This window comes from Paenibacillus sp. 32352 (assembly GCF_002042965.1).
Lineage (GTDB): Bacteria > Bacillota > Bacilli > Paenibacillales > NBRC-103111 > Paenibacillus_S > Paenibacillus_S vulneris.
In genome coordinates, this window is record NZ_MZNT01000002.1 from 230,687 (window position 1) to 461,372 (window position 230,686).

General features: G+C 49.8%; 168 protein-coding genes (2 of these 168 cut by a window edge). 134 read left to right on the forward strand and 34 right to left on the reverse strand.

The genetic code is table 11. The features are described from left to right. The 3 genes from B1728_RS05500 to B1728_RS05510 all read left to right on the forward strand — a co-directional run. Positions 1 to 839, forward strand: the 3' portion of a protein-coding gene (locus B1728_RS05500) for a response regulator transcription factor (RefSeq protein ID WP_079909183.1). It extends 181 nt beyond the left edge of the window; only the last 839 of its 1,020 coding nucleotides appear in the window; its start codon lies off the left edge, out of view; it ends in the stop codon at positions 837 to 839. Further along, complete coding sequence (locus B1728_RS05505) at positions 839 to 2,656, forward strand: cache domain-containing sensor histidine kinase (protein ID WP_179135901.1); 1,818 nt, start codon at positions 839 to 841, stop codon at positions 2,654 to 2,656. The genes B1728_RS05500 and B1728_RS05505 overlap by 1 nt, the downstream gene beginning before the upstream one ends. Before the next feature lie 136 nt (positions 2,657 to 2,792). Continuing rightward, positions 2,793 to 5,192 (forward strand): type IA DNA topoisomerase, encoded by a 2,400-nt coding sequence (locus B1728_RS05510; protein ID WP_079909185.1) that lies wholly within the window; start codon positions 2,793 to 2,795, stop codon positions 5,190 to 5,192. Between the two features lie 86 nt (positions 5,193 to 5,278). Here B1728_RS05510 and trhA read toward each other — a convergent pair whose 3' ends face one another. Next, positions 5,279 to 5,923 carry a PAQR family membrane homeostasis protein TrhA gene (gene trhA / locus B1728_RS05515; protein ID WP_079909186.1) on the reverse strand — a complete coding sequence of 215 codons (645 nt, stop codon included), beginning with the start codon at positions 5,921 to 5,923 and terminating at the stop codon, positions 5,279 to 5,281. 98 nt (positions 5,924 to 6,021) lie between these two features. Beyond that, positions 6,022 to 7,374, reverse strand: a complete 1,353-nt coding sequence (locus B1728_RS05520) for an N-acyl-D-glucosamine 2-epimerase (RefSeq protein ID WP_079909187.1) — start codon at positions 7,372 to 7,374, stop codon at positions 6,022 to 6,024. 437 nt (positions 7,375 to 7,811) lie between these two features. Here B1728_RS05520 and B1728_RS05525 point away from each other — a divergent pair, with 437 nt between their 5' ends. The 10 genes from B1728_RS05525 (at position 7,812) to B1728_RS05570 (ending at position 15,897) form a co-directional block, all read left to right on the forward strand. Then, a complete protein-coding gene (locus B1728_RS05525) occupies positions 7,812 to 8,846 on the forward strand; it encodes a CobW family GTP-binding protein (RefSeq protein WP_079909188.1) in 1,035 nt (344 codons plus the stop codon). Between the two features lie 57 nt (positions 8,847 to 8,903). After that, positions 8,904 to 9,362, forward strand: coding sequence for a Fur family transcriptional regulator (locus B1728_RS05530; protein WP_079909189.1), 459 nt, complete (start codon positions 8,904 to 8,906; stop codon positions 9,360 to 9,362). Between the two features lie 326 nt (positions 9,363 to 9,688). Continuing rightward, entirely contained in the window at positions 9,689 to 10,780 is a 1,092-nt protein-coding gene (locus tag B1728_RS05535) for a sulfate ABC transporter substrate-binding protein (RefSeq protein WP_079909190.1), read from the forward strand. A gap of 54 nt (positions 10,781 to 10,834) precedes the next feature. Beyond that, positions 10,835 to 11,671 carry a sulfate ABC transporter permease subunit CysT gene (gene cysT, locus B1728_RS05540; protein WP_079909191.1) on the forward strand — a complete coding sequence of 279 codons (837 nt, stop codon included), beginning with the start codon at positions 10,835 to 10,837 and terminating at the stop codon, positions 11,669 to 11,671. Between the two features lie 87 nt (positions 11,672 to 11,758). Further along, the gene (cysW, locus tag B1728_RS05545) at positions 11,759 to 12,643 is read left to right on the forward strand and encodes a sulfate ABC transporter permease subunit CysW (protein ID WP_079909192.1); all 885 of its coding nucleotides are present in this window, start codon (positions 11,759 to 11,761) and stop codon (positions 12,641 to 12,643) included. 6 nt (positions 12,644 to 12,649) lie between these two features. Next, positions 12,650 to 13,711: a sulfate/molybdate ABC transporter ATP-binding protein gene (locus B1728_RS05550; protein WP_079909193.1), complete on the forward strand. Its 1,062-nt coding sequence runs from the start codon at positions 12,650 to 12,652 to the stop codon at positions 13,709 to 13,711. 19 nt (positions 13,712 to 13,730) lie between these two features. Continuing rightward, entirely contained in the window at positions 13,731 to 14,540 is an 810-nt protein-coding gene (locus tag B1728_RS05555) for an alpha/beta hydrolase (protein ID WP_079909194.1), read from the forward strand. A gap of 64 nt (positions 14,541 to 14,604) precedes the next feature. Further along, positions 14,605 to 14,817: a YezD family protein gene (locus tag B1728_RS05560; RefSeq protein ID WP_079909195.1), complete on the forward strand. Its 213-nt coding sequence runs from the start codon at positions 14,605 to 14,607 to the stop codon at positions 14,815 to 14,817. Between the two features lie 141 nt (positions 14,818 to 14,958). Further along, a complete protein-coding gene (locus tag B1728_RS05565; protein WP_079909196.1) occupies positions 14,959 to 15,285 on the forward strand; it encodes a hypothetical protein in 327 nt (108 codons plus the stop codon). A 156-nt stretch (positions 15,286 to 15,441) separates the two neighbouring features. Next, positions 15,442 to 15,897 (forward strand): hypothetical protein, encoded by a 456-nt coding sequence (locus B1728_RS05570; protein WP_079909197.1) that lies wholly within the window; start codon positions 15,442 to 15,444, stop codon positions 15,895 to 15,897. A 76-nt stretch (positions 15,898 to 15,973) separates the two neighbouring features. Here B1728_RS05570 and B1728_RS05575 read toward each other — a convergent pair whose 3' ends face one another. After that, positions 15,974 to 16,876: a DMT family transporter gene (locus B1728_RS05575; RefSeq protein WP_079909198.1), complete on the reverse strand. Its 903-nt coding sequence runs from the start codon at positions 16,874 to 16,876 to the stop codon at positions 15,974 to 15,976. 174 nt (positions 16,877 to 17,050) lie between these two features. Between B1728_RS05575 and B1728_RS05580 the strand changes: the two genes are divergently transcribed. From B1728_RS05580 to B1728_RS05590, 3 genes are all read left to right on the forward strand, one after another. Beyond that, positions 17,051 to 17,890: a transporter substrate-binding domain-containing protein gene (locus B1728_RS05580; protein ID WP_079909199.1), complete on the forward strand. Its 840-nt coding sequence runs from the start codon at positions 17,051 to 17,053 to the stop codon at positions 17,888 to 17,890. 87 nt (positions 17,891 to 17,977) lie between these two features. Then, positions 17,978 to 18,658: an amino acid ABC transporter permease gene (locus B1728_RS05585; protein WP_079909200.1), complete on the forward strand. Its 681-nt coding sequence runs from the start codon at positions 17,978 to 17,980 to the stop codon at positions 18,656 to 18,658. After that, complete coding sequence (locus B1728_RS05590) at positions 18,651 to 19,373, forward strand: amino acid ABC transporter ATP-binding protein (RefSeq protein ID WP_079909201.1); 723 nt, start codon at positions 18,651 to 18,653, stop codon at positions 19,371 to 19,373. Before B1728_RS05585 ends, B1728_RS05590 begins: the two co-directional genes overlap by 8 nt. Positions 19,374 to 19,386: 13 nt before the next feature. Here the strand turns inward: B1728_RS05590 and pyrH are convergent, their stop codons facing one another. From pyrH to B1728_RS05610, 4 genes are all read right to left on the reverse strand, one after another. Continuing rightward, positions 19,387 to 20,127: a UMP kinase gene (pyrH, locus tag B1728_RS05595; RefSeq protein WP_079909202.1), complete on the reverse strand. Its 741-nt coding sequence runs from the start codon at positions 20,125 to 20,127 to the stop codon at positions 19,387 to 19,389. A gap of 245 nt (positions 20,128 to 20,372) precedes the next feature. Then, positions 20,373 to 21,545, reverse strand: a complete 1,173-nt coding sequence (locus B1728_RS05600; RefSeq protein WP_079909203.1) for a M20 family metallopeptidase — start codon at positions 21,543 to 21,545, stop codon at positions 20,373 to 20,375. Between the two features lie 107 nt (positions 21,546 to 21,652). Further along, on the reverse strand, positions 21,653 to 21,844 hold the full coding sequence (locus B1728_RS05605; protein WP_079909204.1) for a hypothetical protein: 192 nt from the start codon (positions 21,842 to 21,844) through the stop codon (positions 21,653 to 21,655). Positions 21,845 to 21,986: 142 nt separating this feature from the next. Beyond that, positions 21,987 to 22,184, reverse strand: a complete 198-nt coding sequence (locus tag B1728_RS05610; protein WP_079909205.1) for an aspartyl-phosphate phosphatase Spo0E family protein — start codon at positions 22,182 to 22,184, stop codon at positions 21,987 to 21,989. 178 nt (positions 22,185 to 22,362) lie between these two features. Between B1728_RS05610 and B1728_RS36150 the strand changes: the two genes are divergently transcribed. Beyond that, complete coding sequence (locus B1728_RS36150) at positions 22,363 to 22,509, forward strand: hypothetical protein (RefSeq protein WP_179135902.1); 147 nt, start codon at positions 22,363 to 22,365, stop codon at positions 22,507 to 22,509. A gap of 165 nt (positions 22,510 to 22,674) precedes the next feature. Here the strand turns inward: B1728_RS36150 and B1728_RS05615 are convergent, their stop codons facing one another. Then, a complete protein-coding gene (locus B1728_RS05615; protein WP_256865246.1) occupies positions 22,675 to 25,383 on the reverse strand; it encodes an alpha-L-rhamnosidase in 2,709 nt (902 codons plus the stop codon). Positions 25,384 to 25,403: 20 nt separating this feature from the next. Further along, positions 25,404 to 26,411 carry a glycoside hydrolase family protein gene (locus B1728_RS05620; protein ID WP_079909207.1) on the reverse strand — a complete coding sequence of 336 codons (1,008 nt, stop codon included), beginning with the start codon at positions 26,409 to 26,411 and terminating at the stop codon, positions 25,404 to 25,406. 267 nt (positions 26,412 to 26,678) lie between these two features. On the opposite strand from B1728_RS05620, the gene B1728_RS05625 reads away from it, so the two are divergent. From B1728_RS05625 to B1728_RS05890, 53 genes are all read left to right on the forward strand, one after another. Next, entirely contained in the window at positions 26,679 to 27,632 is a 954-nt protein-coding gene (locus B1728_RS05625; protein WP_079909208.1) for a dihydrodipicolinate synthase family protein, read from the forward strand. A 63-nt stretch (positions 27,633 to 27,695) separates the two neighbouring features. Continuing rightward, on the forward strand, positions 27,696 to 28,328 hold the full coding sequence (locus B1728_RS05630; RefSeq protein ID WP_079909209.1) for an SGNH/GDSL hydrolase family protein: 633 nt from the start codon (positions 27,696 to 27,698) through the stop codon (positions 28,326 to 28,328). A gap of 315 nt (positions 28,329 to 28,643) precedes the next feature. Next, positions 28,644 to 31,346: a glycoside hydrolase family 78 protein gene (locus B1728_RS05640; protein WP_079909211.1), complete on the forward strand. Its 2,703-nt coding sequence runs from the start codon at positions 28,644 to 28,646 to the stop codon at positions 31,344 to 31,346. A 24-nt stretch (positions 31,347 to 31,370) separates the two neighbouring features. Next, complete coding sequence (locus tag B1728_RS05645; protein WP_079909212.1) at positions 31,371 to 32,672, forward strand: alpha-L-fucosidase; 1,302 nt, start codon at positions 31,371 to 31,373, stop codon at positions 32,670 to 32,672. Between the two features lie 38 nt (positions 32,673 to 32,710). Then, on the forward strand, positions 32,711 to 35,431 hold the full coding sequence (locus B1728_RS05650; protein ID WP_079909213.1) for a hypothetical protein: 2,721 nt from the start codon (positions 32,711 to 32,713) through the stop codon (positions 35,429 to 35,431). Between the two features lie 96 nt (positions 35,432 to 35,527). Next, positions 35,528 to 37,921, forward strand: coding sequence for a glycoside hydrolase family 95 protein (locus tag B1728_RS05655; protein WP_079909214.1), 2,394 nt, complete (start codon positions 35,528 to 35,530; stop codon positions 37,919 to 37,921). An 18-nt stretch (positions 37,922 to 37,939) separates the two neighbouring features. Then, positions 37,940 to 38,917, forward strand: coding sequence for a sialidase family protein (locus tag B1728_RS05660; protein WP_079909215.1), 978 nt, complete (start codon positions 37,940 to 37,942; stop codon positions 38,915 to 38,917). Between the two features lie 122 nt (positions 38,918 to 39,039). Further along, positions 39,040 to 41,193: an MGH1-like glycoside hydrolase domain-containing protein gene (locus tag B1728_RS05665; protein ID WP_079909216.1), complete on the forward strand. Its 2,154-nt coding sequence runs from the start codon at positions 39,040 to 39,042 to the stop codon at positions 41,191 to 41,193. A 43-nt stretch (positions 41,194 to 41,236) separates the two neighbouring features. Beyond that, positions 41,237 to 42,301, forward strand: coding sequence for a sialidase family protein (locus B1728_RS05670; protein ID WP_079909217.1), 1,065 nt, complete (start codon positions 41,237 to 41,239; stop codon positions 42,299 to 42,301). A gap of 129 nt (positions 42,302 to 42,430) precedes the next feature. Continuing rightward, complete coding sequence (locus B1728_RS05675) at positions 42,431 to 43,321, forward strand: AraC family transcriptional regulator (protein ID WP_079909218.1); 891 nt, start codon at positions 42,431 to 42,433, stop codon at positions 43,319 to 43,321. 98 nt (positions 43,322 to 43,419) lie between these two features. After that, a complete protein-coding gene (locus B1728_RS05680; protein WP_079909219.1) occupies positions 43,420 to 44,445 on the forward strand; it encodes a dienelactone hydrolase family protein in 1,026 nt (341 codons plus the stop codon). A gap of 223 nt (positions 44,446 to 44,668) precedes the next feature. Beyond that, entirely contained in the window at positions 44,669 to 45,790 is a 1,122-nt protein-coding gene (locus B1728_RS05685) for an ABC transporter ATP-binding protein (RefSeq protein ID WP_079909220.1), read from the forward strand. A gap of 36 nt (positions 45,791 to 45,826) precedes the next feature. Beyond that, positions 45,827 to 48,778, forward strand: coding sequence for an extracellular solute-binding protein (locus B1728_RS05690; protein WP_256865247.1), 2,952 nt, complete (start codon positions 45,827 to 45,829; stop codon positions 48,776 to 48,778). After that, positions 48,765 to 49,739, forward strand: a complete 975-nt coding sequence (locus B1728_RS05695; protein ID WP_225948000.1) for a carbohydrate ABC transporter permease — start codon at positions 48,765 to 48,767, stop codon at positions 49,737 to 49,739. The genes B1728_RS05690 and B1728_RS05695 overlap by 14 nt, the downstream gene beginning before the upstream one ends. Further along, complete coding sequence (locus tag B1728_RS05700) at positions 49,740 to 50,645, forward strand: carbohydrate ABC transporter permease (RefSeq protein ID WP_079909222.1); 906 nt, start codon at positions 49,740 to 49,742, stop codon at positions 50,643 to 50,645. Between the two features lie 39 nt (positions 50,646 to 50,684). Continuing rightward, positions 50,685 to 52,109, forward strand: a complete 1,425-nt coding sequence (locus tag B1728_RS05705) for a DUF5060 domain-containing protein (protein WP_079909223.1) — start codon at positions 50,685 to 50,687, stop codon at positions 52,107 to 52,109. 33 nt (positions 52,110 to 52,142) lie between these two features. Further along, positions 52,143 to 53,579, forward strand: a complete 1,437-nt coding sequence (locus B1728_RS05710) for a DUF5605 domain-containing protein (RefSeq protein ID WP_079909224.1) — start codon at positions 52,143 to 52,145, stop codon at positions 53,577 to 53,579. Between the two features lie 47 nt (positions 53,580 to 53,626). Next, the gene (locus tag B1728_RS05715; RefSeq protein WP_256865248.1) at positions 53,627 to 55,978 is read left to right on the forward strand and encodes a glycoside hydrolase family 95 protein; all 2,352 of its coding nucleotides are present in this window, start codon (positions 53,627 to 53,629) and stop codon (positions 55,976 to 55,978) included. A 368-nt stretch (positions 55,979 to 56,346) separates the two neighbouring features. Beyond that, the gene (locus B1728_RS05720; RefSeq protein ID WP_079909225.1) at positions 56,347 to 57,438 is read left to right on the forward strand and encodes a Gfo/Idh/MocA family protein; all 1,092 of its coding nucleotides are present in this window, start codon (positions 56,347 to 56,349) and stop codon (positions 57,436 to 57,438) included. Further along, a complete protein-coding gene (locus tag B1728_RS05725; protein ID WP_079909226.1) occupies positions 57,438 to 58,313 on the forward strand; it encodes a sugar phosphate isomerase/epimerase family protein in 876 nt (291 codons plus the stop codon). The genes B1728_RS05720 and B1728_RS05725 overlap by 1 nt, the downstream gene beginning before the upstream one ends. After that, complete coding sequence (locus B1728_RS05730) at positions 58,255 to 59,964, forward strand: hypothetical protein (protein WP_256865249.1); 1,710 nt, start codon at positions 58,255 to 58,257, stop codon at positions 59,962 to 59,964. Before B1728_RS05725 ends, B1728_RS05730 begins: the two co-directional genes overlap by 59 nt. Positions 59,965 to 60,222: 258 nt before the next feature. Beyond that, the gene (locus tag B1728_RS05735) at positions 60,223 to 63,291 is read left to right on the forward strand and encodes a glycoside hydrolase family 2 protein (RefSeq protein ID WP_079909227.1); all 3,069 of its coding nucleotides are present in this window, start codon (positions 60,223 to 60,225) and stop codon (positions 63,289 to 63,291) included. Beyond that, positions 63,288 to 65,378, forward strand: coding sequence for a hypothetical protein (locus tag B1728_RS05740; RefSeq protein WP_079909228.1), 2,091 nt, complete (start codon positions 63,288 to 63,290; stop codon positions 65,376 to 65,378). Before B1728_RS05735 ends, B1728_RS05740 begins: the two co-directional genes overlap by 4 nt. A 22-nt stretch (positions 65,379 to 65,400) precedes the next feature. Continuing rightward, a complete protein-coding gene (locus B1728_RS05745) occupies positions 65,401 to 68,577 on the forward strand; it encodes a glycoside hydrolase family 2 TIM barrel-domain containing protein (RefSeq protein ID WP_144027771.1) in 3,177 nt (1,058 codons plus the stop codon). Further along, on the forward strand, positions 68,574 to 70,628 hold the full coding sequence (locus tag B1728_RS05750) for a beta-galactosidase (RefSeq protein WP_079909230.1): 2,055 nt from the start codon (positions 68,574 to 68,576) through the stop codon (positions 70,626 to 70,628). The genes B1728_RS05745 and B1728_RS05750 overlap by 4 nt, the downstream gene beginning before the upstream one ends. Before the next feature lie 45 nt (positions 70,629 to 70,673). Then, positions 70,674 to 73,823 (forward strand): glycosyl hydrolase, encoded by a 3,150-nt coding sequence (locus tag B1728_RS05755; protein ID WP_079909231.1) that lies wholly within the window; start codon positions 70,674 to 70,676, stop codon positions 73,821 to 73,823. Positions 73,824 to 73,841: 18 nt separating this feature from the next. After that, positions 73,842 to 75,974, forward strand: a complete 2,133-nt coding sequence (locus B1728_RS05760) for a YIP1 family protein (RefSeq protein WP_079909232.1) — start codon at positions 73,842 to 73,844, stop codon at positions 75,972 to 75,974. Beyond that, entirely contained in the window at positions 75,971 to 78,244 is a 2,274-nt protein-coding gene (locus tag B1728_RS05765) for a DUF5696 domain-containing protein (protein WP_079909233.1), read from the forward strand. Before B1728_RS05760 ends, B1728_RS05765 begins: the two co-directional genes overlap by 4 nt. Then, positions 78,241 to 79,107 carry a carbohydrate ABC transporter permease gene (locus tag B1728_RS05770; protein WP_079909234.1) on the forward strand — a complete coding sequence of 289 codons (867 nt, stop codon included), beginning with the start codon at positions 78,241 to 78,243 and terminating at the stop codon, positions 79,105 to 79,107. The genes B1728_RS05765 and B1728_RS05770 overlap by 4 nt, the downstream gene beginning before the upstream one ends. Before the next feature lie 33 nt (positions 79,108 to 79,140). Next, entirely contained in the window at positions 79,141 to 80,097 is a 957-nt protein-coding gene (locus B1728_RS05775) for a carbohydrate ABC transporter permease (protein WP_256865250.1), read from the forward strand. A 33-nt stretch (positions 80,098 to 80,130) separates the two neighbouring features. Continuing rightward, the gene (locus tag B1728_RS05780) at positions 80,131 to 80,859 is read left to right on the forward strand and encodes a hypothetical protein (protein ID WP_079909236.1); all 729 of its coding nucleotides are present in this window, start codon (positions 80,131 to 80,133) and stop codon (positions 80,857 to 80,859) included. Between the two features lie 86 nt (positions 80,860 to 80,945). Further along, the gene (locus tag B1728_RS05785; RefSeq protein WP_079909237.1) at positions 80,946 to 81,650 is read left to right on the forward strand and encodes a hypothetical protein; all 705 of its coding nucleotides are present in this window, start codon (positions 80,946 to 80,948) and stop codon (positions 81,648 to 81,650) included. Positions 81,651 to 81,672: 22 nt separating this feature from the next. Next, positions 81,673 to 82,365, forward strand: coding sequence for a hypothetical protein (locus B1728_RS05790; RefSeq protein ID WP_079909238.1), 693 nt, complete (start codon positions 81,673 to 81,675; stop codon positions 82,363 to 82,365). A 386-nt stretch (positions 82,366 to 82,751) separates the two neighbouring features. Then, complete coding sequence (locus B1728_RS05795; RefSeq protein WP_079909239.1) at positions 82,752 to 84,065, forward strand: ABC transporter substrate-binding protein; 1,314 nt, start codon at positions 82,752 to 82,754, stop codon at positions 84,063 to 84,065. A 119-nt stretch (positions 84,066 to 84,184) separates the two neighbouring features. Next, positions 84,185 to 85,210, forward strand: a complete 1,026-nt coding sequence (locus B1728_RS05800; protein WP_079909240.1) for a hypothetical protein — start codon at positions 84,185 to 84,187, stop codon at positions 85,208 to 85,210. A gap of 32 nt (positions 85,211 to 85,242) precedes the next feature. Then, the gene (locus B1728_RS05805; RefSeq protein WP_079909241.1) at positions 85,243 to 86,571 is read left to right on the forward strand and encodes an ABC transporter substrate-binding protein; all 1,329 of its coding nucleotides are present in this window, start codon (positions 85,243 to 85,245) and stop codon (positions 86,569 to 86,571) included. An 82-nt stretch (positions 86,572 to 86,653) separates the two neighbouring features. Beyond that, entirely contained in the window at positions 86,654 to 87,988 is a 1,335-nt protein-coding gene (locus B1728_RS05810; protein WP_079909242.1) for an ABC transporter substrate-binding protein, read from the forward strand. 122 nt (positions 87,989 to 88,110) lie between these two features. After that, complete coding sequence (locus B1728_RS05815) at positions 88,111 to 89,469, forward strand: S-layer homology domain-containing protein (protein ID WP_079909606.1); 1,359 nt, start codon at positions 88,111 to 88,113, stop codon at positions 89,467 to 89,469. 252 nt (positions 89,470 to 89,721) lie between these two features. Beyond that, entirely contained in the window at positions 89,722 to 91,119 is a 1,398-nt protein-coding gene (locus B1728_RS05820) for an S-layer homology domain-containing protein (RefSeq protein WP_079909243.1), read from the forward strand. A gap of 197 nt (positions 91,120 to 91,316) precedes the next feature. After that, positions 91,317 to 92,354, forward strand: coding sequence for an efflux RND transporter periplasmic adaptor subunit (locus tag B1728_RS05825; RefSeq protein ID WP_079909244.1), 1,038 nt, complete (start codon positions 91,317 to 91,319; stop codon positions 92,352 to 92,354). A gap of 12 nt (positions 92,355 to 92,366) precedes the next feature. Next, a complete protein-coding gene (locus B1728_RS05830) occupies positions 92,367 to 95,267 on the forward strand; it encodes an ABC transporter permease (RefSeq protein WP_079909245.1) in 2,901 nt (966 codons plus the stop codon). 36 nt (positions 95,268 to 95,303) lie between these two features. Further along, entirely contained in the window at positions 95,304 to 97,037 is a 1,734-nt protein-coding gene (locus tag B1728_RS05835; protein ID WP_079909246.1) for a glycoside hydrolase family protein, read from the forward strand. Between the two features lie 290 nt (positions 97,038 to 97,327). Further along, positions 97,328 to 100,609: an Ig-like domain-containing domain gene (locus B1728_RS05840; RefSeq protein WP_079909247.1), complete on the forward strand. Its 3,282-nt coding sequence runs from the start codon at positions 97,328 to 97,330 to the stop codon at positions 100,607 to 100,609. A gap of 214 nt (positions 100,610 to 100,823) precedes the next feature. Beyond that, a complete protein-coding gene (locus B1728_RS05845) occupies positions 100,824 to 102,134 on the forward strand; it encodes a Gfo/Idh/MocA family protein (RefSeq protein ID WP_079909248.1) in 1,311 nt (436 codons plus the stop codon). Positions 102,135 to 102,153: 19 nt separating this feature from the next. Continuing rightward, positions 102,154 to 104,145, forward strand: a complete 1,992-nt coding sequence (locus B1728_RS05850) for an alpha/beta hydrolase family protein (RefSeq protein WP_079909249.1) — start codon at positions 102,154 to 102,156, stop codon at positions 104,143 to 104,145. 23 nt (positions 104,146 to 104,168) lie between these two features. Continuing rightward, positions 104,169 to 104,846 (forward strand): aspartate/glutamate racemase family protein, encoded by a 678-nt coding sequence (locus tag B1728_RS05855; protein WP_079909250.1) that lies wholly within the window; start codon positions 104,169 to 104,171, stop codon positions 104,844 to 104,846. Next, positions 104,843 to 106,099: a ribulose-bisphosphate carboxylase large subunit family protein gene (locus B1728_RS05860; protein ID WP_079909251.1), complete on the forward strand. Its 1,257-nt coding sequence runs from the start codon at positions 104,843 to 104,845 to the stop codon at positions 106,097 to 106,099. The genes B1728_RS05855 and B1728_RS05860 overlap by 4 nt, the downstream gene beginning before the upstream one ends. A gap of 33 nt (positions 106,100 to 106,132) precedes the next feature. Beyond that, positions 106,133 to 107,482, forward strand: coding sequence for a four-carbon acid sugar kinase family protein (locus B1728_RS05865; protein ID WP_079909252.1), 1,350 nt, complete (start codon positions 106,133 to 106,135; stop codon positions 107,480 to 107,482). A 62-nt stretch (positions 107,483 to 107,544) separates the two neighbouring features. Further along, the gene (locus tag B1728_RS05870; protein WP_079909607.1) at positions 107,545 to 108,711 is read left to right on the forward strand and encodes an extracellular solute-binding protein; all 1,167 of its coding nucleotides are present in this window, start codon (positions 107,545 to 107,547) and stop codon (positions 108,709 to 108,711) included. Continuing rightward, positions 108,708 to 109,865 (forward strand): CaiB/BaiF CoA transferase family protein, encoded by a 1,158-nt coding sequence (locus B1728_RS05875; protein WP_079909253.1) that lies wholly within the window; start codon positions 108,708 to 108,710, stop codon positions 109,863 to 109,865. The genes B1728_RS05870 and B1728_RS05875 overlap by 4 nt, the downstream gene beginning before the upstream one ends. A 4-nt stretch (positions 109,866 to 109,869) precedes the next feature. Further along, positions 109,870 to 110,325, forward strand: a complete 456-nt coding sequence (locus B1728_RS05880; protein ID WP_079909608.1) for a MaoC family dehydratase — start codon at positions 109,870 to 109,872, stop codon at positions 110,323 to 110,325. Continuing rightward, positions 110,322 to 111,572, forward strand: a complete 1,251-nt coding sequence (locus B1728_RS05885; protein ID WP_179135903.1) for an extracellular solute-binding protein — start codon at positions 110,322 to 110,324, stop codon at positions 111,570 to 111,572. Before B1728_RS05880 ends, B1728_RS05885 begins: the two co-directional genes overlap by 4 nt. 25 nt (positions 111,573 to 111,597) lie before the next feature. Beyond that, the gene (locus B1728_RS05890; RefSeq protein WP_079909255.1) at positions 111,598 to 112,713 is read left to right on the forward strand and encodes a Gfo/Idh/MocA family protein; all 1,116 of its coding nucleotides are present in this window, start codon (positions 111,598 to 111,600) and stop codon (positions 112,711 to 112,713) included. Positions 112,714 to 112,851: 138 nt separating this feature from the next. On the opposite strand, the gene B1728_RS05895 is transcribed toward B1728_RS05890, so the two are convergent. Further along, complete coding sequence (locus B1728_RS05895) at positions 112,852 to 116,721, reverse strand: glycosyl hydrolase family 2 protein (RefSeq protein WP_256865251.1); 3,870 nt, start codon at positions 116,719 to 116,721, stop codon at positions 112,852 to 112,854. Between the two features lie 263 nt (positions 116,722 to 116,984). Between B1728_RS05895 and B1728_RS05900 the strand changes: the two genes are divergently transcribed. From B1728_RS05900 to B1728_RS05915, 4 genes are all read left to right on the forward strand, one after another. Continuing rightward, positions 116,985 to 118,121 carry a glycerate kinase gene (locus tag B1728_RS05900; protein ID WP_079909256.1) on the forward strand — a complete coding sequence of 379 codons (1,137 nt, stop codon included), beginning with the start codon at positions 116,985 to 116,987 and terminating at the stop codon, positions 118,119 to 118,121. Between the two features lie 62 nt (positions 118,122 to 118,183). After that, positions 118,184 to 119,959, forward strand: a complete 1,776-nt coding sequence (locus B1728_RS05905) for a stalk domain-containing protein (protein WP_079909257.1) — start codon at positions 118,184 to 118,186, stop codon at positions 119,957 to 119,959. A gap of 44 nt (positions 119,960 to 120,003) precedes the next feature. Continuing rightward, positions 120,004 to 121,803 carry a stalk domain-containing protein gene (locus tag B1728_RS05910; protein WP_079909258.1) on the forward strand — a complete coding sequence of 600 codons (1,800 nt, stop codon included), beginning with the start codon at positions 120,004 to 120,006 and terminating at the stop codon, positions 121,801 to 121,803. A 77-nt stretch (positions 121,804 to 121,880) separates the two neighbouring features. Then, the gene (locus B1728_RS05915) at positions 121,881 to 122,609 is read left to right on the forward strand and encodes a phosphonate ABC transporter ATP-binding protein (protein WP_079909259.1); all 729 of its coding nucleotides are present in this window, start codon (positions 121,881 to 121,883) and stop codon (positions 122,607 to 122,609) included. A 179-nt stretch (positions 122,610 to 122,788) separates the two neighbouring features. Here B1728_RS05915 and B1728_RS05920 read toward each other — a convergent pair whose 3' ends face one another. The 3 genes from B1728_RS05920 to B1728_RS05930 form a co-directional block, all read right to left on the reverse strand. After that, the gene (locus B1728_RS05920; RefSeq protein ID WP_079909260.1) at positions 122,789 to 123,775 is read right to left on the reverse strand and encodes a YpdA family putative bacillithiol disulfide reductase; all 987 of its coding nucleotides are present in this window, start codon (positions 123,773 to 123,775) and stop codon (positions 122,789 to 122,791) included. An 86-nt stretch (positions 123,776 to 123,861) separates the two neighbouring features. Continuing rightward, positions 123,862 to 124,443: a class I SAM-dependent methyltransferase gene (locus B1728_RS05925; protein WP_079909261.1), complete on the reverse strand. Its 582-nt coding sequence runs from the start codon at positions 124,441 to 124,443 to the stop codon at positions 123,862 to 123,864. Between the two features lie 79 nt (positions 124,444 to 124,522). Then, entirely contained in the window at positions 124,523 to 125,755 is a 1,233-nt protein-coding gene (locus tag B1728_RS05930) for an NAD(P)/FAD-dependent oxidoreductase (protein WP_079909262.1), read from the reverse strand. Between the two features lie 177 nt (positions 125,756 to 125,932). On the opposite strand from B1728_RS05930, the gene fucU reads away from it, so the two are divergent. Next, entirely contained in the window at positions 125,933 to 126,367 is a 435-nt protein-coding gene (gene fucU, locus B1728_RS05935; RefSeq protein ID WP_079909263.1) for an L-fucose mutarotase, read from the forward strand. A gap of 79 nt (positions 126,368 to 126,446) precedes the next feature. After that, positions 126,447 to 127,256: a hypothetical protein gene (locus B1728_RS05940; protein WP_144027772.1), complete on the forward strand. Its 810-nt coding sequence runs from the start codon at positions 126,447 to 126,449 to the stop codon at positions 127,254 to 127,256. A 76-nt stretch (positions 127,257 to 127,332) separates the two neighbouring features. On the opposite strand, the gene tkt is transcribed toward B1728_RS05940, so the two are convergent. Then, complete coding sequence (gene tkt / locus B1728_RS05945) at positions 127,333 to 129,342, reverse strand: transketolase (protein ID WP_079909264.1); 2,010 nt, start codon at positions 129,340 to 129,342, stop codon at positions 127,333 to 127,335. A gap of 114 nt (positions 129,343 to 129,456) precedes the next feature. Here tkt and B1728_RS05950 point away from each other — a divergent pair, with 114 nt between their 5' ends. Beyond that, positions 129,457 to 130,350 carry a LysR family transcriptional regulator gene (locus B1728_RS05950; RefSeq protein ID WP_144027773.1) on the forward strand — a complete coding sequence of 298 codons (894 nt, stop codon included), beginning with the start codon at positions 129,457 to 129,459 and terminating at the stop codon, positions 130,348 to 130,350. A gap of 23 nt (positions 130,351 to 130,373) precedes the next feature. Here B1728_RS05950 and B1728_RS05955 read toward each other — a convergent pair whose 3' ends face one another. Both B1728_RS05955 and B1728_RS05960 read right to left on the reverse strand, forming a co-directional pair. Next, positions 130,374 to 130,829 carry a nucleoside deaminase gene (locus B1728_RS05955; protein WP_179135904.1) on the reverse strand — a complete coding sequence of 152 codons (456 nt, stop codon included), beginning with the start codon at positions 130,827 to 130,829 and terminating at the stop codon, positions 130,374 to 130,376. A gap of 39 nt (positions 130,830 to 130,868) precedes the next feature. Beyond that, positions 130,869 to 131,480, reverse strand: a complete 612-nt coding sequence (locus B1728_RS05960) for an ankyrin repeat domain-containing protein (RefSeq protein ID WP_256865252.1) — start codon at positions 131,478 to 131,480, stop codon at positions 130,869 to 130,871. A gap of 227 nt (positions 131,481 to 131,707) precedes the next feature. On the opposite strand from B1728_RS05960, the gene B1728_RS05965 reads away from it, so the two are divergent. The 7 genes from B1728_RS05965 to B1728_RS05995 all read left to right on the forward strand — a co-directional run bounded on the left by B1728_RS05965 (position 131,708) and on the right by B1728_RS05995 (position 139,289). Beyond that, positions 131,708 to 132,589, forward strand: a complete 882-nt coding sequence (locus tag B1728_RS05965; RefSeq protein ID WP_306293510.1) for a LysR family transcriptional regulator — start codon at positions 131,708 to 131,710, stop codon at positions 132,587 to 132,589. Positions 132,590 to 132,661: 72 nt separating this feature from the next. Further along, a complete protein-coding gene (locus B1728_RS05970) occupies positions 132,662 to 133,195 on the forward strand; it encodes an NfeD family membrane protein (protein WP_079909268.1) in 534 nt (177 codons plus the stop codon). A gap of 14 nt (positions 133,196 to 133,209) precedes the next feature. Next, positions 133,210 to 134,727, forward strand: a complete 1,518-nt coding sequence (locus B1728_RS05975) for a flotillin lipid rafts scaffold protein FloT (RefSeq protein ID WP_079909269.1) — start codon at positions 133,210 to 133,212, stop codon at positions 134,725 to 134,727. A 146-nt stretch (positions 134,728 to 134,873) separates the two neighbouring features. Then, positions 134,874 to 135,431: an NUDIX hydrolase gene (locus B1728_RS05980; protein ID WP_079909270.1), complete on the forward strand. Its 558-nt coding sequence runs from the start codon at positions 134,874 to 134,876 to the stop codon at positions 135,429 to 135,431. Positions 135,432 to 135,536: 105 nt separating this feature from the next. Beyond that, positions 135,537 to 136,547, forward strand: a complete 1,011-nt coding sequence (locus tag B1728_RS05985; protein ID WP_079909271.1) for a 2-oxoacid:acceptor oxidoreductase family protein — start codon at positions 135,537 to 135,539, stop codon at positions 136,545 to 136,547. 48 nt (positions 136,548 to 136,595) lie between these two features. Continuing rightward, complete coding sequence (locus B1728_RS05990) at positions 136,596 to 138,902, forward strand: thiamine pyrophosphate-dependent enzyme (RefSeq protein ID WP_079909272.1); 2,307 nt, start codon at positions 136,596 to 136,598, stop codon at positions 138,900 to 138,902. Between the two features lie 93 nt (positions 138,903 to 138,995). Further along, entirely contained in the window at positions 138,996 to 139,289 is a 294-nt protein-coding gene (locus B1728_RS05995) for a hypothetical protein (protein WP_079909273.1), read from the forward strand. Here B1728_RS05995 and udk read toward each other — a convergent pair. Next, the gene (udk, locus tag B1728_RS06000; protein WP_079909274.1) at positions 139,246 to 139,875 is read right to left on the reverse strand and encodes a uridine kinase; all 630 of its coding nucleotides are present in this window, start codon (positions 139,873 to 139,875) and stop codon (positions 139,246 to 139,248) included. The two genes, B1728_RS05995 and udk, sit on opposite strands and share 44 nt — an antisense overlap. Before the next feature lie 234 nt (positions 139,876 to 140,109). On the opposite strand from udk, the gene B1728_RS06005 reads away from it, so the two are divergent. Beyond that, the gene (locus B1728_RS06005; protein WP_079909275.1) at positions 140,110 to 140,925 is read left to right on the forward strand and encodes an SDR family oxidoreductase; all 816 of its coding nucleotides are present in this window, start codon (positions 140,110 to 140,112) and stop codon (positions 140,923 to 140,925) included. A gap of 208 nt (positions 140,926 to 141,133) precedes the next feature. Here B1728_RS06005 and B1728_RS06010 read toward each other — a convergent pair whose 3' ends face one another. Then, positions 141,134 to 144,427, reverse strand: a complete 3,294-nt coding sequence (locus B1728_RS06010; protein WP_079909276.1) for a DEAD/DEAH box helicase — start codon at positions 144,425 to 144,427, stop codon at positions 141,134 to 141,136. A gap of 212 nt (positions 144,428 to 144,639) precedes the next feature. Between B1728_RS06010 and B1728_RS06015 the strand changes: the two genes are divergently transcribed. After that, positions 144,640 to 145,032, forward strand: a complete 393-nt coding sequence (locus B1728_RS06015) for a hypothetical protein (protein WP_079909277.1) — start codon at positions 144,640 to 144,642, stop codon at positions 145,030 to 145,032. A gap of 27 nt (positions 145,033 to 145,059) precedes the next feature. On the opposite strand, the gene B1728_RS06020 is transcribed toward B1728_RS06015, so the two are convergent. Continuing rightward, complete coding sequence (locus B1728_RS06020; protein WP_079909278.1) at positions 145,060 to 146,040, reverse strand: metallophosphoesterase family protein; 981 nt, start codon at positions 146,038 to 146,040, stop codon at positions 145,060 to 145,062. 490 nt (positions 146,041 to 146,530) lie between these two features. On the opposite strand from B1728_RS06020, the gene B1728_RS06025 reads away from it, so the two are divergent. Then, positions 146,531 to 147,766 (forward strand): S-layer homology domain-containing protein, encoded by a 1,236-nt coding sequence (locus B1728_RS06025; RefSeq protein WP_079909279.1) that lies wholly within the window; start codon positions 146,531 to 146,533, stop codon positions 147,764 to 147,766. Positions 147,767 to 147,880: 114 nt separating this feature from the next. On the opposite strand, the gene uraA is transcribed toward B1728_RS06025, so the two are convergent. After that, on the reverse strand, positions 147,881 to 149,149 hold the full coding sequence (uraA, locus tag B1728_RS06030) for a uracil permease (RefSeq protein WP_079909280.1): 1,269 nt from the start codon (positions 149,147 to 149,149) through the stop codon (positions 147,881 to 147,883). A 246-nt stretch (positions 149,150 to 149,395) separates the two neighbouring features. Here uraA and B1728_RS06035 point away from each other — a divergent pair, with 246 nt between their 5' ends. From B1728_RS06035 to B1728_RS06050, 4 genes are all read left to right on the forward strand, one after another. Next, complete coding sequence (locus tag B1728_RS06035; protein WP_079909281.1) at positions 149,396 to 150,787, forward strand: MATE family efflux transporter; 1,392 nt, start codon at positions 149,396 to 149,398, stop codon at positions 150,785 to 150,787. Between the two features lie 164 nt (positions 150,788 to 150,951). Then, on the forward strand, positions 150,952 to 151,719 hold the full coding sequence (locus B1728_RS06040) for a metal-dependent hydrolase (RefSeq protein WP_079909282.1): 768 nt from the start codon (positions 150,952 to 150,954) through the stop codon (positions 151,717 to 151,719). 334 nt (positions 151,720 to 152,053) lie between these two features. Continuing rightward, the gene (locus B1728_RS06045; protein ID WP_079909283.1) at positions 152,054 to 153,220 is read left to right on the forward strand and encodes an iron-containing alcohol dehydrogenase; all 1,167 of its coding nucleotides are present in this window, start codon (positions 152,054 to 152,056) and stop codon (positions 153,218 to 153,220) included. Between the two features lie 125 nt (positions 153,221 to 153,345). Further along, a complete protein-coding gene (locus B1728_RS06050; RefSeq protein WP_079909284.1) occupies positions 153,346 to 154,572 on the forward strand; it encodes an MFS transporter in 1,227 nt (408 codons plus the stop codon). A gap of 61 nt (positions 154,573 to 154,633) precedes the next feature. Here B1728_RS06050 and B1728_RS06055 read toward each other — a convergent pair whose 3' ends face one another. Then, positions 154,634 to 154,993 (reverse strand): hypothetical protein, encoded by a 360-nt coding sequence (locus B1728_RS06055; protein WP_256865253.1) that lies wholly within the window; start codon positions 154,991 to 154,993, stop codon positions 154,634 to 154,636. A gap of 388 nt (positions 154,994 to 155,381) precedes the next feature. Between B1728_RS06055 and B1728_RS06060 the strand changes: the two genes are divergently transcribed. From B1728_RS06060 to B1728_RS06070, 3 genes are all read left to right on the forward strand, one after another. After that, positions 155,382 to 156,266, forward strand: a complete 885-nt coding sequence (locus B1728_RS06060) for a helix-turn-helix domain-containing protein (RefSeq protein WP_079909285.1) — start codon at positions 155,382 to 155,384, stop codon at positions 156,264 to 156,266. A 100-nt stretch (positions 156,267 to 156,366) separates the two neighbouring features. Further along, positions 156,367 to 156,633, forward strand: coding sequence for a YciI family protein (locus B1728_RS06065; protein WP_079909286.1), 267 nt, complete (start codon positions 156,367 to 156,369; stop codon positions 156,631 to 156,633). A gap of 90 nt (positions 156,634 to 156,723) precedes the next feature. Then, positions 156,724 to 157,707, forward strand: coding sequence for a zinc-dependent alcohol dehydrogenase family protein (locus B1728_RS06070; protein ID WP_256865254.1), 984 nt, complete (start codon positions 156,724 to 156,726; stop codon positions 157,705 to 157,707). 157 nt (positions 157,708 to 157,864) lie between these two features. Here the strand turns inward: B1728_RS06070 and B1728_RS06075 are convergent, their stop codons facing one another. Then, positions 157,865 to 158,350 (reverse strand): hypothetical protein, encoded by a 486-nt coding sequence (locus B1728_RS06075; RefSeq protein ID WP_079909288.1) that lies wholly within the window; start codon positions 158,348 to 158,350, stop codon positions 157,865 to 157,867. Positions 158,351 to 158,533: 183 nt separating this feature from the next. Between B1728_RS06075 and B1728_RS06080 the strand changes: the two genes are divergently transcribed. From B1728_RS06080 to B1728_RS06110, 7 genes are all read left to right on the forward strand, one after another. Further along, positions 158,534 to 159,103, forward strand: a complete 570-nt coding sequence (locus B1728_RS06080) for an FAD-dependent oxidoreductase (protein WP_079909289.1) — start codon at positions 158,534 to 158,536, stop codon at positions 159,101 to 159,103. A gap of 265 nt (positions 159,104 to 159,368) precedes the next feature. Next, positions 159,369 to 161,681: a helix-turn-helix domain-containing protein gene (locus tag B1728_RS06085; RefSeq protein ID WP_079909290.1), complete on the forward strand. Its 2,313-nt coding sequence runs from the start codon at positions 159,369 to 159,371 to the stop codon at positions 161,679 to 161,681. Between the two features lie 196 nt (positions 161,682 to 161,877). Beyond that, complete coding sequence (locus B1728_RS06090) at positions 161,878 to 162,846, forward strand: ABC transporter permease (protein ID WP_306293511.1); 969 nt, start codon at positions 161,878 to 161,880, stop codon at positions 162,844 to 162,846. Positions 162,847 to 162,865: 19 nt separating this feature from the next. Next, positions 162,866 to 163,762 carry a carbohydrate ABC transporter permease gene (locus B1728_RS06095; protein ID WP_079909291.1) on the forward strand — a complete coding sequence of 299 codons (897 nt, stop codon included), beginning with the start codon at positions 162,866 to 162,868 and terminating at the stop codon, positions 163,760 to 163,762. 110 nt (positions 163,763 to 163,872) lie between these two features. Next, positions 163,873 to 165,552: an ABC transporter substrate-binding protein gene (locus B1728_RS06100; protein ID WP_079909292.1), complete on the forward strand. Its 1,680-nt coding sequence runs from the start codon at positions 163,873 to 163,875 to the stop codon at positions 165,550 to 165,552. Positions 165,553 to 165,858: 306 nt separating this feature from the next. Beyond that, positions 165,859 to 167,910, forward strand: a complete 2,052-nt coding sequence (locus tag B1728_RS06105) for an acyltransferase family protein (protein ID WP_079909293.1) — start codon at positions 165,859 to 165,861, stop codon at positions 167,908 to 167,910. A gap of 274 nt (positions 167,911 to 168,184) precedes the next feature. Continuing rightward, positions 168,185 to 169,972 carry a hypothetical protein gene (locus B1728_RS06110; protein WP_079909294.1) on the forward strand — a complete coding sequence of 596 codons (1,788 nt, stop codon included), beginning with the start codon at positions 168,185 to 168,187 and terminating at the stop codon, positions 169,970 to 169,972. Between the two features lie 125 nt (positions 169,973 to 170,097). On the opposite strand, the gene B1728_RS06115 is transcribed toward B1728_RS06110, so the two are convergent. From B1728_RS06115 to B1728_RS06125, 3 genes are all read right to left on the reverse strand, one after another. Further along, positions 170,098 to 171,171, reverse strand: a complete 1,074-nt coding sequence (locus B1728_RS06115) for a glycosyltransferase family 61 protein (RefSeq protein ID WP_079909295.1) — start codon at positions 171,169 to 171,171, stop codon at positions 170,098 to 170,100. A gap of 419 nt (positions 171,172 to 171,590) precedes the next feature. Then, on the reverse strand, positions 171,591 to 172,058 hold the full coding sequence (locus B1728_RS06120) for a hypothetical protein (RefSeq protein ID WP_079909296.1): 468 nt from the start codon (positions 172,056 to 172,058) through the stop codon (positions 171,591 to 171,593). Next, entirely contained in the window at positions 172,045 to 172,380 is a 336-nt protein-coding gene (locus B1728_RS06125) for a hypothetical protein (RefSeq protein WP_079909297.1), read from the reverse strand. Before B1728_RS06125 ends, B1728_RS06120 begins: the two co-directional genes overlap by 14 nt. 334 nt (positions 172,381 to 172,714) lie before the next feature. Here B1728_RS06125 and mreB point away from each other — a divergent pair, with 334 nt between their 5' ends. After that, positions 172,715 to 173,797: a rod shape-determining protein gene (mreB, locus tag B1728_RS06130; RefSeq protein ID WP_079909298.1), complete on the forward strand. Its 1,083-nt coding sequence runs from the start codon at positions 172,715 to 172,717 to the stop codon at positions 173,795 to 173,797. A gap of 94 nt (positions 173,798 to 173,891) precedes the next feature. Here mreB and xerS read toward each other — a convergent pair whose 3' ends face one another. After that, positions 173,892 to 174,977: a tyrosine recombinase XerS gene (xerS, locus tag B1728_RS06135; protein WP_079909299.1), complete on the reverse strand. Its 1,086-nt coding sequence runs from the start codon at positions 174,975 to 174,977 to the stop codon at positions 173,892 to 173,894. 197 nt (positions 174,978 to 175,174) lie between these two features. Between xerS and B1728_RS06140 the strand changes: the two genes are divergently transcribed. The 14 genes from B1728_RS06140 (at position 175,175) to B1728_RS06205 (ending at position 192,264) form a co-directional block, all read left to right on the forward strand. After that, on the forward strand, positions 175,175 to 175,717 hold the full coding sequence (locus B1728_RS06140; RefSeq protein ID WP_079909300.1) for a YhcN/YlaJ family sporulation lipoprotein: 543 nt from the start codon (positions 175,175 to 175,177) through the stop codon (positions 175,715 to 175,717). A gap of 204 nt (positions 175,718 to 175,921) precedes the next feature. Then, positions 175,922 to 176,887 carry an AAA family ATPase gene (locus tag B1728_RS06145; RefSeq protein WP_079909301.1) on the forward strand — a complete coding sequence of 322 codons (966 nt, stop codon included), beginning with the start codon at positions 175,922 to 175,924 and terminating at the stop codon, positions 176,885 to 176,887. Further along, a complete protein-coding gene (locus B1728_RS06150; protein ID WP_079909302.1) occupies positions 176,884 to 177,993 on the forward strand; it encodes a DUF58 domain-containing protein in 1,110 nt (369 codons plus the stop codon). Before B1728_RS06145 ends, B1728_RS06150 begins: the two co-directional genes overlap by 4 nt. Beyond that, positions 177,990 to 179,303: a DUF4129 domain-containing protein gene (locus tag B1728_RS06155; protein WP_079909303.1), complete on the forward strand. Its 1,314-nt coding sequence runs from the start codon at positions 177,990 to 177,992 to the stop codon at positions 179,301 to 179,303. The genes B1728_RS06150 and B1728_RS06155 overlap by 4 nt, the downstream gene beginning before the upstream one ends. Before the next feature lie 103 nt (positions 179,304 to 179,406). Further along, a complete protein-coding gene (locus B1728_RS06160) occupies positions 179,407 to 179,679 on the forward strand; it encodes a hypothetical protein (protein WP_306293512.1) in 273 nt (90 codons plus the stop codon). Between the two features lie 265 nt (positions 179,680 to 179,944). Beyond that, the gene (locus B1728_RS06165; RefSeq protein WP_144027800.1) at positions 179,945 to 181,279 is read left to right on the forward strand and encodes an Nramp family divalent metal transporter; all 1,335 of its coding nucleotides are present in this window, start codon (positions 179,945 to 179,947) and stop codon (positions 181,277 to 181,279) included. Positions 181,280 to 181,449: 170 nt separating this feature from the next. Next, a complete protein-coding gene (locus B1728_RS06170) occupies positions 181,450 to 182,136 on the forward strand; it encodes a class I SAM-dependent methyltransferase (RefSeq protein ID WP_079909305.1) in 687 nt (228 codons plus the stop codon). 172 nt (positions 182,137 to 182,308) lie between these two features. Then, entirely contained in the window at positions 182,309 to 183,247 is a 939-nt protein-coding gene (locus B1728_RS06175) for a carbohydrate ABC transporter permease (protein WP_079909306.1), read from the forward strand. 40 nt (positions 183,248 to 183,287) lie between these two features. Beyond that, complete coding sequence (locus tag B1728_RS06180; protein WP_079909307.1) at positions 183,288 to 184,121, forward strand: carbohydrate ABC transporter permease; 834 nt, start codon at positions 183,288 to 183,290, stop codon at positions 184,119 to 184,121. Positions 184,122 to 184,256: 135 nt separating this feature from the next. Continuing rightward, the gene (locus tag B1728_RS06185; RefSeq protein ID WP_079909308.1) at positions 184,257 to 185,630 is read left to right on the forward strand and encodes an ABC transporter substrate-binding protein; all 1,374 of its coding nucleotides are present in this window, start codon (positions 184,257 to 184,259) and stop codon (positions 185,628 to 185,630) included. Between the two features lie 110 nt (positions 185,631 to 185,740). Continuing rightward, a complete protein-coding gene (locus B1728_RS06190; RefSeq protein ID WP_256865255.1) occupies positions 185,741 to 187,564 on the forward strand; it encodes a cache domain-containing sensor histidine kinase in 1,824 nt (607 codons plus the stop codon). Further along, complete coding sequence (locus B1728_RS06195; protein WP_079909309.1) at positions 187,564 to 189,177, forward strand: response regulator transcription factor; 1,614 nt, start codon at positions 187,564 to 187,566, stop codon at positions 189,175 to 189,177. Before B1728_RS06190 ends, B1728_RS06195 begins: the two co-directional genes overlap by 1 nt. A 79-nt stretch (positions 189,178 to 189,256) precedes the next feature. After that, positions 189,257 to 191,119 (forward strand): heparinase II/III family protein, encoded by a 1,863-nt coding sequence (locus B1728_RS06200; protein ID WP_079909310.1) that lies wholly within the window; start codon positions 189,257 to 189,259, stop codon positions 191,117 to 191,119. An 11-nt stretch (positions 191,120 to 191,130) separates the two neighbouring features. Next, entirely contained in the window at positions 191,131 to 192,264 is a 1,134-nt protein-coding gene (locus B1728_RS06205) for a glycoside hydrolase family 88 protein (protein ID WP_079909311.1), read from the forward strand. Between the two features lie 305 nt (positions 192,265 to 192,569). Here the strand turns inward: B1728_RS06205 and B1728_RS06215 are convergent, their stop codons facing one another. Then, the gene (locus B1728_RS06215; protein WP_079909313.1) at positions 192,570 to 193,460 is read right to left on the reverse strand and encodes a cation diffusion facilitator family transporter; all 891 of its coding nucleotides are present in this window, start codon (positions 193,458 to 193,460) and stop codon (positions 192,570 to 192,572) included. A gap of 178 nt (positions 193,461 to 193,638) precedes the next feature. After that, a complete protein-coding gene (locus B1728_RS06220) occupies positions 193,639 to 194,553 on the reverse strand; it encodes an aldo/keto reductase (protein ID WP_079909314.1) in 915 nt (304 codons plus the stop codon). A gap of 244 nt (positions 194,554 to 194,797) precedes the next feature. Between B1728_RS06220 and B1728_RS06225 the strand changes: the two genes are divergently transcribed. The 14 genes from B1728_RS06225 (at position 194,798) to B1728_RS06290 (ending at position 217,597) form a co-directional block, all read left to right on the forward strand. After that, the gene (locus tag B1728_RS06225) at positions 194,798 to 196,162 is read left to right on the forward strand and encodes an MATE family efflux transporter (RefSeq protein ID WP_179135905.1); all 1,365 of its coding nucleotides are present in this window, start codon (positions 194,798 to 194,800) and stop codon (positions 196,160 to 196,162) included. Positions 196,163 to 196,271: 109 nt separating this feature from the next. After that, on the forward strand, positions 196,272 to 198,101 hold the full coding sequence (locus B1728_RS06230; protein WP_079909316.1) for a glycoside hydrolase family 97 protein: 1,830 nt from the start codon (positions 196,272 to 196,274) through the stop codon (positions 198,099 to 198,101). 108 nt (positions 198,102 to 198,209) lie between these two features. Continuing rightward, positions 198,210 to 200,528: a chondroitinase-B domain-containing protein gene (locus B1728_RS06235; protein ID WP_079909317.1), complete on the forward strand. Its 2,319-nt coding sequence runs from the start codon at positions 198,210 to 198,212 to the stop codon at positions 200,526 to 200,528. A 293-nt stretch (positions 200,529 to 200,821) separates the two neighbouring features. Beyond that, positions 200,822 to 202,135, forward strand: coding sequence for an ABC transporter substrate-binding protein (locus B1728_RS06240; RefSeq protein WP_079909318.1), 1,314 nt, complete (start codon positions 200,822 to 200,824; stop codon positions 202,133 to 202,135). A 296-nt stretch (positions 202,136 to 202,431) separates the two neighbouring features. Next, the gene (locus B1728_RS06245) at positions 202,432 to 203,556 is read left to right on the forward strand and encodes an SGNH/GDSL hydrolase family protein (protein ID WP_079909319.1); all 1,125 of its coding nucleotides are present in this window, start codon (positions 202,432 to 202,434) and stop codon (positions 203,554 to 203,556) included. A gap of 90 nt (positions 203,557 to 203,646) precedes the next feature. Continuing rightward, the gene (locus tag B1728_RS06250; protein ID WP_079909320.1) at positions 203,647 to 206,142 is read left to right on the forward strand and encodes a phosphodiester glycosidase family protein; all 2,496 of its coding nucleotides are present in this window, start codon (positions 203,647 to 203,649) and stop codon (positions 206,140 to 206,142) included. A gap of 54 nt (positions 206,143 to 206,196) precedes the next feature. Further along, positions 206,197 to 207,543 (forward strand): ABC transporter substrate-binding protein, encoded by a 1,347-nt coding sequence (locus B1728_RS06255; RefSeq protein ID WP_079909321.1) that lies wholly within the window; start codon positions 206,197 to 206,199, stop codon positions 207,541 to 207,543. Positions 207,544 to 207,632: 89 nt separating this feature from the next. Further along, a complete protein-coding gene (locus tag B1728_RS06260) occupies positions 207,633 to 210,821 on the forward strand; it encodes a phosphodiester glycosidase family protein (protein WP_079909322.1) in 3,189 nt (1,062 codons plus the stop codon). Between the two features lie 104 nt (positions 210,822 to 210,925). After that, complete coding sequence (locus B1728_RS06265; RefSeq protein ID WP_079909615.1) at positions 210,926 to 211,558, forward strand: YdcF family protein; 633 nt, start codon at positions 210,926 to 210,928, stop codon at positions 211,556 to 211,558. After that, positions 211,536 to 212,714, forward strand: coding sequence for an ROK family transcriptional regulator (locus B1728_RS06270; RefSeq protein WP_079909323.1), 1,179 nt, complete (start codon positions 211,536 to 211,538; stop codon positions 212,712 to 212,714). Before B1728_RS06265 ends, B1728_RS06270 begins: the two co-directional genes overlap by 23 nt. Positions 212,715 to 212,757: 43 nt before the next feature. Continuing rightward, positions 212,758 to 213,504 carry a Cof-type HAD-IIB family hydrolase gene (locus B1728_RS06275; protein ID WP_079909324.1) on the forward strand — a complete coding sequence of 249 codons (747 nt, stop codon included), beginning with the start codon at positions 212,758 to 212,760 and terminating at the stop codon, positions 213,502 to 213,504. Between the two features lie 207 nt (positions 213,505 to 213,711). Further along, the gene (locus B1728_RS06280) at positions 213,712 to 215,319 is read left to right on the forward strand and encodes a sensor domain-containing diguanylate cyclase (protein ID WP_079909325.1); all 1,608 of its coding nucleotides are present in this window, start codon (positions 213,712 to 213,714) and stop codon (positions 215,317 to 215,319) included. Beyond that, on the forward strand, positions 215,319 to 215,870 hold the full coding sequence (locus tag B1728_RS06285) for a GNAT family N-acetyltransferase (protein WP_079909326.1): 552 nt from the start codon (positions 215,319 to 215,321) through the stop codon (positions 215,868 to 215,870). Before B1728_RS06280 ends, B1728_RS06285 begins: the two co-directional genes overlap by 1 nt. Positions 215,871 to 216,199: 329 nt before the next feature. After that, positions 216,200 to 217,597 carry a S1C family serine protease gene (locus B1728_RS06290; protein ID WP_079909327.1) on the forward strand — a complete coding sequence of 466 codons (1,398 nt, stop codon included), beginning with the start codon at positions 216,200 to 216,202 and terminating at the stop codon, positions 217,595 to 217,597. 93 nt (positions 217,598 to 217,690) lie between these two features. On the opposite strand, the gene B1728_RS06295 is transcribed toward B1728_RS06290, so the two are convergent. From B1728_RS06295 to B1728_RS06305, 3 genes are read right to left on the reverse strand one after another with little or no spacing between them, the layout of a single operon-like run. Then, positions 217,691 to 218,839, reverse strand: a complete 1,149-nt coding sequence (locus tag B1728_RS06295) for a Ger(x)C family spore germination protein (protein WP_256865256.1) — start codon at positions 218,837 to 218,839, stop codon at positions 217,691 to 217,693. Further along, a complete protein-coding gene (locus B1728_RS06300) occupies positions 218,836 to 220,314 on the reverse strand; it encodes a spore germination protein (RefSeq protein ID WP_079909329.1) in 1,479 nt (492 codons plus the stop codon). The genes B1728_RS06295 and B1728_RS06300 overlap by 4 nt, the downstream gene beginning before the upstream one ends. After that, positions 220,311 to 221,405 carry a GerAB/ArcD/ProY family transporter gene (locus B1728_RS06305; RefSeq protein WP_079909330.1) on the reverse strand — a complete coding sequence of 365 codons (1,095 nt, stop codon included), beginning with the start codon at positions 221,403 to 221,405 and terminating at the stop codon, positions 220,311 to 220,313. Before B1728_RS06305 ends, B1728_RS06300 begins: the two co-directional genes overlap by 4 nt. 319 nt (positions 221,406 to 221,724) lie before the next feature. Between B1728_RS06305 and B1728_RS06310 the strand changes: the two genes are divergently transcribed. Further along, on the forward strand, positions 221,725 to 223,683 hold the full coding sequence (locus tag B1728_RS06310; protein ID WP_079909331.1) for a heavy metal translocating P-type ATPase: 1,959 nt from the start codon (positions 221,725 to 221,727) through the stop codon (positions 223,681 to 223,683). Positions 223,684 to 223,786: 103 nt separating this feature from the next. Here B1728_RS06310 and B1728_RS36155 read toward each other — a convergent pair whose 3' ends face one another. After that, the gene (locus B1728_RS36155; protein ID WP_179135906.1) at positions 223,787 to 223,957 is read right to left on the reverse strand and encodes a hypothetical protein; all 171 of its coding nucleotides are present in this window, start codon (positions 223,955 to 223,957) and stop codon (positions 223,787 to 223,789) included. 97 nt (positions 223,958 to 224,054) lie between these two features. On the opposite strand from B1728_RS36155, the gene B1728_RS36160 reads away from it, so the two are divergent. Further along, on the forward strand, positions 224,055 to 224,222 hold the full coding sequence (locus tag B1728_RS36160; RefSeq protein WP_179135907.1) for a hypothetical protein: 168 nt from the start codon (positions 224,055 to 224,057) through the stop codon (positions 224,220 to 224,222). 197 nt (positions 224,223 to 224,419) lie between these two features. On the opposite strand, the gene B1728_RS06315 is transcribed toward B1728_RS36160, so the two are convergent. Both B1728_RS06315 and B1728_RS06320 read right to left on the reverse strand, forming a co-directional pair. After that, positions 224,420 to 226,135 carry an ABC transporter ATP-binding protein gene (locus B1728_RS06315; protein ID WP_079909332.1) on the reverse strand — a complete coding sequence of 572 codons (1,716 nt, stop codon included), beginning with the start codon at positions 226,133 to 226,135 and terminating at the stop codon, positions 224,420 to 224,422. Between the two features lie 17 nt (positions 226,136 to 226,152). Continuing rightward, the gene (locus B1728_RS06320; RefSeq protein WP_179135908.1) at positions 226,153 to 227,937 is read right to left on the reverse strand and encodes an ABC transporter ATP-binding protein; all 1,785 of its coding nucleotides are present in this window, start codon (positions 227,935 to 227,937) and stop codon (positions 226,153 to 226,155) included. A 309-nt stretch (positions 227,938 to 228,246) separates the two neighbouring features. Between B1728_RS06320 and B1728_RS06325 the strand changes: the two genes are divergently transcribed. Next, entirely contained in the window at positions 228,247 to 229,677 is a 1,431-nt protein-coding gene (locus B1728_RS06325) for a serine hydrolase domain-containing protein (RefSeq protein ID WP_144027776.1), read from the forward strand. 172 nt (positions 229,678 to 229,849) lie between these two features. After that, a protein-coding gene (locus B1728_RS06330; RefSeq protein ID WP_079909335.1) for an NAD(P)-dependent oxidoreductase crosses the window boundary here: on the forward strand, positions 229,850 to 230,686 show its 5' portion. It continues 81 nt past the right edge of the window; only the first 837 of its 918 coding nucleotides appear in the window; the start codon lies at positions 229,850 to 229,852; its stop codon lies off the right edge, out of view.

A 230,686-nucleotide genomic window follows, 5' to 3' on the forward strand; every position in this document is an offset into this window, starting at 1 on the left:
ATGGGCTGGAGCTGTGCAAACATCTTCACGAGCAGTACAGCCATATCCCCGTAGTGGTCATCTCGGGCTACTCGGATTTTGAATATGCGCAAAAATGCATGTCCTACGGCGTGAAGCATTATTTGCTGAAGCCCGTAACCAAATCGGATGTTATCGAAGTGCTGGATGCGCTGATCAAGTCGAAGGCCAAAAGCTTCGTATCCTTGACCAAATATGAAGAGTGGATCGAAGAGGTTGAACAAGCCATCTGGATGCTGAACCTGACCGAGGTTAAGCAATTGACCGAGCAGTGGAAGCAGTACTGCCTGGAATCGGAGCTGAACGTTATCCAGCTGAAGGAACTGCTGGAGGAGTGCATCAATATGATTGTCAAACGGATGGCCCGCAAGTCTATGGTACTGACCGTTGAGAAGAGCGATTCACGCCCCCTTACGAGAGAGGATGCCCTGATAGCCTTCGAGAGTCAGCTCAAGCAATTGACAAGCGATCTGATGGTCAAACGAAGCGGCAATTTTAAAGATCCGATGAAGGAAGCGAAGGCTTATATCGACAACCACTTGTCTCAGGAGATTACATTGGAGGAAGTGGCGGAGATGGTTGGGCTTACGCCGACGTATTTCAGTTCCCTATTTAAGAAAATGACGAATGAAACCTTTGTGCAATACCGTATTAAAAAGCGGATCGAGCTTGCTCAGAAGCTGATGGCGGTTCCTCATATGAAGATGAGCGACATAGCGGCGGAAGTAGGCTATGAGGATTATCCTCATTTTACAAAAATGTTCAAAAAAATGACAGGCTATTCGCCATCTGAATACCGAAGTATTCTGGGGATTAAATAATGAAAGGGAATTTATCTCGCAAGCTGTTCACTTACTTTCTTGTCGTCATTGTGGTTTCGTTGACCTCGGTAGGGGTGTTTACTTATACTCGTTCGTCGAACGAGCTAGATCAGCTCAGCAGCCGGCATATGTCTCAGATCGTCAACAATGCGATGTATCAGACGGATCTCTATTTGCAAAGTTATGACCGTTCTATGTCATCGCTGCTTTCCAACCAGGATGTGAAGCAGTTTCTGGACAAGCCGCCGCTGAACGGTTACGATTACTACAGCTTTTATTCATCGATTAAAGAATATGGAATAAAACCGATCTTTATTAGAAGCCCGGAGATCGTGAATATGTATATTATGAGCTACAACGGCAATTCCATCTTCAGCTTTAACGGCGGAGGGTCGGATCAGCCGCTCAGCTCGGCGGATGCCGCCAAACGCTTGGCCATGTTGAAGGAAAGGACGAAGGATAACGGCCAATTAAGCGCCTTGAATACGACGATACAGCCGGAAAGAAAAAATAGCGTCATTACGCTGGCGCGGAAAATTAGAGGGTTAAGCTCTCCGGCCTATAACGGTATCCTTGCCTTTGAGGTTCAAATAAGGGATTTGGCGGCCCTTTGGGGAGGAATTGATCTCGGTGAGGACGGATATTTCTTCATTCTGGATGAATCGGGCGAGATCGTCTATCACCCGCAGCGTGAGATGATCGGGACGCAGGTATCCCCCATGCTGAAGCAGCAGCTTGACCAATCGGATGCTCAAATGTTCGAAAGCTCGGATGGAAGCAAGAAGAGGATGTATGTAAGCCGCAACTCCGAATATTCAGGTTGGACCTTGGTCGCCACTATGCCGCTTGACGAGCTGAAGAAACCGATCGCCGGCATCCGAACGACAACGATTTTGGTAGGTCTGAGTACACTTGTTGTGTCTATCTGGCTGTCGAACCGGTTCGGCCGTTCCATTACACGTCCGATACGCATTTTGAAAAATGGGATGAGACAGACGGAGAAAGGGAACTGGATGACGATTCCGGTTCGATCGAATGAACCTAAGGATGAAATCGAGGAGCTGACCTTCAGCTATAATATGATGGTCAAGCGGCTCTCCGAGCTGGTCAAGCAGGTCTACGAGGCTGAGCTGCAAAATCGCGAAACGCAGCTGGAACGCCAGAAGGCGGAGTTCCAATCGCTGCAGATGCAGATTAATCCTCATTTCCTGTACAATACTTTGGAAACGATAGCTTGTTATGCAGCGTTAAAGGATTCGGACGAAATATCCGAGATCGTCAAGGCCATGGCTTACATGCTCAGGTATTCCGTACAAACCAATCTGGAAGAAATTACGGTTGCTAATGAGCTGAAGCATGTATTGACCTATATGACGATCCTGAAGCACCGGGTAGATGACGAATTTGAAATCGAAGCGGCGGTCCCTCCGAATTTACTGCTTCACAAAATGGTGCGCCTGACGCTCCAGCCGCTTGTAGAGAATGTATTTCAGCACGCGTTCCCGGATGGAGTAGAGCCTCATCATTATATACGAATTGATGCAGGTATTGAGTCAGACATCTTCTGGGTCAGCGTAGAAGACAATGGCGCGGGAATCCCGGAGGATAAGCTGGCGGAGCTGAACAATAAGCTCGAGACGTACCGGTTGACGGACACGGTAGGCAAAAGCGAGAAGATCACCAACGGAATCGGCATGATGAATGTGCATCGGCGGATTCAGATGGTGTTCGGTGAGGAATATGGTCTTCGTATAGAAAGCAAAATCAAAGAAGGAACCAAAATCATTATGCGAATGCCGATTTCGAATCTGAAGTAGGCCAAGAAGCGCTCAGGCGGGCTGGGAATGAGGACCACCCCGTCATGAGCGTTTGTTGTTTCAAGGTTTACAACAGACTCATTTTTCGTTACGATGAGTGAATAACTTCTATTATTCTCAAGGAGCGATTCCAGGTTTGAAGACTCTTGTCATTGCGGAGAAGCCGGACATGGGCCGGAATATTGCCGCCGCAATAGATTCCAAAGCAAAAAATCACCGTACTTACATTGAAGGTGAGCAATATATTATTACATGGGCCATAGGCCATCTGATCGGGCTTGCAGAGCCTGACGCCTATGACGACAGGTACAAGAAATGGAACTTCAATGACTTGCCGATCATACCGGATCAGTTCAAGCTCGTTCCCAATTATAAGACGAAGGACCAGCTGAAGGTGATTGCAGAGCTCGCGAAGCGATGCAGCCATCTGGTAAACGCCTGTGATGCCGGGCGAGAGGGGCAGCATATCTTCTCCTTAATTCAACGGCATTTGAAGCTGAAGCACCCGGTCAAGCGGCTGTGGATTTCGGATTTGACTCCGGAAACGATTCGCAAAGGCTTTGCGGAGCTGAGGGACGGCTCGGAATATGAGAACTTGACGAAGGCGGCAAGAGCAAGAAGCGAGGCGGACTGGCTGATCGGAATGAACGGCTCGCGCGCTTTTACGACCAAGCATAACGAGCTGCTGTCCGTCGGGCGGGTGCAGACACCGGTGCTCGCTATTTTGTATGACCGGCAAAAAGAAATCGAGGCGTTCCAGTCCAGCAAGTTTTATGAGGTGGAGGCGCAGTTCAAGCAAGGGGATACCGAGTATAAAGGCTTGTGGCAAGGGGATCGTATAACCGACCCAGAGAAAGCCAATGCCCTGGTTGCGAAGCTTAAAGGCAAGCCGGGAAGGATCGCAAGCTACGAGGTAAAGGATACGAAGGAGTATCCTTTCAAGCTGTATGATTTGACTCTGCTGCAGCGTGAAGCGAATGCGAAATACGGCTATTCCGCGAAGAAGACGCTGGATTTGGCTCAAGCGCTGTATGAGAAGCATAAGGTCATCAGCTACCCCAGGACAAATTCCAACTATGTGACGGAGCAAAATATCGGCGAGATGCACCGGTCGCTGGAGCAGCTGAGGGGAACCGGATATGGCCACTTGGTTGCGAATGCGGATAAAAGCAGAGTGCATAAAAACAATAAGGCGGTGTGCAATCCGGCTAAGGTGGAGGATCACCATGCGATACTGCCTACGCATAAAAAAGCCAGCGGATTATCCAGCGATGAGCAGAATGTGTATGATTTGGTTGTCCGCCGGTTTTTATCGCATTTTTACCCGCCTGCCGAGTACAAGATGCATACGGTCATGACGGAAGTCGAGCAGGAGATGTTCAAGAGCACCATCAAGCAGCTTCTTGCCGAAGGCTGGAAGGTGATCTATGCGGATCAGAAGAAGGACAAGCCCAAATCGCGAGGAAAAGCCGATAAATCCGAAGAGGAGGAGCCGGAGGAGGAAATCAGCACGCCTTTCTCGCTTCAGCCGGAGCTTCCGGTCAAATGCGCGAAAATAGCGGCTAAGGAAAAAGAAACCCAGCCTCCGAAGGCCTACACGGAAGGAACGCTGCTCAAAGCGATGGAGGGAGCGGGCAAGCAGATTGAGGACGAGGAGCTCCGCGATGCCATGAAGGACTCGGGACTGGGGACTCCTGCCACCCGGGCATCCGTCATCGAGCGGCTCAAGCAAGTAGGTTATATCGTCATGCAGGGCAAGCGCATCGTCATTACGCAGAAAGGGCGCACAGCGATCGAGCTCGTCCGCGGAGCGGGCGTCGATCTTCTGACCTCGCCCGAAATGACAGGCCATTGGGAGCGCCGCCTCAATGAGATCGCCCGCGGATTGGCCTCGGACGAAGCGTTCATGGCCAATGTCAAGAAATTCACGAACCTGATCGTCGATAAGGTTCGCGTCCAGTCGAAGGCAGCGAAGCAGGCCTTCGAGGGCGATGCCCCGTCCGCAGGCGCAGCCAAGCGGACGCGCAAGCGCGCAGCCGCGGGCGAGGCCACAGGCGGCAGCGCTGCCGCAGCGCCGGCGGCGAAGCGCACCCGCGCCAAGCGCAGCGGCGACGCCGCGGGCAAGGCGCCCGCCGGCGGGACGCGCTCGCGCCGCAGCGCGGAGCCTGCCGCGGCGGAGCCGATGCTTGCCGCAGCCAGCGCAAGCGTGCCCGCCCATGCAGGCGGCACGCCGGCCGCAGCGGCTGCGACGGCATTGCCGGGCATAGCCGCATGCCCGAGACCCGGCTGCCGCGGGCGCATCATCATGGGCAAGCGCGGCTATGGCTGCAGCGAGTACAAATCCGGATGCGGATTTGTGATCTGGAAGAACAGCTTCGGCGCCGAATTAACGGAGACGGCCGTCCGTTTCCTGGTGGAAAAAGGACGAACCGCCCGAATGACCTGGACCGACGAGTCAGGGAATCCCGTGGAAGGGCGGATGGTGCTGACGGACAGAAGCACAGGCAAGCTCTCCGTAGAGCCCGTCACCGGATAATCCAATCTATCACATTGAACTTATTCATAATCATATCGAACAGCCCCTCAACCAAACATCGGAGGGGCCGTTCTTTTTTATTTGCATTAGTCTGCCAGCAAAGGCAGTACATAAGCATAAACGGCTACGAAGTGACATAGGCTTCCGCCAGATACGAAGATATGCCAGATGGCGTGATGGTACCGGATCCCCCGCCAAAAATAAAAGATGCTGCCTATGCTGTACAGCAGAATCCCCCCGATAAGCCATAGCATTCCTTCTTGAGACAGCACCTGCTGAAGAGGGCGTAAGATGAACACGCTGAGCCAAGCCATGACCAGATACTGGCCTATGGAGAAGGTCATATAACGGCCCGGATACACCAGCTTCAAGGTGATCCCGAGACAGGTCAAGCCCCATATGAGGATAAGCATGCACAGTCCCAAAGGACTATGGCGCAATACAAGAAGGAACGGTGTATAGGTCCCAGCAATAAGCAAATAGATTGCGGCATGATCGAGCGCTTCATATTTTGCGATTGCTTGCTCCTGGGTGGCGCTGTGCAGCAGAGTGGAGCAAACGTACAATATGACAAGCGATGCCCCGAACACCGCGCTTCCAAGTAAATGAACCATGCTCCCGCTTTTTAGCGATTGCACCAGCAGCAAGACAAACGCTGCCGAACTCAAAACAGCGGCCAATCCGTGGCTGATGGCGTTTGCCTTTTCTTCTTTCCATGACGTTGCTTCCATTCCGGTTACCACTCCCGTTGCTTCTCAAAAATAGGCTGCATTCAGCCTATCCTATCGTTCCCAGGAATGCTAAATTTTAAGCTGCCGGAATGAAAATATCAATCATTTTCCTGAGCCGCTCCTCCCACCGTAACAAAACAAGGAACGTGAGAAAGGTTTCCTTTTTTGGCCGGGAACAGCCACAGCTGGGGCGTATCCTGAATAGCAGGGATGGACAGCTGAAACAAGCCTTTCGGGAAATTGGAGCTGTGCAGCCACAAATGATTGCCGTCGACCTCCTTCACGGATACCTGAATATCGTTCGCAGGCTGGCCGTGGACATAAACTACATAGGGACCGGCAGACGCTGCAGACTTCTCATCGATTCGTTTGGTAAATCGGACCAGAACCAGCTCCTGCCCGCTCCTCCCGGCGCTGACGGCCTTAGGAGGCTCATCGTACATGTACTTGCCCAAATGGTATTCATAGGCGGTCCATGAAGCGTAGCCGAGCTTGGCAGCCGTTTCGGCAAACTTCCACAGCCATTCCCGGCTGCGCCTCATATTTTTCAACGAACCGATGTCGGTTTGAATACCTAGTGGTAAACTCGGAAATTGGGCTCGTATTCGGGAGGTGAAGGGCTCATAACGTTGAATATAGTCCGCCGGCAGCATCCATCGCATCCAATCAGGCCAATGCGTCTGAATGAAGTGGACATCAGGCCTTACGTAAGCAATCATCGAGTTAGCATCGATCCCTTGATATTCCCTGAGCTTTTGCACTGAATCTGGCCCCGCATCGATCCCGAGTGACCAGGTGGCGATCCGTATATCGGGTCTCGACTCTCTAACTCCATGCGTTCCGTTGATGAGCTCGAATAAAAAGTGGTTCACCGCATGGACTCGGAACTCGACCCATTGGCGGTACAGGATCGGATTTTTTTTATAGTAAAGGGGTGAGGAGGCGTATTTAAAATCCGGAATATCCGAGCCGTATTGCTGCTTGAAAGCGGCGCGCGCATAAGGGCCGACATCGCCGTATACGCCGCTGGATAACCCGTTCCATTCGGGAAAATAAGGCTCCGCTATCTCCAAGCCGTCAAAGGGATAGGTACGGACCAGCCGGGCCAGCGCTTGTTTTTTCCAGGCCACATAGCGGTAGCTGAAGGGAGAGAGACGGTAATACCCATCGTTGACCGGCTTTAATAAGGTCATCTGCCATTCCGGCCAATCGTTGGGCAAATGTGCCGTCGTATAGGTTCCGTTCCCCAGAACCGTTGCCCATACGGCAAAGCCTCGGTCGCGCAGCTTCTTGAGCAGCTGATCATTCACTTGGGTCTCGTCGGTCACGAAATAACGGACAACCCTGTAGCCTGCGATCCATAGCTCATCGGCAATGCTTTGCGGCGACCGATCCCGGTAATAGGGGAAGGTTGGATCAACCTGGATGGAAGGACCCAGCATGTTTTTCATTATGGAACCACCTTTCCTGCGAAGCTGACGGTCTTTGACAAACGATATAAGCTCTTACAGCTGCATATGTTTAAGAATACCAAATTAGTCGGCCGATAGGGCAGTTTCAAAACCCTTAGTCCGTTTGGTTTATAATAGATGAATACATTTTATGGCTATTACTAGATAGACGATGCATAAAAACGTTTGTTATTATGAGGGGAAATGGAAGCTGCTGCATGAATCGGAGAAAAGAGAGCTGGCTGTCATCTCAGGAATTTTATATTTGATCTCTGATGTCCAGTCTTGGCTTAAGTATCAAAAGGGTTCGTACAAAGGATGGTAATGGTGATTTGTTAATAGTAATAATTACTCATAATTGACATTACTATCGGTAAGAGCTACAATTTTCTTATACGATGATTTTATTTGCAGATAGGCGAGGAGAGAAAGCGATCATGACAAAGGCCGTACCCGTACACATTTTATCCGGATTTCTGGGGAGCGGTAAGACGACGCTACTATCGCAGGCCATTGAATATTATAAGCAAAGCGGCAAAAAGCCCGCAGTGCTCATGAATGAGCTGGGCGATGTCAATTTGGACGGCATGCTGGTGGAAGACGATGTTCCGATGACCGAGATGCTGAGCGGTTGTATATGCTGCACGATCCGTGGGGATCTGGGGCTAGAGCTGAGGGACTTGATCCGGGATAATGACCCCGATGTGATATTCGTTGAATGTACGGGTGCCGCGAACCCGATTGAAATATTGGATGGTGTGACCGATGCTTCGCTGTTAACGGAGCTTGAATTAAAATCCGTTATTACGGTCATCGACGCCGCTCAATTTCAAAAGCAGCATGAAGGAGGGAAGAGCAAAACCTTCCGTCTAATGCAGGATCAAATTCGCTGCGCGACACAGCTGATTCTAAACAAGATCGATTTGGTTCCGACCGATGCAATTGCAGCTATTGAAAAGGGGATTCGCGAGCTGAATCCGGTTGCTCCCATGACGGCGACGGTTCGCTGTCAAGTCGATATGAGCTTGTTTGATCGGTTAACAGAAGCTGAAGGGACGGTTACGGCATCGGAGCACGCGCATAGTGAAGCGGATCATGCTCATTGTCATATGGAAGATGGCGTGTGCACAGACCCGTCTCATCATCACGATCACCATGCCGAACATGGACACGAGATGCATCACTCCCATGATCATGTCATGGTGTACACCCATTATTTTAGCAAACCTATTGATAGTGAGGAATTTGAGGCGCTGGTCGGCAGACTGCCGCAAGAGGTATATCGCGCCAAAGGCATTCTTCGTTTTTCAGATACGGCCAGCTTGTTTTTATTCCAATACGCTTACCGTGAAATGGATTTTGTAAAAATAACTCCCAAGGAAGATTTGCCTAATGTAGCCGTATTTATCGGGGAGCATTTTTCGAAGGAAAGACTCGCGGCGGAACTGGCGGCGCTGGAGCGAGAGGATTGACTCCGTTGGCAAAATCGGGCATTATTAACCTAAGTATGCATAAATTGAGGGATAACTATGTCAAATCATGAGCATGAACAACATACGCAAGAAACCATTCAGGAAATGGTCCGGGCGATGGCCAATAAAGGATGGCGAATTACGGATCAACGCAAGAGCTTGGCTGCTTTATTTGCGGAGGCCGAAGGGTATTTGTCACCTAAGGATGTCTATGAGTCCATGAGGCAAAAGTATCCTGGCGTCAGCTTTGACACGGTATATCGGAACCTTCGTTTGTTAAGTGAAATGGGCGTGCTGGAGCAGTTTTATTTGAATGAAGGCGTAAAATTTCGTGCGCGCTGCCAATCGCATCATCATCACCATATGATCTGTCTGCAATGTGAGAAAACCGTTACCTTCGAATTTTGTCCGATGAAGCACGTTCCCAATTTGCCGGGAGGCTTTCAAATTATGAATCACCGATTTGAAATTTTTGGCTATTGTGATGACTGTGCGGCTAAAGCAACGAACCAATAACGTATAACCGAAGAGCCTTTGGATCCTGGGTGATCCGAAGGTTTTTTTGCTATATAGAGTCCACGCAAACACTTGAATCGGCTATGACGCCAAGAGCTGCTTTAAGGGTTATTTTGCTTTTGATAAAATGTTAAAAAACGATTGACACATTTCACCAGCGGTGCTAATATACTGACTATAAATCATAGTAATCAGATCGGAATAAAAGTTAATCAACCGGACCACCGGAGATTTCAAGCCGAGATAAGGAGACGAAAGCTTCTTATTGAACAACAGATTACATATGGTTCGACTTGGTCCTATATAAATGAGGGGAGAAAATAAAGATGTCGAATGTACGCCTGTTGAATTGGAAAAAGTGGTCCGTTGTCAGTTTAGTCAGTTTATCCTTGCTGGGTCTTACCGCATGCGGCGGAGGAGCAGGGGCTCCTGCGGCGGGAACGGCTCCGACAGGCTCGCCGGACAATAAGACGGCAGCGGCAAAGCCCGTAGAGCTTCTCAACGTATCCTATGATCCTACACGCGAACTGTACCAGGATTATAACAAAGCATTTGCAACCTATTGGAAAAATAAAACCGGCCAAACTGTTACCTTCAAGCAATCCCACGGCGGCTCCGGCAAACAAGGGCGGTCGGTGATCGACGGGCTGGAGGCGGATGTCGTAACATTGGCACTTGCTTACGATATTGATGCGATCCAGGAGGCGGGCTTGATCCAGAAGGATTGGCAGAAGAAGCTGGCCAACAACAGCTCTCCTTACACTTCAACGATAGTTTTCCTGGTTAAAAAAGGGAATCCCAAAGGGATCAAGGACTGGGACGATTTAATCAAACCGGGTGTTCAGGTCATTACCCCGAATCCGAAGACATCGGGTGGCGCCCGCTGGAATTACGTAGCCGCTTGGGGCTATGCGTATCAGAAGTATGGAAAGGATGAGGCCAAAGCGAAGGATTTCGTGCAGCAGCTGTTCAAAAACGTGCCGGTGCTGGATTCCGGAGCCCGTGATTCTACAACGACCTTCGTACAGCGCGGCATTGGTGATGTCTTGATTGCCTGGGAGAATGAAGCCTACTTGTCTATTAACGAGTTTGGCAAAGATAAATACGAGATCGTAACGCCTTCTATCAGCGTGCTGGCTGAGCCACCGGTTGCAGTTGTCGATAAAGTCGCCGATAAAAAAGGAACCCGTGAAGTAGCGCAAGCATACCTGGAATACTTGTACACTGAGGAAGGCCAAAATATTGCGGCGAAAAATTACTACCGTCCTCGTCTGGAATCGGTAGCCAAGAAATATGAATCCCAATTCAGTAAAGTCAACCTGTTCACCATAGACGATGAACCGTTCGGCGGATGGACGAAGACGCAGAAGACGCATTTTAACGATGGCGGCGTGTTTGACCAAATCTATAAACCATAACTTTAAAAGATAGAGTAGGAATGAAAGAGAATGAAAGTCAGAGGAGAGAAATCCATGGCAAAAGGTTGGAAAGAGCGCAGTATATTACCTGGTTTTGGATTGTCGATGGGCTTCACGGTGTTATATCTCAGTTTAATCGTCCTCTTTCCGTTATCTGCCATCTTCATAAAAACATCAGGGTTGTCATGGGTGCAGTTTTGGCACGTGGTCACGGATCCGCGTGTCCTCGCATCCTACAAAATCAGCTTCGGGACGGCAATCGGGGCTGCATTGGTTAACACTGTATTCGGATTTATCGTTGCCTGGGTCCTTGTACGATATTCCTTTCCGGGTAAACGGTTCATAGACGCGCTGGTTGATCTTCCTTTCGCTCTGCCTACAGCCGTAGCGGGGATTGCCTTGACCACGATTTATTCGCAAAATGGCTGGATCGGCAGTATTCTCGAGCCCCTTGGCATCAAGGTTGCCTTTACCCCTATCGGCATCGCGCTTGCCCTTACGTTTATCGGCATCCCCTTTGTTGTACGCACGCTGCAGCCGGTTATCGAGGAGCTGGAGAAGGATATTGAGGAGGCAGCGGTTAGTCTTGGTGCGCGCAGATGGAGAACGTTCAGGAAAATTATTTTTCCCGAGCTGCTGCCGGCCTTGTTGACCGGATTTACGCTAGCTTTCGCCAGAGCGGTGGGAGAGTACGGCTCCGTCGTTTTCATCTCGGGGAACATGCCGATGAAGACCGAAATTGCCCCACTGCTTATCATGACCAAACTGGAGCAGTACGATTATGCAGGAGCAACCGCTATCGCGCTTGTCATGCTGGTCATTTCCTTCCTGATGCTGCTGGTCATCAACTTCATCCAATGGCGGGCGAACCGCTTGAATGTATCGAATTAACGCTTACGAAGTAAGTTTTGCACAGCAAAACTCAAGCAACTCTTACGATGTAAGTTTTGCACAGCAAAACTCTGAGGAGGGACCCCCATGGCCGGATACGTGGCAACCGTAAAAATAGGTTCGGGAGTTAAGGATAGACCCAAGCACATTACCGAACCGGCGGTCGTGAAATGGATTTTAATCGCCATTGCAATAGCATTCCTGGGCTTTCTGCTTGTGCTTCCGCTCATTTCAGTGTTTGTCGAGGCATTCCGAAAGGGCAGCGAAGTGTACTTCAAGGCATTTTCCGATCCGGATGCCGCAGCAGCCATAAGACTGACTCTAATGACGGCGGCCATTGCCGTTCCGCTCAATCTAGTGTTCGGCGTCGCGGCAGCATGGGCGATCACCAAGTTCAAATTTAAAGGCAAAAATGTACTCATTACTCTAATAGATCTTCCTTTCGCCGTATCGCCCGTCATCTCCGGTTTGATCTATGTGTTATTATTCGGAGCCAGAGGGTGGTTCGGACCCTGGCTGGGAGAGCATGATATCAAAATCATATTCGCGCTGCCGGGCATTGTGCTCGCAACGGTATTTGTTACATTCCCCTTTGTAGCGCGCGAGCTAATCCCTCTGATGCAGGCGCAGGGCGTTCAAGAAGAGGAAGCCGCCGTAACGTTAGGCGCCAAAGGCTGGCGCATCTTCTGGAAGATAACGCTGCCCAACATTAAATGGGGGCTCTTGTACGGGATCATCTTGTGTAACGCAAGAGCGATGGGAGAGTTCGGCGCTGTTTCCGTCGTCTCGGGACACATCCGCGGTTCAACGAACACGGTTCCGCTCCATATTCAAATCTTGTACAACGAGTACAACTTCGCAGGCGCTTTTGCCATGGCATCCTTGCTGGTGCTGCTTGCAATTATCACGCTTGTGGTAAAGTCGGTCATTGAATGGAAGTTTAACGGTTTGAAGCAGCAGGAAGGGGAGTAAGAGAGCATGCATATCGTAGCCAAACACTTGATGAAAAGCTTTGGCCGCTTTCAAGCCACCAAAGACGTCAGTTTTGAGATTGAAAAAGGAAAGCTGATCGGCCTGCTCGGACCGAGCGGCGGCGGTAAAACGACCATCCTGCGTATGCTGGCAGGCCTGGAGGAGCCGGACTCCGGGGAGATTTTGTTTCACGGACAAAAGGTGAATCATCTTCCTCCCCAGGAGCGGGGCATCGGATTTGTATTTCAGAATTACGCGCTATTTCGCCATATGAACGTATTTGAAAATATCGCCTTCGGCTTGTCGGTTCAGAAGCGGCCGAAGTCGGAGATCAAAGCCCGGGTCAGCGAGCTGGTGGAGCTTACTGGACTGAAGGGTCTGGAAAAGAGGCTGCCTCACCAGCTATCGGGGGGACAACGGCAGCGGGTTGCTTTTGCCCGGGCCATTGCCCCTGAGCCTCAGCTGCTGCTGCTCGATGAGCCTTTTGCCGCCATTGATGCGAAGGTCCGCAAGGAGCTGCGCACTTGGCTTAAGGATATGATCAATCGGGTCGGAATTACGACCATCTTCGTCACCCACGATCAGGAGGAGGCGGTCGAGGTAGCCGATCAGATCATGATCATCAATCAAGGAGCCTTGGAGCAAAAGGGGACGCCGATCGATATTTATCAAAATCCGGAAACACCGTTCGTCGCCGGATTTATCGGGGAATCGAACAGTCTGGAACGCATCAATACGTTCAAAGGCTTTGAGAAAGCCGAGCTGCAGGACGCCAAAGCCATTATCCGGCCTGAATTTGTCGAAATCGGGTTCCCCAGCGAAATCTCGTTTCCTTCCGCTTCAGAGATGGGCACGGTCAAAAACATTTATTTCCGCGGCACCAACTGGCAGGTGGAGGTAGAGGTGCATGACCAGATCTTATTCGCATACAGATCCTTGGAGCTTGAGACGTTAAAACCGGGTGATCCGGTACAGGTTCTTATTCATCGGGTTTATTTGTTCAATGATAGGGAAAATCTAACGGTGGAGAACGGTTTGAAAATCGATCCGCTGCCGGTACACATTTAATCGAAAGGAAGAGTTGTCAATGGAACATCACATCACAATACAAAGCGAATATGCGGAGCTGGCGGCAACTCTTCATTATCCTGCGTCGACTGGGTCCAAAAATCCAATTATTATTATCGCCCACGGATTTATCGGCAACCGGATCGGCGTCGACCGGCTGTTTGTCAAAGCGGCAAGGGAGTTTAGCGAACAAGGCTACATGGTGCTGCGGTTTGATTTTGCAGGATGCGGAGAGAGCTCCGGGGATTACGGGTCCGGAGGGCTGGATGCGATGATCGACCAAACCCGTTCTGTCATTGATTATGCCTTGAAAATCGATTGTGTAGATCCTGCCCGTGTCATTCTGCTTGGACACAGCCTTGGCGGTGCAGTAGCTGTACTTACCGCTGCGAGAGATAAAAGAATTAAGTCGCTGGTGCTTTGGTCCGCCGTGGCTCATCCTTTTAACGATATCATAAAGATTATTGGCAAAAAAACATATGAGGAAGCCGTTCAATTGGGTTCCTCCGATTACTTGGGCTATTCCTTCAAGCCTGCCTATTTCGAATCGCTAGCAGGTCATCAGCCTTTGGAGCAAACCCGAAAGTTTACCGGAGATGTGTTCGTCGTGCATGGAACGAATGATGATGTGATTCCCGTTGATTACTGCTTCCTGTATCAAAAGCTGTTCTGGTTAAGATCGCAGGGACAATGCGACAAAGAGGTTATTTTCCAAGCGGATCATACGTATTCCTCCGGTCAAGCCTATATTCAATTGATTTCGGCTACGAAAAACTGGCTGTTATCCTTAGAGAAGCGAAGAAACGACTGGTACGACTGGACAATCTGACATTATTTTTTTAGTCTATATTCCGACAAAAAACATAGGAATAATAATAATGGAGGGATGACAAATGGCAAAACCGTTACAAGTAGATGAACTGTGGAGCAGCAGAATTGTGAACTCTGTTAATGGATTGGAGTACGGCACGGTGCAGATTGTGGTGCATGACGGCAGAATCGTACAAATTGAGAGGACCGAACGTAAAAGATTCGAGTCTGAAGCCGCTTTGCGGGATCAGCATGCTGTAGATGCCAGACAACAAGGAAACCGCCGCAAAGGCTGAACTATATAGCTGTCGACCGGTATACCGGAGACTGTTCGAAAATTCGCGAATTCCCTTTAGGAATTGCGGATAATCGGACGGTCTTTTTGGTTTCTACAGCAGGATGACTCTATTACCTTAAATCTGGGGGAGTGAAGTTCGATGATAGCTAATGTGGAATCATGGTCCGAATTGAGCGAATCGGAAGTATTGCATTTGCCGGATATCCAGTTTGTCACGTATTGCTTTCAAACGTTCGGTTTGAATCGTGGGATCTATAATACGATAGACCAATGGTTATACAATTTCGGATATAAGAATGTGCTTCAGCGGCGGAGCGCTACCGTATCCTTTTTGAACCTGGTTAAGGAAAAGAACGGAGCGGAGCGCACTAACGGCAGCATCCTTCGTTTTGGCAAAGGCGGCGTGACCAAGCAGCTGTATGATTTTATCCATCTCCCCGTCCCGGTGTTTCTGAATCAGAATTAATGATCTGAAAAACAATCCACTCTCCTTCATTGGAGTGAAGAAACGTGCTATTAAAATGGAGTAATATATATACTATTCCAAAATATATAAATATATGGTAAAATTATCCTGTGAATAGTGGCCGCTATTTATATCCAATTTTGGGAGGTAGAATTTATGAAAAAAATGAAGTCATTGCTGCTCTCTGCATTTGTACTCATTATGGTCTTCGCTATCGCCTCATCTGCCTATGCCAATACGTATAGAAAAGGCACAACGTACAATGATCCTATGATATTTTATGGCTACAGCGATAATTTCAGAGGGTATTTTACTTCTTATTCCGATGCCGATTATTATAAACACACGAATACTTCCTCTGCATTTGAGCATTTTTATATTAATTTCGATACTATTGATGATAGAAGCTACGATTATTTCATAAGCTCCATTGGAGTCACAGGGCTAGGTTCTGTCGCTAATCGTGTATTTTCTGCAACTGGCCGCGAATCTTGGGAAATTAATCTTGCTCCGGGCGGGGTGCTGGATATCAAGGCGAAGCCGTTTAACCCTAGCAAGGTAGATCAAAGCATTCACTATGAAATCTGGTGGGCGAAGACTCCGCTATTTTAATATGCTGGAATACACCAAAACGGCCTCCGTACGCGGAGCGCCGTTTTTCATTTTTCTCTACCCTATCATGAATCTGCTACTGAGCTTTTTGCGGCTCATACCGGACATGATTGTTTCTAATGAATATCCATACGCCGAATATAAGCAAAAGACCGGCAGCAACCTGAATCGCATTGATGGATTCCCCCAGGATCATCCAGGCTAAAAGGGTGGCTCCTATCGGCTCCCCAAAGACGGCGCTGGACACGGAGGCTGCGTTAACATACTTGAGTGCCCAATTGAACAGAACATGGCCGAATACCGTAGGCACGATAGCTAACAGCAGAAATAAGACATATTCGTTAATCGAGTAATCAATGAACGAATATCCGTTAAAGCCGTTGTAGATGGCAAAGCATATCCCGGCCACTAAGAATACGACAAAGCTGTACAGCAGAGAGGGGATATGCTTGCTCAGTTTTTGACCCAGAAGCATATGTACCGCCACGGCAGCAGTCCCCAGAAGTGAGAGCAGATCCCCTAGCAATGCGCCCCCCGAAACGGTAAAGTCTTTAAACCCAATCATCATAGCGGCTAGGACCGCAAGGCAGATTCCGGCCACTGCCGCTGTGGTTGTCCGTTCCCGATAAACGATGAAGGCTCCAGCCAGAACAAAGATCGGCTCCAAAGTAAGAAGCACGGTGGAGCTTGCTACCGACGTGTATTTCAAGGAAGCCATCCATAGCAGGAAGTGAAGGCCGAGAGCTGCACCGGAGCCGATAAGCAAGAGCCAATCCTTTCTGGATAGCTTCTTAATATCTGGTATATATTTCCACATCATAGGCAGCATCAGCAGGTTTGTAATGAAGAGTCTGTACATCCCGGATACCGAGACCGGTGCTGATGACAGCTTGACGAAGATAGATGAGAACGAGATGGCTATGATCCCCGCGGTAAAAACTATCCACAATGGGAAAGGGCTTCTTTTATTGGTAATCATTGCTATTCCTCCGATGGTAGCTGCTTCAAAACCTTTTTATTATACTAAACTATGGGGGAGTAATGCTAGAGCGAATCATAGATTTTCTAGCCCTCTGTCGTAAAGATTACGTTATTGTCAAAGCGGGGCATGTGGGATATAATGTGGAAGTTATTTAGAAAGGAGAATTGACCAATGTTTAAATCGAAAGCTATCATTCTTATGCTTTTAAGCCTGGTTCTGCTTCTATCGGCATGCGGACAAAAACCGGCAGCAGATTCTTCCTCGGCTGGCGCAGGTAAACCGGAAGAGGCTAAGGCGACCAAGCTGGAGCAAATTAAAAAAGCGGGCAAAATTGTCGTAGGTACTAGCGCCGACTATCCTCCTTATGAGTTTCATAAAGAAGTCAACGGCAAGGATACGATCGTAGGCTTTGATATTGAGATTGCCAAAACTCTAGCCAAAGATCTGGGTGTCACGCTTGAAATTAAAGATTTGAAGTATGAAGGCTTGCTGCCAGCATTGGAAGCGGGTAATATCGACTTCATCATCTCTGGAATGACGCCGACGCCGGAACGTCAGCAAAGCGTAGATTTCACCAAAATCTACTATACAGCGGTGCAAACGGTGGTTATTCGTGCGGAGGACAAGGATAAATACAAATCTATCAAAGATTTGGAAGGCAAGAGAGTCGGCGCACAAAAAGGTGCTACGCAGGAACAAATCGTGACCAAGCAAATGCCGGGCTCCGAGATGAAGGCTCTTGGTAAAATCTCCGACCTGATGTTGGATTTGAAGAGCAAGAAGACAGAAGCTTTAGTAGTTGAGCAGCCTGTAGCAACTGCTTACTTGTCCAAAAATCCGGATTTGATCATTTCGGATATCAAATTGTCTACGGAAGACAGCGGTTCTGCTATCGCAGTGAAGAAAGGAAGCTCTGATCTGGTGGATGCAATGAATGCTTCGCTGGACAAGCTGATGAAGGAAAAAACCGTGGATAAATTTGTAATGGAAGCGAACGATTTGGTGGAATAATAAGACCAAGCACGATAACAAAAACCTGTGCGGAGATCCGTCGGGTTTTTGTTTGGTTTATTACAACTAGAAGAAGGAGCCGATCCGGTGGATTTTTCTTTTTTGCCTAAGTACTACATGTTTTTCTTGAATGGCGCCAAGGTAACCTTGCTGTTGTCTTTGTTTACCGTCATTATCGGTGTTATTCTCGGGGTAATCCTGGCTCTGATGCGCCTATCCCGGATAGCTCCATTGAAGATGATCGCTACGGCGTACATCGAGTTTATTAGAGGAACTCCGCTTCTCGTGCAGCTGTTTTTGTTTTACTACGGCTTGCCGAAGCTCGGAATCCAATTTCCGGAGGTTCCTGCCTTAGGGACTGCGTTCCCTGAATTTATGGCCGGGGTCGTTGCATTATCGGTTAACAGCGCGGCCTATGTGGCCGAGACATTCCGTGCAGGGATTCAAGCCATCGATAAAGGACAGATGGAGGCTGCGAGATCGCTTGGTATGCCTCACAGCATGGCCATGCGCTTCATTATTTTGCCGCAGGCGATCCGCAACGTGCTGCCTGCTCTAGGCAACGAGTTCATCGTCATTATCAAGGAATCGTCCATCGTGTCCGTCATCGGAATCAGTGAGCTGATGTATAACGCGGATACGGTTCGTGGTAATTCTTTCCGTCCGTTCGAACCGCTCATTATCGCCGCGCTTATTTACTTTGTCATCACCTTCACGTTATCCAAGATTCTCGGTATTGCCGAAAGGAGGATGAGGACCTCTGATTAAAGTAACGGATTTACGCAAATCTTTTGGTAATCATCATGTATTGACCGGGATTGACATCGATATCGCCAAGGGAGAAGTCGTCGTTGTTATTGGACCGAGCGGTTCCGGAAAAAGCACGTTCCTGCGCTGCTTGAACCTGCTGGAGCAGCCGACAGGAGGCGATGTCGTATTCGAAGGGATCTCGCTGCTGAATGGAAAGACGGATATTAACAAGCTGCGTCAAAAAATGGGCATGGTGTTTCAGCAGTTTAATCTGTTCCCGCATATGACGGTTCTGGAAAATATTACGTTAGCTCCCCGCAAGCTGAAAGGCATGAGTACGGAAGAGGCGAATAAAATCGCTCATGAGCTGCTTCGCAAAATCGGGCTTCTGGATAAAGCGGACCGGTACCCGGGTCAGCTCTCCGGCGGACAAAAGCAAAGAATCGCCATCGCACGTGCGCTGGCCATGTCGCCGGATATGCTGTTATTCGATGAGCCCACGAGCGCACTGGATCCGGAAATGGTTGGGGAGGTGCTCGATGTCATGAAGCAGCTGGCCAAGGACGGTATGACCATGGTGGTAGTCACCCATGAGATGGGCTTTGCCCGGGAAGTGGGCAGCCGCCTCGTCTTTATGGACGGTGGCAAAATTATCGAGCAGGGGAATCCGGCGGAGGTATTCGCGAATCCCCAGCAAGCAAGAACAAAGGAGTTCCTGGGCAAGGTGCTGTAAGCTTAAGCCCTGCCTACTCTCTATATGCGATAGGGGCGCCGTGATAGATTGCGGTTCCGACCGGCTCTCCTTCGCAAATTGCTTTCATGGAGCCGGCATTATCGAAGTTAAACACGAACACTGGCAGCTTGTAATCTCTAGCGAGAATAAAGGCCGATTGATCCATGACCGTCAGGTTTTGGTTCAGCACCTCATCATACGGCAAGGAAGCGTACGGTCTGGCAGATGGGTTCAACCTAGGGTCGCTGTCCAATACGCCATCAACCCCTTGCTTCGCAACAAGAATTGCGTCACAGTTTACCTCAAGGGCACGCTGGACTGACGGATAGTCCGTTGTTACATAAGGCTGGCCGTTGCCGCCGGCAAAAATCACAATATAGCCTTTTTCAAGGTGATGGATGGCGCGCAGCCGAATGTAGGGCTCGGCAACTGAATTTACAGGGAACGAAGACATCACCCGGACCTCTTTGCCCGTCTTTAGCTTCAGTACCCCCCTCAGCATCAAGCTGTTAATCACCGTGGCCAATGTGCCGATATTATCTGCTTCCACACGTTCAATACCCCAATACTCGGCCATATTTCCCCGGAATATATTGCCGCCTCCGATAACAATGGAAACCTCGATTCCCATCGCTACCACACTTTCGATTTCTCGGGCGATATGCTCCAGACGGTCGGGATCAAAGCCGAAATCATTGGCTCCGGCAACGGCGCCGCCGCTTAGCTTGATCAGAATGCGATTGTACCTGGACATCTGCTGCACCTCCATAAAAGTGGCTTTTAAGAACAAAGAACAAGTCTTGGGGCAAAAAAAAGAACCAAAGCACAAGGCCTTAGTTCTTCATTGCCGTTATAAGCTGAATAGGAAAGAGCAGTCCGTGCTGCTTGCAAGACTTCAGAATTGAATTCATCCTATTGTCTCCTTCCTAAGATCACCATTAAGAGAAGCATAGCAGAAGCCAATTGGCATTTCAATCCTTTTTTACTGCGATTGCTTGCCTAGGCTCTATTCAAGCTTTTCTTGAATTCATCACGGATGGCCTTCAAAATGTCCGGATTGGCAATCGCATCATATGCGGTGTTCGCCAACACTTTGGCTCCGAGAAGCATTCCTTCGAAGGCGCGATCCTTCATCGCGAGATCACGGAACGCTTTGGTATGAAGAAGATGGACTTCATCAATAACCTTAATATATGGATGGATGGTCGGACAATGTCTCGATACATTTCCGAGATCGACAGAGCCGTGATCCTTGCCGTACTGGATTTCTTCCTCTTTGACGCCCATAGCGATCAAATTTGTGGTAAACAGGTCGGATAGGGTCTGGTTGGTAATGAGCTCATCATAGGAGAACTCGTAATTGGAGGTCTTGAGCGTACAACCGGTTTGGAGAGCGGCCCCTTCGGCGCAGCGCATGACCTTCTGCACGACCTCGTCAGTATATGGCCGGTTGGATGATCGCACATAAAATTGCGCTGAGGCATAATCCGGAATGATATTGGCCGCTTTCCCGCCCTCCGGAATGATCCCGTGAATCCGAACGTGGCTTTGGAGCTGCTGCCTGAGCGCATTGATCGACTGGAAGAGCAGCAATACGGCATCCAAGGCATTAACACCTTCATAGGGGCTTGCCGCGGCATGTGCGGCTTTGCCGAAATATTCGAATTGAATGGCATCCATAGCCAACGATTCTCCGGATTTCTCGTACGTATGATAGGGGTGAGCCATCAGGGCAAAATCGACATCATCGAACAAGCCTTCGGCCGACATGGGGACTTTGGCGCCTTTGGTTTCTTCGGCCGGTGTGCCATAGACACGAATGGTACCGCCGGTTTCACGAATGACCGATTGCAGTCCGATCGCCGCCGCAATGCCCATCGTTCCAATGATATGATGGCCGCAAGCATGCCCCAGATCGGCCAGCGCATCATACTCGCATAGAAAAGCAACGACAGGGCCGGGCTTTCCGCTGGAAAACGTACCGATAAAAGCGGTAGGCAAATCCAGTACCGGATTTTGAATTTCAAATCCATGGCGCTTCAGCTCATCCATCAGCCGGCGTGAGGCTAACCATTCTTCATGCCCAAGCTCGGGATGCTCTCCAATATAGCGCGAGATTTCAATAAATGTATCCGCATGTTGATCGATAGTTGCTGCGATAGTTGTTTTCATGGTTTCTCAGACTCCTTTGGTGAAGCTTATTGTATAAGTTCATTATATACAAAAAGACCCCCTCTGCCCAATGGGGGAGGAGATCTGTATTCCTATGCGCGATTAAGTTATTGAACCGTTTTCCTCTTGGGATCAAGCAAAATCTGATCCTCTAATGAACGTTTAATTTTACTCATGGCGTCCACTTCCAATTGATGATTCTGAGGAAAACGTACACCTGTTAAAGCCAATGCCTCATTTAAAGTCAACTCAACGGAAATGGTCTGTTTGTCCTGCTGGTTTTGAGCTTGGTAAGCCATATCAAATCGCTCCTTTACATGATCGTTATGCTGTATCAAGATAGGGGATTCCAGCTGCAATGAGAGTGCCATGTCAGCAAAAAACCTTGATTTTGCTTGATTTCAATATAACACATCATGTAATGTTTATCAAGGGCGACTTCTAAAAAGAGGCTTTATTTTTAAGGAGGCTTGTCCGGTGATATTTAAGTCTTCTTTGCTGCAGGGTGACAACCAAATGGTCGATTTGCTGGCTTAATTCAACCACTCGGGGATCCACCAAGCTGCCGGATTTTTCAACCAATTGATACAACCGGTTTTGCATCTTCTCCATATTACTTTTCAGCAATACATCATCCATTTTTCCCTTAGTCCCCAATCAGTTACATTTTTTTCCTCACATCGAGTTATTATAATACGAACGGAATGTAAAATATGTAAAACGCTGTCGAGGGTTTTGTTAAATTTTTATTACAAAATACATTTCCGTCTAGAAAATGGAAATACTAAACGCTATGGACAGAGGGGGTGAGCTGTGAATGGATAATGCCAAAGAAGATACGAAGAATAATCCAAACTTCAAGGAAAACAAGTTTACGGAGGAAGAAGCGGTCATGCAGGCCAAAAATGCGGCCGACGTACCTCCAAGCTTAAATGAAATCCCTAAGGAAACGAATCCGCAGTAATTGCATAGCTTGGGATAGAGCCGCTGCAGCCTATAATGGCTTCGGCGGTTTTTTGCGCATTGCCGGCAGCTGAACCTATATTACTGATGGGAAAAAAGGGAAGAGGAGAGGCGCGGCTCCGACGGAACCTGACTAAGCTGCAGAGCCGCGCAGATCAAGGAGAACTTATAAAGCGCTGATAAACTCATAACGACCGGATGACAATTGGACGACTTTATAGTCTGATTCCTCCCTTACGGCAGAAATAGAGGAGGATTCCTCTACGGGTATGCCGCTTTCTGTCACTCCGGAACCGGAACTCGAAGGGATATGCACTTCTGCTGTGCAATTTACGGGGATGGTCACTTTTAGAGTCAGAGACTTCCCTTCATTCTCATGAAAACTCTGCTGCCATTCAACATGAGCCCGCCCCACAGGCAGCTGATGCTCTGCTCTAACGTATTCCATGTCATCAGGCACAAACGGCTTAATTGTGAGGTGATAGGAGCCATGCGAAGCATCATAATGGTAACGAATGCCTGCCAAACCCCAATAGAGCCATTCTTCCAGGTGCCCCAGCATAAAATGGTTCTGGGATTTGCCTACCGTCGGGCCGTCCCAAGCTTCCGTCAAGGTGGTGGCTCCATGGGCGATCTGATACCCATAGCTTGGGTGCTCGGTTGAACGCGTCATTTGGTACAAGATGTCCGATCGGCCGTTCATGGCAAGAGCGAGCAGTACATAGCGGTGGCCTATATCACCGGCATTAGTATGATATCCTCTCCGGCGAATGTCCTCAATGAGATGGTGCAGGACCGCATCTTTATGATGTTCTTCCACAAGCCCCAGGACTATCGGCATAGCGTTGGACGTTTGACTGCCTGCCGCATAGTTGGATGTCTCCGGGTCAAAGAACGTGCGGTTGAACGCTGTCTTAATATGTTCCCCCAGGGTCTTATATTGAACCGCATCCTCGGCATGTTGCAGCAGCTCCGCCATTTGGGCAAAGAGATCCACCATATGGTAAAACATGGCGGTTTCCGTATGAGGCACTGGCGTATTCTTCGCAAAACCGGGATCTCCTTCACCGACATCATACCAATCACCCAGGCCGTCTTGAACAATATAGGAATCCGAGCATTGCGTGACATAATCGATATAGGCTTTCATTCCGGAATAATGCTCCGCCATGGGTCGCATGTTCCCATAGAAGCGGTACAGGTTCCATGCGGTCAGCACATAGGCGGCACCCCAGGATACGGAATCGCGGAAGCGATGCCATGGCTCCAGGAAGACGACATATTCCGGCGCCGTGGTCGGCACCATCCCGTTAGGAAGCTGGGCGTCGCGAATGTCCTCCATCGTTTTGATCAGTAAGGATTCGATCTGATAATTATAGATAACGGAAGGCCCCATCAGATGGACCTGCTCAAGCCAGCCGAGCTTTTCACGATGAGGGCAGTCGGTAAAGATACTTTTCATATTGCTTGCTATAGCCCAGTTAATCAATTCGTGCGTGCGGTTCAGCAGTGTATCCGAGCATTCGAAGCTGCCTGTAACCGGCGTGTCGGGATAGATCATTTGGCCTTCCAGCCGAAGCAGTAGTGGGGTAGAAGCGAGCCCGGGATCTCCGGCTGCGATGGCGGACGGAACGGCTCCTTCGATCTGCACATACCGGAAGCCGGTATAGGTGAACCGCGGTCTCCATACTTCCTCACCGCTTCCGGCGAGAGTATAATGCAGCTTGGTGGGGGAACCGGTCCATTTTTGATTGACGGTGCCGTCTTCCTTCAATAATTCTGCTGGAGTCAGAGTGACTTGCGCACCGGCAGGACCTTTTACCGTAAGCTCGACCCACCCGGAGAAGTTTTGTCCAAGATCAGCGACATACAGGTTAGGAGAGGGCTCCGTGAAGCTTACGGGCTGAAACGTCTTCATCACCTTTAATGGTGCCGTTCCTTGCGATTTCAGCTTTCCCGTGGGGACCTCTGCACCAATGGCATTCCTCCAAGAATGATCTTCCCGGAAACCGGCCTGATCCCAACCCTTTGGCAGCAGCCGGGCATCGAAGTCCTCGCCGCCGTAAATGCACGCAAAGGTGATCGGCCCCGATGAGGTTCTCCAGTCCGGATGACTTGCGATTGTATCCACTGAGCCGTCGTCATAGGTGACCTCCAGCTGAACCAGGCATTTGGGCCTGCCGAACGAGCCCTTATACTTGCGGTAACGGCCGCCGGTCACGTTGTAAAATCCATTGCCAAGCATAACGCCTGCCGCATTGGCTCCTGCTTGAAGATAATTTGTTACGTCGTATACGCAATAAAGACAAGTCTTATGATAATTCGTCCAGCCCGGCTCCAGCACGTTGTCGCTGACTTTATTCCCGTTCAGCCGCAGCTCGAAGTGCCCCAATCCGCATAAATAAGCTCTGGCTCTGGCTATCGGCTTATGCAGGTCGAATTCATGCCGGAACAGCGGCAGGGAGGCCTTTTGACCGGAGGAGAGCTCCGGTTCGGCAATCCAGCTTGCTGTCCAATCCCCGGCGTGTAAAAGGCCCATTTCCCACCACGAAGCAGGACTCTCGACCATGCTGCCGTCCTGATCCCATACTTGTATCTTCCAATAATAACGCTGACGCGACTTGAGCGGAGAACCTTGGTAGGGCAGATGAACGTTTTGTCTGCTTGCTACCTCGCCTGTGTCCCATATATTTCCATTTTCATCCCGCAATTCTGATTCTGAATCGGACACGATGATGCGGTATGCGGTTTGCTGCGTCACCCGGGCCGAATCATCCCGATAGCTCCAGCTGAAAGCAGGGGCAGGGGTATCGATTCCTAACGGTGTTATTTTACTATTTACGAACATATCTCCAAGCTGCATCGTCGTTTTCATTCTCCTTTAAACCATTTTGGTCATTCACCATTAAATACAGGATGGGATGCAGCGACCGTAATCGTTCGGAATTCTTTGCCGTAATTGCAGGTAGGATCCCCTTCCTTAAACAGCCTGCAGGAGCAGTAAAAATGATACAGTACCCCGTCATGTGTGATGACCGAAGGCTTGTGAGCAAAGATGGAGTCGATGCTTCCTTGTTCCCCGACGGTAATAATCGGCTCCGGATATTTGTCCCAATGAAGAAGGTCCCGAGACAGAGCAAGGCCTTCCTGGGCTTGCTTATAATTGAAGCCAAAGTAATACATCACCCACTGGTCCCCGTTACGGAGTACGCAGGGATCGCTTACAAAGCCGGAGTCCCAGCGCTCCGGAGATACCTGCAGCACCGGATTGTGCTCATATCGTTCCCAATGAACCAGATCGGTGGAGAAGGCGACTCCTGTCTGCTCGATCCATCTGCCTTTGTTCTTGTTCTTGGCGTTATAAAACAAGTAGAATTTGTTGTCGTGCTCCACAAGGCATTCTTTGTACAAGCCGCCTTTTTCCCAATCGGCGCCTTCCTCCGGTGTAAGAATAGGGTCCGGGCAGCGATGCCAGGTCAGGAGGTCCTCATCCTCCGTCCAGGCGATGCCGATTTTGGCGGAGCCTTCTTCGTAGCCCGTATTTGGATAGGCATGATAGACCAGCCAATATTTGTTGTTCCATTTCTTGAGAACAGGGGGGGCGTCGATCCGGTTCTCCTTCAGAATCCAAGTGCCTGCGATATTGACGGAATCCCATCCAGAGCCTTCATCGCGCCGCAAGATGACAGCCAGATGCTCCCAATTCAGCAGATCCCGGCTTGTCGCCAAGGCGGTCTGGTATCCGATGCCGTCGAACCCGACGTACATCATATAAAATTGCTCGTTATGCCGGAATACGAAGGGACAATCGACGGCATTGTAGTCGAAATGACCCGCAAGCCCGGAACCCGTCAGGACGGGTTTGCCGTATTTGTAAGAAGTTACATAGGCTTGAATATCCATGATTAACACACCTTTTCCTTTTGTCGTTACTGCCAAACCTCTTGCTAGGCATATCTATCTGAAGATTACTACAGGAGCTTCGGGCGCTGAGGGGGTTATAGTATCTGAACTATAGGTTGATTGGACTTTCCGGCCCTTCTTCGCCGTGTGAAAGGTTTGAATCCCCCATTTGCGGCACGTCTGTTTGCCCTTATAGTAGAGAAAAAGAAACCATTGCCGGTCGAAGCAAGGTGATGCTACAACGATCAGGCCAAGGAGCTGAAGCCTTTGAAACATAGCATTCCAAATGGAGTCTGGCCTACGATGATTACTCCGTTCACGGATTCCGATGAGGTGGATTACTTCGCATTGGAGCAGCTGATCGAATGGTATATCGCACAGGGTGTTCACGGATTGTTCGCCGTATGCCAGTCCAGCGAAATGTTCTTTCTCTCCCTGGAGGAAAGAGTGCAGGTTGCCCGGTTCGTGAAACAAAGAGCCGCCGGGCGCGTACCGGTCATTGCTTCCGGTCATGTATCGGAACGATTCGAGGATCAGGTGGAAGAGCTGAAACGAATGGCGGATACCGGCGTCGATGCGGTCGTATTGGTCAGCAACAGGCTGGCGGCCCCGGAAGAGTCGGATGAACTCTGGGTGCAACGTACCCGGAAGCTGCTTGACCGGATACCGGATGTGCCGTTCGGTATTTATGAATGCCCGTATCCATACAAAAGATTGCTGTCCCCTGCGATGCTCGAATGGTGTGCAAGTACAGGCAGATTTTTATTTCTGAAGGATACCTGCTGCGATTTGTCGGGGATTGCCAACAAGCTGGATGCCGTCAAAGGGAGTTCATTGCAAATTTTTAACGCCAACTCGGCGACATTACTGGAATCTCTGAGGCTTAGGGCTGCGGGGTTCAGCGGTGTGATGGCGAACTTCTATCCCGACCTATATGTGACGCTTACCGAGCTTTGGAAGAACGATCCGGACCAGGCGGAGAAGCTTCAGTCCTTTATTGGACCGGCTTCTTTAATCGAGCTGCAAATGTATCCTGTCAACGCGAAATACCACTTGCAGCAAAGGGGACTCCCCATCAAGATATACTGCCGTTCCAAAGACGTCACAGCATTCAGAGAAAATCATCGCTTGGAGGTCCGACAGCTGGATAGCTTGTATAAGCTATTCAAGGAACAAATGGCTAAGGGAAGTGAGGGTTCCGTGTCCGAATTCGGACGGTAGCCCGCTGTATCATTGCCAGATTGCATGAGCCTTTGTAACGAACAGATATAGGGAGGTCGTCATATGCCTTTTCAGGCGAAGGATAGAATTGTATTTATCGGCGATAGTATAACGGATAAAGGCAGGAAGAAGGATCCTGTGAAGCTGGGCTCGGGCTATGTGCGAATGCTGCATGATTCGCTTATGTCACTTTACCCGGAGCTATCCCTGAAGGTCATCAATGAAGGAGTGTCTGGCAACAGGGTCATCGACTTGGCCAAGCGCTGGACGCTGGATGTGATAGATCATCGGCCGCAATGGCTTTCGATATCCATCGGGATTAACGATGTGTGGAGACAGCTGGACTCGCCGGATATCGAGCAGGTGTATCCGGAACGCTATGAATCGGTGTACAGGGGACTGCTGGACCAGACCCGGTCCCTGCCGGATTGCCGGCTTATTCTGATGGAGCCGACGATTATTAAGGAATACCCGGAATCTACCGGGAATGGTTTGCTAAAGCCTTATGTGGAGATCGTTAACCGGCTGGCGGAAGAATACAGGGCGATTCTCGTTCCTACGCATCAAGCCTTTTTGCACTTTTTGCAGTGCAACACAGGACAGGACCTTACTACGGACGGAGTCCATATGAACAGCCTGGGAGATACTCTGATGGCAACAACGTGGCTGAAAGCCGTTAGAAGCTATAAGAGGTAGTTACGAATCCTTTTGAACATTCCATCCTCATATGTTTCACGATATTTGCCTGGAGGTCATGCACCTTCAGGCTTTTTTATTATCAACATTCGTGGCTCCCCGCAAAGCAGCTGAATCAGACTCGCCTTGCCGAGTGGGGTTACTTGATTCAAAAGCATCGGGAACAATCATGATGGTGCCTGTCGGCGCCTATAAACAGGAGCCATTCGCCCTATATTGGGTCACCGGCATTCCTGTAAACTTTTTTATATCAAGTTATTTTATTGCAGGAGCTGCAAGGACTATAAATGACCTGACGAAAAAGGAGAGAAGAGGATGAGAATTTGCGGGCTAAAGACGGAATATACGGAAAATCCGTTGGGTCTCGATACAATGGAGCCAAGGCTAAGCTGGGTGATGGAGTCCGAAGCCTATGGCCAGCTTCAAACAGCGTACCAAGTGCTGGTTGCTACCAGCATAGACCAGCTGGAAGAAGATAAAAGCGATGTTTGGGATAGCGGTAAGGTGGTATCCGACCAATCCGTGAACGTGGTTTACCAAGGGAAAACGCTAGCCTCGCAGCAGGTTTATTTTTGGAAGGTCAGAGTATGGGACAGGGACGGTAACGTCTCCCCGTGGAGCGAAATCGCTCGTTGGTCTATGGGAGTTCTTCGGGGGGATGAATGGCAGGCCAAGTGGATCGGCCGATCCAAGCCGCAGACTTATGAGCTTCTCCCGTCACCGTATTTCAGAAGGACGTTTCTGCTGGACAAACCGGTGCGGCAGGCTCTCGTATATGCCAGCGCCTTAGGACTATATGAACTGTATGTCAATGGGGAGAGAGTGAGCGGCGATTACTTTGCTCCAGGGTGGACGGATTACCGCATAAGAGTCCAGTATCAGACCTATGATGTGACTGCTTACTTGCAGAAGGGCGAATCCGTATTGGCGGCCATTGCAGGTACGGGCTGGTATTGCGGCCATGTAGGAATGTTCGGTCCTAATCGCTACGGGGATAACCCGCACGTGCTGATTGAGCTGCATGTAGAGTATGAGGACGGCACCTCGCAGCGGATTGTTACGGATGAAGCATGGAAAACGTTCGCCGGTCCGATTGTTTATTCCGATCTGCTCAAAGGCGAAACGTATGATGCCCGATTGGAGCCCAAAGGATGGAAGCTCCCGGGATTCGACGATTCCGGCTGGGAGGCCCCGGTCGTGCTTACCGCCTACAGCGGGGTCTTGAACGCTCAGGTTGATCCGCCTGTGCAAGTCATGAAGGAGCTGCTGCCCGTTAGTATGAAAAAGACGGATCGAGGCACTTACTTGTTCGACATGGGTCAAAATATGGTCGGCTGGGTCCGGCTTCGGATCGAAGGCGGACAGGAGGGGCAGCAAGTTACGGTCGCTTGCGCGGAAATGCTCAATAGCGATAATACGCTCTATAGCATCAATCTTCGCGAAGCGGTGCAGCAGGAGAACTACATCCTGGATGGGCAGGAGGAGGCGGTTCTGGAGCCGCATTTTACGTTCCACGGCTTCCGCTATGTTGAAGTATCGGGTCTAACCCACGCAACGCTGAATACGGTTATCGGAAGAGTTGTTCACTCGGCAACGCCGCAAACAGGCTGGCTTCAAACGTCGAACGTTATGCTAAACAAGCTTCTCAGCAATATTGAATGGGGACAGCGGGGCAACTTTATCAGTGTGCCTACGGATTGCCCACAGCGCGATGAGAGGCTCGGTTGGACGGGGGATGCGCAAATATTCGCCCGGACGGCCAGCTATAACATGGATGTGGGCCGGTTTTTTAATAAATATATGATCGACGTCATCGACGCACAGCATTCTTCGGGCGCTTTCCCGGATGTGGCGCCGGACGGCGGCTGGGAGGAATTTAAGCATAACAACAAGGAGCTCAACTGGCATGCGCCGGATAACGGCGGCTGGGGGGATGCTGGCGTTATCATCCCATGGACCGTCTACCAAGTGTACGGTGACTTGAGAATATTGGAACGATGCTATCCCGCGATGGTCAAGTGGGTGGAATATCTGAAAGAAAAGAGCAGCGGCTTGATCCGGGAAGGCTATTCGAACTATGGCGACTGGCTCTCCGTTAATGCAGATACACCTAAGGATGTGCTTGATACCGCATATTTTGCCTATAGTACCTCCTTGCTTGCCAAAGCGGCGAAGGCGTTGGGAAATGACGAGGATGAGCGGAAATTCAACGAATTGTTTGAAGCGATCAAAAGGGCCTTCGGAGCTGCCTTCGTGAAGGAGGACGGCCGCATTAAGGGAGATACGCAGACGGTGTACGTGCTGGCATTGAAAATGAATCTGCTCACCGAGTCCCAGCGCAAGCTGGCCATCGAGCATTTGGTGTCTAACATCCGTGAGCATGATCTTCATTTGACGACAGGCTTTCTCGGCGTCGGATATCTGCTTCCTGCCTTGACGGAAATGGGAAGAGAGGATATTGCCTACTCGCTGCTGACCCAGGATACGTTTCCTTCCTGGTTGTATTCGGTGAAGCACGGAGCTACGACGATTTGGGAGCGGTGGGATGCCTGGACGGAAACCGATGGCTTCCAGAATCCCGGCATGAACTCCTTCAATCATTATTCATTAGGCTCGGTGGGTGAATGGATGTATCAGACGATCCTTGGAATCAACGCGGTAGAAGAGCAGCCGGGGTACAAACATATTTTGATTCATCCGCGTCCGGGCGGGGGACTGCAATCTGCCAAAGGAGAGTTCAAGTCCGTATATGGTACCATCCGGGTTGAGTGGAAGCAGGAAATGTCTTATTTCCTATTAAAGGTCCGCATTCCAGTGAACACTACGGCGACGATTCATGTTCCCGGCACCATCCTGATCGATGGTCAGCGGGAAAGTCAAGGGGTGCTTCGTCTTGTGAAGACCAACAATCATGAGACCATATATGAAGCTGGCTCGGGAAGCTATACGTTTATCTCGAAAAGGATAAAAACGAATGTGGATTCAAATCTTAGCGTATCGTACCAAGCGGGTTCATAACGATTCTAGTAAGGGGGAAACAGCATGACAATGGAAATCGAAGAGACAATCGGCGACAGCACATGGTTTACCCAGGACCGTTTCGGTTTGTTTATCCACTGGGGCTTATATTCCTTAGGAGCCCGCCACGAATGGCTGCAATCCAGAGAAAGATTGAGCCCGGAAGCTTACAGCAAATATTTCAAAAGGTTTGATCCGGATCTGTACGATCCGGAGCTGTGGGCCAAGCTGGCATCCGATGCAGGGATGAAATATTTCGTTGTAACGACGAAGCATCATGAAGGCTTTTGCTTATGGGACAGCAAGCTTACCGATTATAAGGCAACGAACACTCCGGCAGGACGCGACGTGCTGCGTCCGATGGTGGATGCGTTCCGTCAGCGGAATATGAAGGTCGGCTTCTATCATTCCTTGATCGACTGGCATCATCCGCATTATACGGTCGATCCGAAGCATCCTCTCCGCTTTGATCCGAATTTTATTGAGGAAAGCGCTAAACGCGATTTCTCAGTGTACCGAAACTATTTATTCGGGCAGACAAGAGAGCTGCTGACCGAATTCGGCCAGGTGGATTTGATGTTCTATGACTTTTCCTTTCCGGAGGAAAACGGATTGGCCGGGAAAGGCAAATCCGATTGGGGCAGTGAAGAGCTGGTCAAGATGATTCGCAGTCTGCAGCCGCAAATCCTATTAAATGACCGCCTTCAGGTCGGCGGTGATATTACGACGCCGGAGCAGTATATACCGACGAAATGGGTTCAGGTTGGGGGCAAGCGGGTAGTATGGGAGACCTGCCATACATTCAGCGGTTCGTGGGGATACCATCGGGAAGAGGAGACGTGGAAGAGCGTTGAGGTGCTGATCAAGATGCTGATAGATGTTGTCAGCAAAGGAGGCAACCTGCTCTTGAACGTAGGCCCGACCGGACGCGGCGAGTTCGATGAACGCGCTGTAGACCGGCTGAAAGGAATCGGGGAATGGATGAAGCGTCACAGCAAATCAATCTACGGGTGCACTCAAGCGCCGGACATGTTCGAATGTCCTCAGGACTGCCGCTTGACCTATAATCCTCAAACGAACCGGATGTACCTGCATGTATACAGCTGGCCATTTAAAAATATTCATCTCCGCGGTTTCGCGGGCAGGGTAGAATATGCCCAATTGTTGAATGATGCTTCGGAAATCCGGTTTAAAGAAGGCTTCGTCCAAAGCGGGATCGAAGAGGGAGCTTATCGTGAAGGAAGAGACGACAGTACCCTTACTTTGTCGCTTCCGGTTAAGCAGCCGAACGTTACGGTTCCGGTAATTGAATTGTTTTTGAAATAAGAGCATAGTGTCTGGGTAGGATGGGAGGTTAGACAGCTTTGAAAACTGTCATTCTTGGTTATGAAACGAATCCCGCACCGCGGGTGGCTTACGGAATCCGTAAGCTGGAAGAGGCATTGAGGCGTCACGGATATGAAGTACGGCACGAGAAGGCGCACTGGAGCTGGGATCAGTACCGCACGATGGAAGGGAATAAGATCTATATAGGCAACCGCTCCGAATCAGGATTTATTCAGCAGCTGGAAGAGCGGGACGTGCTGCTGTATCATACGAAAGCACCGGAGGGGGAAGGCTTCTATATCTCCTCCTGCCCGGGAAGCATTGTAATGATCGCCGGCGGAAGCGATTCCGGCGTATTGTACGGCTGCCTGGAGCTGGCGCGGCGTGTTCAGTCCGCCGGCAAGCTGCCGGAGGATCTCGCATTCGGTGACGCTCCCAGCTTTTCGCTCCGCGGACCGGCCATCGGGCTTCAGAAGACGACCGTCGAGCCGCCGCGCCAAACCTATGAATATCCGATAACCCCGGTTCGGTTTCCATGGTTTTATGATCGGGAGCTGTGGCTCGACTTTCTGGATATGCTGCTTGAGCAGCGCTGTAACATCATATATTTATGGAGCGGCCACCCGTTCTCGTCACTGGTCAAGCTGGATGATTATCCGGAAGCAGTTGAAGTAACGGAGGACGAATTCCGCCTTAACGTAGACACATTCCGCTGGGTGGCGGAAGAGGCAGACCGGAGAGGGATCTGGCTTGTTCTGAAGTTTTACAATATCCATATTCCTCTGCCTTTCGCGGAAAAGCATGGGTTAAAGCTTCACCAGCCAAAGCCTTTGCCTATAACGAGCGATTACTATAAAAAATCGATCGCCGCCTTCGTTCGATCTTTCCCTAATGTAGGGTTGATGGTTTGCCTTGGGGAGGCGCTGCAAGGGCAGATCTACGGAGTAGAGTGGTTTAACGAGACCATCCTTGCAGGGCTTTTGGAAGGGCTGAAGGATTCCAAAGTCAAGGAAAAGCCGCCGATCATTCTGCGTTCCCATGCGATCGAGCCGCAAAAGGTGATTGAAGCGGCGCTTCCGTTGTATCCGAATTTGTATACGGAAGCGAAGTACAATGGCGAATCCTTGACGACCTATACGCCGAGAGGAAAATGGCAGGAGATTCATAACAGGTTGGGCTCTCTCCAAACTGTTCATATCGTCAATGTGCATATATTGGCGAATCTGGAGCCGTTCCGCTACGGTGCGCCTTCCTTCATACAAAAATGCATGCAGGCGGCGAAGTATAGGTTGAAATCCAACGGGCTTCACTTGTATCCGTTATTTTTTTGGGATTGGCCCTATTCGCCGGATGCTCCGGAAGCAGGGCAGCCGCGTCTCAGACAAATCGACCGCGATTGGATCTGGTACGCCGCCTGGTTCCGCTATGCATGGAATCCGGATCGCGACCCGGACGCGGAAAAACAGTACTGGTCCGAGCTGCTTGGCGAGAGGTACGGCAGCCGGGAAGCGGGACTTGCGATCCTGGAGGCCTACGAGTCATCGGGCGAATGTGCGCCTAAGCTGCTTCGGCGCTTCGGCATCACGGAAGGCAATCGCCAGACGATGAGTCTCGGGATGACGATGAGCCAGCTGACAAACCCCGAACGCCATATGCCATGGCCGGATTTATGGGAATCCCAGTCGCCTCAGGGCGAGCGGTTAGAAGAATATATCGGCAGAGAGCTTCAAGGCGAGCCGCATGTCGGGGAGACGCCGGTTGACATTATCACCGATGCGGAGCGGCATTCGAACGATGCGCTGCAGGCTATAGAGCGGGCGCAGTCTCTGGTGGTGCAAAATAGAAGCGAGTTCGAAAGGCTGCATAACGATATCCGTGCGATTCATGAGATGGTGGGCGTTTATGCCGATAAAGTGCGCGCGGCCATGAAGGTGTTAACCTATAAGCAGCTTGTCGCCAAGGATTATTTTCAACGCCTGGATTTGCTGGATGATGCGGCAGCCTTCCTCGAAGCAAGCTTGGAGCATTACCGGAAGCTGACGGCATTGACGGAGCAAACCTATTTGTTCGCTAACAGTATGCAAACGCCTCAACGGAAGGTTCCGATCCGCAACGGGCTTGAATTCAAGCACTGGAAGGATTGCTTGCCGGTATATGAGCTGGAGCTGGAACGCTTCCAATACCACTTGAATGAATTGAAGTCCGGGATAACACCGGAAGCCGTAAGGAACAGCAAGCAGCCGATAGCTCCCTGCAAGGAAGTACCGTTCGCACTGCACTCTGCCCATGCAGAAACATTCCGTGTGGAGAAGGGAGCGCAGGTATTCACGGACGGGGATATTCATATCGTCGGCTGCGCGGAGGAATTGAACGGATTAACGGGAATCCGCTTCAGCCAAATGGAGGCCGGATTGCACGGTATAACGGTAGATATGGAGCTGCATCAACCGTCCAAAGTGCTTATCGGATACTTCAATTCCAAGGATCAGCAGTGGTTGCAGGTGCCTAGCCTCGAAGAAAATACACATGCCGACGATAGAGGGGGCTACACTCCGCTGCTGCGAAAGGGTCTTCGGCTGTATGCCTATCCGTCGGTCAATGTCCATGCCTTTCAATATGAGGCTGGACGGCATACGATTGATTTTGGAAAGGGTGCCTATTTGATCCTGGGTGTTGTGCCATGGGAACAAGAAATCCGTCAACGGGATGTCGAGCACAAGAATGACGGTGTGGATACTCTGGATTGGTTATACGAGTAACGAGTGAAGGGAGCGGGCGTCGTCCGGGAGAGTCGTTCCGGTCTGGCTTCCCCTGCTCTCTTTTTTGCTGGAACAAAGTCCTGAAGGAGGGAACATATGAACGGGTCCGGCTCCCTATTATGGTATAAGCAGGAAGCACGCAATTGGTTCGAGGCGCTTCCGGTTGGAAACGGAAGATTCGGAGGCATGATATACGGCGGGGCCGAACGGGAGCGCATCGCGTTAAACGAGGATACGCTTTGGTCGGGAGAGCCGAAGGATACGATTCGTTACGACGCGCTGCGTCATTTGAACCCGGTGAGGGAGATGATTTTTTCCAACCGGTACGAGGAGGCGGAGGAAACGATAGAGCAGTACATGGAAGGGCAGGAGATTGCCTCCTACTTGCCCTTGGCCGATTTGGAGCTGATTTTTGAGGATTCATCTCATGTAACCGATTATCGGCGTGAGCTGGACTTGGACCAAGGGATGGTGAAAGTTCAGTACAGGAGGAACGGAATGCTTCATACTCGTGAGGTCTTCGTCTCGGCGGTCGACCAAGTCATGGTGATTCGTTTGCATTGTGAAAGCAAAACCGTATGTACCGCGGTTCTGAACAGCCCCTTGCAGTATACCGTTCACAAAGCAGCTCCCAACAGGATCAGGCTATCCGGCCGATGCCCTTATCATGTAAGGCCTAATACCGTAAAGACGGCGGACCCTGTTCACTATGAAGAAGGCAGGGGCATCGGCTTCGAGCTCCAGCTGGAGGCTATTGCAGAGAAGGGCAAGGTGGAGGTAAGCGGAGGCCGAATTCATATTAGCGCCACAGGAACCGTCGTCCTGCTGCTGTCAGCAGCGACGAGCTACAACGGCTTCGACTGGGACCCTGCCCTGCAGGGCAAAGATCCGATACGAAGGTGCGAGGCATGGCTTGCGGAGGCGGAAAGACTGGGTTACGACCGGCTGAAGGAACGGCATCTGCTTGATTACTCGTCGCTTTTCGGCAGGACCTCGCTAGTGCTTGAAGGCTGTGGGGAGCAGGACGCATTGCCTGCGGACGAACGGATTCAGGCGGTTAAGAACGGAGCGGAGGACCCTGGCCTTGCGGCGCTGTTGTTTCAATACGGCAAATATTTGCTGATATCCAGCTCACGGCCCGGTACCCAGCCCGCCAATTTGCAGGGCATCTGGAACGATAAGACACAGCCGCCCTGGTGCAGCAGCTGGACGGCGAACATCAATCTCCAGATGAATTATTGGCCTGCGGAAGCAAGCAACCTGGCCGAATGCCACCAGCCATTATTTGAGCTGATCGAAGGCTTAAGGGTTACGGGGCGTAAGGTGGCCAGTATCCATTATGGATGCAGGGGATGGACTGCGCATCATAACATCGATTTATGGCGCACGGCAACGCCGGTAGACGGGTCGCCCAGCTGGGCGTTTTGGCCCATGGCAGGGGCATGGCTATGCGAGCATTTGTGGGAGCATTACGCCTATAGTCAGGATGAAAGCTTCTTGAAGCAGGCGTATCCCGCAATGAAAGAAGCGGCACTCTTTTGCCTGGATTGGCTGATCGAAGCGCCGGATGGCTCCCTGGTTACGTGCCCATCCACTTCACCGGAAAACTTTTTCATTGCGGAAGATGGACAAAGAAGCAGCGTCACTCATGCGTCAACGATGGATATAGCTTTGATTCGTAATTTGTTCTCGCGGATTATTGAAGCAAGCCGTTTGTTGGGGCGTGATACCGTACTACGCGAACAATTGGAACAAACCATACGAAGGCTGCCGCCGTTCCGAATAGGAAAATACGGACAGCTGCAGGAGTGGAACGAGGATTATGAAGAACTGGAGCCGGGGCATCGGCATACAGCCCATTTGGTCGCACTGCACCCGCTGGATCTGATTACACGTGAAGGGGAGCCTGAGCTGGCTCAGGCGTGCAGGCTATCCCTGGAACGACGCCTGGAGCATGGAGGCGCGCATACCGGGTGGAGCTGTGCCTGGACGGTTAGCTTCTGGGCAAGACTTGGGGAAGCGGAGCAAGCGAAGCGGTTCCTGAATGATTTGCTGGCGGGATTGCACCCCAACCTGATGAACGCTCACCGGCATCCGAAGGTGAAGCTGAACATATTTCAAATTGACGGCAATATGGCCGGAATGACCGGTATTATGGAACTGCTGCTTCAAAGTCAGGGCGAGCTGGTTCGACTCCTTCCGGCGCTTCCGTCCTCATGGAAGAAAGGCGGCGTCAAGGGAATCCGGGCGCGCGGCGGGTTTGAAATCGACATGGAATGGGAGAACGGCAAGCTGCAAAGCGCCGTCATCCGGTCCACTGCAGGCAAACCGTGTCGTTTGGCAACACGAGAGCCGGTTCAAATTATGAGGGACGGGAGAGTTGTTCCGGTTCATCGGGAGCATCCTACCCACGTTATTTTTGATACCTCTGTCGGAGGCATTTACGAAGTCATACCCTGCTTTCATGATGGGGAAATAGAATTACACTAGATTAGGAGGGGATTGAACATGAAGTATGTTAACATAACGAAGCAATTCATTTTTGAGGACGACCGTCCTTTTCTCAGCTGTCATGCATCGACGTTGGAGCTGCTGCCCGGTGGGGACATCATAGCCGCCTGGTTCGGAGGGACGAAGGAGAAGGCAGGGGATGTAGCGATATGGACCTCACACCGCCGGAATGGCCAATGGATGCCCCCGGTGAAGGTAGCGGACGAGGAAGACGTTCCTCATTGGAACCCGGTCTTATTCCGGAGAGCCGACGGGGTATTGTTCCTTTACTACAAAGCGGGATACAGTATTGCGGAATGGGAGACCCGGGTGATCCGATCTTTGGATAACGGACTTACCTGGAGCGCTCCTGTGCCTCTGGTTGAAGGAGATAAAGGGGGAAGAGGCCCCGTCAAAAATAAACCTATTGTCCTGTATGATGGGGTGATTGCGGCCCCCGCCTCTCTGGAGCCCGACTGGGACTGCTTTGTGGATCTCTCATATGATGGAGGAGAAACCTGGAAACGCAGCGCAACGGTTCCCTTGGATCACGCCGCTTTGCGGGGGAAAGGCATCATTCAGCCTGCACTATGGGAATCGTCGCCAGGGAATGTCCACATGTATACGCGCAGCACGGAAGGAGCTATTTACCGCAGCGACTCGCAGGACGGCGGTATAACATGGTGCGAGGCCTATCCTACGGAATTGCCGAACAATAACAGCGGTATCGATTTGGTCCGGATGGATCAAGGCATCCTTGCCCTCGTATACAATCCGGTCCGTACGGAGGAAGGAAAGAAGAAAGGGCCGAGGACGCCGCTCGTACTGCGATTATCGGAGGATAACGGGAAGACATGGGGAGATGAACTGCTGCTGGATGCGGGAATCAGTCAATATTCCTACCCTGCCATTATTGCCAGCGGGAACGACCTAATGATTACTTACACATGGAGGAGAGAACGGATTGCCTTTTATCATCTTACGGTGAAATATTAAGTGTAATCGCCCTATAGTTTGAGCAGATAAACACCACTCATCTATCATGGAAATTTAATATACTAAATTATGGAATAAAGCTTCACGTGTTGTCATTATTCGTAAGGAACGGAGGAAAGTCCATGCCAACAGGAAGCCTCTGGGATGAGGAATTGCGGGCGGGGAAGAAAGCGCTTCGTACGCTCCCGGGTGCACTTTTGTTAGGTTCCACCGGAGCACGGTTATGGGCCGATTATGTGGATTCCATGCCCGGATTCTCGGGAAGATTCGACTTTATTCACAAGGTGAACCTTCCGTTACTATTCACAGTAACTAACAATCAAGGGGTCAGCTTTGAACCATGCCGCACCGAGTGGTTTCCAAGTTATTTGTCCGTGGAATATAACGGAAGCCGGATCGCATTTACGGATAGGAAATTCATTTCCTGGAACGATTGTGCGGTATCCTGCCAAACCTGGACCAATCGGAGCGGAGAAGATCTCGTCTTGAGTCTGCAAACCTACAACGATTGCTTCACCAATCAGGACGAGAATACGTTGTATGGCGAATTTCTCATGGAGCATTACAGCTTCGATATTGCAGGAGTGGTCGCCGTAAGCGATCCGGCCCTACTGGAGGAAGTACGTTTGAAGCCCGGGGAGTCAAGGCAGTTCGTCATCGCTGCCGCGTTCGGAATAAAAGGACAAGATCCTCCGGAGCAGCTGAGAGAGCGGGCGGCAGGTTATGCGGAGTCGGGCCATACGGTCGATCAAGTGGTAGAAGATCAAAGAAGAGACTACCAGATTTGGTTTGATAAAGCTCCGACCTTTTATTGCAGCGATCCGCTGCTGAATCGAACATGGAAGTACCGCTGGTTTTTGCTGCGGCATAATTTGGCCGATCCGAAGTATGGACATTTGTCGCACCCTTTATTTTATGAAGGCAGATCGCATAAAAAAAGCAAGAAGCCGTTCAGCAAAGGGGGATGGGAGTTCAGCAAGCTGATCAACCTGTCCGTACCCCTCCATCTTATGGATGCCCGATGGTATCATGATCCGGTTTATTGCGAGGGCGTATTGCAGAATATGAAGGAGGGGATGAATGAGGACGGGATGTTCAGCTGCATGACGGTGGATACGATCATGCATTCGTTTGCCAACTTTTCCTGCTGGGCTGCCTATAAGCTGTATCTGATTCATCAGGACCGTCCATTTATGACGCAGCTGCTTCCGGCGCTGAAAATGCAAATCGACTCATGGAAACGTATACATGGCAGTGAGAACGATGAATTAATGATCGAACATAAGCATACCCGGACGGGAAAGGAATATCAGCCAAGCTACTGGTATTTCCATCAATATCCGAAAAATCCGAAGGATAAAGCGACCTATACCCATTTGAAAAGAGTGGATCGCGCGGTATATCACTATTTGAATACAATGGGAGTAGCCAAATTATGTGAACTTTTAGGTGATGAGGAGGCTGCTTCGTACTACAAGCTGGCAGAGGATATTAAACGGGATATTATTGATAAAATGTGGGATGAAGCCTCGCAGTACTTTTATGATCTTCATTACCAAACCGATGAGAAGGCGCTGGTAAAAAATATTGTCGGCATTTATCCCGGCTGGGCCGAAATGATCGATGACAGCTTTAATGGCATGATCGAGCATCTATTGAATGATCAGGAGTTTCACACCCGCTGTCCGTTTCCTTCCGTAGCGATGGATTGCCCGGCATACTCCAAAGAAGGCGGATGGATGGGGCATTTTGTGAAGGGTCGCAACGGCTGCGTATGGGATGGGCCGACGTGGCCGTATACCAACTCCATTGCTTTGGATGCGCTTGCAAAGGAGAGCAAGAGAAGAAATCATCAGTTTGACAGCCAATTTGCTTCCTATTTCCGTGAATATTCGTTTCTTCATTTTATGCAAAGAGACTTGAATCAGCCTGGTCTTGTAGAGCATTACAACAGCGAGACAGGCGAGCCTTTAAGCGATGAACAGGAATACAATCATTCATATTACATCGATCTGCTGATCTCGCATGTGGCCGGATTGGTAGTAGAACAAGACCGGATCATGCTGGATCCGCTGGATGTCGGACTGGACTATTTTTGTCTGGACCGGATCAAGGCCGCAGGGATGGATATCCGAATCACATACAGAAAGCCGCATTTATCGCAAGAAGGGCTGGAGGATATCGACGAAGGATATCGTGTGTATGTTAACGGCCGGCTGATATTCAACAGTCCGACGTTAGCGAGGGCTGAGCTGGATATCCGGGAATATCAGTAACTCTACCGTACGGAAAACAACTATCTAGGAGGAATGTATGCTAATGACCCGATTTAATGGTGTGGTCTCCCGCTCGGAGACGGATCCTGCCGTGTTGGAGGCATTTCTCCCCATATTGCACCCTAACGACAGTCACGCCGCCAATTTATTGGAGCTGGACAATGGCGATCTGCTCTGCGTCTGGTTTAACGGCAGCGGGGAGGGGAATCCGGATACGAATATTGTCATGTCCAGGCTTGCTGCAGGCTCTGCTGTTTGGAGTGAACCGATGCAATTATCGAACGACCCTGAGCGTTCGGAGCAAAACCCGGTCCTCTTTCAGGCACCGGACGGCAACCTATGGCTGTTCCATACCTCGAATGAGCCGCATAACCAAAAAACGTCGCGAGTCCTCTGCCGGATATCGGAAGACCGGGGCTATACGTGGGGACCAAGCGAGGTCTTGTTCGACGGCATGGGCATCTTCCTGAGACAGGCAATGGTCGTGCTGTCCAACGGCGATTGGCTGCTTCCGGCCTACTATTGCAAGCTGGACGGACATTACAGCGTCGTACAAATCAGCTCGGATCAGGGGAAAACATGGACCGAATATCCGGTTGCCGACAGTGTTCACAGAGTTCAAATGAGTGTGGCCGAGTTGAAGGAAGGCAGTCTGTTTGCTGTATTCCGCAGCCGCCAGGCCGACCGGATTTATACCAGCCAGTCGGACGATTATGGGAAGACCTGGACGCCTCCGGTGAGGAGCGCATTGGCCAATAATAATTCGTCGATTCAATTGACCAAGCTGCAGAACGGCCATTTGGCTCTGGTCTTCAACGATTCGACGATGGAGCGGGATCAGTTCCGCTGGGTCAGCAGCAAGGGGACGTTCCGTAGAAAGCCGCTGCGGACTCCGTTAACTCTAGCGATTTCGGAGGATAATGGACAAACATGGCCGCGTTACCGCAATGTACAAATGGCCGATTTGGAATATAAGGAGTCGGAGATCGGCTACTCTTATCCGAGCATTACGTCGACCCGAGATGGTAAAATACATATCGCTTTTTCCTATTTGCGCAAGGGAATCAAATATGTCTGTATCGATGAAGACTGGGTGCATAAAGGTTAGCTGTTAATGAACGGCAGGCAGCATCCGTGCTTAAGCGTTTGTTCAAAAAGCTTCGTCGTAAGAGGGGGCTTTTTGAACAACCTCTGAATAAGGTTTGGAAGTAAAAATCATGTACCTGGGGTGATGGTCATGAACGGGAGAATCGATCATTTAACCGGCGATCGCTTTTTCGATGAGAATATGGATATTTTCATAAATCGAGAATTGGAATCGTTTACAACCATACAGCATACTCACGATTTTACGGAAATCAGCTATGTGGGCGAAGGAAGCGGGTACCATTACATTGAGGATCAAGTCATACCGATCAAGCAGGGAGACTTGTTCGTCATACCGATTGGAACGTCGCATGTGTTCCGCCCGTCCTCGCCCAAGCAGGATAAAACGCTCGTTATTTACAACTGCATCTTTAGGACAGAGCTGCTGGAAGGCTGGAGGCATCTTATTCAGAAGGATTCCTACACCTACAATATCTTTTATTATCCGCATGAATGCACGGAACGGTGGCTGCATTTTCAGGATAAACATGATACGTTTTTTAATATGGTTCAGACCATGTATTCGGAGTATTTAAAAAGAAGCACGGGTTATGAGACCGTACTGACTGCTATGCTGATTCAGATGCTGGTGATGCTAAAGCGCTTTGAGCTGAAGAATGAAACGGAGCCTGCATCGTTCAGCAAGCTGGAGGAAGTGGTGCATTTCATAAAAAATAATTACACCCAGAATATTACCGTTCAGGATGTAGCCGATTATTTCTATTTGAGTGCAAGCCATTTTCAACGGCTGTTCAAAAAAACGACAGGGCTCACCTTCACGCAATATTTGCAAAATGTACGAATTCAAAAATGCTGTGAGCTCCTAAAATCAACCGATATTCCGATATACCAGATCGCCAATCAGGTCGGTTACTTGGACATGAAGTTTTTCCACGCCTTATTCCGTAAAAAAACAGGGGTGACCCCGCGCCAATACAGGCAGAACTTTCAAGAATTCGAGGACAAAGCCATATCATTTTAACCTGCCGGGGCTGGCCATCATGATGGATCAGCTCTTTTTTTATTCATTTTGGGATTGTGCTTTTTTGCTAAGGGAACAAAAGATGGGAGGAATGACCCATGTGGTCGCCGGATGAATATTTATCTCAGCTATACGTAACAAACGACCTATTAAGGGAAGAGGCAGTAGGGGGACAGTGCTGGAGAGAGCGCAAGGAGAATGTAAAGAGGAGCCTGTTGGACGCTTTAGGTCGGTTGCCTGAAGGGAGCGCCAGCTTGAGTCCGGTTCTGCTCGAAAGAACAGAAAGAGAGGATTGCTACGTGGAGCGCATTGCGTTTGCTACCGCCGAACATCTGAGGCTCCCGGCTTATGTTCTGATTCCCAAACAGCTGCAGGATAAAGCTCCGGCAGTAATAGCTTGGCACGGGCATGGGTACGGTAGCAAGGAAATCGTCGGCTTGCAGCCGGACGGCACGGAGGATGCTGGGGAGCCGGGCATTCATAAGCATTTTGCCTTAGAGCTGGTGCGAAAGGGAATGATCGTCATAGCACCGGAGATTATAGGCTTCGGAGACCGCAGGCTGGCAGCGGATCGGGCCAAAGACCCGAGGAAGGCAAGCTCCTGCTTTGCGCTTTCATCCCGCCTCTTGTTATATGGACAAACCTTGGCTGGACTTCGGATCTTTGAGGCAACACGTGTAGTAGATTATCTTATTAGCAGAGAAGAAGTGGACCCGGAGCGGATCGGCTGTATGGGCTTTTCCGGCGGCGGCTTGATCGCTTCATTGTCCGCTGCATTGGATGCTCGGATCAAGGCTGTGGTGCTATGCGCGTTTACGAGCACCTTCAGAGGAAGTCTCCTGGCCATGAATCATTGCATCGACAATTATTTGCCTTCCATTCTGAAGCACGCGGATCTGCCGGAGCTGATCGGGCTTATTGCACCCCGGCCGTTATTCGTGGAATCGGGCTTAGAGGACACATTGTTTCCCGCTGCTTCCGTGCAGGATGCCTTAATGCAGCTTGAGCGGATCTACCGGGAAGAGGGGGCTGTGGATCGGCTGACTGCCGATATATTCCCGGGGAAACATGAGATATCGGGCCGAAAATCATACGATTGGCTCGCTCAAAGGCTTAGAGCATGATTACCCTATAGAGTAAGTTATCATCACCTATAAACCCGTAAATGAGCAGATGTATAATGAGGAAAAATGAAGGAGAACAAGGCTCTGCCCATAGCAGTTGTTAATACATGGCGCAAAGCGTCGATCAGATACGGGGAGTTAGCAGGTACCGGCGAGCCCGTAACGGGCTATTATTGAAACCGTTCTCACTTTGGAGATGAATAAGAGTATCGGAGGTGCTTCAATGGGGCGCATTCTTTTAAACCACATCGAAAAACAATATGGCAAGGATAAAGGCTATGCGGTAAAGGATTTTCATCTTGAAATACCGGACGGCGAGTTTCTGGTTATGGTCGGTCCTTCCGGCTGCGGTAAATCGACAACGCTTCGTATGATCGCAGGCTTGGAGGAGATTTCTTCCGGCGAGCTGTACATAGGGGAGAAGCTGGTTAACCATCTGCCCCCCAAGGATCGGGATATTGCCATGGTATTTCAGAACTATGCGCTGTACCCGAATATGAGCGTATATGAGAACATCGCGTTCGGCTTGCGGCTTAGAAAAATGCCTAAGCATGAGATTGATCTGGCGGTCAAGAAGACCTCGAGAATATTGGAAATCGAGCAGTTCCTGAACAGGAAGCCGAGGCAATTGTCCGGTGGTCAGCGTCAGCGCGTAGCCTTGGGAAGGGCTATCGTCCGCAACCCTCAAGTGTTTTTGATGGATGAGCCTTTATCTAACCTCGATGCCAAGCTGAGAGTGCAGATGAGGACGGAGATTATCCGTCTTCATAAGCAGCTTGGAGTGACGATGGTATATGTGACGCATGATCAGGTAGAGGCTATGACGATGGGGCATCGGATCGTAGTGATGAATAACGGCGTTATCCAGCAGGTGGATACGCCGCAAAGAATCTATAATCATCCGCGCAATCTATTCGTAGCCGGCTTCATTGGAACGCCGCCGATCAATCTGCTCGAAGGTCAGATTCTTGAAAGCTCTAACGGACAGCTGGAATTCCATACGAACCGCTATTATCTGCGGATACCCGAGGAGCAATCGAACGTGTTGAGAAGTAAAAACAAAATCAACCGGAATGTCATCTTGGGCATCCGCTGCGAAAATGTTCATTTGGAAGCGGATTTCCGTGAGGCCAATCCGGGCTGCCAGATTGTGGGGGCGCAAAAAATCAACGAGCTGATGGGTGCCGATATGTATCTGTATCTGGATATTGGAGCTCCAAATCTGTTCATCGCACGTGCCCGGCCTGAACATCCATTTGCGGAAAATGAGAAGGTCACATTGACGCTAAACATGCGTAAGGCTTTATTTTTCGATAAGGATTCGATGGACAATCTGGCGTATTAAAGCTGAAGATACAGCAGAGGAATGGAGTTGAAAGCGTTGTTACGAACTCGAGCGTGGATAGCGGCCATGCTGGCGCTCGTCCTGACACTGAGTCCTGCAGCAGCAGGGGCAGATCAGACCGGTACGCCGGGAACGGGCGATAACGGTGCAAAGTTACACAACAGCAATTGGGAAGGGGAAACCAAGCCCCAAGACCCTTACTATTTTGAAGTGTTGGACGGTTGGATCAAAAGCGGAGCGGGGACCTCTCATAACGCGAGCTTCACCCTACCCGGCTCCAGGCTGAGCGGCAAGTCCGATAAAGCCAATGTGACTATCGCGCCTTATGATGGGAAAAGTGACGTTATGGTATGGAACGCTCAGGGGGATGAATGGATCGAGTACGAGTTCAATGTCGATCAAGGAGGATTATACAATATAGCGTTGTCGTACCATCCCTTCGTTGACGCTTCACACCGCAAGCCGATCTCATGGAATGTCACTCTGGATGACAAGAATCCGTTTCTTGAATCCAAATCGGTGCAGCTGTACCGGCAATGGAAGGATCAGCTTCCAGCCCGTATTGATGATAACGGAGATGAAATTCGTCCGATGGCCACCGACATTTCCGGCTGGCTGAACGATGCCTTCCGGGACTCCGGCGGAGCATATGAAGATCCTCTGCTGTGGAACTTGACACCGGGCAAGCATAAGCTTCGCTTGTCCGGCAGCGATCCGGTGGCGATCGAAAGCATCACCTTTCGGGCTCCTGCCAAAGTTGAGGATTACAAAACCTACAGAAGCTCCCAGCCTTCCACAGCGGCTTCAACTAATGTGGCGCCTATCGTCATAGAAGCGGAGCAGGTGCAGTGGAAGAATGACTCCTCTATTCCATTGACCTATGACAATGATATTGCTTCCGTACCTTATGTTCGAGGAAAGATTACGTACAATACGATCGACGGGCAGCGCTGGTCCAAGGGAAATCAGGAGGTCAGCTGGAGCTTCGAGGTTCCTGAAGACGGCTACTATAAAATAGGCATGCGCGCCCAGCAGTCATTTTTGTCCAACCGCTCCTCGTTTCGTTCTATTGCCATTAACGGCAAGACCCCATTTTCCGAGCTAAAGGCGTACCGGTTTTTATATGCAACGGGCTGGAAGGGGATTACGCTGGAGGACGATCAGGGGCAGCCATACGAGTTTTATTTGAAAAAAGGAACCAACACGCTGTCCATGCGCGTCACGCAAGCACCGCTCAAGCCGACGATCGTAGAATTGGAGAAGGGCATTGCGGGATTGAAAAAGTTGGCCGCCGATTTAAAGGCATTAACAGGCGGGGTGGATGACAAGAACCGGACCTGGGACATTGAAAAGGATCTTCCGGGTTTCATCGACGAGCTGAAAGGCTTGAGTGATAATCTCGATGGGGTGAGATCCCGTCTGGAAACTGTTAACGGACGCCCGGACGCCGTCTCACAAGGGATTGTAACGATTAATCAGGATATTCGATCGCTCTTGAAAGATGCGAACGAGATCCCTTATGAAGCAAGCCGGCTCGTAACGATGCAGGGGAAGATCGGTGATCTGATTCAACAGCTCAGCTCCCAGCCGCTTCAGCTGGATCGGATCATGGTAGTGCCGGTGAAGCAAAGCTTTCCGAGGATGGAAGCGACGCTAACCCAAAAAATCCAGGGGGCGTTCATCAATTTCTTCTATTCCTTTATGCCGAAAGAAAATTTGAACAAGGTTCAGGATGATGTCCTCAATGTCTGGGTGCTGCGAGGCAGAGACTATGTGAATCTGCTTCAGGATATGGCGAATGAATCGTTTACCCCTAAGACGGGGATCAAGGTCAAGGTGAATCTGCTGCCGGACGCAGGGCTGCTAGTATTAATGAATGCCGCCGGTATAGCCCCGGATGTAGCGTTAGGATTGGGGCAGGATTTGCCGTTCGAATACGCATTGCGTAACGGGATCTATGATCTGAAGCAGTTCCCTGATTTCGATACGATCTATAAACGGTTTGCCCCCGGTTCATGGACGCCCTTCTATTATAATGACGGGTATTATGGGGTCCCGGAAACACAAACCTTCCAAATGATGTACTATCGCAAAGATATCCTGCAAAATTTGGGCCTGAAGGTTCCTGACACTTGGGATGAGCTGTATAAGATGCTCCCTGTCATCCAGCAGAACGGAATGAATATTACGCCGGTGGGCCATATTCCTTTCTTTATGCAGAACGGCGCAGACTACTTCGCTGAAGATGGCAGCAGGACGGCAATCGGGTCGGAGAAAGGCTTCGACGCGTTTAAGAAATGGACGGATTTGTACAACAAGTACGCCGTCGACCGCTCCTTATCCAGCTTCTATCAGCACTTCCGTGACGGGACGATCCCGATGGGGATCGCGGATCTAAGCATGTACATCGAATTGACGGTCGCAGCACCTGAGCTGAATGGTTGGTGGGGCGTTGCTCCGGTTCCCGGTGTCAAGCAGGATAACGGCACGGTTGCCCGCTGGATTGGCGGGGGGATGCAGTCCTCCGCGATCTTTAAGCAAACGAAGAAACCGAATGAAAGCTGGGAGTTCCTGAAATGGTGGACTTCCGCCGAGGTGCAGGAGAAGTACGGCACTGATCTGGAGACATTGAACGGGGTCAGCTTCCGGTGGAATACCTCTAATATTGATGCCTTTGCGAAGCTACCGTGGAAAGAAGACGATCTCAAAGCCATCATGGAGCAGTGGAGATGGTTTAGGGAAATTCCTAATGTACCGGGCAGCTATTTCATGGAGCGTGAGCTGCAAAATGCTTGGAACCGGACTGTCGTAGACGGAATGAACTATCGTACTTCACTTGAAACCGCGATTGTTGATATTGACAGGGAAATTCAGCGGAAGATGCAGGAGTTCCATTTTATTAATGAAAACGGTGAAGTTGTACGGTCCCTGAATCTGCCGAAAATAACCCAGCCGTGGGAAGGAGTGGATAAGTATGTTAAAAAGTGAATCCAGGACGCTGCCGAACGTGCATACCTCCACGAGCCGTCTGAAGCCGAAGTGGGTTTCGCCGATTCAGATGATGTGGGAGTACCGTGCTTCTTATGTGTTTATTGCGCCGTTTATGGTATGTTTCATTATCTTTATCATGATTCCTGTTATCGCCGCCTTCGGGCTTAGCTTTACTTATTACAATTCCTTGGAGCCCCCCAGATTCGTAGGGTGGGAAAATTTCCGGTATATGCTGTCGCAGGATTTGATTCTGATCAAATATGCGATTCCGAACACCTTCAAGTTCGCAACCATTGTAGGCCCGGGAGGCTATATCGCCTCCTTCCTGCTGGCTTGGCTCATTTCCATCCTGCCGGGAGTTTACCGCAAATGGTTTACACTCGCGCTGTATACTCCGTCCCTAGCGGGCGGAGTAGCGATGAGCATCATTTGGCTGCCGCTCTTATCCGGCGACCGTATCGGCTATTTGAACAGCTTTCTTATTAAGCTGGGTCTTATTAATCAACCGATCCTATGGGTAACAAGTAAGGAATATCTGATGTCCTCCATGATCGTTGTTACGCTGTGGTCCAGTATGGGTATCGGCTTTCTGGCGATGCTGGCCGGCATATTGAATGTCAATAACGAGCTCTATGAAGCAGGCCGACTCGACGGGATCAAGAGCAAGCTGGAGGAGATCTGGTACATTACGATCCCATCAACCAAGCCGCAGATGCTGTTCGGTGCGGTGATGGCCATTGTCGGGGCGTTCAAGGCCGGCGGGATCGGTACCCAGCTGGCCGGAATGAACCCGACGCCTCAATATTCCGGACATTTGATCATCAGCCAAATCGATGATTACGGGTTCACCCGTTTCGAGCTGGGGTATGCAAGCGCCTTATCTGTATTTCTTCTTATTCTTATTTACGTTGCCAATAAGCTCTGCTGGAGATTGTTCGGTACGAAGGAGGACGAATAGATGAAAGTCATGGGCTCAGAAACGCTCGGGAAGCTTTTTCCGTGGCGGAATAGGTCAAAGCTGCATCGGTTGGGCCCGACGGAGAAGTTTGCCGTGTTTTTGCTGATTGCTCTAAGTATTTTTATGCTGATGCCGTTGGTTTATATATTAAACCATGCGCTGAAGCCGTATCAGGAGCTGTTTATTTACCCGCCCAACATCTTTGTCCGGAATCCCTCCTTTCAAAATTTCGTAGAGCTGCTGGCCATTACCAAAGGGACTGCGATTCCGATAACCCGTTATATTTTTAATAGTGTTGTCGTTGCCATATTGTGCGTTATTATTGTAACTATAGTGAGCGCGATGTGCGCTTACCCGATATCGAAGCATAAGTTCCCGGGGCACAAAATTGTGTTCGGCATGATTCTGCTGACGCTGCTCTTTGCCCCCGAGACTGTGGCTATTCCCCGCTATCTGGTGGTCAGCAAGCTGGGTATCATGAACACGTACTTCGGCCACATTATGCCGATGGTAGCCGTGCCGACAGGCGTCTTCCTGATGAAGCAGTTTATCGATCAGCTCCCTAACGAGCTTCTGGATTCAGCCAAAATGGACGGAGCGAGGGAGTATACGATCTTCATGAAGATCGTGCTGCCCGTCATTATGCCGGCGGTAGCGACCATTGGTATTATTGCTTTTAACGCCGCTTGGGGCAATACGGAAACATCGACCTTGTTCATGCAGCAGGAAGAGATGAAGACGTTTCCGTTCTACATCTCTACGCTGACGAGCGGGATGGCGAACAATGTAGCCAGGCAAGGGGCGGCGGCGGCCGCTGCGCTGCTTATGTTTTTGCCGAACCTGATTATTTTTCTATTGTTCCAAAGCAAGGTCATTGCGACTATGGCTCATTCCGGCATCAAATAGCCTGTCACCATTTCCATGGAAGGAGCGGACAATGCAAGTATGAACGATCAACTGCAGAGTGTGGAGCGTTGGGGGCGGTTTGAGCTTGTTCTACACGGACCGTCCACGGGCAACCCGTTTCAAGAGGTGCAGCTAAGCGCCAAATTTCAATATAAAAATAAGGTGGTAGAGCCTGACGGCTTCTATGATGGCGAGGGACGATACCGGATTCGCTTTATGCCTGGCCAGATAGGAAGATGGCGGTACGAGACCCGAAGCAACCGCCCGGAGCTTGACGGGATCACCGGCGAGTTCGATTGCGTAGAGCCATCCAGCGGCAATCACGGGCCGGTTAGAGTCAAAAACAAATACTATTTTGCTTATGAAGACGGCACTCGCTATTTGCCCTTCGGCACTACCTGCTATCATTGGACCCATCTGGGCAACGAGGAATTGGAGGAGCATACGCTGCAGACGCTGGCGAACTCCCCATTCAATAAAGTTAGAATGTGCCTGCTGCCGACAAGAGATATGAAGCCGCCTGCTCTTGCTTTTGCCGGTACGTGTCCGGAGGATACCGATAAAACAAGATTTAACCCCGATTTCTTTGCGCATTTGGAGCGTAGAATCGAGGATTTGCAGCAGCTTGGCATCGAAGCGGATTTGATATTGTACCACCCTTATGATAAGGGTCATTGGGGCTTTGATAACATGGACGAGGAAACAGAACGCTTTTATCTTCGTTATGTTATCGCCCGGCTTGCCGCCTACAGAAATGTATGGTGGTCTTTGTCTAACGAGTACGATTTCAATAAATTCAAAACGGTAGCTGAGTGGGATCAGCTCATTCAATATGTGCAGCGATACGATCCGTACCAGCACCTGCGGTCGATTCATAACGGCACGAAGATGTACAAAACATCGACGCTGTATGATTTCACCAAACCCTGGATAACTCATCAAAGCATACAGCACTGGGATGCGGAGCTCACAAGCGTATGGCGGGAGACGGCTCCAAAGCCTATCGTGATTGATGAGATCTCTTATGAAGGGAATAGCTCAAGGAGATGGGGCAATATTTCCGGGGAAGAAATGACTCACCGGTTCTGGGAGGGCTTCTCCAGAGGAGGATTTGTTGCTCATGGAGAGTCGTTCATAGACCGTGAGACCCGTGCATGGATTTCGTTCGGAGGCAAAATTTACGGCGAGTGCATGGAACGAATTGCCTTTCTGCGCCGGATTATCGAGGAAGCACCGGAAGACTGGATTGCTTCTGCCGGGGAAGGCCAGTATAAATTAATGTATTTCGGCCGCCATCAGCATGCTTATAAAATGGTAGAGCTCGGAAAGGATACGGAGTTCCGGATCGAGATTATCGATTGCTGGAATATGACCATAACTCCGGTAGAAGGGATATACCGCGGAATAACCAAGGTGAAGCTTCCCGGCAGGCCCTATATGGCTCTGCGTCTAACGAGAGTGTAACCATAGGATCTAGAAGGGAGGATTGGCACTGCCATGGATACAGTTGCTCAATGGGGAATGTTTGAGCTGAAGCTGAACGGTCCTTCGGCTGGGAACCCGTTTACTGATATTTCCTTAAGCGCGAGCTTCAGGAACGGGCGATATGAAGCGGTGTCGGAAGGCTTCTATGACGGAGGCGGAACATACTGTATCCGCTTTATGCCGCAGGAGCAAGGCGAATGGACTTTTACGGTCACCAGCAATGATCCGGGCTTCAACGGCATGACGGGACAATTTATTTGTACAGCTCCGGAGCCGGGTCATCATGGACCTGTCAGGATTAAAGGGAACGTACATTTTCAATATGCCGATGGTACCCGTTATATCCCGGTGGGTACAACCTGCTACGTGTGGCATTTGCAATCGGAAGAGCTGCAGGAAGAGACGCTGCGTACATTGATGCATGCCCCCTTTAACAAAGTACGAATGTGCGTATTCCCGATAAACTGCGAGTTTAATAGGGGAGAGCCGATCGAATATCCTTTCGAGGGCTCTGTAGAACAAGGCTTCGATTATGACAGATTCAATCCCGGCTATTTTGCTCATCTGGAACGCAGAATAGCGGATTTGGGCAAGCTCGGCATCGAAGCCGAACTGATCTTGTTTCATCCGTATGACGAAGGGCGCTGGGGCTTTGGCCGTTTGACCTCTGAACAGGACGAGCGTTATCTGCGTTATGTGATCGCCCGGCTTGGTGCTTATCCCAACGTATGGTGGTCTCTTGCCAACGAATATGACCTGATGAAGCAGAAGCGGCCGGAGGTTTGGAACCGATACTTTACAATGCTTCAGGAATACGATTCCGGCGGACATCTGCGTTCATGTCGTAACTGGCATGATTTCGGGGCCCCCTGGGTCACTCATGTTAGCTTACAGAACCCGGATATCAGAGTAGCATCGGATTACACCAGGCAATACGGCAAGCCCGTTATCATCGATGATTGTGAGTATGAAGGGAACCTCGATGCCCGCTGGGGCAGCTTGACTGCCGAGGAAATGGTATTGCGAGTATGGGAAGGAAACTTTCGTGGCGGCTACGTGACACATGGGGAAACCTATGTGAACGATGATGGGAATGAGGACGAAGTCCTCTGGTGGTCTCATGGCGGGCGGCTTCGCGGAGAAAGCGTCCCGAGAATCGCCTTCTTGCGGAGCCTTCTTGAAGAAGCGCCAGCACATATCACATACAGCAGTGACAGAATGGACGCAGCTACACTGGAGGTAAGCGGGGAATATTATTTACAATACTTCGGGCCTCATCGGTTCTCTTACCGCGTATTCGAGCTGCCAGAAGGTGAGTACGAAGTGGATGTAATTGATACCTGGAACATGACGATAACGACGCTGGAAGAGACGTTCCAAGGCCGATTCCGGATTGATCTGCCTTCCAAGCTGTACTATGCGTTACGTATTAGAAAAAAATCGAACTAATAGCTAATGGGGAAAAGCCTGAAACAGGACCAAGAAGGAGCGATGACATGGTATCCATGAACAAATCGAACTCGAATATGAAATTGTGGTATGAAAAGCCGGCCAGAGCCTGGACTGATGCACTTCCTATCGGCAATGGAAGGCTTGGGGCGATGATATTCGGCAAAGTGAATACGGAACGGCTTCAGCTGAACGAAGATTCTGTCTGGTATGGCGGACCGGTCAACGGCAATAATCCGGACGGACGCAAATATTTGCCGGAGGTCCGCCGCCTGTTAATGCAGGGGAAGCATGTGGAAGCGGAGGAATTGGCGCAAATGGGAATGATGTCGATTCCCAAATCGCTTCACCCTTACCAGCCGTTGGGAGAGCTTCATCTGTACCATGACGGCGAGAAAAAGATGATCTCCAATTATTACCGAGATCTGGACATTGAAGAAGGAATTGCCCATGTATGCTACAGCTTGAATGATGTCCGCCACGTGAGGGAGCTGTTCAGCAGTGCGGTCGATCAGGTCATCGTGATTCGTGTATCCTGCGATCGCCCGTCTACCTTGAATTTAAGGATGAATTTGAGCCGCAGACCGTTCGACGAGGGCTCGCATCGCTTCGGCAAGGATACGCTCGTTATGCGCGGGGAATGCGGCAGGGACGGGGTGACGCTGTGTGCAGCAGTCAAAGCTGTAGCCGAAGGCGGGACCGTCAGCATCATCGGTGATTTCCTCTCGGTTAACAAGGCCAATGCCGTAACGATATACTTGGCGGCGGGGACGACATTCCGCTGTGAAGATCCGCTTGGAGAATGCATTCAGCAGCTGGAGAAGGCCGCTGCGAAAGGCTATGAGAACGTAAAGCAGGATCATCTGGAGGACCATATTTCCAAAATGAGGAGGGTCAGCCTCGAATTGGGCCGTCAGGGTACTTCTGTTGAAACCGCTTCCCTTCCTACGGATGCCCGTCTTCAGCGATTTAAAGACGGCGGGGATGACCCTGCGCTCATTTCCCTGTATTTTCAGTTTGGCCGCTACCTGTTGATGGCAAGCTCTCGTCCGGGGTCAAACCCTGCCAATTTGCAGGGCATATGGAATGAGAGCTTTACGCCGCCATGGGAAAGCAAATACACCATTAACATTAACACCGAGATGAATTACTGGCCTGCTGAGGTGTGTAATTTGGCCGAATGTCACGAGCCGCTGTTCGATTTGATTGATCGTATGCGGCCTAATGGGCGGATAACCGCTCAAAAGGTATATGGCTGCAAAGGCATTGTGGCGCACCATAATACCGATATGTGGGGTGCAACCCAAATCGAGGGCAATTTTATGCCGGGCTCTATATGGCCGATGGGAGCGGCTTGGCTGTCTCTGCATTTGTGGGAGCATTTCCGCTATGGTCTGGATGAAACGTTTTTGCGTGAACGCGCTTACCCAGTCATGCGGGAGGCGGCGGAGTTTTTCCTTGATTATATGTTTGAGGACAAACAAGGGCGATTGGTTACAGGGCCGTCCACTTCACCTGAAAATAAATATATCGGGTCCGACGGCAGTGTCGGCTGCCTAAGCATAGGCCCGTCTATGGATACTCAGATTGTATATACCCTGTTCCAGGCCTGCGTGGACGCATCGCAAATATTGCATATGGACGAAGCGATCCGTACGCAGTGGGAAATCGCGCTGAGCAAGCTGCCAAAGCCGCAGATCGGCAAATATGGGCAGCTGCAGGAGTGGGTGGAGGATTGGGAAGAGGTTCATCCGGGTCATCGTCATATCTCGCATTTGTTTGCGCTTCATCCGGGAGAGCTTATCCATGTTCGCCATACGCCGGAATGGGCGCAGGCAGCTAGGCGCACGCTGGAGCGCAGGCTGGAGAACGGAGGCGGCCATACGGGATGGAGCCGCGCATGGATACTGAATTTTTACGCCAGATTGGAGGATGCGGAGCAGGCTTACGAGCATCTGAGAATGCTGCTCTCGCAATCGACATTGCCTAATTTATTCGATAATCATCCGCCATTCCAGATCGACGGTAATTTTGGCGGAACGGCGGGGATAGCCGAAATGCTGCTGCAATCGCACCGTGGAGAAATCACGCTGCTGCCCGCATTGCCCGAGGCGTGGAGCAGCGGCAAGGTTTCCGGCTTTCGCGCACGGGGCGGCTTCGAGATCGGCATGGAATGGGAGGATGGCGAGCTGACTCATTGCGTCATTAAAGCAACGAGAAATAACGTCTGCCGGATCGTCAGCCAGCAAGCCAATTCCTCCTTCTCGGTAGAGACGAACGGCAAGATCGTGGATACCCGTATCTCAGGATACGTGACTGAGTTCGATGTGCTTGAAGGTTCAACCTATGTGGTTAAAGCCCAGAAGCTGCCGGAATTATCCCAAACTAAGCAAGCTTAGTCATTTAACTATAGCAAAGAGGCCATCTTTTTCGGTGGTCTTTTTGTTTGTTGGGAAACTTTCTTTACCAAAAAACGCGAAAGGTAATAGGTGGGGTATCTCCTGTAGGAGCGTTAGCGACCGCCTTTGTTATTGGGAATTATCCGCTAAAAAGAATATAATCAATAATTTCCCAAGAACAACAGCGGCCGGAGGGGGATACCCCACCGGGGGACCAGAGCGTTATTCATATTTTATTATTTTCTCAACAAATTAGTGGCTACCCACCCAGAGGGCCTCTTTGCTTCAATCCGCCCCAAAAGTAAGCAGAAACAACCTATATATGTTTTTTTGAACTGGTGTAAAGTAAAAATCGAGAGGTGAAAACCATGGAATTTATTAGACCAGAAGATTACACGCCCAAAAAATCGCATATATCAGATTTGAAGAAATATGGAATCGGCATCATCGGATGCGGCAGTATTGCCAATACGGCTCACCTGCCCGCCTACAGCAAATTCGGGCTCCATGTAGCTGCATGCTGCGACGTCAGCGAAGAGGCTGCCCGTACGACAGCGGAGAAATTCGGCATTCCGCGCTGGACGACCGACGTGAATGAGCTGCTGGAAATGGATGAGGTCGCCGTTATTGATTTGGCCATCCATCCGGCACCCCGTCTGGAGGTTCTGAAGCAAATCAGCAAGGCACCTAGACCCGTATTATGTCAGAAGCCGTTAGCGCTGGATCTGGACCATGCCATGCTGCTCTGCAACGAGGCGAACCGGCTCGGGATCACTCTCGGAGTGAATCAGCAGGCGCGCTGGGCCCCGGCGCATAAAGCTTTGAAGCACGTGATCGATCAAGATCTTATCGGAGAAATCTACAGCATTCATCATTATATGCGTTCCTTTCAGGATCAGGCCGGCTGGTGGTGGACGAAGATGAAAAACTTCAATATTGTCGACCATGGCGTTCATTATGTAGATTTATGCCGATATTTTAACCCGTATCCGCAGGAATGGTCTCGCGTACATTGTACGACGGCGCAGCTCAATCAGCAAAATGCCATAGACCCGCTAATCTACTCGGCCAACGTGGAATTCGGATCAAAAGGCGGCAGAAACCCGTTTATGGCTTCGCTTCATTTTAACAATATCGCTAAAGCAAGCCGTTCCCACAGTAATACATGGTGGGTGGACGGTACGGAGGGAAGTCTCTGGTGCACACAGGATACGCTGTATATGGCCATCAACAAGCATAAGAACGTGGTACACGAGATCAAGCTGAAAGGAACCTGGTTTCCGGATGCGTTCGCAGGCTCCATGCTCGCGTTCATCACGGCTTTGGAGCAAGGAGAACGCCCTCCGGTTACGGCGGAGGATAACCTGCAGACGATTGCCATGACGACGGGGATGGTTATTTCCAGCCAGGAGGGCTGCGTAGTAGAGAGAACCGACTTGTTTAAGGGGAGCGATCATTAATGAATAAACTCGGTTTTATGAGTTATGTCTATATGGGTTGGTCGGCGGAAGCGATGGCGGAGGATGCGCGCAAGCATGGATTAAAGTACGTGCAGCTTGATCCCAAGCAGAAATTGCAGGTGATGGATGACGAGCCGTTTTCGCTGGTGCGTGTCGAAAAAATCCGCAAAATTTTTGAAGACAATGGCATATCTGTCGTCGGGTTGTCCGGATATACCAATTTGATGAATCCGAATCTGCAGAAAAGAGAAGAGAAATTAAGTCAGCTGGAGCGAATGATAGATCTGTGCTCCGCCTACGGCACGCGGTATATCGCAACGGAAACGGGAAGTCTTCACCCGACGAACGCTTGGCGGGATTATGAGGGAAACCGGTCTGAGGAAGCCTGGGAGCAGCTGGTGAGCATTGTGGACCGGTTGAGAAATCGGGCGGTAGCTAACGGAGCTGTCCTGCTGCTGGAAGGCTTTGCTCTCAATGTGCTGGCTTCGGCAGAGCAAGCCTCTCGAATGTTAGGGCGTCTCGGCACCGACGGACTGGGAATGATTATGGACCCGTTCAATTATTTGACAGAGGAAGATTTGACGCGTCAGCAGGAAGCGATGGCAGGAATATTCAGCAATATTGCCGGCTATTCCCCAATAGCTCATGCGAAGGACAGCTTGTATGATGATGAGGGCTTTACAACCCCTCGTGTGGGAGCCGGTCAAGCGGATTGGAGAATATATGCGGAGCTGCTTAACGCTCACTTGCCGGAGGTACCTTTAATACTGGAGCATGCCAAGCCGGAAGAGATCGGGGAATGCTTGAGGCTAATTCATGAAGCTTTCGGTCAAGCGGAAGCCTCCGGAGAAGCGGGTCCGTCCTATGGTACATAAACCCAGATTAGGCATACAAGGTCCTGTCGTCGCATGGCAGGATAGCTGGGCCGGGGAAGCTTCGGACCTTATTATGCGGACGGGAACCGGCAGCCTATGTCCTTCGCAGGATAACAGGCCGGATCCCGAAACCTTTATCAGCATGCTGCAGGAGCTCGAAGCGGATTTTTATGTTCATCATGCATTTCCGCAAGGAGATGGCTACACCCGGCTGTTGCAAGACATGGTTGAAGCCGGGATGGATATCTGCATCGGTAATGAATACGGCAACATTAACGGGCCATGGGTCGAAGGAACAAATCGGTATGACCTCCCGGATGATGCCATTCTGGAGGCGGGCCGATCGGGTCGTTGTATCGGATTGCTGTATGACGAACCGGAGCATTTGCAGATAAATGCCGCTCAATATCGGAAGGACGGATGGTATCCGCATTGGGGTGATACTGACGGCTTAAGCCTGAAAGAATCGCGTACCAAGGTCGAGCAGGCAGTTAATGACAGAGTTCAACACGTCAGCAACTTGATGGAGCGTTCAGGGTACGCCCGAACCTCTATGCCGCTGATTTCCGAGCATGTATTTCCTACCAGCTTTCATACCTACGCGAAGGCAGGGATGGATCTTTGCCCGAAGGTCATGAAGGAATCCTTCCAGTCACTTCAGCTTGCTACGGCATTGGGAGCAGCCAAGCAATACAACCGATCGATGTGGATCTGTGCCGATCTGTGGGGCCCTGATACTGGAGCATGGTTCACCCGATTTCCCGGATTCCCGGGTCATTCTCCGGAGGAATTCGACTCCGCTTTAAAAATGAGCTATTGGATGGGGCCATCCCATCTGTTTACGGAAAATATAGATGTTCTCATGCAAAATACATCGAACGGCTTTCGAACGACGGCCTTCGGCGAGGTTTGGAAGCAATTCGTTCGCCAATTCGTTCCGGAAAACCCGTTAGCCTGGCATCATTTGCAAGCGGATGCAGATATCGTAGTCATTCATTCCGACGACAGCAATTATGGGCAAAACGAAAGGATGTTCGGCAATCGTGCTCTTGGCAAGCAAAGCTGTCCGCATAGTGAAAGTGTGTTTCACATCTGGCATTTGCTTAGCAGAGGGGCGATACCGGCACATGGCAGCTGCATGCACATTCCGGGGTACGATTTTCCGAGGCATGAATTAAAGCGGAATGTGTCCCTGGACCGGTTTCCTTTGGAGGAAGGCTATACAGGCAGCGGCAGACAGCCGGTGCATCCACTTTTTTACCCGGTGTCCAATGTTCTGGTCTATGACGATCAAGTAAAGATAGAGCAGTTAGGACAACCGAAGCTGATTATGGTCGGCGGCTCCAGCTTATCTAATGATACGTTACAGGCGGTCATCCAACGGGCCGAGGAAGGAAGTGTTGTCGTTATTGCCGAATGGCTGCTGCCTGAGAACAGCCCGAATAACATAAAAAGTAGCGGTGCTAGGGGCTTCGGCCAGTGGATTGTAACGAATGATTTTCTTGGGGATAGCGTCCGAGAGACGGTAGAGCCTTTCCTGGGAGAAGCCGGCTGCTGGATGCAGCGGTTTGATTCGACAGAGGTGAGAATGTACCCCGGTAATAGTCAAGGGACGACTCTTGAGTTTGATATACGAAAAATGCACAGGTGAAAGGTGGGGTATCTCCTGGAGGAACGAAGTGTCCGCCTTTGTTATCAGGAAATTACCCCTATAACACGGATAAATTTAAAAATTTCCTGATAACAACAGCGGCCGGAAGGAGGTACCCCACCGGGTACCAAGGCATTTTTCACCCTTCCAGGGTTCTCTGTGAATTCAGCTTACGAAGTTAGTTTTGCTTCGCAAAACTCTAAGCAAAGGCATACGAAGTTAGTTTTGCTGCCGCAAAACTTTAAGGAGGAAAGTCATTTGGATCAGACCAAGCATCTGGATCCGTTCGCGGAAATCGCTTTCCGCGAACATCCCGGTAATAAAGATGAGCTGCGAGAAATTCCTCCTGTTGCCTACGAGAAAACTTATTTTGCCCAAAGTACGGATACGGCGAAGGAAGTCACCGTCCTGTCCTACGATACGCTCGTTTCCGTATTTCAGCATGAGCTGCAGCTGCTTCGAATGAAATATCGGCCTTATATGCGAAATTTGGCCCCGGCCCCCAGCTTGAACCGTCCTATACAGTCCTGCAGCCGGTTTCAATTCCGATATCAGACGGCAGAGGATGCGGATTTTTCGCGCGTGCTGGAAGGACTTGGCGAATGGGAGACGGTCACGGTTCCTGATTTCCGCGGACCTACAGGAGAGAACGGCAGGTGGACCGGATTTTACCGCCATGAATTTACCTACACTCCGGCACGTGACGGGAAAAGAGTCTATCTTGTGTTTAAAGGAGTCGATTACAAAGCGACGGTTTATCTCAACCGCAAATGCCTTGGCAGTCATGAGGGTTTTTTCGCTCCATTTGAGTTTGACGTGACGGATGCTCTGCAGGACAATAACGTTCTCGTAGTGGAGGTTCATAACGATTATCCCATGATGGGGGTAGGCGGCACGAGGCTTGACGGAGATAAAATGTATGCGGCTACGGGTCCCGGCTGGGACGATCCGTATACCGGCTGGAATCATTGTCCGCCTGGCGCAGGTATCTATAATGCAGTGTACTTGGAGCAGCGCAACGACCTTTTTATACAAGATATATTTATCCGTCCCAACATCGATGAAGCGTACATTGAAGTGTGGATCGATGCTAATAATACGACGAATCAGCTTATGGAGAACTTTGAATTGCAGCTGGAGATTATCCCGAAAAACTTCGCAGCTCAAGGGATTGGCACGATCCCATTCCAAGTGGCCTATGCGGGACCCGGAATGAACTATTTCCGCTACAAGGTGGACTTTCCTTCATTTCGTCTTTGGGAGCCGGATACTCCGTTCTTATACATAGCTCGTGTGGAAGTAAAAAAAGAATCCGCCTGCGTCGACAGCAAGGATCGCACATTCGGCATGCGGAAGTTCCATATGGATGAACAGCAGACCCCGAAAGGAACACTATATCTGAATAATCAGCCGGTGGTGCTGCGTGGCGCTAACGAAATGGGTCATTTGCAGCAATGCGTGATGCAGAATAACTTTGAGCAGCTGATTGACGATATTCTGATTGCCAAAGCCGCGAATATGAATTTTTACCGCATTACCCAGAGACCGGTTCAGGAAGAAATCTACGATTACTTCGACATGCTGGGCATGATGCATCAATGTGATCTGCCGACATTCGGCTTTATTCGCCGCAATCAATTTGTTGAGGGAGTCCGGCAAGCCGCGGAAATGGAACGGTTGATCCGAAGTCATCCTTCGTCCGTAATGGTGTCGTTGATCAATGAGCCTTCCCGTACGGAAAAAAGACGCAAGGGGCACCGTCATTTGCATCGAAATGAGTTGGAAGCCTTTTTCGTTGCCGCAAGGCAAGCGATCTATGTCGAAAATCCGGACCGGGTCGTTAAAAACGCCGATGGCGATTATAATCCTCCTACCCGAGAGGGACTTCCGGATTTTCATTGCTACACGATGTGGTATACAAACAATGGCATTTCCTTAGGCAAACTGCACAAAGGATTCCTGCCTCCGATCCGGGAGGGCTGGAAAGCGGGCTGCGGCGAGTATGGAACCGAAGGGCTGGACAACGCCCAACTGATGATGACCCGCTATCCGAAGGAGTGGGTTCCAAAGGACGTTAATGAACGATGGATGCCGAGCGCTATCAAAGGGGCCCAAACCTTCAACATGCACGGAGATTGGTATGCGGAGCAGCAAAACCTGGAGGGTTGGATTCAAGCCAGCCAGCAGCACCAATGCCTGGCAACCAAGCTGATGACGGATGCCTGGCGCAGAAGGACCGATCTTGTTGTTTCTACTGCTATTCATTTGTTGATCGACGCGTGGCCCGCCGGGTGGATGAAAGCGCTGGTCGGTGCGGATCGGATACCTAAGCCTGCTTATTTTACCTACAAACAGTGTTTGGAACCGGTTCGTGTCCACTTGCGCTCCGACCGATGGAAGGTATACGAGGGAGAAACGATGGAGGTAGAGGCATGGCTGCTGAACGACAAGGCCAAGACATACGATAACGTACGCATTATCGCGACGCTGAGGGACGAGACAAGGGATTACGGAAGCTTCGAAATGAACGGTTCTCTTCATAAGACATCCTCCCGGTACGCAGGTACGGTCCGATTCTCGGTACCTGCCGTTGAAGACAGGCAGACCTTTTACCTGGATGCTTGCCTGCTGGATGGGGAGGGCAGCGAGCTGAATTCGGAGAGGTTCGCGTTTGAGGCTTTTGCCAAGAGGAAGCGTTTTCCAAAGCATCAGGAGAAGCTGGTGAAAGCCGCGTTCGCCGATGCGGAGTCCGAGCTTTTATGCTCGCTGCTGGAGATTGACGCAATCGCCTATAATCCGGCCGATACAAGTATGAATTCCATTATCGTATCAAACAGGGATGCCTTTTTACGACATCGGTCCTCCATCCAGGATAAAGTGAAGCAAGGGGCTACGGCCATGTTCATTCTGGGAAGACCGGCATCCAGCACGGATAGCCCTGTATGGGAAATGGACGGCATGGAAGTGAAAACCGCCAAGCTGAAGGAAACGTATACTCTGGCCATTCAAAGTGAAGCGCCATGCTTGCGATCGGCCAAACCGGACGATTTCTCCTATTTCTATCATCTGAAAAACGACCAAATTGACTTTATAGCGAATTGTCATCTGTTAGGAGATGAATTGGAGCCCCTCGTGTTTGCCTATCATGCCAATGGGGACCCGACCGGCAAGCGGAAGCTGCCCCTTGTGGGGGTGAAGAAAGTAGGCAAGGGTCAGATCTACTTCGTCTGCCTGCCTTTGGCGGGGCGAGTGGGATTCAATCCGACCTTGGACCGGCTGCTGTTATCGATATTGGAAGGAACTGAAGGAGGGGGAACGGGTGCATGAAACGGTATGTCATAGTTAGCTCGGATCAAAGTAAGCAAGCGGAAATTGTGGAGGATCAGAATGTCATCAAGTTAAAGCTAAGAAGCGCGTGGGAGCAATCTCCTCATTTTACCGGAGATCTGGATGAAATGCTGAGCTATTCGATCGGAAGACCGTGGCATACGAATTGTACCCGGCTAGCGGACCTGCACATTGCGGCAGACAGCGAGTCGATCCGCATTCAAGGCAGGCTGGAAGCGCTTGGGGTCACGCTGGTATTGGCTTTCAATGGGCATCAAGTTCTGACCTTGAAGGTTCAGTGGGCTAATCTTACCGAGCAGGCGCTGCAGGAGGCTGCCGTAGGTCTGCTGCTTCCCATGGAAAGAAGAAGCAAGGAAATGGTTACGATTCCTCACATGATCTATAATAACAATCCTTCGTCAGATCCGGACCGCGTGGTTCCCAGGCTCGGTGTAGGGCCTGGCAAAGGCTTCATTTGCGAGGAGCATCGGCTGCCGATTCCCTGCGTGAATGTGGAATGGGGCAACGAATACGGTAAGCAGAGATACTTATCCCTCTATTCAACGCCGGCGTATGTGGAGGCTTCCGACGGCACCGTACATTACGGTTCTCTCGGAGTGATTCAGGAGGATCTGCGGCTCGTGATAGCGGCCATGTCCGGTGTGCTCATGTTCAATGGGGATAAGGATATCGTCTATGTAGGCAAAAACAAAACAAAGCCGTACGACGGCGGGTATCTGGATTTTGTGCCGGGCTTTATTCTGGAAAAAGAGTACGCGCTGGATTGGGGAGAGGTCGACCATCCCGGGAGGGCATTCCGCAAAGTGGTGCATACAGGATTACAGCTATTCGATCCGATCGGTGAAATGCCGATTTCAGCCGAACAGATGATAGAGCTGAAGACGCATGCGCTGGATGATAGATGGAGGACAAACGAACAAGGAGCGGCGGGGTACATTAAGTTCACCGATTCCAACTCCTTTGGCAACGTTTCCAAGCATCCTCTCCATTATATGTACGGCTGGACAGGACAATGCTTGAAGCTGGCATGGTGCGACGCCCGGCTAGGCTTTGACCATGATCAGGAGGAGAGGATCTCTCGCTGCGTGCAGGCTGTGAACTTTTACGTTGACGGGAGCCGTACGGACGTCTCCGGCGTGAGACACAGCTCGTATCGCCTCATGGAAGGAGTATGGGATGATTTCAGCTGGAATCAGCAGCCTGTTATGTCCAGCAGAGCCTATGGCGAAACGGCGGCCGACCTGGCCGATATTATCCTTTTGTTCAAGGAGCATGGCAGGGAAGTTCCGGCAGCTTGGGTAGAGGCGTTAAAGGAAATGAGCGATTTTATCGCCGGAGGAACACTTCCTTCAGGCATCATCCCGGCGGCATGGCATATGGACGGAAGTCCAGTAGATGAGATGATCACCGCGGCAGGCTTGCCATGCTTGATCGCCATCGTGAAAGCCTGTCTTGTAACCGGTGATACCGAATATTTGGAACGGGCCGAAGCCATGAAGCAAACCTATTACGACCTGCATGCCAGGACGTTCGAAAGGCCATTTGCGCGTTCAACCCTGGACGCGAAGTGTGAGGACAAGGAAGCGGGAATGTACTTCTTCCTGGCCGCTTATGAATTATGGGCAATGACAGGCAAGGAGCACTACGAAGAATGGGCAGAGTTATCGGCAGATTGGCTGCTGACTTATGTCTACCTGTGGAATCCGGCCTACGATAAAGGCTCGAAGTTCAGAGAGGAAGGGTTCAGTGCCGTCGGTTGGCCCGGGGTGAGCGTGCAAAATCATCATCTGGACGTCTTCTTCCCTACTTATGAATTTCATCGGTTCGGTCAACGATCCGGCAAGCCGATGTACGAGCGGTTGGGACAAGTGATCTTCAGCGCCATGGGACAGGGCATATGCAGGGAACCTGGGGATTGGAACTTTACCGTCGTGGGCGAGCAGGGGGAAGGATTTTTTCAAACCAACTGGAATCATCGAGGGCACAGCAACAAATGGAACCCGTCATGGGTCATCGCACTGGTGTTACAAAACGCCTTGCGTTTCCGGCAAAACGGGAAAAGATAGAGAAGGAACGGGGGAAGACGACGTGAACGTGAATAATCAAGCAATCCCTGATTGGCGAAATAGGGAGGTTCTCGGAAGGAATACGGAGCCTCCCCATGCAGGCTTCATTCCATATGCCGATGCAGAGACAGCACTGGATAACGAACGGGCAGCTTCACCTTATTATCAGTCGCTAAACGGTAATTGGGCATTCAAGTATTCGGACAACGCTGCAGATGTGCCGGATAAATTCTATGAGCCCGGCTTTACGGCAGACGATTGGGATACGATACCGGTGCCAAGCAACTGGCAGCTTCACGGATACGGCCGTCCGCATTATTCCAGCAGTTATTATCCGTTTCCGATCGATCCGCCCCATGTGCCGGCTGACAATCCGGCAGGCTGCTACCGCAGAAGCTTTTTCGTTCCGGATTCATGGAAGGACCGGCAGCTGTATCTGGTCTTTGAAGGGGTTGACTCGGCTTTTCATGTGTGGGTGAACGGGAAGCTGGCAGGCTACGGACAGGGTGCACATCTCGAGTCGGAATTTCGCATTACTGCGCTGATTCAGCCAGGGGCTAACACGATTGCCGTACAGGTGTATCAATGGTGTGACGGCAGTTATCTGGAGGATCAGGATAAGTGGCGGTTAAGCGGGATGTTTCGCGATGTATATTTGAAAGCCGTACCGTCCGTCCATATTCGGGATGTCGCGATACAAACGCGATTTACCGATCCGGCTAAGGTAGATGCGGAGCTATCCGTTCGTCTCCAAGTAAAAAATATTGAGGATGTCCCTGCTAACGGTTTACATCGAATCAAGCTGACGCTTTTGGACGGCAGCCGACAGACCGTCTGCAATCAAGTGTATCCCGTTCAGGCTTTGAACGGCGGAGAGGAACAAACCGTGGATGGAATGATTCCCGTCGCGGCTCCCCTGCAATGGACGGCGGAAACGCCCAACTTGTATTTTCTGCTTGTGCAGCTCGAGGATGAACAGGGACAAGTTCTGGAGACGGGCAGCGTGACCGTCGGCTTTCGAGATATTGCGATTCAGGATGGCCAGATCCTTGTTAATGGAAGACCGGTCATATTAAAAGGGGTTAACCGTAACGAATTCCATCCGGAGCTCGGATTTACTACACCTATCGAATCGATGATTGAAGATATCCGCCTGATGAAGCAGCATAATATGAACACAGTTCGGCTATCCCATTATCCGAATGACAAGCGATGGCTTGACTTGTGCGACCGCTATGGGTTGTATGTGATTGATGAAGCGGATTTGGAAACTCACGGATGCCATTTTATCGGCAATGAAAGCTATTTGGCGGAGGATCCCGCATGGGAGCGTTCCTTCCTCGATCGAGTTCAGCGGATGGTAGAGCGGGATAAGAATCACCCTTCCATCATTATCTGGTCGCTGGGAAATGAATCCGGCTACGGCCGCAATCATGATGTTATGGCAAGATGGGTCCGCGAAACGGATTCGACCCGGCCGATTCATTACGAACGTGCCAAGGATGCGCCCGTCGTTGATATTGTCAGCTGCATGTACCCTTCGTTGGATGCATTGATCGAGGAGGGAAAGAAGGAAGACGACAGGCCCTTTCTTATGTGCGAGTTTGCCCATGCGATGGGCAATTCGGTAGGGAACCTGCAGGAATATTGGGATGCGGTGTATAGTTACCGTCGGTTGGCCGGCGGACTGATCTGGGAGTGGGCCGATCACGGGCTGCTGCAGAAAACCGATTCCGGCGAAGCTTGGTACGCTTACGGAGGAGACTTCAACGACCATCCTCACAGCGGACATTTTTGTATTGACGGGCTGCTTTTCCCTGACAGGAAAAAGAAGGCTTCCATATTAGAAGTCAAAAAGGTTATGGAACCAGTGAAGATAGAAGCGGTCGATGTAGGGTCAGGGATCGTCCGCATTCACAATCGTTATGATTTCTTATCCTTGGAGCATCTTACAGGCACCTGGTTCCTGTATCGGGACGGGGACATCGTCGGGCAAGGCGAGCTTCCCGAGATGGAGCTTGCAGCCGGAGAACAAGCGTCGGTTTTCATCCCTTGGAATGTAAACCATAAGCTGCAAAGCGGCGAGTATTGGCTGCATCTCCGTTTTACGTTGAGGGAGGAAGCGCTCTGGGCTCCTCAAGGGCATGAAGTAGCCTGGGCTGATTTGAAGTTTTTCGAAGCCCAAGCCGGGCAGCCGGTTTCATACCAGCCAATAGCTTCGATGCCGTCACTGAGAACAATGGAAACGGATACGTTTCTTCATATACAAGGTGTAGATTTTTCTTTGAAAATAGACAAATCCCGCGGGCTGCTGTCTGCGTTCTCATATAACGATGTACCTCTATTGGCCTCAGGTCCAAAGGTTCAACTGTGGAGGGCTGCTATAGACAACGATTCCCGGCAATCGAAGGAATGGAAGAAGGCCGGCTATGATGCGCTGCAGCAGCGGGTAACGGAGGTTACCATACGTCCCCTTGTTTCTCAGGCGCTGCTGGTTGAAGTGAAGAGTACCCTTGGAGCAGCCGGGTTGCCGGCTTGCTTCACGGTATTTATGACATATACGGTGTATGGCAGCGGAGATGTTGTCATTACGACTTGCGTCGAACCACGGGAAGGACTGGAGCTTCCTCCTCTGCCCAAGCTTGGATTGGAGATGGTCATGCCGGAAGGCTTCGAGCAGTTTTCCTGGTTTGGACTCGGGCCTCACGAATGCTATGAAGACCGTAAGGAAAGCGGGAGGCTCGGTGTGTACAGCGGTAAGGTGGAGGATCAATTCGTGCCGTACATCAGGCCTCAGGAGAACGGCAACAAGGCGGATGTTCGCTGGGCAGCCCTGACCAATCTTCGCGGGATCGGGTTATGGATTGGAGGCATGCCGACGTTGAATGTAGGCGCGAGCCATTACTCCACCGACAATTTGAGCAAAGCCAAGCATACGTACGATTTGGTCCGGTTAAAGGAAACCGTCGTTCACATGGATTGCAGGCAGGCTCCGATTGGTAATCACAGCTGCGGGGAAGCCCCTCCGCTCGATAAGTACTTGGTAAAGCCGGTGAAGACTACATTTACCGTAAGGTTAAAGCCTTTTTCCAACAGGGACCGCACACCGATGAAGCTGGGCAAGCATCAGCCAGAGCCGGTGGCAAGCGGGACCGAGCATTATGATGAAGCTGGTAACAGACTGGAGGTGAGCCCATGAGGGCATCCGGATTTCCCAAAATTATGTACGGCGGGGACTATAACCCGGAGCAATTCCCCCGAGACATATGGGATGAGGATATGAGGCTGTTCCAAATGGCCGGCATCGATATAGCTACATTAAACGTGTTCTCCTGGTCATTAAACCAGCCGGATGAGAATACCTACCGGTTCGATTGGCTGGACGACATGATGGATAAGCTGCACGCAAACGGGGTGCGGGTTTGCTTGGGTACGAGTACGGCGGCGCATCCGGCATGGATGGCCAGGAAGTACCCGGACATCCTGACCGTCACCGGCGATGGTAAGAAAAGAAAATACGGCAGGCGCCATAATTCCTGTCCGAACAGTCCGACCTTCCGCCATTATGCCGGGATCATGGCAGGCAAGCTGGCCGAACGGTACAAGGACCATCCGGCTTTGCTGCTGTGGCATGTGAACAACGAGATCGGCATCCGATGCCACTGCGATAATTGCGAGCAGGCCTTCAGGCAGTGGCTGAAGCGGCGTTACGGTTCGTTAGAGAAGCTGAATCAGGCTTGGTATACCAAGTTCTGGGGGCATACCTTCTATGATTGGGAGGAGATTGTCATCCCAAGCGGCCTCAGCGAGGGGCTATCGGGAGGAAATTCCGATCAGACGGCCTTTCAAGGCATTACTCTCGATTTCTACCGGTTTAATTCGGACAGCTGGCTTGAATGCTATCTCATTGAATACCGCGCGATTAAAGAAATCATCCCGGATGCCATCGTGACGACCAATTTTCAAGGGAACGGGACTTATAAGCCTTTGGATTATTTTAAATGGGCGCCGTACCTGGATATAGCAGCTCTGGATATCTACCCGGAAAATCACACGCCGGAAAGCTATATGGCACTAAGATACGATCTGATGCGCGGTATCAAGGACGGAGCCCCTTTTATGCTGATGGAACAAAGTCCAAGCGTGATCAATTGGAAATCGGTCAATCCGATGAAACGGCCCGGCGTGATGCGGATTAGAAGCTATCAGGCCATCTCCCGCGGAGCGGAGTCGATCATGTTCTTCCAGCTGCGCCGTTCTCTGGGCGCCTATGAGAAATTTCACGGAGCGGTTATCGATCATGCCGGGCATGAGAACACTCGGGTGTTTAGAGAATGCGCACAGCTAGGAAGCGAGCTGAAGGAGCTCGGCAGCTTGCTGCTTCATTCGCAGACCAGGAGCCGCATCGGGATCTTATTCGATTGGGAGAATTGGTGGGCGGTTGAACTTGGCGGCGGCCCTTCGGCTTACATGAAATATTTGGATCAAATTCAAAAATATTATGATGCGCTGTATGTCAACCATTACTCGGTTGATTTGCTTCATGTGAATTCCGATTTTGACGCCTACGACATCCTATTGGCTCCAATGCTTTATATGGTAAAGCCAGGGCTGGCGGAGAAGCTTGAGAAGTATGTCGAGAACGGCGGAACTTGGGTCACGACGTTTTACAGCGGAATCGTCAATGAAAGCGATCTGGTTACTCCAGGCGGGTATCCGGGTGAGCTCCGCAAGCTGCTGGGCATCTGGGTAGAGGAGATCGACGCGATGTTTCCCGATCAACGCAATACGATGCTCATGCAGCAAAAGCTCGGTCCCCTCGAAGATGCGTACGAATGCGGACTCGTATGTGAAGTCGTTCATCCGGAAGGAGCGGATACGATGGCCGTATTCGGGAGCGATTTTTACAAGGGATCACCGGCTTTGACGAGGAACCGTTACGGCAAAGGGGAAGCCTGGTATGCGGCAACGGACCCGAGCCGCGAATTCATGGAAATATGGTTGAAGCAGCTATGCGACAGCAAAGGAATCGAACCTATAGCCGCCGCGCCGCCGGGAATCGAGGTTACCTGCCGTGAGAAAGGCGGCAGCCGCTTTACCTTCATTATGAATCATAGCGATGAACGATTATCCATACATACGGGAGAACAGGAACAGAAGGAGCTTCTGACCGGAATCTCCGTCCAAGGGGAAGTTCAGCTTGAGCCGAAGCAAGTGATGATCCTGCACAGTCATGGCGCGGCAAATTAATTGCCGGCTTTAGGGGACAGTTTTTGCATAAGGAGGTCCTTTGCGATGAACGCACTGGGAAGATTACGACAACAATTTGATCAACCGTCTGTCGAGCATAGATCGGCCCCTTTCTGGGCCTGGAACGACGATTTGGATGCAGAGGAGCTTGCGCGCCAAGTCGGCCAAATGAAGGAACAGGGAATGGGCGGCTTCTTCATCCATTCCCGCGACGGCTTGGAAACCGATTATATGGGGCCGGCATGGATGGATTGTGTGCGCCGAACGGTCGATACTGCAGCCGAGCTCGGCATGCAGGTCTGGTTGTACGATGAAGACCGTTGGCCCTCCGGGTTCGCCGGAGGCCTCGTTCAGGCGAGAGGCGGTGACGCTTTCCGCGCCAAGGGGCTCACGATGGAAGTGGTGCGGAAGGGGGCACCTAACGATAACGGTAACTATGCCGATGCGGTTGCTCTTTTCCAGGCGGTCATCGATGAGAGGCAGTTGCTCCGCTGTACGAAACTGCGCCTGGATGAGCCGTATGACCTGAGGGAAGATGAAGTGCTTCTCGTATTTCGCGTAGAAATATCCGAGCGAAGCGAGTGGTTCAATAACGAAGCGCCGCCGGATCATCTGAATCCGGACACGGTTCGCTGCTTCCTGGATATCACTTACGAAGCCTACAAACGGGAAGTAGGAGATCACTTCGGCACAACCATTCGCGGAGTGTTCACTGATGAGCCGAGCGTGCATGACCGTCATTGCAAATTTACGGAAGGGCGGGGATGGCTCCCATGGAGCTGGTCGTTCCCTGAGTTTTTTCAGGAACGGCGCGGGTACGATCTGATGGACCTCATTCCCTATATGTACTTCGACGGGGATTATTCCGCTCAAGCCCGTCATGATTATTGGAGGACTTTGACCGAAAGATTCAGCGAATCCTACTCGAAGCAGCTCGGAGAATGGTGCGGGAATCATGGCATTGCCTTCACCGGCCATTATTTATGGGAAAACAACATGGGAACCGCTACCCGGGTATGCGGAGCGGTGATGCCGAACTACCGGTTTCAACAAGTACCTGGAATCGATATGCTCAACGAGCAGACAAAGGAATATATCACGGTCAAGCAATGCACCAGCGTCGCCAACCAATACGGACGTAAGTATGTCTTAACGGAGACCTATGGCTGTACCGGATGGGGGTTTACCTTCGAAGGGCAGAAATGGATCGGTGATTTTCAATATGTACTCGGGGTCAACGTCAGGTCGCAGCATTTGGCGCTGTACTCGATCAAAGGATGCAGAAAAAGGGACTACCCGCCGGTCTTTAACTACAATACATCCTGGTGGAAGTACAACCACGTAGTAGAAGATTATTTTGCCCGTTTATCCGCTGTGCTGACCGAGGGGAGACCTGTTCGCGATATCCTGGTGCTGCATCCTTCATCCACAGCATGGAGTATGGTCGGTACAGGACCATACGGGTTTCCGGCAAGGGGGAAGGATAAGGATGTTTCCGCCGTCAACCATTATGGGCATGAGTTCAACGAGTTTCTCGGCGGCTTGCTTAAAGCCCATTATGATTTTGATATCGGAGACGAAATCATAATGGCTGAAACCGGGAAGCTCATAGAGAACAAGCTTGCCGTGAATTTGGCGGAATACAGCATCGTCGTCATTCCTCCCATCCGGACGATGCTGGAGAGCACGTTTCAATTGCTGGCCGATTTCTTGAATGCAGGCGGAAACATCATAGCTGCAGGACCGCCTCCGTTCATGATCGAAGGTCGGCAGGCAACCGATAGGCTGACTAACCTCTACCGTCACGAAAACATGAGCATTGTTCAGGATATTCGAGAAACGGTGGAAGCGCTGGAGAGAATAGCCCCAAGAAGAGTGAGCATCATTAACAAGCAGTCGGAAGAGGCGCCTGAAATGCTGTATATGCTGCGTGAACTGTTCGACGGGGAAGGCCGGGTCTTGTTTATCGTGAATAATGATCGTGACCACTCCCATCAGGTGACAGTCACCCTGGAAGGAAACGGAACGGTTGAGGAATGGTGTGCTCTTACCGGGGTGAAGAAGGCTGTTGCTCCCATTCAGGTAAATGAAAGCTGCATTAGCTTCGAAGCCTGCTTTGGCCCTGCGGATTCCAAGCTTTACGTGTTCTCTTGTAACGAACACCGATCTGAAGAAAAGATACTGCAAGCCATACAGGATAAGGTTGAGCCTAAAGAAGAAGTCACTGTGGAGCTTGATACTCCGCACGCGTTTTCCCGCACCCTGCCGAACATACTGACCTTGGATAGATGCTCGTACCGTATGGGAGACGCTGGCTGGTCGGAGGCTGTTGATGTTTGGAAAGCCCAAAGGGCCGTTCGGGAAACACTTGGCATGAAGCAGGTGTACGGGAACGGAATTGAACAGCGTTATAAGTGGATTTACGAAAACCATCCAATGAATGGAGTCCCGGTTGAGTTCAAGTTTGCCTTTGATGTCACTGAATTACCCGTAGGGGATGTGTTCCTGATTGTTGAATCCGCCGAGTATTACGACATAAGTCTCAACGGGAAGAAGGTAAACCCGGCTCCAAGCGGATGGTTTCTGGATCGCTCCTTCGACAAGGTGCTACTGCCAGGCTTGAAACTAGGAAGCAATGAACTCATCCTCTCCTGTAAGTATCACCTGCGGATGGAGGTTGAGGATATCTATGTAGCCGGTGATTTCGGGGTCGACAAGGAACGCAGAATCATCTCGGAGCCCGAAGTTCTGACTTTGGGAGACTGGTGTGCACAAGGCTATTACCATTACTGCGGCAGTATGATCTACCACTTTGATGTGGATATCAGGAAGGATAACAAGGCATGGAGGACGGAGCTCGAGCTGGGTGACTATTCAGCTGTTACAGTAGAAGTAAGGGTCAACGGGGAGACAGCCGGCCATATCCCTTGGAGAGCCGCTAATCGTCTGGACCTGACGCCGCTGCTAGCCTCGGGGGTGAATCGGGTAGAGATCGAGGTCATGAGCAGTCCGCGCAACATGCTGGGACCGTTTCATGCGGCTTCGGGCGACCCTTCGACAACCAGCTGGGCCTCCTTCCGGAAGGAAGGCAGCGATTATACGCCAGAGTACAATGTGAGGCCTTATGGGTTGCTCGGACCCGTCAGGCTGCATCGGAAGGTCATTCCCGACGAACAGGGTCTAGACGAACAATGAGGTAAAGGAGGTTTGAGCATGAAAGCGAGATGCTATAGGTGGAGGCTGCTTCTGTCCTTGATCATCTTATGTACCGCGCTGCTTCCCGCAACAGCGGAGGCGGCCGTCAAATATTCCACGTTTACGAAGGATAACAATCAGAATCTGATATGGCTTCAACCGGCGTACTATCCTATTGGAGTTATCGGGCAGAATTTGTTCGTGACCGATCCTAATAATCCTGGGGCCAAGATCAAATCAACCATGCAGACGCCGAAAGATATTTTTATCGATGCGAAGGACGAAATCTATATTGCCGATACGGGCAACAACCGCGTTGTGCATATGGATGAAAAGGGGCAGCTGATTCGTTATATCAGCGTACCGGAGAGCCCGCTTGTCAAGCCGGAAGGCGTATTCGTAACGGCGGATGGGGATATCTATATTGCCGACACAGGCAATAAAAGAGTCGTCTCCCTGGACGCGAACGGCAAGCTGAAAAAGGAATTTAAACGTCCGGATTCCCGATTTATTCCGGACACGTTCGTTTTCGATCCCTCGAAAGTCATGGTCGATGAGCGCGGCTTTCTCTACATAGCCGTTCACGGCGGATATGAAGGCTTGGTGCTGCTCGACTCGATGGGGAAATTTCAAGGCTTTTTCGGAGCGAACAAGACGGTGATTTCTGCGTTGGACGCTATGAAGCGCTGGCTGTACACGAAGGAGATGTATGCTAACGAGGTGGCCAAAAAGCCGGAGACGATCAACAGCGTCGCTACGGATAAAAACGGTTATATCTATACGGTGACGGGCGGAACGGTCAAGTCGGATCAGCTGAAAAAACTGAATATCAAGGGCGAGAATCTGCTGCGCAGCTCCCAGAAATCGTTCGGTGAATACCGGGCTATGGATGCGGCCATGCTTCCTGCGTCCAAAGGCTTCGTCAATACGCCTCAATTAACGGATGTGGCCGTCGACCAGGTTGGCAATATGATTGTCATCGACCAGCAGTTCAAGTATATCAGCCATTATGATGCTTCCGGCAATCTGCTCTATTTCTGGGGAGGCCCTTCGGCTGTCGGCTCCTCGCAGGTCGGTCTTTTGAAAAGTCCCGTAGCGCTTGACGTCAACTCAAGAAATGAGCTGTTCGTCCTGGACGACCAAGAAAATATCGTGCAGATGTTCCGTTTATCCGAATTCGGGCAAAAGGTGAACCAGGCGAATCAGCAAACCCTTGCCGGATATTATGAAGCCAGCGAGAAGCCGTGGCAGGACGTACTACGCATGAATGCGCAATTTACTCCGGCCATTCTAGGGTTGGCCAAGGCCGCCTATAAAAAGGAACGCTTCGAGGAAGCGAGAGACTTATTTAAGGAAGCGGGCGACCATGAGGGATACTCGGAAGCCTTTTGGCAAATCAGAATGAGATTTTTCCAGAAATATTTCTCCTGGATCGCAAGCATCGTGTTCTTCGGTGCTATCCTGATATTCGTTACCGATAAGCTGACGGCCAAGAGCAAGCTTCGCAGCAAATGGCGCGGCAGAAGAAGATCCCAGAATTCTTTTATTCTGAACCTGAAGCATGCCATGTATATCTTGAAGCATCCGGTCGACGGCTTTACTGCGGTCCGCTATGAGGGAAAGGGCAGCTATATAGCGGCTGTTCTAATCCTGCTCGGCGTGTACGCGGCTCTGGTCTTCAAGGAATATTTCACGAGTTTTTCATTTAATATGGCGACCCGCGTTGATGTGTACTCGATCTTCACGCAGTTTTTTATTGTATGGATTACATGGATCATCGCCAATTATCTCGTCAGCTCAATTTATCGGGGAGAAGGACGCTTCCGGGATATCTTTATCGGCAGTGCCTATGCGCTGGTGCCCTACATTATCATTGGAATCCCTCTGGCCTTCCTATCGAATGTGATGACTTTATCCGAGTCCTCGATATATAACTTTATCGCCGAGGGGACCGTGGTATGGATCGGATTGCTGATGTTCTGGAAAATTCAGTGGGTTCATAATTACACGGTTGGGGAATGTGTTCTTAATATTTTTCTGACGCTGTGTACGATGATCGTAATCGGGGTCCTGATTTTTGTGACAACCGGTTTGACGAACGATTTGGTTTCCTTATTCTATGAAATGATTCAGGAGGCGATCTTGAGATGACAGGGCTACTGAGCAAAATCAATAAATCTACTGCGATCATGACGATCCTGATCTTGGCCGCCGTCCTGATTTTTGTTACTAATGCGAAATTTGAATTTCGTGCGGAGAAAAAGGGGGTTGCCGCCCTTCCGCAGCAGGAGAGCCAAGCGCCAGCACAAAAGGGTGCACCCTCCCAGCTGCCGAAAGACAGTGATTTCAAGAGCATTGCGGACACTGATATTCTCCGGTTAAAGGTGGATGATACGACAGGACATTTCCAGGTGGAGGACAAACGCAACGGCAATGTGTACCGGTCCTACCCGAATCCGGAATTCTGGGCGCAGGAGAAGATTTCGGAGAACTGGAAGAAGCATTTGGCTTCACCGCTGATGGTCCAATATGTTGATTTTTCCAAGAGCATTCTGCAGCCGAAGGAAACAAATTTGGGGGCTGAAGGCGGGAAGGTGAAGGAGATCAAGACGATCCCGGGGGGATTCTCCTTGACCTATGAATTACCCGAAACGGGCTTCACCATTCCCATTGAAGTGAAAATCGAGCAGGACTACATCGAGACGAAAATTGTCAGAGAAGGCATCAAGGAATCGAAGATGGGTCTTGTCTGGGTAAGGCTGTTTCCGTTCTTCGGCGCCGAGTATTCGACGGGCCAGGACGGATATATGTTTATACCGGACGGGGCGGGCGCATTAATCCGATTCAAGGATAACCAGCTGAATGTTAATAAGCTGTATGATGAAAGCGTATTCGGCCCGGACAATACATTTACTGGGTTAAGCAACAACCGCAATAAAATCATCATGCCTGTATTCGGGATGAAAACCGGCTCCAAAGGATTTCTGGCCGTCCTGCAGGACGGCGAGGAATACGCGAATATTGTGGCAGCCCCATCCGGTGTCCTAAGTAATTACAACTGGGTCACCACAACGATGAACTTCCGATCAAGCTTCCTTCAGTTTACGAGCCGGAATTCGCCGGATGAGTGGGGATTTGTTGATTATAACAAAAATGAACTGTTCGGCAGCGACCGCATCGTTCGTTATTACATTCTGGATCGGCAGCAGACGGATTATGTGGGGATGGCGCAAAAATATCGCGAGTATTTGATGAAAGACAAAGGGGTGCAGCGCTACGAGGCGAAAAACACAAATATTCCGATGCATGTAGATGTCATTGGAGGCGACAGTGAAAAAGGAGTTTTCACAGACCGCTATATTAACCTGACTAACACGGAAGACGTCAACCAAATGATCAATTCCTTATCTGACAAGGGCGTCGGCAATATGTCGATCACATATATGGGCTGGCAGCAGAACGGTTACAGCTCGTTCGGTCAATCGCTGCCCGCAGATAAGCGGATCGGCGGTGATAAAGGGATGAAGTCGCTTATCGATAACGCGCACAGCAAAGGCTTTCCCGTGTATCTGGACACCGAATACGGCCTGAACAACACAGGGGCCGGGGGATTCGAGGAAAAATTCAACGCCGTTGTCAATCTTGCCGGCCGCAAGCTTACTGTAAATACATTGTACAACAACTCGCGGGTACCGGTAGTTAGCGACAAGTTCGTGGAAGAGATGGTCAAGAAGGATTTAAGCAAATACAAGGAGCTCGGAGTAGACGGACTCGCCGTTAACCGGCTGGGGCAGAGACTGTTCAGCGATTATAATACTTCGTTCGGATCCCCGCGGGATGAAGCCAGAGACATTCAGGAACGTATCCTGAAAAACATCAAGGATGTGCTGGGGGGCGTCAAGGGGAATAAATCCAGCTTTTTCGTGCTGCCGGAAGTGAATCATATTCAAAATCTGGTCTACGACCATTCCTATGATTTATTTACGGATGATGCGGTTCCTTTTGCCCAGATTGCCGCGCATGGGTTAATCACTTACTCGTCGGAATATGCGAATAACCGGCAGGAGGATGTCAATGATTTCTTAAGGGACATCGAGTATGGTGCGGTGCCGTCCTTCATCTTTAGCCGTGCGGAGACCAAGGAGTTCGTGAATGCTTACGGCATCCGGTACTACAATACCCATTTCACCGATTGGGAGAAAATTGCCGTCGAACAGTACCGGCAGTACAACGATGCGCTGGGAGATGTGCAGAATCAGTTCATCGTGAATCACAAAACGCTGGCTCCTAACATCAAGGAGACGACCTATTCGAACGGAAAACGCATCATCGTCAACTACAGCAGGGATTCCTACCAGGCCGGAAGCACGGTGGTGCCGGCGCAAAGCTTTGCCGTTATTCGAGGGGGGGATAAAGGATGAAAACCAAGCTGCGCTTACGGGCATCCCTGCTCGAGTATGTAGAGGGATCGATTTTCATTGCTCCATGGTTCTTTGGCTTTCTGGTCTTCATGGCGTTTCCATTGGGGTACTCTCTATTTATGAGCTTTCAGAAGGTGACGATTACCGCCACCAAAACGACGACGCAGTTCATCGGTCTTACTCATTACCGGTACATCCTGTTCGAGAACGGTGATATGCTGTATAACCAGCTTTTGCCTTTTCTAAGGCAAGCGCTCTTTATGATTCCGATTATCGTCATCTTCGCGCTCCTGATTGCGATCATATTGAACCAAAAGTTTGCGGGACGGACGTTGTTCCGCGCCGTGTTCTTCCTTCCGGTCATCCTGTCCACAGGCGAAGTGGTCAAGGAGTTTCTAACCCAAGGGGAGGGCGACCTTGGATTCATGTCCAAGTACAACGTATCCGGTCTCATTAAAGCCAACTTGTCGGCTACATGGTCGGGGCCCCTGATCGGCGTTCTGGATTCCTTCGTATTGATTTTGTGGTATTCCGGGGTTCAAATTCTGATCTTTCTGGGAGGAAGGCAAACCATTTCGAACTCGGCTTATGAAGCGGCGAGGATTGACGGCGCAGGGCCTTGGGAGACCTTCTGGAAAATTACACTTCCAGCGATGACTCCGTTTATCTTTTTGAATATGATCTATACGGTGGTCGATTTGTTCACTTTCCCGACCAACCCGATTTTGACGAGAGTCAGGGACAGCGAGTACGGTCAGTACAGCGCGTTGATTTGGATTTATTTCCTCATCATCAGCTTTTTCCTGGCGATTATCTTCTATATTTTCAATAAGGCGACCAAGTCACAGAGGGATGCTGCATAAAACCGAAATTATTTTGTCTAAGGGGTGAAGCTTGTGATCGGTCTAAAAACGAAGAAAGGCCAGGAGCTGGCGCTGCTTACCCGCTTATCCGATATCCGGTACAGGATCGTCGGCAGGGAAGCGGATAAAGGTCTGCTGTTCCGGGTGTTCATTTACTTGATCTTGCTGGATACGGCGTACATCTATTTGAAGCCTGTTCTGCACATGGTCACTACGATGGTCAAAAATGCAGATGACCTGCTGGATCCGGCGGTCAATTGGTTCCCGAGAATCGTGTATCTCGGAAATCTGCAGGATGCGTGGGACTGGCTGAAGTATCCGAAGGCGCTTGGCATCAGCTTGATGCTTGCGCTTTCCGTAGCTATATTCCAAACGATGTCGTGTGCAGTAACCGGCTATGCTTTTGCCAGATTGAAGGTGCCCTTCAAGAACGTGATGTTCTTTTTCCTGCTGCTGACCTTTGTAGTCCCGATGCAGGTAACTATTTTGCCGAATATCATCTATGCCCGGGAGCTAGGATTGCTAAATACGATTTATCCCATCATCGTACCGGCATTTTTCGGTCTGGGATTAAAGGGAGCTTTATTTGTCATCATTTACCGCCAGTTTTTCTCCACGCAGCCCAAGGAGCTGGAGGAAGCGGCGCGGATCGATGGAGCCAGCGTATACAAAATTTTTTACAAGGTGATGATGCCTCTTGCCAAGCCTGCGATTTTGGTAGTGTTCCTGTTCTCTTTCATCTGGACATGGAATGACTTTTACCTGCCGAGCATGTATTTGGCGGATATTGAGACCGCTCCGTTATCCATGGGCATATCCCGAATTGCGTCAGCGCTTAGGCAGCAGGCGGAGGTATACGGTCCTTCCGTCACAGATGAAGCCATACGAATGGCGACGACCTTCCTGATGATCATTCCTCCGATGATCTTGTATACCTTCACCCAGCGATGGTTTATTGAAGGCGTAGAGAGAACGGGTTTGGTGGAGTAGGTTAATTTTTTAATGAAATGGAGGTTTCATAAGATGAAACGGTTACTAGCAATGCTTGTTGCACTGATGATGGCTGCTTCCCTGATGGCCTGCTCTGCACAGGGGGGAGGCGGAAGCTCACAGGTTAGCGCCAATGCGTCGGCTAATGCCAAGAAGGTGCTGCTCATCCGGAAAAAAGAAGGAGGAGGCGATCCGTTCCTTATCAACCACTTGAAAAAACTGGGCTATCAGGTCATGGACATCGTGGACGCTGACTTTACGTTGGAGAAGGCCAAGGATTACGGAGTCATATATGTTAGTGAATCCGTTAATTCCTCCAAAATCGACTCGAAGCTGAAGAGCTCGACAGTTCCTATCGTAGTTGCCAAAAACCAGGTTGCGAGTGAAGCAGGCTTGGTCGGGGTACAGAAATTCGGTCAAGAGGAGAAAGTCAGGACGATTCATATTCTGAATGAGAAGCATCCTTTGGCAGCTGGTTTGAAGGATACTGTCGCCATTTATAAGGAAGATGGAAAAATCTCTTACGGGCTGCATCCGGGCAAGGACGCCGTAACCATCGCTGAGTATCCAGCCAGCGGCGATAATAAGAAGATCATGATTTTTGGATACGAAAAAGGCTCCAAGAACATCAATAACGAGGTTGTTCCTGCAAGACAAGTGTATTTCTCCATGCCTACCGGAGAGGAAGAGAAGCTGACGGATAACGGCTGGAAGCTGTTTGATGCGGCCATCGAATGGGCTGCTGCCAACGGGGCAAAATAGTGGGTTAACCCCACACGGTCCTGATGGGATAGGCTTCTCGGCAATTCAATCAGTTTCATCAATCCAAATTTTGAGGAGGTCCTTGGATGAAGCGTTTATTTGGAATGATCGCAGCTATGGCTATGGTAATTACCTTAATGGCTTGCAATGCCTCACCTGCCGGTACTACAGGAAAGAATCCGGGTAACAAAGTGCTGTTTGTCGGAAAAGACGGTGGCGGAGACGCCATCACCATTAAACGTTTGAAGGAAGTACATGGGCTTGAGGTTACAGTTGTCATCGATAAGGAGCTTACGGTCGATCATACCAAAGGTCAATCCTTGATTTATGTCAGCGAGTCCGTCAATTCCAACAAAATACAGGATAAGTTCGTCAATGTTCCCGTGCCGGTGATTTATGCCGAGCCTCAATCCACCAGCGATACAGGGATGACCGAAACGGAGGGATACGGCGCCCTTACGGGAGCGAATGCAGCCAAAACGATACAGATCAAGGATAGCAAGCATGAGCTGGCTGCAGGCCTGCAGGGTACGGTGGATGTATATCAGGACAATGGGAAAATGGGCTACGCCATTCCCGGTAAAGAAGCTATCGTCGTAGCTACGGTGCCTAACGAGGATCAGAAGTCTACCATTTTCGCCTATGAAAAGGGTGCCAAAAATGCCAAAGGCAATCCGGTCGCAGCGCGCGAAGTGTACTTCTACATGTTCAACGGAGAAGAGATCAACCAGACAGAAGCGGGGTGGAAGCTGTTTGACGCATCAGTCAAATGGGCGTTAGGGAAAAAGTAGCCCCTGATGGGAGGATTGCAGGATGAAACGAATTGCAGGCATGATATCCATTATTTTGATTTTCATGATTGTGACAGCCTGTTCCGCTTCTTCGGCTACGAAGGCCCCAGCCTCCAAGAAAGCACTGTTCGTCGGTAGGGAAGGCGGAGGAGATGCTATCGTTGTCAAGCACTTGAAAGAGCTTGGATATGAGGTATTCGTAACGGCGGACAAAGAGCTGACGGCAGAGCAAGCGCTGAACTATTCTTTAGTCTTTGTTAGCTCCACGGTAAATTCCAACAAGGTAGGCAATAAGCTGAAGAACTCTCCGGTACCTGTCATCTATGCCGAAGCTCAAAATATGGGTGATATCGATTTGTCGGGTAAGGAGTCGGATGTGGATCAAGGTGATTTTGCAGGCAAAGCGGTAACGATCAAGAAGGCAGACCATCCGATGGCAGCGGGCTTGCAGGGGACTGTGAACGTGTATCAGTCGGAGGGCAAGATCGGTTTCGTCGTTCCGGCGAAGGACACCATTGTTATTGCTTCTGCGCCGGATGATGAGAGAAGGGCCGTCGTTTGCGCTTTCGAGAAGGGCTCGAAAACGCTTAAGAACGAAACGGTTCCGGCAAGGCAAGTTTACTTTTACCTGGTCGGCGGGGAGGAAATTAATCAAACCGAGGAAGGATGGAAGCTTTTTGACGCCGCCGTCCAATGGGCTGCAGGAAGCAAATAGGGAAGCAGGCCTCTCCTTAACGGGAAGAGGCTTTTTTCGTTCACCATGCGAAGCTGATTGATGCATTATCCAGTTAATGGCAGCGAACCTGTTTCAAGAAAAGATGCAACAAACAACCTATAAAAATGAAATCCCCCCCAATGAATGAAATACGGTTTCGTAATAAAGTAAAAGTACATCCTGTAAGTCATTTTTTGACGGCGGCCGTTCATCCATAATTTTCAAAGCGTTTTCATATTGACGGTATCTTTGCAGGGGGAACGTACTTCAACGGCCAGACATCAACAAAGGGAGGTCGATCCTATTATTTTACAAACTGCTTTAGTGAGAAGAGGTAATCCTGAAACGATATAACGGGCCAATTTAAAAGGAGGTTTAACCGAGGAATGAACAAGATTCTGAAATCTACACTCGTCATAGCTTCAGCCGTTTCCATGTTAGCCGGCTGTACCAGCTCACCCGCTAATCCCGTAGAACCGGAGGCATCAAAAAATACGCCGAAATCGCCGGATAATGAAATTTTCATCTATACGGTCTATCCCGCTTTTTATGCCAAAGAGGAAGTGTTCGATAAGCAAATCGGCCAATATTTAAAGAAGAAGTTTCCGGATATCACGATCAAGCACGTGCACTGGGATAAAGGAAGAGAGTACAAGGATTTAATCGCTGCAGGCACGATTCCCGATATTATCATCGACAATGCCCGCATGAACCTGCAAAGATACATTATTAAAAACGACCTTCAGTACGATATGACCGAGCTGATCAAAAAGTACAATTTCGATACGAGCAAGCTGAATCCCGCAGCGATGGCACAGATGAAGAATGTGACCCCGGAAGGGAAGATTTACGGTCTGCCGTTCCAATTGAGCGATTTGGTGTTGTTCTATAACAAAGATATCTTTGATAAATTCGGCGTCGATTATCCTAAAGACGGGATGACGTACGATGAAGTCTACGAGCTGGCTAAGAAATTGACGCGGGTCGAGGGCGAAAATACATACAAGGGCTACCAGCAGCATCCGGGGTTGTACATGACCTATAATCAGCGGTCTGCTTCACCTCTCAGCTTGACGGAGGATAAGGCGGAGCTGAATACGCCGGAGTGGAAGATCCTGGTTGACAACTTGAGACGGTTTTATGAAATTCCAGCCAACCAGTTTACTTCCGTAGACGATTTCCCTAAAGGGAAGATGGCGATGAGTGTCCATGTATCGGAAAAAATCATTCAGTGGTATGAGCAAAACAAAAACTTGAATTTCGATATCGCTTCAATGCCGTCCTTCAGTGATTTACCGAATACGAAAGCGCAACCGAATATGTACTCCGCTTATATCACGAAGCAATCGACGAAGAAGGATATGGCCTTCCAAGTAATCTCCTACCTGCTCTCGGAAGAGATGCAGATCGAGTTATCCAAAGAAGGCATCATTGGTCCGTTGGAGAGTAAGGCCGTTCAGGAAGCGTTCGGGAAAAACCTGCCGCAGATGCAGGGGAAACATACGCAAGCGATCTTTGCGAGCAAAAATGCAATGCCGCCTGCGGCCCGCGCTAACGGCTTGACTTATATCGACGTTCCTGCACACATTGTCTTCCAGCCACTGATATTCGGGGAATCGAAGGACTCCGTTACGGCACTTCGGATGGTTGAGGAGCAGACGACCAAGGGAATTCAGACGGAGAAGGCAGCGAACAAATAACATAGCTACAATAGGAAACTTGAATAAACAAACCTCCAGAGGATCGATGAAAGTGAGGCTGGAGGTTTTTGTTTGTCCCAAAGGAAAGGCTAGCCACAATTAAAGGGGGAATCCAATCGATGAAGCGTCTATTTAGTTTGCTCGTTATTGCTTTAATGGCGATATCTATCATGGCATGCTCTTCTTCTCAAAATAATGCGTCCGACAATACGTTGAAGGGGGTTGTTACCCCATCGCCACAATCTACGCCGACGGCTACTCCAGCGACTCCGAAACCGGCGGAAACCAAAGCGCCTGAATCGACGCCTAAACCGGATGAAAAGACACCTGCGGAAACATCGAAGCCGGAAGAGATGAAAGCCCCGGCAGAAACACCAACGCCTGCACCGGCAGCTACCAAAGCGCCTGAGGAAAAGCCTAAAGTTGAGGAAACAAAGACGGAGGCCCCTAAGGCACCGGAAACAGCAGTGCCAGCGCCAAGCAAAGCGCCAGAAGCGACTCCTGCACCGGAAAAACCGGAAGTATCCGCAAGCGGCAAAAAGGTGCTAATGGTAGGCCGGGAAAACGCCCAGGAGGACCAATTGGTAGCCGGCAGATTGAAAGCGCTTGGATTTAAGGTTACCAATATAGCGGACCGGGATTTCACGGTTGATGAAACGAAAGGCTATGATTTGCTGTATTTCAGCCAAACTACGAACTCCAAAATATTGAAGGAAGGCGTTATGAAGGAGGTAGCGATTCCAACTGTCTATGTCAAAAATCATGGCATGTACTATCTAGGCTTATCGTCAATAGAAGAGAACGCCAACGTGTTTAATGTCAAATCGATCGATATCGTGGACGGCAAACATAAAGTAGCCGGCGGGTTATCGGGTACTGTGGATATATATAAGGAAACAAACTCCAAAATCGGGATTGGCTATGGTCTGCCCGGCAAGGAGGCCAAAGTGATAGCAACCGCTCCTGGAGATAAAGACAAAGCGGCCATTTATTATTACGACAAAGGCTCGAAAGCCGATAATGGTTATGAAGTGAAAGCGCGTACCTCGTTCTTCTTCTTGAATAACGGCTTGCATGAAAATACGACCGATAATGGCTGGAAGCTTCTGGATAACTTGGCTTTATGGACGCTGCAAAACGGTTAGACCGGAATGAAACCAGGGAGGACTTAAAAATCATGAAGAAATCCGTATCGAGAACCATCTTGTTTACTTCGTCACTAGCGTTGTTGGCAGGCTGTACATCCTCACCTGTGGTGGAAGATAATCCGACTACACCCAAATCTTCACCCAACGAACTGTTTATTTACACGGTCTACCCTGCGTATTTTGCAAAGGAAGAGAACTTCGATAAGCAGATCGGGCAATTTCTTAAGAAAAAGTTCCCTGATATTACAATCAAGCATGTTCATTGGGATAAGGGCCGTGAGTATAAGGATTTAATTGCTGCCGGAACCATTCCGGACATCATTCTCGATAACACTCGGATGAATGTACAGCGGTATATTTTTGACAACGATCTTCAGTACGATATCGGAGATTTGGTCAAAAAATACAATTTCGATACGAGCAAGCTCAACCCAGCCCAAGTAGCTCAGATGAAGAATCTGACGCCGGAAGGAACGCTATTCGGTCTGCCTTATAATAATAACGACTTCCTGCTGTTCTATAATAAAGACATCTTCGACAAGTTCGGTGTAGACTATCCGAAGGACGGTATGACCTACGATGAGATCTACGAGCTGGCGAAGAAGCTGACCCGAGTGGAGGGGGAGGTCACTTACAAGGGCTACTCCCAAAATCCGGGACATTATATGAACTATAACCAGCTGTCCCTGTCACCGCTTAGCCTGAAGGAAGACAAAGCCAGCCTGAATACGCCGGAATGGAAAAAGGTCGTAGACAATATGCGACGGTTCTATGATATTCCTGCCAATCAGTTCGATACGGTCGAAGTGTTTGCATCGAAAGGAAATATCGCCATGGCCGTTGCCACAGTGGACCATCTAGTTTCGTTCGTTGAACAGAATAAGAACTTGAACTTCGACGTCGTTTCCGTGCCTTCCTTCAGTGAAGCGCCGAATACGAGATACCAGCCGAATTTGTATTCGATGTACATCACGAAGCAATCAACGAAGAAGGATCTTGCATTCCAGGCTATGGCTGCCATTCTGTCTGAGGAGCATCAGGTAGAATTGGCAAAGGAAGGCGTCATCGTTCCAATGGAATCCAAGGCGGTACAGGAGGCTTTCGGTCAAAACCTGTCGCAAATGCGCGGGAAAAATACGAAGGCGATCTTTAACGGCAAAACGGCGATGCCGCCGGCTGCACGTGCAGCAGGCTTGCTATGGTACGACGTTCCGATGCAAAATGTTTTCGCGCCTCTTATCTTCAAAGAATCGAAGGACTCCGTTACGGCGCTCCGGATGATTGAGGAGCAGTCTACGAAAGCTATCGAGACCAACAAAGCCGCCAAGACCGAGCTCGAAAAGGCGGCAAAAAAATAATAACCAACTCCAAAAGCACCCTCATTGTTGATGAAATGATAGGGGGTGCTTTGCTTTTATAGCCGAAAAGGAGGTACGTCCAATGAATAAAGCATGGAAACAAGCCGCGTTTGCCTTTGCTGCAATGGCCATTTTGCTTGCAGGCTGCAAATCGGACGAAGCGGCAAACATTGGAAAGTCCGAAGCACCTGTTTCCCCGGAAAACGAACTGTTGATTTACACGGTTTGGCCTGCTTTTTATGTCAAAGAAGATATTTTTCAGAAGCAGATTGCTCAACCTCTGCAAAAAAAGTTCCCAGATCTAAAGATCAAGCACATCCATTGGGATAACCCGGGAAGACAGTACAAGGACCTGATTGCGGCCGGGACCATCCCTGATATTATCATGGACGATTCTCACTTGAATCTGAACCGTTACATTATCGATAACGATCTTCAGTATGACATGAGAGAGCTGATCAAGAAATATAACTTCGATACGGAAAAGCTGAATAAGCCGGCCATGGACCGAATGAAGAACATTACCCAGGACGGGGCTATTTACGGACTTCCGTTTCAAATTGGCGATTATATCCTCTTTTACAACAAAGATATCTTTGACAAATTCGGCGTGGACTACCCGAAGGACGGCATGACTTACGATGAAGCATACGAATTGGCCAAGAAGCTGACTCGTGTAGAAGGGGAAATCACGTATAAAGGATATTCACAAAATCCCGGTCATTATATGAACTACAATCAGCTATCCTTGAACCCTTTACATCCAACTGAAGACAAGGCGGTTTTGAATACGGATGGGTGGAAGAAGCTGGTTGACAACTTGCGGCGTTTCTATGAGATTCCGGCCAACCAATTCGATACGGTTGAAAATTTCTCCAAAGGCAACATTGCTATGGCCATCGCTTCTGTGGACCGAATTGTAAAGTTTTACGAAGACAATAAGAACCTGAATTTCGATATTGCTGCAATTCCGTTTTTCAATGATTTACCGGACACAAGATACCAGCCTAACGTTAATTCGCTTTACATAACGAAGCAATCGACGAAGAAGGATCAGGCGTTTCAGGTCATTTCCTATCTATTGAGCGAAGAGGCTCAAATCGGGCTGTCCAAGGAAGGTATTGTCGGATCCGTGCAAACACAGGCAGTGAAAGAAGCGTTCGGTAAAAATTTACCGCAGCTGAAGGGCAAGCACACCGAATCCGTTTTTTACGGCAAATATGCGGATGCTACTCCACCTCGCGCACCAGGTTTAACCTACCACCTTGTTAATACGCAAGGCGTGTTCGCCCCATTGATATTCCTGGAATCCAAGGATAGCGTTACAGCGTTGAGAATGACGGAGGAGAGGGAGACCAAGGCGATCTTAGCGGAGAAAGCGGCCAAGGAGGAGCTGAATAAGGCTGCCGGCAAATAATATCTGCTTGTCGGAAAAAATTACGAAAGGAGGTGGTAGATGGCATATCCGAGCTGTAGTTTAAAGTGCAAGGTAAACGATTCTCTAAATGGATCAATACGAAAATGAGGATGGTGTCCGAATTGAGAAAAATAATCGCTTTAGTATTATGTTTTTTTCTTTTATCTTTCACCGTACTTCCATTTGCTTCAGCTATCGCTCAAGAGGCAGTCAAATCGGTAGAAGACTTCAAGGATTTGAAGACTCTCCCTCAAGAAACGAAAGCTAAATTCGATGAACTGATTCGTGGTGGCGTGTTTAGCGGCGTCTCGGAAGATACATTCGGTTTGGACTCCAAGATGGATCGAGCGCAATTTGCAAAAGTGGCTTCTATTATTTTTTCGTTGACAACGAATAAAGCGCTTACAAATCCTTCCTTTACCGACTTGGGCACCGATCATTGGTCCTTCACGTATGTAGAAGCGTTGAAAAAGGCGGGGCTTACGAATGGTTATGATTCGGAGGGCAAAACGTATAATCCATCTGGAGAAGTATCCCGCCAAGAGCTGGCTGCATTTCTTATCCGCGGTCTTGGCTTGGAAGAGCTTGCTCAAAAAGCAGCGCCAGTGTCGGACAGCACCGTGGACGATTGGGCTAAGGGTTATGTAACGCTTGCTCTGGAAAAGAATATTATGGCGAAGATGGACAACGGCACATTTGGAGGCAAGACGCCGGCCACACGTAAAATGCTGGTCCTTGCAAGCTATGAGGCAACAAAAATATTGGCCGGTCCGACCCCTTCACCGTTTCCATCACCAACACCACTGCCATCGCCTGCGCCGAATAAAGAGGATTCCGGCAAAGCCTCTGCAAAAGGAAAAAGAGTTCTTATGACTAGCGATGTGAACACGGGTAATCCCGATTTTCGCAAGGACGATAATATGGTTGTAAACCGTCTGCAATCTCTTGGATTCGAAGTGACTCGTTTGGCCAGTACAAAAATTACTGCGGAAGCATTTGAAGGCTATGATCTCGCCTATATCGGCTGGTCGACGAATCCCAAATATGTAAAGAAGAAATTGAAATCGCTTCCTATTCCAATTATTTACAGCCATTCCCGAACCATGGGAGATGCCGATTTATCTTCCGTCTCAGAAAACGCGAACGCCGAGAAGCAAACGGAGATTTCGATTGTGAAGCCGGACCATCCGCTGGCGGCTGGACTTACCGGAGATGTGCAGATTCACTATGAGCCTTTTAGACTTACCTACGGGGTTCCGAGCAAGGATGCGATTGTAGTCGCGACTGTGAAAGGCGAACCCAACAAAGCAACCATCTTTGCCTATGAGAAGGGCTCCAAAAATATTCTAGGGGAAACAGTACCGGCACGCTCTGCGTTTTTCTTTACCAACTTAGGTACACAAATGAAGGAAAATGCTACCGATGAGTTTTGGAAGCTATTTGATGCGGAAGTGCTTTGGGCTATTCAAACCCCGGAATAATAAGTTCACTGAAACTCCAGCTTCGGGCTGGGGTTTTTATTTTGCTAACTTCATCATTTAGGAACAATAAACCTATAAGGATGCGATTATGTCCCTATAAATGATTTCTCATTTCGTATTATTTTAAAAGTGTAGGAGTAATACCCAATTGCTGCCGTGGAGGTGTTCGGCCTAATCTAAAAATCGGTTCGTTATCAAAGCTCTGCTTGATTTAGTGTGTAATTAACTAAAAGTCAGGAAGGTGCGTCAAAAATGAAGAAAATTGTCACATCGCTTTTATGTTGTTTCCTGTTAGTGCTCATGGTGCTTCCTTTTGCTTCCGCTGCAGACACTCCGGCAACTAAGAGCGTGGAAGATTTCAAGGACTTGAAGAATCTTCCACAAGATCAGAAGAGCAAGTTTGATGAGCTGATCCGTGCTGGGGTGTTCAGCGGATTGACGGACGATACATTCGGCCTTGATTCCAAGATGGATCGTGCACAGTTCGCCAAGGTAGCTGCCATTATTTTTTCACTGCCAATGGATAAAACGCTTACAACACCATCCTTCACTGATGTAGGAACAGATCATTGGGCCTTCACTTATGTGGAAGCACTGAAAAAAGCCGGCCTTACTAATGGCTATGATTCGACCGGCACCACCTATAATCCGTCCGGTGAAGTATCCCGTCAGGAGCTTGCAACGTTCCTTATTCGCGGTCTCGGTTTAGATGACGCTGCGAAGAAAGCGACTCCTGTATCGGATAACACGGTAGACGATTGGGCAAAAGGCTATGTTGCCCTTGCGCTTGAAAAGAATCTTATGACGAAGCAGGACGACGGCACCTTTGGAGGAAAAGCATCCGCTACGCGTAAGATGCTTGTGCTTGCAAGCTATGAGTCCAAGAAGCTGTTTGAAGGAAAAGGCAGCACCACAACAACGCCAGCTCCAACACCAACACCAGCTCCTACGGCCACACCTGATCCGAAGAAAGAAACTCCGGCTACACCGCCGGCAACGAACACGGACACTCCGAAGGTTTCCGCTAAAGGAAAGAAAGCGATCGTTACAAGTGATATTCGGGCAGGGCAAACCGAGATGGCTCCTGATGAGAAGCCTCTTGTCAGCCGTTTGCAATCTTTAGGCTTCGAGGTTACCCGTCTGCCAAGCGCCAAAATCGCACCGGAAGCATTTGAAGGCTATGATCTGGTAGTTATCGGTTCGTCGACGAACTCCAAATATGTCAAGAAAAAGCTAAAGGATCTGCCTATTCCTATTATTTATAACAAGCTTATTTCGTTCGGGGACGCGGATTTCTCCTCCGTTTCTGAAAAAACGAATATCGAAAAACAATCGAAAATTACGATTACGAATTCCGATCATCCTTTGGCAGCAGGGTTAAAGGGAGATGTACAAATTTACTATGAACCGGATAGCATCGGTTATTCCAAGCCAAGCGCTGATGCTATCGTTATTGCAACGGCTGCGGGTGATCCTTCCAAGCCTGTTATTGCCGCATACGAAAAAGGTTCGAAAAATATTCTGGGCGAGCCTGTAGCTGCACGTACCGTATCCTTCGGCTCCAATTCTTCCTCGATGAAGGAAAACGCTACTAATGAATTGTGGAAGCTGTTCGATGCTCAAGTGCTCTGGGCCATTCAAACTCCATAAGATAGGACTGTAAAGGACGAAACTCCAGCTTGCGGGCTGGAGTTTTTGGCGTCGACCGGCGGATGGAGCAAATAACCTATAAAAATGAAATGAATCCCCTAAAATGAGACAACGTTTTCATAGTAAGGTGGTGATAACAAAATTTCTAACGATTCCGTGTCAGCTGGAACCACACGTGTCACTGGGGGATGGTCAAGATGTCAAAGCGGATTGCTGATAAAATCATCATTGCGGTAAGTATTTCGGGTATGCTGCTGGCCCTTTCCGGATGCTCGCTGCTGCCTGTTGAGGAGGAAGAGCTTGCTCCACCGCTTGTCGAGCCTGTCAAAGAAACGTTAAGCCTCTTCGAGGCCAAACGCGCTGACATAGTAAAGCAAATCACCGGAGTAGCCACCTTTGCCTCGGATAAAACGGATTACCTGTATTACAAAACGTCCGCAGGGAAGCTGATCTCGATTAATGTCAAGCTGGGAGACCGGGTGAAGGCAGGGGATCTTATCGCATCCACGGAAACCGGAGAGCTGGAAACGAAGATACGAGTGCAGGAAATTGCGATTGAAAAGGCCAAGATAGCCCTCGTTCAGGAGGTAGCCGACAAAGGCTCGGATAATCCATCAGTACAATTGAAAATGCTGGATATGGAGAGTGCCCAGATCCAGTTGAGGTCGCTGCAAACCCAGCTGGAAAATTCCAAGCTGATAGCCAAAGCCGATGGCATCGTCACCTTCATCGATACCATTAAACCGGGCGAGGAGGTAGCCGCTTACAAGCAAATGGTTACGCTTTCGGACCCTACGCAGATGAAGCTGATTTATACGGCTGCGAGCCAGAACGATTTGGCTGGAGTGGAAATTAATATGGATGTCACGGTAAAGATTAAAGACAAGATTTACTCGGGAAAAGTCGTCCAGACACCGTTAACCGCAACGCCAAGCGATAACAAAACGGTTCAGGAAAAAAACAATAAATCACTGGTTATTGATGTGAAAGGAGACTTGCCTGAAGAGGTTACGATAGGCTCCCAAGCTGATATCACCATCGTAACGGAGAAAAGGGAGCAGGTCATAGTGATTCCGAGAGCAGGGCTGCGCAGCTATATGGGACGTGACTATGTTCAGGTGCTGGAGGGAGAAAGCCGCAAAGAAGTCGATGTGGAGAAAGGTATCGTGGCTGCTACGGAAGTCGAAATACGCAAAGGCATCACGGAGGGACAGAAAATTATTTTAGCCAACTAGGAGGCTAAGAGCGTGTCAATAGTTATCATGATCCTGCGCAAGATGGTCAATAACAAATGGCTCGAGCTGAGCCTGCTGTTCGGCCTAATATTGTCCGTCGCGCTGGCAAGCAGCATGCCGATCTATACGAATGCGATACTACAAAGATTGCTGCTTCAAGAGCTGCAGCAGATGCAGATGACCAGCAGCCAGTATCCGGGGATATATTGGCTGTCAGTCAATTTGCCTAGCGGTCAGGATAAAGAAAAGAATGGACATCTTGCGGAAACCGATGACTTTTTGAGAAAAATAGGTTCCCGGTTTGGCATACCGGAGCAATACTTTGTCCGAGAAAGATCCACACAAAGATACAAAGTGCTTCCCGCTGAGCCCGATAAAGTGGATACAAGCAGGCAGCGATCGGCCGATATTACGGCCATTGATGGAATGGAAGGGCATATGAGGCTTGTGGATGGACGTATGCCTGCCCAAGCTCCGGTAGACGGGATTTATGAAGCTCTTGTGGTGGAGGAAGCCTTAACGGAATTAGGAATGGTCCTGAACACAGTCTTTGTCATCCAGGACGAAGCAACGAAGGAAACCATCCGCATCAAGCCGGTAGGCGTATGGGACCGGAGCGATTATATGGACGTGTTCTGGTATAACATCCCGAGCAGCTACAAGAACAGCTTTTTGATTGACTATGCATTGTTTGAAAATGACTTTACCCAAGGCGGCAAGCTGCATGTCCAATCGGGCTATTGGTACTGGGCGCTGGATTATAAGGAAATGACGCTTCATACCGTCGATACGTTCATAGCCACTCATCTTTCCATTGACAAGCATATGGATGAGCGTTACGAAGCGCATAATTACAACGCACCGGCATTGAAAACGCTAGGTACCTATTACGTGAAAGAAGCCAATCTGAAAACGATGCTTTGGTCGCTCAATGTACCTGTCGTTCTTATGCTTGGATTTTATTTATACATGGTGGCCAATTTAATTACGGACCGGCAGAAAACGGAAATTGCCGTATTAAGAAGTCGTGGCGCCAGCAGGCTGCAAATTATAGCGAGCTATATTTTGGAGAGCTTGATATTAGGCATGATAGCCTTCTTTATCGGACCTTATGTGGGGATGTACCTGACTAAGGTATTGGGTGCTTCCAGCGGATTTTTGGAGTTTGTCCAACGGGCCAAGCTGGATGTATCGCTGAGTCAGGATGCCTTCTTGTACGCTCTGGTTGCAGTCGGAAGCTCATTAGTGATGACGCTGATTCCTGTTTTTTTGGCTACGAAGGCTACCATTGTCGGGCATAAGCAGCAGTCTGCACGTCAGGAGAAAAGCTCCTTCTGGCATACTTATTTCATAGATGTGATCTTAATCGGAATCTCCCTGTATGGGCTGTATACGTACAAAACGCGAATTAAGGACTTGCTGTCGCTCGGTTTAAAATCGGGGGATTTAAGGGTAGATCCGCTGCTGTTCTTTATTCCGGCCATTTTTATATTGGGAATGGGACTCCTGGTGCTGCGTTTGTACCCTTGGTTCATGAAGCTGATTTACCGGATAGGCAGACGCTGGTGGCCGCCGTCCTTATACTTCACGCTGATTCAGGTCAGCAGGTCAACGCTGCAATATCAATTTATTATGGTATTTCTGATTATAACGATCGCCACAGGATTGTTTAGCGCCAGTGCTACAAGAACTATCAACAAAAACACTACCGATAAAATCCGGTATTCGGCCGGTGCCGATATAACAATGCAAATTCGATGGGAAAATGATGCCCCTCCAGCGATCCTGGTCGGATTGCAGGAGGATGAGGGGGGTGAGACCGAAGAAGCAGCGACCGAACCTTCGGCTCCGCACAGAACGCAGTATACGGAGCCTTCCTTTCTTCCATTTACGCAGCTTCCGGGTGTTGAGCATGCAGCCAAGGTCTTCAGAAAGAAGGATGCCACGTTCACACGAGGCAAGTCTCAGGATACGGTGCAGCTGATGGGGATCGAAACGAAGGAATTCGGTCAAACCGGCTGGATGCGCCCGGGGCTGCTCGACCATCACATCAATAGCTACTTAAATCTGATTGCTGCCAAGCCGTCGGCCGTCCTCATATCGAGATCGTTGGCGGAGGAATATGGACTGAAATCAGGGGACACGATAACCGTCGGCTGGTCGGGGATTGAGGGAGTCCAATTCACGGTATACGGGATCGTAGATTATTGGCCGTCGTGGAATCCGAATCCAGGTACGAATGAAACGATAACCGTTTCCAGCAAAACAGGAGCGACGAAGGTTAAAAGACCTATGCTCGTCATCGGGCATTTGTCCTATATTCAGAATAATCTTGCTTTGGAGCCCTATGAGGTGTGGCTGAAGCTGAAGCCGGATGCAAGCAGCCAGGCGGTCTATAAAGCGGTGACGGACCATGGCTATCAGATCGAAGCGCTTAGGGATGCGAAGCAGGAGCAAATTAAGGCGATCAAGGATCCGTTCCAGATGGCTATTAATGGGGTCATGACATTGGGCTTTTTAATTTCCATTGTCATATGCTTTTTCGGCTTCCTGCTGTACTGGGTATTATCGCTCCACGCCAGAACGCTTCAATTCGGAATCTTACGGGCTATGGGAATCTCCTTTTTTCAGCTGCTTGTCATCCTTATCGGTGAGCAGGTATTGATATCAGGAGCAGCTATTGTGATCGGAGTGACGACCGGCGGGATTACAAGCCAGCTGTTTGTACCGTTGTTCGAAATGTCCTTCGATCCGAAAACACAAGTACCGCCTTTCAAAGTGACATTTGATCCCAAGGATCAGGTTCGGCTTTATTGGGTTGTCACCGTGATGATTACAACGGGCTTGGCGATCCTGGCCCATATTGTCTCCCGAATCCGTATTCATCAAGCCGTCAAATTGGGTGAGGATTAGCACAAATATATTTACTAAGAAAAGGAGAATAGAAGAATGAGCACAAGTGAAATAAAGCAAATTCCCGATACCCTTATGCTGGAGGAGAGGGCAGGGCATGTCCTCGGGGCTATTCTTGGGATGGCGGACGAGGATCATGGGTACATTCCGTTTTTTGCGGCAAATTTGATGGAGCAGCCGGCATTTTTGACCCATGGTGATTGGGATTACGGTTCGAGCCATGGACGGTTGATCGATGCGCTCATCTTGGCCAGGCACATGACAGGGGATGAAAGAGGAAAGGATATCGAAGCGAAATACCGGGAAAACTTCCTAAGCTTCTTTAAAGAGGACGGACTCAGCTATCGGCTGAAAAATCCGAAGGCGCCTTGGGAGCCCACAGCCAACCTGATTGATCAGCGTGCCGTCATTCTCGCATTGACTTCGTGGTACATGTCCACGGGAGACAGCCAAATCAAGCAGGTCGCAGACAAGCATGTCGCCGCACTCAAAAGAATAGCCATCAAAGAAAGAGATGTGTGGTATTATCCAGCTTCGGAGTATACGGTTAACGGCTGGCCTTCCGCAAATGCGGTCCAATTAAGGCTTGCACCGGATCCTGCTGCATTCTGCGGACGATTGATCATGCCGCTATTGAAATATTACGAATTGACAGGCAATAGCGATGCATTCGAGCTGTGCCAATACTTTGCGGCATTAATCATTCGTCGCAGCGGTGTGTTCAACCCGGACGGAAGCTTTAATGATGCTCTAGCCTATCGCAGTGGACATTTCCATACCCGTATCGGCACGCTGGATGCATTGGCTCGCTATGCCTGGCATACCCGGGATGCCTCCATCACTCATTTTGTGAAGAAAAGCTACGATTGGGCTCTGACCTGGTGCACCGCTTTTGGATGGACGCCCGGTGATATCCACGATCAGGCTTTCGAACACGAAACCTGCTCGCTGGTCGATCTGATCTCGACGGGGATTATGCTGGCTCAAAGCGGCTATATCGAATACTGGGGAATCGTCGAGCGGTTCCTGCGCAATCACTTGACCGAATCTCAGCTGCTGAACCTGGATTGGGTGGTAGACTCCGATCATAAAGAGAATGATGACGTAGGTATGAAGTCTTACTGCAACGTAGCTAAACGGGCAAAGGGAGCCTTCGCAGGCTACTCCGCACCGAATGATTTCTGCTGTGATGTCAGCGGGGGAAGAGGGCATACGAATGATTTGCAAACCTGCTGCATCGGTTCGGGCACAAGAGGACTGTTCATGGGCTGGAGTAATACCATTACAGAACGAAGTGGCACGGTAAGTGTGAACTTTCTGCTCAATCGCGGCTCCCGCTGGCTGGATGTAAGCAGTCATCTTCCGCACGAGGGCAGATTGGATCTGGACATTCATCAGAATATACCGAGACTGTTAATCCGTATCCCGGACTGGGCAGGATATGCCAAAGTGCTGGTTCGGCGTGAGCAGGGAGAGAGGGTGCTGACACAGACCGGCAGCGATCCAAGCATTTGGGTCAATCAGCGTTTCCTTAATTTAGGGGAAGCGCATGAGGGAGAGAGGATTACAGTTACCTTCCCGGTAAGTCAACGACAAACGGTTGAAAAAGCGGTAGGTGAGGAGTTCATTACGCAATGGCGAGGAGATGATGTGGTTCATCTAAGCCCGGAAGGCATTCATCATCCATTCTACAATCACCGTCAAATAGGGAGCCAGGCTCCTATGAGGGAAGGACAGTATCGCAGGCTGGAGAAGGAGTTTTACTGGTAATAAGGCAGTACAGGAAGGGACAGCCGTTTCAGCTATCGAAGGGCGGCTGTCTCCCTTCTAAGGAGCTATCGGTTTGGTCAAGAAAACATATGCCTATAAATTAGCTGTAATTCCCCTATAACTCGAATGCGTTTTCATACTATTTTATTTATAACAGTGATCAGCATGGTGTCAAAACGAAAAGATTCAGAGTTAAGGTCATTGGGGAGGGATAGCCTGAAGCCAATATTCGAGCAGCACCGAGGGTTTAAAGTCATGGTTTCCTAAATCCAAGTAAAGAAGGTGTATCAATGAACAGCAAATACATAGCCTGTGCAGTATCGTTATTCCTTTTGTCGACATCCGTTCTACCGCTTGCTTATGCAGAAAATGAAGCTTCTGAAGTCACGTCAGATGAGGTGAAAACAGATGAAGTGAAGGCGGACGAATCGAAATCAGAGGAATTGAAAGCTGACGAAGTGAAAAAAGAAGAAGCCACAGCAAATGAAGCGAAAGCAGTAAAAACATCGGATGATTACGAAGATCTAAAAATGATGCCCCAGGATTTGAAGGACAAATTTGATCTGTTTATTAAAAATGGCATTCTGAAGCCGGAATCTGAGAACACTTTTGGGTTTAATCTGCCGGTTACCCGGGATGATTTCGTTCAGGCTTCCAAAGTCATTTTCTCCGGCAGTGATAATGAAGCGCTTACAATTGATTATTTGGAATCCTTTAGAGCATTAGGGCTTATCAACGAAGAAGGAATGGCTGTCGATCCGAATGTATTCGTAAGCAGACAGGATCTTGCCAAATTTTTGATTTACGGTCTTGGTAAGGTAGATGAGGCAAGAAATGTTAAACCTATTACGGATGATAGTATCCGAAACGAGGATAGGGTGGATAAAGCGGCAAGCCGTTTTGTCACACTTGCTTTACAGTTGAAGATTATGCAAAACCTCGACGATAACCGTTTTCACGGCACAGATAGAACTGCGACCCGCAAAACACTTGTAGAATCAGCATTTGAAACACGCAAGCTGTTAACAAACCCAAGTGAAAAGAGCAAAGTCTCAATCGTAGAAGCAAAAGCAGTCGGAGCCAGAAAAGTGTCGGTTACCTTCGAAGATGCGGTGGATGCAGTTAATGCTGCAAAGGCGATTCTAACTGTCAAAATAGGTGGAAATGCTATTCCTGGATCAACGGTATGGTCAGCGGATAAAAAAAGTGCGACGGTTACTTTGGAGACAAAACTGACTAAAGGCAATTATACAGTTGAATTGTCAGGGCTGGAGGATGCGGCTGTAGCCAAGAAGACAGCGGATTTTTCCGCTGAGGATGAAACGATCAAGAAGATTGAATTCGTGAATACATCAGACCAATTGGCTCGATCAAAGGTGATCGTTGAATTCAAACAGATTAACCAATACGGAGAGCAAACCAGCTTGCCTGCTGCTTCATTTGATATCCGAGTCAGTTCAGGAATTAATATGCAGTATTTACCGGGCCGACAATCCATTAAGCTTGATCTAAGCAAGGAAAGACGAGGCTCTGGAGTGTTTATCTCCATTTTCGACGCAAAGAATAATTTGAATGTAAGCAATAATTTCATAATCGGTGACCGGGCCATGATTTCTAAGATTGAAATGGGTAAATTAACTTATAAAGACAATAAGCAGCTGCAGCCCGGAGGGAAAGTTTACTTATCCTTTAGAGCCTACGATCAGTATGGGTGCCTTATTGATGATGTTGAGGAGTTGGATAGAGGGATTGTGACAAGATTTGAAGGCGAATCGCTGTTTGAGAATGTCAAGGACAAGGTATTCGTCGATTACGATAATGATAACTACCCGGAATTGGAGCTCTTGGCCAGGAACGATTTCAATCAAGATAAAGGAACAACCCTGCATTTAATGGCAGTAGGATCCGGTCAAACCGCTAAGCAGGAAATCGCCGTATTCGCCCCGAAGCTTGCGGCTAGCGTCAAGATCGCTGATTTAACTACGCAAATAGCCGAAGGGGATTCTGACGTAGGAATTACTTTGGAAATAAGGGATGCTGAAGGCTATAGCTTCAACACGGATGAAATCGCTGCATTGTACAAAGCTGGCCAGATTCAAGTGCGGAGTACAGGAGTGCTAAAACTTGGGTCGATTGCTGACGGAGAACCGATTGGCCTGAGCGGAGCAAACAAGGGGAAAGTGGTCGTACAGCCGACGAAAAGCGGATCGGCATCAATTGAAGTCTTTTTGAAGGATGCCAACCAAAAAGCGACAGCCGAATACACGGTTCAGTCTCCGCGAGTGCCCGAAAGGTTGGAGAAATCAGGGTTCGAGCCGTCAGAGAAAATAACGGTAATTCAGGGGGTAAAAGGTACTATAAAAACCATTAAATACATCATAAAAGACCAATACGATACAGAATTTAAAACTGCCCCCGATGAATACCAGGTGGAATACAGGTTGGAAAAAGTGAGTGGAGACTCAGGAGCATTCACCGGAAACTTCGGTGGGAATTCGAAACTTCAGTTGAACGATGCGAATCCTACCATAAGGGTAAAGGCAAGCCAAGTCAACTCTACTGATAATGGTGTTATTCAATTGACAGCGGATTCCAAAAAATTGGGTGTCTATAAAGTGGTTACGACATTGGTTAAAGCAAGGAAAGATCCTAAAGAGGCCGATCCTACCAAATGGCCGATTCAAACAGAGCTACAAACCATATCGGCCCAGGTACAAAGCTACACGCTAAAAGAGATTGATGAGGATTTGACTTATTTTTTAAGTTCAAACACGAGTATGTTCGCAATAGGGAAATTCCTAGTGGATCGCGACTTGATAGGGAACAAAATTAGCAGTAATTCTAAAAAAGAGAAAAAGGCTACCCAAGAGGATGGCGCATATATCTTCAAGAACAAGCCTGAATTCCTTAATAAAACGGAAATTACGGTTGGTGCCAAAGATAAGCAAGGTAATGAAGTTACCTTCCCGCCTGGTGCTGCTCCAGTAATTTCAAGTGTGCAATTTGTCAATCCTAATCTGTTTGCCCTCGACAAACCTAGTTTCCCGACTAAGATGATTGGGTTGAATCCTGGTAGTACAGATGCAGTAGTGACAGTAAATACACCTGTTGGTTCAAAGGCTGTAAAAGTCAATTTCAATGCATTTGCTTCGGAGTTGGAATTCAATCAACTAAAAGTAACACGGGGTGATAATTCAGTGACAAATGTCGATCCAAAAGCAATTGATGGACGTTACATTTGGGACGCTACGCTGCTTGCTCAGGTTCAAGTGCTTGATAGTAATAACAATGCTTTTACGAATAAATCAGATAAGGATAAGGGTACAGGACAAGACCAAATCACACCTTTTATGGGAGTATTCGGGGTATCGTTTGCGTTAACGGATATTACTTACAAACCAGGTACTAAAGAGGAAGACAAGGATACTTTTTATATGACCGATGATTACAAACTTGTCTTTGTACCGAAAAGTGGGATTTATGAAACAAATAAAGTGAATCTACAAAGCTTTAAATTGGTTTTAATGGGCCCGAATAACACACCTAAAAATTTCACTTTCAATGTGAAGTAACCTTAATATGTAAGAGAGAAATAAAGACCTTGCTGCTACGGCGAGGTCTTATTTTTTTAGGAATTTAGTAGAATATTTGGTATGCAGAGAAACAGGTTAGCCGGTACGGCGTTGCCAGCTTTCAGCCAAATCCCCCTATAATCAAGATCGGATTTACTAATTTATTGCATTCCCCCATTTTGTATACTTTAGAGAAGATGGGAGGTAGAACAACTTGGCAAGAAAAAGATATGTTATTTGCGGTGTCAGCACCAGAGCAAACGGGATGTTTATAAGCTCTATGCTGGACACATTCCAACCATATTGTGAGATTGTAGGGCTGCTCGACTCGGATCCGGCCCGGTTTGCCAACTGCTTCCGCAAGTTTCCAGCGCTTAGCGGAGTGCCTGTGTACGCTCCCGAGCAATTTGAGCGGATGGTGGAGGAAACCAGTCCGGATGTGGTGGTTGTCGCCGGGGCGGACCATAGCCACGCCGATTATATAGTGAAGGGCTTGGAGCATCATTTGGATGTGATTTCGGAAAAACCGATGGTGACTACCGGAGCTGACTGCAAGCGAGTGTTGGACGCTCAGAACAGCAGCAGGGGAAGGCTCTACGTTGCATTTAATTATCGTTATGCCCCGATTCACACCAGAATCAAGGAAATCATCCTGGAAGGGAAAATCGGAAGGATTACTTCTATCGATTTGAACTGGTATCTCGATACATACCACGGAGCAAGCTACTTCAAACGCTGGAACCGCAAAAGAATGCATTCCGGCGGGTTATCCGTTCACAAAAGCACGCATCACATTGATCTCATTAATTGGTGGATCGATCAAAGGCCGATCGAGGCGTTTGCCTACGGGGCCCTTAATTACTTTGGCCCGGAGGGTGAGCTTAATCCTTCGAAAGAAGACGGGCGTTACTGCGGTACCTGTCGCGTCAAGCAGAACTGCAGCTACTTCATGCGCTGGTCGACGCGCAGCAAGGAAATTGTGCCTGACGACGACCATTTGACTCAGATCGATAAGAAACCGAGTGCTTATAACGGGTACCGGGCTGACGGCTGTATTTTTGATTCGGAAATTGATATAGAAGATACTTATGCGGCCGTCATCAAATACGATAAGGGTGCGATGCTGAGCTATTCGGTCAATTTTTCGCTGCCGTATGAGGGATACCGGTTAGCCATTAACGGCACCAAAGGGAGATTGGAAACGAAGGAAGTGATGTCCAAGAGAGCATCCTACCACGTACCGGAGCAAACGATTGAATACTTCCCTCTATTCGGAGGCAAGGAAACGATCCATGTGGTTCCTCGCTCGGGAGGTCATGGTGGAGGAGATCCGCTGCTTCTGGAAGATTTATTCCTGGGAGCCGATCCTCTTCGTGCATATGATATCATGGCCGGTGCTGAAGCAGGGGCTTATTCGGTACTAACCGGTGAAGCGATCTGGAAGTCGGCCCAATCGGGGGTTCCCGTACGAATCGCCGATTTATTGGTATCGGAGGAACCGGAAGAGGCAGGGTGTTCAAAATGAGTCAGGAGGAAACGAAGACGTGTACGATAAATTCGAAAATGTAGGAATTGCCCACTTTGATGTAAAAAGCCAGCTGCCAAGATGGGTATATGAATCGGCCATGCGTGCGGCCAAAAAGGGAGAGGAAGCCCGCAGTGCCATTAAAAACAAGCAGATGCTCGAGGAACGCCAGCGCGAAATTCGTGAAGGCCTGGAGCAATGCCTGGGTGGCTTGCCTCCCTGCGATACTCCGCTTAACCCGCAAGTCACAGGGACAGTGCGAGGGAATGGGTTTCGGGTAGAAAAGCTCATCTTCGAACCGAGACCACAAGCCTATGCAACGGCCAATGTCTACGTGCCAGACGAGGCAGCCGGTCCAAGAGGAGCTGTGCTGCTTCTATGCGGACACCGTGAGCAGGCCAAGCACTGTGACGAGTACCAAACGGTCTGCCACTATCTGGTTCATGCCGGATTAATCGTTATGGCATTGGACCCTGTAGGGCAAGGTGAAAGGTTCGGTTACTACGATACTGAGACCAAGCAAGCCCCGATGACAAGCGTTACCGAGCATGAGAACGTCGGCCGCCAGTGCATGCCGCTCGGAGACAGCCTTGCACGGTATATGCTTCATGATGCGGTGCGCGCCATCGATTATTTGTGTACCAGACCGGATGTAGATCCGAAATGCATAGGGGTAACCGGTCATTCCGGAGGGGGGACTCAAACCTCTCTCCTGATGATGTACGACAGGCGGATAGCCGCAGCCGCACCGGGCGGGTTTATTATGAACCGGCCTTACTTCCTGCTGACCGGCAAGGCGCAGGATGCGGAGCAAAAATGGCCCGGCTTCTCGGCCTATGGCTTCGATCATGAGGATATTGTTCTGGCCATGGCTCCGAGACCTGTGCTTATTCTAGCTACAACCTATGATTCTGTGCCTATTGAAGGACCGCGTCATACTGTATCCGTCAACCGCCGGTTTTGGGAAATGCATGAGCGCAGCGATGATCTGATTCTATTTGAAGATGAGAATGTTCACAAGTTTACGATACCGCTGGCCAAGGCTGCTGCTGCTTTTTTCTCCAAGCATTTGCTCGGGTCCTCTGTGACGCCCTCTGAGGATCAGATCGAATTGATTCCGAATGAGCAGCTGTGGTGTACAAGAAGCGGTCAAATCATCGGAGAAATACCCCAGGCCAAGAGCGTATTTGACGAGAATGTGGATAGACTTTCCTATTTTGAAAGCATACGTGAATCCATTTCTGAGGCGGAGCGCAAAAAGAATGCCATGGCGTGGCTTAAAAGGACCGTATTTTATAACAGGCAGTCCTGCGACATGAATCCTCGACCTTCCGGGGGCGGGGAGATTAACAATCTGTGGGTGATGCGCACGATTTGGTGGAGCCAGCCGGGGCTTCTGAATCATGCACTTCAGTTTTATGATTCCAAGCTCCATGGACAAAATCTTCCCGTCACGATGGCTGTGTGGGATGGAGGCACGTCCCGCCTTGAGGAGCATGCCCGATGGATAGAAGAAACTTGCGCATCCGGACGAATCGCCATGGTGTTAAATCCGACGGGAATAGGGCCGCTTCTGCCGCATTTGAATTCGCCAACGGACAAACCGTTTAAGCGGTTCGGCATTATCGACAGGCATACGGACGAGATGATGTGGCTCGGTGACAGTATGGCTGCCGTACGTACTTATGATGTCCTGCGAGCCATTCAACTGCTGTTCGGCTTGAAGCATATAGATTCGCGTGATATTCGTCTTTACGGAAACGGCAGATATGCGATGTATGCCGGGTTAGCGGCTTTGCTGGACACCAGGGTAAAAAGCATCCGTCTGGACAACAGCATGAGCAGCATTGCGGATTGGATAAGGGAGCCATTTTATGATGAAACCGACTCCTTGAGCTTTATTATTCCCGGAATGCTTCGTCACATGGATCTTCCTGATGTGTATCAATGGCTCCAGGAGGACGGCCGACTTGCGGATGCGGAGCTTTTCACAAACCATTCGGCAGGCTAAATCAAAAAGAGGAGGTAGATCTCATGGCTACAGTTGCTGCTATTTACACAGGTCAAGGGTTGTCGGAACGAATCCAGCCTATATTTCGGGAGGTCCTGCCGGATTGCCGGCTGGTAAGTATTATCGACGACAGCCTTATTGCCGATGTTATTCGTTTAGGACATGTAACTCCTGCAGTTACACGCCGTCTTACACAGTATTACCGTCATGCGGAGGAGATAGGAGCCGACATGATTCTGAATACATGCTCATCGGTGGGAGAAGTAGCGGATTGGGCTAGACCCATGCTGGACATTCCAATTATCAAAATCGATGAGGCCATGGCAGCTTTGGCTGCTTCCCAGTATCGTAGCATCGGGGTGCTGGCCACTCTGCCTACGACATTGGAGCCGACCAAGCGGTTGATTCAAAGAGAAGCGGGGAAGCAGAATCGCGACGTTCAAATAGTTGATGCTCTAGCGAAGGGAGCCTATCAAGCGTTGATTTCCGGTCAACCGGAAGAACACGACCGGTTGATTCTGGAAGCAGCCCGATCGGTTGCGCAGCAAGCCGATGTGCTTGTGCTGGCTCAAGGCTCGATGGTCAGGATGGAGGAAGCGCTTCAGCAGGCGACGAATCTTCCGCTGTATTCCAGCCCGCGATTGGGCGTGATGGCCGTTAAGGCCGAGCTAGAGCGTATGGGGAAGGTGAACTCCATTTGACGGATCAGGTGATTGCAACCTACTGGATCGAAACGGCCTTTTCACTGGAAAAGGCCTGTGACATTATCGTAAGCGAGCAGTCCACAGGAACCTTCATGGCTTTGCCTAATGAAACGGAGAGCTTGAAGGAGCAGCATCGCGCCCGTATTGTCTCTATCGAGCCATTGGAAAGCTCTCCTTTCCCGGCGCTTCCGGGAGCCAAGGTTCCTGCCGGAACCAAAGGCTTGTACCATCGCGGTATTGTGAGGATTGCCTTTCCGTACGATAATATAGGCCCATCTATCCCGAATGTAATGGCTACCGTTGCAGGTAACCTGTATGAGCTGGAAGAGCTGTCCGGGATTCGCCTGCTCGATCTGGAGCTTCCCTCCTTGTTTCGGGAAAGATACGAAGGGCCGAAATTTGGCATTGAAGGGACTAGAAAGCTCACAGGCGTATATGGAAGACCGATCATAGGTACGATTATCAAACCGAATATCGGCTTGCCTACCGAGCAGCTGAGGGGAATTGTTCGTGAGCTGGCTTCCTCAGGCATAGATTTTATCAAGGATGACGAAGTTCATGGCAATCCTCCGTACGCTCCTCTAGAGGAGAGGGTCAAAGCAGCTATGGAGGAGATTGAACGGGCTGCAGACCGGACCGGCAAAAAAACCATGTATGCGTTCAACATCACGGATGATATAGATCCGATGCTGCGGCATCTGGAAACCGTTGTGCGGCACGGGGGCAACTGCGTCATGGTAAGCATCAACAGCGTCGGATTTGCTGGGGTAGCCCACTTGCGAAAGCATGCTCCTGTATGCATTCACGGCCATCGCAACCAGTGGGGGATGATGTCGCGGTATCCTTATTTGGGCATGTCGTTCTCCGCCTACCAGAAGCTGTGCCGGTTAAGCGGAGTGGATCATCTTCACGTGAACGGGCTGAACAACAAGTTTTATGAGGATAACGCTTCTGTCATTCTGGGGGTGCAGCAATGCTTGACCCCGATGTTCGAACCCAATGATACTGCACTCCCCGTGCTCTCATCCAAGCAATGGGCGGGCTCTGCTCATGAAACGTACCAAGAGATGAAAACCGTTGACCTGATGAACATAGCCGGAGGTGGAATTCATGGACACCCTGGAGGCTTTGGTGCAGGCTTCCGAAGCTTTGTGCAGGGGTGGGAAGCGGCTCTTGCGGGAATTCCGCTGGAACAATACGCGAAGACCCGTCTGGAGTTGAAACAGGCGCTGGATACGCTCGGTTCATAAGCGGCTACATACTGGGCGGAAGGAGCGAGGCAAATGCGGATATGTTATTACGGCGATGATTTTACCGGTTCCACGGATGTGCTGGAAGCACTTACGAATGGCGGATTGCGCGTAATCTTATTTTTGGACATCCCAGACAGAACGGTGTGGAACGAGAAGTTCGCAGAGTACGATGGCTTCGGTGTGGCGGGTGTGACCCGCACGATGTCGCCGGAGCAGCTGGAACGTACTTTGAGGCCGGCTCTGGCTGAACTCCGAGCCTTCGGCGCATCTGTTGTTCATTATAAAATTTGCTCGACCTTCGACTCTTCGCCAACGACAGGAAGCATTGGCAAAGTGATTGAAATCGGACGCGAGTTCTATCCTGAGCAGCGATTTACGCCCATATTGGCCGGATCGCCTGCTCTCAGGCGCTATACGGTGTTCGGAAATCATTATGCGGCCATGGGTGAGGAGGCCGTGAGGCTGGATCGACACCCTAACCTGAGCAGGCATCCGATAACGCCGATGCGCGAAGCTGATCTGCGGATTCATTTGGGCCAGCAAACTCATCTTTCCGTTGGATTGATGAGCGTCCTGGATCTGGAGCTGGAAGGATCGCAGCTTGAGGAGCGGTATAACCGCTTGCTCGATGACGCGCCGGATATTGTTCTGTTTGATGTTTTGACGGAAAAGCATCTGGGCGCGATCGGAGGCCTTATTGGCCGTGAGAGCGAAGCGGCTCCGTTATTCACGGTCGGATCCTCTGGGGTGAATAATGCTCTTACAGCCTATTGGCAAAGCAAGGGATTCATACTGAAATCCTCATCTGCTGCGCAAGCGGGACCTGTGGACCGAATTCTGGTCATATCCGGCAGCTGCTCTCCGGTAACGCAGCGTCAGATCGAATGGGCGCTGCACAACGGCTTCGAGGGCCTACACATCCCCGCTGCCGATCTTATAACCCCGGCCGGTGAAGGACTCGAAAGGATGATGCTGCAAGCTGAGGAGCTGCTTGCTGCGGGGAAAAGCGTCATTCTGTACACGGCGCTGGGACCTGAGGATGCTTCGATCGAACCGCTGCAAAGGATTCTGAGGGAGCAAGGTTATGACCCTGCAGCAAGCGGACAGTTGATCGGCGAGCGATTAGGCGGCATAGCCCATGAACTTATAGCATCAACCGGGCTGACGAGAGTTCTATTTGCCGGAGGAGATACCTCAGGTTTTGCCGTAAAGCAGCTGAATGTGTATGCCTTGGAGATGATTGCACCCATGGTACCAGGTGGACCTTTGTGCAAGGCGTACTCGGAGGATGATCGGATAGATGGCTTGGAGCTTGTTTTAAAGGGCGGTCAAGTGGGACCAGTTAATTTTTTTGAGAAGGTGCGAAGAGGATTTGCTTAAAGGTGCAGCCGACGCGCTTTTTAATCGAAAGAAAAGGAAATCGTTTTCAAAAGGAGGATATAATGAGCATCGTGCTACGAGGAATTACTTGGGATCATACCCGCGGTTATCTCCCGATGGCGGCGACTTCGCAGAGGTTTGCGGAGATGTACCCGGAAGTGACGATTCTATGGGAAAAACGTTCTCTGCAGCAATTTGCCGACGAGCCTATACAAGCTTTGACGGAGAAATACGATTTGTTAGTTATTGATCATCCTTGGGCAGGCTATGCATCTGAATCCGGTGTGCTGCTCCCATTGAACGAGTATTTACCGGAAGATTTTTTGCAGAACCAAGCGATGAATTCTGTAGGCCAGTCCCATTCCAGTTATAGCTTCAACGGCTGTCAAACGGCTTTGGCGATTGATGCGGCCACTCCTGTCGCTTCCTGGCGTTCCGATGTGCTGGAGCGGGAGGAGGAGCAAGTGCCTTCCACTTGGGAGGAGCTGGTAAGCTTGGCTCAAAAAAATCTTGTTCTTTTTCCTGCTATTCCGATCGACAGTCTGATGAATTTTTACATGCTTTGCCTGGCTCATGGGGAAGAGCCCTTTGCCGGCAGCGAAACGATCGTTTCCTATGAGAAAGCGCAGGCGGCGTTGGAGGCCTTAAGAGAGCTTGCATCGTATTGCCGGCCCGAAATTTTCGGAATGAATCCTATTGCCGTTTATGAGTATATGAGTACGTCGGATGAGATAGGCTATTGCCCGTTCGCCTATGGTTATTCTAATTATGCCAGAGCGGGCTACAGCAGAATGCCGCTGAGCTTCGGGGATTTGGTTGCTTACAAGGACTTCGGTCCGCTGCGTTCCACGCTTGGGGGGACGGGGCTTGCCGTATCGGCTGCCTGCCGGCATCGAGAGGTGGCGGTTCGATATGTGCAGTATGCAGCAAGTGAGGAAGTACAGCGCACCTTGTATACAATGGCAGGAGGGCAGCCGGGACACCGAATGGCTTGGATCGATGAAGAGACGAATCGCTGTACGCGCGATTATTTTAAACAAACGCTGCCTGCACTGGACAGAGCATATGTTAGACCGCGTTATAACGGTTATTTGCATTTTCAGGATCATGCCGGTGATCATGTTCGCGAATATATGATGCAAGGCGGGGATGCCAGACGCATATGGGAGCAAATGAACCGATTGTACCGCGAATCGCTGGACATTTCGAAAGAGAGGCGGATAGGATGACTTCGAATTCCGAATTCAAACCGCTGGAAGGGCTGCTTGTGCTGGACTTCGCCCAATTTTTATCCGGGCCTTCCGCTGCTCTGCGCTTAGCCGATCTCGGTGCGAGAGTTATCAAGGTGGAACGGCCCGATGGTGGCGATCTTTGCCGGAGGCTTTATGTCTCTAACCTGGAGCTGGATGGAGACAGCACCTTGTTCCATTCCATTAACCGCAACAAGGAAAGCATTTCGGCCAATTTGAAAAATCCGGACGACTTAAAGCTCATTCGGACCTTGATCGAAAAAGCGGATGTCATGATTCAAAACTTTCGTCCCGGGGTCATGGAAAGGATCGGCCTGCATTATGATGCAGTAAGGGAGTGGAACCCCCGTCTCGTCTATGGAGAGATAACCGGCTATGGCAAAACAGGACCTTGGGCCGACAAGCCTGGGCAGGATTTGCTTGTACAATCGCTGTCGGGTCTGGCATGGTTGAACGGCAATGCAGATCAGCCGCCGGTCCCGTTCGGTCTATCCGTCGCGGACATGTTCGCGGGGGCCCATCTGGTGCAGGGCATCCTCGCTTGCCTGGTGCGCCGATCTGTTACGGGAAAAGGCGGCCTCGTTGAGGTCAGCCTGCTCGAGTCGATCCTCGATTTTCAGTTCGAGGTATTAACGACCCATATGAACGATGGGGGAAAGCTGCCCGAGCGAAGTGCCGTAAACAATGCCAATGCCTACTTAGGCGCACCCTATGGAATATACGAGACGCAGGACGGGTACATTGCGCTGGCCATGGGCTCGGTCGTGCAGCTCGGCCAATTGCTAGAATGCGAGCAGCTTGGAGCGTTCCATGATCCCTCAAGCTGGTTTACTCATCGGGATGCAATCAAGGCCATTTTGAAGCAGCATCTAATAGGACGGCCTACTGCGAACTGGATGGCCCGTTTGGAGCCGGCCGATTATTGGTGCGCTGATGTGCTGAACTGGAAGCAGCTGCTGGAGCACGAAGCGTTCCATCATCTGAACATGACCCAGCAGACCGTGAACGGCAGCGGAGCGATGCTTACGACCACACGCTGCCCGATTCGTATTGATGGAAATCTTCTGTTATCTCCGGTAGGAGCACCCAAAATCGGGGAGCACAACGATAAAATCCATGCGGAGGTGTTGTAGGCGAATGATTCGTTCTTTGTTTTATGAAGATTATGAAACCGGCACGGTAAGGGAGCCGTTCGGCAGAACGATAACGGAAACAGATATTGTGATGCATGCAGGACAGACGGGTGATTTCTATCCTCATCATATGGATGCCGAATGGTGCAAGCAGCAGGACTTTGGACAAAGAATCGCGCACGGGACACTTATTTTTAGCGTAGCGGTTGGGCTGACGGCCGGAGAAGTGAATCCCGAAGCATTCTCCTATGGATATGATCGTCTTCGGTTTATTAAACCGGTGTTTATAGGAGATACAATTCGGGTTCGAGTGACCGTGAATGAGAAGAAGGATCATCCCAGACGAAGTGAATATGGAATCGTCAGCGAGCGCTGTGAGGCGTTCAACCAGCATGGGGATACGGTTCTGGTATGCGATCATTTGCTGATGGTGAGAAAGCGGGGAGGCGCCGAGGCATGAGAGCGAATCGGTTGAAGCTCATCTCGCGTGAGTTTGAGGGCTTTGAAGCCTCTTTTGCCGTACAGGCCGAGCATTTTGAGAAGCTGACCGGCTGGCAGGTAGACCGGGAGTTTGAAGAAATTCATCGGCTCTATGACCGTATGATTAGCGGTGAGGAGGCTGCTTCTGGAGACTATGATCTGTTTCTGTGCGTCACGGACTGGCTTCCCGAAGCTATTCAAAAGGGCCTTCTCCTTCCTCTTGACGAGTATATCAAGGAAGATCCTCCGGAAGGCTGGCCGGATGCATGGTCTCCCAGCATGAGGGAACTTCAAACCGGCAAGGACGGCAGCCTGTACGGCATCGCCTACCATGACGGCCCGGAGATGCTGATCTATCGCAGCGATTTGTTCAGCGATCCGTCGGAGCAGGAGCAGTTTGCCAAGCGATACGGCTATCCTCTTCAAGTGCCTGAGACATGGAGCCAGTTTGTAGATGTCGCCCAATATTTTACACGCCCGGATGTAGGGATGTACGGTGCTTTAACCGCTTCGTTTCCTGACGGGCATAATAATGTGTATGATTTCTTGATCCACTTATGGAGCCGGGGCGGGGAGCTGGTGACCGGGGATTGGAAAGCGGCTTTTCACCATAGTGCCGGTCAGGAAGCCCTGCAATTCCTGGTTGATCTGATCCACAGGCATCAGGTTGTCCCCCAAGAAGCATTGGATATGGATAGCGTCCGCAGCGGGAACTGCTTCGCGCAAGGCGGGATCGCTATGATGTGGAACTGGGCTGGATTCGCCGCTGTCGCAGAAATGCCGGGGATGTCCAAAATTGCAGGCAAGGTCCGTACAGGTCTTATCCCTCGAGGGAACGGACCGCAGGGCGTGCATATGTCGCTGAATATTTATTGGGTGCTTGCAATAGCCGCCGGCAGTAAAAACAGGCAGATGGCGTACCAATTCATTAAGGAAACGGCATCGGCCAAGATGGATAAAATGACTTCCTTGTGCGGCGGAAACGGCACGCGTCTGTCTACCTGGCGCGATCAGGAGGTGCAAAAGCAGTTTCCATATTATGAGCATATGGAGACCGTGCATCGAAGCGTCAAAAGTCCGCTCCCGATTCCAGAGTATCCGGCCATTAACGAGGTGCTGTCCCAAATGGTCGATGACGCGCTACGCCTTCGGGTTCCGGTGCCGGAGGCTTTGGGTCGCGCGGCGGAGCAGGTCGATACCATTTTAGCCCGGGCCGGATATGGTTAATTGTTATAGATTAGAGGTGAGTTAGATGAAGCCGCATGAAGTGAACGTAGGCTATTTAGAAATCGACTATAAGCCTGGACTGCCAAAGGACTTAAGCAGAGGGATTGGCATTGTAGGCGCGGGCGAAATCGTTGTTCAAGCCCACTTACCGGCTTATAGAATGGCCGGGTTTCGGGTAGTAGGCATCTATGACAAGGATCGGGACAAAGCAGAATCGGCCGTCCGAAACGATCCTGACACGATCGTATTTTCGACGCTGGAAGAGCTTTTCCAACATCCGGAGGTGCAGATCGTCGATATTGCGGTGCCCGCCCGGTTTCAACCGGACATTGCCAAGCAAGCAGCCCGTCACGGCAAGCATATCCTTTGCCAGAAGCCGCTGGCTGAAAGCTATAAGGAAGCGCAGGATTTGGTTGACGTATGCGCCGCTTCGGGTATTAAGGCGGCTATCAACCAACAGATGCGGTGGTCTCCCGGTATTCAGGCAAGCCGTTCCATCGTAAAGCGCGGATGGATCGGGGAGCCGCTTCAAGCATCCATTCAGGTCAACGTGCATACCCCATGGGAGAACTGGCCTTGGCTTACCCAAATAGATACGCTCGAAATCATGTATCACAGCATTCATTATTTGGATTCTGCACGCTATGTGCTAGGCCTGCGGCCGGAATATGTATATGCGGACGGGGCACGATTTCCTGGCCAGCCGTATCGCGGGGAAACCCGCACCATGATCCATCTTAAGTTTCCTGGTGAGGCCCGCGGTTTAATCCACGATAATCACAATAACGGAATGCCCCAGGACGATTGGTACGCCACATTTCGATTTGAAGGAACCGAGGGAGTCGTTAAAGGGACGAACGGGGCTTTGTACAATTACCCATCGGGACGAGGCGATACCCTAGCGTTGTACAGCAACAAGCTGCAGCGGGGCTGCATATATGCGCCGCAGCTGGAAGGCCGATGGTTTCCTCATGCGTTCATGGGAACTATGGGGGAATTGATGAGAGCCATTGAAGAAGACCGGCAGCCGGAAAACAGCATCGAGGATAACTTGATCACCCTGCAAACCGTGTTTGCTGCTTACCGCTCCATGGCCGAAAACAGGCCGGTTTATTTGCAGGAAATACGAGAGCAAGCTTGAGAGAAATTGGTATAAATTTACATTTACATTTGAACGAAGTCGATATGTAATGAAACGGTTCAGCACACTTGAACGAATCCCAAAGACGACCATTCCATTCTCGGAACGGTCGTCTTTCGGTTCGTCCTATATCATATCCTACCGATGCTTCACGATACGAACAGGGCCGTACAGACCTCCGCTCGGGAACCATTCCTGCCAGCCAAGCTCTTCCTCCGTGCGGTCCCGGTTCCAGTACATCACATCGGGGTTGCCGCCGACCAAGCTGGTGGGTCTGCCGATTTCGTAGTGGGTGCCGAGCGTGTTAGTAACACGCAGACGAAGCCGATGCTGTCCCTTAGGCAATGAAGGCAGCTTGAAAAGGTAAGGTCTCCAGAGGCGGACTCCTAAGGACTGCCCGTCTATCCAGGCTTCCGCCGTGCCCCGTACGTGTCCCAAGTCCAGCTCAGCGCCTTGGAGCGCTTCCGTATCAACGATAGTCTCATATTCAACCGCTCCGCTGTGATGAGGCAGACAAAGAGCGGTCCGCCAATCGCCCAGCCTTCCTTGTGCAGGAACCGTTTCAAACCTTATCGGAGCCAGCAGAACAGCCGCTTCTGCAGCGGGGCCCATCGGCGTGATTCGGATAGCGGCCGCGGCTCCGGCTGGTTGAGGAGGGAACTCCACGTACCCATCACGAACGTGATACTCTGTCCCATAAATCCAGACTTGCGGCTCTCCCGTACATTCGAGCTGCATTCTTCTTGCACCGACGGGAAGAGGGAAACGCAGCCACACCGTACGGCCAATATAATCCGGATTCGCGATGAACGGGAGAGGGGGATTATCTGGTACGGATTCAGGCATCAGCCATCCCACCCCTGGAAGCGGATGCGGTCTTGGGGTGATCCACAGTGACTCCGTCTCCGCGAACTGAAGGACAGAGAAATGATGTATGCCTGGTGCATTGCCTTGCTCATCCGTCCAATCCTCGCCAGTGAAGAAGCTCATCGTCTCTCCGTTGAGAAGTTCAATCACACCGTCGGCAAAAACCTCTCCTTTGCCTTCAGGCAATTCAAAGCGAACTTCATTGATCCCGTTACGCCACCATCCGGTAATATCGACTTCTTCCTGGCCTTGCCGAATATACGGATTAAAATCGCCGTGCTCGGTCACTCTAACGCCATTTACGAGCAAGGACGCACGACCGCGCGCGGCAAACACGAGACGGACACGCTGTACGGGATTGTCATCACTGCAATAGATCTCTTTCGATAGGCTGGACTCCAGATTCGGATTCCGTGTGAACAGCCATTTGGGTAGAGGAGCGCGGGCGGATTCGTTCACTTCAACCGCCGCTCTCAATAGGCCTTTACCGATAGCTTGTGCCTTGAGCAGCAGCTCATTGGGGCCTTCACGCAGCTCGATCCACGCGGTTTGTTCCTCCGGGCCGCCGCTCCAGTCAATCGTCTTACCGTTGACAGTGCCGGAAATATTCGAATTGCTTTCCGTGCGGATCCAGTATCGGCCAGCCGCAGGAGCCATAACGTAGGTTCTGGCGCAAACGAATTCCCCCTTGGCAAGCTCACCCAAATTCAGAAAACGGCGCGGAACACGGCCCATCCGTCCGGCCCAGGAGCGCATGGACAGATCGCCAAAGACGGTGCTGTAGACTTTATGAATTGAAGCTTCCTCCCGAAACTCTTCCCCTCGGCATATCTGCCAATATGCGGCCTCGCTCCACAGCCTGGTCGTCCAACTGTCATCATCCAAGCCGGGCAATTGCCAACCGGAGCTGATTCCATCGGCTGCTTCCTTTTCCAGGCTCATGCGCATACTGCGTCGCTCGACCGGTATAAGCCCGCTGCCACTGCCATGCAAATCGAAATCTCCGTACCGGTTATCCAGCGTTGGTTCCACGCGGATCAGCCAGCTGTTATCGGGAAGCACCCTGTAGTCGGTTTGCCCGCTTTTGTTGATGACAGCGGCAGGATAGGGGGCGGAAGAAGAAGGCCGCATAGCAGGAGCTTCGTCTAATAGCTGATCTCCAGCAATCGGCTCCACACAAACGATAAGCGCTGCGGGCCATGAGCAGAAAGGCACCGTCAACTCGATCCATTCGCCTTCTCTTTGATATTCGAGGGGCGTCACAGTACCTGTGACAGGGTCCCACAGCTGAGGTACTCTGTTCGTTCGAAGCCGGTATGCGGCCGATTCCGGACCTAGGGTATCCGGACTGGCCGGTTGGTGCATCACCAGCAGGGAACCATACTCCGGCAGAAGGAGGAACAGCTCCGCATCATCCGTTCGGCGGTGCAGCGATTCCCCGGGTCCTTTTACCCGGCTTGGGATACGCGTCTCGATCAGCCCGGCTGCTTGCTCCGCCGTGTCAACATAGACGGCTCCGGCCAAATCCCGTTCCGCTTCCGGCACTCCGACGCCGATAACAAGCCCGCCTTGCTGCAGCCAAGCTTGAACACGGGAGTGTGCCGCTTCGTCCATTAAAGTCGTTCCACATAACAGCAGTGCGGCAAATTGCTCATCGGCTATGTGCAGCTTAGCTCCCTTCGGAACGGCCTTTTGCAGCGCGCTGTCGTCAGCAATATCGAAATCGAGCTTTGCTTTGCGCAGCGCGCCCGGTTGGCGGTAATCCCGCCGGCTCCAGCCGCCGGCAATTTGTTTGTATATCGTTTGAATACGGGTTACCTCTTCATTCGGGTCCCGGCTGGCTATTCCCATTGGGTGTTCATTATGCTTCTTCCCGTCGGCCAAGGATAAATGTCCGCAAACCGCATAAGACGGATAATGGACTGCAATGTCGCAAACATGCGTGCCTTCGCTCAACATAAAGCATAACCGGCTAATCGTATCGGCGAAGACAGGATAATGCTCGAAATACGGCTGCCGCCATCCTGTGTCGGGGGGTGCCCATTCCCACCAGCCGCCTCTTGTGCTGTAATAGATTGAATGAGGGCTGTAGACGGTCGCACCGGCCTGAAGCCACGGAATCAGCCAATGCATCGTTTCCTCCAGCGTACCGCCCCAGCCGCTTGAATGGAATGCTTCCAAAAAGACTCTGGAGCCGCCATGCAAATGAACCATCGACGAATGCGGCTTGATCTCGCCGTCCATATCGCTTCCCGGGGCGTTATACCAGCGATGCGTCCGAAAATAGTCCAGATAAAGCCGTTGAGCCCCATGGGGATCGGCTCTTCTTGCCGGTCCTGCCTGGTCGCAGCATAGCAGCATTCCACGCTCGCGGTGCCATTCGCCTAATGGAATAAAGAACGATTGCTCCGCAAGCTCCGCAGCAAGACGGTAGACACGACGGCGCACCAGAGCGCACCCGGGGACAGTGTCGAATAAAGCAGGGAGAAGCGGCTCAAGCTCCTCGCCAAACTGTTCCTTGTAAAGAACGGCAAGTTCGGGCGTCCATAACGGCAGCGGGGGCAGCTCATCCTGGAAGCTTCCCGCGATGGTCCTTCCGAGATCGTGAGGAAACCGCCTTTCCATCTCCCCGTGGACCCGGTCAATAAGCTCCGATGCAGCCGTTGGGTCGAGCCAATTAAAGCCTTGTCGAACCGCCGCGTACACATATTCCTTATTTTCATGCAAAATGTCCGAGAATGGAGGGATTTCTTCGCCAGGCGCAAATCTTCTTAGCTGGTACCCGGCTGTCTCCGGACGCTCTGTAACAATTCGAGCGGGCATATTCGAGCCGGAGAAGCCGATTTGGTCATAAAACCACAGGTACATGCCGAGCCGCTCCGCTTCCCGCAGCGCGACCTCGAACATACGCCACCAATCCTCGCTTGCAAACGCGGGGCGATCGCTGACCGATCCATATTGCGGGCCGGTAGGAGCCAGATTGATGATGCCGATGTTCCGCAGCCCTCCTTCGCGGAACTTGCGCATTTGCCAGCGCACCCTCTCCTCGGTCACTTCCTCGGCGCTCCACCACCAAAAGGGAACCGGTCCATAGCGGGGGTCGGCTTGAGCGAACTTCTGTCGCAATTGAGACAAGTTCATGATATCACCTTACCTTTATATCCTGATAATGAGCTCTATCCCCATCATAATGAAGCATCGTACGGCAATCTATGGGAGGATCATGCCATTTAGTAGCTGATATCAACCATTCCCTGGCTTCAGACGGCAGGCTATACCGACTTCGTCTCAAATCATCGCTCCTATTTCCGCCGGAGAGATTTGGCGCTTGGTATGGACGCACCGTTTTGCCGCATGGCATAATAAGGATATACCAATTAAGCTGAAGGAAAGGGGGCGCAGCAATGAAAATTGTTCTGGCTCCGGATTCATATAAAGGAAGCTTGTCAGCGAAGGAAGCCTGTGATGCTATGGAGCAAGGCATACGCCGCGTTCTTAAGGACGCTGAAATCATTAAGGTGCCGATGGCCGACGGCGGCGAAGGAACGGTGCGCAGCCTGGTAGATGCTACTGGAGGAACCCTGCATACCGTACGTGTGCAAGGTCCTTTAGGGGATGACGTTAACGCGATGTACGGCATTTTGGGGGACGGAGTAACTGCCGTGATTGAAGTTGCGGAGGCTTCCGGTCTCTATTTGATTGATAAGGAAAAAAGAAACCCGCTGCTCGCTTCTACGTATGGTATGGGTGGGCTGATTCGCCATGCGCTTGATCAGGGCTGCAGATCCTTCATTATTGGCCTTGGCGGGAGCGCAACCAATGACGGCGGAGCCGGCATGGCACAAGCCTTGGGAGCCAGGCTGCTGAACAAAGCCGGGGAGCCGATAAGCTTGGGCGGAGCTGCATTGGCGGATTTGGATTCGATAGATGCTTCTTCGATGGATTCGCGCATCGGGGAAAGTCGATTTATCGTGGCATGCGATGTGGATAATCCGTTATGCGGCCCTCAGGGAGCTAGCGCGGTGTTCGGCCCGCAAAAGGGAGCTACACCGGAGATGGTGCAGCAGTTAGATAGCTGCTTGAACCAATATGCCGATATGGTTCGCCGGGATATGGGAGCCGATATCAAACAGCTTCCCGGAGCAGGAGCAGCAGGAGGGATGGGAGGCGGAGCCGTCGCATTCCTGAATGCGGAGCTGAAGCCGGGAGTGGAAATTGTCATTGAGGCGGCTCAACTGGAGAAGCACTTGAAAGGCGCCGATCTGGTGATTTCTGGTGAAGGCCAGTGCGACTTTCAAACCGAACGGGGAAAAACCCCCTATGGAGTGGCCAAAACGGCCCAACGTCAAGGAGTGCCTTGTGTGTTGATAGCAGGAGCTATCGGTGAAGGAATTGAGGTTTTGTACCATAGCGGCGTTACTAGCGTATTTTCTATGGTAGATAAACCGATGGCGCTGGAGCAGGCAATGGAAGAAGCGGCTCGATTGGCCGCAGATGCAGCCGAAAGAGTAGTCCGGCTGTTTATCGGAGGAAAAAAATAAGTTATATTAATTATTCATAACATTAATTATTATTACGGTACATAAAAAGGAGTTATTGATTCATGCTTCGTCATCTTACTTCATCGTTCAAAGCAGGAGCATTGCTAAGTACGGTTGCTGCCGTAGGATTTATGCTGCCCACATCGGCAGGAGCCGTCTCGGTTTATCAGCAGCACATTCAGCTTGTTCCGGAGAAAACCGAGATCGTTGTCAATGGACAAAAGGAAGTACTCGAAGAACCGGCGACGGTTATTCAGGATCGTTTTTACGTTCCTGTGAGGTGGCTTGCCGAGAAGCTTCAACTGAAGCTCCATTGGGATGCCGACACGAATAAAGTCGGATTGGTTACACCAAAGGCGTTTATTGAGTTTGATTCTAACAATGGCATCATTCAGGTGAACGGGAAACCGGAGGAATTTGCTTCAGCGGCTGAAATCCGCAACGATAGGCTGCTCGTTCAGCTGTCATGGATTGCACCATATACCAACATCAGCTACGAATTGGCATCGGATATGCAGAGCGCCGACATCAGCTTCATAGGAACACCGCCAACCGCCTATAAAGAATCCGAATTGAGGAAGGATGACGCGCAGCCTAATTCCAAGCCGATTGCTCTGTTCGCCCTCGGCAAGTCATCTTACCGGTTGGGCGAGAAAATCGACTATGTTGACTTGAGCTATGATCCGGATGCAGAAGGGCTGCCGGTATATGAATGGGAAGGGAACAAGGAAGCCTTTTACAAACCCGGTACTTATCCCGTTACGCTAAGGGTCAAGGACGGCAAGGGGAATGTCAGCGAGCCCTTCACACGTTCGGTAACCGTAGAGGATGTCCCTTATCTGGACCGCGAGGCGTTTCCTTATTATTACAAGGATAGCGGAACCGTATTCCAGGCAGGTAAAAGATTGTTAAGCGGCGAGTTGCCAACCGAACGTAAGGTGCCGGTATTGGTGCGCCAGCCTGAGGACCGCGTGCTGATCAAGGGGAGAAGCGACAAGCCGGTTACCCAATATGGATTTTTATACCAGGATAAGGTGAATGGCGCGGCTAGATTATATCCGCAGTTCACGAACGGAATGGACCGTACGGCCCGCTTTGCCATCGTGCTGCGGAACAACGGAGAGAAAGCCGTACATATGACAACGACGCGGAAATCGGAGCCGAACCCTACTGTCTATGGCGAGGTCAGATCCAACAAAACCGCCGAAGACTTCTTAAGCTCAAAGGAGCTGAATGAGGAGCTTGTTATAGAGGCGGGAGCGACCGCATATTACACGATGAGCAAGGACCTCGATCCGGGTCAAGTATTCCAGGGTATGTATGATATTACGACGGACGGCGAAATAAGCGTTTCATACGTGATGATGAAGCCTGGCGACACGGCCTATGTTCTCGGAAGCTATCAGGTAGCGGCAGAGAAGGAAAGCGGAACCTTCCCGGTATCGGAGGTTACCTGGCAGATCGACACCGGTGCTGTCAAGGATATCACAACCTTTGGCATAGGAGATGCGGCTTTGGAACCGGCACTGAAGGGAACGAACGCAATGTCTAAAGATGTGATTCCGAATAACGGCAACACCGGCGTTCGCTATCGCATACATTTGGATCAGGCGGCTCATATGGCCGTAGCCCTTCATCCGAGAAACGGCTTCGTTCAAGGGGCAGTACGCGTGAATGGCAAGGTTGTACCGTTTCCGGCAGGAGGATTGACCTCTAATGAAGGCTTATTGCTGTATCGTACCGCTGGTTCGGAGAAGCAGCTGGATATCGAATGGATGTCTGCCGGTAATTCGCAGCTTCCTGTGGATCTCGTGCTGTATCCGGTAAATGCCAAATAATTTCCGTTCTTATCAATTTTATATCAAAGGAGTTCTAAATCAGCATGTGGTTTGCAAAAAAATGGTGTGTAGTATGGACCGCTTTCACTTTAACGGCCGCATCCTTGCTAGCGGCTGCGCCGGCTGCTTGGGCAGCGCCGGATACGGCTGAAGCAAAAGCAGTGCCCGGAAGCGTATCGTCCTTGTTGTATATAGGAAAGGATGAAGCCTACCGGAACGGCATTCCCTTGAAGCTGGAGGCACCGGTATTGGAAGTGAGAGGACAAGCCTATCTTCCGGCAGTCAGCCTTCCTTCGTTGTTTGGAGTTAACGTACAATGGCAGGAAGCAAGCCAAAGTGTGCAGCTGACAACGCCTTCCGCTTTTGCGGAGTTTCAGCTTCCCGCCAAACAATTGAAAGTCAATGGCATCACGGAAAGCTTTGAGAAGTCGGCTTCCCTGATCAATGACCGCTTATATATTTCCATGTCCTGGCTGGAAAAGCATATCGGTTTTAAGGCTTCGGTGAACGAGGATCTGAAACGAATCGATCTGTTGTACATTCAAATGCCGGGTAACGGGTCCTTTCATAATGATACGATGCCGAATACCAAGCCTATCGCCCAGTTTTCCGTCAATAAGGACAAGTACCGTCTGGGAGAGCCGATTATTTATTCCAATACAAGCTATGATCCCGATGGCGATGCGATTACAATTGTGAATTGGACCGGGAATGCCGAGGCGATTTTTGAACCCGGTTTATTCAAGGTGTCGCTTCAAGTCACAGATAGTAAAGGGACGGAGAGCGAAGTGTTTAGCCGCAATGTAGAGATCATCAATGAGCCGTATCTCGATCCGTTCGAATTTAAAGTGTACCATGAGCCTGTAGGAACCTTCGTCAAAGATGAAGAAGCGACGCTGCGCAAATATTTGCGTGACATTCCGACTTTGCCTAACGTGGCTGCCTTATCCAAGGACCGTCCGCTAATCGTAAGCGACAGCCCGGAGACCTTTACCGAGAAAGGATTTTTATATCAGGAAAAGGTGAACGGCAAGGCGAGATTATATGCCGACCATGTTAACGGAATGAACGAGAAGGTACAATTCGCTATTGTTGTCCGCAATCCGAATCCGGATAAAACGGTTAAGATCACGACGACACGCTCCGGCGAAGTGTATCCATCCATCTACGCCAACTTGATCGGTAATGAAGCATCCATCGAATTTTTGCAGGATAATGGAGACAAACCGGAAACGCTGACTGTAGGGCCTTATCAAACCGTATATTATAAAAAAATGCCGGAGTTCTTCCCGGGTCAAGGGATGAACGTCATTTATGATGTAGAAACCGATGGGGAAGTATATTTCTCTTTTGTAGCGATGGATGCAGGAGCGGACTTGAGCTCTATCGGCATGTTCGACCGTCTCGATTACACAGGCAATGTCCGCGGGACCTTCAACGGCTCCGACGTTACGTGGAACGTAGATGCCAAATCATTCAGCAAGCCGTCGAGCTTGACTATCGGAGACGGCACATCGGATCCATTTGTAACAGGAGATGATTTTTTCAGAAAGCATGATTCCTTGAATCTCGGCAACTATGGGGTCGTATATAAAATTCATATCGATAATCCGCGCAAAATGTCCGTTCTGCTGCTGCCGCGCGGCGGCGTGTTCAAAGGTCCGTTTGAGGTAAATGGGAAAATTATCCAAACGCCGCCATCAGGCGTCATGATGGATTACCAAGGATATACCATATTGGCGCGTACGGACGGAACTGAGCCGTCTTTGGATATTGAATTTACGCCTGCAGCGGGCTCCGCTTTCCCGGTGGATGTCGTCTTCTATCCTTTAGATGATAAATAAGCAGTGTGTTGGAGGATCAATATAGGTTATACTAGAGGCAGCGATTGGATTAAGGTGGGAGAAGGAGAAGCGATCGGATGATTATTGTACGCAATTTATCGAAATCATTTCCGCCGGATCATCAAATATTATCAAAGATCAGCTTCCAAGCGGACGAAGGCGAGCTTATAGCCTTGGTCGGTGCCAGCGGCAGCGGCAAATCGACGCTGTTTCGCTGCCTGTCCCTGAAGATGAAATGGGACGAAGGCCAATACATTTACCAAGGCAAAGATATATCCGGTGTGCGCGGTTTGGAGCAGCTAAAGCTTCGCAAGGATTGGGCCTATTTGGAAGAGAAGCCTAACCTCAACCCGCGGAAGTCCGCACTGAAAAATGTGCTGAGCGGTTTGTTTTTACACAAGGCCTGGTGGCGCATTCTGACCGGAACGACATCCAATGACGATCATATGACGGCGATGGATTATTTGGACAAGGTCGGCTTGCTGGACAAGGCTCATGAGCCTGTAGAAAAGCTTAGCGGCGGCGAGAAGCAGCGGGTTGCTATTGCCAAAGCATTGATTCGCGGGGCCAAGGTCATTTATGCCGATGAGCCGGTCTCCGGTCTGGATCCGGAAGCGGCCATCAAGGTGCTGGAGGACCTGAAGGATATATGCCGGAAGGATAAGGTCCTGGTTTTCTGCAGTCTTCATCAATTGGAGCTGGCCGAGAAGTTCGGATCCCGCATTTGGGGATTATCCGGCGGCAAGCTCGTGGTGGACATTGCAGGGAGAAGGTTAACTCAAAGGGAAAAAGAGCTTATTTTTTAACCGTGTAGAAGTGACTGTCATTAACCGAAATATCAAAAATAGAACTGTCCCGAATCATCGTTAGGATGAAGGGGCAGTTTTTTTGTGGTCAAAGCCCGCTTGGACTCTCTTCGAAAAAAGAAACGGCCCTGACAGCTAGGCTGATAGGACCGCTTTCTCAATGTCATCTGTCGTACAGTTTAAGTCTCCGGTAAAGCTTGTGAAGCGATATGACGGGCGATCATGCCGCCATGAAGACGGCCGCTCTCAATGAACACCTCGTTAGCGTCATTGCCGGAAGCGGCAACGCCTGCTATGTATAAGCCCTTGACGGTGGTTTCCATGGTATCCGGATTATAGCGAGGCGCCGTCCGTTCGTCGTTGAGTTCGACACCCGCTTCGGTCAGCATGGACCGATCGGGACGGAATCCGGTCAGCGCAAGGACAAAATCATTGTCAAGCTGCCTCTCAGAACCATTCTCGTTAATGGTAATATGCCGGTCTTCGATCCGAACGACCTGGGAACGGAACATCATGCGGATTTTACCTTTGTTCACCATGCTCTCGAATATCGGACGCACCCATGGCTTAATGTTGGGAGAGTATTCTTCGCCCCTGTAAACCACCGTTACCTCGGCTCCTACCCGCAAAAGATCCATTGCTGCATCGATGGCGGAATTATTGCCGCCGATAATAGCAACCTTCGTACAGCTGTACGGGTGGGCTTCGCGATAGTAGTGAGTGACCTTCTCCTTCTCTTCTCCCGGAATGCCCAGCAGGTTCGGGTGATCGAAGTATCCTGTAGCGACGATCACATAACGCGCCAGAGCCGTGGAGACGTTGCCGAAACGGTCGCTTACCGATAGCTGGAAGGTCCCGTCATCCTGTTTGTGAACGGCGTCAACCGAATGATAAGACTGGACCCTGACCTGGCTGCGCAAAGCCGCATTGCGGTAATAGTTCAACGCCTCCAGGCGGGAAGGCTTCTCATGGGGCGTTGTAAATGGAATGCCGCCGATCTCCAGAAGCTCCGGCGTGCTGAAAAAATGCATATAAGTTGGATATAAGCTTATGGAATGGGCGATGCAATTTTTCTCAATGATGAGCGGGTTGATGCCGATTTTCTGCAGCTCAATAGCCGCTGATAAACCGCAAGGGCCAGCCCCGACGATAATAACTTCCTCCATTTAGGGAAACACCTCGCTTGTCGATTACGATCAGACGTATGTAGATTACACTTTTATAGTAACCGATCAAGAGTAAGTCTGCCAAGTCAGTAGCTTCTTTTTTGGCACACATAGACGAAAGCGGGAGGAACATTCAACAACACGAACTGGATCGACAAAATATCAAAATACGCTTGCAGCTGCTTTTTCATTTGCAATGAATATTGAAAAGCGATGAAATAGCCGTTTGGTTGTAACGATTGATAAATCTGCTCCATTAATGCTTCGCGGAAAGCAGGCTGAAAATTGGCGAAGGGCAGGCCGCTAATGACGCAATCGACTTGTTCCAGCCCTTCTTGACGAATGGATTCGGACAAGCTCAGGGCATCGAAATACGTGCTCGAAACAGGATATTGAAACGCGAGCTGCTTGTGCAAATAAGGATCTTTTTCGAAAAGTATTGCCTTCGTCCCCGGTTTCATAGCTTCATGAATTGCGCGTGTAATGACTCCGGTTCCGCAGCCAAGCTCGGCTACGCTGCCTACTTCACTCCAAGGCACGTTATCAATCATTTTGTTAGTCAAAAATCGTGAGCTTGGAGTTACACTGCCGATAGTTCTGGGGGTACGAATAAATTGATAAAAGAATTTTACTTTTTCTATAGCCGCAGACGGCAGATTGGCATTCATTCCCTTGTCCTCCTTTTTCAGATAAACCCATTATATCTTAAACTGGGAGGCCGAACATGAAACTTACCTGAAAAGTTTCTTAAGAATACGATAACTGCCTGGAGGGCCGGTCAAAACGGAACAAATGAGCATCCGGATGGCTGCCTGAGGCTATCAAGGAGCTGATGATTTGTCCGGCGATCGTGCAGTAGACCGTTCCGTTGCCGCCGTATCCCAGAGCAAAGTAACAATGCGGGAACTCCTCCTGGGTTCCTATTAAGGGGAGCCCGTCATGTGTGGACCCGAAGGTGGCGGACCAAGAATACTCCGCTTGGAGACGGCCCAATTCAGGAAAAAGCTTTGTCGTTTCGGCCAGCAGCAGTTCTTTTTTGCGCAGGAGCATGGCATCTCTTTCTTGTGTGTTGGCAGTGGCTTCGTCCATTCCTCCAATAATGATCCGGTTATCGGCAGTTGTTCTTATGTATAGATAAGGCCGGGCGGTTTCCCAGATGAGACATTGCTCGTACCATCCCGGGAAAGCCTCTAATCTCTGTGTAGCGACGGCAAATGTGCTTTCCAACACGGCATTCGGATTCCGTTTCATCATCTGTGCTTCATAGCCGGTTGCAATCACCGCTTTGGCTGCCGTAATGGTCCTGTGCGTTCTGGTATGAAAGACAAGATGGTTCTCATAAGCGACATGGCTTCTAATTTCCGTATCCGTATACACTCGCAGCCCGAATTTCTTGGATAAGATCTCAATCAATTCATTAGCCAATTTGTAAGGGTTGAAGACGGCATCGCCTTCACTATAGATAGCCCTGGGCTTATGGAAAGAGAAGGAGCGGGAGATTTGCTCCGCCTCCCAATAGCTTACGGAAAAGCCGTACCGTTGCAACAGTTCATATTCTTTACGCAAGGACGCCAGATCATTCTCTTGGGATGCGACATAGAGACAGCTTCTTTTAAGGTATTCCGCATCGAGATCCAGCTCTGCGCAGATTCTACCAAGCTCGTTCACGGCATCTCTGCATAATTGATAGAATCTGACGCCATTCTGTTCGCCAAAGGAATGGATGCAGGATGTCAACGATTTGTCGTTGCTGCATTGAAGAATGCCGGAATTGGCCGCCGTCGTGCCTGCCCCGATGGACCGCTTGTCCACAAGGACTGCGTTCACTCCTTGCTTCATTAAATAGTAGCCGCAGAGTGCGCCGGCCACACCGCCTCCAATGATCAGCACATCACAGGTAATATCCTCTTCCAGAGAGGGATATTGAGGAGGTTGGGGCAGCGTATCCGGCCATAGCAGCTTCCCGGTGAATAAATCCATATAAAGGGCTCCTTTTCCATCTGTTGATTCTAATATGGTTTCACCGCTTTTTGTTATTATTCAACTCATATTTCCGACTATCCAACTATAGGTAACGATTTTTGGTACGTATTGACAATTTCTTCTGCGCCCGTTTAGGATAGATAAGAATCAGTCCGAATAGAGAGGAAGTTTACGATGTTAAAAGGAATTCCTTCCATTTTGTCCCCGGATTTGTTAAAGGTTCTTATGGAAATGGGTCATGGCGACGAGATTGTATTGGCCGACGGCAATTTTCCGGCGGCAAGCCACGCTCAGCGTTTAATCCGCTGCGACGGACACGCTATTCCAGAGCTATTGGACGCGATATTGACATTTTTTCCGCTCGATACTTATGCTGACCATGCCGTCGCGTTGATGGAGGTAGTTCCCGGTGATCCGGTTGTCCCCGTCATTTGGGATGAATACAGAGCCTTGATAGCTAAGCATGATCCTCAAGCAGGAGAGCTTAAGCAGGTGGAGCGCTTTGCTTTTTACGAGAGGGCCAAGCAGGCGTACGCAGTGATTGCGACGGGAGAGCGCGCATTGTACGCAAACCTAATTTTGAAAAAAGGCGTTGTCGCCGAATCCTAGCATGATTGCGTTGGAAGGTTCATAGAATAGAGCATAGCTTGTTGATTCTATGAAACTGGAATGACGGAGGAGCCATCGTATGGTAGCACATATGCTGAGAAAGGTCGCCGGTTGGCCGGCCAGGTCGCATTATCCCATGCTGGCCGCCGCTTTTTTGCTAGGCAATTTGATTGCGGTCATCTATTCTGTTATGCAGCCGTCTTCTACTTTTCCATTGCGACAGCACTATACCTACCAGGAAACGGTGGCATCCAACGGAGTGAAATTGTATTCGATCCAAACGGTTCCGGACAACATCGTGCTAAAGCCGATCACATCGAATGTATCTGTGACGCCGGACTTCGGGATTAACGGCGGATTTTTTTGGAACGGGGATTTGCTCAGCATTGCGGTCATCAACGATCAGCCCCTAAAAGGCGAGCAGGACGATTATGGTTCCGGCTGGTATAACATTGATTATCCTAAAGGGACCTTAATATGGGACGAGATTACCCGTCAATTCTCGGTTCAAGTGGTACAGGACGCCCATCAGATTAAAGTGACGGACAGGCAGCATTACTGGGCGCAGGGAGGAGTCAGCATGTCTCTCGGCCATGACGACCAGTGGGTACACCAAGCGCTGGCGGAAGATATGCCCGCGTTTGACGAGCCGCGGCTCCGGTCAGGCGCGGTATATGATGACAGGCAAAACCTGTGGCTTATCGTCACGGACAAGCCCTGCACGGTCGAGCAGTTCCGTACGGCAATCGTGGAGAAAATCGGAAAGCACCGCCTCGTGGATGGCATATTCCTGGACGGAGACGGTTCAAGCCAAATGAATACCGCACAGAAGGTGCTGAAGGGCGATTCGCGGGAAGTGTACCAGATGCTTGCTCTCAAAAGAAAATAAGTCAGATAAGAAAAAAGCCGACGATTCCTCCTTACGAGGAACCTCGGCTTATTTACTTAATATGATGCATTTACAGTTATCCCAGAAGCGCTTTAACGCGTGCGACAACGTGGTCCACGGTAAACCCGTATTCTTTCATAACCAGAGAGGCAGGGGCGGATGCGCCGAAACGGTCTATGCCCATAATATCGCCTTTGATGCCGATATATTGATGCCAGCCTTGAGGGGATGCCATTTCCACCGACAGTCTGGCCTCGACATCCGGCAAAATGACCGAATCCTTATAGGCTTGAGGCTGCTTGTTGAACAGCTCCCAGCTAGGCATACTGATGACGCGGACGTGGATTCCTTGCTCTGCAAGCTTCTCTTGCGCTCCGATCGCCAGCTGCACTTCGGAGCCTGTTGCGATGATTTGTGCCTGAGGCTTGCCGTTCGCAGCATCGGAGATGACGTAGGCTCCCCGCTTTAAGCCTTCCGCACCCAGGGTTGAGGTATTGGCAAGAATAGGCAGCGCTTGGCGAGTCAGGATTAACGCAACCGGTCCCGATTGATTTTGCAGCGCATATTTCCATGCCAGGCTCGTTTCATTAGCATCTGCCGGACGCAGAACCGTGATGCCCGGGATGCATCGCAGGGCGGTCAGCTGCTCGATAGGCTCATGAGTAGGGCCGTCCTCTCCAACAGCTATGCTGTCATGCGTAAATACATAAATGGCTGGCAGCTTCATGATGGAAGCAAGGCGAATGGCCGGACGCAGGTAGTCGGAGAATACGAAGAAGGTCGCCACGAAGGCACGAACGCCTTGGTGGAGAAGCATACCGTTCAGCGCAGCCCCCATGGCGAATTCCCGTACGCCGAAGAAAATATTGCGTTGGCTGTAATCGTCGCGGGTCATTCGGCCCGAGCATTTGATATTCGTCTTGGTCGAGGTCTCGAGATCCGCTGAACCGCCTAGAAGGTAAGGAACGTTCTTGGCGAGTCCGTTCAACGCATTCTCGGAGGCGGAGCGGGTAGCAATAGCCTTATCACTTGTCGAATAGAAAGGCAAGGCCGCATCCCATCCTTCAGGCAGCTGGCCGCTGACGGCTGTATCGAACTGTCCTGCCAGCTCAGGGAACGCTTGACGATACTCTTCATACTTGGCTTTCCAAGCTGCTTCATGCGCAGCGCCTTCCTGCTGGAAACGGGCAAAATGCTCCTTGACCTCCTCCGGAATGTAGAAGTCAGGCTCACTTGGCCATCCGTAGAATTGTTTGGTTAACGCGGTTTCGTCCTTACCCAGCGGCGCGCCGTGTGAACCATGCTCACCCGCTTTGCCACTCTTGTTAGGGCTGCCGTAGCCGATCACGGTTTTAACCTCGATCAGGGACGGACGAGGGTCAGCCTGCGCAGCGGAGATGGCTTTATGGATAGCCTCGAGGTCGTTGCCGTCCTCAACCCGCTGAACATGCCAGCGATAGCTGCTGAAGCGCTGCTGGATGTCCTCGGAGAAGGAGAGGCTAAGATCACCGTCCAGAGAAATATCGTTGGAGTCATAGAATACGATTAGCTTGCCCAACTGCAAGTGACCGGCAAGGGAAGCCGCTTCTCCAGAGATGCCTTCCATCATATCTCCGTCGCCGCAAATCGCATAGGTGTAATGATTGATAATGTCGAAGCCTTCGCGGTTATAGGCTGCGGCCAAATGGGCCTCGGCCATAGCCATGCCTACAGCCATAGCTACCCCCTGTCCCAGAGGGCCGGTTGTCGCGTCGACGCCTGCGGTATGCCCGTACTCCGGATGACCTGGAGTCAGGCTGCCCCATTGGCGGAAGTTTTTTAATTCTTCAAGAGGGAGATCATAGCCGAAGAGATGAAGCAGGCTGTACAGTAGCATGGAGCCGTGTCCCGCCGACAGCACGAAGCGGTCGCGGTTGATCCATTGCGGATTGCCGGGGTTATGCTTCATAAAATTTGTCCAAAGCTCGTATGCCATGGGGGCTGACCCCATCGGCATGCCGGGATGGCCGGAATTGGCTTTGTCGATGGCAAGCGTTCTGATGGTGTTAATCGCTTTCTGCTGAATGCTCTGTTGGATTAAGGTCATTCGTGTAACATCCTCCTTTAAAGTAGAAGTCGTGCTCTTCTATGATTATAATGGAGGGCAGAGGTATATATGAAATCGATATTATACATATCAAGTATAGATGGGAGTAATAGCATGATCGCGAATTTGGAACTGTACCGTGCCTTCTATTGGACCGCAAAGGAGCAGAATTTATCGCGCGCCGCCGAACGGCTGTACATTACGCAGCCCAGCGTAAGTCACGCCATCAAGCAGCTGGAGACAGAGCTTGCTGTCACCTTATTTTACAGGGGAGCGAAGGGAGTGCGTCTGTCCGAGGAGGGACAGCTGTTATTCGCGCAGGTGGAGCAGGCGTTTCAATTCATTGAGAGCGGGGAACGCCAGATTGCGGAGTTCAACAATTTAACGAGGGGTGAGCTGCGGCTTGGAAGCAGCGATTCGCTGTGCAAATATTTTCTGCTGCCGTCCCTTGGCCGATTCTGCAACGATTTCCCACAAATCCGGCTTGATCTTGTGCATGGAACGACGCCGGAAATTATTCAGCACGTAAAGGAGGGCAGAATTGATTTTGGCATTGTCCGCATGCCGGTGGAGGACAGCAGCTTGAAAGTATTTGAAACGATCACGGTGCAGGATTGCTTCGTTGCCGGACCCCGATATTTTCCACTGGCGCAGCAAGAGCTGTCCTTAACCGAGTTAACCGCGTATCCGCTCATTTTATTCTCCAGGAACAGCAGCTCGCGCCGGTTTATTCAGGACTTTGGTCAAGCCCACGGGGTCGCGATAGAACCGGAAATCGAGCTGGCCAGCGTCGACCTCCTCATTGAATTTGCCAAAGCTGGCCTAGGCATCTCCTTCGTTACAAAGCAGTTCGTTCAGGCAGAGCTTGAAGCGGGAAAGCTGGCGGAGATCAAGCTGAAGGAACGAATACCGGAGCGCAAAATCGGCATCGCCTTATTGAAAAACCGGCGTTTGTCTGCGGCAACACGGACATTTTTCGAACAGTACCTTCACGTAGAGACGTTCTAATTCTCCCACGCCGACTGTAATAGTTACAAGTTGTTTTTCTGCTTATAGAGCTGCATCGGGTTACGCTCTGTCATAGGTGCGATTCTTGTAATGGGAAGTGTCTGCTGCTCCAGGGGGAGCGACAGCTGCCGGTAAACATGCCTGGTGCTGAGTCCAATCGCTGCGGCATCCTCTTCGGTGTAGGCATAATATACGGCTTTGGCACCTGACCAATAAATCGCCGCAAGACACATGGGGCAAGGCTGTCCGGATGCATAGATTTCACAATCCGTAAGCTGCGGGCTGTTCAATACCCGGCTGGCTAGGCGGATAGCCTGCATCTCGGCATGTGCGGTTGGATCATTAGTGGAGAGAACCTCGTTCACCCCGGTAGCAATGATTTCTCCGTTCTTGACGATAACGGCCCCGAAGGGCTTTCCTCCTTGGTGTAATGTGTTACGGTAGGCAAGCTCAATGGCTTTATTCATATAAGATTCCATATTGTTTATACCCCCTATGGTATTTAAAAAACAGGATCATTATTTAGCGGCGGCTTCGATCAGCATCCGTTCGATTTCTTTGTACCCGCGCGCTTGTGCATGCTGTAATGCGGTAACACCGTCACGGTCGGGAATGGAAGGGTCAGCGCCATGATCCAGCAGCTTGCGGACGATTTGTTGATGCTTTGGTCCGCCGTCACTTAAAATAACCGCCTCCAGAAGCGCAGTCCACCCCAAATTATTGATGTGATTGACTTGAATGTCCGAATGCTCGAGCAGCTCGTTGACTACTTCCACATGGCCTCTCTCGGAGGCGGGAATCAACGCGGTACCGCCGTAGCGATTCGTCAATCTTGTATCGGCATGGGCGGCCAAAGCTAGCTTTACGATCTCCAGAAGCCCTTCGGCTCCGGAATACAGCAGCACGTTGTCACTGCGGTTGTCGCGGATATTCACATCAGCTCCCTGCTCGATCAGATATTGCATAAGATCCGTTTGCCTTCCGTGGGCTGCAGCAAGAACCGCCGTTCTTCCTAAGGTATCCTGTCCGTTGATATCGATCCCTTGCTTAAGCAGCAATTCAACCCCTGATTTGTTCCCTTGCTCGGCATAAGACGTTAGTTGTTCCGTTTGCTGATCCGTTGGTTTCATGGATTCCACACTCTCCTCGTGACTCGGTATAGGCTGCTGTAAGGAAGAATTCTCGCAGCTTGATAAAATAAGGATCAAGATAACGAGCAGACATCGATTCATTGCGGTTAACCTCGCTTTGCACCGGGTTAGCATTATGGTAGCATGGGGACAGGTATATGAAAAATATTTATAAAATTCATTAAGATAATATTTTATATATGGAAATCGGGGGAGAGCGTATGGATATGAAGCAGCTGCGATATTTTATCGCCATAGCGGAACACAAGCAGATTTCAGCAGCCGCCAAAAAGCTGCATATGGCCCAGCCACCGCTAAGCCAGCAGCTCAAGCACCTGGAGGAGGAGCTAGGGGTAACGCTGGTTGTCAGGCATGCACGCGGATTGGAGCTAACGGAAGCGGGGAGAGTTCTGTACAAGCATGCGCTGAATATGGAGAAGATGATGGACCAGACCCGCCTGGAGGTGAAGGAAACCGGAAGAGGTCTAAGAGGGAGGCTCGCGCTGGGTGTAAATACCTTGTCTTCGGAAGAGCTGCCCGGGCTTCTGGTGGAATACAAGGCGCGATATCCGGAAATGACCTATAAAATACAACAAAATGAGTCGGCGCAATTGTGCAGGCTGGTCAGGGAAAAGGCCATAGAGCTGGCCATTATCCGCTTTCCGGTCGATTTGAGCGATTTCAGCTATCTTCATCTTCAATCGGAACCGTTTTATTTTGTCACGGCTCTAAGCGGACCTCAGCCTCCAGAGGAGGTCAGCTACGAGTACATAGGCGGTTCTCCATTAATCCTGCCAAGCACGGATGGTCTAGGCCTATATCAGCAGATTGTGGATCAGCTCTCCCGCCGCGGACTGGAGCCCCATATCTTATGTGAATGCTCGGATATTGCCATGCTGCTCGAGCTGGTCGCTTCCGGCTTCGGTAGTGCGCTTCTACCCGAAGCGGTTCTGCGGCTGCACAGAAGGAGTGACATCCGGATCTGCCGGATCGCGGACGAGACGTGGACCGCTTCATCGGGCTTTATATGGCTGAAGGATCATTATTTGTCCCAGGGGGCAAAGCATTTTATCGAGCTGTGGCAGGAGCTTAAAGAAAAAAGGAAATGATTTGAAACTTTTCCTGTCTTAAGAGCGTATTAATTTATGAAGCTAACCTAAATGTCGAATAGGGGGATGCTCATGCTTTCCATATATTGGGGGTTTCTCATCACCGGAGTGCTGTTTGCGCTCATTACTGTCGTACTTGGCGATTTGCTTGGAAGCGCTTTGGATGGGATCTTTGATTTCATGTCGGCACACCATATGCATGCATTTCAACCGATGGTTATTTTTAGCGGGCTCACCGTATGGGGAGGAGCCGGCATATTGCTGACCAAGTACACGGTTTGGGGCACGGCTGCGGTGCTGGCAGGCTCCGCCGTATGTGCAGTCCTACTGTCTGTGCTCATTTACTTTCTGTATGTTAAGCCGATGAAAAACAGCGAAAATTCCGTCGCCTTTTCCATTCAGGATACCGTTGGCAAAATTGCGGAGGTATCCGTCACCATTCCTTCTGTCGGATATGGAGAAGTGATGCTTCGTATGGGAGCGGGCAACACGAACCAAATTGCCGCCAGCTATGAGGGGGAAGAAATCCAGACAGGCACGAAAGTAGTTACCGTAGAAGTCAAGGACGGTACACTGCTCGTAGCCCGTTTAGATAAATTGGAATAAAGGAGAAATGTCGTATGCCAGAACCTTTAGTTATACCTGCCATAGTAGTGGGTGTCATTATTGTCCTCGGTCTTGCGTTCTGGGCCCGCTACAAGACGGTAAGCCCGGACGAAGCTATGATTGTCACGGGTTCGTTCCTTGGAAGCAAGAACGTGATGACGGATGACTCCGGGCGTAAAATTAAAATTGTCCGGGGAGGCGGCGCATTTATATTGCCGATATTCCAGCAATCGCAGTTTTTGTCGCTGCTGTCACACAAGCTGGATGTGTCTACGCCGGAGGTATATACGGAGCAGGGGGTTCCTGTTATGGCCGACGGCGTCGCTATTATTAAAATCGGAGGCTCTGTAGAAGACGTCGCTACAGCGGCCGAGCAGTTTATGGGGAAACCGACGGAAGCGTTGAAGGGCGAAGCGCAGGAGGTGCTTGAAGGGCATCTGCGTGCCATTCTCGGATCGATGACGGTGGAGGAGGTATACCGGAACCGGGATAAATTCGCTCAAGAGGTGCAAGGCGTAGCGGCCAAGGATTTGAAAAAAATGGGTTTGCAAATCGTCTCGTTCACGATCAAGGATCTGCGCGATAAGCATGGCTACCTGGATGCCTTGGGGAAACCTCGGATTGCAGCGGTCAAGAGGGACGCGGACATAGCTGAAGCCGAAGCGCTTCGCGACGCGCGTATTCAGAAGGCAAGAGCGGAGGAAGAAGGCCAGAAGGCCGAGCTTCTTCGAGATACCAATATCGCGGAAGCGGCCAAGGATAAGGAGCTGAAGGTCGCTTCGTTCAAACGGGAGCAGGATACGGCCCGTGCGGAAGCGGATCAGGCTTATCATATCCATGAAGCCCGCGCGAAGCAAAGCGTGGTCGAAGAGCAGATGAAGATCGAGCTCGTCCGCAAGGAACGGGAGATTGATCTCGAAGCAAAGGAAATTCTCCGTCGCGAGAAGCAATATGACGCGGAAGTGAAGAAGAAGGCGGATGCCGACCGGTATGCCGTCGTGCAGGCGGCCGAAGCGGATAAAGCCAAACGCATTCATGAAGCTGATGCGATGAAATATCGCATTGAAGCGGAAGCGAAGGCGAATGCCGAGCAGAAGCGGCTGGAAGGTCTGGCTATTGCCGATGCGGAGCGTGCCAAAGGTACGGCGGAAGCAGAGGTTATCCGGCTGCGCGGTCTTGCGGAAGCGGAAGCCAAGCAGAAGCTGGCTGAGGCGTTCGAGAAGTTCGGCGAAGCAGCGGTGCTCGATATTATCGTCAAGATGCTGCCGGAGCTTGCCGGCAAGGTCGCGGAGCCTATTAAAGGCATCGACAAGCTGACGGTTGTAGATACCGGGCATGGGGAAGGCGCAGCGAGAGTCAGCAACTATGTGACCTCGCTGATGGCAACAGCGCCGGAGATGTTGAAAAATGTCAGCGGCATCGACCTGGAGAAGCTGGTCAAAGGCCTGACGAACCGAGGTGCTGGCACCCCGTCCGTCCCAACGCTGGAACAGAAGGCTGCCGCTTCGGCGGATGAACCTGGAACCGATTAGAAATAAAATGACCCGATAACCCGGACTCACGTACGATTTTGTACGGTGTCCGGGTTTTCTTTTTGGAGTAAACGAGCTATAGTAGTACTGTTTCTTAAGATTTGCATTCAGACAGGTACGATACATAGTAAAGGAGGTGTGTGAACATGTCGGTTAATTATTGCTCGTCCTGCGGCCATCCTATGGAGACGCGCCAGCTGGACGGTGTCGATCGGCGGGTTTGCACGAATTGCAATGCGGTTCATTGGGGGAATTACAGCATCGGTGTAGGAGCGCTGGTCATCAAGGATGATAAAGTGCTTCTGGTACGCAGAGCGCAGGAGCCCGGCAAAGGAAATTGGACGAACCCCGGAGGCTATATCGAGCAGCTGGAGCCGATAGAGGAGACGGTTGTGCGCGAGGTTCTGGAGGAGACCGGCGTTCATACGAAGGTGAAGGGGATCGTTGCCTTACGCGACCAGCCCCGCAATATTCATAATGTGTATATCGCTTTTGAAATGGAATATGTAGACGGAGAGCCGAAGGCCGATGGTGTCGAGGTGGACGGAGCCGGATTTTTCTCCCTGGAAGAAATGAAAACTATGCAGGTGGCCAATTTCACGAAGTGGCTTGTCGATGTAGCCGTGAACGGAAGGAATGACGGGCTGCTTCCGGATAAGGAAACGGACATCCCATTGAACGGAAATGGATTATTTCGGGTATAACTGGAAAAAAGTTTTTGGCAAGAGAGGAATTTGTCGATCTATTTAGAATATAAATAGTATTTAGAAAACTACTTGCTGCAGTCCATTCTCGAAAGGAGTCATGCAATGGTTACGTTACCTAAAAAGAACGAGCTTGGCTTTTTTGAAATTCGTCTGGAATCCATAGGGGGACTTGGTGCCAACCTGGCAGGAAAGATGCTGGCTGAAGCAGGAGTGGTAGGCGCCGGATTAAACGGCGTCAGCTTCTCCTCCTACGGTTCCGAGAAAAAAGGCTCTGCCGTCAAAGCGCATATTCGCTTCTGTGATAACGATACGAATATACGTGATACTTCGCCAGTGGAACGACCTCATGTGGTAGGGATCTTTCATGAATCATTATCCAAAACGGTAAATGTCGTAAGCGGGATCTACGAGGACAGCCTTGTGCTTGTCAATTCCGCCAAAGAGCCTGAAGAGCTCAAGGAGAAATTGAAAATGATGGGCGGTACCATTGCGGTTATCGACGCCATCGGCATTTCGATTGAAGAGAAGAACCGTGTGAATATGGCGATGTTAGGTGCATTGTTCCGGCTCTGTCCATTCCTGAATCCGGACACAATGAAGAACGTAATCCGCAAGTCTCTCGAGAAAAAATACCCGCAAGCCGTTCAACCGGCTCTAAATACGTTTGAAAGGGGTTACAACGAGGTTCGCTTCCAAACCTTCGAACTGCCGGAAGGCGCACAAATGCCTTCGTTTGTCCGTCAGGACACGCCGGTCCTGGGCTACGAAACACAGCCGATGGGCGGTCTTGTGACGAACCCGGGCAACAGCATTTTGAAGGATTTGAGCATTTCCCGCGCGGGAATGATGCCTCACTTCCACGATGACAAATGCATACACTGTGCTGCCTGTGATACGGTCTGCCCGGACTTTTGCTTCGTCTGGGACGAACAGCCTGATAAGAAGGGGCGGCCGCAGATGTTTTTGCAAGGCATCGACTATCAATACTGCAAAGGCTGTCTGAAGTGTGTACAGGCGTGCCCGACCGAAGCGCTGTCTAGCGCAAGGGAAACGGACGGTTATGCCGATCAGCATCGTATTCCGCATCGTTTTGATCTGGCCGTGAACGGATGAGCTTTCTGTCAATCAAGTAAACAGCTTACCTGAAAGGTGGAATTCCAGTTGGCAATTGAGATTAAGAAAGAGGTTTCTCAAGGTACAGTGGAGCAGCGTATTGTATATGAGTCAGGGAACGAAATGGCCGCTTATGCAGCGCATCAAATCAATTACCACATCATGGGATACTTTCCAATTTCACCATCTACAGAAGTAGCGCAATTCCTGGATCTGATGAAAGCTAACGGCCAGCATGACATAAAGCTGATTCCGGCGGATGGAGAGCATGGCTCGGCAGGCGTATGCTACGGTGCATCGACTGCGGGCGGCCGCGTGTTTAATGCGACAAGCGCCAACGGCTATTTATACATGCTCGAACAAATGCCGGTCCAGTCCGGAACCCGGTTTCCGATGGTCATGAACCTTGTATGCCGTTCCGTATCGGGTCCGCTCGATATTCACGGGGATCATTCCGACTTGTACTACGCTTTGAACACAGGCTGGCCTATCTTGATGTGCCGCGATCCTCAGGCTGTATATGATATGAACATCATGGCGCTGAAGCTTGCGGAAGACCCTGAAGTCCGTCTTCCGGTGCTGGTAGCTTCGGACGGTTATTTCACTTCCCACCAAAAACGCCGGGTACAAACCTTCGCCAATCGCGAGGACGTCCATGCCTTCGTGGGAGAAAGACCTCCTACAGGCTTTGCCGACACGCTGGATCGCGATCATCCGATTACCGTAGGTCCATACATGAATGAGCCGGATTACATCAACAACTGTTATCAGCAGTCCGTGGCAATGTACAACGCGGAGCATGTGTATGACCGGATTCGGCAAGAGTATGCCGTGCTGACGGGACGCGATTATCCTATTCTCGATTTGTACCGGATGGAGGATGCGGAGGTGGCCGTCTTCCTGATGAACTCGGCTTCAGAGATCATTAAGGATGTGGTCGATCAGCTGCGTGCTCAAGGCATTAAAGCCGGTTCCATAGCTCCGAATATGATTCGTCCGTTCCCGCAAAAGGCGATTGCCGAAGCGTTGAAGAACGTTAAAGCGGTCACGGTAGGCGACAGGGCGGACTCGTACGGCGGTCATGGCGGCAACATGGTCAACGAAATCAAGGCGGCATTGTTTACCCACGGCAACCGCGATACGATGGTTATAAGCCGCATCTACGGCTTGGGCGGCAAAGATTTTTATGCGGAGGATGGCCATAATCTGTTCCGGTTTGCTATAGAAGCCGTGGAAAAAGGCAAGGTAGAGGTGCCGTTTGATTACTACGGGCATACCCCTGGCGATCCGGCTAAAGCGCCGAAGCGGGTCTTGAATCCGATGAAATATGAGGACCTGAAAACAGGACTTATCACCGTTACTCCGGACGAAGCTACAGGCAAGCTGAATGTTCGGATTCCGCCGCTCCGTTCCTTAACCAAGAAGCCTAAGCGGATTGCGCCAGGGCACGGGGCCTGTCCGGGATGCGGGATTTTCTCGGGCCTGGAGCTATTCTTCAAGGGCATTGAAGGGGATATCGTAGCGTTGTTCCATACGGGCTGCGCAATGGTCGTAACGACCGGTTATCCTTATTCGGCGCACAAGGCCACTTACATTCACAATCTGTTCCAGAACGGCGCGGCTACGTTATCCGGCGTCGTCGAGATGTTCTGGGAGCGCAAGCGCAGGGGAGAGCTCGATGAGCTCAATCTGAAGGACGACTTCACCTTTGTTATGATTACAGGAGACGGCGGGATGGATATCGGTATGGGTCCTGCTATCGGAGCCGCGCTGCGGAACCATAAGATGATCATTCTGGAATATGATAATGAGGGCTATATGAACACGGGAGCCCAGCTGTCCTACTCGACGCCGATGGGCCATAGAACCTCGACGTCCAACGTAGGCTCCAAGCAGGGCGGCAAAGTATTCCACCATAAGGACACGGCACAAATTATGGCCGCGACTCATATTCCTTATGTGTTTACCGGTTCCGAAGCCTTCCCGCAGGACCTTGTCCGCAAGGCGGCCAAAGCCCAATGGTACGGGCAAAATGAAGGTTTGGTATACGGCAAAATCCTTATCGCCTGTCCGTTGAACTGGCTCTCCGAGGATCAGCAAGGCTCCAACATTGTCGGCGCCGCGGTGGACTCCTGTTTCTTCCCGTTATACGAGGTGGAACACGGAGTCACGAATATCACCTACAATCCGGAGGAGAAGAGCAAGAAGATCCCGTTATCCGACTGGCTGAAAACGATGGGCAAGACGAAGCATATGACCAAGCCGGAGTATGAAGAATCCTACAAGCTGTTCGAGGATGAAGTCGAACGCCGCTGGAACATGCTGAAGGCGAAGCATGAAAGCCCTTATCTATAAATTATCTGCTCCAAGCGCGAAAAAGGCACCATCTCCGATGGAGATCGTGCCTTTTCTATGTAAAGCCTTATAAATTGTGAGGAGGACATCCCGTTGCCGTTCGTATTGAAGCACGATAAAACGTCTCAAATCTTTACCTGCACTCTTATCAATTCTTATGAATTGGCGTACTACGGTACCAAGTTTTGGGATGATGAGGAGGAAGCCCGAGCTGCTTACAGTGATTTTTTACTTTCCCAGGGTGTGCTCGAAACCGGGGATTGGCAGCTGATGGAGCTATCGGATCATGATCTAAAGCTGTGCAATGTGAAGCTGAAGAATGATCCGCGCCTCATCCTCTCATTCAATGAGGAAACACAGAAGATGACTGTAAGTATTTCTCCGTAAGAATGGTAAGCAGCTGGATGCCGACTTCGTTATGACCGCCCTCGGGAATAATGATGTCGGCATATTTTTTGGACGGTTCAATAAACGCTTCGTGCATAGGCTTGACCGTTGTCAAATATTGATCGTACACCGATTGGATCGTCCGGCCGCGCTCTTGAATATCTCGGAGCACTCTTCGCAAAATGCGTACGTCAGGGTCCGTATCGACGAACACTTTGATGTCCAGAATCGTCCGGAGCTGCTCATCGGATAATACATGAAGACCTTCGATAATGACAATGGGATTAGGCTGAAGCTCTTTGGTTATATTTGAGCGGGAATGAGTAGAAAAATCATATGTCGGGGATGAAACCCGTTGATTTTGCTTGAGCTGCTTCAGATGCTCTATCAGCAATACATTATCGAACGCCAGCGGATGGTCGTAATTGATGGCTTCCCGTTCAGAAAAGCTCAGATGGCTGTGATCACAATAATAATTGTCTTGCGATATAAAGGTAACCTGGCTGCTGCCAAGCTTGTCGATAACCGACCGGGCAACGGTAGTTTTACCTGACCCTGTCCCTCCTGCGATACCGATGATAAGCATGAATAGTAGATCCCCCTTAAAATGTGTGCGTTATCCATAAGCTGATTTCTGGGCCTCATTTTCAGGTTTCTGAAGCTTCCAATCAGGGTAAAAAGAAACGAACGAGTTCTTGCAACTCAAGTATTGTAGCATAAACTCGCTCCGGTTTCGAGAACCTCATAATTGTTGTGAAACATGGCAAAATAAGCTTGTCTTTGGAAGTCAGTTAACTACGAAGAATTGAGGTGCAGAGAGATGAATACGCAAACGATTCAAAAACCGAAGGCGATGTACCCAGAGCTAAAGGATAAGGTAGCTGTTGTCACAGGCGCAGGCTCAGGTATCGGGAGAGCGACGGCTCTAGCGCTGGCAGCGCAAGGGGTTAAGGTAGGGCTGCTGGATCTGAAGGATAGCCGTACAGAGCAGGTCAAGAGCGAAATCGAAGCTTTGAATGCCGAAGCTCTTACTGCCGATGTCGACGTGTCTGACCCGGATCGAGTGAGGGAAGCGATAGAATCGGTCGCCAAGAAATGGGGAAAAGTCGATATCGTATTTGCCAATGCCGGTATTAACGGCGTGCTTGCGCCGATTGAAACGATGAATCCGGATGAGTGGGATCATACGCTTACGACGAATCTGAAAGGCACCTTCCTCACAGTAAAGTACGCGATTCCTTACATGAAAGAGCAGGGAGGCAGCATTATAGTCACGAGCTCCATTAACGGAAACCGTGTCTTCTCCAACTTCGGTATGTCCGCTTACAGCACATCCAAAGCGGGGCAAATGGCATTTGCCAAAATGGCTGCGCTGGAGCTGGCCCGCTACAAGATAAGAGTCAATGTCATTTGTCCGGGTTCTATCCAGACACATATCAGTGAAAGCACGCATCCGACGCCGGATTTGCAAAAAATCAAAATCCCCGTGAAATATCCGGAAGGAAACCAGCCTCTGGAGCATGCTCCAGGGCAGCCGGAACAGGTCGGAGATCTGGTCACCTTCCTGGCATCGAACGCATCAAGCCATATTACGGGTACAGAGCTGTTCATTGATGGCGCGGAATCTTTGATCTAGGCATATTAAGGAAGCCTTGACCTATAGGGATGGCCCCTTTAGGCAAGGCTTCTTTGTATGATCATCTTTGTGGGGCTATTTTTCGGGGCTCCCCGCAAAGTACCTGAATCAACTTCGAGGTCAATGCATCACTTTGTGGGGCTAATTTTTCGGGGCTCCCCGCAAAGTACTTGAATCAGCTTCGCAGCCAATGCCTCACTTTGTGGGGCTAAGTTATCATTAGGATTTCGCGGATATCCTGCTCGGATAAGGAGGATAAGGATCCCTCACCAGGCTGGATAATCTCATCGATCAGATGCTTCTTTCGTTGCTGCAGCTCGTACATTTTATCTTCCACGGTTCCCCGGCTGACGAGACGAATGACTTGCACAACGTTCTTCTGACCGAGACGGTGGGCACGGTCTGCCGCTTGCTGCTCGACAGCCGGATTCCACCATAAATCATACAGCACGACCGTATCCGCTCCGGTTAAGTTGAGACCCGTACCTCCCGCTTTCATGGAAATCAGGAACAAATCCCTCTCACCGTCATTAAATCGATTACACAGCTCTACACGTTCACGGGTAGGCGTGTCACCGTCCAGATAAAAATAGCGAATCCCCTGATACCCGAGCTCCTTGCCTATGAACTTCAGCATTTCTGTGAATTGAGAGAAAATGAGCATTCGCTTTCCCGCGCCGCGGCATTCCTCCACGATATCGAGAAGCTGCTCGAGTTTGGCGGAGCTGCCTGCATAATCTTCGACGAAGAGAGCGGGATGGCAGCATATTTGGCGAAGGCGCGTCAATCCGGCGAGTATTTTGATCCGGTTTTGCTGGAAGGTGTCCTCGTCCAGGTGCTTCAACGTTTCCTGCCGAAGCTTGGCCAAATAGGCTGCATACAGCTTCTTCTGCTCCGGCAGCAGCTCGGAGGCTTGCAACGACTCGATTTTCTCCGGCAGCTCCCGCAGGACATCCGTCTTTAACCTGCGCAGCAGAAAAGGTCTGACGCGGCGGGCCACTTGGTCCCGGGTTAGCTCGCTGAACGCTCTACGGCTGGCGAACAAGCCGGGGAAGACAGCGTCGAAGATGGACCAAAGCTCTTCCAAGCGGTTTTCTATCGGTGTCCCGGTAAGAGCAAACCGATATTGGGCCCGGAGCTCTTTTACAGCTTGTGCAGTCTGGGTTGTATGATTCTTGAATACCTGAGCCTCATCGAGGATCAGCGTATGAAACGACGGCTCCACATACATGGACAGGTCCCTTCGCAGCAGCGGATAGGATGTGATGATCACATCATACTGATGTGCGGCTTTTACCATACGGCTTCGCTCTGCCCGAGTGCCGTCCACAACAAGGGCCCGGAGCTCAGGAGCAAACTTGTTCAGCTCATGAAGCCAGTTATAGGTCAGCGAGGCCGGGGAAACAATGATGGCGGGCACCTTCTGGCTTCGGATTTCCGGGAGCACGGATACCAGGAAAGATATGCTTTGCAGCGTCTTACCAAGTCCCATGTCGTCAGCCAAAATACCACCGAAGCGGTAATGGGCTAGCGTCTTCAACCACTGATACCCGTACTTCTGGTAATCCCGCAGTACTGAATCCAGATTATCCGGAACGGGAAACTCAAGATGGTCCGGATTGCGCAGATTCTCCAGAAGTCTTCGGAATGATTTGCCCAGCTGAATCGAATGATTGCGGGTGTGGGAATCGGTCAAATGAAGCGCACGGGTGACAGGCAGCTGGAAGGCCGTTCCCTTAAGATCATTTTGGCGTAAACCGACTTCGTTCATGAAGTTCACGATCGCTTGGAACTCTTCGCTTTCCAGAGGCATCAAGGCGCCGTTCGGCAGTCTGTAGTACCTGCGCTTCTCCTCCAGAGACTGTATCAGTGAGCGGATTTCCGACTCAGGAATGCCCTGAATATCGAATTTGAATTCCAGCCAATCTGTACGCTCATCCACATCCACCATGATTTTCGGTGGAGGATTCGTAAGGAGAAGTCTGACTTTCACGGCGGAGGTTGCGTACACCTTGACGAGCTTTTCCAGCTCGGGAACGATATGGTACAGAAAATCGTATTCGCCTTCCTCGTCCTCCATGAAATAGCCACTTTCCGTCTTGACGAAGGCACTCTGGTCCATCAGCTCCAGAATGCGTCGTTCTTGTTCCCCGTCGCGCAAAAGGATATGGTCCGTCCCCCTATGAGGGCGATGTGACTCCAAAGGATTGATGACGATTTCGCCATAATGAAATTCCAGTCCGGCCAGGAGCCGGTCACGGACTCGATCCAGATACAGCTTGGCCTGTAAAGGCATCTGTGTAATGCGCTCCGTTACCGCCTTCGAAATATGGATGGAGCCGAGCTTCATGAGGCCAGGAATGACGGTTTCCATAAAGGATTCGATTTGTTCGGCTTGAATGAGGATCGTCTGCTTCTGAGAAGACTCCAGCATCTGCTTCAGCTGCGACAGCCTTTTGCAGGAATCCTCCTTCAGCTGGATCAACTTACCTTCTGACAACACGACTTCATAAGCTTCCATGACCATTAATCGATCCAAGCCTTTAACGGATAACACGTAATCCGTCGATGAACGATCGAATTCAAAGCTAACCGGCAGAGGCTCGCTGCTAAGCTGAAGCCCGTCAAGCAGGCGGCCGCCCATATCAAGCTTGACTGATGGAGCGGAAGAGAGCAGAGGGAGGAGCGTCCCCCAGAAAAAAGGCGGGATCGGGAGCAGACGATCGTTAGACTGATGCGGAACGGTTCCGGGTGTCCGGCCGGCTGTTTCCCGATACATGCTCTCATGCCGATGGATCTTGATCAATTGCCGAAACAGCGCATCGTGCTCCTGTTGAAAGCTGTGCAGCTTTGGATCATAAGTGAATTGCGCGGAAAATGTCACGGCTTCCCCGCGTTCAAGCCGGTCAAGAAAATCCCTTATATGCTGAACGATATATAACCGTTTGGGTCCCAGCCTGATTTCGATGCCGAACATATACTTGTGGTAGCCATAGGCGAAGGGCTTGCAAAGGATCTCCACTTGAAGGGGCTCCCTCTCATCCAGAAGGGACTTTGCTCGAACGGTTCGAAGCGGCTTCACGGCGAACAAGCCCAGCATGTCTCCCACGATATGTGCGTCTGCTGCTGCTGAACCGGTATCCGCAACGCTTGGAAGCTCTTCAGACTCGGACGAAGTCTCCTGGGGCTCAAGCTCAACCGTACCGTCACGGCGGGCTGCTTGAATGTACAGCAAGGCTGCGGCGATATGCTTACAATATTTGTCATAGGACTTCAGTGTGGGACAAGTACATTTTGCCAGAACATTGCCGCGGCGATCGAATTGTACCGTACAATGCAGAAGGTTCTTTTTGTCCTCGGCTACCTTGATTTCGAAGAGGGCCGTCCAGGGATCGTAATGGAACAAAGAGGCCTTACCTGCCCGATAATAGGCATCCCCTTTGTCGTAAGCAAGCTGGCCGCACAACTGCTTGATGACTTTGCTTGTCAATTGTAGGCTCATGGAATAAATCCTTTCTTTCGCTTCCGGTATCGTTATCTTCTATCATAGCAGAAATCCGGAGAAAGAAAAGAACGGATGTTCTTAGTCAGCAAGCATGGAACATTAGGGAGGATTGTGGTATGCTTCTTGAAAGCTTATTTTTATGCTCTCGCCTGAACTGCCCGGCAGAAGAGGATGATTCCACTGTCTAATAGTCTAAGGAGGGAATACTTATGAATGATTCATTTATTCACATCAAGTCCATAGATGGGGATTTAAAGCTGGTTCATAAAAAAAGAGACTTCGGTATTACCGTATCCACGAAGGAATTGGTCTACCAGAAGCCGCATGTCAACTATCACATCAAGCTCGAAGATATCGTCAGTATCGTCCCTTTTGACATAGCCGAATTGAAAGCTATCACATTCAAAAACCGCCGCAATCAAGGAAGTGAATTGATGAACATGTCAGCAGGCATGCCTCATTACAAAATTCATGCTCAACAAGCGATTCTGCACAATCGCAGCGGCATCTTTCCACTCGGATCGGCACAATTCATTCTTCCCATTCATCATGATCTGCTGCTGGCTATCTCTCAATACAGCGGTCTTAGTGCGGTAGTCTAACATTATTGGAATGCCGCGACATGATTCCTAACGAATCTTTATAACAAATTGGGCCTCAGGAATCCAGCGCTGCTTATAGAAGTCGCGGCCTCTGATCGTCACTGAATCTTTTCTGACTTCTATGTACAAGCCTTCGCTGGCTTCGGGCTCCAATGGTTTTTCGGCCCCGCTGGCATCACCGGTCCATGGCTGTTCAACAGAAGAAGAGTTGACTATGACAAACCGGTTTTTCACCAAGGTATCAGGTAGCTTCAACTCCCAATGAGTATGTCCCGTGAACAGAATGACCTGAGGGTATTTGGACAATATCTTTTTTAATTGCTCGTGCTGGATCACGGCTCTGTTATTGACGCAGCAGCCGGTGGTTCCGGAGACGGTATTCGGCAGGGGTTGGTGTAGGAAGACAAAGATCGGCTGGTGATTCGAGGCCTCCTTCTGCAGCGCCGTCTGCAGCCAATCCAGCTGCCCAGGGGATAAATAAGCATCCTCGCGATTCTCGCTGTCCGATTGCCGGTACTGCTCGGAACCGAGGAAAATGAAAGAATAACCCTTCAACCGCTTTTTGTAATACACAGCTGGCTCCCCGTTAAACTTTAAAAAACGCCCGATAGAAGCCTTCTCCGTCTCCCCGTTGGGAAAGCCTGCTTCGCTCCATTGCCCTTCTGCTCCATGCCAAGCCTGATAATATTCGTGATTCCCCATAGTTGAGTAAACTGCGTCCGGATGCGGTGAGCGGTTAAGCAGCTCCTGCAGCTTATCATAATCCTCCTGCCGGCCATCGGTTAAATCGCCGTTCAAGATCAGCGCATCTTCCTCCGGGTTAATACGGTGCAGGTCGGTTAATGCCGCTTTGAATTTGTCCTGCGCTCGGGTATCCCACGATTGGATGTGAATATCGCTAAGTACGGAAAAAGACAGGATCGGCTTTTCTTCAGCCTGTGATGCGGCTTGCGGGGACGACAACAGGATACCAATGATTAACGTGACGTACAATGTCCTTTTCTTCATAGGTCTGCCTCCTCTGCCTTAATTACCCGTAGTATTTGCAGAAAGAAACGTTTTGTTCCGCGCTAGGCACCTTCCTGCCGCTTTCTCCTTATCCTTTGTTACTTGCTGAACAGCTGACTTGCGTACAAGTCGTGGTCGGCAAGACTTCTTGTTTTAGCCTAATGCTTGAATGTTCGAAGAATGTAAGCTCCGTATAGAGTTTTGATGAAGCGGATAAAGAGGTAAAAAGGTTCAAAAATATGGTTATTTTGGCTTATGGGCTTTGAAACGGAGGTTTTATAACAGGGAATGGAAGTGATTTTTGAGACTTTTTACACGGACGGAAAGACTTTCGAACCAATGTTCGCCATAACTTCATCCATTTGATTTTAGGATTGTTGGTGAATACCCATTTCACAGATTTGCCTTTATTCTTAAAGATGGTTTGGTATCAACATCAACATGAAACAACAAATTTCGACACCGACGAAGAAGAGAGGGCATAAGCAGGATGAAGATGTTGCGTTGGATGGCAGTCTCGATGGCCTTATTTACGGGCTTATCTGGAACTGCGTGGGGTCAGCCGGTTGAAAAACCGCTTTTTCAAGATGTGAAGGGACATTGGGCGGAACAAACGATTACACGATTGGTAGATGAAGGAATATTGGACGGTTTTCCGGACGGGACCTTCCGGCCGAATGATCCTGTAACGGCAGATCAGTTTATTAAAATGCTGCTGCTGTCGTACACCCAGGTATATCCGAATGGAGAACGCAAATGGACAAATGAGTTCACACAGTCATTAAGCGCAGGGAACCGTAACATTTTGCAGCAGGATTACCGGAACTTTGATTTTAAACCGAGTACGGTAGGCTATTGGGCGAAGCCTTACATCGATTTGGCCAGCGATCTGCAGTTTATAAGCAAAAGCCAATTTCCGGATTTCAAAGCAAAGCTGAAGCGTGAGCAGGTTGCCGAGGTCATTTACTATACGGCGAAGGAAACCGAGTATTTGGAAAATGAACAGTACAGCATGGCGGCAGCGGCTGTCATGGGGGACCTTCAGAGCGCGAAGCCGCGCGAGCAGAGGTTTGTTGCCGAAGCCTATGCGAAAGGAATCATGGAAGGTTATCCGAACGGGTATTTCGGAATCGGCCGTGAAGTGACGCGGGCGGAAGCGCTGACCATATTGGAAAGAATTATACATAAAGATAAGCGTATCAGCGTGAAGACGGCGGATAACTCATTGGAGAAGATCGTTCCTGCCAAAGACGGAAGCTACAAGAAGCTGATTTTTCCCGATCAGAAAATGCTGAAGGCTTATGATGTGCTGCAGGAAGCGGCAAAACGCCGGGGAACGAACTATGATCTGGAGGAGACGACGCTCAAGCTGTATAAGGATGCGGAAGCGAAAGCGAAGGACTTGAGTAAATCCAGCGCCTCTGCCGTATCGGGTGAAGAGGTATCCTTGTGGCTGGAGCCGGAGTATAAAACCTACGGTGTCACGGTGCATGTGCAAGAGGGGATGCTGGCAAGGAATCAGGAAGCGATCAAGACGTTCACGAATTACTTGTTCTCATTCGATGCGATGGCATTCGATGATTTGTTCCTGCAGGTCTATAATCAGGTAGTTCTAGGCCAGGCTGTGGAAACGCATACTGTACAGGTCGGAGCCTATGCTGTTGAGGTGCATGTTGAAAGCGACGGCGAGACGATAGTATTCTCCATATTGGAGAAAAACGGATAAGGAATAACTACCGGCAAATAAACAAAAGACATGCTCTAAGCACCGCAATGATGCTTTAGGGCATGTCTTTTTTTAGAGCAAAGCCGTTATTTCTACGAGAGCCTGATGTGAGTCTTATTCATTGGAAAGCTTTAAGGTTTCAATCAGCTTGAAGAACAAGCTGAGCAGGATAGCAATAATGGTAGCGAGCGCCATTCCTTTGAGGGCGAAGCTGCCAATAGTCACCGTAGCCCCGCTGATTCCGATAACCAGTACAATGGTCGTCAAAATCAGGTTGGTCGCTTTGGAATAGTCGACCTTGGTCTCTACCAGCATCCGGATCCCCGAAGCCGCGATAACTCCGAACAGCAGCAGGGATACGCCTCCCATAACGGGAGTTGGGATTGTAGTAATCAAGGCTGCCAGCTTTCCGCAGAACGAGAGCAGGATGGCAAGGACGGCCGCTCCCCCGATAACCCAAGTGGAGTATACGCGGGTTAAGGCCATAACGCCGATATTTTCGCCATATGTAGTGTTGGGAGTAGAGCCTGCGAAGCCGGATATGACGGTCGAAATTCCGTTGCCGAGCAAAGAGCGGAACAACCCGGGCTCTTTGGACAAATCTTTGCCGACGATATTGCTTGTTACAATCAGGTGGCCGATATGCTCGGCGACTACGACCAGAGCGGCAGGAGCGATGATGGCAATAGCGCTTGGGCTGAATTCCGGCTTGTAATAAGTAGGCCAGGATAACAGGGATGCTTGAGCTACCGCATCGAACTTCACATAACCTAGGAAGTAGGCTACGATATAACCGCATATGATGCCAACGAGAATTGGAATGATCTTAAGAAAGCCGCGGAACATGACGTTGCCTATGATCGTAATCAGCAATGTTACCGTTGCGATCAGTATCGCGTTCGGATCGAAGCTCCAATCTGCAGGTGCGTCGGCAGGCTTGATGTAACCGGCCATTCCGGCTGCCGTCGGCACCAGCTCCAGACCGATAACCGCAACGATAGCTCCCATGGCTGCCGGAGGAAAGACGACATCGAGCCAGCCGGTGCCTATAAATTTGATCAGCAACGAGATCAGGATGAAGATGATACCGGTTACGATGAAGCCGCCAAGCGCCGCACCATAGGACTGACTTGACAGGACAACGAAGACCGGGGACAGGAAGGCGAAGCTGGACCCGAGGAAGGCGGGAATTCTGCCCTTGCACAGGAGCAGGTAGAGCAGGGTTCCAATACCGTTCATCAGCAGGATGGTTGCCGGGTCTACCTTGAACAATAAAGGCACCAGGACATTGGAGCCGAACATCGCAAACAAATGCTGTAAGCTCAGAGGGATGCTCTGTAGCAGCGGCGGACGTTCGTCAACTTGAATTTCACGTTGCAGCATAATGACACTCCTTGAGATAGAATAATTTCGGATCTAAAAACACTTTCATTATAGTATCAGAAGAAAGTGTCGTTTGGAATCGGTTTTTTAAAATTTTTGTCACATTCGATGTCATGGATCATCCTATATACTTGGACTTTACGTGAGGTGTTCGATTGGATATAATTATTTTTATTGGTAAATAATTTGTCTGTAAAAGAAGTTTAGGGCAGCTAATGGCTGCCCTTTGCGCTGGGAGAGTGAACTATGGCCTATCAGATGGACTCATCGCTAACGGAAGGATCTATTGGAAAAAAGCTTTTTTTATTTTCGCTGCCCTTGCTAATGGGGAACGTTCTTCAATCGCTGAACGGAACGATCAATTCCATATGGGTTGGCAACTATTTGGGTGAGAGCGCCTTCGCCGCTACATCCAATGCAAACAATATTATGTTTTTTCTGCTGAGCCTGGTGTTTGGTATCGGAATGGCTTCTACGATCCTGATCGGACAGAGCGTAGGAGCGCAGGATGAAACGCAGGCTAAGAGGGTAGTCGGCACAAGCGCCTTGTTCTTTCTATTATTGTCTTTGGTAATAACCGCCATTGGCTTGGTGTTTTCCCCGGCCATCCTGCGCGGGATGAATACACCGCCTGACGCTATGGATTTTGCCATTTCGTATTTACGTATTATTTTCATCGGCTTGCCGTTTATGTACGTGTACAACTTTATCATGATGATCATGCGCGGAGCGGGAGACGCAAGAACGCCGTTTTATTTTCTATTAATCTCCACGTTCCTGGATATCGTGTTGAATCCGCTGTTCATTTTCGGCTGGGGACCCGTCCCGGCTTTAGGAATATCCGGCTCTGCCGTCGCGACGGTCATCGCACAGTTTGCCAGCCTGGTGTGTCTTATCATATTCCTCTATCGTAAAAAGCATTATTTAAGAATCACACGCGAGGATTTGCCTTATCTGAGATTTGACGGTCAAATTATCGGATCGCTTGTAAAAAAAGGCGTGCCGATGGGGCTGCAAATGCTGATCGTGTCAACAAGCGCTATCGCGGTAATTAACCTGGTTAACGGTTATGGCTCCGTGGCTACGGCGGCTTTTGGCGCGGCGATGCAGCTATCGAGCTACGTTCAGATGCCGGCCATGGCTATAGGCGGAGCGGTCTCGACACTGGCGGCGCAAAATGTGGGAGCGGGCAAGTGGGATCGCGTCCATAAAACGACGATGATGGGGATTATGATCAATTTCGTCATGACCGGCGTATTGGTCGGTCTGATCTATCTGTTCAATAAGCAGGCGCTCGGTCTTTTCCTGAATGATCAGGAAGCGATCGACATCGGGATGCGTATCAACCTGATTACCCTGTGGGGCTTTATTCTGTTCGGCATTACATTTGTCGTGTCCGGGGTCGTTCGGGCAACCGGGGCGGTTATGGTGCCGTTGTTTACAACGTTCCTGGCCTTATGGTGTATTCGGATTCCTATTTCGTACTTTTTGAGCGGAAAATACGGCTTGGATGCCATCTGGTGGAGCTTCCCTATCGGATTTACGATCGGTATTATACTCTCGATCTGGTACTACGTGTGGGGGAACTGGAAGGATGCCAAGATGCTCACAGCGAAGAAGACGCAGGCAGCGAACTAACTCAGGTGCAGTACAGATTCACACCAAAGAAGTCCTTATTAAGAAGGGCTTCTTTTTTTATAGGTGTAAGCGTACATTTGTTCGTCTTGTTGTTGTTTTTATGGTACAATATAGCAATACATCCTGCTATACTTCATGGGGCGGACAAAGGAGTTTATTAAGTTATGACGGGAAGAACCCACTTGATAGTTAGTACTGGGGTGACCTTATCGATCCTGCAAATGACCGGTCAAGGCGTTACGATCCCTGCAGCTGCCGTAGCGATAGTCAGCTCGCTGCTGCCCGATATAGACGAACCTAACAGTCTGCTGCTGCAAAAAACATTGCCCAAAGGGCTGCTGACCAAACTAAGATGGCTGTTCGCTCTGGCTAGTATCGGATTTATGATCTATGCTTACTGGGAATCGTTTCTTACTCCGTACAGCTATGCTGCCGGCGCCTTGTTATTGATCATGTGTCTTGTGAATCAGCGGGCGTTTCGCCAGCTGCTTATGATTCTTTTGGGAGGGCTGCTGCTGTATCTGGGCGCTTTTGCAGGACCTTGGCTAGGAACAGTCGGAGCTCTGCTGATGATATGCGCCATTCTTCCGCACAGGGGATTAACCCACTCCATCTACGGGATTCTGATGTGGGGAGGTCTGCTTTATTATGCCTCGACGGTGCTTGGCGTTACATTATGGATTGCCGGCTCTCTATCTTACTCGATTCATCTGGTATGCGATGTGCTTACGAAGCAGGGGATTCATCCGTTCCCGCCATCCAAGTGGAAGCTGGTTATTCCTCTAATGAGTACCGGGAAATTCAGCGGCTTTCTAGTGGAAAGCCTCTGCATTACGTTGACCTTCGTCCTCGCGTGGAGAGCATTTGTCATTCCTATGGGACAAGCCGGCTTCGGATTATGGGAACAGGTCAAGAGCGCTATTACGGGTTAATAGAACGATTGAAATGAACTAATTGTATGGATGGCCGGACTATCGAACGAGTAAAACCAGACTGAGGGCTCGCCAATATGCGGCAATCAAAAGAGATATTCCAATTATCAGACAATAGTGGAGTGGAGCAGGAGCAAGCCATCAGGCCATGGAAAAGGCTTGGTGGCTGTTTCTATAGGTGACCATAGGGGAAGCAGCTTACGGCAAGGATAGTTAGAGTGGTTCAGGTCAGTCATTTTCAATGCTGGTTCACAAAGCTATAATGAGGGGAGATTCTTCAGCACTACTACCATAATCCAAGGGGAAGCATCCCCTTTGAAGGAGGATAACAACTATGAATCCGTTTCAATTCCACAACCCGACCCGCATCATGTTCGGCAGCGGGATGCTCGACCAACTAGGCAGTGCCGTATCGCAATACGGCAGTAAAGTGCTGCTCGTCTATGGCGGCGGAAGCATCAAAACGACCGGTTTGTACGACCGGATTATGCGTCTGCTTCAGCAAGCAAGCGTTGAGGTGCACGAGCTTCCGGGCGTGGAACCGAATCCGCGTGTAAGCACGGTTAGAAAAGGTATCTCTATATGCCGGGAATACAGCATTCCATTTATTCTTGCGGTAGGCGGAGGGAGTGTGCTCGATGCCGCAAAAGCGATCGCAGTCGGTGTACCTTATGAAGGGGATGTCTGGGATTTTTTCATGCGGAAGGCAGACATCCATTCCGCTCTTCCTTTGGGGACGGTACTTACTTTATCGGCAACGGGCTCAGAGATGAACGGAAGCGCTGTAATTACCAACTGGGAGGATCAGCTGAAGAAAGCGATTGGAAGTATTCATTGCTATCCGGCTTTCAGTATATTGGACCCCGCTCTTACTTATACCGTTCCTCGCAATCAGACTGTGAACGGTATTGTCGATATGATGTCTCACGTATTCGAGCAATATTTCAGCCGGACGACGAATACGCCTCTTCAGGAACGCTTCTGTGAATCTATTCTTCAAACCGTTATCGAAAATGGAGAAAAAGCTCTTCATAACCCGGAACATGAAGAAGCCAGAGCGAATCTGATGCTTTGCGGCACGTATGCTCTGAATGGGGGGATGATCAGTGTTGGCATGGAAAATGACTGGGCAACCCATATGATTGAGCATGAGGTCAGTGCGATATATGATATAGCCCATGCTGAAGGGCTGTCGGTATTGTTCCCGAACTGGATGAAATACGTCTACAAAGAGAGGCTGGACCGATTTGTTCAATTTGCCGTTCGGGTGTGGCAGGTCGATCCTGCGGGCAAATCCGATGAGCAGATCGCACTCGAAGGGATTCAGGCAACACGCGATTATTTCACCAGAATCGGGGCTCCCAGCCGTCTGAGCGAGCTGAACATCGACGCCAAGGAGCTGGACCGGATGGCCAAAGAAACCGTTCGTTTCGGTCCTGTCGGCTCTTTCAAGGCTCTGCACGAATCGGATGTACGATCCATCCTGGAGATGAGCCTGTAAGTCATGTCTGTATGAAGCCGGTGTCCCTAAGGGAGCCGGCGTTTTTCGCAGTCAGGGAAAGAAGGATTTACAATCGGCCTAAACCGTACTATAGTGTGGATAGCAAATCTTGAGGAGACATCAACATGAATGAAAAGCAAGCTATGCCGTCCCGAAGGCATCATTTCATCTTTATTCTGGTGACCTTGTTTTACTGGGCTTCCCTGTATACGTATATTCCTATTTTGTCGCCGTATTTAGACCATATGGGGGCAACTTACAGCTTCGCCGGATTAGTACTCGGGAGCTATGGCTTCGTTCAAATTATACTTAGGCTTCCGCTAGGTATTACCTCGGACAGAATGAAGGTGCGGAAGCCCTTTATTATGATTGGAATGATCGGGACGACGATAAGCTGTCTGTGCTTCGCGCTTGGCGGACATCTCGGATGGATCTTGACCGGACGTCTTATTTCCGGGATCGGGGCTTCGACTTGGGCTGCGTTCACCGTACTGTACGCCAGCTACTTCAGCCAAGAGCAGGCCACGAGAGCCATGAGCCTAATCAGCCTATTGACGGCAAGCGGTCAATTGATCGGAATGAGCGTCAGTGGTTATTTGGTGAAGGAATGGGGATGGAACTCTACCTTTTGGCTTGGCAGCATAATCGGTGCGGCTGGCTTATTGGCTAGCTTCTTTATTTTTGAACCGAAACAGGCAGTATCCCGCAAACCGATTGAGCTGAAGGATCTTGTTCAGGTCATGAAGGAGCCGCTGCTACTTAAAGTATCTGTGCTCTCTATATTAGCCCACAGCATTTTGTTTATTACGATGTTTGGTTTCACGCCTTCACATGCTTTGGCTTTGGGGGCAAGTCAGCTCGATCTGACCGTGCTGGTCTTCGCATTCATGGTGCCGCATGCCTTCAGCAACTACATTTCGGGCAGATGGCTGGCACCGAAATTCGGCTCGTGGAACCTGGTACTGATCGCTTTTCTATTCAGTGCGGCCTGTACTACAGCCATATCCATGGTAAGCAGCTTTTCCGGTCTTGTGATCACACAAATGATGAACGGCTTCTTCCAGGGCATATATTTCCCCCTCATGCTGACGCTTGCGATTCAAAAGATTCATCCGCAGAAGCAGGCGACCGCAATGGGATTCTATCAGGCTGTATATGCCATCGGGATGTTCGCCGGACCTTTCCTGGCGGGATGGATTAATGAATGGGGCGGGCTGAGAAGCGGTTTTTATTTCGCCGGCTTGATCGGTGTCGTCGCGTTCGTGCTTACTTTCGTTTGGAGCCGGGCTGAACTGAAATCTGCCAAGACTGGGCTCAAGAGACAAGATAATGCCGCTTCGATAGTAAAGTAGGCACTAAATAGACATCTGCTCTTTCTAGAGAGAGGATGTCTTTTTTTTATTAGGTTCGACGTTAAAAAATGAACCCGATTAGTACGTCGAAAAGCTTTGATAATATCCAAAAAGGAAAGAATGTATAGTAATCATCAACAAATATCACAACAATAACTCCTGATAGAAAGCCAACCCCTACGGCCAATACGTAATCCACTTTTGTTTTTATCCAACCTGAAGAACAACCAATTGCCAAAATTAGTGGTATAAATGTTAAACCAACGGTTAGTTGTCCTATCGAAAATCCTGCTAAAAAACTGAATAAATAAATCCCGAGGGCGGAAATCCAATAAAACTGTCGCTTACCTGAGATAGCAATAAGTAATGATAAAACCGTTACAATCAATATAAAAAATGCAATTATAGTAAAAATCGGCAAACTATACACCTCCACACCGTCATTTTATCATTTACTCTACTGCAAGTTGAAACAAATTTTCCTATTCCTTAAGCGGGAACAGCAGGTATTTCCAACCTGCTAAATATAAAAGGCTCATTTGCACCAAAATATATACCCCATCGGGGTATGTTGATAATAGCTCGGCTTTCTAGGCTTCTCAACAGACTCGCTATGACTTGTGGTGTTATTTTAAGCTGATGATCGTAAGAAAGCATAACACGATAATAAGTTTCCCAATTCCCAAATGCAGCCTTGTTGGTCTATTCTAGAGCAGGAGGCATCGCTAAGAGTTTTTGAAACCCTTTTCAAAAAGGGGGAATGCACTCCGTCATCGTATCAAATCTGACCAGACAAGGGAGAAGGAGACATGAAGATGATCCACGAATCCAAACAATTATTGAGAGATGCTCAGTTAACTATGCTGCAGATTGCTCGAAATGATTATTCGGAACAGCGAACCATTTCACCTCATGTGCATGAACATTTTCACCAGCTGGTCATCGTCCACAAAGGCAGCGGCGAGATGCAGTTCAACGACAGCCTGTATCCCGTAGCCGGGCGATATTATTATTTAATACCGCCTAATTCGAGACACGCGTTCTACTTCAAAGAAGAGTCGGTTGCCGTAGATTATAAGTTCAAGCTTAACGACGAAGGCTTGGTGCACGCCATTGCCGAATCCCCGAGCTACGGCACATGCACGAATGACGATCTGGTTGATTTAAAGCAGTGGTTTCAGCTTACGATGGAATTCAGCAAATGTCCCGACCCGTTAACCTTGTACCGGATAGATTCCGGCTTTAAGGGAACCTTGCTGTCCTTGCTGCAAAAAAGCAGAGGGCAAAGGGCGGAAATACAAGATGCCTCTAGAATGAAGGACGGAGCCTATTCGGATTTCCCGATAGCGGCTTACATCAACGAGCATTTGTCCGAGAAGCTATCCTTACTGGACATAGCGAATCATTTCGGATTTCACCCGCATTATATTATTAAAATATGCAATGATCATATCGGCATGAGCCCCATGCAATATTTGCAGGAGAAGCGTCTGGAAAAAGCGATGGAGTATTTGGAGGAAACGAAGTGGACTGTCACTGAAATCAGCGAAAAGCTGGGGTGGACCACGTCTTACTTTTCCCGTCTGTTCCATCAGAAGAAAGGAATATCCCCCTCACAGTTCCGCAAAAGCGCGGTTTATCCGATCAGTACGGATATATGGGAAGAGGCTGACCACGCGGCGGCAGGCCAATAACTAAGGGAGAATGAAGTGAAACGATATTAGATATTCGGAGCGGTTTATCATATAATAGAGGGATAAATTTTACTAGTAGAGTTGCGAGAGGAAGCTGACGATGAAGCACTATGTTGTATTCTTGCCCATGCTCGATGAAGAAAAAAGTCAAACGTACCGCGCGCAGCATCTCGAATATTTGTTAGAGATGCGCAGCCGGGGACATATTTTTGCCAACGGACGGTTCGTTGACGGTGCCGGAGGAATGGTCATCTATAGAGCGGAATCCCTGGAAGCGGTAGAGGCTTTCGTATTGAATGATCCTTATGTTATTCACCAGGCCAGAGGCTATGAAATTCATGAGTGGGACATGGTGCTGGCCGACTAGGTACTCTACATAGGTGATCCCAGGCCGATTTTTCTGTACTCAGAGAAATCGGCTTCTATTCTGTTATAACGGTTAAGGAGAATGAAAAGCATGAATGACTACTTAAGCTGCAGCCGGTTTGGTCACCCGTCTGAAGTGCTTCAGCTTCATAATAAGCCATTGGAACAGCCCGGGCCGGGTGAGCTGCTGGTACGAATGATAAGCTCCCCTATCAATCCGTCTGATCTGATTCCGATCCAAGGAGCTTACGCACATCGGATTGCCCTTCCCATGATTCCCGGGTATGAGGGTGTCGGAAAGGTGGTGGAGGCAGGAAGGAATGTATCTGCATCCATGCTTGGCCGGCGGGTTCTGGCACTAAGGGGAGAGGGTACTTGGCAGGACTATGTACGGGTACCTGCGGAGCTGGCAGTTCCTGTCCCGGATACGATCTCCGATGATACTGCATCCCAGCTGTACATTAACCCGGTGACTGCCTGGCTGCTGTGCCAACAGTACCTGGCTGACGCCGAGGGCGACTTCGTCTTGATCAACGCAGCTGGCTCCTCCATAGGGCGGATCTTTGCACAGTTATCCCAAGTGTTTGGATTTCGAGTGATTGCGGCTGTAAGAAATGATCTGCATACCGAAGCTTTGCTGCTTAAGGGGGCTGAGTATGTTATAAATAACTCTGCAACATCATTGCATGAAGCGGTTATGGATATAACGAAAGGGCGAGGGGCTGGATTCGGAATCGATTCCATCGGAGGTACGGCGGCTGAGGAGCTGGCAAGCTGCATCTCCTTTGGAGGCATAGTGGTGAGTGTCGGCCTTCTATCCGGAATTCCGGTCGATTGGATTCGCTTAGCCCGGACAACGGGGATCCGTCCTGCCATGTACTGGCTGCGTCATTGGGTGGAGAAGGCAGAGGTTCAGGAATGGCACAAGCCGTTCGTCAGCATCATGGAGCTTGTTCATAAGGGCCTGCTGCAGTTGGATGCCCCGGGGGCGCGATTTGCAATAACTGATTTTCAACAGGCGATAGCTGCAGCGACGGCCCCAGGTCAATCAGGTAAGACCGTCTTTTCTTGGTAAGAAAATTTCCCGCGAAATTCAACCATTTCCCGGGTAAGCGCAGAACTCGATAAAAAGCGCATTTCCTTCGACATTCCGTGTTGAAAACCGTTAAGGTCTTCACGGATGCTGTCGAGAGAAAGGCGCTTTTTGTGCGTTTCGTATGCTCAATTTCGGGTTAAGAACCGATTTCCGTGTACATGCTTTGAACCTTTTGCAGCCGTATGTACTCATTTTTTTGCAGTCCCGGCCGGAAATAGCTGTAGAGATAGGCTGCTTCATGAAATGACAATCCCGTGTGGCATACCACTTCCTGAATCGTATGCGGATTGTCGAGAATAAGCTGCCACTCTCCCTCCCGCTCGCCGGGCGCAACGGTTTGCAGAAGCTTGATCTTAACCTCGGCGATTTGCTGCAATTCATCCCAGACCTGGGACCAAGAGGGACTAAACCGCTCAGGCTGGGGGAATAAATCCCGAGCTGTGGTGATCCAGGAGATGATGGCGTCCGCATCGTCCTCCTGAAATTGCTTGAGCTTATTCTTGAACCCTTCCAAAAGCATGTGAAAGGCGGAATAGCCGCCATCGTCTATCGATGCTTTCCAAGAAGCCAGCTCCTCTTCAGAAATCCCGTTCTCCAACTGCTGCCATTGATTCCGGTTCATCGAATGTACGTCTCCTCCTGATATAGTAGGGTAGATTTGAAATTAATTTAGCATATTATTGATGGGATGGAAAGAGATGCCTGAAATGCATTTTGACATTCCATTCCAAGTTGTGTAGCATGGTATTAGGATGGACACGCATCATTAGACATCGAATGATAATATGAAGGGAGAGTATCGAGCATGTATGATATTGTTATTATCGGAGCAGGGCCTGCAGGCGGAAGCGCCGCATTGTTCGCAGCGAAGGCAGGGAAGAAAACGCTTTTAATTGACAGTGACCAGGGCATGACCAAACGCGCTTGGCTGGAAAACCATTACGGCATCATGGAAATGACGGGGGCCGAGCTGGTCGAGATCGGCCAGAAGCAGGCTGTGAAATTCGGCGCCGAGCTGGTGCATGCCAAGGTTAGCAATGTAACCCAAGCAGGGGAAAGCTTCCAGGTCGAGACGGAAAACGAGCGTTACGAAGGCAAGCATGTCATCCTGGCAACCGGTGCCCTCGTCGATCTGGCGCAGCATATCGGCTTGCAAACCAAAGACGGTACCGAACCTAGAATCAAGACCGTCATCGATACATCTCCGGAAGGAAAAACGTCCATTCCCGGCATTTGGGCAGCGGGTACGGCGGCGGGTGTCAGTGTACATACCATCGTTACGGCCGGTGACGGTGCCAAGGTAGCCATTAACGTTATCAGCGAGCTGAACGGCGAGCGTTATGTAGACCATGATGTAATTAAGAAGGGCTCTTAATTTATTAACCTATAGTAAAAGAACCTCAAGGCTGTTCGTCAGCATTTTGCTGCTGCGGACAGTCTTTTTTGGCATGATGGCGTAATACAAATCGGAGCTTCCCGCAGAGTGCCTTAACGCACTCGAATCCATGGCACCGCTTCTCAGGCTATTCGGGCATGAATTTCGACAAAGCTCAGCGTATCTTTCGACGTAATCTTTCGTTGTCGGTCTCGCTAAAGTCCTTTACAATGGAGTCAAGTCTCGGGCATGGAGGAGATTCGAAATGTGGAGATTCAAAGGTCGGGAAGCGGGCAGTCATCAGGTGTTTATTCGTTTATTGGTGCCCAATCTGCTGTTTTTACTGCTGCCGCTGTTAGTCGGAGGGATCATCTACTATAAAACACTTCATGAGATGGAGAAGGAAGTGACGGCCGGGAATATGAATGTTCTGCAGCAAAGCAGGGACATCCTGGACCGCCGCTTGGCCGAGCTTTCCTCCATAGCAATCCAACTCGTTAACGATACGAGAATTATGCAGTTTCAGCATATTCGCGAACCGTTCCAGGGCTCCAACATCAACCGCATTTGGGATACCCGCAAAGCCATCCAAAATTTCAGCCTCACCAATAACTTTATTTTCCATTATTTTGTTATCTACAAGAACAGCGAGCTCGTATTTACGGAAAATTCCACATACGGGCTGTTTGATTTTTACAATACATTTCGTTATGTAGGCTTGGATGCGGACAGCTGGAAAGACATGATTATCGGTTCTTACCAGCAGCGCAGTATGCTCCCGTCCCATCAAGTGATTGTTAACGGTAATATGTATACTCTGTTAACCTACATTCATTCCTTGGGTTATCCCGGTTATCCCCAAGGAGCCGTTGTGATTACGATAGACAATCGGGAGGTACAGAAGCTGATGGGCGGTCTGGATTTGTCCGGCGGCGGTTGGGCAAATATCATTGATCAGAACGGGAAAATGATCAGCACCTCAGCCTCTGACGCACCGGTGAGCTGGATTCAGCGCTCCAAGCTGGCGGGTAAGGAAGGAAGCATGCTGGAGCAGATAGACAACCAGCCCATGCGGATCACCTACACCACCTCATCGTACAACGGCTGGACGTACTTGGTTGCCCAACCGGATCATATTGTCTTGAAAAAGGTCCTTTATATCAAAAAAATCATTTTTACCATGACTCTTATCTTCCTTGCGTCAGGTCTGTTGATTGCCTATCTGATCGCCTACAGAAACAGCCGCCCGTTAAGAACGATCATGGAAACCATCATGGAACGAATGGAAGGCAGACCGGAGACCGGTCCTGATGCCTACCGGTTCATACGGGAGTCCGTATCCAGGCTTATCGATAACAATCACGAGCTGACGGACAAGATGAAGAAGCATGCTCCCTACTTGCAAGCGGCTTTATTCGAGAGGCTGCTGAAAGGGGATTTTCTCTCGGCCAGGGATACATCGGTGCTGCTGCAGCATGTTGGCATTGAAGCGCAGGGAAGCCACTATTCTGTCGTCATAGTTCAGCTGCAAGGGTATGACGGCGGATTCGACGCCTCGTCTCTGGAGGAGCTTGACCTCAAAAGGGTAATGATCAAAGAAATGCTTCGCGGCGGGCTTAAGGTCAGTATGTACTGGCATGATCTCGCAGAGGATCAAATTGCGCTTCTGATTGCGTACGGGAGAGACATTCCTGACCCTGATTTAACGTACCTGGCAGAGGCGCTTCCCGGAGTGGGTGAAATGATTCTTGCACAGCTGAATGTGCGGACAAGGTTTGCCATCGGGGGCATCTACAAAGAGCTGCTGCATATTTCCCGATCCTTTGAGGAAGCGAAGCAGGCGCTTCAATTCATATCGTGGAGAAATCAAAACGGTGCTGCCCGTTACGATGAAATACCGCAGGAGCACAGCGGTTATTATTATCCTTCGGATCTCGAGATCCGGCTTAGCAACCTGGCTCTGGCAGGCGAATATGCCGCAGTGGAGTCCGTATTGACCGATCTGCATCGAATCAACTTTGTAGAGAGACGTCTGTCGGTTCCCATGCTGCAATTATTCATGAACGAGATGATAGGCACTTTGATTAAGCTTTTGCCGCAGATGGGGCTGAATGAAGGAATTCTGCAGGATAAGCTGAAATTGGTCACTACGGAATTGACATCTTACGAAGGCCTGGAAAAGCAATATCTATCGTATACAGCCGTTTACCGGCAACTTTGCAATTACGTCAATGATCATAAAAAGAGCCAGAACGGGCAGCTGCTGGACAGCATCATTGTCCTGCTGCAGGAGACCTTCACCGATCCGGACATCAGTCTGGATTCCGTTGCGGAGCGAATGGGAATCTCCAGAGGCTATTTATCCCAATTTTTTAAAGAGCAGACGGGCATCAACTTTTCCGATTATCTGGAGGGTCTTCGAATGAAGCTTGCAAGGGAGCTGCTGGCTGAGACCGACCTGCCCGTATTTGAAATTGCCGTTCGGGTGGGGTACAGCTCCTCTAACACGTTTTGCCGGGCGTTCAAACGAATCAATGGTGTCAGCACCACAGCATTTCGCAGCTCTAAGGTAATTTGAATGCGCTTTCTGAACCATTGCATATCATATGAAGCAATGCACATAAGCCGTTCTGAACGGCTGCACATAGAGCTGCACACAATCCTATTTACGTCTAAACCGCTGATGAGTAAGGTGGAGAAAGGACGACGGCAGCGTTTGAATCTGGACAGGATAATCCGCTATCCGTAGAAAAACAGAATGAGGGGGTGAGCCATTGGAAGCGCTTAAAGAAACATCAGGTGTGCAAACCGGAGCCGGCGTGAGAGCGAGAGCACGAACGCCATTCACCAAAATACGAAAAGGGTGGAGGCTGTATGCATTAATAGCACTTCCATTGATTTACATTATTATTTTTAAGTATGTTCCGATGTACGGCGCTCAAATTGCCTTCAAAAACTTTATTGTGACCAAAGGAATCTGGGACAGCGAGTGGGTGGGCTTCAAGCACTTCGACCGTTTTTTTCATTCCTATGAGTTTTGGAGATTAATGAGCAATACGATCCTGCTCAGTGTGTACAGCCTGGTGGCAGGCTTCCCGTTTCCGATCATCCTGGCGCTTAGCCTGAACTACGTGAAGAATCAGCTGTTCAAAAAATCCGTGCAAATGATAACCTATGCACCGCATTTTATTTCCGTCGTTGTAATGGTAGGAATCATTCTCGAGCTCCTGGAGCCGAGGAACGGCATCGTAAATAATGTGCTCAAGCTGATAGGGCTGAACCCGATCAATTTCATGGGTGTGCCGGAATATTTTAAATCCATCTATGTGTGGTCGGGCATTTGGCAGAGTGTAGGCTTTGGCTGCATCATCTATTTGGCCGCGTTGGCAAGCATCGATCCGGCCCTGCACGAAGCGGCCGTCGTAGACGGAGCTAACAAGCTGCAGCGGATGTGGCATATCGACCTTCCGGGGATCATGCCAATAGCAATTATTATGCTGATCATGAATACGGGGCATATGCTGGACGTCGGCTTTGAGAAAGTGCTATTGATGCAGAACCCGCTGAACATTCGCACCTCCGAGGTGATCGATACCTATGTATACAAAGTCGGTCTGACCTCGCAAGCGTTGAACTACTCTTATCCTACGGCTATCGGTTTGTTCAAATCGGTCATCAATCTGATTTTACTTATCATGGTTAATAAAATTGCCCAAAAAACAAAACAGGCCAGCTTATGGTAAGCGGAGGGAGGAGCAGGCGTTGGAACCTACGGCGATCAGGGAAACGAAGAGCGATCAGGTGTTCACCGTGGTCAATTATACGATTTTGTCACTATTCTTGATTACGATATTGTATCCTTTGATTTATGTTGTAAGCGCTTCAATCAGCAGCTCGGAAGCCGTCATATCGGGCAAGGTCTGGCTGTGGCCGGTTCATCCTTCTCTGGAGGGCTACAGTGCGGTATTCAAGCACAAGCTGATCTGGAGCGGGTTTATGAATTCCATCTATTATACGGTGGCGGGAACGCTGATTAATGTCGTTATGACGATCTTGGCTGCGTATCCTTTGTCGCGAAAAGACTTTTACGGCAAAAATGTGTTCATGTTCCTGTTCGTCTTCACCATGATGTTCTCCGGCGGCTTGATCCCAACCTATATGCTGGTCAAGGACCTGGGCTTGCTGAATACGACATGGTCGATGCTACTGCCCGGAGCGCTGGGAGTATGGAATATGATTATCACCAGAACGTATTTTCAAACGACGATTCCTGACGAGCTGCTTGAGGCTTCGCAGTTAGACGGCTGTACGGACTTTCAATTTGTATGGAAAATTGTGCTGCCGCTGTCCGGCCCCATTATTGCGGTTATTGCTTTGTTCTATGCGGTGGGCCACTGGAATTCGTATTTTAATGCCTTGATTTATTTGAAAAAGCAGAGCTTATATCCGCTGCAGCTCGTGCTCAGAGATATCCTTGTGCAAAATGACGTGGATATGAACATGCTGATGGACGTTGCGGAGCAGGCCAAGCGGGAGGGCTTGAGAGAGCTGCTGAAATATTCGTTGATCGTTGTTGCAACAGTGCCTCTGCTGGTTGTTTATCCGTTTGTCCAAAAATATTTCGTTAAAGGGATTATGATCGGATCGTTGAAGGGGTAGCCAGAGGATACATTCAGCTAATGCTTACGAAGTCAGTTTCGCTCCGCGAAACTCAAAGTTGATGCTTACGAAGTTAGTTTCGCTCCGCGAAACTCTTAGGAGGGGTTCAAATGAGAAAAATAACGCTCATCTCGCTCTCGCTGCTGCTAAGTATGGGAATCGTATTAAGCGCTTGCTCCGGGAAGGAGGAAGCTCCGCCTTCCGATCCTTCGAAATCGTCGCAGGTCGCGGTGAATCCGCCGGGGCAATTTCCTATCACCAACGAAAAGACGACCATCAAGGTACTGGTCAAGGGGAGCTCGTCTGTTGAGGACTTTGCAACCAATGAGTTCACAAAATGGCTAGAGCAAAAAACGAACATCCATATTGATTGGGAGGTAGCCCCGGAAAAATCGGCGACGGAAAAGCTGAATCTGGTTCTCTCCAGCGGTGATTATCCTGACGTAATTATGGGCTTCGGCGTATCGCCGACACAAATGATGATCTATGGGAGCCAAGGCGTGTTTCTTCCGCTGAATGATCTGATTGACAAGTACGGCGTCGAGATGAAAAAGATGTTTCAGGAAAATGCGTTTTACAAGGATCTGATCACGGCTCCAGACGGCAAAATCTATGCGCTGCCGCAGGTAAATGAATGCTATCACTGCATGTATCAGCAACGAATGTGGATTCATAAGCCATGGCTCGATAAGCTGGGCTTGCAGATGCCGACCACGACCGATGAGTTCTACGAAGTGCTGAAAGCCTTCAAGACCAAAGATCCTAACGGCAACGGCAAGGCCGATGAAATCCCGCTGTCAGGCTCTATCCAGGCTTCCAGCAGCAATCTGTTCTCCACGCAGATGCTCGACTCCTTCCTTATGAACGCCTTCATCTATGACCATGGCGATAAAAAGCTGTATCTGGATAACGGGAAGGTGTCGGTGCCATACAATAAGCCGGAGTGGAAGGAAGGCTTGAAATACATCCATAAGCTGTATGCCGAAGGATTAATCGATCCGCAAGCATTGACTCAAGATAACAACCAATTGAAAAAATTGGGTGAAAATCCGGACACCGTCATTCTGGGAGCTTCCTCCGGCCATAATATGGGCTCTCTGACCACTTTGGGAGGCAGCAGCGGAAGATGGCTGACCTATGTAGCGGTCCCTCCGTTGAAGGGACCTAGCGGCTTCCAGACCGCAGCTTACCATCCTTATGTCGTAGGAAACGGGCAGTACGTCATAACCAAAAACGCCAAAAATCCAGAAGCGGCCTTCCGCTTGGCGGATTTCCTGTACAATACACCCGATACGACGCTCAGATGGTATGCAGGCCGTGAAGGCGTAGAATGGCGCTACGCGGAAAAAGGGGAGATCGGCATTAACGGCAAGCCGGCTATCTGGAAGCAGCTGACCCCATGGGGCGGCGTACAAAACGTTAACTGGTCGCAGACCGGACCGAACTATCGCTCCAATGATTTCCGGCTGGGTGAGGTGGCGAACCCGGAGCAGCCGCTTGAGGTCATCCTGTATAATGAAACCAAGACCAAGATGGAGCCGAAGCAAATGCCGATTGAGAAAGTGATGCCTCCAGTCTTTTTTACCGCGGATCAGGCTTCAGAATTGGCGGATCTGGAGAAGACGATTCTGGATCATGTGAAGGAAATGATGGCGCGCTTCATAACCGGCGATTCGGACATTGACAAAAACTGGGATGCCTACGTGAAGAACCTGGATAATATGAATCTGAAAAGATATCTGGAAATTTATCAGACGGCCTATGACGCTAATTTCAAGAAGAAAAAATAAGTAACGAGAATCGCCCTTAAACCCGCTGAATACAGGGAGTTAAGGGCGATTTTGCTTGCCAAATATTGCGAACAAAAGTTCCAATTGATTCCGTTCCAACAGCGTAATAAGATAAATGAGCCTGAAATTCGGAGTCTGTAAAATGTGAAAAAAAAGATGTAATCCTTTCGTAACGATTTCCATTTCGCGACTGTGTATAGTAAAGGTACAGCTGAGATGAATGACGCCCCATGTGCGATCGAAAGGAAAGAAATAAGATGAGCCAAAACCAACAAGGAATGCCCTATCACAAAGGGGGCATTCGTCATGCCTAAACCGGTTGTCGGTCAAGGGAGATATATGGCAGGACTCGACGGTCTGCGTGCCATAGCGGTGCTTGCCGTCATTGCTTATCATTTGAATATGAAATGGGCTCCGGGCGGACTGCTCGGAGTCGGAATTTTTTTCGTTCTGTCCGGTTATCTAATAACGGATCAGCTCATCGCGCAGTGGAAGAGTAAGGGAACTTTCGATCTGAAGGACTTTTGGATGCGCAGGGCTCGAAGGCTTCTTCCCGCGCTGCTGCTCATGCTTGTGGCTGTTGTGGTCTGGCTCGCCGTCTTTGATAAGTCCAGGCTTCTCGCGCTGCGGGAAGAGGTTGCTGCTGGACTGTTGTATGTTAGCAACTGGTGGCTCATCTATCATAAAGTGTCTTACTTTGAAAGCTTCGGCCCGCCTTCCCCTTTAGGGCATTTATGGTCGTTAGCCGTTGAGGAGCAGTTTTACTTGTTATGGCCGATCGTGCTCCTGTTTGCCCTGCGATGCATGCCCCGAAGAGGACCAATCGTAGGGGTTACCTTGCTTGGGGCCTTGGTATCTGTGATCGCCATGGCGATTCTTTATGTGCCCGGGACCGATCCGAGCAGGGTCTATTATGGCACCGATACGCGAGTCTTCGCCCTGCTCATCGGGGCGGCGCTGGCGATGGTATGGCAGAGCCGGCGGCTGACGCCCCGTGTGACGCTGCGGGCACAATTCGTACTCGATGCCATGGGATTCACGGCATTAATCATTTTATTGTACATGATTTGGCAGACGAATGAGTACGACGAGTTCCTGTACAATGGCGGTCTAGCGCTGCTGTCTGTAGCAGCGGCAGTGGTGGTGGCGGTTCTTGCCCACCCGGTCAGTTGGCTGGGCAAGGTGTTAGGATGCAAGCCTCTGCGCTGGCTTGGTGTCCGATCTTACGGTATCTATTTATGGCATTATCCGATTATTGTCATGAGCAGTCCTGCTAATAGCAATGAGCCGGATTTCACTCGAGCAGCAATACAAGTGGTCGTAACGATATTGTTGGCCGCTTTGTCATGGCGTTACGTCGAGGAGCCGATTCGCCGCGGTTCCTGGAACCGTCTGAAGGCACAGGAGGGCATCCGAAGACGCGCGCGCCAACGGCTTTCTCTGGTCCGCTGGACTCCGGTCGCATGCGCGGTTCTTCTTGTCGGCTTCCTGTTCATCGGGCTGCTGCAGCGTGAGACGGATGCTACGCCGGGAATCAGCAGCGGCGGGACGCAGGAGCCGATTATATCTTCTGAAACGGCGGTCAGTGCCGTATACGGCTCCAACAACCTGGCGTCCAACGTTTCAACGGCTCAGCCGATATCGAAGGATGCCGGATCGGTCCCAGTGACAGCCATCCCCCCAGCTGATCATACAGACACCAGGATGGATGGGGCATCTTCCCAAAGCGATCAGCCTCTGCCGCAAGAAGCGGGAACAACCGACGATCCTGAGAAAGCAAGCCGGCATCCGGAGGATACCGCAAAGCGGGACACGGGCGGTGACGCAGACCATTCGAATCCGCTATCTAAGCCATCTGAAGGTGCAACGCTTCCTCAACAGACACCGGGCAAAGGCATTACGGCCATCGGTGATTCAGTTATGCTGGATATAGCGCCCTATTTGGAGAAGCTTCTCCCGGGTATTGTCGTTGACGGCAAGGTGGGGCGGCAATTCCTTGAAGCGGCGGACGTTATCGACCAGCATAAAGAATCGGGTACACTCGGAAGCCGGGTTATTATTGAGCTGGGCACGAACGGTCCATTTAATAAAAAGCAGCTGGAGTCACTGCTGGATTCGCTGGATAGCGCTAAGCAAATCATCCTTGTGAACACGAGAGTCCCGCGCAAATGGGAGGATGAGGTTAACTCCGTCATTGCCGAGGTCGCTGAAACCCATCCGAAGGTAACCCTGGTTGACTGGTATGCAGCGAGCGAAGGCAAGAGCAGCTTCTTTGCTCCAGACGGCGTTCATCTGGAAGCGGAGGGCTCGGAATTTTATGCTTCTCTTGTAGCCGGTGCGCTGCAAAAACACTCTTGAATGTACATAAGCCTGCAGCCTTCTTAATGAGGGGACGCAGGCTTTTTTGATACAAAAATTTCATCTAACCTTCTGTAAGCCATACCCTCTCGATTTCTTTGATTCCGTTCCCGGTTTTCTTTTACAGAGACCCAGGCTAATGTCGAGCTCGCCTGCGAATGAATATGAATATGATGCAACTAAAGAAAAAATCAATTTTAGCTAGGCGTTTCTTTGTCTTGGCTCAGAATAAAATGGATTTGCCGAAATCGGATTGCGAAAGAGGAGGGTGTTGATGAAAAATAAAAATCGTCGAATCCTGTGGCTATTAAATCATAAAACATTAATGTCCTATGAGGTTCCTTTACTTCGTTCGCTAGGTTTTGAGGTATTCACACCCAAAATAATACCTGATGATGTTTCGACCTTTAGAAGCGGTTCTGTAGATTACTCCGCTGATTCCGATTTAACCGTGCCCAAAGATGTCCTTAATGCTTTGAACTCATTTAACTTTTATTCTGATCCTTGGCGGCACGACATTACTTTTTTTGTTAATACGTACTTTGGTTCAGTTTTTACAATGCCGTTAACTTATCCTTTTCAAGAGGTTGTAACCAAGTATAAAGGACAGATTGTTCTTCGTGCTTTCGGATTACAAGCTGACTATTCATATGATAAGGTCTTACATCTTCAAATGGGGGATCGAGTTTATTCTTGGTTAGAGGCTGTAAAAGATCGATTCTGGTTCGGCAAAGGTTATGAACAGCTAGATGAATGTGAAACTCCTTATTTTAAAAATCGTTCCGTATTTCTGCCGCTCGGATTAAACGAGAGTTACTGGAAGCATAAAAATACTTGGCGTGGTACAGATAAACGCATATTATTTGTCTGCCCAAATATTAATGATAATAACTATTATTATGCCCAAATATACAAAAATTTTAAGGAGAGTTTCGGAGATCTTCCCCATGTTATCGTTGGACAACAAAAAAATTCTGTCAATGATCCTAATGTTCTTGGCCATGTAAGTGATGAAGAACTTATCGATTTGTATAAGGATTGTGCTCTACTGTATTATCACTCGCAAGAGCCCCGGCATGTTCATTATTCTCCTATCGAAGCAGCTATTATCGGTACCCCCATCGTGTTTTATAAACAAAGTTTGTTAGGACGATTACTGCATAAGGATATCGCAGGAGCAACCCAAGGAATATCAGAAGCACGCATTGTGATAGAACGAATGCTGCAGGGTGATCGTAAATGGATTGACAAAATAAGATCTGAACAAGAGGCTATCCCGTACTACTTTTCTAACAATTACTGCGAAAGGATATGGCGCCAAAATTTGCTTTCTGGTCCCCTTGCATCAGCATTATTTAGCGGCGAAAATCCGATTGAGATTAGGAACACGGCCCAAAGCAGCTCCCTCATGGCCACATCAAAGCTACCTGTTATTCCGTTTCATCAAGGGATTCGTTGGTTCGATTCGATTAAACTAGCAAATGGTCGTGTAATGCCTGGTGTTGCTCCCTATGAAGTGTTCAAAGCACGCGCAGATATTATTTTTGCCGGACTAGTACCAGGAGAGACAGTTCTTGATATCGGCGATGGTGATGGATTCTATGCATTCGAATCAGAATTAAGGGGTGCTGGAAAAACAACCTGCATCGTCAATGGAGACAGCTATTGTTTTCTTTATGCAAAACAAGAACTTGCTTCTCGAGTGGAAGTAATGTACCCTAAACAATTCGATACCATGAGGACATCCAATTTATCTTATGACTGGGTTGTGGTGCGCGGAATTCTTAATCAGACGAGGCACCCGTTTCAACTTCTTGAACGCTTAGCTACGATTGCCAAGAAGCGTATCGTTATTGAATCGATACTCGACTTGCATGACTTAGATAGACCTGCAGTAGTCTATTATGGGGGCGAGAATCGTCTTGGGTATCCCCCCGATGGGTTCGGGTTCAACTTTCTTTTTTTAAAGAGTGCTCTGAACAAATTGGGCTTTCAAAATGTTTCTTATCAACCTACACCGGATGCGCCGTCGATACGCGGGATCATCACCGCCATGAAATGAAAACATGAAAATCAAACAGCAGCAGATTGTATCGATAGATCTTTTAGGGGATGTTTGCGTAAAAAGCAAAAATCCCCTTTTCGTTAAAGCGAAAGGGGATCTTTGAGCAGTTCATAGAATAAGGCCTAAATACCGGCTAGTTCTAAGACTTGCTTTAGCTTTTCAATATCAACAATAATGTTATCCCCCGCTGCTGTTGGCTTCGGAGGTTGCTCTATATCACATATCAGCTCATAGTACTCAAGTTTACCGTGATTGCTTAATATCCAAAAGTAAGGATCAACTACCTGCTGGAGTGAAAGTTCAATTAATTTCGTGCCGGGATTACAAAACACAATGTTTGCGTTCCCGCTTCCGAACGGAGATACAATAACCTGAGCAGAGGAAAAAAGGGAGATTTTCTCACGAGTGGACATAGGTGTTAGAACAATTTGCTTAAATCCTTTTGTGCTTAAGAAGCCCATGACTTCGTCTTCATTGGCAACAAACCGGTACTTTGCATCACGCCGAGTGATATATATTTTCTCAAATCCGGGCATCTTCTCAACAGGAGTATGTTCTTTAAATTGCTGACGGATATAACGAAAGGCCCAGCTTGGAGTCCCCCCAAGCATAAAAGGTACGGCAGGAACGATTAAATTATCGGCCTGCAGATGAAAATCACGTTTTTCTACTTGAATTAATTTATCCATAGGGAATCCAAGCATCTTTAATGACTCGTATTGAAAGGGGTGATGGAGCTTTCCGATTAAATACTTATCGATTAAGATTCCGCTTTGCTCCAGCAAGTGAATTCGCGGCAAAATATCGAAGAACCAATGCCCATATATGCCATGGGTAAAGAAATTAATCTCAGGTAAATTATATCCGAAGATCAGCGTGGCGACCGTCTCTGCCGTATACTCCGCTTGAGGCAGAGTAGTAAAGTCGAATGGATAGTTCAACTCTGTATCACGCATTCGCAGATTATCGGGGGTAACAGCATAACAATTTGACGTAACTACTCGTCCCTTCGGTATTTGAGCTACAAAGGCTTCCTTAAAGAACAGCTCCGTGCCCCATCGTGGAGGGTCCACCCCTTTTGGGATTTGAAAATGAACGCTTTCGCCGGGATAAATGACTTTATAAAGGTGTTGCAGTTGGTTTTCAATAAACCAATCTTTAGTATGTTCGCAAAATGTGTTGGGAAATTCATTCAATATTTATCCCTCCTCATATTATGCATTTGAGCAAGTATTCAACTTTTCCATAATCATATGCGAATCGGCGATGCCTAGACTACGGCCCCTTCGTCATGAGATTATGCGTAATTCAGGAGCCTGTTCCACAATGAATCGGGTGTTATGAGACTCCCAATCCATAGCACCACCGCCTTAAAAAAGTCTTCAGTTATTTTATGCATTACTTTCTAGCTGGGAAATGGACATATGCGGACAACAGATACGACCCTAAATCCTATTTCATGTCCCTAGGGAGAGAGAAGGGGGGGTTTGGTGTTCGAAACGATTTGGGATCTATTGTACCAAAGGGGGGGAGGGACGTTAAGTTTTCTATGTTTAAGATAAAAGAGCCCGATTGCCGAGTCCTCGGCATCAGGCTCTTTCTTCATGAAAGCATCTTACCATACGCTTGGCATCACCTTGATCGATGAGTCCAGCTTGGGCAGAAAGGCATAGCTCGGGTTAAACGTGAAGATACGTTTAATCTGGTAAGTAATCATGACGACAGCGGTGACCGCTTCGTTCAGGGACAGCTGCAGATCGGGGCAATCCACCAGCAGCCGTTTGGATTCCTGCTCAAATTCGGAGCAGCCGGAAATCACGGTTAAGACTCCTTTTTGCACGGCTTGCTCTACTGTTTCAAGAAAAAATTGCGCTTGTTGAAACCCGAATTGGTTTCTAAGCCATTGATGGGTATCGAATAGCACATAGTTGGTTGTTATCAGTGTTCGGTCCATATCGTCCAAGTCCAGAAACAAGGTGCGAGCTTTGGAATAATAAGGGTCCTGAGGATTCATAAAGGACATGAATGCCGTCTGGTCAACATATACCGCCTGGGCAAGATGGGTCTGTTCAATGTTGTTCATATTGGGTATCTCCATACAGATTGATGCTGCGCTCCGACAAGCCGTCCAGATAAAGAAGGGGATTGCGAGCCAGCTGTTCACGGGATATAGGAACGAGGAGCTCGTTGCTTTTCAAGGTCCAATACTGCTCAACGATCTGATTTACGATTTCACTGACGGTAACTTGCTGTGCATCGGCCATTTGCCGGCACTTGGCTAATAATTCCGGGTCTAGCTCCAGGGATGGCTCTTCTTCAACTTCTTCCGGCCCGGCAATAAATTGTGTTGCCGCATTTTTCCATTGATCCAGCCGGCGCTGCAGCAGTCTTTTGGCGTTGCCCATGGACTTGCACCTCCGTTGTAGTTTGGTTACGGCTTATGTATTATTGTCGCCACCTTATATGATTCGGGAAGAATCGACATTTTCATGGGGCTTAAAGCAAAAATTCGTCAATGTTCCTCTGGAAAGGGTGTGTATGTAAATAAATACCACAAAAAAACCCCCGAAAGATCGACACGCCGGACGAAGAGTATAACACTCGGAGCGCAAGCGGTAATTACGGTAAATATCATTTTTTAAGCCATTGATCTCCATGACCGCAAAGATCCGCAGTACATACAGTGGGGATTTCTGAATCCTACGCTTCGATTAACCTGTTTGAAACGGAGGATACATCATGTTTAATGCATTGGAGCTTCAATTCGGTATCGATTTGGGAACATCGAATACTGTGATATATCAGCATGGAAAAGGAATCGTACTACAGGAGCCGTCCGTCATTGCGGTGAAGCAGGCTACAGGAGAAATTCAGGCTTTCGGGGCTGAGGCTCAAGCCATGATCGGACGTGCGCCGGGAAGTCTTGAAATTATCTACCCTCTGCAGGAAGGGGTCATTTCCAATTACAATTGGTCTACAGCAATGCTTCAGCATTTTATGAAAAAAATCCAGGCACGCACCTGGCTGCGCAAATCCAAGGTCTTTATTTCGATTCCTTGCGGCATCACCAGCGTTCAAAAAAGAGCGGTCGAGGAAACGGTTGTTCATAAAGGCTCCAATAGAGCCATTACAATAGAAGAGCCGCTCGCAGCGGCTTTGGGAGCGGGTCTTCCGGTAGATGAGCCGATGGGGAATATGATTCTGAATATTGGAGGCGGCACCGCTCAGGTTGCTATTCTTTCCTTAGGCGGCATTGTCTCTAGCAGAGTCACGCGCCGCGGCGGTTTATCCATCGACAGAGATATTATTGAATATGTAAAGAAAACCTATAATCTGGAGATCGGTGAACGTACGGCGGAGGATATCAAGATTCGCTTAGGCAGCGTGGAGAAATCGGAAGCGGGCGAGCAGATGGATATCCGGGGCAGAGATCTGATCGAGGGCCTGCCTAAGACGGTTACGATTACCGCAATGGAAATTTATAGGCTGCTCGACAGCTTCATCGGAATTATGGTAGACACGATACGCGGTACCTTGGAGGATTGCCCTCCAGAGCTTGCGGGGGATGTTATCGAGCAAGGCATTATTTTGTGCGGGGGCGGATCGCTGCTCAAGGGATTGGCATCCCGATTGCAGAAGGAAACAGGCATCCCGATTCATCTGGCGGACCGTCCGCAGGAATGCACGGCGCTGGGCGCCGGAAAAATGCTGGAGTATGATATCCGGACTCCTCGTGGCAGCAGGTCAGCCTCCGGTTGGAAGCCAGCTGGCGGCGGAAGCTACCAAGAGAAGGAGCCTGTGAATCAGCAGGCGGCGGAATAACAGGGAAGAGCAGCATCCTCATAAGGATAGCTGCTCTTTTTTGACAATATGGAATTTCGTGGGGTTCCCCACAGACCTGAACCACTCAGACGGCTTACGATTCAGCTCTGCGCATATCGATTGCCTCGGCCATTGTTTTATCGGTCAGATGCGCGTAAATTTGCGTCGTTTCAGGCGATGCATGACCCAGCTGCTCTTGGGTTTTGTATAGATCATTTTGCAAATAATAATCTGTCGCAAAGGAATGGCGTAGCTTATGTACGGATAAATACGGCTTGCCGAAATGCTTGGCATATTTGATGATCATCGCTTGAATCGCCCGTTTGGTCATGCGCTCGCCTTCTTTTTTGCCGTTGGCTATGGCTAAGAAGAGGGCTTTTTCTTTTTTCGGGGCTTTATATTGCGTTTGCCGCAGCTCTAAATAAGCCGTCAGATCATCGATAGCTTCTTGACGGAAATAAACGGGGGTTTTGAAGGTATCGTCATTTTTACCTTTACGGTATACATGCGTTACCTTTTTCTTTAAATCAATGTCATCCACGTTCAAATTCACCACTTCAGACACCCGCAAGCCTGAATTCAATATTAGCGTCACGATACAGGCATCGCGAACCTTGTTTTGCCGGTACGAGTAAAGAGCCTGCTTATTACTGGCTATGTCCTGCTCATAACCGCTATGTACATAGGCGATGAATTCGTGAATTTCCTCTTCCTGAAGCAATTTCCCTTCAAGCTTAGCCGCGGTATCCTTGGGCTTATGCGTGCGCTTGATCTCAACTTTGGCCATTACGTTCCGCTTTAAGAGGGGGTAGAAATTCTCATCCTCTGCAATTTGACTCAAGTAGTGAAATAACGACCTGAGCGAGGACAGCTTTCGGGATATCGTTGTTTTGCTGTTTGTATTTTCGGTCCGCGTGGAAAGAAACATGCGAAAGTTATCGATGCTTTCCATATGAAGCTTTTCCAGCGCTTCCAACGGAACCTCTTTGATGGAGGCTCCCTCCGCCAATCCTTCCGCCAATAGCCAGGAGAAGAACGTTTCGTAGTCCCGCACATATTCCAGCAAAGAAGAAGGGGACAGGTCAGGCAGCTTGTAATTAATGAACTTCTCTACATACCAAGGCATAGAGGGCACGCGTTTGTCCAATTCCTGACGGTCTTTGATTTTCAAGATGTTCATAGCCGTGTACCTCCATTTCAATTCATTGAACTCACTGATTCAACCACAGCTCATTTAGCAAAAGAAACCAAATGCTTATGAAGCTTAGTATAAAACAGAATTGGAGTGAAGGGTAGTCCGACGGGATTGGAGCCGCGCATGAAACCGGACATGATTAACCATACTAACCATTGATTATCTAGAAGGGGGATGACTTCATGCCACACAGCAAAACCAAGAAAATGATCTGCCTTATGTCTGCTTGCTTGGTAGTAGGCGTCATGGCAGGTTGCAACAAAAAAACAGCGCAGCCTGCACCGAACACCCACACCAACAATACGGTACATCAGCAAGCGGCCAGTCCGTCGCCGTCACCAGCTTCGTCTCCATCTCCATCTGCATCTTCTGCACCGTCACCAGCTGCTGGAGAGCACATCAACATTGCGCATCAAGCGGCTCAAAGGATTTCCCAAATTCCTAGCGTAAGCAGCGCTACGGTGCTTGTCTCCCGGCATAATGCTTATGTAGCGGCGATGATGAAGGATCGCAACGGCCCGTTATCACGGGATGTAGAGAATCAAATCTCTCAACAAGTCAAATCCACTGATCCGAATATCCACAATGTGTATGTATCGACCAACCCCGACTTCGTCCAACGTGTCAATAACTATGCAGCAGACGTAGGCGCTGGAAGACCGGTATCCGGCTTCGTCCAGGAATTTGCCGAGATGGTTCGCCGGGTGTTTCCAACCGCTCATTAATTTCGTAAGCCCGATTGACGTGCGTTCAGCACGCTATTCGGGCTGCTTTTTTTTGTATTGTGGCGTCTGACCCTTGCTTCAAGCACTAACAAGACGGTGACCGCAAACTTTTTGCTGAATGTGAATATCCAACCTGCTTCTAATATGGTAGAGTTATCTTGAAAAAGGTTCCATGCCGACAAGTTATAGTAGGAGGATGCCGTCATGCAGTTAACACAAATTCAGGCGATGGCTCAAAATATAAGAGCTAACGTCAACCAAGTGATTGTAGGAAAAGAGGATGTCATCGAGAAGCTGCTTATTGCCATCATTGCATCAGGTCATATTCTTCTCGAGGATGTCCCCGGTACCGGGAAAACACTGCTGGCTAAAGCGATGGCCAAATCCTTAAACTGCCATTTTAAGCGCATACAATTCACCCCGGATTTGCTGCCCTCTGACCTTAGCGGTATTAATTATTTCAATCAAAAGCAGGGGGAATTCGAATTTCGGCCAGGCCCGTTATTTACGAATATTTTGCTGGCTGATGAAATCAACCGGGCGACACCAAGAACGCAGTCCAGCCTGCTGGAATGTATGGAAGAAAGGCAGGTCAGCATTGACGGCGAGACAAGAGCGCTGGAGGCTCCCTTCCTGGTTATCGCAACGCAGAATCCCGTTGAAAATCAGGGTACGTTTCCGCTGCCGGAGGCCCAGCTGGACCGGTTTTTGTTCAAGGTTAAGATGGGCTATCCGTCGGCAGAGGAAGGGTTGCAAATATTGAAGCGCTTTAAAGACAGCAGCCCACTGGAAGCTATTACAAGTGTAGCCGAAGCGGAGGAGATTGTCGCCGCGCAGCAGCATTACTCCAAGGTAGCTGTGAGCGACGAGCTGCTGAACTACTTGCTGGCTATCGTTGAGAAAACACGAACCCATAACGAGGTCGTAACCGGCGTCAGCCCGCGCGGGAGCCAGGCGCTACTGAAAGCGGCGCAGATTCATGCCCTGCTGAGAGGAAGGGATTTTGTTACACCGGACGATTTGAAGCGGATGGCCAAGCCGGTTCTGGCTCATCGGATCATCGTCAAAGGGTCCCACCGTTCCCGCTATGAGACGGCCGAAGCCATCATGGATTCCATTCTGCATGAGATTGCCGTACCAACGGAACCGGAGCTGGTGAACAACGAATGAGCGTTCATTGGCTGCTCTTCATTACTCTCGCCATCCTGGTCCTTCAGGTTATTCTGTTCAAAATGCTGGGACATAGAGGTCTGACTTATGAAAGATACTTCAGTACCAGGGGATGCTTTGAAGGCGAAGAAACTGAAATGATCGAGCGTATCGCCAATCGTCATATCCTGCCGGTGCCGTGGCTTAGATTGGAATCCCTCATTCATGCTGGGCTGCATTTTTACAGTCAAGCCAACCTGGATATTAACAATGGCGCCTTGTTCCAGAATCACAAGAGCTTGTTCAGCTTAATGCCCTTCACGCAAATTACAAGACGGCATCGCATCTATTGCAGCAAGCGCGGATGCTACCGATTGAACACTGCCTCGCTGACTTACGGCGATTTGGTGGGACTATACCGCAACACCTTGAAGCTGTCGCTGGACGCAGAGCTGCTGGTTTATCCCAAGCTGGCGCAGCTAGACGAATTGACGCTCCCGTCTCACAGCTGGCAAGGGGATCTGGTCGTCCGCCGCTGGATCGTCGAAGATCCGTTCATGATATCGGGAACGAGGGAGTACCGTTATGGTGATCCGCTTAACGGGATCAACTGGAAGGCGACGGCACGAAGCGGCCGGCTGCAGGTTCATCAGCGGGACTACACGGCGGACCATCGGCTGATGATCTATTTGAACGTAGAGGATCATGAGAAGATGTGGAGCCAGGTAAATGATGAAGCCATGTTTGAAAAAGGGCTATCCATCGCCGCGGCGCTTGCTCAGCATGCCATTGATCTTGGGATGGAGGTTGGATTCGCTACCAATGCCCATTCCGTGGATTCCAGGGATCCAGTTAGAGTGGAGGCAGGCGGCGGGACCGAGCATATGACCTTCCTGCTGGAAGCGATGGCCAGGATTGTGGTCGCCAGAAGCATCCCGTTCGATACGCTATTGGAGGAGGAGGCGGACAAAGGGGCGGCCAATCAGGATATCCTCATTATGTCCGCTTACATTAGCGACAAAATGCAGCCTCCCATCGAGCAGCTGCGCTATCAGGGAAATTCGGTCGATACTCTGTTCCTGGAACAAGAGCACAGAAGGGCAGATCAGGAGGGGGAACCGGCATGAATTCTCAAGGGCTGATCGTTCGTACCGGAACCATCCTGCTGAAGGGATGTATTGAGCTGCTGCTTGTTCTGCCTGTGCTGCTTACGGCTACTGTCTATTTGATTCCGGAATCCTTAAGGCTTCTGTGGATCATAACCCTTCCTTTGGGGTACGGAGCCGGTTATATGCTGAATCACCTTCTGCCTATGAGGCGTGCCTATCTGCAGCTGATTGCTTCCGTATGCTTGGCTGCGATGTATTCCTATGGATTATTTGGAAGCTCCTACGTGGCTATCGTATCGCTTCTTGTCAGCTTCATCACGGTGTATCGCGGAATCCGGCTTGTGTGGATCCCCTGGGATATCTATTTTCCAGTCAATTTTTATGTATTTGGCTTAATTTTATACTTTATCAGCTCGGTTGTTCTGCATTTTGTAGAGTCGTTCGAGCCTTATATGCCTTATCTTTTGTGGGGAGGGTTAGTCTCCCTGATCATCACCTTGTTCGCTGCCAATGAATCGAACATGAAGCAGGAGACGCTGTCGGGGGATAAAGAGCCTGTTATTGCGGCGGAAATGATGTGGCAAAATCGGCTGCTGGTCATGCTGGTCTTGGCGGTTATTCTTGTGGTTGTCCTGTTCCGCCAGCTGGGAGAAGCCGTCATGTGGCTTCTTTATCAGTCCCTTCATTGGCTGCAAGCCTTGTTCAGCGGTTCTACGGAGCAGTCTGTTCCGGAAGCGCCTAAAGCGCCACCGAAGCTGCCGATGAATTTGACAGGCGGCGAAGAGCCTGCCTTATGGCTCGTATGGCTTCAGAAAATCATGTATTTCGTCGTGGGAGGCCTCGTTGTCCTAGGCTGCTTATTGGCCGTATATCTTGTACTGCGGAGAGTTCCCCGGTTGTTCAGACTCTTGTTAAGCTGGCTGGCAGGCAAGCTTCATTCCGAGGGGAAACGAACCAGCAAAATCGGCTACGAGGACGATGTGGAAAGCTTAATGGACTGGGAAGCCCTTAATGACAAGCTGTTATCGGGATGGAAGCGAATGTTTGCCGGATCGGGGCGGGAAAAGTGGGAGGATCTGCAGGATAATAAACAGCGGATACGATACCTGTACCGGAACTGGCTTTGGCAATCCATGAGGCGGGGATATTTGTTCAAAAGTTTCCTGACGCCAAGGGAGACGGGCTCGGAGGTTGAGCAGTGGAGCGGTAAAGAGATTTCTTCAGCAGATGCCTTGCTGAACTTATATGAGCAAGCGCGGTACGGTGATAAGCCGGTCACCGATGAGGAGCTTACGATGGCTAAGCAATGGGCTGACAAGAAGAAATGAGCTTCCGCTGTCGGCTGGATATAGCCAGGGGCATAAGTGAAATTGTTGAAATGCCGCCTGCTTATCCCTTATAATTTCTGAAGCATGACCGATTAATGGAAGGGTGAGTCCGCTGATTAACGTATTGGCCGCATCGATGACATACAGCAAGGAAGAAGGGTATGTCGGGAAGGTTGAGTTTGAGGTTCAAGATCATAAACTGCCTTATGAGATCACGCTGTTCAGCAAGAACGGCAAAGAATGGAGCTACGGTTTATTTTTCTCCAAGGAATCCGGCAGTGAGGAGGATATTCTGGCTGTCGAGGATTTGCTCGAGGAAAATGATGAATGGTATGACTTCCTGGTGGAAGCGGCCAAGAGCAAGCTGCAGAAATAACAATAGGAAATAGAATACCGTTAAATGACTGCTGTCCGCTCCGGACAGCAGTTTGTCTTTCCGGAGACTTAAAATGTTTCCCTTGACAAAAATATTTTACCGAGTACAATCACTATCATAGGAACATTTATTTTGCACCATCATATACTTGAGAAAGAGATAGGGGACTTCGCACATTAAATGTTGCCCTGGGACAAAAAAGTTAGCTTGGCGCATTACGCCGTTACTATAAAAGAGGTGAGACTGCATGAACGAGAAAGCGCAAATGAAGCATGTCGCTAACGACGGATGGAGATTGCCGGGAGGGCGTCCATCACTGCCCGAAGTCCACCGTTCGTTGAAAATTCCGAAAACAGGAAGCTGGCTCAAGAAGTTTCTGGCTTTTGTCGGACCCGGCTATTTAGTGGCCGTAGGGTATATGGACCCGGGGAACTGGGCTACCGACATTGCGGGCGGTTCGATGTTCGGCTATTCCTTGCTTTCGGTGATTTTGATTTCCAACCTAATGGCTATACTTCTGCAAGCGCTGGCCGGCAAGCTGGGGATCGTCACCGGCAGAGATTTGGCTCAAGCTTGCCGGGATCATTATAATAAACCGGTAGCTTTTACCCTATGGATCCTTTGTGAACTGGCGATCGCGGCCTGTGATTTGGCGGAGGTCATCGGATCGGCCATAGCTCTGAAGCTATTGTTCGGCATTCCGCTGCTGTACGGGGTCATGATTACAGCGGTCGACGTCATTCTCGTCCTGCTGCTGCAGAATAAGGGCTTCCGGTTCATTGAGTCGCTGGTTATTATCCTTATTGTAACTATCGGCGGCTGCTTCTTGACGGAGATGTTCCTGTCCAAGCCCGACATCGGCGGCATTGCCAAAGGTTTCGTTCCAACAACCGAAATCATCAGCAACCCAATGATGCTCTACATTGCCATTAGTATATTAGGGGCTACGGTAATGCCTCATAACTTATATCTGCATTCCTCGATTGTCCAGACCCGTAAATTTGATCAGACACGGGAAGGGAAACGCCAGGCGATTAAATATGCTACCTGGGATTCTTCGATCGCCTTGTTCTTCGCTTTATTCATTAATGCGGCGATTCTAATCTTATCCGCGGCTACTTTCCATAGAGCCGGCTTGACGGAGGTTGCAGATATTGAGGATGCATACCAGCTGCTGACACCATTACTCGGTACAACACTTGGCAGTATCCTGTTCGGAGTCGCTCTACTCGCATCCGGGCAGAACTCGACGTTAACCGGTACTTTGGCGGGGCAGATCGTTATGGAAGGCTTCTTGAACATTCGGCTGCCCGGTTGGCTCCGCCGGCTTATTACCCGGTTGATTGCCATTATCCCGGCCGTCATCGTGACTGCAATAGCCGGGGAGAAGGGTACAGCTCAATTGCTGATCCTTAGTCAGGTTATTTTGTCCCTTCAACTATCCTTCGCTGTTATACCGTTGGTGAAGTTTACGAATGATAAGAAGAAGATGGGCGAGTTTGTAAACGCCGGTTGGGTTAAATGGTTGTCTTGGATTGTTACCGGTATTATTGCCGTATTAAATGCCTATTTATTATTCCAAACCTTTTTTCTGGAATAATTGAGTATTCATACTGGATCAAGTGACATCCCGTTTTCTGGATGAACCTGGTCCTTTTTTACATCATAATAATAGGTATAAACTATTAAATCTATAGTATTTATATATTTTCACAATCGAGCTGTTTGCCTTTATAATGAGAGTAACAACGAAAGATCGGAGGAATAAGGATGAATGAGAGCATTAGGCAGCAGTTTAATGAGGCTGCACGAGAGTACGACCAGCAGCGAAGAAAATTGATTCCCTGCTTTGACGATTTCTATGAAACAGCGGTGCGGTGGACAGAGAGCTCGAAGGAAGCACCGCGCATCCTTGATCTCGGGGCTGGAACGGGGCTTCTTACGGCAGCGATGCTGCTGAAATTCCCGCAGGCCCAGGTCACGTTGATCGACGTAAGCGAAAAGATGCTGGAGCTGGCGCGGCAGAGGTTTGCCGGTAACAGCAGGGTCGAATACATTGCAGCCGATTATACGCAATATCCTTTCGAAGGGAGCTATGACGTCGTCGTTTCTTCCTTATCGATTCACCACTTGACTCATCCGGAGAAGCAGGTGTTATTCTGCAAATTGTTTGGGTTGTTGGAAACAAACGGTGTTTTTGTGAACGCGGATCAGGCCAAAGGGGAGACACCCTGGATGGAGCAAGCATACCAAGGCCAATGGGAGAGCTGGATTCGCTCCAATGGATTGTCCCAAGATGCGGTGGAGGCGGCCATCAAGCGAAGAAAGCTGGATCGGAACGCCGCCGTTCATGAGCAAATCAAGTGGCTGCAGGAAGCCGGCTTCGCCGATGCGGACTGTGTTTATAAATACAACGAGTTCGCTGTTTTTCATGCAAGAAAGCCTGCGAAGGCTTAATAGGAAGCATTTGGGCCGTGAGGGGAACCTCGCGGTTTTTTTTAGCCGCAAAACGCGAATCCTGTCGCAAAAAGTCAAAATCGTCAACAAGGTAATCAAAATAGCGTTAAATATATCGCCTAGGCATTGATTATAATAAATTCAACATTATTGAAGTTGAGGTGATAGCATCATGAATACAAATTCGCCTTCTGCAGCGGCAGATAAGCAAATAACGAAACGCCGCAAGAGAGGTCTTCAGAATCGGGAAACGCTAGCAGGATTTTTATTCGTAAGTCCAATGCTCATCGGTGTAACGATCCTGGTACTGCTTCCGATTTTGGCAACATTCGTGCTGAGCTTTTCGGATTGGAACTTTATCATGGGCTTCAAAGGGTTTAAATGGGCGGGACTGGATAATTTTCAGAAGCTCGTTACTGATACGACGTTCCTGAAGTCATTCCGCAACAACGCTATATTTTTGCTTACGGTTCCTATTTATTTAATCATATCGCTGGTACTCGCTATTATCATCGACAAGAAGGTTTATTGGAAGGGCTTCTTTAAAGTCGCTTACTTCATGCCTTATATTTCGAGTGTCGTTGCTGTCGCTATCGTATGGCAAGTTCTGTTTCACCCGTCTTCCGGTCCTGTGAACCAGTTCCTGATGTCGATCGGAATCTCGGATCCGCCCAAATGGATTGCCGATCCGAACTATGCACTTATTTCCGTGATGATGATTTCCGTTTGGATTTCCATCGGGTTTAACTTGATTGTCTACATTGCAGGCTTGCAATCGATCCCTAAGGATTTGTACGAAGCGGCCGACATTGACGGAGCTTCGGGCTGGGTCAAGTTCAAAAGCATCACCGTTCCTATGCTGTCGCCTACTACATTCTTCCTGCTCATTACCGGTATCATTTCAACCTTTAAGGTGTTTGACTTGATCGCTGTCTTGACGCAAGGCGGACCTATTCAATCCACGAGTATGATCGTTTGGTATTTGTATGACACCGCATTTACGAATTTGAAAATCGGGTACGCATCCTCTATGGCAACGGTATTGTTCTTCTGCGTATTGATTATCACGTTCCTGCAGTGGATCGGCCAGAAAAAATGGGTAAATTACTAATCGTCTACAGGCAACTGAACGAAAAGAAGGTGGGAATACTATGAGGGAACCGTTTAGCCCCAAAAAATTGATTTTTACAATTATCATGTTCGCTATCAGTATATTATTTCTAATGCCGTTCATTTGGATGCTTTCCGCATCCTTCAAAATGGAATCCGATGTATTTAACTTCCCAATCGATTGGATTCCTAAGCAATGGAATGCTATCAATAACTATAAAGAAGTCTGGTTCGGCCAATATCCGTTCTATCTATATTATTGGAACTCCATCAAGATTACGGTCGTCACTACACTGATCTCCGTTACCGTATCGGCCTTGGCTGCCTACGGGTTCTCTAAAGTGCAGTTTGCAGCGAGCAAATGGCTATTCCTTATTGTATTAACTACGTACATGGTACCATCGCAAGCCGTTCTGGTTCCGCAGTTTATTTTGTACCGTTGGATCGGATTGTTTGATAATCACATCGGACTTATTCTTATCGGAAGCTTTAGCGTCTTGGGAACGTTTATGCTGCGTCAGTTTTTCATGGGGCTTCATAATGACTTTATTGAGTCCGCCAAGATCGACGGTGCAGGCCACTGGAAAATCTTCTGGAATATTGCTCTGCCGCTCGTTCGCCCGGCTGTTGCAACGTATGCGATCCTGCGTTTTATCTGGACCTGGAACGACTATCAGAACGCTCTGATCTTCCTGCGTACGGACAAGCTGTTCACGATTCAATTGGCCATGCAAAAGTTCACATCGTTAAGCGGTGAGTTCTATTCCCTTATCATGGCTGCAGCTGTATCGGCGATCGTGCCGCTGCTGATTATTTTCATCATTGGTCAAAAAAGTGTTATTGAAGGTATCGCAATGGGCGGAGTTAAGGGATAATTCGACAAGAAAAGTCAAAAAAATTGTAAATAAGTCAAAATTCGCGCATGGCTCGACCTACAGGAATTGGTACAATCACTGTGTAAGCTTGATGCAAACAACCAGGCAGTTTCCAACGAGGAGGGTACTTAGAAGATGAATAAGAAAAAAGTAGGCGCAGGCGTATTGACTAGCGTCATGGCGTTAGGCGTATTGGCAGGCTGCGGAGGCGGCGCCGGAGACCAGAAGGGTGCTCAGGGCGGAGACGCGGCAGGCAAAACAACGGAGCTGCGTTTTTATACGTATGGTACGGAAGCTAACTACAACTGGAAAAAAACGATTGCTGCATATGAGGAGCAAAATCCGGGTATTAAAGTGAATGTCATCGGGTTGAGTGAAAAAGGCGATACCCAGGAAGCCTTGAAAAAGCTTGACTTGGCAGCCGCATCAGGCGAAGATATGGACGTATTGATGTTCAGTGACGCAGCCAGCTATGCGCAGCGTGTAGCTCTCGGCATGGTAGCTCCGCTTGACGATTACATCACTAAAGATGGCTACAAAGTCGATCAAGAGTACAAGGTAGACACGAAGCTGAACGGTAAATACTACGCTTTGCCAGGCAAATTCAATCCTTGGTACGTGCTTCTTAACAAAACCATGCTGGATGCAGCCGGCTTGAAGGTTCCGACCGACTGGACTTGGGATGATTTCATGGATTATGCTAAGAAAATGACCCAAGGTGAAGGCGCTAATAAAGTGTACGGTACTTACTTCCATGGCCCGCAAAACGGCGGATGGCTGGATTACGCCAAATTGGCAATGGAAAACCAAGCGGAAAATCCGGAGTTCATCAAAGCGGACGGAACTTCCAACATGGACAGCCCATTGTTCAAGAAATCTCTAGAAATTCGTGTTAAAATGGAGAAAGAAGATAAATCCGCTACTCCATATGCGGACATGCTTTCCCAAAAATTGAATTACCGTACGCAATTCTTTAATCAAAAAGCTGCTATGATCGTAACCGGCAGCTGGATGAATACGGAGTTGGGCGGTACGGAGCAAGTTCCGTTGAACTTTAACGTTGCTGTAGCTCCATTCCCTAAAAACAACCCTGGCGATCCTAGCGGTTATGCTACGGTAACTACAGACTACATGTCCGTTGCAGCAGCTTCCAAGCATAAAGATGAAGCTTACAAGTTCATTCGTTGGTTAACAACAGACGGCCAATTGGTGCAGGGTAAAAACGTACCGTCCTGGTCCAAAGTGAAGCAAGAAGACCTTGGCAAAATTATCGATACGATTCTTAGCGGCACGAAGAACCCTGAGAAAGTAGACAAAGCTTCCTTGATCAGCGTTCTGACCAATGCGAAATCTTCGGCGATTGTGCCTCCTGTATCTTACCAAGCAGAGGTATATAAAGCCGTTAACGAAGAATTCGAGAAGTTGATCCTGGGCAAGCAGGATATCGATACAACGGTTAAAGCTTCTCAAGAACGGGTAAATAGCATTATTGCTTCCAATAAAAAGTAAGCATTAAGGTCATATTAAGAAAAGGAGGGGTGGCTCCAAGCCTACCTCTTCTTTTGTTCGTTGTACATAAGATTCGCGAAAACGTTCAAGAAGGAGCGGGTGACTGCGATATGAGAAAAAAGATACGTCAATGGTTTTCATCCCGCTCGTTTCGTTATAAGCTGATGTTCACCTCGATCATCTGCATCCTGATTCCCGGCTGCTTTTCTCTCATTCTATACAATTATGTAACGCAGGATGCGGTGAAGCAGCAGGCCATCTCCAACTCGCAGGAATCGATGCAGCTGGTTAACAATTATGTGACCAACTCGCTCAAATACATGCTCAATGTAGCGAACATGATCCAGAATGACTCGGAATTGAGCTCCATCATGAAGCGCAAAGCAAGCGGAATCTCGTATACCGGGCCTAATGCGGAATATGAGGAGTTCAATGACCAAAGCAAAATCAGAAATGCGATCGATAACATTACTATTGGCGGGGAACATTGCTACGTCACCATTATATTGTCCAACGGGGCTTATTACTCAAGTTATTCCGTATATGACTATAATCCAATTGATATGACGAAAGAGCCTTGGTTTTCTCAGCTGGATAAGCTTTACGGCTTTAATTCGTATTGGGTAGGCGCATCCCCGACCGTATTTATTTCGGAGAAAGAAACCAATCCTTATCAGCTGTCGGTCGTAAGGACATTACGGCAGAAGGAAGGATTTCAAATCTACGGTTATGTGATCGTGACCATCATGGAAAATCAGATGAAGCAAAACTTTGAAAAGCTGTCGGATAGCCAGGAATTTATGATTGTTGACGCCAACAATGTGATCATATCCCACAACGATGTGAACCAAATCGGCAAACCGTTTCCTTTTCCAATGACTAACCAGACAAGCAAGCAAATCACCTCTCACATAGTAAACGGGGATAAGGAGGATTACTTGCTGACCCAGGAGCCCTTATTCACGGGATGGAAGCTGGTGTCTCTGACTCCTTATAAGTCGGCCATCGATAAGATCAAATCCATCTTTACCAATGTGCTGACGCTTCAGCTGATTTCATTTGTCGTTTTCTTGCTTCTGCTTCTATATTTGCTAAGAACGTTCACCAAGCCTCTAGTCGGTTTAGGGAAGGTGGCTCTAAGCGTGCAAAAGGGGAACCTGGATGTCCGTTCCCAAATTCGCGGAGGAGACGAAATCGGAAGGTTGGGCTACTTATTCGACCAGATGCTGGACAGAATCAATGAAATGATAGAAGAGATCTCCGATACCCAGGCGCGCAAGCGCAAAGCGGAGCTGGACATGCTGCAGGCGCAGATCAACCCGCATTTTCTGTTCAACGTACTGAACTCGATTCGGATGAAGGTGATGTTCAAGGGGGATAAGGAAAGTGCGGAGATGATCGGTTCCTTGTCCAAGCTGCTTCGGATGACGATCAATCAGGATAAGGGACTCATCTCCCTGCATGAAGAGGTTGAAATCGTTATGGATTATACCCAGCTCATGAATATGCGCCAGAAGGAGAAGGTGCTGCTCCAGACGGATATATCCGCTAACGCATTGCTGGAGAAGGTGCCGAGATTTTTTCTTCAGCCGCTGATCGAGAATGCATTGATTCATGGCTTGAGCCAATCCGGCGGCATCATTAAAGTAAAAGCCTGGATGGAGGATGCTACACTTATCGTGTATGTAGAGGATAACGGAGCGGGGATGGACACCATGACATTGAACAGGCTTCAGCAAAGAATCAGACAAACGAAGGAACAAGGGCATATGGAAATGGAGAAGCACAAGGGCTTTTCCAGTATCGGCTTATCCAATGTCTATGAACGTATGCGCATAACGTATGGCGAAGCGTTTGAAATGAAGATGGAAAGCGAACCGGGGAAAGGGACCCGAATCACGATGTTCATTCCAAGCTTGGAGGCGAAAGAGTAATGTACAAAGTCATGCTTGTGGATGACGATTACCCTGTATTGGAATTTTTATCAGAGACCATAGCTTGGGATGAGTTTGGTCTCAAGCTTCAGGGCTGTTATGAGAATGGGGCGGTGGCCTTGGAGCAGGCGGAGCAGGAAATGCCGGATATTTTGATTACGGACATCGGGATGCCTAAGATGAACGGTCTGGAATTGATCGGAAAGCTGAAGGAGCGCAAGCCCAACCTCCGCGTCGCTATTTTATCCTGCCATGATGAATTTTATTATGCCCAGCAGGCGGTTAAGCTCAATGTACAGGATTATGTACTGAAGGATACACTGGACCCTGCCGATCTCGAAAAGCTGCTGCAGCAGTTCAAAACCAGCCTCGATCAAGAGGAGCGGGTACAAACGCATCAGCATCAGCTGCAGCATATGGTAGACCGCAACAAGGAGCTGCTGAAGGAAAAGTTCATACGGCGTACCCTGCAGCAGCCGATTCTTGATCCCCAGGATTGGCTTGAGGAGGCCCGTTCGTTGGAGCTTTCCTTGAAGGGAATGGCCTGCCTGCCGATTATAGGCTATATTGACGCATACCGTACGGCCAAACAGAGGTTTATGTCTGACGATATTTTGCGGTTCGCCATTGATAATGTGATCGATGAAGTGAGCGGGAGGGAGACGCAGCCTGCCGTCCATTTTGCCTACGGGACAAGGGAGTCGTTCTTCCTGTTCCCGTTCCAATCCACATTGAAGGTCAATCCGTTCGATGAAGCGGCGATAAGAATGAAAGGGATTCAGGATGCACTGCGCAAATTTTTGAAAATATCGATGTCGTTCATCATTGGAGAAGTCAGCCACAGTCCGGAGGAGATCAAGGCGGCGCTGATTCAGCTCAGGTCCAGCTCCGTCCAGCGGTTTTATATGGAAGAAGGCAGCATTGCCAAGAAAAAAACGCTGTCTCAGGGCAATATCGATCTGTTCTCCTGGTATGATCAAGCCAGCACGGAGCTCAAGGAGATGATTCTTGAGAAAAATACGGATACGATCGTTCCGACGGTCAGGCATTGGATGGAATTTTTAAAGGAGCATGCCTTTGAACCGGAGAAGGTAAAGGACTGGGTGCTGAAGCTGCTGCTGGATCTGAAGCTGAAGCTTCAATCCCTGCAGTACTTTCGATCGACGTATGAAGTCGATGTGCTTCATAAAGAAATATTGGAGATCGACTCGCTGTTTGAGCTTGAGCAGTGGCTGGTGGAGCATTTTCAATCCGTGATTGCCCTCGCAGTCGACATCGGTGACCAGCGCAAAAGATCGGAGGTCGTTCAGGCCTGTCATTACGTCTCGCTTCATTTGGACAAACGGATCAGCCTGGAGGAGGTGGCCGACCATCTGTTTTTGAACAGCAGCTATTTCAGCCGGTTGTTTAAGAAGGAAACGGGGGAGACCTTCATCGAATACGTCACGCGTATGAAGATGAACCGAGCCAAGGAGCTTCTGGATCAAACGAACCATCCGGTGGGCAAAATCTGCGAGATGCTGGGCTACGACAATCAGAGCTATTTTATTAAAATATTTAAAAACTCCGTCGGTGTCACCCCTATGGAATATAGAGGTCAAAAATCATCCTGAATTAGTCAAAATAATTTCATTATGTATGGCGAATCGGTAGTATGATAGAGACAGTAATCTAATACTGCGGAGGCGCCCGATGAACCGTAATGAGATCAAACAAGTACTGGACAATCAGTCGTCAGAGACATCCTCTCTATTGTTTTGCGATGAAGAACAGGCTTCTTGGTGGAGCCGGGTCCGAGCATCCGGGATCTACCAGCCTATGCTGGATGAGGTCCGCGATGAAGCCGCGAAGCTGCTGGAGCAGCAGGAGCCTCAGCGGTCGTACCAGCTGTTTCGCATTTTTTCGGAGAGCGGCACGAGACTGGAATATGAGCAGGTCTATTTTGAGGTTAGAAAAAGACTGAACACATTCGCCATCATGTCGCTGCTCGAGCCGGAGCGCTCCGATTACCAGCAAGCTCTGGAAGAAACGATTTGGTCTATATGCAATGAGTATACGTGGTGCTTGCCTGCCCATGTGGGCAATACGCCCGAAACGACAGGGGAAAGCGCCTATTCCCTGCACCAACCGTTGACAGACTTGCAGGGGAACGCCCATGTCATCGATCTATTTTCCGCTGAAACCGGGTTTGCTCTTAGCGAGATACTGAAGCTGACGGAGCACAGATTGCCGCGGCTGCTTCGTAACCGCATCGTTCATGAGGTATATAGGCGTATTTTTTGGCCTTATATTCATCAAGGTCCGTTTCATTGGGAGAAGGCGACCCATAACTGGGCGGCGGTCTGCGCCGGGTCTGTCGGTTCAGCGGCCCTTCATTTAATGAAGGATCATGATGACCTGTCTCTGATTTTGGAACGGGTACTGAAGACGATGGATTCCTATATGCAGGGGTTCAAGGAGGACGGAGCCACGACGGAAGGCTACGGCTACTGGTACTACGGCTTCGGCTATTTTGTGTTTTTCGCCGATTTGTTGAAGAAAAGAACGGCCGGAGCGATGCATTTGTTCTCGGATGAGAAGATTCACAGGATCGCCTTGTTCCAGCAAAAATGCTTCCTAAGCGGAACCTCCGTCGTCAATTTCTCGGATTCGATGCCTCAAGCGAGAATTCATATGGGGTTGACCCATTATTTAAACCGGATTTATCCGGATGTGGAAATTCCGGAATTATCGCTACGCACCAGCTATACGGAGGACCACTGTAACCGCTGGCCGACCGCGCTGCGCAATCTGCTATGGTTTCGTGAGGACAAGGCGGTTGCCGGCGAACCATGGGGGAACGCGTCCTATTATTTACAGGATGCACAGTGGCTGGTCTCGAGATATGTGAATGAGCATGGCTCATTCAGCTTTGCGGCCAAGGGCGGACATAACGATGAGCCTCATAATCATAATGATATAGGACATTTTATTATTCATTCGCAAGGGGAAACGTTCCTGGCCGACCTTGGCTGCGGCATGTATACGAAGCAATATTTTGGACCGGAGCGTTATTCGTATTTGTGCAACAGCTCTCTTGGCCATTCGGTTCCGATCATTAACGGTCGGATGCAGGAGCCGGGAGCGGAGCACCGCGCCTCTGATTTGCAGGCTGTGTCAGGTGTCGACAGAGAACAGCTGACAATGGACTTATCCGGCGCGTATGATGAGCCGGGGCTCCAAAGCCTGATTCGCAGACTCACTTGGCATAAGACCGAACAGCCTAGGCTGGTGCTGGAAGATTCCTATGAGTTTAAGGAGATGCCTGAGGAGATTGTAGAAAGGTTTATCACAATGATCGAACCCGTTATGGACGGCAGCCATCTGTGTATTCAAGGGAATCAGGCTCGTCTTCATGTCGGATATGACGCGGCTGCCGCTCAGCCGACAATCGAGAAGCTGGAGTACACGGATCATTTTGGCGAGATACGCAAGGTGTACGCCATCGACTTCAAGCTTCTTCAGCCGAAGCAGCAGAGCTCGGTACAATTTGAATTCGAACTTTTATCATTATAGGAGGACTAGAGATGACCGTTATTGTGAAAGGTCCTTGGGTAGAGGAAGCCTGGCAAGCTGCTGTTGACAAGGTAGGCAGAACAAGCCGGAGAATCGGGGCTCAATTTCCTCATGCCAGCGTAAATGGAACCTATGTATTGGAGCCGGCTTATTGGTGGACGGCGGGTTTTTGGCCGGGCTTGCTGTGGCTGCTCTACCGCGACACGAAGAATGAGCAGTTTAAAACGATCGCTGAGCAATGCGAGGATCAATTGGATCAGGTGATTACCGATTATTATAAGCTGGATCACGATATCGGCTTTATGTGGACTTTGACCAGCGTTGCGCGCTATAAGCTGCTTCAGGAGGAGAATTCCAAGCGCCGCGCATTATTAGCGGCCAATTTGCTTGCGGCACGCTTCAATGTGAAAGGCAATTTTATCCGCGCTTGGAACCCTTGGCGGGAAGGGGAGAACAATGCAGGCTGGGTCATTATCGATTGCATGATGAACCTGCCTCTCTTGTACTGGGCATCCGAAGTCAGCGGTGATCCAAGGTACAAGCACCTAGCCCAGGAGCATGCGGATACGGTTCTGAAGCATTTCATCCGTCCGGACGGCTCGGTATACCATATCGTTAGATTCGATGAGCACACAGGCGAACGCATTGAGGCGCTGGGAGGGCAGGGCTTTGCGCCTGAATCCGGGTGGTCCCGCGGCACGGCGTGGGCATTGTACGGCATGGCCTTAAGCTATCAGCATACGGGTGAAGAGAAGTACCTGAATGCAGCGAAGCAGGTGGCGCATTATTTTATTTCCCAGCTTCCCGAGGACCATGTGCCTTTATGGGATTTCCGTCTGCCGGAGGGAATAGCGAAGTACCGCGATTCCTCCGCGGGAGCTTGTGCGGCTTGCGGACTGCTCCTGCTTGCGGATCTGGTCTCACCGCTTGAAGGCTCTTCCTACTTCAAAGCAGGCGAAGCGATCCTTGAATCTTTATATACCAATTACGGGGCTTGGGATAACGAGAAGGAAGAAGGCTTGATCCTTCACGGTACAAGCCATTATCCGGAGCAAAAAAATATGGATGTTCCTCTTATTTACGGTGATTATTTCTATGTGGAAGGATTGAGCCGGTTAAAAGGGCATACGGTGCAATTCTGGTAAAAAGCGCTTCTCGCGAAAAAAGAAGCCATCCTCGGAAGGACTCCGCGGATGGCTTCCATGTTGAAAAGCCCTATCTTATGGAAAAATGCGAAAGGTGATAGGTGGGGTATTCCCTGTAGGAGCGATAGCGTCCGCCTCCCGGGAAAAAACCTCTATCTTGCGTTTAAATCAATTTTTCCCGAGAACAACAGCGGCTGGAAGGGGATACCCCACCGGGGTACCATGCCTATTTTCCAGCTTTTCAGGTTTTTCAACAGAAAGAAGCTATCCTCAGGAAGACTCTGAGGATAGCTTCTTTTCCTTTTTCAGGAAGCATACCATGGATTGATATGAATCAGCACCTCGTCCACATCAGGATGCTTGCTCATAATCACCTGCTTGATTTGCCGCGAGATATCGTGTCCTTGCTGGATGGTCATTTCGCCTGGGATACTGAGCCGGACATCGACCAAGACATAGTGCCCGTGCTCCCTCGCACGAATGCGATCGATGCGCTTCACCTCGGGAACGGACCAGATCAATGCAATGTACTCATCCAGCTGCTCCTGATCCACCGCCTTTTCCATCAAGATGTTGAACGACTCCAGGCCCATGTGATAGGCAAGCTTCAGCACCAGTATGGAGACGATAATCCCCGCCAACGGATCGCCGTAGGCGAGATAATGAATGTCATAGGCTTCCCCGATCAGCGCCAGCCCGATACCGGCAACCGCCGCGATGGAGGCATAAACGTCCGCAAGATGATCATAGGCCGTAGCGATCAAGCCTTTGCTGTTCACCTTTTTTCCTATCCGGATGGTGTAGGCATAGAGCAGCTGCTTCCAGACCAGGGAGATTACGGCCGCTATTAGAGCAATGTAGCTGGCCGGCCGTGGCTCCTCGAAGAAGGCCATCACCGCTTCATAAGCGATATATAAGGCGGCGATAGCCAAAATGATGGATACGAAGGCGGAGCTCAGCACCTCTGCTTTGCCGTGACCGTAAGGGTGATCCTCGTCCGCAGGCCGTTTCGAAATGTTCATGGATGTGAGGGAAGCGGCAGTAGCGATGACATCGCCCGCGTTGTGAATCCCGTCGGCCAGGAGCACCTGGCTATTGGTCAAGAGCCCGACAATAATCTTGAGCAGTGTCAGAGCGACGTTGCTCACCAGGCTGATCCAGGCCGCGATAATTGAAGAATGGTTACCTTTAGACATCCGTTGTGACCCCCACCAGAACTTTTTCCCGAAGGAAACAAAAACCCTTGACCGAAATCGGGCAAGGGTTGGATATTTTTTTGAAAATAACATACTTCCTTGCTTATCAGCTGAAGCTATTCATCAGCATTTACCAATTATATCATCATTGCGAAGGAAGATGCAAAGGGCGCTTTCCTTATCTGAATCTGTTCATCTGTTCCTGTGTGAACAAGCGGTTGCCTACCATGGCGTTAAGGCTTGCCTGCTGCGGCGACTTGGCACCCGGTATAGCAACAACGGACGGTCGAGAGATCACAAACCGCAGGGCGGCCTCGGCCATATCTTCGTCCTTATCCAGGACGCTGCGGATTTCGTTTACCTTGCGGATTCGTTCCACGAATTGCTTGCGTCCCGCCTCGCCTTCATTCCACGAGCTCCGTACGCTATCCGTGAAGACGGAATCCTCCGTATAATTCCCGGACAGCAATCCCATCGCCAACGGCCCGCGAACAAGCACCGCGATTCCGTGCTCTTCACAATAACGGAGGAACTCCTTCTCCGGCTCCCGGTTCAACAATGAGTAATCGGTTTCTACAACGCGGCAGGTTCCGTTGACGTTGAATCTTTTCAGTACCTCCAGGCTATTGGTAGATATTCCGTATTCTCTGATTTCCCCGTTCTGCTTCAAGAGTTCAAAGCCTTCCAGAAACACGGAAGGGTCCTGAATATCCCCGACATGACAGAGCATGACATCGATCCAATCCGTTCTCAACCGGTGCAAGGAGGCATGGGCGCAAAGACGGATCATATCCGGGGTCGTCAGCGGAACCCCTTGTCCCGTGCGCTTGCCGAAATGTCCTATTTTGGAGACGACATAAGACTTATGCCGGTCCCCACCCAATGCTTTGCCAAGCCGCTGCTCGGATAGTCCGTTGGGAATACCGTAGGATTCTGCAGTATCGAACAGGTTCACTCCATGGTCTATGGAAGTGCGAATGGTTGCATATGCGGTAGCGTCGTCTACGTCTCCCCATTGATTACCAATATTCCAAGTACCAAGGCCAACTGCGGACACCTGCCAGCCCGTGCTGCCAAAATTGCGGTAAATCATTCGATATCACTCCTTTGAAATAATCATGCCATGCCGAATCATTATGCTTTTCTATTATACACGAATGCTGCGCTGCTGTAGGAAAGCGGCATGGAATTGCCGAGTTTTCGACAAAAACTCGTGAATTCTCGCTATAGGATAACGAAACGTGCCTCATTATACTGTAGTGGTTTGCAGCATGGAGCCCATGCGGATCAAGCGGGTTCTTAGATTGATCGACGGGCAGCGAAAGGGGAGTCGAGGGATGACAGATAAGAAAAAGTGGTCGTTATGGGCTCTGGCCTGGCCTATTGCGATCGAAATGCTTCTTCAATTTTTAATGGGCAGTGTGGATACCTTAATGGTCAGTCATATCTCGGATTACGCATCTTCGGCTGTCGGCTTGTCCAACCAGGTCCTGAATGCGACCAGCGTCATGTTTATGCTGATCAATTCCGGAGCCGGCATCGTCATCGCTCAAAAGCTGGGGGCGGGGAAGGCGGAGCATGCCCGGCGAACGGCGGCCATTACGATAAAAGCCAATCTCGCAGTCGGAACTGTCTTAAGCTTGTTTATATTTTACTATGCTGACTGGCTCCTGGGGTTCATGCAAGCGCCGGAGCAGGTGCTTCCGCTGGCAGGCACTTACCTAAGCATCGTAGGGTCGAATACGATCGTCCTTTCCTTGTATGCGGCATCTTCGGCTATCGTTCGAAATACGGGAAATACAAGGGCGCCAATGCTTATCGTGATGGGGATGAACGTTATTCATCTGGTCTTGAATTATGCTTTTATTTACGGTGCCTTCGGTTTTCCGGAATGGGGGATTCTTGGAGTCTCGATATCTACCGTCGTCAGCCGTACCGCTGCGCTCATCTGCAGCCTTGCCGTAATGTTCAAGGCATTTCAACCCGGGTTTGTAAAAAGCGATTGGAAAGGGTTCGACAAGGCGCTTGTGAAGGAAGTATGGCGAATCGGCTGGCCGATGTCTATTAATGCAGCGTCCTGGAACTATTCCCAAGCCATAATTTTTGCCATGGTGGCTTCCATGGGTGCCGCCAGCCTAGCTTCGTTTACGTATATGAACACCATTCAATCGCTGCCCTGGCTTGTCGGGATGTCGGTGGCCATGGCTTCGCAAATCCGCGTCGGTCATTTGTATGGTGCACGCAGCTTCGAAGCATGCTATCGGAGCGCTTATACGGCATTATGGTCGGGGCTTGCCTACGTAGTGATGACCTCCTTGGTCCTGTGGCTCGCCGGTCGGACTGCTCTTGGCTGGTTTACATCGGATGTTGAAGTGCTGAAGATTGCAGTTCCCTTGCTGGGGGTGAATGTCCTGCTTCAGCCGCTGAAGATGGTCAACCAAGCGTTTGCATTCTCGCTTAATGCGGTGGGGGATACAAGATTTACCGCAGCGACGAATATGGCCTCCATGTGGCTCGTTGCCGCCGCCTGCTCCTATTACTTCGGCATTGCTTTGGGCTGGGGGATTACGGGCATCTATGCCGCCATGATTCTAGATGAAGCCATCCGCGGGATTCTGGTCGCTGTCCGCTGGAAGAAAAGGGGCAGGCTCAAAAGTCCTGCAGAAAACGTTAGTCTGGGACAAAAACAAGTGAGTTTGTAGCATTGAACCATTGCATCATTTGACATAGGATGAGACTAATGGTTAATGCTGCATCCCTTTGGTTTAAAAGAAAAGATGGATTTATTTCTAAAGGAGAGTGGGCTCAATAATGAAACAATCAATCGAAAGTATAACCAAGCAAAGCTGGGTGCTTAGTTCACCAGACGCCAACATTCACTTTCACATCGAGATGACCGAGCAGGGAGCGCTGTACTATCATGTGATCCATGAATACAGCGTCATTCTGGACCGCTCTCCGCTAGGTCTTGTTACGCAGGATGTGGACTTCACCGGGGAGCTGTCCTTCAGCCGGAAAGTATCGGCAATTATCAACGATCAGTATACGCTTCCCCACGGGAAAACCAGCCGGTATGTGAATCATGCTAATGAGCTCACACTGTTCTTCAACAAAATGGGGCATGAGCTTCAAATCGTATGTCGTGCCTACAATGACGGTATCGCTTTTCGCTATCAGCTGCCCGGAAGCGAAGAAGTGAAGATTCTGTCAGAACCTACCGCCTTCGTTCTTCCACAGGAGCCGTTAGTCAATGTCTGGGCGCAGAAATGGATGGAGTGCTACGAACGGACCTACGATCTTGGCATGCTGGAGACGATGGACGAGTCCGACTATGCCTTCCCGATGCTGTTTCAGATTGGGAATGCGGCCTGGATGCTCCTTACGGAGGCTGCCGTATATGGAAGCTATTGTGCTTCGCATGTGAAGGTGAGTAAATTGAAAGCGCGTACATTAGAGCTTGCATTTGCCCCGGACCAGCCGGGACCTAATGTAACGAAAGCACCGTTGGCAACGCCATGGAGGACTGCAATCATTGGGACCGGGCTTTCGGCGATTGTTGAATCCAATCTGGTTTTTCATCTGAACCCCTCCTCCGAAATCGAGGATCTGTCATGGATTCGTCCGGGACGCTCCGCTTGGTCCTGGCATTCCGACAGCCAATCGTGCAAGGATCACCAGAAGCAGATCCAGTTCGTGGATTTTGCAGCAGAAATGGGCTGGGAATATTCGCTTGTCGACGGCGGATGGGACCGGGAAGAAAGCACGACCAATGTGCCTGAGCTGGTCAAATATGCCGAGTCCAAAGGAGTGGGCATATGGTTATGGACGCACTACAAGCGAATTAAGGAAGAAGAGGAATGCCGCAGCAAGCTGGAGTTATGGGCCAGTTGGGGAGTCAAGGGGATTAAAGTCGACTTTTTTGACAGCGACTCCCAAGAGAGAATCCAGGTCTACGATATGATAGCGAAGGCTGCCATGGACCACCGTTTGATGATTAACTACCACGGATCCACGAAACCATCCGGGGAGCAGAGGCGCTGGCCGCATGTCATGACGCGGGAAGGCATCTTCGGTGCGGAATATTGGAAGAATGATCTGAACGAAGGGCCGAATGCGGTTCATAACTGTACGGTCCCCTTTACCCGAAATGTCGTAGGCTCCATGGATTATACGCCTGTAACCTTGTCGAGACTAACCCGGACCGGACATTGTCATCAATTGGCTTTATCCGTCATCTTTGAATCTGCAGTGCAAAACTTTGCCGATTCCGTCGAAGCCTATCAGGAAAGCGGAGGCAAGCCATTCCTGTCACAGGTACCTGCTGCTTGGGATCAAACCTTGCTGCTTGAAGGATATCCCGGACGTTATGTCACTATGGCTAGACGCAGCGGTGAGGATTGGTACGTCGGTGCGATTTGTGCTGCCGGAGGAAGAACAGCCCATGTAGAGCTTCGCTTCCTGGATGAGAATGCCGAATATAAGGCCGAAATCTATGAAGAAGTATTTGGCAATCTGGATCATTACCGCTTTAAGCATTCTACCGATATTACGATTCGTACGGATATCGTAACGAATGCCGATTCGCTGCACTTGCCGTTAAGAGTCAACGGAGGTGCCGTAATCCGATTGGTGAAAGTATAACATCGGCGGGGGGGGGCCGGGATCAAACCAGGCGCCCTTTTTTTATTAACGGGCTCCCCGAAGAGTGGTTGAACCAGCTTGGAAGTCAATGTAATAGGAGGATACAGGGTGAGAGGACAAATGCTTGTTACCGATAAAGATAGTCTTTGTAAAGCAATTCAAACGGCAGTACCGGGCGATACGATCGTCATGGCTAATGGGATTTGGGATGATATTCAACTGGAACTAGACGTAAGCGGCACCCGGGAACAGCCGATTACCTTGAAGGCGGAAACAGCCGGAGAAGTCATCGTGACCGGGGCTTCAACATTAACCTTCGCCGGAGAGCATCTGGTGGTCGACGGGCTGTTCTTTAAAGAAGGGCTTCAGCCGGGGAACAACGGAAGTCATACGATCATAAGATTTATGAAAAACTCGCATCATTGCAGATTAACCAATACGGCTATCATAGACTTCGTTCCGAGCCAGCCGGATATCAAGACGTTCTGGGTCACTATCGACGGTTCCCACCACGAAGTGGACCACTGCTACTTTAAAGGGAAGCTGCATGCGGGCCAGCTCATGAGAAGCATGAAATATTCAAGCTATAACCGGATCCACACGAATTATTTTGTCGATGTCCCCGCGTACGGGATCAATGGGCTGGAGATCATTCAGGTGATGGGTATCGGAAGCGATGGAGAGCCGGGAAGCGCAGGCGGCGAGCATGTCGTCATCGAAAACAACTTATTCGAAAGGGCAGACGGCGAATGTGAAGAGGTTATCTCGATCAAGTCAAACCATGATGTGATCCGGAACAATACATTTAAGGATTCCATCGGCGGGCTTGTCATCCGAAGCGGCCATACTACGGTAGTGGAAGGGAATTGGTTTCTTGGGGGTAATGTGGGTGGAACCAAAGGAATTCGCATCACAGGCGAAGATAATGTGATAAGTCATAACTATTTATCCGGACTTCAAGGGTTCGCCATTAGTGTCATGTCAGGGGAGTACATAGATGAACCGTTAACGCCGGATTGGCAGCCGATTCTGCGCGAAGGAACACCTTTGGGTCGCGTGCCTGTATACAACTGGTCCCGGAATAACACGATTAGGCATAATCAGATGATCCATAATCAAGGCTTCGACATGGATATCGGCATCGGCTACAAAACCGCATGGCCGTCCAAACAACGGATACTGCTGCCCGAGCAGAATGAAATCTCGGACAATGTGATCGTCAAGGAACGAGGGGAGTCTCTTACCTTCGCTGATCAGGATCCTGAGGTTATGGAGATTACGTTTGCCCCGAACTATTACGCCAATAACCAAATGGATGTACCCGATAAGGCGGCGTTGCTGCCCCCTGGCTTTGTTCATCAAGAGCTGCAGACTCATGCCTTGGGCAACACCGGATACGTGTGCAGTGCGGATCTGGGGAAAGAGGTGGGATGGGGTGGCCGGGCTCCGCTAAGTGCCGATGAGGTCGGCCCGGACTGGACCAAGGCGAAGCGTAAGGAAGGCAGCCCGCTGTTTCAGCCGAGAGATCAGTTTACCACCGTGGAGTCCGTTCCTTGGGACGCGAGCAAAAATATATGGGTATTGTGCGCCGGCAGCAGTGATATGTTTGTCCGTAATTGGAGAATGAAGCTCCATGTCATCGAGCGTGAGCAATGTCCTTTTGAACGTGAGGGGATCTTGTACATTCCTGTTCTGTCTTTGGCTCAACGATTAGGCTATGAGGCTTCACAAAACGTTGAAACCAATGAAATTCAAATCCGGGGCCAGGACAGAGCGCTGACCATTAGACCGGACGGCTGTGTTGTCAGAAGCGGGGAGAGCATGAGAGTGGTTCCGCTGCACTCCAGGGTAAGACGAGGGGCTCTATACATTGACGTCAGGGAGGCAGCTGAGCTGATGGGCAAAAGCCTGTACAAGCATGAGCAGGGCATCGTTGTGTTAGCGGACAATAGCGAGGATTTGACTGCTTTCAAACAGGAGCTCATCCTGGATCAAACAAGACAGCTGTTCAAGGTAACGGCGAGCCGGTTTCATAAGCTGATGACGATTCCCCCGGAAGGACATCAGCATGGTCATGTTCCTTGCCATACTTTACAGGAGGACCCTGCGTTGCAATGGATATCCTATGGTGATGGCGAATGGATCCGATACGATCTGGGACGAGCTGTTGAGGTTGGGGGAGCGGACATCGGCTTCACAAAAGGCGGTGAAGAGCGCTACTCCTTCTCGATCGAAGCCTCTCAGGACGGGTGGGAATGGAAGGAACTTGTGCGCGGGATCAGCAGCAGTGAGCAGGAATCCGTCCGGTTCAAGTCTGCAAACGCCCGTTATGTGCGGATCATTGGACACGGGAATGAGCGAAATCATGCCATAAGAATTTATCATGTGCAGTGGTACTCTGAACGGGGCGAAAACATTTTATTGTAACGTATTCCCTCCCCGGAAATCCGGGAGGATTTTCGTCCCATTTACTTTTAGGTTAGTTTCATACAAATAATAGTTAACTTTATACATTCTTAAAGATAGAAATCTTCATGTAGAATGATGTAAGCGGAAACAGTGCTGATGAAAATGCCTGTTGTGATTGCATTTTTCCGAAGCATCGTTTTACCGATTTATAATTATGATTTGAAAAAAGTGTTTTCATTTGTACATGCAAACGCTTGCTTTGCTGTACCCCAAAATAGAGAACACAGCAGAAAACGGAAGGGGAATAAGACATGACTAACAAATGGGCTGCAAGTATGCTGGCCTTAGTGCTCACTATGGGGGTTGGGGCAGGCTGCGCCAAACAAGAGGCGGCCGCTCCGGATAATCAAGGGCAGGCCAAGAGCAATATTGGTACCGATCCGATCACACTTACCGTATTTACAGAGGTGCCTATGCTTCAGGACGATTTTGAGAAGCTGATCGCCGGTCCGGTGAAAGCGAAGTACCCGAATGTAACCTTGGAGCGCAGCGAGAAGGCGAAGGGCAATGAAATCACCGACAGAATTGCCGCCGGGAATATACCGGATATCCTATTAACGGGCTTTTACTTTATCCCTAATCTTACGGATACGGGGATGCTGCTGGAAATAGATGATCGTATCAAACAAAATAACGTTGATTTATCGGCCTTCGAGCCTGTTGTAATCGATGCGTTAAAGGGCTTCCGTGACGGCAAGCTGGTAGCACTCCCGTTTTATATGGGAACAACAGCCCTTTTTTACAACAAGGACATCTTTGACCGGTTCGGCGTACCTTATCCCAAGGACGGAATGACATGGAATGAGGCGGTAGAGCTGGCACGCAAGCTTACACGCAGCGACAGCGGAGTGAATTATCAGGGCCTGAACCCCGGGAGCTGGGATACGCTGGGGAGCCAGCTGAGCTTGCAGAAGATCGATACGGCAACGAACAAAACGCTGGTGAACAACGACGGCTACCGCAAGGTGCTGTCCGTGCTGCAGGATGTCAGCTCTATTCCTAATATGGACCCGAAGATGAAGCCGATGGACGCTTTTACCAAAGATCGCAATCTGGCGATGTATAACTTCTGGTGGACGGATGTCGTCACCAAGCTGGAGGAGGCTGCCAAAGCGGGCAACCCCGGCAACTGGGATATCGTGAGCACACCGTCATTCCCGGACAAACCGGGCGTTGGAGCCAAGGTTGACGCACACATTCTTATGGTATCGTCGCAAACCAAGTACAAGAGTGAGGCGTTTGAGATTATTAAATTTTTGACGACTTCACCGGAGGTGCAGACGGAAGTAGCCAAAACAGGCCGAATCCCCGTTCAAACCAACAAAGACATCCGCAAGCATCTGGGTGAAAACTATCAAAGCCTGAAGGGCAAAAATCTGGATGCCATCTTCAAGAATAAAATGGCTCCGCTGCCGAAATTTCATGTTTTGGACAGCAGTGCGGTCGGCAAGCCGATGAACGATGCGGTAACGGCAGTAACTCAAAACAACGTCGATATTAATACGGCGCTGCGGACAGCGGAAGAGACCATTAATAAAAATATCGAGCAATTGATGAAAAAATAACCAAGCCCAAAAGATCAATCAGACCCGTGCTGATTGGTCTTTTTCTATGTTCATACTAGTGATATGCCGGGAGGGTACAAAGAGTACCTAGTAGATAAGTCGGTTGTAGTAGATTAACAAAATCTTCAAACCGGGAAAACATGGAATTAACAAAGGAAAGGTATCTTATATTTAATAAATCAATTTGATTAAATTTATGAAAGAGTGATGCCATAGGAGAATACCTATTGTATGATAAGGAATAATCAGGTGCATCAAGGGGCGCCAAATCCTTATGTGAAAGGGAAGTGAAGGGTATGACAAGGAATCAACCGTTTCGGGCCCATCAGCTTGACGCAAATATGACGGTCAGAAAGGCGGAGGGAGAATGGAACTGGTACACACCGCTTGCCCTGCCGTTTCAAGTTCTCGGCTTTCCATGGCTCCAGGAAGAAGGGTTATTTCGGCGGCTGCCGATTCGTCCCGTTGAACCGCTCCCTGCTGCAGTCGACCGTCTGGCTAATTGTACGGCGGGCGGTCAAATCCGGTTTCGGACCAATGCGGCCCGTCTTGCGATCCGTGTGCGTCTCGGAGGCCCTGCGTCCATGGATCATATGCCTGCTACCGGACAGAATGGTTTCGACGCATATATTGGTGAGGCTGGGCGGGAACGTTATGCTGGGACTAGCCGGATGAAGCTGAGCGATACATCCTATGAGTGCATACTGTTTGAAGGAGCCAAAGGTGGCAAGCTTCGTCCTGTGGCGCTTCATTTTCCTCTCTATCAAAGCGTATTGGAAGTAGAGATTGGACTTCCTCCAGAAGCATTAGTGGAGTACGACGCATCCTATGATGGCCAGGGCCGTCTCGTATTCTATGGCACCTCCATCACCCAGGGAGGCTGCGCCGGCAGACCCGGGCTTGCCTACACCCAACAGCTGGGCCGACGATTGAAGCGTGAGGTCATCAATCTTGGATTTTCCGGCAATGGCAAAGGAGAGCCCGAGCTCGCGAGGATCATTCGCAGTATAGAGCGGGTGGATGCTTTCATTCTGGATTATGAGGCTAATTGCAGTACGGACAGATACTGCGAAACCTTAGAGCCGTTTATACGACTCTACAGGGAGATGCAGCCGGAGGTGCCTATCCTGGTCCTGTCCAGAATTCCATATGCCAGGGAAAGCTACGATCCGTCCAAACGGAAGGAGCGAATAGTCAAACGCGACTTTGCGCGCCATGTAGTCGAGCGATTAAACCAGGAAGGGGACTCGCTGCTGTTTTTTGGAGACGGCTCGGGCCTGCTGGGAAGATCCTATGACGAATGCACCGTTGATGGAGTCCATCCCAATGATCTCGGATTTACAAGGATGGCACAAGGAATCTCCCCCATGCTTAAGCGAATCTTATCTGAAAAGCCTGTTAATTCAGAAAATAAGGATTGAACATTCGAGCCTGTTGTCGTACTATTATAATTAATCAAATTGATTTATAATCAAATCCGAATTCGATTCAACGGAACAGGAGGCGATTCCTTGTCTCAAGATGTAGAGATGATGCAGGAGAGGCGGCGACAGGCTTGGCAGATCGTTCAAACCGAGGAGAGCACAGCACCGGGAGTCCGTTATTGGCGACAGCAAGTAAGCAAGGGGGCATTGAGGGAAGCCGTACACATGGTGGAAGTGGACCCGTCCCATGAGCTGGTACAGCTTAAACCAGTGTCTTTCCAAGGAAAAGTTGTCCGTTTGGAGACGGTAGGAAATCTGCTTCATGAGCTTGAAACGCAGGGACAGCGATGTGTGGCCGGATTTAATGGAGATTTTTTCAGCTATGCAGGGGTCCCATCCGGACTGCATATGGTCGATGGCGAGATCATTACCTCTCCGCTGCTTACCAAGGTCATGCTGGTTATGATGAACGACGGTTCGATAAAGCTCGAAGAGTCGGTCAGGATGAGTGCCGTGGTGCAATGTGAAAGCGGATACAACATGTCAGTCGATATGGTGAATCGTGCCAGAAAGGCTGGCGAGTCCGATCAAGCCTGCGTGTACACTTGGCGCTACGGCGATTCAACCCGGACGCCGGCCGGGGGGATCGAAGCTATAGTAGCAGTGAATGAGGCTGAAGTTAACCTGTATCCGGGGGTGCCCATTCGGGGGATTGTGCAATCCATTGGGGAAGCTTTCGATTCCCCGATGGAGGTCAACAGTTGGGTTCTCTCTCTAACGGGCTGGAAGGCCAGAGCCTTTCTGGAGCAGGCTGCCCCAGGAACGGCGCTTACACTATCAATACAATATGACAAAGAAATTCAGAATGCCCGACAGGTGCTGTCCGGCAATTCTACGTTGGCGTTCATGCTGCTTAAAGACGGAAAGATTCCGGAAGTCTTACTGGACTCGCGGATACGGTTAAACAGCGACAGGCACCCAAGGACTATTGCAGCTGTCAAGCAAGGAAAATTGTATCTTGCAGCTATTGACGGCCGACAGCCGGGTCATTCCGACGGGATGACGCTATTGGAAGCAGCTTGCTTCCTTCAGGAACAGGGGATGGAGCACGCGATAAATCTGGATGGGGGAGGTTCAACCACCTGCTACATTCGTCGGCCCGGAGATGAGCGGGCAACGCTGGTGAATCAACCGTCGGACGGCTTTGAGAGGGAAATCGGCAATGCGTTGGCTATCGTTACTCAGGCTCCAAAGGGGGAGCTGGATACCCTTATTGTAATTCCGTCTGCTGTACGTGCCATGACGGGGAGCAAGGTCGCGTTTCAGGTAAAAGGCCGAGACCGTTATGGAAATGCATCACCCGTGGATGGAGAACAGCTGCACTGGTCGTTGGAGGGCTGCATAGGATCCATCCTTGAAAAAGGCGTATGGATGGCCGGTCCGGTGCCGGCCGATGGCCGAATCATCGTCCGTTATGGCAATGTCGTTCAATCCGTTCCGGTACTCATTACGAATCGGGCGGCCCGTTTAAAGCTGGTGCCCTCATGTGCTGAAGTGGAGCCGGGAGGTAATCTGTCTTTCCGTGCGTTGGCTTTTGACGCGGATGGAAATGAGGTTCTCGTATCCAACGAGCTGCTCTCCTGGTCAACGGAAGGTGAGACTGGGAAGTGGGAGGAGCCAGGTTACTGGGCTGCCGGCGCTGTTGTCGGCCGAGGCCGTGTGAAGGCGAGTCTGGGTGACATTCATACGTTTGCCGATGTCCACGTTGGCAAATCTCATTACATGATTGCCGACTTTGAAAGCTTGAACGGGATCGGTACCGAGGGGGTAAATACGGTCGAGGGATCCGTCACGATAACGAAGGCGGCAAGACCCTCTCCCGTAAGATTCGGCACCTTCTCAGGCAGGTGGACCTATGATTTTACTGGCAAGCCGGGAATATCCGAGGCCCGGATGACATTTGTGAAGGGAACTGGAGACCGAGGGCATGAAATAGAAGGAGCCCCTTACCGCTTCGGGCTTTGGGTTAACGGAGATGGCAGCAGCCACGGGCTTCGCTTGGAAATAGTGGATGCAGACGGCATTAGACGCTTCCTGAATTTCACAGATTCCGACGGGCTGTATTGGAAGGGCTGGAAATATGTCTGTACGGAGGTCCCTGAGAACACCAGGCTTCCCATACGTGTACATACGATCGTTCTAGAGGAAGCGAATGACGCCAAGAAGACTAAAGGAGTGCTTTATTTAGATCATTTCAGGGCGGAGTATGTTGATTTTGATGAGGATGTGGAAGGTCCGGAATTCTCCGGTATGCGGCCTTCAGACCATGCGGTAGTAACAACTTGCTGCCCGCTGATTCAAGTAACGGTGAAGGATAGCAAAAGCGGCGTGGATACCGCATCGATACGAGTATGGTTGAATGATGCTGTCCTTCCGCACACCTTCTGCAAGGATACGGGGATATTGGAGTGCAAGCCGCTGGAACCGCTGGAAAAGGGAGTTCACCGGGTGACTGTCGAAGCGGCAGACATGATGCGTAATGCGGCTCTTCCAGCTGCAACTTGGAGCTTTCAAATCATCTAATGATATTAATTATTAATTCTATTAATAAAATCCAATGCGAAGGTGAGATTGATCATGAAGCAAAGAAAACGTGTATCAGCAGCTATTCTGATCCTGCTATCCGCTCTTGCAGCAGCCACGGGCTGTTCCAGCAAGCCGGCACAATCCCCGCAGACCGGCGATCCCGCCAAACCCGGCAGCGCTGCGCCGGAGGAGCTTACGATTACGGAGCCGGTCACCCTTAAGCTGTATTCCCATTATGCGGCTATCAATACGCCCAACGATGTCGATGCGCTGTTCGGTACGGTTAAGAAGAAACATCCGAATATTAATATTGAGCTCATAAAAGGGACGAAGCTTTCGGATATGATTGCAGCGGGGGAAGTTCCCGACCTGATTGCCACAACGCATTTTTATATGAATGATCTGCTCCCGCTCGGTGTTGCCAGCGATATGAATGATTTTGTGAAAAAATATCGGGTTGATCTAAGCAAATTTGAGCCTCAAGCCATTAATGCGATCAAATCTTACGGCAAAAACGGTGAGCTGTACGGCATCCCGTACACGCTCAATTACGGCGTACTTATCTATAATAAAGACATTTTTGACCGTTTCGGGGTCCCGTATCCGACTGACGGCATGACATGGGATCAAATTATTGAGCTGTCCAAGCGGTTGACGCGCGAAGAAAACGGGGTCCAATACCTTGGCTTCGATCCCGGCTCGGAGCGTACATTCTCCAGAGGGTACTCCTTAGGAACGGTGAATGATAAGGGAGCACCGATATTCGATACGGAGGGCTACAAGAAAACGTTCGGCCTGCTGAAGCAGATGTACGAGATTCCCGGCTATATCGACCCCAAAAATAAATTCCAATACGGTGTCGATTATTTCATGAAGGACCAGAAGCTGGCTATGTTCCCTTCCTGGCTAGCAGCTATTACAAGCCGTCTTCCGCAGCTGAATGAGGGAGGTAACGGGTTCAATTGGGATGTGGTCGGTCACCCGGCGTTCGACGACAAGCCGGGGGTGGGCAGGGAGATTGAGTTCCAATCTTTGATGGTCCCGCCGACCAGTAAAAACAAGGAAGCGGCGTACCGTGTTATTTTGACGATGATCAGCGAAGAATCACAAAAGGAAATGAATAAAGGAAACAATTTAACGATATTAAATGATCCTGAGCTAAAAAAGCAGTTCGCTTCCAACACCGATATTTATAAGGGAAAGAATCTGGAAGGCATTTTTAAGGTGAAGCCGGCAATCGCTCCTATTAACTCGGAGTACGACAACGAGAATTATAAATATTTGCGTGAAGCCTTAACTGGAATGATCTTTGACAAAAAAGACATCAACACCGTCCTTCGTGAGGCTAACGAGAAAGCAGCCAAATATATACAGAGCGAGCAGGCAAGAAAGAAATAGCCAAGCAACCCCAGGTACCGCGAGGCCGATTCCGGTGAATCGGCTTCGTCAAACCACCCAACCTAAGTAATCGAAGGGAGATTCATCGCATGAAGCGAACGAGTATAGTATGGCGTTATCTCGTTACAGGTTTCATTACAGCGGCCGTATTGGTGACGCAGGTGAATGTACGGATGGATGCCGGAATAGTGCATGCGGAAGCGGTCCAATGGCAAACTCTGGACGAGAAGCAGTATAGCGTTGCACCAGGCATCCTCCATACAAGCCGTACCTTGATTGGGAATGGCTTGAGGGAATCGGTTCATCTGCTTGAAGTTGATCCTGCCAACCCTTATGTCAAGGTGGAAGCGGTTTCGTCACATGGAGAGGTTTCTGCAGCCGCAACCGTCAGCCAAATGCTGGGTGAGCTCGAACAGCAGGGAGAGCGTCCCGTAGCGGGTACGAACGGGGACTTTTTCAGTACGGTAGGCGTACCCTCGGGCTTGATGATTTCGAACGGAGAATTGGTAAGCTCACCGTCGACAAGCAAGATTGCCATGGCCATTATGCCGGATCATTCGGTTAAGCTTGAAGAGAATGTAACGATGACCTCCAAGCTGACCAAGGATAATGGAGAGTCGCTAACCTTGACGATGATTAACCGGACCCGTGTTGCGACACATACCAATCACGCTTTTTTGTACAACTGGAGATTCGGGAGCTCCACTAGAACCCCGGGCGGCGGCATCGAAGCAGTCATTCGTGCGGATGACCCCGCCAATAAGCTGATACCGGGGCAGCCGGTCAGCGGCGTTGTGGAGTCGATATCGGAAGCTTCGGATACACCGATTGAACCGGGGACATTCGTCTTGTCCGCTACCGGCTCCAAGGCGGATTGGGTACGGCAGAAGCTCGCGGTCGGTACACGGCTGCGGTTGGACATCTCGTTCTCCAAAGGCTTCGGGGAAGCGGAACAAGTCATTTCGGGAAATTCGACCTTGGGGTATGTTCTTCTGAAGAACGGGGTCGTGTCTCCAACCGTGCTTGATCCCGCCGATGCCAATACCAGCGATAGACACCCCAGAACAATGGTTGCCACAAAGCAAGGGAAGCTGTACCTTCTAACGGTGGACGGAAGACAACCGGGACATTCCGACGGAATCACGATGGCCGAAGGCGCTTATTACTTACAAAGCCTTGGGATGGAAAATGCAATCAATATCGATGGCGGGGGCTCGACAACTTATTACGTCCGGCAGCCGGGGGATATGCACCCCAGTCTGTTAAACCGGCCTTCCGATGGTCATGACCGTGCGGTTGGCAATGCTATTGCGATTATCACTACCGCACCGGTAGGTCCGTTGAATACGCTTGTTGTGAACCCTGAAACTCCGCTTCAAGTTGCCGCAGGAAGCAGGGTGGAGTTCGAGGTCAAAGGCCGGGACGCATATGGGAATGGCGTACCTGTTTCCAGGGAGGAGCTTCAATGGTCAGTCCAGGGAGCTGTAGGAACCGTGGACCGCAATGGAAGCTTTACGGCCTCGTTGACGCCAGGCACCGGGCATCTGACGGTTCAGAGCGGAAGCGTGATAAAGCAGATCGAAGTTACCGTAGTCGATGCCTTGGATCGACTCGTTCTTGAACCGAATCCGGCCGTAATTGAGCCGGGAGCTGTTGCCGTATTTCAACCTCAAGCCTTTAATACCGAAGGCCAGCGAGTCTGGATCTCTCCGGAGCGGCTAGCTTGGTCCGTGGAGGGTGCAATAGGAACTGTGACAAGCGACGGGAAGCTGCAGGCAGCCTATGGAACCGCAGACGGCAAAGTTCACGCCTCATTCGGTCAGGTGAGTGCTGAAGCCGTCGTTCAGGTAGGCAAGCTTCCGCAGCTGCTAGAGCCGTTCGAAAGCACAGATCATATGCAAACCAAGGATGCGAATGCCGTAGCAGGCTCTGTAACAATTAATGCTGTAGCCAGGCCTAATCCCGTTCGCTACGGGACGAAATCCTTAAAGCTCACTTATGATTTCACGGGAAAAGGCGGTACTTCCAATGCCTATGTCAACTTGCTAGATGAGAATGGAGAAATAGGAAGAGAAGTGGAAGGGAAGCCTTACCGGTTTGGATTGTGGGTCTACGGCGATTCGAATCGCCATTATTTGAGACTTGGCGTCACCGACGGCAACGGAACCAATAGGATTTTTGACCTTACAGAGCCTGGAGCGCTGGATTGGACCGGCTGGAAATACGTGACGGCTCCGGTACCGGAGAATACGATATATCCTTTGAAGGTTCGATACATCGTTGTCAGTGAATCAGACCCGGCAAATAAAAATAAAGGCGCAGTATATCTGGACAATCTGAGAGCGGAATATATGGACTTGGGCGAGGATGTAACAGGGCCTGTGTTCAGTGACCCGACACCGGCACCGGGGACGGAGGTTACAGGTCTGCGCCCTTCCATTAGCGTGAATGTGACGGATGAGGGAAGCGGCGTCGATCCGTCTTCTATCATTGCGGTAGTGGATGGTTCCTCTGTTAACGCGACTTATGATCCGGAGCGTAAACGGATTCTTGTCTTACCGGGCTCCGATCTGTCGGAAGGGGATCATCATATCAAAATCGAGGCGGCGGATAAGGCGGGAACATACGCAATCCCTGCTGCAGAATGGTCATTCCGGGTCAAAGCACCGGATCATTTGCCTCCTGTTTGGAACGGAGGGGCTGCCCTTACGGTAACCGATGTAACCTACCATGCTGCCACGATCCATTGGAATCCGGCGTCAGATAATATAGGAGTACAGGGTTATCGTATTTACCGCAATGACCAGCCGGTAGATGCTATCCTGTCAGATCGCTGCCAGCAAGAATGCAGTTATAGGATGGATGACTTGGTCGGCTACACTTCGTATAGGGTCGAGGTTGAAGCGTATGATGCAGCGGGGAACTCAGCACGCAGCGGTGCCGTATCACTGCTTACTGCCAAAGATACCCATCCGCCGGGGGATACGGTTTCGTTACAAGTATATGGTCACAGTCATACCATTCAGGTGACCTTCGTACCGCCACAGGATAAGGATTACGCTGGAACGCGTGTTGTCATTTCACCCAAAGGCGGCAATGACAAGAAGGAACGGAGCGTTGAACTGTTCGCTCCTCCGGGTGTTACCAGGGTGGAGGCAAGCAGCTTAAAGCACGGGTTCTATGAGGTTCTCGTGCAAGCGTTGGATACAAGCGGCAATCTATCGACCGGCGTTCTCAAGCAGGTGAAATTGAACGAGGGAAAGGAACAGCAGAGCTAGGTAAATAAGGGATTGTCGAAGTGATGGTTTTATCGTATCATGTAATTAATCAATTTGATTTATAAACATAATGAGGCACTAACCAATCGGAAAGGAACAGCAGGATGTGGGAAATAGCACTAATGACGATGCTGTGCATCATTGCGGCTGTGCCTTTGACGTATTTTGTGTGGATGCACTCCTGCAGAAGAAGCAAGGAGTCTGCAGATGCATTGATTGTTCTAGGGTACCGATGCGATGGCAATCAAATTCATCCTTTGCTAAAGGAACGGCTGGATGCGGCTCTGCGTCTGTACCGCGAGTATCATTACCGTTATCTGGTACTATCCGGCGGGGCCGTGAAATCCAATAGGACAGAGGCCGAGATTATGCGGGATTATTTGCTGGACCAAGGGGTTCCCGCGGAGCGAATGATCCTGGAATCCCGCTCCCGTAATACGGTCCACAATCTCGTGAACTGCAAGCTGATCCTTACAGAGCGAAATTTATGTACGTTTGTGTTAATTTCCAATTCTTTTCATTTGCGGCGAATGCGGTATATAATGAAGACGCTTGGATTAACGGCTTCACTGTACGCGGAGCGGAATTGGAGCAGCATCCTGCGGCTTCAGTGGAGGCTGACATTTCAAGAAATCCGGGCGTTTCGCCTTACCCTTCCATGGCTGGAAAAGGCGGTGAATATGAAATCTCCCCAGATGATGGGGAGCAAGAAAGGTGCTGCATCCCGTGAAGCCTGAAAGAACGACTAGCAACAAATTGCTTAAATCCATCAACCAGCAGAAAGTGCTGCGTCTGATTTATACTGAAGGCCCCATTTCGCGAGTAGAGCTGGCGGAGAAAACGGGTCTTACCCAACAAACGATTACCAATATTGTGAACCGGCTGCTTGAGGACGATTATTTGTTCGAAACCGACCCCATTGCAGGCAATAGCGGGAGAAAGCCAATCCCGCTCGTTGTCAAGACTGGGGAGATGTACGCCATTGGGATTGAGCTTGCAGTGAAATACGTCAGAGGAACCTTGATTGATTTCCAGCACCATACGATTCACGAAATCAAGGAGCAGGTTCAGGCTTATCGTGATGTAGAGCATCCCCTTGAGTACATCATCCAAATCGTCGATGAGCTGATGAAGCGAGTTCCGAAGCCGCATCAGCTCAAAGGTATCGGCTGCAGCATTCAGGGACTTGTCGACTCCAAACAAGGAGTGGTCATTTATTCCCCGGGTCTTCGCTGGAAGAAGTTCCCTCTGAAGGAACGGCTGGAAGAGCGATATAATGTGCCCATTTATTTGGAGAACGACGCCAACCTGCTGGCCATCGTGGAGAATCTCAAAGGACGTTTGGCGGATTCGGCTAATAATGTGACGATCAAGCTGGATTATGGCATTGGCGGGGCTCTTGTTTTGAATAAACAGCTGTGTACGGGTTCCTCGCATGTCGCAGGTGAATTCGGCCATTATAAGGCGTTTGCTCCCGAAGAAACGCCCGTATGCCACTGCGGAGCCAGAGGCTGCTTGACCACCTTGGCCTCGGTCAGCGGTTTGAAGCGCAACGCCGGATATACGCCGGAGAGCTTTGCGGAGCAGCTGGATGCGGGGGAGGAGCAGGCCGCAGCGCTGCTGAATAAGATTGAGCCCGCGATAGGAACGGCGATAAGCAACGTGATCACGTTCTTCAATCCGGATCATGTGCTGCTGACCGGCAAGATGATAGATGTGCTGGGGACCCGGCTTCTCACTCCGCTAGAGAAGCGGATTTATTCTACTATTCCGGAATCATGCAGGGGAGTCAAGCTGGTTTACTTGCCGCAAACCCCGAATGAATCAACATCGGCCGGCGGCCTTGTCGTGAATCATTTTTTTGATGTGCCGCTCGAAAGCTTGTCTCTATAGAGTAAGACGGTTGATCCAAAAAAAGATTTGGGAGGAAGAGGAAATGCCGCAAGTCCGATTATTGGCTCTGGATTTAGACGGGACGACATTAACGGAGGACAAGACGATAACGGAAGAAACGAAGGCCTGGATTCATAGGGCGGTCGAGGCAGGCGTGAAGGTGATCTTCGCGACTGGCCGCGGCACACAGACAGCCAAGTCATTCTGGGAGGAGCTTGAACTGCAGACCCCGATGGTTCTTGTCAATGGAGCCGAGGTATGGGAACGTCCTGAGGTGCTCGCTAAGCGGGTATATATCGATCGTGATCATGTGCTTCGGCTCCATCAATTAGCGGTTGAATGGGGTGCCCATTATTGGGGCTACAGCGTAGAGAGCCTGACGAGCAAGCGGAACTGGACGGAGCAAATGTTTGAACGCGACTGGATGAAGTTCGGCATTCGCCATGATGATCTGGACACAATACAGCGGCTTCGCGATATTATTGAGAGCTGGGGCATTTTGGAGATTACGCGCTCCGCGGCGGTAAATATTGAAATCTCCCCCAAAGGGATTTCCAAGGAATCCGGCGTCCGCATCGTATGCGAGCAGCTGGGCATTGGAATGGAGCAGGTCATGGCCATTGGCGATAATATGAATGATCTCCGGTTAATCCAGGCGGCCGGCCTCGGGGTTGCTATGGGCAATGCGGACGAGGAGCTGAAGCTGGCGGCCCATGCGGTAACGGACACGAATGAGCGGGATGGGGTTGCCAAAGCGATTCAGAAACATATTTTTCAATTAGCGGTCTAATCCATAAGGTCATGTCCAAAGCTCTCAGCCTAAGAGGATTTCTTGGGTTTGGGGGCTTTTACCATTTTCTGGGGGCTGAGCAACGTGATTTTCAAAGGAATCGTCACATTAATTTTATCTTAAGTCCTGTTTAGATCTGTGTACCTCATCCCTATCTATTGTATAATACACATGTTGTTCTATTAATCTAACTACTGGTGAGGATACATGTCCCTTCTTCGAGAGCTTCAAATCATCCAGAAAAAAAAGGTGAGCTTGACTACGCTCGTCACGGGAATGGTTTGTTTAACGATCTTGGTTACCGCAACGATTCTCCTGGTTCTATCCTTTCATTCCAAGAAAAAATCTTTAACAGAAACCACTCTGAATCTAAATTCCTTTACTGCGAACAAAATGAGTATGTCCATGGACGGCATTTTCACAACCATGAAAGAGAGCTTGCATTATTCGGCTGAAACCCTTCGGAACTATCCGGATATGACCGTTCAAGATGTTAATCAAAAGCTGGAATTGCTGAGAAATAGCAGCCGGTTCTTCAATTCTATCGTACTGGTGGAGGAGACGGGACGCGTTCATGCGGCGACACCGGCGTCGCTCAGCAGGATCGAAGGAACGGTTGTATTGACCGAGGCAGCAAGGAGTGCGATAAGACTGAGGACGCCGTACCTGTCCAAGCCTTACGTCACTTCGGTTACGAATAGATTGATCGTGTCGATGAGCGAACCGATATTCGATCAGCAGGGCGAATTCCGGGGTTACTTATTAGGGACGATCTACCTTCAGGAGCCTAATGTGATCAGCCAGGTTTTCGGCAGCTCTTCCATTGATGAGTACGGCTCCTACTACTATGTGGTCAGTTCTGATGGGTATCTGCTATTCCATCCCGAATTGGGCCGAGTAGGGGAGCTGGTATCTGCCAATCCGGTCGTAAACCAAATTACCCAAGGACGGAGCGGCAAGCAGCAGGTTACGAATACGCGGGGGGTGTCTCAGCTAGCCGGTTATTCCGTAGTTCCCTCAAATGGATGGGGGATTGTCGTCGTCTCCCCCAAGCAGGCCGTCGATAATCAGCTTCAGTACTATACGAAGGAGCTTCTAATCTACTTTGTGCCGTCGACTTTTCTTTTGCTTTTAATTGCCATCTGGTTTTCCTGCCGCTTGACGCGCCCATTCGTATCCCTGGCAAGGAAGGTCAGTGATTATGAAAGCGGACAAAGCCGCGCTCCCTCCTTCGGCAGTTATTGGAACTTTGAGGCCGATTTGCTGGCAAAGTCGTTAGGGAACGCACTGAAGCATATAGAGGCGCATACAGATCAATTGGCACGGGAAGCATCCATCGATCCGCTTACAGGACTAATGAACCGCAGATCGCTTGAGAAAATTATGAAGCAATGGGTAGAGGAGACTACGGCCTTCTCTCTGTTGATTATGGATATCGATCGTTTTAAAATGATAAACGATACTTACGGCCATCAGACAGGGGATGCTGTATTAAATCATCTTGCAGAACTATTGCATCATTATTTGCGCCAAGAGGATATTAGCTGCAGGTATGGCGGTGAAGAGTTTGTCGTGCTGCTGAGGGGGACATTCCTGTCAGATGCTTACGCCACGGCGGAACGGATACGTCTTGCTTTTGAGACAACCGAGAACCCTATTGGAAGGACATGCACTCTATCCATCGGTTTGGCCCAGTATCCCTCCCAGGCCCAAGAGCCTTCCGAACTGCTGGGTTTGGCCGATCAAGCTCTATACGAGGCGAAACGGAAAGGGAGAAATCGAACGGAAGTCAACCAAGAAGGAGGTTTGCGCTAATGAACCAAGCTTTTACTATTCATGATCATCTAATCAGCGAAAATAGCATAATGGTGCAGGCTCAACCCCAAGATACTGAGGCTATCATGGCTTTGCTTATAGAGATTGCGGAATGGCTGCGCAGCAAAGGATCATCCCAATGGAGAGGGCTGCTGGAAGGTCATGACTCCCACAATACGGTGGAAGCAGTACGGCGCGGCGATGTATTCGTCTGCAAGAAAGAGGGAAGTATCGCAGGTGTAGTCATGCTGCTGCAGAAGCCTAGTGAATGGGATTATAAGCTTTGGGGCGCCGAAGCGCACCCGGAGGATCGTGCCGTTTATATCCATCGGCTTGCGGTCAAACGCGAATTTGCAAATTCAGGCCTCGGACAAGCTATCCTACTATGGTGCGATTCAGGAATCCATTTTGATGGGAAAAGCATTGTTCGGCTCGACTGCATTGCCACCAGTCCGCAATTAAACCAATTTTACAGCCGAAACGGCTACACCTATAAAGGGGAACAAGACGGCTTCAGCAAATATGAAAAGTCCGTTACTTTCAAAAAGTAAATATAGCAGCCCTATGAATCTCCTTTACTTTCTTTTTGCAGGAAGTAGGGGGATTTTTTTATGCTAGAGAGCAGCAATGCCCTATTTATTTTGTCCTACCGGTACTTTTGAGGATTAATCCCAGCTTAAAAATAGCGTCTGATAGACAAGCCTCGTCTAGCAAATGAGAGGCTCAAACAAGCTTTCTTTCAGTAACGACGCCGCTTGCAGGCTTTTACCTCCTATTTAACTAATTTTAAAGTGTGTTTAAGGTACGAATTCTATTATAAATTCATAGCCGATGGCTAGTGAACGAATTCATATCACGGACATATGGGAGGTATTTTACAATGGAAAACAATTACGATAAAGAATATAAAGCTCAACCTGAGGCAGAGACAATGGAATCACCCGTTGAAGAGCCTGTTACGGAGTGGATCCAGCCGGAAAAAACAATTCGAAGCCCGTTTTTTAATTCCGGTAAAGTGACCTTGAACTCGGCAGGGCATTATGATACGAAGAAACGCAGCACTTTGAAAAGCAGTCTGGCGGCTTTTTTGGCCGGTGCAGTAGTTGTTGGGAGTTTGATGTTCGTCTCGGATAAATATAACTTATTCACTCAAAATATTGCCGCGGCGGGCGGAGCCAGTTCCTCCGTAACATCGAGCGGGTCAGCACAAACCGCAGCCTATTCCAATTCGATTGCAGGAGGCAGTATCGCGGACATTGCCAAACAAGCGAGTCCGGCAGTCGTCAAGATTGAAACGAAGGTCAAGGTTAACAATTCCCGAAGCAATTCGATGTATAACGATCCTTTGTTCCGTCAATTCTTTGGCTATAATGGAGGCGGAAGCGACAAACAGTCACAATCGAATGACGGTGCTCTGCAGTCCAGCGGTATGGGGTCCGGCTTTATTTTTCAATCCTCCGGCTATATTTTAACTAATGAACACGTCATCGACGGTGCAGATGAGATTGAAGTCACTGTACAAGGATACGATACGCCGTTCAAGGCCACATTGCTTGGTAACAGCTATGATCTTGACCTGGCTGTTCTGAAGATCGAGGGTGACAAAGAGTTCCCGACCCTGCCTATCGGCGATTCCAATAATACTCGGGTAGGGGATTCGGTAGTAGCAATCGGCAACCCTTATGATTTTGATTATACGGTGACCTCCGGCGTGATCAGCGCTAAAGAGCGTCCAATCAGTATTCCGGATGACAAAGGTACCCGTGAATATAAACATTTATTCCAGACGGATGCTGCTATTAATCCGGGGAACTCTGGCGGTCCGCTATTGAACATGAACGGTGAGGTTATCGGAATTAATACGGCGGTAAGCGCTGAAGCACAAGGCATCGGATTCGCCATTCCTACAAGCACGATCAGCTCTGTGCTGGAAAATCTGAAAAACAACGTGGAAATTCCAAAAGAACCGGCGCCATATCTGGGTGTGAGTGTTCAAAATATTACGGATGATATGCTGTCCGACCTGAACTTGACCAGCACAAAAGGCGCGTTAATCGCTGATGTCCAGCCCAAAACTCCAGGCTTTGAAGCAGGTTTAAGACCTTATGATGCTATTATTGCCGTAAACGGCACAGAGATTGCAAACAAGGACGATTTGACCAAAATCATCCAGGCATCCAAAGTCGGAGACAAGGTTAAAGTAACGATGATGCGTAACGGAAATAAGCAGGAAGTAACCGTCACAGTCGGTGATAAAAACGCTCAACAACAAAAATAACAGGCCGTCTTTCTTACAAAAAAGCCCTCAAAAAGGGCTTTTTTGTTTATACAGAAAATTAATATAATTAATGATTAATCTTATTAACAAATGTTAGCTGACCCTTCCTTTATATTTCCCCGTGTGAAGCAGCTTCACCGTAACATCAATACGATTCAGTGATTGTTCGTCAAGAATGAATTCCTTATTTTGGTGAGCCTCCCGCCACTCTTTCGGATTGGAACGGTACAAAGCTTCATCCAGCCTAAGCACATCGAGTTTTTTTTCTATTCCTTTAGTAAAGGAGCAACGGATCTCCTTTTTTATGACTTTGGCCGCCTGCTCCTCCAATTCCTGCTCGGAAATATCCGTGATCATCTCGTCTATATAGGATTCAATTTTGACAGAAATGTTGAACTTCGGTTTTCCGTTCTGAAATACAGACTGAATTTTCGCTTTGGGATTAAGCATAACGACAGCTGCCTTTGGATTTTTATCATCAGGGATATTGATAGGGGAGCGTTCCAGCTTTCTCTGCAGCCATCGGTAGCCGGTTAGGTCGTTTTCTGAAAGCCAACCGATCATGTCTCCCTCTCGAAAAAAATACGCCCCATTGATTTTCAATAACGACTTTGGCTTATTGTCCTCCTGCCAGCTTTGCCTGTCAATGGACAAGGAAGGAAGGAACCCCGGGTTACCAGGTTCGTTGATATGTGCTATGAACTTATAACCGTATTGAGGAACGATAAAAGAGCGCTGTGAAAAGGTTTGGGAAGGAGTATCCATAATGGAATCCAGCGGCGAGAAATTAAGAATTGATTTTTGATACAGTACTTCTTCAAGGGGCTCGTTGGTTCCATAAAGAAGAATATTGTATCGAACTTCTCTGTAACGGTTAAGCATGTCATAGGCTTCTTTAATTTTATCACCGTGCTTCAGTAAATTTTCCGAAATGATAAGCGCTTTGACGTGCCCCCAGAACACACGAATTTGCGATGTGGCATAGATGGAATTGAACGATTCGGTAACGGTTGTCCCTTCGCCTTTTCCTACCCAAATCGGGATATTTTTCCCAATCTCGGTAGATTCGACTTTGGCGACGCCGGCAAAATTCAATATTTGGACGTGAGAAATATATTTGCCATCCTTATAATCGAGCCCCAGAGCCGTAACATAGGCCATCCGCTGAATATCTTTGGAATTCCAGCATCCCGGCAGCAATAGACATGCGAGTATAATGAGAAGTAATTTTCTAAGCTTCACGATTCCTGTTCCCCCTGGTGATCCGGATCCACGGTGTTGAGAACACGGGGTCTTCCTCTCAGCTTGCTCCATGGACTTCTTAAGAACGACTTCAAGATGTCCTTGGGTATTGGAGGGGAGAGCGGTGACAAATAAGGGACGCCGAAGGATGAAAGCTTGGACATGTAAAAGGTAAGCAGGATGATGCTGAGTATAAAACCGTACAGACCTAGTACAGAGCAAACAATGAATACCGACAACCTGATCGTACTGAGAGCGGTACTCAGGGTCTGATTGACCAGGGTTACGCCGGTTACCGCGGTTACAGCACCCACAACGACTACTGACGGAGAAACCAATCCGGCCCGGATGGACGCATCACCTATTACAAGAGCGCCGACCACGGTCAAGGTTTGCCCGATGGAGGTTGGTAACCGAACTCCAGCTTCCCTGAATATCTCGAGGAGAATGAGCAAGATAAGCATCTCAATCTGTGCGGTAAAAGGGAGCCCCAGACGGGATACCGAGATGGTAGCCATCAGCCGGAACGGAATCTGGTCCTGATGAAATGCGGCAATAGAGACCCAAAAGCCCGGCAGAAAGGCCGAGAGCCAAAAGCTCAAGAGCCGGATTAATCTTGCAAACGAAACATATTGAAAGTTGAAATGAATATCTTCAGGCGATTTTAAGATCAATGAGAATGCAGCGGGAGCAACAAGAACAAACGGATTCCCGTCAACAAGAAGAATAAAACGGCCCGCCAATAGAGACGCAACCGCATAATCGGGACGTCCGCTGAAGTCGAGCAAAGGGAACAGTGAATATTTCACATCGCCAAGGAGCTCTTCAAGCTGCCCGATGCTGTAGATCCCGTCCACATCGATTTTTTTCAGGCGTTTGCGGATTTCGCTAAGCACTTGAGGAGAGAGTATATCATCGATATACATAATCCCGACCTTCGTTCGTGTTCTTCGTCCCAATATCATGGTTTCACAGCACAGGCTGTTGCTTCGGATTCTTTTGCGAATCAGAGCAATATTCATTGAAATTTCTTCGGTAAATCCATCCTTGGGACCTTTGATAGATATTTCTACCGACGACTCTTCAGGTTTTCGGCCAGGTACGTTGCAAATATTCAGCTTGAATAAGGAATTCGTCTGGGGGAAGAAAAGGATAAGGTCGCCCTGAAATACGGACTCCACGATAAACTCCCCGGAAGCTTTTTGCGAGAAAGGAATAAAAGGCAGCGTACCGTAATAATTGGTTTCGGTAAAATTCGCAAAGCCTTTGGACGAATAGATTTCTTTTAATTCCGGAAGGATGTCGGTGCCAAGCTGCTTGGAGTCGCAGAGACTTTCAGCATAAATTAGCCAGACTACCGAATCATCCGCTTCGGTAAAATGATGCTCCAGCAATTGAACGTCAGAGGAACGAACAAACAACTCCTTTAAAGCGTGGATATTCCACGAAGGGGTCCGGGATCGGTTCTCGTTCATGTGGCTTCCTCCTTTCTGGTTCTTTTGATCAGGGAAACAGCTCCCCATACCAGTGAAGTAAACAATGATACGACTAAGAAGGCAGGAAAATAGTGATGGTACATCCACAAGTAATATTCGTTTTGGTTGATAGGAATAAAGGAAGTGGCGACATAACTCAGTGCAACGATCAGAATGAGAAGATGCTTCATCTTGGCATTTTTGGTCGGAAGGATATCGGCAAGCAAAAATAGAGCAAGACTTATCCGGATGCAAGCCCCTGAGAGCCATTGAAATACGGATAAAAAATCGACATGCTCCACATAATCGCCCAACCGTACAAGACGCCATTGTTCATAGGGCGAAATCATCTGTTTGGCCGCTTCATCCGGCCCGAATTCCACGACGCCGCCAATCAAAGGACCTATCGTTATGTATACCATGAGGATTGCAAACAAAAGGAGCTTCCAGAGCTTGATCTTCTGCTTTACATGGTGCTGCAGCAGTAGAATGATGATCATTTCAACATAACCTCCGCCTGCGTATACCATCCCCTGAACTACAGGCTCCATTCCTTTCTCCAGAAAAGGCATCAGCAAATGGTAGTCCTTCTCCGGCGCGTTGGCTACAGCGACGAATATTCCTAATATGACTACAAATGGCAGAAGAATGCCCGAGCAAACGGCGATCGTTCGAATCCCCATAATCGCCGAATAAAAGCATACGAGAGTTAAGGCGCTTGTCAGGATGATCTTGGGCGTTGCCGGCAAATAATTCGTCACCGTCCAGATCGAGGTATGGACAACAGTTGTATTTCCAATCAGATAGAGCTGAACCACAATAGGCGAGATGAGGACCCAGGACAGGAAGGTGTTCGTCTGAGAAGCCAGCCAGGGCTGAAGCTTCTGGTGTCCTGATCTACGGATAATAAAAAGCAGAATCAAACACCAGAGGAAAAAGAGTCCGCCGGCTAGTACCGCGGAAAACCAGGAATCTCTTCCTGCGGCATCCAGGATCATGGGATTGACGATGACATGATTCGTGAGGCCATTCATGAGCATCAAGATCATGAAGGCTTGCAAAAGACTGATCTTCGTATTCGACATATCCATATCCGATATCTCATTTCGTTGGTAACGTTAGTAGGGCGGTGAGCTGAACTGGAATATGTTCCTTATAATGTCCAATGGTGGGAAGGGGTATGCGTTGGCAGAAAGTACGAAAAACGAAGCATGGCATGGGCATTAGCCCATTTACAATTGCTTTGTTACAGATTATAATAATTCTAAATAAAACATTTTTACCAGCCAATTGCATAGAAAGAATCCGAGGTTTCCCTCGATCCACATGCTGCTCCCCACAAGGAGCAGCATGTGCCATTTTAAGGACAGTAATAATGGAATTCATTCTCAATGAGAAGGAGTGACTCAAATGATTACAGCTTATTCATCCGCCAACAACGAAGCCAATGAACAGGAGTTATCCCAACAGAAAGCACAGAGCCTGGCTAACGAGGAAAACTGGTTAAGCCGATACGGCGAGGCTCTTGCCGCACTGACCAGCGGAATCCTCATTGCAGCCGCTTGGGGGATAGATAGTATGTCCCATACTGCAGCCATAGTACTGTATTCACTGGCCTTTGTGGTGGGGGGGTATGTCAAGGCCAAGGAAGGCTTGCATACGTTGTTTGCAGAACGGGATCTGGATGTCAATTTGTTAATGCTGGTTGCTGCAGTCGGAGCGGCAGCTATTGGTTACTGGGCGGAAGGAGCCGTACTTATTTTTATTTTCTCCCTCAGCGGTGTGCTGGAAAGCTATACGATGGACCGAAGCCGCCGCGATATATCGGCCCTAATGGATTTGAAGCCGGAGATGGCTGTGTTGTATCGTGATGGGAAAGAACAAGTGGTAGCGATTGAGGATTTGAAGGTTGGCGATCTTGTGGTCGTCAAACCGGGAGAGCGCATTCCGGCAGACGGCATGGTGACGGAAGGAACCTCTTCTGTTAATCAAGCTTCTATTACGGGAGAATCGATTCCGGTAGACAAAGGGGCGGGGGATGAAGTATTCGCTGGCACGCTGAACGGCCAAGGCGCATTATTTATAGAAGTTAGACAACCGAGCGAATCGACGTTGTTCTCGAAGATTATCCGACTTGTCCAAGAGGCACAAAGCGAGAAACCGGCCTCCCAACGCTTTATTGAAAAGTTTGAACGGATCTACGCCAGAGCCATCATTGGTCTATCCGTGCTGCTGATCGTTGTTCCGCCGCTTGTATTCCACTGGACGTGGAGTCAGTCTTTATACAAAGCTATGGTATTTCTTGTGGTGGCATCGCCTTGTGCTTTAGTCGCTTCGATCATGCCGGCCATGCTCTCCGCTATTTCGAACAGTGCTCGTAAAGGGGTGTTATTCAAAGGCGGCGCCCATCTCGAGAATCTGGCACGCACTCGAGTTATTGCATTCGACAAGACAGGTACACTGACGATGGGACGTCCGGTTGTTACAGATGTTATTCCGCTTCTAGGGTATAACGAAACCCAGGTGCTTCATATTGCTGCATGTCTCGAAAGCTTATCGGAGCATCCGCTAGCGAAGGCAATTGTATTGAAAGCGCAGGAGATGGAGCTGCAGATCCGGCGGCCGTCGGAATTCACGACCTATACGGGGTGGGGGGTTCAGGCTCAATGGGAGGGGGAGCAGTGGAAAATCGGCAAGCCCGCCTTTTTGGATGCAAGCATGTTGACCGATACGATCTCGGAGACCATAGATCGATTGGAGCGGGAAGGTAAGACCGTTACCGTCATGCATAATTCACAAGGCGCCGCAGGGATCATTGCACTGCAGGATACGCTTCGTCCGAATGTGAAGCAGTCCATTGCCGCCTTGAAAAAACATGGCGTTCAAGTCGTTATGCTGACAGGTGACCAGCAGCAAACGGCTCAGTCTATCGCTTCTCAAGCGGGTATCGATAAAGTGTATGCCGAGCTCCTGCCCGAGCATAAAGTGAGCTTGGTGAAGGAATTAAGGCAAGCTTACGGGAATGTTGCGATGGTTGGGGATGGCGTCAACGATGCACCGGCCCTGGCAACTGCGACGGTCGGTATTGCGATGGGTACGACAGGCAGCGATGCGGCCTTGGAGACGGCCAATATGGTATTGTTAAGTGATGATATCGATAAAATTGCCAATGCGATCACTCTTGGCAAGCGAACTTTATCCATTGTTAAGCAAAATATCGTATTTGCTCTGTCCGTCATTTGTGTATTGATAGCCGCCAATTTCCTGCAAGGTATTGCCCTTCCGCTAGGTGTCGTCGGCCACGAGGGAAGCACAATCCTTGTGATATTGAACGGACTTCGGTTATTAAGATCCTCTTCTCCGCAATGAATAGGGAGAAGTTTAATGGCGTCCTTATCCTTGTATAGGGCGCCTTCTTTACCGGGCTCACATAGCAGCCGACGCTGTATCCTGTCTGGAATGCAATCTTCCGTTAGCGTTCAGCGCTCTCGTTGAAGGAGAGGGATGCTGTGGCTGAGAGCAGCGCCTGACGCTTTCTTCGGGTCGATTCCCGAATGAGACGGTCATTTTCCATGGAGACGAAGATACAGAATGCGCCTATCCCAATGAGAATGAGAGTAGTTACCGGAAGCAGAAGACTCATCGTCACGACTCCTTAGCCAAAAGTTAATGATAATCATTATCATGATTATAACCTATTTATCCAAATGATCAAGATCATTTTTAGGGAGGCTGCATAAATGAATACCGTACATGATGTGTTAGAGGAGATTGAATCCCGGATTAAAGAGCTCCAAATGATCGAGGATGAATGCAGGAGGAAAAGAAATATTAACGGCAGAATGAACGCCAGGACGAAGAGGGAGGAGCTGGAGCGCTTGAAAAATGTCATTCTAGGCATTCATTAGCGCAGGTGATAAGAAGGATTTGGTTTGTTGACACTTGAGCAGGGAGTTTTTATGCCTGTTCTTTTTTGTCGTTGAGCGGCGTTCCGGTATGGGGGAGGGAGACTCGCCTTCCCATTCACTCAGCCTCTGTCGGCGTTAGAGCCTAATATAATAGGAGGAGGCATGCATATACAAAGTATATGACGCCTCCCGCTTCATTAGGACGCTTCCGCCATGGAGGCGACGAGCTGCTTATAAATCACTCCATTCGCTATCAATTCCTCATGCGTGCCTTTCTCCGCCAGCTTTCCTTGATCCATGACAAAAATGATGTCCGCGTTGCGAATGGTCGATAGCCTGTGTGCGATTATAATCGTGGTGCGGCCTTTGCGAAGGTGATCGAGTTCTTCCTGCATCACTCGTTCTGTTTCCATATCCAGCGCTGATGTTGCCTCGTCCAGGATCAGAATGTCCGGGTCGCTGATGATGGCTCTCGCAATGGCAAGCCGCTGTCTCTGACCTCCGGAAAGGGTGTAGCCGCGCTCTCCGATGACGGTCTCGTAACCTTCCTCCAGAGATTCGATAAAGTCATGAATTTGCGCAATACGGGCAGCCTCGTACAGCTCATCATCGGTTAAATCCCGGCCGAGCAGCAGATTATTGCGAATCGTGTCCGGGAGCAGGAAAGGCTCCTGAAACACGACGGAGATTCTGCTCATCCATTGCTCCAACCGAATCTCGGACAGAGGGGTTCCATTGATCCGTATGGTACCTTGGGTAGGCTCATAGAACCGGAGAAGGAGCTGCGCTATGGTGGATTTGCCCCCGCCACTCGTTCCGACGATCGCTATCTTGCCTCCCGTTTCCATAACCATATTCAAATGGTTCAATACTTGCTGTCCCTCATCTGAATAAGCAAAGGAGACTTGTTCAAATCGAATGCTGCGCACGGCTCCCGTCAAGTTCTTCGTTCCTTCCGAAGCCTGTTCTTGCTCGAAAAGTCCGCGAACCCGGTCTACGAAAGCGAGCCGGCTGGACATATTCATGAAGAAGTTGAATACATTCTGGAAGTTTTGGAACAATTGATTGGAGTATTGGTATACGATGACGAAAGTGCCGAGGGTCGTATGACCCTGGATGACTTCATAGCCGCCAATTACAAGTACGCCAAGTCTCCCGAGCCACTGTACGGTATTGCTAAGAAGGAGCTGCGAGTTGGTTGATTTCCCATTTTGCATAACCTTGTCGTAAAAAATCTGGAACGTATTGCGGAACAGCTTTTCCTCCCACTCCAGCCGGTTGTAAGCAATGATCTCTCGGGTAGAGGAAATACCTTCCTCGATCTTAACCAGCAGATCGCCGCGGCGTTCCTGCATTTCTTTGGTCTGATTTCGCATAATGGGGCCGTAATAGCGGCCAAGAGCGATATAAAGGGCGCTAAAAAAGACGACAAGAAGCAGGATGAGGGGGCTCGCCCAAGCTATGACGCCGATCAGAAATACAGTTCCCGCTACCTGCTGAATCCCTTTGGCCAAGTCACGTGAGATAAAATCGGAAACCTGCTGGATATCGCTTGTAAAATATTGAACCCATTTGGCTGTCCGCTGGTTCTGCATTTCAGCTACGGGCTTGCGTTGAATGATCGCCATCAGACTGGTTCCCATCATGCGATGAATATTTAATTGATTAACCCTCGTCAAGTAATTCCCGATCCAATTCAAGCTGTATGCCGCCAGGCTCGTAGCCGTTAAATAGTAAAGCACCCATTGCAGCTTGTCATAGTGCTTATTCACCAAGATGTCGTCTATGAAAAATTTCTGTGATCCCTGTGACATCAGCTGTATACACTGCTGCAGGGCAAGGACAGCGATGCTGATCAGCACCATCCTGCGGCTTCGGTAAATATATCGCCATATCCATTTGATAGTTGCCATTCGCAAGCCTCCTTTCTCTACGGATTTCCGGCTGCCGTACGGGATTCAAGCTCGTAGAGCCAGCCCTTGCTGCCGACCAGCTCGTCATAGGTGCCTGATTCCGCGGCCACTCCGTCCTTGATCACGATAATCCGGTCATAATGACGAACGGTTGACAGACGATGGGCAACAGCTACAGTTGTGCGTCCCCGCATTAAAGTGTCAAGCGCTTTTAGCACTTCAATTTCACTCACATTGTCCAGCGCTGAGGTCGCTTCGTCCAATAAGATAATCCTCGGATTTTTAATGAACATCCTCGCTATGGAGATCCTCTGTCTTTGGCCTCCGGACAGCTTGACGCCTCTTTCACCGACCGGCGTATCGTAGCCATCCTTCAGCTGCATGATGAAGTCATGGGCATTGGCTGCCTGAGCGGCTTCCACAACCTGTTCGTCGGTAGCCTCTGGGGAGCCGAAGCGGATATTGTCGCGTATCGTAGACCCGAACAAATAAGTTTCCTGAAATACATATCCGATGGAATCCCGCAGCTGAGATAACGAAAGCTGGTGCAGCGGTACGCCATCCAGGTAAATCTCGCCGCCGACGGGATCATAGAACCTTCCTATCAGCTTGAGCAGGGTGGATTTGCCGTTACCTGTCGGTCCGACAAAGGCGATCCGTTCACCAGCGTGAACATGGAGATAGAAGCCTTTGAGTATTTCCCTGCTGCCATAGCCAAAATGGACATCCCGGAACTTGAGCTCTCCACGAACGGAAGGAAGGATGACGGGCTCCTTCGGGTCTTCTACATCGGGGTGAAGCGCCATGAAATCTTTAATTTTCTCGCCTTGATGAAGAACAAGGCTTTGATCGACCAGGATCTGAACGATCTGCGCCGAGTTCTGATTCATCATCTGGTAATACATGACGAAGGCGACAAATTCACCGACCGTCAGCATCCCGTTCCGGTTCAGATAAGTTCCGCAAATAAACATAACGAGCATGCCGGCAAACGAGGAAAGCTGCCGGGATAAGGCGCGGGCGCCTCGAAAAATAAACTGCTTTTTTTGACTGGTATTAAAATGCTCATGCTTCTCGTCGTAACGCTCCAAGTCCCAAGCTTCGCGCTGGTAAGCGCGCATCTCGGTCAGCCCGGAAATACTCTCGTATATTTTCCGGTTCCATTCGGTACGCCGCTCCCTGGCGATTTTGCCCCAATAAGCCGTTTTCTTTTGCAAAAAAGGTCCGATCAAATAATACAGAAAAAAACACGGCATCGTGACAAGCATTAGAATTGCGTTGGTATGAATGACAAAGCCGAAGGCTACCAGCATCATAAGCCCACTGTTAACCAGATTGGGGAAGTGCCGCTGATAAATTCCTTGAACGGATTGTACGTCCGTATTGAGCAAGGACAGGGTCTCTCCCACGCCATGCTTTTCGTAGTAGGAAAAGCCAAGCCGGCGCAGCTGCTTCATACAAGCATACTGCAAATCCCTCGATGCTTTCTCGCGCACAAGCCGGGAGAGCAGGTTGTTAGCCGCCATGGCGCCGAACATGCAGATGAGCACGCCGACCAGAACCAGCACGATGTACCGGAATCTCTCCAAGTCCCTGGCCATAATGATATTATCGATAATATACTGCAGTACACGGAATATCCCCATTTGAGACAGGGAGATAATCAAGCCGCAAATAATGAATAAGGTCATCTGCCAAGCATAAGGCTTCATATAGGATAGCAGCCACATATAAACACCGAAATAATACCTGCCGTTTTTCTTCGCTTCAGCCTTTACCCGCTGATCCTCCAATGCTTCCAATCCCATTCCCTCTTTCTGTAAACGTTATCCATTCTTATTATCGTTGGCTTTGCCTGTACTGTCTATCTTATAATTTATCAGGAATTACCTGTGACAGGCCGTATGAGACCGTTTTCATACATCATCCCTATTGTATAGTAATTTAATGGGATATTTCACCATAATGGGGGTGAACAAGCGGAATTAGGAAGAGGAATGAACAAATACACGAAATTTTTCACGTTTTCCAGCGGATTGGACTAAAGATTCTTCACTTTTTCCGTAGTATAATGAAAAACCGGAACCGGGACAATGAAAGGGGAAGATGGTATGGAGAACAGAACGGAGCTGGCGAGGGTTCAACCGGAGTCAGTTGGCATCTGCTCTAAGGCAATTATCGACTTTATAGATAGCATTCAGGAGAAACAAATTCACCTTCACAGCTTTGCTGTGCTGCGATATGGGAAGGTAGCGGCGGAAGGGTATTATAAGCCTTACAGTGCGGGGCAGCTTCATCAAGCTTTTTCGGTAAGCAAAAGCGTAACGTCGGCCGCCATCGGCATCGCCATAGGGGAAGGGCTGCTCACTTTGGAGGATGCTGTTGCCGATTATTTTCCCGAGAAGCTGGCAAGTGAGGTTCATCCTTACATAAGAATGATGCGGATCAAGCATCTGTTGGCCATGCAGACCGCTCATGCCAAATCAACCAATACCCAGGTGCAGGATTGGGTAGAGTCCTTTCTAAATACCAAGCCGAGCCATCCTCCGGGGACCAGCTTTGCTTATGACACGACGGGGACGCATACCTTGTGTGCCATCCTGCAAAAAGTGACCGGAATGACGGTCCATGATTATTTGAGAACAAGACTTTTTGACCCTATCGGCATAGGGGAGATTGAATGGGAGAGCTGCCCTCTGGGAATCAACAAAGGGGGAAGCGGCATCAAATGCACAACGGATGATTTGGCCAGATTCGGCCAGCTTTATTTGCAGCAAGGAATTTGGGAGGATAAGCGGATACTCCCTGAAGGCTGGGTAGAGCTTAGCACCGCCAAACATGCTGATACGAACAATGCCAAAATGCTTCTGGACGGGCCATTGGGGTATGGCTACCAGTTTTGGCGGACCCGTTACAATTCCTATAGTGCGTTCGGTGCCGGAGGCCAGCTTGTCGTAGTGATTCCCGAGAAGGAGGCTGTCTTCGTATCGACAGCGAATACGATGAAATACCGTGACGGTCAGCAGCAAATACTCGATAGCTTATGGGAAACGCTGTATCCTGCGATACAAGATGAGGCGCTTCCAGAAGACGGCAGTACTTATACGTCACTAATCACAAAATTGGACAAGTTAACTCTGACGATGCCAAGGGGCAAGATAAGCTCTCCGATGATGGAGGCGTTAACGGGCAAACGAATCGAGTTTGAAAGCAACGCGTTTGATTTCGAGGCATGCGAATTTCATTTTGCAGAGGAAAGCGGCAGTCTGAGCTTTTACGGCAAGGGGCAGCGTCTCGATCTGGATTTTGGCTTAATGGATTGGCGAAGCGGAAAGGACCCGTTCCTGGGACTGGATGGCTTTAGCGCAGGAGCTTGGACCGACGAGAAGACCCTAGTCATTCAGACGACCCTATTTGAATTGACGCAGGAATTTACTCTTACCTGCGGATGGGAGCAGGGGCTTTTGAGCATACAAGTGGTGCCTGCGGGCTTTTATTATAAAGATCAGGTCGAATATTTGAATGAACGGTTCTCCATATAAAGGGGTCTGGGCTGCATGGAGCAAAGCGGCCCTCTCCTTCAGAAACGCTGCTTGCGATTGCAAGGGCGTTTTTTTGGGTCCCGAGTGCAGGAGAAGCGGGTAAAACCTGGTAGTTAAATCGTGTTATAATGAAGAGGCAGACGACAAGTTACAATAGGAGGCAGTGCATATTATGACTATGAAAGTTGCATTTATCGGGCTTGGCACGATGGGGAAGCCAATGAGCATGAATCTACATAAAGCGGGATTCCCGCTGATCGTTTATAATAGGAACCGGGAGCGGGCGTCGTCGTTTGAGGGGCTGGATGCGGTGACCATCGCAGCTTCTCCGGCGGAGGCAGCGGCGCAGGCCGATATCGTGATCACCATGCTTACCGACGACTCGGCGGTAGAGCAAGTCTACCTGGGCGAGAACGGAATTCTGTCCGTGTGCCAATCCAATGCCGGCACCAAGCCGCGGATCGTTATGGATTGCAGCACGATTTATCCGGTGACCAGCCAAATGCTGGCTGAGAAGCTGTCCGCAGCCGGCGTCGACATGCTGGATGCTCCCGTCACCGGCAGCGAACCGCAAGCTATCGAAGGCGTACTGACATTCATCGTCGGCGGCAAGCGCGAAGCCTATGAGGCTTGCTTACCGCTGTTCGACGCCATGGGCAAAAAAGCCGTCTACATGGGAGCAAGCGGGGCAGGGGCGAATGCCAAGCTGGCCAACAATATGCTCGTTGCAGCGAATTTGACGGCATTGGCGGAAAGCTTGATGCTGGTTCAAAAATCCGGCGGCGACCCGGAGCTGTTCCTCGAGGTCTTGGCTGGCGGGGGAGGACGAAGCGGAATGGCCGAGATGAAGGGGCCGAAAATATTGGGAAGAGACTTTTCCGCCCAATTCATGACGCAGCTGATGTTTAAGGATTTGAAGCTGGCCGGTCGTCTCGCCGAATCGCTTCAGGTGCCGGTACCGATGCAAGCCTCCGTTCAGCAAATCTTCCAAATTGCTTGCAACAGCGGC

Bases quoted from the DNA above. Each gene is read 5' to 3' on its own strand.
- B1728_RS05505 (WP_179135901.1), top strand. From the start codon at position 839: ATGAAAGGGAATTTATCTCGCAAGCTGTTCACTTACTTTCTTGTCGTC.
- trhA (WP_079909186.1), bottom strand. From the start codon at position 5,923: ATGGAAGCAACGTCATGGAAAGAAGAAAAGGCAAACGCCATCAGCCAC.
- B1728_RS05520 (WP_079909187.1), bottom strand. From the start codon at position 7,374: ATGAAAAACATGCTGGGTCCTTCCATCCAGGTTGATCCAACCTTCCCC.
- B1728_RS05525 (WP_079909188.1), top strand. From the start codon at position 7,812: ATGACAAAGGCCGTACCCGTACACATTTTATCCGGATTTCTGGGGAGC.
- B1728_RS05530 (WP_079909189.1), top strand. From the start codon at position 8,904: ATGTCAAATCATGAGCATGAACAACATACGCAAGAAACCATTCAGGAA.
- B1728_RS05535 (WP_079909190.1), top strand. From the start codon at position 9,689: ATGTCGAATGTACGCCTGTTGAATTGGAAAAAGTGGTCCGTTGTCAGT.
- cysT (WP_079909191.1), top strand. From the start codon at position 10,835: ATGGCAAAAGGTTGGAAAGAGCGCAGTATATTACCTGGTTTTGGATTG.
- cysW (WP_079909192.1), top strand. From the start codon at position 11,759: ATGGCCGGATACGTGGCAACCGTAAAAATAGGTTCGGGAGTTAAGGAT.
- B1728_RS05550 (WP_079909193.1), top strand. From the start codon at position 12,650: ATGCATATCGTAGCCAAACACTTGATGAAAAGCTTTGGCCGCTTTCAA.
- B1728_RS05555 (WP_079909194.1), top strand. From the start codon at position 13,731: ATGGAACATCACATCACAATACAAAGCGAATATGCGGAGCTGGCGGCA.
- B1728_RS05560 (WP_079909195.1), top strand. From the start codon at position 14,605: ATGGCAAAACCGTTACAAGTAGATGAACTGTGGAGCAGCAGAATTGTG.
- B1728_RS05565 (WP_079909196.1), top strand. From the start codon at position 14,959: ATGATAGCTAATGTGGAATCATGGTCCGAATTGAGCGAATCGGAAGTA.
- B1728_RS05570 (WP_079909197.1), top strand. From the start codon at position 15,442: ATGAAAAAAATGAAGTCATTGCTGCTCTCTGCATTTGTACTCATTATG.
- B1728_RS05575 (WP_079909198.1), bottom strand. From the start codon at position 16,876: ATGATTACCAATAAAAGAAGCCCTTTCCCATTGTGGATAGTTTTTACC.
- B1728_RS05580 (WP_079909199.1), top strand. From the start codon at position 17,051: ATGTTTAAATCGAAAGCTATCATTCTTATGCTTTTAAGCCTGGTTCTG.
- pyrH (WP_079909202.1), bottom strand. From the start codon at position 20,127: ATGTCCAGGTACAATCGCATTCTGATCAAGCTAAGCGGCGGCGCCGTT.
- B1728_RS05600 (WP_079909203.1), bottom strand. From the start codon at position 21,545: ATGAAAACAACTATCGCAGCAACTATCGATCAACATGCGGATACATTT.
- B1728_RS05605 (WP_079909204.1), bottom strand. From the start codon at position 21,844: ATGGCTTACCAAGCTCAAAACCAGCAGGACAAACAGACCATTTCCGTT.
- B1728_RS05610 (WP_079909205.1), bottom strand. From the start codon at position 22,184: ATGGATGATGTATTGCTGAAAAGTAATATGGAGAAGATGCAAAACCGG.
- B1728_RS36150 (WP_179135902.1), top strand. From the start codon at position 22,363: ATGGATAATGCCAAAGAAGATACGAAGAATAATCCAAACTTCAAGGAA.
- B1728_RS05615 (WP_256865246.1), bottom strand. From the start codon at position 25,383: ATGAAAACGACGATGCAGCTTGGAGATATGTTCGTAAATAGTAAAATA.
- B1728_RS05620 (WP_079909207.1), bottom strand. From the start codon at position 26,411: ATGGATATTCAAGCCTATGTAACTTCTTACAAATACGGCAAACCCGTC.
- B1728_RS05630 (WP_079909209.1), top strand. From the start codon at position 27,696: ATGCCTTTTCAGGCGAAGGATAGAATTGTATTTATCGGCGATAGTATA.
- B1728_RS05640 (WP_079909211.1), top strand. From the start codon at position 28,644: ATGAGAATTTGCGGGCTAAAGACGGAATATACGGAAAATCCGTTGGGT.
- B1728_RS05645 (WP_079909212.1), top strand. From the start codon at position 31,371: ATGACAATGGAAATCGAAGAGACAATCGGCGACAGCACATGGTTTACC.
- B1728_RS05655 (WP_079909214.1), top strand. From the start codon at position 35,528: ATGAACGGGTCCGGCTCCCTATTATGGTATAAGCAGGAAGCACGCAAT.
- B1728_RS05660 (WP_079909215.1), top strand. From the start codon at position 37,940: ATGAAGTATGTTAACATAACGAAGCAATTCATTTTTGAGGACGACCGT.
- B1728_RS05665 (WP_079909216.1), top strand. From the start codon at position 39,040: ATGCCAACAGGAAGCCTCTGGGATGAGGAATTGCGGGCGGGGAAGAAA.
- B1728_RS05670 (WP_079909217.1), top strand. From the start codon at position 41,237: ATGACCCGATTTAATGGTGTGGTCTCCCGCTCGGAGACGGATCCTGCC.
- B1728_RS05675 (WP_079909218.1), top strand. From the start codon at position 42,431: ATGAACGGGAGAATCGATCATTTAACCGGCGATCGCTTTTTCGATGAG.
- B1728_RS05680 (WP_079909219.1), top strand. From the start codon at position 43,420: ATGTGGTCGCCGGATGAATATTTATCTCAGCTATACGTAACAAACGAC.
- B1728_RS05685 (WP_079909220.1), top strand. From the start codon at position 44,669: ATGGGGCGCATTCTTTTAAACCACATCGAAAAACAATATGGCAAGGAT.
- B1728_RS05695 (WP_225948000.1), top strand. From the start codon at position 48,765: ATGTTAAAAAGTGAATCCAGGACGCTGCCGAACGTGCATACCTCCACG.
- B1728_RS05700 (WP_079909222.1), top strand. From the start codon at position 49,740: ATGAAAGTCATGGGCTCAGAAACGCTCGGGAAGCTTTTTCCGTGGCGG.
- B1728_RS05705 (WP_079909223.1), top strand. From the start codon at position 50,685: ATGAACGATCAACTGCAGAGTGTGGAGCGTTGGGGGCGGTTTGAGCTT.
- B1728_RS05710 (WP_079909224.1), top strand. From the start codon at position 52,143: ATGGATACAGTTGCTCAATGGGGAATGTTTGAGCTGAAGCTGAACGGT.
- B1728_RS05715 (WP_256865248.1), top strand. From the start codon at position 53,627: ATGGTATCCATGAACAAATCGAACTCGAATATGAAATTGTGGTATGAA.
- B1728_RS05720 (WP_079909225.1), top strand. From the start codon at position 56,347: ATGGAATTTATTAGACCAGAAGATTACACGCCCAAAAAATCGCATATA.
- B1728_RS05725 (WP_079909226.1), top strand. From the start codon at position 57,438: ATGAATAAACTCGGTTTTATGAGTTATGTCTATATGGGTTGGTCGGCG.
- B1728_RS05730 (WP_256865249.1), top strand. From the start codon at position 58,255: ATGAAGCTTTCGGTCAAGCGGAAGCCTCCGGAGAAGCGGGTCCGTCCT.
- B1728_RS05740 (WP_079909228.1), top strand. From the start codon at position 63,288: ATGAAACGGTATGTCATAGTTAGCTCGGATCAAAGTAAGCAAGCGGAA.
- B1728_RS05750 (WP_079909230.1), top strand. From the start codon at position 68,574: ATGAGGGCATCCGGATTTCCCAAAATTATGTACGGCGGGGACTATAAC.
- B1728_RS05755 (WP_079909231.1), top strand. From the start codon at position 70,674: ATGAACGCACTGGGAAGATTACGACAACAATTTGATCAACCGTCTGTC.
- B1728_RS05760 (WP_079909232.1), top strand. From the start codon at position 73,842: ATGAAAGCGAGATGCTATAGGTGGAGGCTGCTTCTGTCCTTGATCATC.
- B1728_RS05765 (WP_079909233.1), top strand. From the start codon at position 75,971: ATGACAGGGCTACTGAGCAAAATCAATAAATCTACTGCGATCATGACG.
- B1728_RS05770 (WP_079909234.1), top strand. From the start codon at position 78,241: ATGAAAACCAAGCTGCGCTTACGGGCATCCCTGCTCGAGTATGTAGAG.
- B1728_RS05780 (WP_079909236.1), top strand. From the start codon at position 80,131: ATGAAACGGTTACTAGCAATGCTTGTTGCACTGATGATGGCTGCTTCC.
- B1728_RS05785 (WP_079909237.1), top strand. From the start codon at position 80,946: ATGAAGCGTTTATTTGGAATGATCGCAGCTATGGCTATGGTAATTACC.
- B1728_RS05790 (WP_079909238.1), top strand. From the start codon at position 81,673: ATGAAACGAATTGCAGGCATGATATCCATTATTTTGATTTTCATGATT.
- B1728_RS05795 (WP_079909239.1), top strand. From the start codon at position 82,752: ATGAACAAGATTCTGAAATCTACACTCGTCATAGCTTCAGCCGTTTCC.
- B1728_RS05800 (WP_079909240.1), top strand. From the start codon at position 84,185: ATGAAGCGTCTATTTAGTTTGCTCGTTATTGCTTTAATGGCGATATCT.
- B1728_RS05805 (WP_079909241.1), top strand. From the start codon at position 85,243: ATGAAGAAATCCGTATCGAGAACCATCTTGTTTACTTCGTCACTAGCG.
- B1728_RS05810 (WP_079909242.1), top strand. From the start codon at position 86,654: ATGAATAAAGCATGGAAACAAGCCGCGTTTGCCTTTGCTGCAATGGCC.
- B1728_RS05820 (WP_079909243.1), top strand. From the start codon at position 89,722: ATGAAGAAAATTGTCACATCGCTTTTATGTTGTTTCCTGTTAGTGCTC.
- B1728_RS05825 (WP_079909244.1), top strand. From the start codon at position 91,317: ATGTCAAAGCGGATTGCTGATAAAATCATCATTGCGGTAAGTATTTCG.
- B1728_RS05835 (WP_079909246.1), top strand. From the start codon at position 95,304: ATGAGCACAAGTGAAATAAAGCAAATTCCCGATACCCTTATGCTGGAG.
- B1728_RS05840 (WP_079909247.1), top strand. From the start codon at position 97,328: ATGAACAGCAAATACATAGCCTGTGCAGTATCGTTATTCCTTTTGTCG.
- B1728_RS05855 (WP_079909250.1), top strand. From the start codon at position 104,169: ATGGCTACAGTTGCTGCTATTTACACAGGTCAAGGGTTGTCGGAACGA.
- B1728_RS05865 (WP_079909252.1), top strand. From the start codon at position 106,133: ATGCGGATATGTTATTACGGCGATGATTTTACCGGTTCCACGGATGTG.
- B1728_RS05870 (WP_079909607.1), top strand. From the start codon at position 107,545: ATGAGCATCGTGCTACGAGGAATTACTTGGGATCATACCCGCGGTTAT.
- B1728_RS05875 (WP_079909253.1), top strand. From the start codon at position 108,708: ATGACTTCGAATTCCGAATTCAAACCGCTGGAAGGGCTGCTTGTGCTG.
- B1728_RS05880 (WP_079909608.1), top strand. From the start codon at position 109,870: ATGATTCGTTCTTTGTTTTATGAAGATTATGAAACCGGCACGGTAAGG.
- B1728_RS05885 (WP_179135903.1), top strand. From the start codon at position 110,322: ATGAGAGCGAATCGGTTGAAGCTCATCTCGCGTGAGTTTGAGGGCTTT.
- B1728_RS05890 (WP_079909255.1), top strand. From the start codon at position 111,598: ATGAAGCCGCATGAAGTGAACGTAGGCTATTTAGAAATCGACTATAAG.
- B1728_RS05895 (WP_256865251.1), bottom strand. From the start codon at position 116,721: ATGAACTTGTCTCAATTGCGACAGAAGTTCGCTCAAGCCGACCCCCGC.
- B1728_RS05900 (WP_079909256.1), top strand. From the start codon at position 116,985: ATGAAAATTGTTCTGGCTCCGGATTCATATAAAGGAAGCTTGTCAGCG.
- B1728_RS05905 (WP_079909257.1), top strand. From the start codon at position 118,184: ATGCTTCGTCATCTTACTTCATCGTTCAAAGCAGGAGCATTGCTAAGT.
- B1728_RS05910 (WP_079909258.1), top strand. From the start codon at position 120,004: ATGTGGTTTGCAAAAAAATGGTGTGTAGTATGGACCGCTTTCACTTTA.
- B1728_RS05915 (WP_079909259.1), top strand. From the start codon at position 121,881: ATGATTATTGTACGCAATTTATCGAAATCATTTCCGCCGGATCATCAA.
- B1728_RS05920 (WP_079909260.1), bottom strand. From the start codon at position 123,775: ATGGAGGAAGTTATTATCGTCGGGGCTGGCCCTTGCGGTTTATCAGCG.
- B1728_RS05925 (WP_079909261.1), bottom strand. From the start codon at position 124,443: ATGAATGCCAATCTGCCGTCTGCGGCTATAGAAAAAGTAAAATTCTTT.
- B1728_RS05930 (WP_079909262.1), bottom strand. From the start codon at position 125,755: ATGGATTTATTCACCGGGAAGCTGCTATGGCCGGATACGCTGCCCCAA.
- fucU (WP_079909263.1), top strand. From the start codon at position 125,933: ATGTTAAAAGGAATTCCTTCCATTTTGTCCCCGGATTTGTTAAAGGTT.
- B1728_RS05940 (WP_144027772.1), top strand. From the start codon at position 126,447: ATGGTAGCACATATGCTGAGAAAGGTCGCCGGTTGGCCGGCCAGGTCG.
- tkt (WP_079909264.1), bottom strand. From the start codon at position 129,342: ATGACCTTAATCCAACAGAGCATTCAGCAGAAAGCGATTAACACCATC.
- B1728_RS05950 (WP_144027773.1), top strand. From the start codon at position 129,457: ATGATCGCGAATTTGGAACTGTACCGTGCCTTCTATTGGACCGCAAAG.
- B1728_RS05955 (WP_179135904.1), bottom strand. From the start codon at position 130,829: ATGGAATCTTATATGAATAAAGCCATTGAGCTTGCCTACCGTAACACA.
- B1728_RS05960 (WP_256865252.1), bottom strand. From the start codon at position 131,480: ATGAAACCAACGGATCAGCAAACGGAACAACTAACGTCTTATGCCGAG.
- B1728_RS05965 (WP_306293510.1), top strand. From the start codon at position 131,708: ATGAAGCAGCTGCGATATTTTATCGCCATAGCGGAACACAAGCAGATT.
- B1728_RS05970 (WP_079909268.1), top strand. From the start codon at position 132,662: ATGCTTTCCATATATTGGGGGTTTCTCATCACCGGAGTGCTGTTTGCG.
- B1728_RS05975 (WP_079909269.1), top strand. From the start codon at position 133,210: ATGCCAGAACCTTTAGTTATACCTGCCATAGTAGTGGGTGTCATTATT.
- B1728_RS05980 (WP_079909270.1), top strand. From the start codon at position 134,874: ATGTCGGTTAATTATTGCTCGTCCTGCGGCCATCCTATGGAGACGCGC.
- B1728_RS05985 (WP_079909271.1), top strand. From the start codon at position 135,537: ATGGTTACGTTACCTAAAAAGAACGAGCTTGGCTTTTTTGAAATTCGT.
- udk (WP_079909274.1), bottom strand. From the start codon at position 139,875: ATGCTTATCATCGGTATCGCAGGAGGGACAGGGTCAGGTAAAACTACC.
- B1728_RS06005 (WP_079909275.1), top strand. From the start codon at position 140,110: ATGAATACGCAAACGATTCAAAAACCGAAGGCGATGTACCCAGAGCTA.
- B1728_RS06010 (WP_079909276.1), bottom strand. From the start codon at position 144,427: ATGAGCCTACAATTGACAAGCAAAGTCATCAAGCAGTTGTGCGGCCAG.
- B1728_RS06015 (WP_079909277.1), top strand. From the start codon at position 144,640: ATGAATGATTCATTTATTCACATCAAGTCCATAGATGGGGATTTAAAG.
- B1728_RS06020 (WP_079909278.1), bottom strand. From the start codon at position 146,040: ATGAAGAAAAGGACATTGTACGTCACGTTAATCATTGGTATCCTGTTG.
- B1728_RS06025 (WP_079909279.1), top strand. From the start codon at position 146,531: ATGAAGATGTTGCGTTGGATGGCAGTCTCGATGGCCTTATTTACGGGC.
- uraA (WP_079909280.1), bottom strand. From the start codon at position 149,149: ATGCTGCAACGTGAAATTCAAGTTGACGAACGTCCGCCGCTGCTACAG.
- B1728_RS06035 (WP_079909281.1), top strand. From the start codon at position 149,396: ATGGCCTATCAGATGGACTCATCGCTAACGGAAGGATCTATTGGAAAA.
- B1728_RS06040 (WP_079909282.1), top strand. From the start codon at position 150,952: ATGACGGGAAGAACCCACTTGATAGTTAGTACTGGGGTGACCTTATCG.
- B1728_RS06045 (WP_079909283.1), top strand. From the start codon at position 152,054: ATGAATCCGTTTCAATTCCACAACCCGACCCGCATCATGTTCGGCAGC.
- B1728_RS06050 (WP_079909284.1), top strand. From the start codon at position 153,346: ATGAATGAAAAGCAAGCTATGCCGTCCCGAAGGCATCATTTCATCTTT.
- B1728_RS06060 (WP_079909285.1), top strand. From the start codon at position 155,382: ATGAAGATGATCCACGAATCCAAACAATTATTGAGAGATGCTCAGTTA.
- B1728_RS06065 (WP_079909286.1), top strand. From the start codon at position 156,367: ATGAAGCACTATGTTGTATTCTTGCCCATGCTCGATGAAGAAAAAAGT.
- B1728_RS06070 (WP_256865254.1), top strand. From the start codon at position 156,724: ATGAATGACTACTTAAGCTGCAGCCGGTTTGGTCACCCGTCTGAAGTG.
- B1728_RS06075 (WP_079909288.1), bottom strand. From the start codon at position 158,350: ATGAACCGGAATCAATGGCAGCAGTTGGAGAACGGGATTTCTGAAGAG.
- B1728_RS06080 (WP_079909289.1), top strand. From the start codon at position 158,534: ATGTATGATATTGTTATTATCGGAGCAGGGCCTGCAGGCGGAAGCGCC.
- B1728_RS06085 (WP_079909290.1), top strand. From the start codon at position 159,369: ATGTGGAGATTCAAAGGTCGGGAAGCGGGCAGTCATCAGGTGTTTATT.
- B1728_RS06100 (WP_079909292.1), top strand. From the start codon at position 163,873: ATGAGAAAAATAACGCTCATCTCGCTCTCGCTGCTGCTAAGTATGGGA.
- B1728_RS06105 (WP_079909293.1), top strand. From the start codon at position 165,859: ATGCCTAAACCGGTTGTCGGTCAAGGGAGATATATGGCAGGACTCGAC.
- B1728_RS06110 (WP_079909294.1), top strand. From the start codon at position 168,185: ATGAAAAATAAAAATCGTCGAATCCTGTGGCTATTAAATCATAAAACA.
- B1728_RS06120 (WP_079909296.1), bottom strand. From the start codon at position 172,058: ATGAACAACATTGAACAGACCCATCTTGCCCAGGCGGTATATGTTGAC.
- B1728_RS06125 (WP_079909297.1), bottom strand. From the start codon at position 172,380: ATGGGCAACGCCAAAAGACTGCTGCAGCGCCGGCTGGATCAATGGAAA.
- mreB (WP_079909298.1), top strand. From the start codon at position 172,715: ATGTTTAATGCATTGGAGCTTCAATTCGGTATCGATTTGGGAACATCG.
- xerS (WP_079909299.1), bottom strand. From the start codon at position 174,977: ATGAACATCTTGAAAATCAAAGACCGTCAGGAATTGGACAAACGCGTG.
- B1728_RS06140 (WP_079909300.1), top strand. From the start codon at position 175,175: ATGCCACACAGCAAAACCAAGAAAATGATCTGCCTTATGTCTGCTTGC.
- B1728_RS06145 (WP_079909301.1), top strand. From the start codon at position 175,922: ATGCAGTTAACACAAATTCAGGCGATGGCTCAAAATATAAGAGCTAAC.
- B1728_RS06150 (WP_079909302.1), top strand. From the start codon at position 176,884: ATGAGCGTTCATTGGCTGCTCTTCATTACTCTCGCCATCCTGGTCCTT.
- B1728_RS06155 (WP_079909303.1), top strand. From the start codon at position 177,990: ATGAATTCTCAAGGGCTGATCGTTCGTACCGGAACCATCCTGCTGAAG.
- B1728_RS06165 (WP_144027800.1), top strand. From the start codon at position 179,945: ATGAAGCATGTCGCTAACGACGGATGGAGATTGCCGGGAGGGCGTCCA.
- B1728_RS06170 (WP_079909305.1), top strand. From the start codon at position 181,450: ATGAATGAGAGCATTAGGCAGCAGTTTAATGAGGCTGCACGAGAGTAC.
- B1728_RS06175 (WP_079909306.1), top strand. From the start codon at position 182,309: ATGAATACAAATTCGCCTTCTGCAGCGGCAGATAAGCAAATAACGAAA.
- B1728_RS06180 (WP_079909307.1), top strand. From the start codon at position 183,288: ATGAGGGAACCGTTTAGCCCCAAAAAATTGATTTTTACAATTATCATG.
- B1728_RS06185 (WP_079909308.1), top strand. From the start codon at position 184,257: ATGAATAAGAAAAAAGTAGGCGCAGGCGTATTGACTAGCGTCATGGCG.
- B1728_RS06190 (WP_256865255.1), top strand. From the start codon at position 185,741: ATGAGAAAAAAGATACGTCAATGGTTTTCATCCCGCTCGTTTCGTTAT.
- B1728_RS06195 (WP_079909309.1), top strand. From the start codon at position 187,564: ATGTACAAAGTCATGCTTGTGGATGACGATTACCCTGTATTGGAATTT.
- B1728_RS06200 (WP_079909310.1), top strand. From the start codon at position 189,257: ATGAACCGTAATGAGATCAAACAAGTACTGGACAATCAGTCGTCAGAG.
- B1728_RS06205 (WP_079909311.1), top strand. From the start codon at position 191,131: ATGACCGTTATTGTGAAAGGTCCTTGGGTAGAGGAAGCCTGGCAAGCT.
- B1728_RS06215 (WP_079909313.1), bottom strand. From the start codon at position 193,460: ATGTCTAAAGGTAACCATTCTTCAATTATCGCGGCCTGGATCAGCCTG.
- B1728_RS06220 (WP_079909314.1), bottom strand. From the start codon at position 194,553: ATGATTTACCGCAATTTTGGCAGCACGGGCTGGCAGGTGTCCGCAGTT.
- B1728_RS06225 (WP_179135905.1), top strand. From the start codon at position 194,798: ATGACAGATAAGAAAAAGTGGTCGTTATGGGCTCTGGCCTGGCCTATT.
- B1728_RS06230 (WP_079909316.1), top strand. From the start codon at position 196,272: ATGAAACAATCAATCGAAAGTATAACCAAGCAAAGCTGGGTGCTTAGT.
- B1728_RS06240 (WP_079909318.1), top strand. From the start codon at position 200,822: ATGACTAACAAATGGGCTGCAAGTATGCTGGCCTTAGTGCTCACTATG.
- B1728_RS06245 (WP_079909319.1), top strand. From the start codon at position 202,432: ATGACAAGGAATCAACCGTTTCGGGCCCATCAGCTTGACGCAAATATG.
- B1728_RS06255 (WP_079909321.1), top strand. From the start codon at position 206,197: ATGAAGCAAAGAAAACGTGTATCAGCAGCTATTCTGATCCTGCTATCC.
- B1728_RS06260 (WP_079909322.1), top strand. From the start codon at position 207,633: ATGAAGCGAACGAGTATAGTATGGCGTTATCTCGTTACAGGTTTCATT.
- B1728_RS06265 (WP_079909615.1), top strand. From the start codon at position 210,926: ATGTGGGAAATAGCACTAATGACGATGCTGTGCATCATTGCGGCTGTG.
- B1728_RS06275 (WP_079909324.1), top strand. From the start codon at position 212,758: ATGCCGCAAGTCCGATTATTGGCTCTGGATTTAGACGGGACGACATTA.
- B1728_RS06280 (WP_079909325.1), top strand. From the start codon at position 213,712: ATGTCCCTTCTTCGAGAGCTTCAAATCATCCAGAAAAAAAAGGTGAGC.
- B1728_RS06285 (WP_079909326.1), top strand. From the start codon at position 215,319: ATGAACCAAGCTTTTACTATTCATGATCATCTAATCAGCGAAAATAGC.
- B1728_RS06290 (WP_079909327.1), top strand. From the start codon at position 216,200: ATGGAAAACAATTACGATAAAGAATATAAAGCTCAACCTGAGGCAGAG.
- B1728_RS06300 (WP_079909329.1), bottom strand. From the start codon at position 220,314: ATGAACGAGAACCGATCCCGGACCCCTTCGTGGAATATCCACGCTTTA.
- B1728_RS06305 (WP_079909330.1), bottom strand. From the start codon at position 221,405: ATGGATATGTCGAATACGAAGATCAGTCTTTTGCAAGCCTTCATGATC.
- B1728_RS06310 (WP_079909331.1), top strand. From the start codon at position 221,725: ATGATTACAGCTTATTCATCCGCCAACAACGAAGCCAATGAACAGGAG.
- B1728_RS36155 (WP_179135906.1), bottom strand. From the start codon at position 223,957: ATGAGTCTTCTGCTTCCGGTAACTACTCTCATTCTCATTGGGATAGGC.
- B1728_RS36160 (WP_179135907.1), top strand. From the start codon at position 224,055: ATGAATACCGTACATGATGTGTTAGAGGAGATTGAATCCCGGATTAAA.
- B1728_RS06315 (WP_079909332.1), bottom strand. From the start codon at position 226,135: ATGGCAACTATCAAATGGATATGGCGATATATTTACCGAAGCCGCAGG.
- B1728_RS06325 (WP_144027776.1), top strand. From the start codon at position 228,247: ATGGAGAACAGAACGGAGCTGGCGAGGGTTCAACCGGAGTCAGTTGGC.